The organism is Streptomyces hypolithicus, assembly GCF_052934925.1.
This window is the reverse complement of the sequence record NZ_CM128811.1, coordinates 278,574-504,746: the sequence shown is the minus strand read 5'-3', so window position 1 is coordinate 504,746 and position 226,173 is coordinate 278,574. Positions and strand designations below refer to the sequence as shown.

197 protein-coding genes, 1 tRNA gene and 14 pseudogenes (1 of these 212 cut by a window edge) are annotated in these 226,173 nt (G+C 71.1%); 126 read left to right on the top strand and 86 right to left on the bottom strand.

What is annotated here, in order from left to right; translation table 11 throughout:
* Positions 1-697, bottom strand: partial view of a hypothetical protein gene (locus ACU6WZ_RS02490; RefSeq protein ID WP_447031479.1) — the 5' portion only. Its footprint begins 200 nt before the window's first position; only the first 697 of its 897 coding nucleotides appear in the window; its start codon is at positions 695-697; its stop codon lies off the left edge, out of view.
* Between the two features lie 306 nt (positions 698-1,003).
* Here ACU6WZ_RS02490 and gcl point away from each other — a divergent pair, with 306 nt between their 5' ends.
* The 4 genes from gcl to ACU6WZ_RS02470 all read left to right on the top strand — a co-directional run bounded on the left by gcl (position 1,004) and on the right by ACU6WZ_RS02470 (position 6,556).
* Positions 1,004-2,779: a glyoxylate carboligase gene (gene gcl, locus ACU6WZ_RS02485; RefSeq protein ID WP_447031477.1), complete on the top strand. Its 1,776-nt coding sequence runs from the start codon at positions 1,004-1,006 to the stop codon at positions 2,777-2,779.
* A gap of 232 nt (positions 2,780-3,011) precedes the next feature.
* Complete coding sequence (locus tag ACU6WZ_RS02480; protein WP_447031476.1) at positions 3,012-4,286, top strand: cytochrome P450; 1,275 nt, start codon at positions 3,012-3,014, stop codon at positions 4,284-4,286.
* A 73-nt stretch (positions 4,287-4,359) separates the two neighbouring features.
* Positions 4,360-5,478, top strand: coding sequence for a type III polyketide synthase (locus tag ACU6WZ_RS02475; RefSeq protein WP_447031475.1), 1,119 nt, complete (start codon positions 4,360-4,362; stop codon positions 5,476-5,478).
* A gap of 73 nt (positions 5,479-5,551) precedes the next feature.
* Positions 5,552-6,556 carry an NAD-dependent epimerase/dehydratase family protein gene (locus ACU6WZ_RS02470; protein ID WP_447031474.1) on the top strand — a complete coding sequence of 335 codons (1,005 nt, stop codon included), beginning with the start codon at positions 5,552-5,554 and terminating at the stop codon, positions 6,554-6,556.
* A 467-nt stretch (positions 6,557-7,023) separates the two neighbouring features.
* Here ACU6WZ_RS02470 and ACU6WZ_RS02465 read toward each other — a convergent pair whose 3' ends face one another.
* The 3 genes from ACU6WZ_RS02465 to ACU6WZ_RS02455 form a co-directional block, all read right to left on the bottom strand.
* Positions 7,024-8,481: a catalase gene (locus ACU6WZ_RS02465; RefSeq protein WP_447031473.1), complete on the bottom strand. Its 1,458-nt coding sequence runs from the start codon at positions 8,479-8,481 to the stop codon at positions 7,024-7,026.
* 193 nt (positions 8,482-8,674) lie between these two features.
* Positions 8,675-9,574 carry a 2-hydroxy-3-oxopropionate reductase gene (locus ACU6WZ_RS02460; protein WP_447031472.1) on the bottom strand — a complete coding sequence of 300 codons (900 nt, stop codon included), beginning with the start codon at positions 9,572-9,574 and terminating at the stop codon, positions 8,675-8,677.
* A gap of 34 nt (positions 9,575-9,608) precedes the next feature.
* Positions 9,609-10,448 carry a TIM barrel protein gene (locus ACU6WZ_RS02455; RefSeq protein ID WP_447031471.1) on the bottom strand — a complete coding sequence of 280 codons (840 nt, stop codon included), beginning with the start codon at positions 10,446-10,448 and terminating at the stop codon, positions 9,609-9,611.
* Positions 10,449-10,560: 112 nt separating this feature from the next.
* On the opposite strand from ACU6WZ_RS02455, the gene ACU6WZ_RS02450 reads away from it, so the two are divergent.
* The 10 genes from ACU6WZ_RS02450 (at position 10,561) to ACU6WZ_RS02405 (ending at position 18,824) form a co-directional block, all read left to right on the top strand.
* Entirely contained in the window at positions 10,561-10,812 is a 252-nt protein-coding gene (locus ACU6WZ_RS02450; RefSeq protein WP_447033814.1) for a hypothetical protein, read from the top strand.
* A 71-nt stretch (positions 10,813-10,883) separates the two neighbouring features.
* Positions 10,884-11,204: a helix-turn-helix domain-containing protein gene (locus ACU6WZ_RS02445; protein WP_447033813.1), complete on the top strand. Its 321-nt coding sequence runs from the start codon at positions 10,884-10,886 to the stop codon at positions 11,202-11,204.
* 156 nt (positions 11,205-11,360) lie between these two features.
* Positions 11,361-11,885 (top strand): 2-oxo-4-hydroxy-4-carboxy-5-ureidoimidazoline decarboxylase, encoded by a 525-nt coding sequence (gene uraD / locus ACU6WZ_RS02440; protein ID WP_447031470.1) that lies wholly within the window; start codon positions 11,361-11,363, stop codon positions 11,883-11,885.
* A complete protein-coding gene (gene uraH, locus ACU6WZ_RS02435; protein ID WP_447031469.1) occupies positions 11,882-12,271 on the top strand; it encodes a hydroxyisourate hydrolase in 390 nt (129 codons plus the stop codon). The genes uraD and uraH overlap by 4 nt, the downstream gene beginning before the upstream one ends.
* Positions 12,272-12,278: 7 nt before the next feature.
* The gene (gene pucL, locus ACU6WZ_RS02430; protein ID WP_447031468.1) at positions 12,279-13,202 is read left to right on the top strand and encodes a factor-independent urate hydroxylase; all 924 of its coding nucleotides are present in this window, start codon (positions 12,279-12,281) and stop codon (positions 13,200-13,202) included.
* A 108-nt stretch (positions 13,203-13,310) separates the two neighbouring features.
* The gene (locus ACU6WZ_RS02425) at positions 13,311-13,664 is read left to right on the top strand and encodes a hypothetical protein (RefSeq protein WP_447031467.1); all 354 of its coding nucleotides are present in this window, start codon (positions 13,311-13,313) and stop codon (positions 13,662-13,664) included.
* 42 nt (positions 13,665-13,706) lie between these two features.
* On the top strand, positions 13,707-15,095 hold the full coding sequence (locus ACU6WZ_RS02420; protein WP_447031466.1) for an 8-oxoguanine deaminase: 1,389 nt from the start codon (positions 13,707-13,709) through the stop codon (positions 15,093-15,095).
* A 276-nt stretch (positions 15,096-15,371) separates the two neighbouring features.
* A complete protein-coding gene (locus tag ACU6WZ_RS02415) occupies positions 15,372-16,811 on the top strand; it encodes a nucleobase:cation symporter-2 family protein (protein WP_447031465.1) in 1,440 nt (479 codons plus the stop codon).
* Positions 16,812-17,001: 190 nt separating this feature from the next.
* A complete protein-coding gene (locus tag ACU6WZ_RS02410; RefSeq protein WP_447031464.1) occupies positions 17,002-17,694 on the top strand; it encodes an alpha/beta fold hydrolase in 693 nt (230 codons plus the stop codon).
* 170 nt (positions 17,695-17,864) lie between these two features.
* Positions 17,865-18,824 carry a fibronectin type III domain-containing protein gene (locus ACU6WZ_RS02405; RefSeq protein WP_447031463.1) on the top strand — a complete coding sequence of 320 codons (960 nt, stop codon included), beginning with the start codon at positions 17,865-17,867 and terminating at the stop codon, positions 18,822-18,824.
* Between the two features lie 49 nt (positions 18,825-18,873).
* On the opposite strand, the gene ACU6WZ_RS02400 is transcribed toward ACU6WZ_RS02405, so the two are convergent.
* The 8 genes from ACU6WZ_RS02400 to pgfA form a co-directional block, all read right to left on the bottom strand.
* Positions 18,874-19,089, bottom strand: coding sequence for a Trm112 family protein (locus tag ACU6WZ_RS02400; RefSeq protein ID WP_447031462.1), 216 nt, complete (start codon positions 19,087-19,089; stop codon positions 18,874-18,876).
* Positions 19,076-20,041 carry a hypothetical protein gene (locus ACU6WZ_RS02395; protein WP_447031461.1) on the bottom strand — a complete coding sequence of 322 codons (966 nt, stop codon included), beginning with the start codon at positions 20,039-20,041 and terminating at the stop codon, positions 19,076-19,078. Before ACU6WZ_RS02395 ends, ACU6WZ_RS02400 begins: the two co-directional genes overlap by 14 nt.
* 5 nt (positions 20,042-20,046) lie before the next feature.
* Positions 20,047-20,790, bottom strand: coding sequence for a class I SAM-dependent methyltransferase (locus tag ACU6WZ_RS02390; protein WP_447031460.1), 744 nt, complete (start codon positions 20,788-20,790; stop codon positions 20,047-20,049).
* The gene (locus tag ACU6WZ_RS02385) at positions 20,787-22,142 is read right to left on the bottom strand and encodes a condensation protein (RefSeq protein ID WP_447031458.1); all 1,356 of its coding nucleotides are present in this window, start codon (positions 22,140-22,142) and stop codon (positions 20,787-20,789) included. The genes ACU6WZ_RS02390 and ACU6WZ_RS02385 overlap by 4 nt, the downstream gene beginning before the upstream one ends.
* On the bottom strand, positions 22,139-26,461 hold the full coding sequence (locus tag ACU6WZ_RS02380) for an alpha-(1->3)-arabinofuranosyltransferase domain-containing protein (protein WP_447031456.1): 4,323 nt from the start codon (positions 26,459-26,461) through the stop codon (positions 22,139-22,141). The genes ACU6WZ_RS02385 and ACU6WZ_RS02380 overlap by 4 nt, the downstream gene beginning before the upstream one ends.
* Positions 26,458-27,177 carry a class I SAM-dependent methyltransferase gene (locus tag ACU6WZ_RS02375; protein WP_447031454.1) on the bottom strand — a complete coding sequence of 240 codons (720 nt, stop codon included), beginning with the start codon at positions 27,175-27,177 and terminating at the stop codon, positions 26,458-26,460. The genes ACU6WZ_RS02380 and ACU6WZ_RS02375 overlap by 4 nt, the downstream gene beginning before the upstream one ends.
* A gap of 6 nt (positions 27,178-27,183) precedes the next feature.
* Entirely contained in the window at positions 27,184-28,341 is a 1,158-nt protein-coding gene (locus ACU6WZ_RS02370; RefSeq protein WP_447031452.1) for a glycosyltransferase family 4 protein, read from the bottom strand.
* 335 nt (positions 28,342-28,676) lie between these two features.
* Positions 28,677-29,645 carry a cell envelope lipid trafficking protein PgfA gene (pgfA, locus tag ACU6WZ_RS02365; RefSeq protein WP_447031450.1) on the bottom strand — a complete coding sequence of 323 codons (969 nt, stop codon included), beginning with the start codon at positions 29,643-29,645 and terminating at the stop codon, positions 28,677-28,679.
* Between the two features lie 181 nt (positions 29,646-29,826).
* On the opposite strand from pgfA, the gene ACU6WZ_RS02360 reads away from it, so the two are divergent.
* Together ACU6WZ_RS02360 and ACU6WZ_RS02355 are read left to right on the top strand one after the other, a co-directional pair.
* On the top strand, positions 29,827-29,979 hold the full coding sequence (locus tag ACU6WZ_RS02360) for a hypothetical protein (protein ID WP_447031449.1): 153 nt from the start codon (positions 29,827-29,829) through the stop codon (positions 29,977-29,979).
* Between the two features lie 56 nt (positions 29,980-30,035).
* A complete protein-coding gene (locus tag ACU6WZ_RS02355) occupies positions 30,036-31,262 on the top strand; it encodes a PucR family transcriptional regulator (RefSeq protein WP_447033811.1) in 1,227 nt (408 codons plus the stop codon).
* Positions 31,263-31,341: 79 nt separating this feature from the next.
* On the opposite strand, the gene aceB is transcribed toward ACU6WZ_RS02355, so the two are convergent.
* A complete protein-coding gene (gene aceB / locus ACU6WZ_RS02350; RefSeq protein WP_447031447.1) occupies positions 31,342-32,961 on the bottom strand; it encodes a malate synthase A in 1,620 nt (539 codons plus the stop codon).
* 217 nt (positions 32,962-33,178) lie between these two features.
* Complete coding sequence (locus ACU6WZ_RS02345) at positions 33,179-33,790, bottom strand: nucleotidyltransferase family protein (protein WP_447031446.1); 612 nt, start codon at positions 33,788-33,790, stop codon at positions 33,179-33,181.
* A 200-nt stretch (positions 33,791-33,990) separates the two neighbouring features.
* On the opposite strand from ACU6WZ_RS02345, the gene ACU6WZ_RS02340 reads away from it, so the two are divergent.
* A complete protein-coding gene (locus ACU6WZ_RS02340; protein WP_447031445.1) occupies positions 33,991-34,299 on the top strand; it encodes a DUF5955 family protein in 309 nt (102 codons plus the stop codon).
* A gap of 26 nt (positions 34,300-34,325) precedes the next feature.
* On the opposite strand, the gene ACU6WZ_RS02335 is transcribed toward ACU6WZ_RS02340, so the two are convergent.
* A complete protein-coding gene (locus ACU6WZ_RS02335) occupies positions 34,326-35,126 on the bottom strand; it encodes an IclR family transcriptional regulator (RefSeq protein WP_447031444.1) in 801 nt (266 codons plus the stop codon).
* 276 nt (positions 35,127-35,402) lie between these two features.
* Between ACU6WZ_RS02335 and allB the strand changes: the two genes are divergently transcribed.
* Both allB and alc read left to right on the top strand, forming a co-directional pair.
* A complete protein-coding gene (allB, locus tag ACU6WZ_RS02330; protein WP_447031443.1) occupies positions 35,403-36,740 on the top strand; it encodes an allantoinase AllB in 1,338 nt (445 codons plus the stop codon).
* On the top strand, positions 36,740-37,855 hold the full coding sequence (alc, locus tag ACU6WZ_RS02325; protein ID WP_447031442.1) for an allantoicase: 1,116 nt from the start codon (positions 36,740-36,742) through the stop codon (positions 37,853-37,855). Before allB ends, alc begins: the two co-directional genes overlap by 1 nt.
* Positions 37,856-37,956: 101 nt before the next feature.
* Here alc and ACU6WZ_RS02320 read toward each other — a convergent pair.
* From ACU6WZ_RS02320 to ACU6WZ_RS02285, 8 genes and pseudogenes are all read right to left on the bottom strand, one after another.
* A pseudogene (locus ACU6WZ_RS02320) lies at positions 37,957-38,295 on the bottom strand (SDR family NAD(P)-dependent oxidoreductase); the annotation flags it as partial.
* A pseudogene (locus ACU6WZ_RS02315) lies at positions 38,247-38,771 on the bottom strand (SDR family NAD(P)-dependent oxidoreductase); the annotation flags it as partial. The pseudogenes ACU6WZ_RS02320 and ACU6WZ_RS02315, both read right to left, overlap by 49 nt.
* Positions 38,772-39,046: 275 nt before the next feature.
* Positions 39,047-40,510 carry a 3-hydroxybutyrate oligomer hydrolase family protein gene (locus ACU6WZ_RS02310; RefSeq protein ID WP_447031441.1) on the bottom strand — a complete coding sequence of 488 codons (1,464 nt, stop codon included), beginning with the start codon at positions 40,508-40,510 and terminating at the stop codon, positions 39,047-39,049.
* A gap of 276 nt (positions 40,511-40,786) precedes the next feature.
* Positions 40,787-41,047 (bottom strand): annotated as a pseudogene (locus ACU6WZ_RS02305) (extracellular catalytic domain type 1 short-chain-length polyhydroxyalkanoate depolymerase); the annotation flags it as partial.
* A 117-nt stretch (positions 41,048-41,164) separates the two neighbouring features.
* The gene (locus ACU6WZ_RS02300; RefSeq protein ID WP_447031440.1) at positions 41,165-41,824 is read right to left on the bottom strand and encodes a CoA transferase subunit B; all 660 of its coding nucleotides are present in this window, start codon (positions 41,822-41,824) and stop codon (positions 41,165-41,167) included.
* A gap of 1 nt (position 41,825) precedes the next feature.
* Positions 41,826-42,608, bottom strand: coding sequence for a CoA transferase subunit A (locus ACU6WZ_RS02295; protein ID WP_447031439.1), 783 nt, complete (start codon positions 42,606-42,608; stop codon positions 41,826-41,828).
* 323 nt (positions 42,609-42,931) lie between these two features.
* Complete coding sequence (locus ACU6WZ_RS02290) at positions 42,932-43,777, bottom strand: alpha/beta fold hydrolase (protein WP_447031438.1); 846 nt, start codon at positions 43,775-43,777, stop codon at positions 42,932-42,934.
* On the bottom strand, positions 43,774-44,778 hold the full coding sequence (locus ACU6WZ_RS02285; RefSeq protein WP_447031437.1) for a Gfo/Idh/MocA family protein: 1,005 nt from the start codon (positions 44,776-44,778) through the stop codon (positions 43,774-43,776). The genes ACU6WZ_RS02290 and ACU6WZ_RS02285 overlap by 4 nt, the downstream gene beginning before the upstream one ends.
* A gap of 110 nt (positions 44,779-44,888) precedes the next feature.
* On the opposite strand from ACU6WZ_RS02285, the gene ACU6WZ_RS02280 reads away from it, so the two are divergent.
* From ACU6WZ_RS02280 to ACU6WZ_RS02235, 10 genes are all read left to right on the top strand, one after another.
* On the top strand, positions 44,889-45,653 hold the full coding sequence (locus tag ACU6WZ_RS02280) for a GntR family transcriptional regulator (RefSeq protein ID WP_447031436.1): 765 nt from the start codon (positions 44,889-44,891) through the stop codon (positions 45,651-45,653).
* Positions 45,654-45,770: 117 nt separating this feature from the next.
* Positions 45,771-46,793, top strand: coding sequence for a sugar ABC transporter substrate-binding protein (locus ACU6WZ_RS02275; protein WP_447031435.1), 1,023 nt, complete (start codon positions 45,771-45,773; stop codon positions 46,791-46,793).
* Positions 46,790-47,863 carry an ABC transporter permease gene (locus ACU6WZ_RS02270; RefSeq protein ID WP_447031434.1) on the top strand — a complete coding sequence of 358 codons (1,074 nt, stop codon included), beginning with the start codon at positions 46,790-46,792 and terminating at the stop codon, positions 47,861-47,863. Before ACU6WZ_RS02275 ends, ACU6WZ_RS02270 begins: the two co-directional genes overlap by 4 nt.
* Positions 47,830-48,678: an ATP-binding cassette domain-containing protein gene (locus ACU6WZ_RS02265; protein ID WP_447031432.1), complete on the top strand. Its 849-nt coding sequence runs from the start codon at positions 47,830-47,832 to the stop codon at positions 48,676-48,678. Before ACU6WZ_RS02270 ends, ACU6WZ_RS02265 begins: the two co-directional genes overlap by 34 nt.
* 112 nt (positions 48,679-48,790) lie before the next feature.
* The gene (locus ACU6WZ_RS02260; RefSeq protein WP_447031431.1) at positions 48,791-49,942 is read left to right on the top strand and encodes an ROK family glucokinase; all 1,152 of its coding nucleotides are present in this window, start codon (positions 48,791-48,793) and stop codon (positions 49,940-49,942) included.
* Positions 49,939-50,520, top strand: a complete 582-nt coding sequence (locus ACU6WZ_RS02255; RefSeq protein WP_447031430.1) for a hypothetical protein — start codon at positions 49,939-49,941, stop codon at positions 50,518-50,520. Before ACU6WZ_RS02260 ends, ACU6WZ_RS02255 begins: the two co-directional genes overlap by 4 nt.
* 60 nt (positions 50,521-50,580) lie before the next feature.
* Complete coding sequence (gene pcaDC, locus ACU6WZ_RS02250; protein WP_447031429.1) at positions 50,581-51,984, top strand: bifunctional 3-oxoadipate enol-lactonase/4-carboxymuconolactone decarboxylase PcaDC; 1,404 nt, start codon at positions 50,581-50,583, stop codon at positions 51,982-51,984.
* Between the two features lie 47 nt (positions 51,985-52,031).
* Positions 52,032-52,664: an MBL fold metallo-hydrolase gene (locus ACU6WZ_RS02245; RefSeq protein ID WP_447031428.1), complete on the top strand. Its 633-nt coding sequence runs from the start codon at positions 52,032-52,034 to the stop codon at positions 52,662-52,664.
* A gap of 30 nt (positions 52,665-52,694) precedes the next feature.
* A complete protein-coding gene (locus ACU6WZ_RS02240; protein ID WP_447031426.1) occupies positions 52,695-53,474 on the top strand; it encodes an exodeoxyribonuclease III in 780 nt (259 codons plus the stop codon).
* A gap of 79 nt (positions 53,475-53,553) precedes the next feature.
* Positions 53,554-54,006, top strand: a complete 453-nt coding sequence (locus ACU6WZ_RS02235) for a DUF6278 family protein (RefSeq protein ID WP_447031425.1) — start codon at positions 53,554-53,556, stop codon at positions 54,004-54,006.
* A 336-nt stretch (positions 54,007-54,342) separates the two neighbouring features.
* Here ACU6WZ_RS02235 and ACU6WZ_RS02230 read toward each other — a convergent pair whose 3' ends face one another.
* The 3 genes from ACU6WZ_RS02230 to ACU6WZ_RS02220 form a co-directional block, all read right to left on the bottom strand.
* The gene (locus ACU6WZ_RS02230; protein ID WP_447031424.1) at positions 54,343-55,962 is read right to left on the bottom strand and encodes an alpha/beta fold hydrolase; all 1,620 of its coding nucleotides are present in this window, start codon (positions 55,960-55,962) and stop codon (positions 54,343-54,345) included.
* Positions 55,963-56,110: 148 nt separating this feature from the next.
* On the bottom strand, positions 56,111-57,277 hold the full coding sequence (locus ACU6WZ_RS02225) for a L,D-transpeptidase (RefSeq protein ID WP_447031423.1): 1,167 nt from the start codon (positions 57,275-57,277) through the stop codon (positions 56,111-56,113).
* A gap of 158 nt (positions 57,278-57,435) precedes the next feature.
* Positions 57,436-58,191, bottom strand: coding sequence for a hypothetical protein (locus ACU6WZ_RS02220; RefSeq protein ID WP_447031422.1), 756 nt, complete (start codon positions 58,189-58,191; stop codon positions 57,436-57,438).
* A 104-nt stretch (positions 58,192-58,295) separates the two neighbouring features.
* Here ACU6WZ_RS02220 and ggt point away from each other — a divergent pair, with 104 nt between their 5' ends.
* From ggt to ACU6WZ_RS02185, 7 genes are all read left to right on the top strand, one after another.
* Positions 58,296-60,134, top strand: coding sequence for a gamma-glutamyltransferase (ggt, locus tag ACU6WZ_RS02215; protein WP_447031421.1), 1,839 nt, complete (start codon positions 58,296-58,298; stop codon positions 60,132-60,134).
* Positions 60,135-60,170: 36 nt separating this feature from the next.
* Positions 60,171-60,566, top strand: coding sequence for a PPOX class F420-dependent oxidoreductase (locus tag ACU6WZ_RS02210; protein WP_447031419.1), 396 nt, complete (start codon positions 60,171-60,173; stop codon positions 60,564-60,566).
* A 105-nt stretch (positions 60,567-60,671) separates the two neighbouring features.
* The gene (locus ACU6WZ_RS02205; protein WP_447031418.1) at positions 60,672-62,078 is read left to right on the top strand and encodes a hypothetical protein; all 1,407 of its coding nucleotides are present in this window, start codon (positions 60,672-60,674) and stop codon (positions 62,076-62,078) included.
* Between the two features lie 151 nt (positions 62,079-62,229).
* On the top strand, positions 62,230-63,072 hold the full coding sequence (locus ACU6WZ_RS02200) for a nitrilase-related carbon-nitrogen hydrolase (protein ID WP_447031417.1): 843 nt from the start codon (positions 62,230-62,232) through the stop codon (positions 63,070-63,072).
* Positions 63,073-63,080: 8 nt separating this feature from the next.
* Positions 63,081-64,364: an aspartate aminotransferase family protein gene (locus tag ACU6WZ_RS02195; protein ID WP_447033810.1), complete on the top strand. Its 1,284-nt coding sequence runs from the start codon at positions 63,081-63,083 to the stop codon at positions 64,362-64,364.
* A 73-nt stretch (positions 64,365-64,437) separates the two neighbouring features.
* Complete coding sequence (gene hydA / locus ACU6WZ_RS02190; RefSeq protein ID WP_447031416.1) at positions 64,438-65,844, top strand: dihydropyrimidinase; 1,407 nt, start codon at positions 64,438-64,440, stop codon at positions 65,842-65,844.
* 198 nt (positions 65,845-66,042) lie between these two features.
* Positions 66,043-68,220, top strand: a complete 2,178-nt coding sequence (locus tag ACU6WZ_RS02185; RefSeq protein ID WP_447031415.1) for a transglycosylase domain-containing protein — start codon at positions 66,043-66,045, stop codon at positions 68,218-68,220.
* Between the two features lie 48 nt (positions 68,221-68,268).
* Here the strand turns inward: ACU6WZ_RS02185 and ACU6WZ_RS02180 are convergent, their stop codons facing one another.
* From ACU6WZ_RS02180 to ACU6WZ_RS02170, 3 genes are all read right to left on the bottom strand, one after another.
* Positions 68,269-69,582: a polysaccharide deacetylase family protein gene (locus tag ACU6WZ_RS02180; protein ID WP_447031413.1), complete on the bottom strand. Its 1,314-nt coding sequence runs from the start codon at positions 69,580-69,582 to the stop codon at positions 68,269-68,271.
* Positions 69,583-70,015: 433 nt separating this feature from the next.
* Complete coding sequence (locus ACU6WZ_RS02175; protein ID WP_447031412.1) at positions 70,016-71,185, bottom strand: amidase domain-containing protein; 1,170 nt, start codon at positions 71,183-71,185, stop codon at positions 70,016-70,018.
* A 308-nt stretch (positions 71,186-71,493) separates the two neighbouring features.
* Positions 71,494-71,904: a hypothetical protein gene (locus ACU6WZ_RS02170; RefSeq protein WP_447031411.1), complete on the bottom strand. Its 411-nt coding sequence runs from the start codon at positions 71,902-71,904 to the stop codon at positions 71,494-71,496.
* Between the two features lie 437 nt (positions 71,905-72,341).
* Here ACU6WZ_RS02170 and ACU6WZ_RS02165 point away from each other — a divergent pair, with 437 nt between their 5' ends.
* A complete protein-coding gene (locus ACU6WZ_RS02165; RefSeq protein WP_447031410.1) occupies positions 72,342-74,735 on the top strand; it encodes an ATP-binding cassette domain-containing protein in 2,394 nt (797 codons plus the stop codon).
* Positions 74,736-74,964: 229 nt separating this feature from the next.
* Here ACU6WZ_RS02165 and ACU6WZ_RS02160 read toward each other — a convergent pair whose 3' ends face one another.
* Positions 74,965-75,183 (bottom strand): DUF397 domain-containing protein, encoded by a 219-nt coding sequence (locus ACU6WZ_RS02160; RefSeq protein WP_447031408.1) that lies wholly within the window; start codon positions 75,181-75,183, stop codon positions 74,965-74,967.
* Positions 75,180-76,052 (bottom strand): helix-turn-helix domain-containing protein, encoded by an 873-nt coding sequence (locus ACU6WZ_RS02155; RefSeq protein WP_447031407.1) that lies wholly within the window; start codon positions 76,050-76,052, stop codon positions 75,180-75,182. The genes ACU6WZ_RS02160 and ACU6WZ_RS02155 overlap by 4 nt, the downstream gene beginning before the upstream one ends.
* A 160-nt stretch (positions 76,053-76,212) precedes the next feature.
* Here ACU6WZ_RS02155 and ACU6WZ_RS02150 point away from each other — a divergent pair, with 160 nt between their 5' ends.
* From ACU6WZ_RS02150 to ACU6WZ_RS02100, 11 genes are all read left to right on the top strand, one after another.
* A complete protein-coding gene (locus tag ACU6WZ_RS02150) occupies positions 76,213-76,821 on the top strand; it encodes an ATP-binding protein (RefSeq protein ID WP_447031406.1) in 609 nt (202 codons plus the stop codon).
* An 84-nt stretch (positions 76,822-76,905) separates the two neighbouring features.
* Positions 76,906-77,028 carry a PIN domain-containing protein gene (locus ACU6WZ_RS02145; RefSeq protein WP_447031405.1) on the top strand — a complete coding sequence of 41 codons (123 nt, stop codon included), beginning with the start codon at positions 76,906-76,908 and terminating at the stop codon, positions 77,026-77,028.
* Positions 77,029-77,215: 187 nt separating this feature from the next.
* On the top strand, positions 77,216-77,347 hold the full coding sequence (locus ACU6WZ_RS02140) for a hypothetical protein (RefSeq protein WP_447031404.1): 132 nt from the start codon (positions 77,216-77,218) through the stop codon (positions 77,345-77,347).
* A gap of 2 nt (positions 77,348-77,349) precedes the next feature.
* Positions 77,350-77,820: a hypothetical protein gene (locus ACU6WZ_RS02135; protein ID WP_447031403.1), complete on the top strand. Its 471-nt coding sequence runs from the start codon at positions 77,350-77,352 to the stop codon at positions 77,818-77,820.
* A 133-nt stretch (positions 77,821-77,953) separates the two neighbouring features.
* Positions 77,954-78,871 (top strand): NADP-dependent oxidoreductase, encoded by a 918-nt coding sequence (locus tag ACU6WZ_RS02130; RefSeq protein WP_447031402.1) that lies wholly within the window; start codon positions 77,954-77,956, stop codon positions 78,869-78,871.
* 271 nt (positions 78,872-79,142) lie between these two features.
* Positions 79,143-80,171: a TIGR03842 family LLM class F420-dependent oxidoreductase gene (locus ACU6WZ_RS02125; RefSeq protein ID WP_447031401.1), complete on the top strand. Its 1,029-nt coding sequence runs from the start codon at positions 79,143-79,145 to the stop codon at positions 80,169-80,171.
* Between the two features lie 44 nt (positions 80,172-80,215).
* Positions 80,216-81,037, top strand: a complete 822-nt coding sequence (locus tag ACU6WZ_RS02120) for an inositol monophosphatase family protein (protein WP_447031400.1) — start codon at positions 80,216-80,218, stop codon at positions 81,035-81,037.
* A gap of 126 nt (positions 81,038-81,163) precedes the next feature.
* Entirely contained in the window at positions 81,164-82,579 is a 1,416-nt protein-coding gene (locus ACU6WZ_RS02115) for a phytoene desaturase family protein (RefSeq protein WP_447031399.1), read from the top strand.
* Positions 82,576-83,103: an O-acetyl-ADP-ribose deacetylase gene (locus ACU6WZ_RS02110; protein ID WP_447031398.1), complete on the top strand. Its 528-nt coding sequence runs from the start codon at positions 82,576-82,578 to the stop codon at positions 83,101-83,103. Before ACU6WZ_RS02115 ends, ACU6WZ_RS02110 begins: the two co-directional genes overlap by 4 nt.
* Positions 83,104-83,152: 49 nt before the next feature.
* Positions 83,153-84,616, top strand: coding sequence for a DNA-3-methyladenine glycosylase 2 family protein (locus tag ACU6WZ_RS02105; RefSeq protein WP_447031397.1), 1,464 nt, complete (start codon positions 83,153-83,155; stop codon positions 84,614-84,616).
* 11 nt (positions 84,617-84,627) lie between these two features.
* Positions 84,628-85,137 (top strand): methylated-DNA--[protein]-cysteine S-methyltransferase, encoded by a 510-nt coding sequence (locus tag ACU6WZ_RS02100; protein ID WP_447031396.1) that lies wholly within the window; start codon positions 84,628-84,630, stop codon positions 85,135-85,137.
* Between the two features lie 15 nt (positions 85,138-85,152).
* Here ACU6WZ_RS02100 and ACU6WZ_RS02095 read toward each other — a convergent pair whose 3' ends face one another.
* Together ACU6WZ_RS02095 and ACU6WZ_RS02090 are read right to left on the bottom strand one after the other, a co-directional pair.
* Positions 85,153-85,872, bottom strand: coding sequence for an SIR2 family NAD-dependent protein deacylase (locus ACU6WZ_RS02095; RefSeq protein WP_447031395.1), 720 nt, complete (start codon positions 85,870-85,872; stop codon positions 85,153-85,155).
* Positions 85,873-85,937: 65 nt separating this feature from the next.
* Positions 85,938-87,125, bottom strand: coding sequence for a hypothetical protein (locus ACU6WZ_RS02090; RefSeq protein WP_447031394.1), 1,188 nt, complete (start codon positions 87,123-87,125; stop codon positions 85,938-85,940).
* A 219-nt stretch (positions 87,126-87,344) separates the two neighbouring features.
* On the opposite strand from ACU6WZ_RS02090, the gene ACU6WZ_RS02085 reads away from it, so the two are divergent.
* Positions 87,345-88,481 carry a glycerate kinase gene (locus ACU6WZ_RS02085; RefSeq protein WP_447031392.1) on the top strand — a complete coding sequence of 379 codons (1,137 nt, stop codon included), beginning with the start codon at positions 87,345-87,347 and terminating at the stop codon, positions 88,479-88,481.
* Between the two features lie 143 nt (positions 88,482-88,624).
* Here the strand turns inward: ACU6WZ_RS02085 and pssA are convergent, their stop codons facing one another.
* The 9 genes and pseudogenes from pssA to ACU6WZ_RS02040 all read right to left on the bottom strand — a co-directional run bounded on the left by pssA (position 88,625) and on the right by ACU6WZ_RS02040 (position 99,455).
* Positions 88,625-89,410: a CDP-diacylglycerol--serine O-phosphatidyltransferase gene (gene pssA, locus ACU6WZ_RS02080; RefSeq protein WP_447033808.1), complete on the bottom strand. Its 786-nt coding sequence runs from the start codon at positions 89,408-89,410 to the stop codon at positions 88,625-88,627.
* 52 nt (positions 89,411-89,462) lie between these two features.
* Positions 89,463-90,118: pseudogene (locus tag ACU6WZ_RS02075) on the bottom strand (phosphatidylserine decarboxylase).
* Between the two features lie 171 nt (positions 90,119-90,289).
* Positions 90,290-91,495, bottom strand: a complete 1,206-nt coding sequence (locus ACU6WZ_RS02070; RefSeq protein ID WP_447031391.1) for an acyl-CoA dehydrogenase family protein — start codon at positions 91,493-91,495, stop codon at positions 90,290-90,292.
* A 28-nt stretch (positions 91,496-91,523) separates the two neighbouring features.
* A complete protein-coding gene (locus tag ACU6WZ_RS02065) occupies positions 91,524-92,027 on the bottom strand; it encodes a MaoC family dehydratase (RefSeq protein WP_447031390.1) in 504 nt (167 codons plus the stop codon).
* Positions 92,028-92,031: 4 nt separating this feature from the next.
* A complete protein-coding gene (locus ACU6WZ_RS02060) occupies positions 92,032-93,006 on the bottom strand; it encodes an HpcH/HpaI aldolase/citrate lyase family protein (protein ID WP_447031389.1) in 975 nt (324 codons plus the stop codon).
* A complete protein-coding gene (locus tag ACU6WZ_RS02055; RefSeq protein ID WP_447031388.1) occupies positions 93,003-95,015 on the bottom strand; it encodes an ethylmalonyl-CoA mutase in 2,013 nt (670 codons plus the stop codon). The genes ACU6WZ_RS02060 and ACU6WZ_RS02055 overlap by 4 nt, the downstream gene beginning before the upstream one ends.
* A complete protein-coding gene (ccrA, locus tag ACU6WZ_RS02050; RefSeq protein ID WP_447031387.1) occupies positions 95,015-96,376 on the bottom strand; it encodes a crotonyl-CoA carboxylase/reductase in 1,362 nt (453 codons plus the stop codon). Before ccrA ends, ACU6WZ_RS02055 begins: the two co-directional genes overlap by 1 nt.
* Positions 96,377-96,748: 372 nt before the next feature.
* Complete coding sequence (locus ACU6WZ_RS02045; protein ID WP_447031386.1) at positions 96,749-97,576, bottom strand: TetR family transcriptional regulator; 828 nt, start codon at positions 97,574-97,576, stop codon at positions 96,749-96,751.
* Between the two features lie 97 nt (positions 97,577-97,673).
* The gene (locus tag ACU6WZ_RS02040; protein ID WP_447031385.1) at positions 97,674-99,455 is read right to left on the bottom strand and encodes a 3-hydroxyacyl-CoA dehydrogenase family protein; all 1,782 of its coding nucleotides are present in this window, start codon (positions 99,453-99,455) and stop codon (positions 97,674-97,676) included.
* A gap of 332 nt (positions 99,456-99,787) precedes the next feature.
* Between ACU6WZ_RS02040 and ACU6WZ_RS02035 the strand changes: the two genes are divergently transcribed.
* The 3 genes from ACU6WZ_RS02035 to ACU6WZ_RS02025 all read left to right on the top strand — a co-directional run bounded on the left by ACU6WZ_RS02035 (position 99,788) and on the right by ACU6WZ_RS02025 (position 104,241).
* Positions 99,788-100,357 (top strand): adenylosuccinate lyase, encoded by a 570-nt coding sequence (locus tag ACU6WZ_RS02035; protein ID WP_447031384.1) that lies wholly within the window; start codon positions 99,788-99,790, stop codon positions 100,355-100,357.
* Between the two features lie 822 nt (positions 100,358-101,179).
* Positions 101,180-101,623 carry an SRPBCC family protein gene (locus tag ACU6WZ_RS02030; protein ID WP_447031383.1) on the top strand — a complete coding sequence of 148 codons (444 nt, stop codon included), beginning with the start codon at positions 101,180-101,182 and terminating at the stop codon, positions 101,621-101,623.
* A 221-nt stretch (positions 101,624-101,844) separates the two neighbouring features.
* Positions 101,845-104,241, top strand: a complete 2,397-nt coding sequence (locus ACU6WZ_RS02025) for an MFS transporter (protein WP_447031382.1) — start codon at positions 101,845-101,847, stop codon at positions 104,239-104,241.
* Positions 104,242-104,311: 70 nt separating this feature from the next.
* On the opposite strand, the gene ACU6WZ_RS02020 is transcribed toward ACU6WZ_RS02025, so the two are convergent.
* Positions 104,312-104,656: a VOC family protein gene (locus ACU6WZ_RS02020; protein ID WP_447031381.1), complete on the bottom strand. Its 345-nt coding sequence runs from the start codon at positions 104,654-104,656 to the stop codon at positions 104,312-104,314.
* A gap of 188 nt (positions 104,657-104,844) precedes the next feature.
* Between ACU6WZ_RS02020 and ACU6WZ_RS02015 the strand changes: the two genes are divergently transcribed.
* From ACU6WZ_RS02015 to ACU6WZ_RS02000, 4 genes are read left to right on the top strand one after another with little or no spacing between them, the layout of a single operon-like run.
* The gene (locus tag ACU6WZ_RS02015) at positions 104,845-105,678 is read left to right on the top strand and encodes a M55 family metallopeptidase (RefSeq protein ID WP_447031380.1); all 834 of its coding nucleotides are present in this window, start codon (positions 104,845-104,847) and stop codon (positions 105,676-105,678) included.
* Complete coding sequence (locus ACU6WZ_RS02010; RefSeq protein WP_447031378.1) at positions 105,671-107,050, top strand: M20/M25/M40 family metallo-hydrolase; 1,380 nt, start codon at positions 105,671-105,673, stop codon at positions 107,048-107,050. Before ACU6WZ_RS02015 ends, ACU6WZ_RS02010 begins: the two co-directional genes overlap by 8 nt.
* A gap of 19 nt (positions 107,051-107,069) precedes the next feature.
* A complete protein-coding gene (locus ACU6WZ_RS02005) occupies positions 107,070-109,061 on the top strand; it encodes a S9 family peptidase (RefSeq protein WP_447031377.1) in 1,992 nt (663 codons plus the stop codon).
* Positions 109,058-110,005, top strand: a complete 948-nt coding sequence (locus ACU6WZ_RS02000; protein WP_447031376.1) for a S66 peptidase family protein — start codon at positions 109,058-109,060, stop codon at positions 110,003-110,005. The genes ACU6WZ_RS02005 and ACU6WZ_RS02000 overlap by 4 nt, the downstream gene beginning before the upstream one ends.
* Before the next feature lie 23 nt (positions 110,006-110,028).
* Here ACU6WZ_RS02000 and ACU6WZ_RS01995 read toward each other — a convergent pair whose 3' ends face one another.
* Both ACU6WZ_RS01995 and ACU6WZ_RS01990 read right to left on the bottom strand, forming a co-directional pair.
* Positions 110,029-110,430: a DinB family protein gene (locus tag ACU6WZ_RS01995; protein ID WP_447031375.1), complete on the bottom strand. Its 402-nt coding sequence runs from the start codon at positions 110,428-110,430 to the stop codon at positions 110,029-110,031.
* Positions 110,431-110,553: 123 nt separating this feature from the next.
* Positions 110,554-110,691, bottom strand: a pseudogene (locus tag ACU6WZ_RS01990) (mycothiol transferase); the annotation flags it as partial.
* Between the two features lie 50 nt (positions 110,692-110,741).
* On the opposite strand from ACU6WZ_RS01990, the gene ACU6WZ_RS01985 reads away from it, so the two are divergent.
* A complete protein-coding gene (locus ACU6WZ_RS01985) occupies positions 110,742-111,293 on the top strand; it encodes a GNAT family N-acetyltransferase (RefSeq protein WP_447031373.1) in 552 nt (183 codons plus the stop codon).
* 119 nt (positions 111,294-111,412) lie between these two features.
* The gene (locus ACU6WZ_RS01980; RefSeq protein ID WP_447031372.1) at positions 111,413-113,374 is read left to right on the top strand and encodes a DUF5107 domain-containing protein; all 1,962 of its coding nucleotides are present in this window, start codon (positions 111,413-111,415) and stop codon (positions 113,372-113,374) included.
* A 21-nt stretch (positions 113,375-113,395) separates the two neighbouring features.
* On the opposite strand, the gene ACU6WZ_RS01975 is transcribed toward ACU6WZ_RS01980, so the two are convergent.
* Positions 113,396-113,749, bottom strand: a complete 354-nt coding sequence (locus ACU6WZ_RS01975) for a VOC family protein (RefSeq protein ID WP_447031371.1) — start codon at positions 113,747-113,749, stop codon at positions 113,396-113,398.
* Between the two features lie 260 nt (positions 113,750-114,009).
* On the opposite strand from ACU6WZ_RS01975, the gene ACU6WZ_RS01970 reads away from it, so the two are divergent.
* From ACU6WZ_RS01970 to sbnA, 5 genes are all read left to right on the top strand, one after another.
* Positions 114,010-116,544, top strand: coding sequence for a Pls/PosA family non-ribosomal peptide synthetase (locus ACU6WZ_RS01970; RefSeq protein WP_447031370.1), 2,535 nt, complete (start codon positions 114,010-114,012; stop codon positions 116,542-116,544).
* Between the two features lie 5 nt (positions 116,545-116,549).
* Positions 116,550-119,105, top strand: a complete 2,556-nt coding sequence (locus tag ACU6WZ_RS01965; RefSeq protein ID WP_447031369.1) for a non-ribosomal peptide synthetase — start codon at positions 116,550-116,552, stop codon at positions 119,103-119,105.
* A gap of 31 nt (positions 119,106-119,136) precedes the next feature.
* A complete protein-coding gene (locus ACU6WZ_RS01960) occupies positions 119,137-120,150 on the top strand; it encodes a TauD/TfdA family dioxygenase (RefSeq protein ID WP_447031368.1) in 1,014 nt (337 codons plus the stop codon).
* An 83-nt stretch (positions 120,151-120,233) separates the two neighbouring features.
* Complete coding sequence (gene sbnB / locus ACU6WZ_RS01955) at positions 120,234-121,268, top strand: 2,3-diaminopropionate biosynthesis protein SbnB (RefSeq protein WP_447031367.1); 1,035 nt, start codon at positions 120,234-120,236, stop codon at positions 121,266-121,268.
* Positions 121,269-121,280: 12 nt separating this feature from the next.
* Positions 121,281-122,303, top strand: coding sequence for a 2,3-diaminopropionate biosynthesis protein SbnA (sbnA, locus tag ACU6WZ_RS01950; RefSeq protein WP_447031366.1), 1,023 nt, complete (start codon positions 121,281-121,283; stop codon positions 122,301-122,303).
* On the opposite strand, the gene ACU6WZ_RS01945 is transcribed toward sbnA, so the two are convergent.
* Positions 122,266-123,075 carry a class I SAM-dependent methyltransferase gene (locus ACU6WZ_RS01945; RefSeq protein WP_447031365.1) on the bottom strand — a complete coding sequence of 270 codons (810 nt, stop codon included), beginning with the start codon at positions 123,073-123,075 and terminating at the stop codon, positions 122,266-122,268. The two genes, sbnA and ACU6WZ_RS01945, sit on opposite strands and share 38 nt — an antisense overlap.
* A gap of 134 nt (positions 123,076-123,209) precedes the next feature.
* Between ACU6WZ_RS01945 and ACU6WZ_RS01940 the strand changes: the two genes are divergently transcribed.
* The 6 genes and pseudogenes from ACU6WZ_RS01940 to gvpJ form a co-directional block, all read left to right on the top strand.
* A complete protein-coding gene (locus tag ACU6WZ_RS01940) occupies positions 123,210-123,659 on the top strand; it encodes a phage holin family protein (RefSeq protein ID WP_447031364.1) in 450 nt (149 codons plus the stop codon).
* Between the two features lie 91 nt (positions 123,660-123,750).
* Positions 123,751-125,109: an NAD(P)/FAD-dependent oxidoreductase gene (locus ACU6WZ_RS01935; RefSeq protein ID WP_447031363.1), complete on the top strand. Its 1,359-nt coding sequence runs from the start codon at positions 123,751-123,753 to the stop codon at positions 125,107-125,109.
* 2 nt (positions 125,110-125,111) lie between these two features.
* Complete coding sequence (locus ACU6WZ_RS01930; protein WP_447033806.1) at positions 125,112-126,968, top strand: transketolase; 1,857 nt, start codon at positions 125,112-125,114, stop codon at positions 126,966-126,968.
* Positions 126,969-126,975: 7 nt separating this feature from the next.
* Positions 126,976-127,212 (top strand): bifunctional DNA primase/polymerase, encoded by a 237-nt coding sequence (locus tag ACU6WZ_RS01925; RefSeq protein WP_447031362.1) that lies wholly within the window; start codon positions 126,976-126,978, stop codon positions 127,210-127,212.
* Between the two features lie 98 nt (positions 127,213-127,310).
* Positions 127,311-127,637, top strand: coding sequence for a gas vesicle protein GvpO (locus tag ACU6WZ_RS01920; RefSeq protein WP_447031361.1), 327 nt, complete (start codon positions 127,311-127,313; stop codon positions 127,635-127,637).
* A gap of 106 nt (positions 127,638-127,743) precedes the next feature.
* Positions 127,744-127,872: pseudogene (gvpJ, locus tag ACU6WZ_RS01915) on the top strand (gas vesicle protein GvpJ); the annotation flags it as partial.
* 166 nt (positions 127,873-128,038) lie between these two features.
* On the opposite strand, the gene ACU6WZ_RS01910 reads toward gvpJ, so the two are convergent.
* Positions 128,039-129,463: an IS1380 family transposase gene (locus ACU6WZ_RS01910; protein ID WP_447031360.1), complete on the bottom strand. Its 1,425-nt coding sequence runs from the start codon at positions 129,461-129,463 to the stop codon at positions 128,039-128,041.
* Positions 129,464-129,571: 108 nt separating this feature from the next.
* Here ACU6WZ_RS01910 and ACU6WZ_RS01905 point away from each other — a divergent pair.
* The 9 genes and pseudogenes from ACU6WZ_RS01905 to ACU6WZ_RS01865 form a co-directional block, all read left to right on the top strand.
* Positions 129,572-129,892, top strand: a pseudogene (locus ACU6WZ_RS01905) (gas vesicle synthesis-like protein); the annotation flags it as partial.
* Positions 129,889-130,605, top strand: coding sequence for a GvpL/GvpF family gas vesicle protein (locus tag ACU6WZ_RS01900; protein WP_447031359.1), 717 nt, complete (start codon positions 129,889-129,891; stop codon positions 130,603-130,605). The pseudogene ACU6WZ_RS01905 and the gene ACU6WZ_RS01900, both read left to right, overlap by 4 nt.
* Positions 130,606-130,612: 7 nt before the next feature.
* Positions 130,613-130,846, top strand: coding sequence for a gas vesicle protein GvpG (locus ACU6WZ_RS01895; protein ID WP_447031357.1), 234 nt, complete (start codon positions 130,613-130,615; stop codon positions 130,844-130,846).
* A complete protein-coding gene (locus ACU6WZ_RS01890; RefSeq protein WP_447031356.1) occupies positions 130,843-131,436 on the top strand; it encodes a DNA primase in 594 nt (197 codons plus the stop codon). Before ACU6WZ_RS01895 ends, ACU6WZ_RS01890 begins: the two co-directional genes overlap by 4 nt.
* On the top strand, positions 131,429-132,562 hold the full coding sequence (locus tag ACU6WZ_RS01885) for an SRPBCC family protein (RefSeq protein WP_447031355.1): 1,134 nt from the start codon (positions 131,429-131,431) through the stop codon (positions 132,560-132,562). Before ACU6WZ_RS01890 ends, ACU6WZ_RS01885 begins: the two co-directional genes overlap by 8 nt.
* Positions 132,559-132,912, top strand: coding sequence for a gas vesicle protein (locus tag ACU6WZ_RS01880; RefSeq protein ID WP_447031354.1), 354 nt, complete (start codon positions 132,559-132,561; stop codon positions 132,910-132,912). The genes ACU6WZ_RS01885 and ACU6WZ_RS01880 overlap by 4 nt, the downstream gene beginning before the upstream one ends.
* Positions 132,909-133,751 (top strand): GvpL/GvpF family gas vesicle protein, encoded by an 843-nt coding sequence (locus ACU6WZ_RS01875; RefSeq protein WP_447031353.1) that lies wholly within the window; start codon positions 132,909-132,911, stop codon positions 133,749-133,751. The genes ACU6WZ_RS01880 and ACU6WZ_RS01875 overlap by 4 nt, the downstream gene beginning before the upstream one ends.
* On the top strand, positions 133,748-134,008 hold the full coding sequence (locus ACU6WZ_RS01870) for a gas vesicle protein (RefSeq protein ID WP_447031352.1): 261 nt from the start codon (positions 133,748-133,750) through the stop codon (positions 134,006-134,008). The genes ACU6WZ_RS01875 and ACU6WZ_RS01870 overlap by 4 nt, the downstream gene beginning before the upstream one ends.
* Positions 134,009-134,049: 41 nt before the next feature.
* A complete protein-coding gene (locus ACU6WZ_RS01865) occupies positions 134,050-134,346 on the top strand; it encodes a gas vesicle protein K (protein ID WP_447033804.1) in 297 nt (98 codons plus the stop codon).
* A 21-nt stretch (positions 134,347-134,367) separates the two neighbouring features.
* On the opposite strand, the gene ACU6WZ_RS01860 is transcribed toward ACU6WZ_RS01865, so the two are convergent.
* Positions 134,368-135,873: a bifunctional phosphatase PAP2/diacylglycerol kinase family protein gene (locus tag ACU6WZ_RS01860; protein WP_447031351.1), complete on the bottom strand. Its 1,506-nt coding sequence runs from the start codon at positions 135,871-135,873 to the stop codon at positions 134,368-134,370.
* Positions 135,874-135,971: 98 nt separating this feature from the next.
* On the opposite strand from ACU6WZ_RS01860, the gene ACU6WZ_RS01855 reads away from it, so the two are divergent.
* Positions 135,972-136,598, top strand: a complete 627-nt coding sequence (locus tag ACU6WZ_RS01855; RefSeq protein ID WP_447031350.1) for a TIGR03086 family metal-binding protein — start codon at positions 135,972-135,974, stop codon at positions 136,596-136,598.
* 357 nt (positions 136,599-136,955) lie between these two features.
* On the opposite strand, the gene ACU6WZ_RS01850 is transcribed toward ACU6WZ_RS01855, so the two are convergent.
* Both ACU6WZ_RS01850 and ACU6WZ_RS01845 read right to left on the bottom strand, forming a co-directional pair.
* A complete protein-coding gene (locus ACU6WZ_RS01850) occupies positions 136,956-137,495 on the bottom strand; it encodes a type 1 glutamine amidotransferase domain-containing protein (protein ID WP_447031349.1) in 540 nt (179 codons plus the stop codon).
* A 57-nt stretch (positions 137,496-137,552) separates the two neighbouring features.
* A complete protein-coding gene (locus ACU6WZ_RS01845; RefSeq protein ID WP_447031348.1) occupies positions 137,553-137,930 on the bottom strand; it encodes a CBS domain-containing protein in 378 nt (125 codons plus the stop codon).
* A gap of 192 nt (positions 137,931-138,122) precedes the next feature.
* Between ACU6WZ_RS01845 and ACU6WZ_RS01840 the strand changes: the two genes are divergently transcribed.
* The 4 genes from ACU6WZ_RS01840 to ACU6WZ_RS01825 all read left to right on the top strand — a co-directional run bounded on the left by ACU6WZ_RS01840 (position 138,123) and on the right by ACU6WZ_RS01825 (position 140,195).
* Positions 138,123-138,518: a phage holin family protein gene (locus ACU6WZ_RS01840; RefSeq protein WP_447031347.1), complete on the top strand. Its 396-nt coding sequence runs from the start codon at positions 138,123-138,125 to the stop codon at positions 138,516-138,518.
* Positions 138,515-138,883: a DUF3618 domain-containing protein gene (locus tag ACU6WZ_RS01835; protein ID WP_447031346.1), complete on the top strand. Its 369-nt coding sequence runs from the start codon at positions 138,515-138,517 to the stop codon at positions 138,881-138,883. Before ACU6WZ_RS01840 ends, ACU6WZ_RS01835 begins: the two co-directional genes overlap by 4 nt.
* Position 138,884: 1 nt before the next feature.
* The gene (locus ACU6WZ_RS01830; RefSeq protein ID WP_447031345.1) at positions 138,885-139,154 is read left to right on the top strand and encodes a DUF4235 domain-containing protein; all 270 of its coding nucleotides are present in this window, start codon (positions 138,885-138,887) and stop codon (positions 139,152-139,154) included.
* Positions 139,155-139,355: 201 nt separating this feature from the next.
* On the top strand, positions 139,356-140,195 hold the full coding sequence (locus tag ACU6WZ_RS01825) for an RNA polymerase sigma factor SigF (RefSeq protein ID WP_447031344.1): 840 nt from the start codon (positions 139,356-139,358) through the stop codon (positions 140,193-140,195).
* Here ACU6WZ_RS01825 and ACU6WZ_RS01820 read toward each other — a convergent pair.
* A complete protein-coding gene (locus tag ACU6WZ_RS01820; protein ID WP_447031343.1) occupies positions 140,095-141,342 on the bottom strand; it encodes a PAS domain-containing protein in 1,248 nt (415 codons plus the stop codon). The genes ACU6WZ_RS01825 and ACU6WZ_RS01820 overlap by 101 nt on opposite strands.
* Before the next feature lie 59 nt (positions 141,343-141,401).
* Here ACU6WZ_RS01820 and ACU6WZ_RS01815 point away from each other — a divergent pair, with 59 nt between their 5' ends.
* The 3 genes from ACU6WZ_RS01815 (at position 141,402) to ACU6WZ_RS01805 (ending at position 144,616) form a co-directional block, all read left to right on the top strand.
* Positions 141,402-142,115 (top strand): ANTAR domain-containing protein, encoded by a 714-nt coding sequence (locus ACU6WZ_RS01815; RefSeq protein ID WP_447031342.1) that lies wholly within the window; start codon positions 141,402-141,404, stop codon positions 142,113-142,115.
* A 139-nt stretch (positions 142,116-142,254) separates the two neighbouring features.
* Entirely contained in the window at positions 142,255-143,472 is a 1,218-nt protein-coding gene (locus ACU6WZ_RS01810) for an aminotransferase class I/II-fold pyridoxal phosphate-dependent enzyme (protein ID WP_447031341.1), read from the top strand.
* 61 nt (positions 143,473-143,533) lie between these two features.
* Positions 143,534-144,616 (top strand): MBL fold metallo-hydrolase, encoded by a 1,083-nt coding sequence (locus ACU6WZ_RS01805; protein WP_447031339.1) that lies wholly within the window; start codon positions 143,534-143,536, stop codon positions 144,614-144,616.
* A gap of 12 nt (positions 144,617-144,628) precedes the next feature.
* On the opposite strand, the gene ACU6WZ_RS01800 is transcribed toward ACU6WZ_RS01805, so the two are convergent.
* Together ACU6WZ_RS01800 and ACU6WZ_RS01795 are read right to left on the bottom strand one after the other, a co-directional pair.
* Positions 144,629-145,243 carry a DedA family protein gene (locus ACU6WZ_RS01800; RefSeq protein ID WP_447033802.1) on the bottom strand — a complete coding sequence of 205 codons (615 nt, stop codon included), beginning with the start codon at positions 145,241-145,243 and terminating at the stop codon, positions 144,629-144,631.
* Positions 145,244-145,275: 32 nt separating this feature from the next.
* Positions 145,276-146,049, bottom strand: coding sequence for an MBL fold metallo-hydrolase (locus ACU6WZ_RS01795; RefSeq protein ID WP_447031338.1), 774 nt, complete (start codon positions 146,047-146,049; stop codon positions 145,276-145,278).
* A gap of 152 nt (positions 146,050-146,201) precedes the next feature.
* On the opposite strand from ACU6WZ_RS01795, the gene ACU6WZ_RS01790 reads away from it, so the two are divergent.
* The 3 genes from ACU6WZ_RS01790 (at position 146,202) to ACU6WZ_RS01780 (ending at position 149,211) form a co-directional block, all read left to right on the top strand.
* On the top strand, positions 146,202-146,606 hold the full coding sequence (locus tag ACU6WZ_RS01790; protein ID WP_447031337.1) for a serine integrase family protein: 405 nt from the start codon (positions 146,202-146,204) through the stop codon (positions 146,604-146,606).
* A 145-nt stretch (positions 146,607-146,751) separates the two neighbouring features.
* Entirely contained in the window at positions 146,752-148,797 is a 2,046-nt protein-coding gene (locus tag ACU6WZ_RS01785; RefSeq protein WP_447033801.1) for an alkaline phosphatase family protein, read from the top strand.
* Between the two features lie 108 nt (positions 148,798-148,905).
* A complete protein-coding gene (locus ACU6WZ_RS01780; RefSeq protein WP_447031335.1) occupies positions 148,906-149,211 on the top strand; it encodes a 4a-hydroxytetrahydrobiopterin dehydratase in 306 nt (101 codons plus the stop codon).
* Positions 149,212-149,275: 64 nt separating this feature from the next.
* Here the strand turns inward: ACU6WZ_RS01780 and ACU6WZ_RS01775 are convergent, their stop codons facing one another.
* A complete protein-coding gene (locus tag ACU6WZ_RS01775; protein ID WP_447031334.1) occupies positions 149,276-150,118 on the bottom strand; it encodes a Rossmann-fold NAD(P)-binding domain-containing protein in 843 nt (280 codons plus the stop codon).
* Between the two features lie 81 nt (positions 150,119-150,199).
* Between ACU6WZ_RS01775 and ACU6WZ_RS01770 the strand changes: the two genes are divergently transcribed.
* Both ACU6WZ_RS01770 and ACU6WZ_RS01765 read left to right on the top strand, forming a co-directional pair.
* A complete protein-coding gene (locus ACU6WZ_RS01770) occupies positions 150,200-151,192 on the top strand; it encodes an AraC family transcriptional regulator (RefSeq protein ID WP_447031332.1) in 993 nt (330 codons plus the stop codon).
* On the top strand, positions 151,189-152,061 hold the full coding sequence (locus ACU6WZ_RS01765; RefSeq protein ID WP_447031331.1) for a class I SAM-dependent methyltransferase: 873 nt from the start codon (positions 151,189-151,191) through the stop codon (positions 152,059-152,061). Before ACU6WZ_RS01770 ends, ACU6WZ_RS01765 begins: the two co-directional genes overlap by 4 nt.
* Positions 152,062-152,082: 21 nt before the next feature.
* Here the strand turns inward: ACU6WZ_RS01765 and ACU6WZ_RS01760 are convergent, their stop codons facing one another.
* The 4 genes from ACU6WZ_RS01760 to fdhD form a co-directional block, all read right to left on the bottom strand.
* Entirely contained in the window at positions 152,083-152,577 is a 495-nt protein-coding gene (locus tag ACU6WZ_RS01760) for an RICIN domain-containing protein (protein WP_447031330.1), read from the bottom strand.
* 133 nt (positions 152,578-152,710) lie between these two features.
* The gene (locus tag ACU6WZ_RS01755; RefSeq protein WP_447031329.1) at positions 152,711-153,547 is read right to left on the bottom strand and encodes an aldo/keto reductase; all 837 of its coding nucleotides are present in this window, start codon (positions 153,545-153,547) and stop codon (positions 152,711-152,713) included.
* Between the two features lie 74 nt (positions 153,548-153,621).
* On the bottom strand, positions 153,622-155,421 hold the full coding sequence (locus ACU6WZ_RS01750) for an AMP-dependent synthetase/ligase (RefSeq protein ID WP_447033799.1): 1,800 nt from the start codon (positions 155,419-155,421) through the stop codon (positions 153,622-153,624).
* Positions 155,422-155,675: 254 nt separating this feature from the next.
* The gene (gene fdhD / locus ACU6WZ_RS01745) at positions 155,676-156,572 is read right to left on the bottom strand and encodes a formate dehydrogenase accessory sulfurtransferase FdhD (RefSeq protein WP_447031327.1); all 897 of its coding nucleotides are present in this window, start codon (positions 156,570-156,572) and stop codon (positions 155,676-155,678) included.
* Positions 156,573-156,829: 257 nt separating this feature from the next.
* Between fdhD and ACU6WZ_RS01740 the strand changes: the two genes are divergently transcribed.
* The 3 genes and pseudogenes from ACU6WZ_RS01740 to ACU6WZ_RS01730 all read left to right on the top strand — a co-directional run.
* Complete coding sequence (locus tag ACU6WZ_RS01740) at positions 156,830-157,777, top strand: beta-ketoacyl-ACP synthase III (RefSeq protein WP_447031326.1); 948 nt, start codon at positions 156,830-156,832, stop codon at positions 157,775-157,777.
* Between the two features lie 281 nt (positions 157,778-158,058).
* Positions 158,059-158,649 (top strand): annotated as a pseudogene (locus tag ACU6WZ_RS01735) (ROK family protein); the annotation flags it as partial.
* 147 nt (positions 158,650-158,796) lie between these two features.
* A pseudogene (locus ACU6WZ_RS01730) lies at positions 158,797-158,955 on the top strand (sugar ABC transporter ATP-binding protein); the annotation flags it as partial.
* 212 nt (positions 158,956-159,167) lie between these two features.
* Here the strand turns inward: ACU6WZ_RS01730 and ACU6WZ_RS01725 are convergent.
* On the bottom strand, positions 159,168-160,499 hold the full coding sequence (locus ACU6WZ_RS01725; protein WP_447031325.1) for a DUF2254 domain-containing protein: 1,332 nt from the start codon (positions 160,497-160,499) through the stop codon (positions 159,168-159,170).
* A gap of 192 nt (positions 160,500-160,691) precedes the next feature.
* On the opposite strand from ACU6WZ_RS01725, the gene ACU6WZ_RS01720 reads away from it, so the two are divergent.
* From ACU6WZ_RS01720 to ACU6WZ_RS01695, 6 genes and pseudogenes are all read left to right on the top strand, one after another.
* Positions 160,692-160,779 (top strand) — tRNA-Leu (locus tag ACU6WZ_RS01720).
* Between the two features lie 98 nt (positions 160,780-160,877).
* On the top strand, positions 160,878-161,810 hold the full coding sequence (locus ACU6WZ_RS01715) for a pseudouridine synthase (RefSeq protein ID WP_447031324.1): 933 nt from the start codon (positions 160,878-160,880) through the stop codon (positions 161,808-161,810).
* Positions 161,811-161,999: 189 nt separating this feature from the next.
* On the top strand, positions 162,000-162,479 hold the full coding sequence (locus tag ACU6WZ_RS01710) for a VOC family protein (RefSeq protein WP_447031323.1): 480 nt from the start codon (positions 162,000-162,002) through the stop codon (positions 162,477-162,479).
* 49 nt (positions 162,480-162,528) lie between these two features.
* Positions 162,529-163,434, top strand: coding sequence for a ribokinase (locus tag ACU6WZ_RS01705; RefSeq protein WP_447031322.1), 906 nt, complete (start codon positions 162,529-162,531; stop codon positions 163,432-163,434).
* A gap of 127 nt (positions 163,435-163,561) precedes the next feature.
* Positions 163,562-164,320, top strand: a complete 759-nt coding sequence (locus tag ACU6WZ_RS01700) for a 4'-phosphopantetheinyl transferase family protein (protein WP_447031320.1) — start codon at positions 163,562-163,564, stop codon at positions 164,318-164,320.
* A gap of 112 nt (positions 164,321-164,432) precedes the next feature.
* Positions 164,433-167,059 (top strand): annotated as a pseudogene (locus ACU6WZ_RS01695) (ATP-binding protein).
* A 91-nt stretch (positions 167,060-167,150) separates the two neighbouring features.
* On the opposite strand, the gene ACU6WZ_RS01690 reads toward ACU6WZ_RS01695, so the two are convergent.
* The 3 genes from ACU6WZ_RS01690 to ACU6WZ_RS01680 form a co-directional block, all read right to left on the bottom strand.
* Positions 167,151-168,404, bottom strand: a complete 1,254-nt coding sequence (locus ACU6WZ_RS01690) for an SGNH/GDSL hydrolase family protein (RefSeq protein WP_447031319.1) — start codon at positions 168,402-168,404, stop codon at positions 167,151-167,153.
* A 129-nt stretch (positions 168,405-168,533) separates the two neighbouring features.
* Positions 168,534-168,965 carry a hypothetical protein gene (locus ACU6WZ_RS01685; protein ID WP_447033797.1) on the bottom strand — a complete coding sequence of 144 codons (432 nt, stop codon included), beginning with the start codon at positions 168,963-168,965 and terminating at the stop codon, positions 168,534-168,536.
* Between the two features lie 8 nt (positions 168,966-168,973).
* A complete protein-coding gene (locus tag ACU6WZ_RS01680; RefSeq protein WP_447031317.1) occupies positions 168,974-169,414 on the bottom strand; it encodes an ATP-binding protein in 441 nt (146 codons plus the stop codon).
* A gap of 206 nt (positions 169,415-169,620) precedes the next feature.
* On the opposite strand from ACU6WZ_RS01680, the gene ACU6WZ_RS01675 reads away from it, so the two are divergent.
* The 3 genes from ACU6WZ_RS01675 to ACU6WZ_RS01665 all read left to right on the top strand — a co-directional run bounded on the left by ACU6WZ_RS01675 (position 169,621) and on the right by ACU6WZ_RS01665 (position 171,618).
* Positions 169,621-170,481: a Sco1979 family transcriptional regulator gene (locus tag ACU6WZ_RS01675; protein ID WP_447031316.1), complete on the top strand. Its 861-nt coding sequence runs from the start codon at positions 169,621-169,623 to the stop codon at positions 170,479-170,481.
* Positions 170,481-170,726, top strand: coding sequence for a DUF397 domain-containing protein (locus ACU6WZ_RS01670; RefSeq protein WP_447031315.1), 246 nt, complete (start codon positions 170,481-170,483; stop codon positions 170,724-170,726). The genes ACU6WZ_RS01675 and ACU6WZ_RS01670 overlap by 1 nt, the downstream gene beginning before the upstream one ends.
* Before the next feature lie 82 nt (positions 170,727-170,808).
* On the top strand, positions 170,809-171,618 hold the full coding sequence (locus tag ACU6WZ_RS01665; RefSeq protein WP_447031314.1) for an SAM-dependent methyltransferase: 810 nt from the start codon (positions 170,809-170,811) through the stop codon (positions 171,616-171,618).
* 79 nt (positions 171,619-171,697) lie between these two features.
* Here the strand turns inward: ACU6WZ_RS01665 and ACU6WZ_RS01660 are convergent.
* A pseudogene (locus ACU6WZ_RS01660) lies at positions 171,698-172,204 on the bottom strand (FGGY-family carbohydrate kinase); the annotation flags it as partial.
* On the opposite strand from ACU6WZ_RS01660, the pseudogene ACU6WZ_RS01655 reads away from it, so the two are divergent.
* A pseudogene (locus tag ACU6WZ_RS01655) lies at positions 172,196-172,348 on the top strand (xylose isomerase); the annotation flags it as partial. The pseudogenes ACU6WZ_RS01660 and ACU6WZ_RS01655 overlap by 9 nt on opposite strands.
* 50 nt (positions 172,349-172,398) lie before the next feature.
* Here ACU6WZ_RS01655 and ACU6WZ_RS01650 read toward each other — a convergent pair.
* Positions 172,399-173,628: an ROK family protein gene (locus ACU6WZ_RS01650; RefSeq protein ID WP_447033795.1), complete on the bottom strand. Its 1,230-nt coding sequence runs from the start codon at positions 173,626-173,628 to the stop codon at positions 172,399-172,401.
* Between the two features lie 129 nt (positions 173,629-173,757).
* On the opposite strand from ACU6WZ_RS01650, the gene ligA reads away from it, so the two are divergent.
* Complete coding sequence (gene ligA / locus ACU6WZ_RS01645; protein ID WP_447031313.1) at positions 173,758-175,848, top strand: NAD-dependent DNA ligase LigA; 2,091 nt, start codon at positions 173,758-173,760, stop codon at positions 175,846-175,848.
* 98 nt (positions 175,849-175,946) lie between these two features.
* Here ligA and ACU6WZ_RS01640 read toward each other — a convergent pair whose 3' ends face one another.
* From ACU6WZ_RS01640 to ACU6WZ_RS01630, 3 genes are all read right to left on the bottom strand, one after another.
* Positions 175,947-177,179 (bottom strand): anhydro-N-acetylmuramic acid kinase, encoded by a 1,233-nt coding sequence (locus ACU6WZ_RS01640; protein WP_447033794.1) that lies wholly within the window; start codon positions 177,177-177,179, stop codon positions 175,947-175,949.
* 8 nt (positions 177,180-177,187) lie between these two features.
* Complete coding sequence (locus tag ACU6WZ_RS01635; RefSeq protein ID WP_447031312.1) at positions 177,188-178,534, bottom strand: MFS transporter; 1,347 nt, start codon at positions 178,532-178,534, stop codon at positions 177,188-177,190.
* Positions 178,535-178,652: 118 nt separating this feature from the next.
* Positions 178,653-179,120 carry a cupin domain-containing protein gene (locus tag ACU6WZ_RS01630; protein WP_447031311.1) on the bottom strand — a complete coding sequence of 156 codons (468 nt, stop codon included), beginning with the start codon at positions 179,118-179,120 and terminating at the stop codon, positions 178,653-178,655.
* Positions 179,121-179,172: 52 nt separating this feature from the next.
* Here ACU6WZ_RS01630 and ACU6WZ_RS01625 point away from each other — a divergent pair, with 52 nt between their 5' ends.
* Both ACU6WZ_RS01625 and ACU6WZ_RS01620 read left to right on the top strand, forming a co-directional pair.
* Entirely contained in the window at positions 179,173-180,144 is a 972-nt protein-coding gene (locus ACU6WZ_RS01625) for a helix-turn-helix domain-containing protein (protein ID WP_447031310.1), read from the top strand.
* A gap of 34 nt (positions 180,145-180,178) precedes the next feature.
* The gene (locus ACU6WZ_RS01620) at positions 180,179-180,604 is read left to right on the top strand and encodes a YchJ family protein (RefSeq protein WP_447031309.1); all 426 of its coding nucleotides are present in this window, start codon (positions 180,179-180,181) and stop codon (positions 180,602-180,604) included.
* Here ACU6WZ_RS01620 and ACU6WZ_RS01615 read toward each other — a convergent pair.
* The 5 genes from ACU6WZ_RS01615 to ACU6WZ_RS01595 all read right to left on the bottom strand — a co-directional run bounded on the left by ACU6WZ_RS01615 (position 180,571) and on the right by ACU6WZ_RS01595 (position 185,323).
* Entirely contained in the window at positions 180,571-182,025 is a 1,455-nt protein-coding gene (locus ACU6WZ_RS01615) for a glycosyltransferase 87 family protein (RefSeq protein WP_447031308.1), read from the bottom strand. The genes ACU6WZ_RS01620 and ACU6WZ_RS01615 overlap by 34 nt on opposite strands.
* Positions 182,026-182,152: 127 nt before the next feature.
* Positions 182,153-182,866: a class I SAM-dependent methyltransferase gene (locus ACU6WZ_RS01610; protein ID WP_447031307.1), complete on the bottom strand. Its 714-nt coding sequence runs from the start codon at positions 182,864-182,866 to the stop codon at positions 182,153-182,155.
* Positions 182,863-183,567, bottom strand: coding sequence for a TIGR04282 family arsenosugar biosynthesis glycosyltransferase (locus ACU6WZ_RS01605; RefSeq protein ID WP_447031306.1), 705 nt, complete (start codon positions 183,565-183,567; stop codon positions 182,863-182,865). Before ACU6WZ_RS01605 ends, ACU6WZ_RS01610 begins: the two co-directional genes overlap by 4 nt.
* Positions 183,564-184,220, bottom strand: a complete 657-nt coding sequence (locus tag ACU6WZ_RS01600; protein ID WP_447031305.1) for a glycosyltransferase family 2 protein — start codon at positions 184,218-184,220, stop codon at positions 183,564-183,566. Before ACU6WZ_RS01600 ends, ACU6WZ_RS01605 begins: the two co-directional genes overlap by 4 nt.
* Positions 184,221-184,315: 95 nt before the next feature.
* On the bottom strand, positions 184,316-185,323 hold the full coding sequence (locus ACU6WZ_RS01595) for an NAD-dependent epimerase/dehydratase family protein (RefSeq protein WP_447031304.1): 1,008 nt from the start codon (positions 185,321-185,323) through the stop codon (positions 184,316-184,318).
* 196 nt (positions 185,324-185,519) lie between these two features.
* On the opposite strand from ACU6WZ_RS01595, the gene ACU6WZ_RS01590 reads away from it, so the two are divergent.
* Together ACU6WZ_RS01590 and ACU6WZ_RS01585 are read left to right on the top strand one after the other, a co-directional pair.
* Entirely contained in the window at positions 185,520-186,140 is a 621-nt protein-coding gene (locus ACU6WZ_RS01590) for a DUF5819 family protein (protein WP_447031303.1), read from the top strand.
* A complete protein-coding gene (locus ACU6WZ_RS01585; RefSeq protein ID WP_447031302.1) occupies positions 186,137-187,306 on the top strand; it encodes an HTTM domain-containing protein in 1,170 nt (389 codons plus the stop codon). Before ACU6WZ_RS01590 ends, ACU6WZ_RS01585 begins: the two co-directional genes overlap by 4 nt.
* Before the next feature lie 6 nt (positions 187,307-187,312).
* Here ACU6WZ_RS01585 and ACU6WZ_RS01580 read toward each other — a convergent pair whose 3' ends face one another.
* Both ACU6WZ_RS01580 and ACU6WZ_RS01575 read right to left on the bottom strand, forming a co-directional pair.
* Positions 187,313-189,379 carry an MDR family MFS transporter gene (locus ACU6WZ_RS01580; RefSeq protein WP_447031301.1) on the bottom strand — a complete coding sequence of 689 codons (2,067 nt, stop codon included), beginning with the start codon at positions 189,377-189,379 and terminating at the stop codon, positions 187,313-187,315.
* 84 nt (positions 189,380-189,463) lie between these two features.
* Complete coding sequence (locus tag ACU6WZ_RS01575; protein WP_447031300.1) at positions 189,464-190,540, bottom strand: ATP-dependent DNA ligase; 1,077 nt, start codon at positions 190,538-190,540, stop codon at positions 189,464-189,466.
* Positions 190,541-190,625: 85 nt separating this feature from the next.
* Between ACU6WZ_RS01575 and ligD the strand changes: the two genes are divergently transcribed.
* From ligD to ACU6WZ_RS01560, 3 genes and pseudogenes are all read left to right on the top strand, one after another.
* Positions 190,626-191,639: a non-homologous end-joining DNA ligase gene (gene ligD, locus ACU6WZ_RS01570; protein WP_447031299.1), complete on the top strand. Its 1,014-nt coding sequence runs from the start codon at positions 190,626-190,628 to the stop codon at positions 191,637-191,639.
* Positions 191,636-192,718, top strand: coding sequence for an ABC-2 transporter permease (locus tag ACU6WZ_RS01565; protein ID WP_447031298.1), 1,083 nt, complete (start codon positions 191,636-191,638; stop codon positions 192,716-192,718). The genes ligD and ACU6WZ_RS01565 overlap by 4 nt, the downstream gene beginning before the upstream one ends.
* Before the next feature lie 283 nt (positions 192,719-193,001).
* Positions 193,002-193,222 (top strand): annotated as a pseudogene (locus ACU6WZ_RS01560) (WhiB family transcriptional regulator).
* Positions 193,223-193,274: 52 nt separating this feature from the next.
* On the opposite strand, the gene ACU6WZ_RS01555 reads toward ACU6WZ_RS01560, so the two are convergent.
* The 4 genes and pseudogenes from ACU6WZ_RS01555 to ssgD all read right to left on the bottom strand — a co-directional run bounded on the left by ACU6WZ_RS01555 (position 193,275) and on the right by ssgD (position 198,217).
* A complete protein-coding gene (locus tag ACU6WZ_RS01555) occupies positions 193,275-194,249 on the bottom strand; it encodes an acyl-ACP desaturase (RefSeq protein WP_447031297.1) in 975 nt (324 codons plus the stop codon).
* 162 nt (positions 194,250-194,411) lie between these two features.
* A pseudogene (locus ACU6WZ_RS01550) lies at positions 194,412-195,979 on the bottom strand (ABC-F family ATP-binding cassette domain-containing protein).
* Between the two features lie 14 nt (positions 195,980-195,993).
* Positions 195,994-197,403 carry an IS4 family transposase gene (locus tag ACU6WZ_RS01545; protein ID WP_447029603.1) on the bottom strand — a complete coding sequence of 470 codons (1,410 nt, stop codon included), beginning with the start codon at positions 197,401-197,403 and terminating at the stop codon, positions 195,994-195,996.
* A gap of 397 nt (positions 197,404-197,800) precedes the next feature.
* Complete coding sequence (gene ssgD / locus ACU6WZ_RS01540) at positions 197,801-198,217, bottom strand: spore wall synthesis regulator SsgD (protein ID WP_447031296.1); 417 nt, start codon at positions 198,215-198,217, stop codon at positions 197,801-197,803.
* A gap of 175 nt (positions 198,218-198,392) precedes the next feature.
* Between ssgD and ACU6WZ_RS01535 the strand changes: the two genes are divergently transcribed.
* A complete protein-coding gene (locus ACU6WZ_RS01535) occupies positions 198,393-199,472 on the top strand; it encodes a WD40/YVTN/BNR-like repeat-containing protein (RefSeq protein WP_447033793.1) in 1,080 nt (359 codons plus the stop codon).
* Between the two features lie 34 nt (positions 199,473-199,506).
* On the opposite strand, the gene ACU6WZ_RS01530 is transcribed toward ACU6WZ_RS01535, so the two are convergent.
* Positions 199,507-199,809: a YciI family protein gene (locus ACU6WZ_RS01530; protein ID WP_447031295.1), complete on the bottom strand. Its 303-nt coding sequence runs from the start codon at positions 199,807-199,809 to the stop codon at positions 199,507-199,509.
* A gap of 56 nt (positions 199,810-199,865) precedes the next feature.
* Between ACU6WZ_RS01530 and ACU6WZ_RS01525 the strand changes: the two genes are divergently transcribed.
* Positions 199,866-200,618, top strand: coding sequence for an endonuclease V (locus tag ACU6WZ_RS01525; protein ID WP_447031294.1), 753 nt, complete (start codon positions 199,866-199,868; stop codon positions 200,616-200,618).
* A 47-nt stretch (positions 200,619-200,665) separates the two neighbouring features.
* The gene (gene mmpA, locus ACU6WZ_RS01520) at positions 200,666-200,842 is read left to right on the top strand and encodes a morphogenic membrane protein MmpA (RefSeq protein ID WP_447031293.1); all 177 of its coding nucleotides are present in this window, start codon (positions 200,666-200,668) and stop codon (positions 200,840-200,842) included.
* On the opposite strand, the gene ACU6WZ_RS01515 is transcribed toward mmpA, so the two are convergent.
* Positions 200,829-202,031: a saccharopine dehydrogenase family protein gene (locus ACU6WZ_RS01515; RefSeq protein WP_447031292.1), complete on the bottom strand. Its 1,203-nt coding sequence runs from the start codon at positions 202,029-202,031 to the stop codon at positions 200,829-200,831. The two genes, mmpA and ACU6WZ_RS01515, sit on opposite strands and share 14 nt — an antisense overlap.
* Before the next feature lie 87 nt (positions 202,032-202,118).
* Between ACU6WZ_RS01515 and ACU6WZ_RS01510 the strand changes: the two genes are divergently transcribed.
* From ACU6WZ_RS01510 to ACU6WZ_RS01490, 5 genes are all read left to right on the top strand, one after another.
* Positions 202,119-202,502: an MmcQ/YjbR family DNA-binding protein gene (locus ACU6WZ_RS01510; protein ID WP_447031291.1), complete on the top strand. Its 384-nt coding sequence runs from the start codon at positions 202,119-202,121 to the stop codon at positions 202,500-202,502.
* 135 nt (positions 202,503-202,637) lie between these two features.
* Positions 202,638-203,771: a CaiB/BaiF CoA transferase family protein gene (locus ACU6WZ_RS01505; protein ID WP_447031290.1), complete on the top strand. Its 1,134-nt coding sequence runs from the start codon at positions 202,638-202,640 to the stop codon at positions 203,769-203,771.
* Between the two features lies 1 nt (position 203,772).
* On the top strand, positions 203,773-204,915 hold the full coding sequence (locus ACU6WZ_RS01500) for an acyl-CoA dehydrogenase family protein (protein ID WP_447031289.1): 1,143 nt from the start codon (positions 203,773-203,775) through the stop codon (positions 204,913-204,915).
* 33 nt (positions 204,916-204,948) lie between these two features.
* Positions 204,949-206,163 (top strand): acetyl-CoA C-acetyltransferase, encoded by a 1,215-nt coding sequence (locus ACU6WZ_RS01495; RefSeq protein WP_447031288.1) that lies wholly within the window; start codon positions 204,949-204,951, stop codon positions 206,161-206,163.
* A 54-nt stretch (positions 206,164-206,217) separates the two neighbouring features.
* Entirely contained in the window at positions 206,218-208,392 is a 2,175-nt protein-coding gene (locus ACU6WZ_RS01490; protein WP_447031287.1) for a 3-hydroxyacyl-CoA dehydrogenase NAD-binding domain-containing protein, read from the top strand.
* Between the two features lie 144 nt (positions 208,393-208,536).
* Here the strand turns inward: ACU6WZ_RS01490 and ACU6WZ_RS01485 are convergent, their stop codons facing one another.
* From ACU6WZ_RS01485 to sph, 3 genes are all read right to left on the bottom strand, one after another.
* Complete coding sequence (locus ACU6WZ_RS01485; RefSeq protein ID WP_447031286.1) at positions 208,537-209,283, bottom strand: MerR family transcriptional regulator; 747 nt, start codon at positions 209,281-209,283, stop codon at positions 208,537-208,539.
* 94 nt (positions 209,284-209,377) lie between these two features.
* Complete coding sequence (locus ACU6WZ_RS01480; protein ID WP_447031285.1) at positions 209,378-210,409, bottom strand: cation diffusion facilitator family transporter; 1,032 nt, start codon at positions 210,407-210,409, stop codon at positions 209,378-209,380.
* A 78-nt stretch (positions 210,410-210,487) separates the two neighbouring features.
* On the bottom strand, positions 210,488-211,507 hold the full coding sequence (sph, locus tag ACU6WZ_RS01475) for a sphingomyelin phosphodiesterase (RefSeq protein ID WP_447031283.1): 1,020 nt from the start codon (positions 211,505-211,507) through the stop codon (positions 210,488-210,490).
* A gap of 153 nt (positions 211,508-211,660) precedes the next feature.
* Here sph and ACU6WZ_RS01470 point away from each other — a divergent pair, with 153 nt between their 5' ends.
* Positions 211,661-212,518, top strand: coding sequence for an oxygenase MpaB family protein (locus ACU6WZ_RS01470; protein ID WP_447031282.1), 858 nt, complete (start codon positions 211,661-211,663; stop codon positions 212,516-212,518).
* 204 nt (positions 212,519-212,722) lie between these two features.
* On the top strand, positions 212,723-215,506 hold the full coding sequence (locus ACU6WZ_RS01465; protein WP_447031281.1) for a glycosyl hydrolase: 2,784 nt from the start codon (positions 212,723-212,725) through the stop codon (positions 215,504-215,506).
* Positions 215,507-215,543: 37 nt separating this feature from the next.
* Here the strand turns inward: ACU6WZ_RS01465 and ACU6WZ_RS01460 are convergent, their stop codons facing one another.
* On the bottom strand, positions 215,544-216,593 hold the full coding sequence (locus ACU6WZ_RS01460) for a LacI family DNA-binding transcriptional regulator (protein ID WP_447031280.1): 1,050 nt from the start codon (positions 216,591-216,593) through the stop codon (positions 215,544-215,546).
* 132 nt (positions 216,594-216,725) lie between these two features.
* On the opposite strand from ACU6WZ_RS01460, the gene ACU6WZ_RS01455 reads away from it, so the two are divergent.
* The 4 genes from ACU6WZ_RS01455 to ACU6WZ_RS01440 all read left to right on the top strand — a co-directional run bounded on the left by ACU6WZ_RS01455 (position 216,726) and on the right by ACU6WZ_RS01440 (position 223,697).
* Positions 216,726-218,702, top strand: a complete 1,977-nt coding sequence (locus tag ACU6WZ_RS01455) for a Xaa-Pro dipeptidyl-peptidase (RefSeq protein WP_447031279.1) — start codon at positions 216,726-216,728, stop codon at positions 218,700-218,702.
* A complete protein-coding gene (locus tag ACU6WZ_RS01450; RefSeq protein ID WP_447031278.1) occupies positions 218,702-219,997 on the top strand; it encodes a M14 family metallopeptidase in 1,296 nt (431 codons plus the stop codon). The genes ACU6WZ_RS01455 and ACU6WZ_RS01450 overlap by 1 nt, the downstream gene beginning before the upstream one ends.
* A 77-nt stretch (positions 219,998-220,074) precedes the next feature.
* Complete coding sequence (locus ACU6WZ_RS01445) at positions 220,075-221,835, top strand: BCCT family transporter (protein WP_447031277.1); 1,761 nt, start codon at positions 220,075-220,077, stop codon at positions 221,833-221,835.
* A gap of 224 nt (positions 221,836-222,059) precedes the next feature.
* Positions 222,060-223,697 carry an ABC-F family ATP-binding cassette domain-containing protein gene (locus ACU6WZ_RS01440; RefSeq protein WP_447031276.1) on the top strand — a complete coding sequence of 546 codons (1,638 nt, stop codon included), beginning with the start codon at positions 222,060-222,062 and terminating at the stop codon, positions 223,695-223,697.
* Between the two features lie 54 nt (positions 223,698-223,751).
* Here the strand turns inward: ACU6WZ_RS01440 and ACU6WZ_RS01435 are convergent, their stop codons facing one another.
* Positions 223,752-226,142 (bottom strand): Tex family protein, encoded by a 2,391-nt coding sequence (locus ACU6WZ_RS01435; protein WP_447031275.1) that lies wholly within the window; start codon positions 226,140-226,142, stop codon positions 223,752-223,754.
* Positions 226,143-226,173: the final 31 nt, after the last annotated feature.

The window sequence follows — 226,173 nt, the reverse complement described above, 5'->3', positions numbered from 1 at the left end:
TGGCCGGACGGGTCGTCGGGTCGACCTGCGCGACCAGGCCAGGGGCCCGCAGGTCTATGCCGGAGGCTGGGCGCTCGGGGGACTGCATGATGTCGCGGAACCCGAGCCACTTGAGGTAGAGGGCGGCCGCAGTCACCGCGTCCCGGGCGGTTCTGATGGTCATCGGCCGAAACCGCGGGCGCGGCGCAGCGGCGGCGTCCGGCAGCGGACCGGTTGCGGACGCGGAATTCCCGGGCGGGTGCGCCGACGCGGGTCCGGGGGTCGGTCCGGGCCGTGCGGGGGCCGTCGGTTCGTGGCCCGGCTGATGGCGGGCCCGCCCCTGCACAGGCCCGGCAGGCCCGTATGCCTGGCCGGGTGCCGGCTCCGGCGTGGGCGTGGGCGTGGAAGCCGACGTGGACGTGGACCGGCGGTCCGGTCCCTGGGCCGGCGAGCGGGGCACCGGTCGTACCGGAATGCGCAGGACCGCGCCGCAGGCGCAGCCCAGTTCGGGCTGGGGCCACTGGTCCTGGCGGCCGCACGCGCCGCAGCGCACCGTGACCCAGGCGTCGGTCCAGGTGCGGTGCGTGATCCGTTCCGGAGTGGCGCCGCGGGACAGTGGCGGGGCCAGCGGTTCGCCGCACGCGCACGGGAAGACCGGCGCCTCGAAGGAGTGCGTCCGGCGGCAGACCGGGCAGCGCACCGGCACGTTCTCTCCCATGACCGTCCCCCTCCGGGCCGGATCACCGGCAGCCGTCATGTGACTGCGGTACGTGGCCCATGGTCCACCAAGAGCGACGCCTTGGGGAGGGACTTCGGGCATTGCCGCCGGGCACTGCCGCGTGGACTCCGACATGGGCTCCGGCATGGCCTCCTGCGTGACCCCGCCGTGGACCCGCTCTTGACGCATCAACGACCTCACCCTAGATTGCTTCCGTATAGCAGAAACAAACTTTCGCATTATGGAATAGACGCTCACCGGCTCGCACCGGTGAGGTCACTCCGACTGGCCGAGCAGGAGTACGCGATGCCTCGAATGACCGCAGCCCGAGCCGCAGTTGAAATCCTCAAGCGCGAAGGCGTCACGAACGCCTTCGGCGTCCCGGGCGCGGCGATCAACCCGTTCTACAAGGCCCTCCAGGCGGGCGGTGGCATCGACCACACGCTGGCCCGCCACGTCGAGGGCGCGTCCCACATGGCCGAGGGGTACACCCGTACCAAGGCCGGCAACATCGGTGTCTGCATCGGTACGTCGGGCCCCGCCGGCACCGACATGATCACCGGCCTCTACTCCGCGATCGGTGACTCCATCCCGATCCTGTGCATCACCGGCCAGGCCCCGACCGCGGTGATCCACAAGGAGGACTTCCAGGCCGTCGACATCGCCTCGATCGCCAAGCCCGTCACCAAGGCGGCGACCACCGTCCTGGAGGCCGCGCAGGTCCCCGGCGTCTTCCAGCAGGCGTTCCACCTGATGCGCTCCGGCCGTCCCGGCCCGGTCCTCATCGACCTGCCGATCGACGTCCAGCTGACCGAGATCGAGTTCGACCCCGAGACGTACGAGCCGCTGCCGGTCTACAAGCCCGCGGCCACCCGCAAGCAGGTCGAGAAGGCCGTCCGGATGCTGGTCGCCTCCGAGCGCCCGCTGATCGTCGCGGGCGGCGGCATCATCAACGCCGACGCCTCCGAGCTGCTGGTCGAGTTCGCCGAGCTGACCGGCGTCCCGGTCATCCCGACCCTGATGGGCTGGGGCATCCTCGCCGACGACCACGAGCTGAACGCCGGCATGGTCGGCCTCCAGACCTCGCACCGCTACGGCAACGCCACGTTCCTGGAGTCGGACTTCGTCCTCGGCATCGGCAACCGCTGGGCCAACCGCCACACCGGCGGCCTCGACGTCTACACCAAGGACCGCACCTTCGTCCACGTCGATGTCGAGCCCACCCAGATCGGCAAGATCTTCGCCCCGGACTACGGCATCGCCTCCGACGCCAAGGCCGCCCTGGAGCTCTTCATCGTGGTCGCCAAGGAGCTGAAGGCCGCGGGCGAGCTGCCGGACCGCTCCGCCTGGGCCGCGTCCGCGCAGGAGCGCAAGGCGACACTCCAGCGGCGCACGCACTTCGACAACGTGCCGATCAAGCCGCAGCGTGTGTACGAGGAGATGAACCGCGCCTTCGGCCCCGAGACCCGGTACGTCACCACGATCGGCCTCTCCCAGATCGCCGGCGCGCAGATGCTGCACGTCTACCGGCCGCGCCACTGGATCAACTGCGGCCAGGCCGGTCCGCTCGGCTGGACGATCCCGGCCGCGCTCGGTGTCGCCACCGCCGACCCCGAGACCCCGGTCGTCGCGCTGTCCGGCGACTACGACTTCCAGTTCATGCTCGAAGAGCTGGCCGTCGGCGCGCAGCACAAGATCCCGTACGTCCACGTCCTGGTGAACAACGCCTACCTGGGCCTCATCCGCCAGGCGCAGCGCAACCTCGACATCAACTTCCAGGTCAACCTGGAGTTCGAGAACATCAACTCGCCGGAGCTGGGCGTCTACGGCGTGGACCACGTCAAGGTCGTCGAAGGTCTCGGCTGCAAGGCGATCCGGGTCACCGAGCCGGACCAGCTGCTGCCCGCCTTCGAGGAGGCGAAGAAGCTCGCCGCCGAGTACCAGGTCCCGGTCGTCGTCGAGGCGATCCTGGAGCGCATCACGAACATCTCGATGGGCGTCCAGATCGACGGCGTGAACGAGTGGGAGGACCTCGCCACCGAGCCGGGCCACGCCCCCACGGCGATCCGTACGCTCGCCTGATCCGCACACCCCGACCGAAGGCCCGGCCCGCGCGAGCAGGCCGGGCCTTCGGCGTACCCGGGCGCGTCCTGCCTGGTCATCCGCCTGGTCACCTGCCCGGTCGCACCTGAAGTGCGCCCCCTTGGGCTCTCCCTCTAATCGGTTAATTGCCCTGCAAGGGAACATGAGTGTGCTCCCACTCGGGGACAGGTGTGTCGGACATCGACCGCACACCGTCTGGAGCACCCGAAACGTGGAGACCACCGGCACGACCGGCACCGGCACGACCGGCACTGTCACGACCGGCAGTGTCACGGCAGGCACTGTCACGGCAGGCAACGTATGGAGCTGCCCGTTCGACTACGCGGAGGCCCTCGAGTTCGACCCTCAGCTCCAGCAGATGCTGGAGACCGACCCGGTGGCCCGGATCCGGATGCCGTACGGCGAGGGGGAGGCCTGGCTCGTCACGCGGTACGAGGACGTACGCACCGTGACCACCGACCGGCGGTTCAGCCGCGGCGCCGTCAAGGGCCGCGACTTCCCCCGCATGACGCCGGAACCGATCGTCCAGTCCGAGTCGATCAACCTGATGGATCCGCCCGCGAGCAGCCGGCTGCGGAGTCTGGTCGCGAAGAGTTTCACGCCCCGCCACGTCGAGCGGATGCGCCGGCGCACCCAGAGCGCCGTGGACTCGATGATCGGCCGGATGGCCGACATCGGCTCACCCGCCGACCTCGTCGCCCATATCGCCGCGCCCCTGCCGCTGGTGACGATCTGTGAGGTCCTGGACATCCCCGAGGCGGACCGGCCGTGGCTGCGCGGCCACGCGCTCACCATGATGAACATGGTCGCCGCCGACCGGGACGCCGCTGTCCGCGCCAAGGCCGAGCTGCGCGCCTACTTCGCCGGGCTCAGCGCGGAGCGGCGCCGCTCACCAGGCGACGACATGATCAGCACCCTGGCCACCGCCCGCGACGGTGCGGAGCTGCTGGACGACGACGAGCTGGCCGTCATGTCGATGGTTCTGCTGATCACCGGCCAGGACACCACGACGTACGAGATCGGGAACATCGCGTACACCCTGCTCACCCGCCCGGACGTGCTCGGAGCGCTCCGCGCGCGGCCCGCCGGCCTGCCCGGGGCGATCGAGGAGCTGCTGCGCTTCATCCCGTTCCGCAAGGGCGTCGGCATCCCGCGGATCGCTCTGGAGGACGTGGAACTCGGCGGGGTCACCATCCGGGCCGGGGACGTGGTGCACGTCTCCTACCTCACCGCCAACCGCGACGAGCGGAAGTTCGAGGGCCCCGGCGACATCGACATCGAGCGGCCGGCCGTACCGCACATGACGTTCGGCTGGGGGGCGCACCACTGCCTCGGGGCGCCGCTCGCCGCGATGGAACTGGAGGTCGTGTTCGCCACCCTCCTCGACCGCTTCCCGCTCCTGCGGCTGGCCGTCGAGCCCGGTGAGGTGCGCTGGAACACGACGTCGATCTGGCGCTACCCGCTCGCTCTGCCGGTGGCCTGGTAACGGACCCCGGGACCCCAGCCTCTACGCCCTGACGCCCGCCGCCCTGACGCCCGGTCGAAGACAAGGAAGAACCATGGCCACGCTGTGCCGCCCGTCCGTCGCCGTACCCGACCATGTCATCACCATGGAACAGACGCTGGAGCTGGCCCGCGAGCTGCACGCGGACCATCCGCAACTGGACCTCGCCCTGCGCCTGATCGAGAACACGGGCGTCGCGACCCGCCATCTCGTCCAGCCGATCGAAGACACCCTGCGCCACCCAGGTTTCGAGTCCCGCAACCGGCTGTACGAGGCCGAGGCGAAGGCGCGGGTGCCCGACGTCGTACGCCGGGCGCTCGCGCACGCCGAAGTGGAGGCCGACGAGATCGACCTCATCGTCTATGTGTCGTGCACCGGCTTCATGATGCCCTCGCTGACCGCCTGGCTGATCAACACGATGGGCTTCCGCTCGGACACCCGCCAGCTCCCCATCGCCCAGCTCGGCTGCGCCGCCGGCGGTGCGGCGATCAACCGCGCGCACGACTTCTGCACCGCCTATCCGCAGGCGAACGTGCTCATCGTGTCCTGTGAGTTCTGCTCGCTGTGCTACCAGCCGGCCGACCTGGGGGTGGGCTCGCTGCTGTCCAACGGCCTCTTCGGGGACGCGATCTCGGCGGCCGTGGTCCGCGGCGAGGGCGGCACGGGGGTGCGGATCGAGCGCAACGCCTCGCATCTGGTGCCCGACACCGTGGACTGGATCTCGTACGCCGTGCGGGACACCGGGTTCCACTTCCTGCTCGACAAGCGGGTCCCCGGCACCATGCAGATGCTCGCCCCGGCGCTGAAGTCGCTCGTCGCGCAGCACGGTTGGGAGATTCCGCAGCTCGACTTCTTCATCATCCACGCGGGCGGCCCGCGCATTCTCGACGACCTGTGCCACTATCTGGAACTGCCGCCGCAGATGTTCCGGTTCAGCCGGGCCACGCTCACCGAGCGGGGAAACATCGCCAGTTCCGTGGTCTTCGACGCGCTGGCACGGCTGTTCGACGAGGGTGGGGCGCGGGACGGCGCCGGCGGGCTCATCGCCGGCTTCGGTCCCGGCATCACCGCCGAGACCGCTGTGGGCCGCTGGACGTGCGCATCCGTCCCGGCGGCGGAGGCGGCAGCCGGGGCGGTGGCCGGGGCAGCCGGGGCGGTGGTCGCCGTCGGCTGACGGCGTTCGCCGCGATTGCGCTGAGAGCGTGCCCGCGTTCCCAAAGTCAGGATCGGTCGGCACAGTTGCGGCCATGAGACTACTGATCCTGGGCGGTACGGAATTCGTCGGGCGCGCGGTCACCGAGGACGCCCTGGCGCGCGGCTGGGACGTGACCGTCTTCCACCGGGGGCGGCACGACCCGCCGCAGGGCGTCACCGCCCTGCACGGCGACCGCACCGCCGAGGACGGTCTGTCGTCGCTGGAGCAGGGGGAGTGGGACGTCGTCGTCGATACGTGGTCGGGCGCGCCCAAGGTCGTACGGGACGCCGCGCAGCTGCTGGCCGGCCGGGCCGGGCACTACGTGTACGTCTCCAGTGCCTCCGTGTACGCCTACCCGTCCCCGCCGGGCCTGGATGAGGATGGGGCGCTGGTCGACGGTTCGCCCGACGCCACCGGGGACGTCGCCTACCCGCAGGCGAAGCGGGGCGGCGAGCTGGCCGCGGTCGAGGCCTTCGGCGACCGCGCGCTGCTGCTGCGGGCCGGGCTCATCCTCGGCCCCGGCGAGAACATCGGCCGGCTCCCGTGGTGGCTGACCCGCATCGCCCGCGGCGGGCCGGTCCTTGCTCCCGGGCCGCGGGATCTGGGCGTGCAGTTCATCGACGCCCGCGATCTCGCCGCGTGGGCGCTGGACGCCGCCGAACGCGGGCTCGGGGGCCCGTACAACCTCATCAGCCCGCCGGGCCACGCAGGCCTGGCCGAGTTGCTGGAGGAGTGTGTACGGGTCACGGGCTCGGACGCGGAGCTGCGCTGGACGGACCCGGAGGTGATCCGGGCGGCCGGCATCGAGCCGTGGATGGAACTGCCGGTGTGGGTGCCGCCGGGGGAGATGCACGACACGATGCACCGCACCGACGTCGGCAAGGCCATGGCGGCCGGCCTGCGCTGCCGGCCGGTCGCCGCGACCGTGGCCGACACCTGGACCTGGCTTCAGAAGCTCGGCGGGGTGGCCCCGCAGCGCCCCGACCGTCCGGTGGTGGGTCTCGCACCGGAGAAGGAGGCGCGGGCGTTGGCCGAGGCGGCGGCGCCGAACGCCTGAAGGGCGCGGGGTGCGTACGGGACCGTTCGTACGCACCCCGCGCCCTGGCAGGGGGAACAACTGATACCGCCCGACGGCACGAGACTGGCGCGACAGGACGTTCGCGCCGCCGGGCGGGGTTTGGGGGGGGTGCGCGTGTGGTGCGTAGCGCGGGGGTGTTGTTGTGGGGCCGGGCGGAGTCCGGCGCAGCGGGCCGATGCCCGCGGTAGCGGTGCGAGGTGCGCACGTGGGAGTGGTCGATGGTGCGGGAAGGGGTCCGCGGCGGGGGGCGATGAACTCGCGGGGTGGCCTGCCCTCAGGTCGAACAGGCCACTCCGTGAGCCTTGACCACCGCACTGGCTCGCTCTCCGCCGCGGTACCCGTTCCGTCCGTTGCCCCGACCACCCCTCATCGGGCCGGGGCTCGGACTGCGCGAGTGAACTGACCTCCCGTCAAGTCACTCGCGCGGTCTCGGTGCGCGGGACTGCTCAGTCCTCGCGCAGGGCGCGGACCGCTTCCTCCACGCGCTTGCCGTACTCGGCGTCGGCTGCGTGGAAGTGCGCCAGGTTCTTCTCGATCACGTCGTCGCGGGTGACCTGCGAGAGGCCGCCGGCGATGTTGGCGATCAGGCGGGACTTCTCCTCGTCCGACATCAGGCGGTAGAGCTCACCGGCCTGGAAGAAGTCGTCGTCCTTGACGTGGACCGCGTTGGCGTGCGCGCCGGTCCAGCCGGCCACCGCGATCGGCGCGGACAGCGCCTCGTCGGTCTGGGCGGGGCCGGCGTACGAGTTGGGCTCGTAGTTCTTGTCGTGACGGGCCCCGTGGCGCGTCGCCATGGCGCCGTCCCGGCCGTAGTTGTCGGCCGTGGTCGCCTTGGGGGCGTTGACCGGCAGCTGGGTGTGGTTGACACCGAGGCGGTAGCGGTGGGCGTCCGCGTAGGCGAAGAGCCGGCCCTGGAGCATCTTGTCGGGCGAGGGGCCGATGCCCGGAACGAAGTTGTTCGGGGAGAACGCGGCCTGCTCGACCTCGGCGAAGACGTTGTCCGGGTTCCGGTCGAGGACCAGTCGGCCGACGCGCTGGAGCGGGTAGTCCGCGTGCGGCCAGACCTTCGTCACGTCGAACGGGTTGAAGCGGTAGTCCGCGGCCTCGGCGGCCGGCATGAGCTGGACGTGCAGCGTCCAGGACGGGTTGACGCCACGCTCGATGGCCTGGAGCAGGTCCGTCTGGTGCGAGTTGGCGTCCTTGCCGGCCAGTTCGGCGGCCTGCTCGGACGACAGGCAGCGGACGCCCTGGTTCGTCTTGAAGTGGTACTTGACGAAGTACGCGTCGCCATCGGCGTTCGTCCACTGGTAGGTGTGCGAGCCGAAGCCGTTCATGTGGCGGTACGAGGCGGGGATGCCGCGGTCGCCCATCAGCCAGGTGATCTGGTGGGTGGACTGCGGGGAGTGCGCCCAGAAGTCCCAGACGTTGTCCGGCTCCTGCTTGCCCGTGAAGGGGTCGCGCTTCTGGGAGTGGATGAAGTCGGGGAACTTCACCGGGTCGTTGAGGAAGAACACCGGGGTGTTGTTGCCGACGAGGTCGTAGTTGCCCTCTTCGGTGTAGAACTTCAGTGCGAAACCGCGCGGGTCGCGGACCGCGTCCGCACCGCCCAGGTTGTCGGCGACGGTGGAGAAGCGGATGAACGTCTCGGTCCGCTTGCCGACCTCGCCGAGGAAGTTCGCCCGGGTGAAGCCGGTGACGTCGTCGGTCACCTCGAAGTAGCCGTAGGCACCCGAACCGCGGGCGTGGACGACGCGCTCCGGGATGCGCTCACGGTTGAACCGGGCCAGCTTCTCCAGCAGGTGCTGGTCCTGGATGAGGAGCGGGCCGCCGACACCGGCGGAGGCGGAATTCTGGTTGTCGGCGACCGGGGCGCCTGACTCGGTCGTGAGCACACGCTTCGACATGGGGACCTTCCTGCGGAATCTGCTGGCGGCGTGAGGAGCGTAAGTACGCATCACCTGCGGCGTCAACAGTTTGTTGAAGTTGAAGACGGGGTTCAGCGCGGGTTCAAGCTGAAGTGGAATCCGGGCGGCGGCAGCGCCTGGGCGCGACAGGACAGGTGTCAGCGCTGCCGCAGCCCGGAGTTCATGGGGAGGGTCAGCTCTGGACGGGCTGACCGGAGAGGCGCTCGACCGAGCGCAGCAGGGCGGAGTGGTCCAGGCCGCCGTCGCCCTGGGCGCGCAGCGAGGCGACCAGCTGGGCGACGACCGCGCCGACGGGCAGGGCCGCGCCGACGTTGCGGGCGGCGTCGGTGACGATGCCCATGTCCTTGTGGTGCAGGTCGATCCGGAAGCCGGGGGCGAAGTCCCGCTTCAGGAAGTTGGCCTTCTTGCGGGTCAGCACGGTCGAGCCGGCCAGTCCGCCGTTGAGGACGTCCAGGGCCGCTTCGAGGTCGACGCCGGACTTCTCCAGGAAGACCACGGCCTCAGCGCACGCCTGGATGTTGACCGCGACGATCAGCTGGTTCGCGGCCTTCACCGTCTGGCCGGAGCCGTGCGGGCCGCACAGGACGATGGTCTTGCCGAGGGCGTCGAGGACCGGCTTGGCGGCGTCGAAGTCCTGCTGCGAGCCGCCGACCATGATCGACAGTACCGCCTCGATGGCGCCGGCCTCGCCGCCGGAGACCGGGGCGTCCAGGACGCGCAGGCCCTTCTCGGTGCCGGCCTTGCCCAGGTCCACGGAGGTCTGGGGGGTGATCGAGGACATGTCGATCAGGAGGGCGCCCTTCTTGGCGTTCTCCAGGATGCCGTCCTCGCCGTACGCGATCGCCTTGACCTGCGGGGAGGCGGGCACCATCGTGATGATCACGTCGGCGTCCTTGACGGCCTCGGCTATCGAGGACGCGCCCTTGCCGCCCGCGGCGACCAGGCGGTCGATCTTGGGCTGCTCCAGGGTGTAGCCGGTGACGTCGTAACCCGCCTTGAGCAGGTTCTCGGACATGGGCGAGCCCATGATGCCGAGACCGATGAAGCCGATCTTGGGGAGGTTGTTGCTCATGAGGGTGCCTCTCTCGAAACTCTCTTGCGTCACGTCAGTTGGCGGCGCGGGCGCCGGCCGGCAGCCAGTCGAAGGCCTCGGTGCTGGGGCGGTCGCCGGGCTTGTACTCCAGGCCCACCCAACCGTCGTAACCGGCCTTCTTCAGCTGGTCGAGCAGTTCTTCCAGCGGCAGCGAGCCGGTGCCGGGCGCGCCGCGGCCGGGGTTGTCGGCGATCTGCACGTGGCCGGTCTTTTCGGCGTACGCCGCGATCACCTCGGGGAGGTTCTCGCCGTTCATCGACAGGTGGTAGATGTCGAGGAGGAACTTGGCGTTGCCGAGTCCGGTGGCCGCGTTGACCTTGTCGACGATCTCGACGCCGGCCGGTGCGCTCACCAGCGGGTAGAGCGGCGACTCCGGCTTGTTGAGGGTCTCGATCAACAGGATCGCCCCGACGCGGTCCGCGGCGCGGGCGGCCACGACCAGGTTCTCCAGGGCGAGCTTGTCCTGTACGTCGGGGTCCGTGCCGTCCACGCGATTGCCGTAGAGCGCGTTGAGCGCCTTGCAGCCGACCGAGGCGGCGAAGTCGGCCGCCACGTCGATGTTGGCGCGGAAACGGTCGGACTCCTCGCCGGGCACGGAGAGTGCGCCGCGGTCGGGGCCGGGCAGCTGTCCGGCATAGAAGTTCAGGCCGACCAGCTGGGTGCCGGCCTCGTCGAGTGCCCGCTTGAGCGCGTCGAGCTCGGCCTGGTCGGGGGTGGGGGTCTCGATCCACGGCCACCACAGCTCGACCGCCTTGAAGCCCGCCGCGGCGGCTGCCGCGGGGCGCTCAAGGAGCGGGAGTTCCGTGAAGAGGATCGAGAGGTTCACATCGAAGCGCTGGTCCGGGTAGCCCATGAGGGTTTCGGCGCTCCTTCCGTATTGCGGAAGTTATTTTCTGCTTGACGGAATGTTGCAACGCGACGTGGACGCCTGTCAAGGGGGCCCCCGGCGATACCGTGGGGGCATGGTGCGATTGAGAGTGGAGTTCACGACCGAACCCTTCGACCTCGACGAGGCGCCGGCGCACGCGCTGGCGGCCCGCGAGGTCATGCAGGGAGCGGCGCTGGACGCGGTGGATGTGGGCCCGTTCGGCAACACCGCCGAGGGCGGTGCGGATGAGGTGCTGACGGCGGTCGACGCGCTGCTGCGCAGGTCGCTGGACGCGGGCGCCACTCGCGTCTCGTTGCAGGTCAACGTGATCGAGGAGGGCGAGCAGTGACGGATCACGGCGCTCTCGACGGACTGCCCGGCCACCCTCTGGTTGCGGCGGTCAAGCCGCTGGTGGATGCCATGGGGGGCGAGATGATGGCCCCGGCGCGGGCGGCCGGTGACGACGTGGTGCTGTCCTGGGAGGGCCGGGAGGTCGTCGCCGTACGCCTTCCGCAGCTCTCGGACTCCCTCGACCACATCCTGGCGGCGCTGGAGCGGCGGCACGGAATGCCGCTGGCCGAGCTGGATCGCAAGGAGAAGCAGTCGGTCGTACGCATATTGGAGGCGCGCGGAGCCTTCTCGGTGCGGCACGGCGTGGAGACGGTGGCAGGCGCGCTGGGAGTCAGCCGCTTCACTGTTTACAACTACCTGAACAGGGAAAATGCCGCGAAAGGTGAGTAGTTGATCTCCATTTGATCGATCATTCGGGGGGGCGTCGTCCGAATGCCGGGACGGCGGCCTTTGTGTTCGCGATATTTCAACAAACTGTTGACGTGCTGTTGTTGAGGGCGTTAGCTATGCGCAGCCCGTCCAGCACAAGGCCACGGAGGCTTTCCCGTGACTTCGACACCGAAACCGGGCCTCGCCCGGTTCAACACCTTGCAGGTCAGCGAGGCCTCGGCCGCGCTCCATGAGGTGTGCGCCAGCTCGGCGTGGGGGAGCGTACTGCTCGCCCGGCGCCCGTACACCACCGCCGAAGCCCTCTACCTCGCCAGCGACGCCGCCACGGCCGAGCTGACCGCCGGGGACCTGGCCGAGGCGATGGCGGGGCACCCGCCGATCGGCCGGCCGAAGCCCGGCGACCCGACCTCCTCCCGCGAACAGCGGGGGATGGCCGGAGCGTCGGAGGAACTCAAGGCCGAGATGCTCGAACTGAACCTGGCCTACCAGGAGAAGTTCGGACACGTCTTCTTGATCTGCGCCACCGGGGCGACCGGTGAACAGATGCGCGATGCGGTCAAGTCCCGGATCGGCAACGCCCCCGAGGCGGAACGCGACAACGTACGCACCGAACTCGGGAAGATCAACCGAATCCGGCTCGCCCGTCTCGTAGAAGAGCACGAAGAGGACACAGACCGATGAGCACCTCCACCACCGCCTCGGTGTCCACGCACATCCTGGACACCAGCATCGGACGCCCCGCCGAGGCCGTCGCCATCTCGCTCACCGCCCGCAGCGGCAGTGACGCCGAGTGGGTGGCGCTGGGCGGGTCCGCGACCGACGCGGACGGACGCTGCAAGGACCTGCCGGCCCTGCCGGAAGGCACCACCCACGTACGTCTCGACTTCGAGGTCGAGTCGTACTTCTCCAAGAAGCAAGCCGAGGCACAGCAGGACGCCCCCCGCGTAAGGGACAGCGGCGCGTTCTTCCCGGAGGTGGCGATCACGTTCGCCGTCGTACCGGGTGAACACTTTCACGTACCGCTGCTGCTCAACCCGTTCGGCTACTCCGTATACCGAGGGAGCTAGCACCGACATGCCCACGATTCTCGGCCAGAACCAGTACGGCAAAGCAGAGAACCGCGTCGTCAAGATCACGCGGGACGGCGACACCCACCACATCAAGGACCTGAACGTCTCGGTCGCCCTCTCCGGCGACATGGACGACGTCCACTACTCCGGATCCAACGCGAACGTCCTGCCCACGGACACCACCAAGAACACGGTGTACGCGTTCGCCAAGGAGTACGGCATCGAGTCCGCCGAGCAGTTCGGCATCCACCTCGCCCGTCACTTCGTGACGTCGCAGGAGCCGATCAAGGTCGCCCGGATCCGGATCGAGGAGTACACCTGGGAGCGCATCGCGACCTCGGACAACAACTCCAAGTTCATCGGTTCGGACGAGGTCAACCACTCCTTCGCCCGCAAGGGCATGGAGCTGCGCACCACCCAGGTCACCTATGACGGCGAGCGCTGGGAGATCATCTCCGGCCTCAAGGACCTCACGGTCATGAACTCCACCAACTCGGAGTTCTGGGGCTACGTCAAGGACAAGTACACGACGCTCAAGGAGGCGTACGACCGCATCCTGTGCACCGATGTGTCGGCCGCCTGGCGCTACAACTGGACCAGCGACGACGACCGGATGCCCAACTGGGAGAAGTCGTACGCGCTGGCCAAGAAGCACATCCTGCAGGCGTTCGCCGAGACGTACTCCCTCTCGCTCCAGCAGACCCTCTACCAGATGGGTTCGCGCGTCATCAACAACCGGAGCGAGATCGACGAGATCCGCTTCTCGCTGCCGAACAACCACCACTTCCTGGTCGACCTCGAGCCTTTCGGGCTGAAGAACGACAACGAGGTCTACTTCGCAGCCGACCGCCCGTACGGCCTCATCGAGGCCACCATCCTGCGGGACGGCGTCGAGCCGAAGATCCCGGTCGACATGACCAACCTCTGACGCAGGACCGGTAAGCCCCCGCCCGCGGTCGGGCGGGGGCGCCCCGGACCGGAGGGAAGCTCCATGGCAACGCCTGTATGCCGGGCCGGTCTACCATCCCGAACGGACATGGATGACCCGGTTCCCCGCTTGCGCACCCCGGCGCCCGCACGTGCCCCGCACGTGACCCGGCCCGAGGCGGGCCGGCTCTCACACGTGGCAGCCCTCCGGCGATCGACGGCCGGCCACGAAGCCTGTCCCCGGGGTCCACTCGACCGAGCCGGCGCGACGAGGTGTCCGCACCGCCGCCGGTCCAGGAGTGTCCCCGCCGCGCCCACCTTCGCCACCGATTTCCCGGACCGGGCACAGACCACCCTCAGCCCCGGCATCGGCGCCGGCGCACTGGTCGCGGCCCTGCCCGACCTGTTCTTCCACCAACTCGGCACCCGGAGCCACGCGGCTGCGGCACTCGAATCCTCCTAGGGTCCTGCCGTGTCCACCACACCGAGCGAAGAAGGACGCACCATGGCAACAACAACGGCAGCCGCGCGCACCATCATCGAGAGCTGTGCCATCGCCACCGTCGACGCCAACGACACCGAGTACGCCTCGGGATACGTCGTGGTCGCCGGCAACCGCATCGAGTCGATCGGCGCCGGCCAGGCCCCCGAGGGCCTGGACAACGTCGTACGCCGCATCGACGGCACCGGCCACCTGGTCACCCCCGGCCTGGTCAACACGCACCACCACTTCTACCAGTGGATCACCCGTGGCTTGGCCACCGACCACAACCTCTTCAACTGGCTCGTCGCGCTCTACCCCACCTGGGCGCGCATCGACGAGCCCATGGTGACGGCGGCGGCCCAGGGCTCGCTGGCGATGATGGCCCGCGGCGGCGTCACGACCGCGATGGACCACCACTACGTCTTCCCCAAGGGCTCCGGCGACCTGTCGAGCGCCATCATCGGCGCCGCCTCCGACATGGGCGTACGGTTCACCCTCGCCCGCGGCTCCATGGACCGCAGCGAGAAGGACGGCGGCCTGCCGCCGGACTTCGCCGTCGAGACCCTCGTAGGCGCGCTCGCCGCGACCGAGGAGACCGTCAAGAAGCACCACGACGCGTCGTTCGACTCGATGACGCAGGTGGCCGTCGCCCCCTGCTCGCCGTTCTCGGTCTCCACCGAACTGATGAAGCAGGGCGCCGAACTGGCCCGCCGCCTCGGCGTGCGCCTGCACACGCACGGCAGCGAGACGGTCGAGGAGGAGCAGTTCTGCAAGGAACTGTTCGGCATGGGCCCGACCGACTACTTCGAGTCGACCGGCTGGCTCGGCAGCGACGTGTGGATGGCCCACTGCGTCCATATGAACGACTCCGACATCGCCGCCTTCGCCCGTACGGGCACGGGCGTCGCCCACTGCCCGTCCTCCAACGCCCGCCTCGCGGCCGGCATCGCGCGCGTCCCGGACATGCTCAAGGCCGGCGTACCGGTCGGCCTCGGGGTCGACGGTACGGCGTCCAACGAGTCGGGCGAGCTGCACACCGAACTGCGCAACGCCCTGCTGATCAACCGCCTCGGCGCGCACCGTGAGGCGGCGCTGAACGCCCGCCAGGCGCTGCGCCTGGGCACGTACGGCGGAGCGCAGGTGCTCGGCCGCGCCGACCAGATCGGCTCGCTGGAGGCCGGCAAGCTCGCCGACCTGGTGATGTGGAAGGTCGACGGCCTCGGCCACTCCACCATCGCCGACCCGGTCACCGCGATCGTCTTCGGCGCCGCGGCCCCGGTCACCCTGTCACTCGTCAACGGCAAGCCCGTCGTCGAGGACAACCACCTGACCACGGTGGACGAGGACGCCATCGCCCGCACCGCGCGGGCCGAGTCCCAGCGGCTCGCGCGGATCGCCGTGCAGGGCTGAACGTCCCCCGGGAAGTCCGGCTGAGGGGGACGGCCCTCAGCCGGCGGCCGCGGACCCGAGCGGGGTCCACGGCAGCTGTGCCCGGGGGCGCGCGCACCCAAGTGCTCGCGCCTCCGGGGACGGTGACGACTACGACTGGGCACCACGTGACCGGGCCGGCGTACTCCGCGCCCTCCGTGTCACGCACATCCGCACCACCTGCTTCAACGCACCACTCCGCACCACCTCCATGACACCCGCGCCCCTGACGGCGTGTAACCGACCGGAGGAACCGCCGTGGCCGCCAAGCCCAGGTTTCGCAAAGACGCAGCTGCCGAATCCGACCCCCAGTCCGGAGCCCCCTCCGGCACCGAGCCCAAGCACCCGGTCGACGAGACGCTCCCGCCCGGCAGGATGTTCACCAGCGGCCTCCAGCACGTCGCCGCGATGTACGCGGGTGTGGTCGCCCCGCCCCTGATCGTCGGCCCCGCGGTGGGTCTCGACGTCAAGGAAACGGCCTTCCTCATGGGGGCCAGCCTCTTCACCGCCGGCATCGCCACCCTCCTCCAGACCCTCGGGTTCTGGCGGATCGGGGCCAAGATGCCGTTCGTCAACGGCGTCTCCTTCGCCGGGGTTGCGCCCATGGTCGCCATCGGCAAGGACCGGGGACACGACGGCATCGCCGTCATCTTCGGCGCGATCATCGTCGCCGGACTCCTCGGCTTCCTCGTCGCCCCGTACTTCTGTAAACTCGTCCGCTTCTTCCCGCCCGTGGTCACCGGCACCGTCATCACCCTGATAGGTGTCTCGCTGCTGCCCGTCGCCTTCAACTGGTCGCAGGGCGGCAACTCCCGGGCCGACGACTACGGTTCCATGACTAACATCGGCCTGGCCGCCGCGACCCTGGTCATCGTCCTCGCCCTGCGCAAACTGCTGCGCGGCTTCCTCCAGCAGATCGCGATTCTCCTCGGCCTGGTCGTCGGCACGCTCCTCGCCATCCCGTTCGGCATCACGAACTTCGACGCCATCAAGGACGCCGACCTGATCGGCTTCCCGACGCCGTTCCACTTCGGCGCCCCGCAGTTCGAGATCGCCGCGATCATCTCCATGTGCATCGTGATGCTGGTGTGCATGACCGAGTCGACTGCCGACATGCTCGCCCTCGGCAAGATCGTCGGGCGCCCGGCCGACGAGCGGACCATCGAGGGAGGCCTGCGCGCCGACACCCTGGGCAGCGCGATCAGCCCGCTGTTCAACGGTTTCATGTGCAGCGCCTTCGCCCAGAACATCGGCCTGGTCGCCATGACGAAGGTCCGCAGCCGGTTCGTCGTCGCGGCCGGCGGTGGCATCCTGATCCTGCTCGGCCTGTGCCCCGTCCTGGCCTCCGTCATCGCCGTCGTACCCCTGCCGGTCCTCGGCGGCGCCGGCATCGTCCTGTTCGGTACGGTCGCGGCCAGCGGCATCCAGACCCTCGCCACGGCCGCGCTGGAGAAGGGCGAGAACGCCCTGATCGTCGCCGCCGCGCTGGGCATCGGGCTCATCCCGATCGCCGCGCCGACGTTCTACCACGCCTTCCCCGAGGACCTGCTGGTCGTCCTCGACTCGGGAATCAGCACCGGATGCGTGGTCGCCATCGTCCTCAACCTGGCCTTCAACCACCTGGGCAAGAAGGGCAGCCGGGACGAGCAGCCGACGCAGCCGGAGGTCCCGGACCAGATCCCGGCGAGCGCCCACTGAAACGCCGATGGTGAAGGGCCCACCCGGGGATACGTGCGCGGCGTGTACGGGAGTTGCCACCGTACGCGCCGCCGCTCGTCACCCGATGTGGCAGCTGTCGCCGTGTCCTGGTGGTCGCCGCCCCGCGACGGCGGTTCGGCGGACGCCGGCGCGGTCGAAGGGACCCGCCGCGGCCTGTAGCGTCGGGGCCATGGAGCACTCTGTAGTGGATGTCGGCGACGTGCGGCTCGCCTATCGGACCTGGGGCGACGCGTACGGGGCGCCTGTCGTCCTGCTGCACGGACTGGGCTCCTCGGCGGCGGGCTGGGACGAGGCCGGGCAGGCGCTCGGCGAGGAATGGCGGGTCTACGCGATCGACCTGCGCGGGCACGGCGAAAGCGACTGGCCCGACGAATACTCCCTCGAACTGATGAGGGACGACGTCCTCGGCTTCCTCGACGAGCTGGAACTCGACCGGGTCGGCGTCGTCGGCCACGGCATGGGGGGTGTCGTCGCCTACCTGCTGGCCCAGGAGCACGCGGACCGCGTCGAGCGGCTCGTCCTTGAGGAGACCCCGCCGCCGTTCCCCGGCGACCGGGACGCCCGAGCCGTCCCCGTGGTACTCCCCGACGAACCGGTGACGTACGACCCGTCCGTCGCGGCGGCCATCTCCGGCGAGATCGCCGACCCCGACCCGGCCTGGCTCGACGGCCTCGGCGAGATCGTCGCGCCGACCATGCTCATCACCGGCGGCCCCGACAGCTCGCTGCCGCAGGACCGGATGCCGGACATGGCGGCGCTCATTCCCGACTGCCGTCTGATCACCATGGCGGCCGGTCACCACATTCATGAGGAGCGCCCCCGCCCTTTCGCCCAAGAGGTCACCGAGTTCCTGACCAGCTGATTTGGCTCGTTTCCGCTCGTTTCCGCCCGTTCCGCCGATCACTGGGACGCCCGCGCGAGCCGATCGGTTCGTTGTGACTCTTGCCCGGTGCCGGAGAGGCATGGGATACAGGTCTGGACCATTGTCCTCGGGGAAAGGTCCGGGCCGTGCAACGCCCCACCGTCTGCGCTGTGTTGGCCTGCTCTGTCTTGTTGGTGCTGTCGACCACGGCCGCCTGCGGTGGCGCCGAGCCCGCACGGGATACGGAGGGCCCGTCACGGCCCGGAGGCGTGACGGCCGAGGCGGGCAGCGCGACTTCGGTCCATGTGATGTGGGACCGGTCCACCGACGACACCGCCGTCACCGGTTACGTCGTCTACCAGAAGGGCGCCGCGGTCAAGGCGCTGCCCGGCGCACGGCACATGGTCGACGTCGACCACCTCGCCCCGTCGACCGACTACAGCTTCACCGTCCGCGCCCGTGACGGCGCGGGCAACCTCTCGGCGCCGAGCCGCGCCGTTCCCGTCACCACCCCGGCCCGCACGCCGGACGACCGGAAGGCGCCCTCCGCACCCGGGAAACTGCGGGGGAGCGTGGAGGGGACCGGTGCGGTCCGGCTGTCCTGGGAGCGGACGCGGGACGACACCGGCGTCACGTCGTACGACATCTACCAGGAGGACGCCCGCGTCCACAGCGTGCGCGGCGCGGCCACCACGGCGCGGGTCACCGGGCTGCGGCCCGGGACCGTATACACCTTCACGGTCCGGGCGCGCGACGCCGCCGAGAACTCCTCCGGCGACAGCAACGCCCTCGATCTCACCACCGCTTCGGGGCCGGACGACGGCCCGTCCACCGCGCCCGCCGCTCTGGAGGCCAGGCAGGCGCGTACGAAGGCCGGGGTGCGCGGCATCGAGCTCAGCTGGACCCCGCCGCGCACGGGCGACGCCCCGGTGCGCGAGCACCAGCTGTTCCTGAACGGGCGGCTCGCCACCACGATCGTGTGGGGCGGGGCCCCGCCGACGGGCCGGGCGACGTACCACTTCGAGGTCGGCGAGCCCGCCGGGACCCGTTACAGCATCAAGCTGCGGGCCAAGCTGCCGGACGGGAAGTGGGGCGACTTCTCGGCGCAGCGGACGGTGGTGACGCGCTGAGGTGAGCCGGTGCGGGCCGAGATCCGGGGTTCGGTGGGTCGGGAGTTGGTCAGAGGGCCGGCGGAGTGAGGGCCAGGAGGCGTTGGTGTTCGGACTCCTGGACCTGTTCGCCGGAGGACGGGAGGAGCTGGGGGATGCCATCGACTATGGGGTAGCGGCGGCGCAGGCGGGGGTTGTAGAGGACGTTCTCGGGGGTGAGGAGGGTGAGAGGGCCCTTGTCCAGGGGGCAGGCGAGGATCTTCAGGAGGGGGTCATCGGGGTTCATGGGTCAGCTCCGTCGGGGGAGTGGGAGTGGGAGTGGAGGTGGGGGCGGGCGTGGGCGTGGGGGCTTTGGGGCTGCGGGCCAGGGTCAGGAGGACCGTTACCGCCAGGGCGGCTCCCGCTGTGCGCAGGAGCAGGGGGAGGGGGTCTTGGGAGAGGCTCTCGCCGAAGGCCAGTGTGCCGACAACTGCCGTGTAGAGCGCCGATGTTGTGGTGCACACCGGCACGATGAGCGACGCCCGGCAGCGCTGGAGCGCGGTCTGGGACAGGACCAGGCCCGTCGCCCCGGTGACCAGGAGGAGGTAGGGGTACGGGCTCGCGAGGAGGGTGAGCGCGGCCGCTGCGGGATCGTCCAGGGTCTCCTGGGTGAGGTGCGCGGACACGCCCTTGATCGCCAGGGAGCTCACGCCGTAGACGAAACCGACCGCCACCCCGTACTCGACGCCCGCGGGGGGCGGGCGGTCGCGGTGGCGGCGGGCCGTGCGGCGCTCCGTGGCGACGTACAGCCACAGGCCCGTGACCAGGGAGAGGCCGCTGATCAGGAGGATCAAGGGGGCGGGGGAGGCGTGGCCGACGCTGTCCTTCTTCTCGTCCAGGGAGGCGACCACCATCAGGAGGGCGAGCAGGATGGCTGCGATCGCGCGGCGCTCGCGGACGGAGGTGCGTTCGCCCAGGAAGAGGGAGGAGAGCAGGAGGAGCAGGACCAGGCCGGAGACGAAGAGCGCCTGGGCGGGGGCCATGGGGAGGGTCCGGTACACGATCAGCTGTGCGGCGAAGCCGCCTGCCAGGGCCAGGGAGCCGGCCAGCCACAGCGGTTTGCCCAGGAGTTGGCGGACCAGGTGCGCCGGGCGGCGCACGTTGAGGGCGGGGAGCGCGGCCAGGGCGCGCTTTTCCAGTACGAAGCCGGTGCTGTACAGGACGTTCGCGAGCAGCGCGGCGGCCACGCCCCACCACATCGCGCTCAGTCCCCCGCGCGGCGGCGGGCGTGCGCCAGCAGGATCGACGCGGCGCTCGGCGCGGCGCAGGCGAGGCGGTCCAGGGGGCGCAGGGGGCGGGGTACGCCGTGGAAGGGGGCGCCGGTGATGCGTACCACTTCGAAACCGGACGCCGTCAGGAACTCGCGCAGCGCGCGGGCCGTGTAGAGGCGGAGGTGGCCTACCACCTCGGTGCCGGGGCGGCCGTGGACGGCACGCAGGCTCACCTCGGAGAAGACGGGCTGGGTGCCGGTGAGGAGCAGGGCGCGGTTGTACCAGGCGGCCAGGTTCGGGGTGGACAGCATCAGGTGGCCGCCGGGGGTCAGGACGCGTCTGAGTTCGTCCAGGGCGGAGTCGGGGTCCACCAGGTGCTCTATCACCTCGCTGAAGAGGATCGCGTCGGTCGAGGCGTCCGCGAAGGGCAGGCCGTGGGCGGTGAGTTCGCCGCGTACGACGTGCTCGATGCGGGTGGCCGCGCGGCGCAGCGCGTCCTGCGACCAGTCGACGCCGATGAGGCGGTGGCCGCGCAGGATCGGTGCTGCGGTGGCTGCGGCGGTGCCGTCGCCGCAGCCCACGTCGAGGATGGTGGCGGGGTGGGTGTGGGTGTGGGTGGGGGACAAGGCCTTGGCGAGGATGTGGGCCTGGCGGATCGTTCGCGGGGTGCCGGAGGCGACGGGGACTGTGGGGTTCTCGTAGAAGGACTGGAGGGAGGTGGGTGGGTTCGTTGTCATGGGGTGCGTCCCCCGGCGGTGGCGTGCAGGTACTCGGCGAAGAGGTCGCGCAGGCGTTCGCCGTCCCGCGGGCCCAGCAGCGTGGTGGACCAGCGCAGCGCCAGGTGCAGGCGGCCCGCCGTGCTGGCCGTGGTGACCGTGAGGCCGCGTGGCATGCGGGCGGGCGCCGAGAACCACACCGCCGTCGCGCGGCCCGTGCCCTCGCCGAAGTCCAGGGGGTACGGGACCCGGCCGATGTTGCTCAGCAGTGTGGTCGATGTCCAGGGGGCGGCGGCGCGGCGCAGGGTGCGGGTCAGCGCAGCCCGGATGCCGACGGGGAGTACGGGGGCGGTGAGCAGGGCCGCGCCACGTCCCAGTGGGGGGCGGGGGAGTGCCTTGAGGGCCCTGGTGCGGCGGGCCGTGCTGCGGAGCAGGGCTGGGATGTCCGGGTGCGGCGACAAGTCGGCTGGTGCGAAGGGGACTTCCACCAGGCGGGTGCCGTTGCCGATCGGCATGTCCGGGCCGCGTTCCCGGTCGTCCACCGGCATCGTGATCCGCAGAGGCCGCCGAGGCCGCAGCGGACGCGGCGGGCTGCCGTGGTCTCGGTTCCAGGTGGCGATCATGCAGGCCGTCGCCACCATCAGCTGGTCGTTGACGGTGTACGGAGCGTCCCTGGGGCGGGTGGGGACGGAGAGCTCGGTGATGAGCATGCCGTTGCCGGGTGTGGCGGTCGGCGTGCCGCCGGCCACGCGGGCGACCGGGGTCAGGCCGGTGATGCCTCGGGGGGTGGGGTCGTGTTCCACCTGGCGGAGGTGGGGCGCGGGCGCGCGGGTGGGGGCGGCGGCTGTTGCGGGGGAGTTGTCCCGGCCGCCGTACAGCTGGGCGGCGGTGGCCAGGATGCGGAGGCAGGCGGGGCCGTCCAGGGCGGTGTGGTTGACGGTGAGGAGCAGGACGCTGCCGACGACTTCGAGGTGTACGGGGGGAGAGAGGGTGAGCGGGGGTGCGAGGGACAGGGCGCGGGCCCTTGCCTGGGGCAGGGCGTCGGGGGTGGGCTTGGCGAAGGTCACCACTTCGGTGTCGGGGTGCGGGGTGAGTTCCCACTCGTAGCGGCGGCGGTACCAGGGGCCGGGGGCCTCGCGCATCAAGATGCGGGGATGGCGGAGCAGGGCCTCGGTGAAGGCCTTGGTCAGGCGGGCCGGGTCCGGGGGGTGGGGGAGGTGCACCTCGATGTGTACGGTCTCGGGCACGCCGGGTTGCAGGCAGTGGCGGGTGACTTCGTCCACGACGGTGAAGGGCACGCGGCGGGGGTGGGGCTGGGGCTGCGGTTGCGGTTGCGGCGGCTGGGCGTGGGGTGGGGTGTGCAGCGCGGTCATCGGGGGTCCTCCTGGCCGGGGGCTGCCGCTGGGGGGTGCGGGTGCGGGTGCGCGGGGCGCGGGGTTTCGGGGTCGGTGCCGTGCCGGGGCGTCTCCTCGGGCGCCGAACGTTCGGCGGGGTCGGGTTGTTCGGGCGTGTTGTGTTCGGCGCCCTGCGGGGAGCGCCCCGACACGTCCCCTCCTGGCACCTCGGGATGCGGGGGGCGGCTCTGTGTGGCCCGTTCTGGCATCTCGGGAGGCGGGGCGGGGGTGGGGTGGGCGTGGCGGGGCGGTGCGGACCCTTGTGGTGGTGGGGCGGTGGTGTGCCGGGCCGGGGCGGCCCCTTGTGGTTCTGGTGTGGGGCGGGTTGTCACCAGGGCTGCTGTGAGGGCCGTCAGGGCCAGGAACTGGGCTACGGGGCCGAATGCGCCCTGTGCGGAACTTGCCGGGGCGCCTGCTTGGAGGGCTGCCGTCACGCCTGCCGCGGCCATGGTGAGGAAGGCCACCGGGGGGAGCAGCTTGGGGCGCTGGTGGGCCGGCAGGGCGAGCAGCGGGACGAGTAGGGCCAGGGGGCCCGCCGCTATGGCCATGATCAGGGTCAGTGCGATCAAGCCGAGGATCCGGCCGGGAGGAGCGGGTGATGGTGCGGCGGGGGGCGTGGGTGCTTCTTCTTCGCGGCGGTAAAGGGTCAGTGCGGTGAGGAGCAGGAGGGCTGCTGCGCCTGCTATGAGCCCTGCTTGGTAGGTGCGTGCCGGTTCGAATTCCAGGGTTACCTTGCCGCCCGCTCCCTCGGGGATGAGCCATGCCTGCTGCCAGCCGTCCAGTCGGAGGGAGGGGAGTTGTTTGCCGTTGAGGGTCGCCCGCCAGGCCGGGTTGGCGTTCTCGTATGTCTGGAGGTAGGAGGCTTCGCCGGGGCCCACCGTGAGGGAGCGCCGGTCGCCATCCGTGTCTTCGAGGGTGAACTCGCGGGGCCGGGGGTTGGGTGGTGCTGCCTTGTTTCTGCTGAGGGTGATGTCGGTGAGAGCCAGGGGGCCCGTGTCGCCGGCTTCCACGCGGTGGGTCCCTTGGTCCATGCGCTGCGCCCCGGCGCAGAGGGAGACCTCTACCGGGCGGCGTTCCGTGAGGTCGCTGAGCTTGCCCTTCGCTTTTGTCGCGTGAAAGGTGCCGTCGATCGACAGCACCGGGCCCTGGCCGCACGGGAGTGCGAAGGTGCGGGACGGGGCGGGCTGGGGGACGCGGAGCTTCTTGAGGGCGGGGAGGTACACCTCGCTCAGGCCCACCGGGAGTTGCAGCTCACCGTCCGCCACCGGGTTGTGGACGGTCAGCGGCGCGGAGCGGGTGATGGTGATGTCCAGCCGGTCGGTCTTGATCGGTTCGAAGCGGGCCAGACCGTTCTGGTCGACGGAGGCCGTGGCCGCGCCGTCCGGGCTGCTGATCTCCACTTGTTCGGGGCGTGTGGAGAGGCCTCCTGCCGCTGCGAAGACGATCTCGCCGATGCGGGTCTTCTCCGGCCAGCGCAGATGCAGGGTTGGTCGGTCCCCCGCTATCCACGCCGTGGTCAGGTCGCCGTCCACCAGGTTGCGGGGGGTCAGGGACGCGCCCAGGCGTGAGGTGGAATCGGCTGTCGCTGTGAGCTTCTTGCGCTGGTCGGGGGCCAAGGAGTAGAGCAGGTTGTCCAGTTCTTCGCCCGGGACCGGCAGGGCCGTGGCGCGAAGGGTGTACGCGCCACCCCGGGTGGTGAACTGGCGGTGCAGGCCAACCTCCGCCGACGCCGGCGACAGGCCGCCCGGGTCGCTGCCCCGGTGGAGCGAGACCACGTCCGGGTCCGCGTCCTCGGGCAGGGCGAGGAGCCGGGTCACCTGCACGCCGGGGATGTCGACGGCGGTGAAGCCCGCGCCCATCAGGCCGGGGCGGCCCTGCTGGGCGCTGGTGATCGTGAGTTTGAGGTAGGTGGCCGGGCCGGGGGGTGCGGCTATGCGTTGAGGTGCGCCGTTGGGTTGCAGGGGGCTCGTTCTGCTGCCGGAGTCCGTTTCCACGCGTACGGCGGTGGGGGCCGCCCGTACGCCGTTGGAGGGGAGCGGAGTTACGTCGAGGTGTGGGGGGAGCGTTGTCCTGGTGGACAGGTCGACTCGTAGCCATTGGCCCGCCGGCTGCGCCGCGCTGCCCTCCGCCCACGCGGTGTCGGGGTTGCCGTCGAACGCGTTCACCGGGTCGTACTGGGGGAGATGGAACAGCCAGTTTCCGCTGCTCGACGCCGTCACCGACTTCGCGCCGCGCAGCACGGACGTCGTCTGGTGCTCGATGCCCTTGACGGGAAGGATCTGGCGCGGTGGGCGGGACGGGTCCTGGAGGCTGTTGGGGTGGTTCCTCTCGGTGCTCGTGTAGGTGTACGACGTGTTGGAGTTGACCAGGCCGAAGCGGGTGTCGGCCCGCCGCAGGCCGTCTCCCGAGGCCCGGAGCGCCGGGTCGTCGAGGCCCGGGTGGGCGTCGCCGGTGAGTACCGCGGGGCGATCGCGCATCGTGGGGTCGGCGGAGAGCGGGAGGAGGCTTTCGGGGCCGCCGCTGACGATCGCAGTGTCCCGTACCGGCGACAGGTTCGCCCGGGTGGGCCGCTCGCCCGGGGGCTCGTATATCTCCACCGCCTGCTGGCGGGGATAGAGACCCTCGATCTGGATCGGGGTGTCGTCCGGGATGCGGCCACCGGTGAGGACCGGGCCGAATCCCCGTACCCGGCGGTAGCCGGACTCCTCCAGCGTGCGCTTCACGGTCTGCGGCGGTACGAAGCCGATCTGGTCGGGGTCCAGGTCGTTGCGCACGACGATGTGGTGGAGGCCCATCCGGTTCAAGTAGGCGCCGAGGCCCGGGACTTCGCCGCCCGAGGTGAGTGCCTGCTCCACCGCGTCCAGGGCCCGGCGGTTGCCCGGTGTGCCGAAGGGGACGTAGTCGCGCTGCGCCCACGGTGAGTCGGCCAGCACGTCCAGGGGCTGGTCGATGGGGGAGCCCCAGGTGTAGATGCCGTGCGCGGTGGCCGGGACCACCAGGGCGCGGCTGTCGGGGGAGTTCTTCTTCAGCCAGCCTGCCGTCGCCTCCCAGTGCGTCGGCAGCTTCGTGAACGAGCCGGGCTGGAGGACATTGCCGTTGAGATAGGGGAGCGCCAGAGCCGGGACGATCAGGAGCGCTGTGGCCAGCGGCGCCAGACGGCGGGTGCGCGGGGCCGACTTCGCCGTGATGTGCGTCAGGCCGATGACCAGCGCCAGGGCGAGGCCCGGCTGGAACTTGTAGATGTTGCGGAACGGAACCAGCCAGCCGTTCAGCCAGGACTGCACGGTCGAGTGGAAGGGCGCGCCGAATGAGCCGCCGTAACCGGCCAGCGTGACCAGGACGACGGACAGGACGACGAGGACCAGCCAGCGGCGCTCCGGTACGTCCCGGCGGGCCAGGCCCGCCAGGCCGATGGCCGCCGCCAGGGCTGAGCCGAGGATGGTGAGGACGGACGTCGCGACCGTCCAGCCGGCGGGCAGCCAAGCATCGCCGAAGTGCAGATACGCCGTCCAGTTGCCCGCGCCGCGCAGCAGCTCGGTGGCCGACATGGTGGCCGTGGTCGTCTCGGACTGCTCGACGTACGGCATGAAGTTCTCGCCGTGAATGCCCAGCATGAGGAGCGGAACCACCCACCAGGCGGTGGCCAGGACGACTCCTGGCACCCACCAGATGATCAGCCCCCGGCGGCGGCCCGGCTCCCGGCTGAGGACGTACAGCGCCACCGGCAGCAGCGAGGCCAGGGTGGACGCCGCGTTCACGCCGCCCATGAAGGGGATCAGCAGCGCCGAGCGGAGCGCGGCGACGCGGGGGGCGGTGCGGGGGTGCGTCAGCGGCAGCAGCACCCAGGGCAGGAGCGCCCCGGGCAGGGCGGCCGCGGAGGTGGAGCCGACGACGATGGTGTACGTCGGCCACAGGGCGTACGCCGCCGCCCCGAGCAGCCGCGTCGGCGCCGAACCGACGCCGAGCCGCTCGGCCAGGCGCAGCGCGCCCCAGAAGGCGGTGGTGACGACGATCGACAGCCAGAGCCTCTCCGCGAGCCAGACCGGGAGGTGCACCAGGTCGGCCAGTGCGTAGAACGGCAGCATGGGGAAGGCGTAGCCGACGTACTGGTCGAAGATCCCGCCGAAGCCGGCCCTGCTGTGCCACAACTCACCGAGGTCGGCGATGAACCTGAAGGGGTCCAGGGCCACGCCGAGTTTGGTCTCGAACGTCATGCGGCCCGGCGCGGCCAGCAGGAAGGCGACGAGCGTGGCCGCCCAGAAGCCGAAGAGCCAGCGGCGGGAACGTGCTTCGGTCATGGACACCGCCGGAGGATGAGGAGGAGGTTCCAGGTGGCGAACTCGCGCAGCAGCGGGATGCGGGGGGCGAGCGCGGGAAGGAACGGCCAGTAGCGGCCCCGGGCCGTCAGTACGCGAACGTCGGTGCGGGCCCGCACCTGGCGCAGGGTCGGGCCGATGTGGATCGGGAAGAGGTTCACGCCGACGGTGTGCTTGGCCGCGCGGCCGGTGCGGCGCTCAAAGATGCGGCGGGCCCGGTCGGCGCCGAAATAGTGCCAGGGCGCCCACTCGTGGCCGCCCCACGGGGAGTACCAGTTGGTGAACGCGACGTAGATCAGGCCGCCCGGCGCGGTCACCCGGACCAGCTCGCTGAGGAAGGTCTGCGGGTCCTCGACGTGCTCCAGCACATTGGAGGAGAAGCAGATGTCGGCGCAGGCGTCCGCGAGCGGCAGCAGATAGCCGTCCGCGACCACGGTACCTTCGGGTCTGCGGCCCTGGAGTTCCCGGATGTCGGGTTCGAAGAGGAAGCCCTGCGCGCCCCGGCGCCGGAACTCCTCGGTGAAGTGGCCGCTGCCGCCGCCCACGTCGACGACGACCCGGCCGGCCAGGGGTGCGTACCGTTCGAGCTGGTCCGCGGCGTCCCGGGCCAGCAGCGCGTAGCAGTGCTCGGGGTCGGCCTGTTCGTTCATGAAGGCCCGGAAGAGAGCGGCGGACCTACGCAGGGAAGGGTCCTTCACCCGCCGTCACCTCCGCCGGGGAGCGGTCGCGGCCTCCGTGGCCACGGCCCGGAACTGGCGCACCGTGCTGCTCCACCGGTAGCGCTCGGCCCGCGTCTCGGCCGCCCGGCCCATCGCCTCACGGCGCTCGCGGCTCAGCGCGAGCGCACACCAGGCGGCCGCGAACGAGCTCTCGCCGCGCGCCAGCACACCGGTGACACCGTCGGCGACGGAATCCCGCAGGCCCGGTACGTCGAAACCGATCGCGGGGGTGCCACGGGCCGCCGCCTCGGTGACCACCAGGCCCCATCCCTCGACCGCCGAGGGGTGGAGCAGCAGCCAGGACGCGCAGAGAAGCTGATGCTTCTCGGCCTCGGACACGTAACCCTTGAAAACGACGCCGGGACCGGCCAGGGCTTCCAGCCGTCTGCGTTCCGGGCCGTCGCCGATGATCAGGAGCTTGCCGCCGGTCACCGGTCTCACCCGCTCCCACAGGCGGAGCAGCAGATCGATGCGCTTGTACTCGACCAGCCGGCCCATCGCGAGGAACAACGGCTCCTCGGAGCGGGCAGTGCGCGGGCCCGGCTGTTCGACCCCGTTGTGCACGACCCTGATGCGGCTGTGGTCGACGCCGAGGGCGCCCAGCGCCCCCGCCGTGGAGGTGGACACGGCGACCAGCAGATTCTCGCGCTGCGCAGCGGACAGCGCCCAGTGCTCCAGGCGCCGCCCGATACCGGCGGCCGGGCCCGGATAACGCATGCCCCACAGCTCGGTGTGGACGTGGTTGACCAGGCACAGGGTCGGACCGCGGTGCCACAGCGGGGTGAGATACGGCAGCCCGTTGCACACCTCGACCAGCAGATCGCAGTCCCCGACCTGCCGGGCGAACGCACGGCGCGCCCGGACGAAGTGGCCGAGGTCGCCGCCGGCGGAGACGACCCGGTAGGCGCGGTACGCCGCCGGGCCGCCGCACAGCAGCGTCACCTGATGGCCGAGGGCGGTGAGGCCGTCCGCGAGGCGGTCGACAAGGAGTTCGGAGCCGCCCGCCGCCGGGTTGCCGAGGTCGCGGCGGGAGAGGAAGACGATGCGGCGGGGGTGGCGGGCGGCTCGTTCCTGGGGGGTGTGGGGCTGCTGGATTACCTGCGGCTCGGGTTCGTGCAGCATGGGGGGTACGTGCTGGGGCATGCGAGCTCCAACTCGTTTGAGGGTGCGTAACCGGTGGGGCCGTGCTCGGGGTGGGACGTCAGTTTTCGCCACGCCGTTCGATGCGGCTACTCACTTCGGTGACAATTTCTGGCCCCCCTGTGGCTCAGACCGGCCGGCAATCGGGGGGCGGCGTCGCGGTGTTGGGGCACGCACCTCGCCGCGTTGTCGTCAATCTTCCCCAAGCTCTCGGCTTCGCTCGAGCAGGGGAGACCCCATTGGCTCCGCCATGCCTCAATCCTCCGCCTTGCGATGCACACACCCCAACACCCCTCCTTCACCCACCCCCCCCAATTGCCGGATGGTCTGATGTGTCATCACTTCGTGACTGCGTGCGCGGCGGTGGTGCGCGGTTCCCTGCCGCGGGCGACCCACACCGCCCCGCCCGCCGCGAGCAGCGCTCCCGCCCCGCCGCCGCCCATCGGCAGCGTCTCGCCCAGCAGCTTCAGCCGGTCGCTGTCGGACGAGGCCAGCTCCACCTGCGCCCGCTGGGTCGCCGCCGTGAACTCCATGCGGCGGCTGTCCAGCAGGACCACCTCGTCCCGCTTCCCGCCCGGTGCGCGCAGCGTCTTGCGGGGGCCGATCGCCGCGTTGAAGATGCGCCCCGTACGCCGGTCGACGACCAGCTCGATGCCGTGGTTCTCGTACCACTCCTCGGCGAGCACCTGGGGGCGCTTCGGTAGCCCGACGAGCCGGCCCGGCACCAGCCTGGTGCCAGTCTTGACCGGTTCGACCCGGCCGGTGAAGCGGTAGCCCTGGTACCCCTGGATCTCCTTCATACCTTCGAAGCGGAGGCGGACGGTCGAGCCGAGCGTGTTGTCCCACCAGCGGTAGGAGCGCTGCTGTACGTCGAAGGGGAACTTGAGGTACGCCTCCCCGTCGAACACCGGTTTCTCCTGGCAGCAGTGCACGGGCTCATTGGTGCGCCGGTCGGTGACCCAGCGCTCCAGCGTCCACTGCAGCGAGTCGTGGGTGTCGGCAGCGGGGAGGGTCGCACCGGTGTCGACCGAGGTCGAGACGTCCCAGACGGCCCGGCCGCTCTGCTCGCTGTCGGCCACATCGCCCCGCACCTGACGGGTGATGGTGAGTCTCTCACCGGTGACGGTCTTGACCTTGCCGGTGTCGAAGTAGCTGCCGGTGCCCGTGAAGACCGTGGTGGTGTCCACGTCGACCGGGGTGCGTTTTGCACGCGGTTCGACGTACCAGGCCAGCAGCGGGGCGAGGACGAGGAGGAACACGCCGGCGCCCAGCAGGGCCAGCGACAAAGGGGAAGTGGTGCGACGCATACGGACAACTCCAGTGAGGGCCGGCGGGGGTGGCGCGGCGGATACGTGCACATGCGTGTCTGGGCCGGGACCGTAGGCGCCCTCTTGACGGCATGTCAATGAGCTGTCAACACTGGGTCATTGCCGGACGGGGCCGGCGGGGACACCGGTGGGGCCACCGCGTCAGAGAGGCCGACCGACCATGTCCAGACTCCTTGCAGCAGCGTTGACCACCCTCGTCGCCGCCGCGCTCGCCGTGGGCGCCGCCTTCGCCGTCGTGGCGCTCCTCGCCGCGCCCCCGGACCAGCCCAATGTGCCGCTGATCAGCTACGAGTCGGCGACGCCCCGGAAGTGACCACCCCCGGGGGAGTGCCCCCAGTGGAAGCGACCGCAGCGGACGGGGAGTTACGGATGGGCGACTGCTCGGCATGGGAGGACGTACCACGCCTCCAGGTGCGCCAGTTCACCGACCGCGCCATGCGCGAACTCCCGTCACTCGCCCAGGAGATCCTCGACGGGATCCGCCGCGAACACCCCCGGCTGCCGCTGGTCCTCGACGAGTCGGGCGAGCTGATCGCCCTCGTCGGCATCCGGCGCGCCCTGGAGGACTTCGTCCAGCACCTCGTCCTGCAGAACCGCCGCCGCCCGCACCTGCACCTGGAGGTGTTCCAGGAGTTCGGGCGCGGCGAGGGACAGCACGGCCGCTCGCTCGACTCGCTCCAGGCGATGTACCGGCTCGGAGTCCGCCTCGCCTGGCGGCGCCTCGCCGAGATCGGGCAGCAGGTGCACATCCCGCCGCCCGCGATGTACGAACTCGCCGAGTCCGGGTTCTCCTTCCTGGACGGTCTGGTGGCCCAGACGGTACGCGGCTACGCCGAGGCGGCCGCCCGACAGGAAGGCGAACGCCTTCGACTGCAGAGGAAGTTGACTCAGGAGCTGATCGCCGAGCAGCACACACCCGAGGACCCGGTGCGGGCGCGCTCACTGGCCGAGCACGCCGGTCGGATCGGCTGGCCGCTGCCGCAGCAGGTCGCCGTCGGGGTGCTGCTGCGGCCTGCCCGCGAGTGTGTGGCGCCGGCCGTGGGCCAGGGCGTACTGCTGGACATGGAGAGCGAACAGCCGCTGATGGTCGTGCCGGACCCGGCGCTCGGCGGACGGCCCGAGCTGCTGCGCCGGGCGATGAAGGGCTGGTCGGGGGCGATCGGGCCGACCGTGTCGCTGGCGCACGCGGCGAAGTCGCTGCGCTGGGCGGCGGCCGCCGTGCGCCTCGTGGAGCGGGGGCTGCTGCCTTCGGGGCGGGTGCTGCACTGCACGGAGTACACCGAGGCGCTGGTCCTGCTGCCGCCGGAAGAACTCATCGGCGACCTGACCCGCCGCTGCCTGGCGCCGCTCGCGGGCTGCGGCCCCACCCAGGGGCGGCGGCTCGCCGAGACGCTGCTGGCCTGGCTGGAGACGCGCGGCGGGGCGCCGGAGGTGGCGGCCAGACTCGGCGTACACCCGCAGACCGTGCGCTACCGGATGCGGCAGATACGGGAGCTGTGGGGCGACGAGGTCGACGACCCGGACCGCCGCTTCGAGCTCGAACTCGTCCTGCGGGCGCAGCGGTTGCGCGGCGAACTGAGCGAGCCGATCCGGTGAGCCTCGCGACTCCGCCCCCGGTGCTGTGCGGTACCGGGGGCGGAGGGCAAGGGGGCGGAGGGCAAGGAGGCGCGGGGGATCAGCCGCGCAGCTGCTCGTACGCAGGCAGCGTCAGGAAGTCCGCGTAGTCCTCGTCGAGCGAGACGGTGAGCAGCAGGTCGTGCGCCTGCTGCCACTTGCCGGCCGCGAACGCCTCGTCACCGATCTCCGCGCGGATCGCCGCCAGTTCGTCCCCGGCGATCTTGCGGGCCAGCTCCGGGGTGGCCTTCCGGCCGTCCTCGAAGACGACACCGGCGTTGATCCACTGCCAGATCTGCGAGCGCGAGATCTCCGCCGTCGCCGCGTCCTCCATCAGGTTGAAGATCGCGACGGCGCCGAGGCCGCGCAGCCACGCCTCGATGTAGCGGGTGCCGACCTGCACCGCCGCGACCAGGCCCCCATAGGTGGGGACCGCGTCCAGGGAGTCGATCGCGATCAGGTCACCCGCGGCCACCGCGACGTCCTCGCGCAGCCGCTCCTTCTGGTTCGGCCTGTCGCCGAGCACCGCGTCGAAGGACTCCATCGCGATCGGCACCAGGTCCGGGTGCGCGACCCACGAGCCGTCGAAGCCGTCGCCGGCCTCGCGGTCCTTGTCGGCCTTCACCTTCTCGAAGGCGACCTTGTTGACCTCGGCGTCGCGGCGGGACGGGATGAACGCCGCCATGCCGCCGATCGCGTGCGCGCCGCGCTTGTGGCAGGTGCGCACCAGCAGTTCGGTGTACGCCCGCATGAACGGGGCCGTCATGGTGACCGCGTTGCGGTCCGGCAGGACGAACTTGGCGCCGCCGTCACGGAAGTTCTTGACGATCGAGAAGAGGTAGTCCCAGCGGCCCGCGTTCAGCCCCGATGCGTGGTCGCGCAGCTCGTAGAGGATCTCCTCCATCTCGTACGCGGCCGTGATGGTCTCGATCAGGACGGTCGCGCGGACGGTGCCCTGCGGGATGCCGACGTAGTCCTGGGCGAAGACGAAGATCTCGTTCCACAGGCGGGCTTCCAGGTGGGACTCGGTCTTCGGCAGGTAGAAGTACGGGCCCTTGCCGAGCTCGATCAGCCGCTTGGCGTTGTGGAAGAAGTACAGGCCGAAGTCCACGAGGCCCCCCGGCACCGCGCGTCCGCCGGACATCAGGTGGCGCTCGTCGAGGTGCCAGCCGCGCGGGCGCATCACGACGGTGGCGAGCTCGTCGGCCGGCTTGAGGGCGTACGTCTTGCCCGACTTCGGGTCGGTGAAGTCGATCCGGCGCTCATAGGCGTCGATCAGGTTGCGCTGGCCGAGGATGACGTTCTCCCAGGTGGGAGCGGACGCGTCCTCGAAGTCGGCGAGCCAGACCTTCGCGCCCGAGTTAAGGGCGTTGATGGTCATCTTGCGGTCGGTCGGACCGGTGATCTCCACGCGGCGGTCGTTGAGCGCGGCCGGGGCCGGCGCGACCTTCCAGTCTCCCTCACGGACCTGTGCGGTGTCCGGGAGGAAGTCCAGCGTGGAGGTACGGGCGATCTCGGCGCGGCGCTCGGCGCGTTGGGCGAGCAGCTCGTCACGCCGGGGCGTGAACAGCCGGTGCAGCTCGGCCACGAAGGCGAGTGCCGCGTCGGTCAAGACCTCGTCCTGCCTCGGCAGGGGCTCGGCATCGACGATGGCCAGCGGGGACGGCGCTGGTGTGGACATGAGCTGTCACTCCTTCGGCGGGCGATGCCTGGCGGCCGCCGGGTCGCCTGCGAACGGCACAGGGTGCCATGGCTCCGAGGTACGGTCGCGGGCGCCGCCAGGTGGTTCAGGGCGCTTCTGACGTGTGGATAGTAGTTTCCTCATGGTGGAACTTCAACGGTCTGTTGACATCGAGATTCTCCGAGTCGACAGAAACTGTCGCTGAGTGCCACCCCGATCACTCCAAGTGGATCAGGTCCTCGACGGTGTCGATGTCGTACGCCGCGGCCACGTCGCCGCATTCCACGAGCAGGGTCGCGCCCGCGTGCTCCCTCAGGTACGCGCGTGCCCCCCGGTCGCCGACGGCACTCGCCCGGATGTCCGTCCACCGCTCGGCGCCGAACAGCACCGGGTGGCCGCGCCGGCCGTCGTACGCCGCCGCCACCAGGCTCGACGGCGAGCGGTACGCCGCCGTCACCCGGCCGACCGCCGCCGCCCCGATCCCCGGCTGGTCCACCAACGACACCAGTGCGGCCGTGGCTCCCGTACCGGCCAGGGAGGCGAGGCCGGCCCGCAGCGACGACCCCATGCCCTCGTCCCACTCGGCGTTGTCGACCAGCACGCATCCGGTCAGGTCGGCGCGGGCGCGTACCTCCGCGGCCGACGCGCCCAGCACCACGTGCACCGGACCGCAGCCCCCCTCGCGCAGCACCCGCACCGCATGCTCGACCAGGGGGCGCCCCCGGTGTTCCAGCAGCGCCTTGGGTCGCCCGCCGAGCCGGCGCCCCGCGCCTGCCGCGAGCAGCAGCCCGGCGATCACCGGGCCCCCGTCCTCACTCGTCCGTACCATGCCCCCTGCCTACCCCATCGGGGCCCGCCCCGCCGGTCCGTCCGCAGGTGAGCGGGGTCACGAACCGGGGCTGCCAGGTGGCGGACAGGGCGCAACATGACGTTGACTGACTCCCGGTCCTTTTCGCGGCGTCCGACCAACGCCGTGCGGGGCCGCTTCACTGACCAGGACCTGCACCGGTGTGTGCGAGGGGGAGAACGTTGTTCAAGAGTGTGGAACACAGGCGCCTGACCGCCCAGGGCGAGGACCCGCAAGTGGCGGAGCTGCGGGATTCCGTCGCGCGGCTGCGCCGCGAGCTGGCCGGGCACCCGGCCGAGCTGCCGGACCGGGGGGTCGCCGAGGACGAGCTGAGGGCACTGCACGCGATGGCGCGCAGCGGCGCGCCCGAGATCATGCGGCTGCGGCGCTCGCTGCTGCTGGTCGCGGCTTCGATCGGCTCGGTCAGCGCGCTGTCGGGCGCCATGACGCAGGTACGCAACGCGGTGGACCTGTTCGGCCCGGACCGCTGATCGCGTACGGGACCGGGCCGGCCGCGTCAGCCCTGGGAGCCGTTGCTCGCGAGCGCCACCGACAGGTCCCGGGCGACCTCGTGGAGTATCGGGACGATCTTCTCGGTCGCCGCCTCCGTGACGCGGCCCGCCGGCCCGGAGATGGAGACGGCCGCGGAGGTCGGGTAGTCGGGGACGGGAACCGCGAGGCAGCGGACGCCGATCTCCTGCTCGTTGTCGTCGACGGCGTAACCGGTGCGGCGCACCTGCTCCAGCGCCTCCAGGAAGCCCTCGGGGGTGGTGATCGTCTTCTCGGTGGCGGCCGGCATGCCGGTACGGGCGAGCAGCGCGCGTACCTCCTCCGGCGGGGTGTGCGCGAGGAGTGCCTTGCCGACGCCGGTGGAGTGCGGCAGAACCCGGCGGCCCACCTCGGTGAACATCCGCATCGAGTGCTTCGACGGCACCTGCGCGACGTACACGATCTCGTCGCCGTCGAGCAGCGCCATGTTCGCGGTCTCGCCGGTCTCCTCGACCAGACGCGCCAGGTAGGGCCGGGCCCAGCTGCCCAGCAGCCGGGACGCGTTCTCGCCGAGGCGGATCAGGCGGGGGCCCAGGGAGTAGCGCCGGTTCGCCTGCTGGCGTACGTATCCGCAGGCGACCAGGGTGCGCATCAGCCGGTGAATGGTGGGCAGCGGCAGACCGCTGCTGGCGGAGAGCTCGCTGAGGCCGACCTCGCCGCCCGCGTCGGCCATCCGCTCGAGCAGATCGAAGGCGCGCTCCAGGGACTGGACGCCGCCGGTGGGCGCGGCAGTCTTGGAAGCGTTGGTGGTGGCGTTGGACGACGGCACGTCAACGGTCCTTTCGAGGCGGATGGGCAAGGCAGCAGCCTACCCGCCGCCTTTCCGGGGCACACGGCCCTCATGGCGCCGTACCCGCCGGTCAGAAGGTGTTTGTCCGTGTGTGGGCCGTCACCTCCGCAGATGCGTGGCGACGCCCCTGTGGATAGCTACCTTCTGCTGGTCGAAATTCTACTTCCACTTCATGGAAACCTCTAAAATCTTGACGGACTGGACGCAGGAGTGAAGACTCCTTCAACAAAACGTTGAAAAGGAAGTGAGGGGCCGGTGTCCGACCAGGAACTCGTACTGCGCTCGACGCGCGTCATCACCCCCGACGGGACGCGCGCCGCATCGGTCGCCGTCACCGGCGGGACGATCACGGCTGTGCGGCCGTACGACGCCGAGGTGCCGGCCGGGGCCCGGCTGGAGGACTTCGGGGACGACGTCCTGCTCCCCGGCCTCGTCGACACCCACGTCCATGTCAACGACCCCGGCCGCACCGCGTGGGAGGGCTTTTGGACCGCCACCCGCGCCGCGGCGGCCGGCGGCATCACCACGCTCCTCGACATGCCGCTCAACTCCCTGCCGCCGACCACCACCGTCGAGAACCTGCGCGCCAAGCAGGAGGTCGCCCGCAGCAAGGCGCACGTCGACGTCGGCTTCTGGGGCGGCGCGATCCCGGACAACGTGAAGGGCCTGCGGCCGCTGTACGACGCCGGGGTCTTCGGCTTCAAGTGCTTCCTGTCTCCCTCGGGCGTGGAGGAGTTCCCGGAACTCGACCAGGAGCAGCTGGCCCGGTCCATGGCGGAGATCACCGGTTTCGGCGGGCAACTGATCGTGCACGCCGAGGACCCGCACCACCTGGAGGCGGCCCCGCACCGCAGCGGACCGGCGTACGCCGACTTCCTCGCCTCCCGGCCGCGCGACGCCGAGAACACCGCGATCGAGGGCCTGATCGCGCACGCCGCACGCCTCGGCGCCCGCGTGCACGTGCTGCACCTCTCGTCGTCCGACGCGCTGCCCCTGATCGCCGCCGCCAAGCGCGACGGCGTACGCGTCACGGTCGAGTCCTGCCCGCACTTCCTCACCCTCACCGCAGAGGAAGTACCCGACGGGGCAACGGAGTTCAAGTGCTGCCCGCCGATCCGCGAGGCCGCCAACCAGGACGCGCTGTGGGACGGGCTCGCCGACGGCACGATCGACTGCATCGTCTCCGACCACTCCCCGTGCACCACCGACCTCAAGACCCCGGACTTCGCCTCCGCCTGGGGCGGCATCTCCTCGCTCCAGCTCGGCCTCCCGGCGATCTGGACCGAGGCACGACGCCGCGGCCGTTCCCTGGAGGACGTCGTCCGCTGGATGTCCGCCGCGCCGGCCGAGCTGGCGGGGCTCGCCCGGAAGGGCGCCATCGCGGTTGGGCGGGACGCCGACTTCGCGGTCCTCGCCCCCGACGAGACCTTCACCGTCGACCCCGCGCGGCTGCACCACCGCAACCAGGTCACCGCGTACGCGGGCAAGACCCTGCACGGCGTCGTCAAGTCGACCTGGCTGCGCGGCGTACGCATCGCCGACAGCGGCATCCTCGCCGAGCCCACCGGCCGGCTGCTCGAAAGGAACATCTGATGGCGGCCATCACGACTTTCACTGGCGACGCACACCCCTACGGCGGCGGCGACCCGTACGCCGACTACCGCACCGCCGACTTCCCCTTCACGCAGCTCACCGACCTCGCCGACCGGCGGCTCGGAGCGGGCGTGATCGCAGCCAACGACGAGTTCTTCGCCGAGCGCGAGAACATGCTGCGGCCGCACCCGGCGGAGTTCGACCCGGAGCGGTTCGGCCACAAGGGCAAGATCATGGACGGCTGGGAGACCCGCCGTCGCCGCGGAGCGGGCGCCAAGCAGCCGCACCCCACCGACGAGGACCACGACTGGGCCCTCGTACGCCTCGGAGCACCCGGCGTGGTGCGCGGCATCATCGTCGACACCGCGCACTTCCGCGGCAACTACCCGCAGGCGGTCTCCGTCGAGGCCGCGAACGTGCCCGGCTCGCCGTCACCCGAGGACCTGCTGTCCGGCGACGTGAAGTGGACAACTCTCGTACCGCGTACGGCAGTCGGCGGCCACGCGGCCAACGGCTTCGCCGTCGACGCCGAGCAGCGCTTCACCCACCTGCGGGTGAACCAGCACCCCGACGGCGGCATCGCGCGCCTGCGGGCGTACGGCGAGGTCGTGCCCGACCCGGCCTGGCTCGCCACGCTCGGCACGTTCGACGTCGTCGCCCTGGAGAACGGCGGCCGGGTCGAGGACGCCTCCGACCGCTTCTACTCGCCGGCCACCAACACCATCCAGCCGGGTCGTTCCCACAAGATGGACGACGGCTGGGAGACGCGCCGCCGCCGCGACAAGGGCAACGACTGGATCCACTACCACCTGGTGGCGCAGGCCGAGATCCGCGCGGTCGAGATCGACACGGCGTACCTCAAGGGCAACTCGGCCGGCTGGGCGGCGCTCTCGCTGCGCGACGGCGACAGCGGTGAGTGGACGACAGTCCTGCCCCGCACCCGCCTCCAGCCCGACACCAATCACCGCTTCGTCCTGGACGCGGCCCCGGCTGCGACCCAGGTCCGTATCGACATCTTCCCCGACGGCGGCATATCGCGGCTGCGCCTGTTCGGCTCGCTGACCGGGGCGGGAGCGGCAGCACTGGCGGCTCGCCACCAGGAGCTGGGCGGCTGACCCGCCGCACGCCCACAGACGCGGAGTGCGCCGGGACGCGACGGCCACGGTGCACTCCGCCCCTACCGGGGCCTGCCGGGGCCTGCCGGGGCCCGTCCGGCTCACGCCGCGTGGCCGCCGCCGACCAGGATCTCCGCCCCGGTGACGTACGCCGCGTCGTCGCTCGCCAAGTAGGCGACCATGGAGGCGACTTCGTCCGGGACGCCGAAGCGGCCCAACGCCGTCATCTCGCTCTGCGGGCCCGCGTACGGGCCGCCCGCCGGGTTCATGTCCGTGTCGATCGGGCCCGGGTGGACGAGGTTCGCGGTGATGCCCCGGCCGCCCAGCTCGCGGGCGAGGGCCTTCGTCAGGCCGGTGAGCGCCGCCTTGCTCGTCGCGTACAGCGTCCCGCCGGGGCCCGGTACGTACCGCACCATGCAGCTGCCGGTGGAGATGATCCTGCGAGGGCGGCGACCTTGCTGAGCCCCTCAAGGCCGTGCTTGGCCGCCACGTAGGCGGACTTGAAGGCGCTGGCCCGCAGGCCGTGCATGCTGGAGACGTTGACCATACGGCCCCAGCCGCCCGCGTACATGTGCGGCAGGCAGCGCTGCATCAGCAGGAACGGCGCGGTGAGCATCACCTTCTGGATCAGTTCGAAACGGTCCGCCGGGAAGTCCTCGATGGGCGCCACGTGCTGGAGTCCGGCGTTGTTGACCAGGATGTCCACGTCGGTCGGCAGAGTGCTGATCGCCTCGGCGTCGGCGAGGTCCACGGCGTGGGCGACGCCGCCGGTCGCGGCGGCGACGGCCTTGGCGGCGTCGGCGTCACGGTCGACCACGTGCACCAGCGCGCCGGCCTCGGCGAGGGCCTCGGCACACGCGCGTCCGATGCCGCTCCCACCGCCGGTGACCAGGGCGCTGCGCCCTCTGAGGTCCACGCCTGCGGCACCCGGTGTGAAGGTTTCGGGGCCTGCGTGAATGTGGCTCGTCATGGCCGGAACGCTAGAGACACCTGGCCGGACATCCCATGTCACGAAACACCACAGTGCGAGCGTCATGAGTGGCCCAGTCCCCCACCCATGTGACAGTGGGTGATGTTTTGGGGGCGGTGAGGCAGGAGTGGCGGCCGCAGAGGTCGTCAGTCGTCACCACATGGAAACAGGGCCCTCTTTCGAGGGCCCTGCGGGGTGGCGGGTGTTGGTGTGCGCGACCGCTACGAGTCCAGCGGGCACCGGGTCAGCAACGTGGCGGGATCCGCCCCCTCGGGCATGGCCAGGGTGCGGCTGGACGGCGGCCGCTTGCCGTCGTCGAGCCAGCGCTCCAGCGCGATCGTCGCGGAGCGGTGGCAGGGCACCAGGGGGCGCAGCTTGTCGGGGAAGGTGTCGTAGAGCGGGTCGACGTGGGTGCCGGCCTCGACTCGGTAGTAACGGTGCAGCGAGCCGCGGCCCTCACGGCGCACCATCTGCGCGTAGACGTCGGAGCTCTTGGCTATCGGCAGCAGCACGTCGAGCGTGCCGTGGAAGGAGACCAGGGGCTTGCCGATCCGGCCGGTCAGCGCGATCTTCGCCACGGCCTCGCGGACCTCGTCCGGCCGGGAGGCGTAGTCGTAGTCGGCGTCGCAGGCGGGCGTTCCCGGTGAGCAGAAGGGGGTGCCGGCTTCGGTCGCGCCGTCGTACGCCGGATCCAGCTCCTCTCGGTAGATGCGCTGGGTCAGGTCCCAGTAGACCTGGTGGTGGAACGGCCAGAGGAACTCCGAGCCGGCCGGGAAGCCGGCGGCGGTCATCTCCCGGTGCGCGGCCTCGGCGCCCTCGCCGCCCCCCGCGTAAGTGGGGTAGGCGCGCAGGGCGGGCGGCAGGAAGTCGAGGAGGTTCGGCCCCTCGGTACGCCAGAGCGTGCCTTCCCAGTCCACCCCGCCGTCGTACAGCTCCGGGTGATTCTCCAGCTGCCAGCGCACCAGGTAGCCGCCGTTGGACATCCCCATGGCGAGGGTCCGCCGCGCCGGCCGGTGGTATCGCTGGAGGACCACCAGGCGCGCTGCCCGGGTGAGTTGGGTGACCCGCTTGTTCCACTCGGTGATGGCCTCACCGGGGGCGGAGCCGTCGCGGTGGAAGGCGGCGCCGGTGTTGCCCTTGTCGGTGGCGGCGAACGCGTAGCCCCGGGACAGCGCCCAGTCGCCGAAGGCCCGGTCGTTGGCGTACTGCTCGCGCAGGCCCGGCGTACCGGAGACGACGAGGCCGCCGTTCCAGCGGTCGGGCAGCCGGATGACGAACTGGGAATCGTGGGCCCAGCCGTGGTTGGTGTTCGTGGTGGACGAGTCGGGGAAGTAGCCGTCGATCTGGATGCCCGGCACGCCGTTCGGCGTGGCCAGGCCCTTGGGTGTCAGGCCCGCCCAGTCGGCCGGGTCCGTGTGGCCGGAAGCCACCGTGCCGGCCGTCGTCAACTCGTTCAGACAGGCGGCCTGTTGATGGGCCGCGCCGGGGACGACGACCGAGTCCATCCGGGTGCAGTGGCTCGGCCGGCCGCCGGCCTGCTGCTCCGCGGCGGCGGGTGCCGCGGTCAGGGTCGTCAGCGCGGCGGCGGCGACGGCCGTGCCACGGATCCACCGGGCACGCACCGGGCCTCTGGGCGGACGGAGCGGCGGTGCGACGGGTGGGTCGAGCGGCGGGGCAAGTGGCATGGGCTGGACCTCCGTTGCGGGTGTACCTAGGCGTCGTCGTAGGCGTACTTAGGCGTACCTAGGCGTACGTAGGGCGTACGTACCGGGCGGCCGGACGCTACCGCGCCCCCGGGGACACCGGCAGAGCCGTCGACACCACAGTGGGATGCCCGGATGTGGTGGTCCATGCCATGCGGCGAGGGGGCGGAGACGTGCGGCGAGGGGGCGGAGACATGCCGCGGGGGCGGCCGTCGGACGGCCGCCCCCGCAACACGTTCTGATCAACCGTCCGACCGGTCAGGGACAGCTGCCGTCGGCGATGACGTAGTAGCCCGCCGGTGACTCCTTCAGGGTGTGGGTGACGAACGTGTTGTTGAGGCCCATGTTCTGGTTGGAGCCCTCGGCGTACGCGTAGCCGCCGCTGGTGGTGGCCCGGCCGGCGCGTACCTGCTCATAGTTGTTCGCCGTCCAGCAGGCCGGCGCCGCACCGGTGGTGACGGCGGTGATCTGGCCGGACCTGGCGCCCTCGACGCCGTTCGAGTCCCGGGCCGCCACGCTCCCAGTCAGTCCGCTTCGAAATGGTGAGGCGCCCCACAAGCCGGGCCTCGGCCAGGGGCTGTCACCTGTTGCGGGGTACTGTCCGCGGCTGCTATCGCGGGCACTTCCGCCGTTGCGTCAGATGGCGGCCGACGCCACGAGATCCCTGGCCACGGTCACGTCCGCGCCCGTCGCGGCACGCACCTGGTCCACCGTGACTCCGGGCGCCAGTTCGCTCAAGCGCAGGCCGTCGGCGGTGATGTCGAGCACCGCCAGGTCGGTGATCACCCGGTGCACCACGCCCCGGCCGGTGAGCGGCAGCGTGCAGGTGTCGACCAGCTTCGGCGACCCGTCCTTGGCCGTGTGGTCCATCAGTACGATCACCTGCCGGGCCCCGTGGACGAGGTCCATGGCCCCGCCCATTCCCTTGACCATCTTGCCGGGGACCACCCAGTTCGCCAGGTCACCGGCGGCCGACACCTGCATGGCGCCGAGGACCGCAACGTCGATGTGCCCGCCCCGGATCATCGCGAAGGAGAGCGCGGAGTCGAAGTACGACGCCCCGGGGAGCGTCGTCACCGTCTCCTTGCCCGCGTTGATCAGGTCGGGGTGCACCTCGTCGTCGCCGGGGTACGGCCCCACGCCGAGGATCCCGTTCTCCGACTGGAGCACCACCTCGACGCCCTCGGGCAGGTAGTTGGGGATCAGGGTCGGCAGGCCGATGCCCAGGTTCACATAGGCGCCGTCGGTCAGTTCCCTCGCGGCACGGGCCGCCATCTGCTCACGCGTCAGAGCCATGTCAGACATTCCCTTCCTGGCGCGGACGCGTGGTGCGCCGCTCGATCCGCTTGGCGGCCGCGGGGTCGTCCGCGGAGACGCGAACCACCCGCTGCACGAAGACGCCGGGCAGGTGGATGTGGTCGGGGGCGAGTTCGCCCGGCTCGACGAGCTCCTCCACCTCGGCGATGGTGACGCGCCCGGCCATCGCGGCGAGCGGGTTGAAGTTGCGGGCCGACGAGTGGAACATCAGGTTCCCGTGCCGGTCTCCGACAGCCGCCCGAACCAGGGCCACATCGGTGGTGATGCCCTCCTCCAGGAGGTACTCGAGCCCCCCGAAGGTACGGGTCTCCTTCGGCGGCGAAGCGACCGCGACGCCGCCGTCCGGGCCGTAACGCCAGGGCATTCCGCCTTCGGCGACCTGGGTGCCGACACCGGCGGGTGTGTAGAAGGCCGGTATGCCGGAGCCTCCGGCCCGCAGCCGCTCGGCGAGAGTGCCCTGCGGGACCAGTTCGACCTCCAGCTCACCGCTGAGGTACTGGCGGGCGAACTCCTTGTTCTCGCCCACGTACGAGCTGGTCATCCGGGATATACGCCCCTCGCGCAGGAGCAGGCCGAGACCCCAGTCGTCCACACCGCAGTTGTTGGACACCACCCGCAGGTCACCGACGCCCCGGACGAGCAGGGCGTCGATCAGCACACTGGGGATTCCGCACAGCCCGAAGCCGCCGACGGCCAGGGACGCCCCCTGGGCGATGTCCGCGACCGCGTCGGCCGCCCGGGCGACCACCTTGTCCACACTCATCCGAAGGCCCCTCGCTCTGATGCTCCTCGGGCGCCGGACCCGCCTGACACGGGTGCGCCGTCGCATCGACTCGCACGAGACTAGGAACCGTAAGCCGCAAAAAACCATGGCGGCCGACCACACAACCTGGCCGTCCCTCATGTCTAAGCACCCCAGGTGCTCATGAGTGCACCCGCAGGTGACGCGGCGGAGCAGCCGCCTCTGCGACCCGCCCGGCGGGTAAAGGCGACACACGCAGGGTGTCCCGTGTCCGGGTCGCCTCCCACGTGGCGCCGCCGCACATGTCACGCCGGGTCGCGTCCCACGTGGCGGCGCCGCACATGTCACCGCCGGGAAGGGGCGACCGCCGCCACGAACGCGGCCGGGTCTTCCGCCCACGGCACATGGCCCGCCCCCGCGAGAACCACCCGCTCCACCTGCGGCAGGGCCTGCTCCAGGGAGTCGACCGCCGCCCGCGGCCGGATGTCCTGCGCCCCGTCCACGATCACCACCGGCATCCGCAGCGCCCCGCACGCCACCCGGAGCTGATGCTCGCCCATCGACCGCGTCTCGGCGTTGAGCGCCTCGCCGCACTCGGAGTTGACCCCGAGCCAGGGCGTCGCCATCCGCTCGGCCAGCATGCGGGCCCGGTCGCGGTCCGGCCCCGCGAAGTCCGCCGACCACTGGAGCACGTACATCTCCCGCTCCTGCGCGTCCGTACGCCGTCCCAGTGCTCTCAGCTCCTGCCACCGCGCCAGTCCGGCACCTATCGCCGCCTGCCGGTTGTGCCTGAACTCAGGCTGCCAGACGGAGTCGGGACCTATCCCGGTGCCGGACACGTACACCAGCCGCGTCACCCGCTCCGGATGCGCCAGCGCGTAGTGCAGGGCGAGCCGCGCGCCCCAGGAGTGACCCAGCAGCGTCACCGTATCCAGCCCGAAGTGGCGGCGTACCGCGTCGAGGTCGGCGACCGAACCCGCCACCGAGTACGGCCCCCGCGCCGCCCGGTCGGAGCGGCCGCAGCCGCGCTGGTCCCACCGGTAGACCGTGGCGCGGTCCGCCAGCAGCGCGGCCACGTCCTCCAGCGTGTCCCACAGGCCAGGACCGCCGTGGCACAGGACCACCGGGTCGCCGCCGTCGCCCGATCGCTGCGCCCACAGGCGCACCCCGTCGTCCGTTTCGAGCGTCATGACGAGGGGATCTCCTCCATCCGCACCGGCCGCCGCTCCCGCCGCGAGCGTTCGCACGCCTCCGCGATCCGCAGCGCGTGCAGCGCCTCCCGGCCGTCGCACGGATTCTCCCGCTCGCCGAGGACGACCCGTACGAAGGCATCCAGCTCCGCCTCGTACGCCGGCGCGAACCGCTCCAGGAACCCCGGCCACGGCCGCGCGCAGGCGGGCGGCCCCTTCGGCTCGGTCGACGTGATCGGCGTACGGTCGTCGAGACCGACCGACACCTGGTCGAGGTCGCCGGCCAGCTCCATCCGTACGTCGTAGCCGGCGCCGTTGCAGCGGGCCGCAGTGGCGGTGGCCAGCGTCCCGTCGTCGAGGGTGAGGACGGCCGCCGCCGTGTCGATGTCGCCCGCCTCGCGGAACATCGCGGGCCCCCCGTCGGCCCCCACGGCGTACACCTCGGCCACCTCACGGCCGGTGACCCAGCGCAGCATGTCGAAGTCGTGGACCAGGCAGTCCCGGTAGAGCCCGCCGGACAGCGGCAGATACGCGGCCGGCGGCGGCGCGGGGTCGGAGGTCGTAGCCCGCACGGTGTGCAGCCGGCCGAGGCTTCCCGACCGTACGAGCTCGCGCGCGGTCGTGTACCCGGCGTCGAAGCGGCGCATGAAGCCGAGCTGGAGGACACTGCCCGCCACTTCGACCTCGCGCAGCGCTCCCAGCGTCCCCGCCAGGTCGAGCGCGATCGGTTTCTCGCAGAACACCGGCAACCCGGCCCGCGCAGCCCGGCCGATCAGCTCCGCGTGCGCCGAGGTGGCCGAGGCGATCACGACGGCGTCCACGCCCCAGGCGAAGATCTCGTCGACCGAGGGGGCGGCCGTCGCACCGAGCCGGTCCGCGACCGCGACGGCCCGCGCCGCATCGGTGTCCGCGACGAGCAGGGCACCCACTTCGCGATGCCGGCTGAGTACGCCGGCGTGGAAAGAACCGATACGTCCCGTGCCGATGAGTCCGATGCGCATGGCCCCAAAGTTGCGCCAGGGCCACCGCACTGTCAAGGCTTTGTCCGGACAACCGGACGACCGGACTACAGGACTTCCAGAGGTCATTACCTGGGGTTACGCTCAACGGCGTGTCGAAACCCGCCGCTGATCCCACGATCTCCCTCCAGCTCGGCGTGGACCGCAACAGCCCGGTCCCGCTGTACTTCCAGCTCGCGCAGCAACTGGAGGCGGCGATCGAGAAAGGCAGAATCGCCCCCGGAAGTCTGCTCGGCAACGAGATCGAACTGGCCGGACGTCTCGGCCTGTCCCGCCCCACCGTCCGCCAGGCCATCCAGTCCCTCGTCGACAAGGGCCTGCTGGTCCGCCGCCGCGGCGTCGGCACCCAGGTCGTGCACAGCCAGGTCAAGCGCCCCCTGGAACTGAGCAGCCTGTACGACGACCTCGAAGCCGCCGGCCAGCTGCCCGCGACCACGGTCCTGCGCAACACCGTCGAACCGGCCGGCACCGAGGTCGCGGCGGCGCTCGCGGTGGCCGAAGGCAGCGACGTACACCTGGTGGAGCGGCTGCGTCTCGCGCACGGCGAACCCGTCGCTGTCCTGCGCAACCACCTGCCCACCGCGCTGCTCGCCCTCCACACCGAGCACCTGGAGGCGACCGGCCTCTACCGGATGATGCGCGCCGCCGGAATCACCCTGCACAGCGCCCGCCAGTCGGTCGGCGCGCGCGCCGCCGGGGCCGAGGAGGCGCGGCAACTGGGGGAGGAGCGGGGGGCGCCGCTGCTGACGATGCGGCGGACGACGTTCGACGACACGGGGCGGGCGGTCGAGTTCGGCTCGCACATCTACCGGGCGTCGCGGTACGCCTTCGAGTTCCAGCTGCTCGTCAGGCCGTAGCACTCCCTCCAGGACCTGCCGGGACGCGCCGGACCGCACTCGGGGATACTTGGTCGGCCGGGGACGGACTGAACGATCCCCGGGACGCGTCGAGGAGTACGAGAAGGGCACTACGTCGTGGCAACGGTTCGGACAGGGGTACGCGCACTGGGCGCGGTGCTGGCGGTGGTGCTCGGAGCTTCCCTGGCGGGGTGCAGCGCCACGGGCGGCAAGCGTGCCGAGGAACGGGCCGAGCAGGCCGGTGCCGGGGGCAGGGCCGTGGTGACCACCCCGCGCTGGACCGTCGCCATGGTGACCCACTCGGGCGACGGCGACACGTTCTGGGACATCGTCCAGAAGGGCGCCAGGCAGGCCGCCGCCAAGGACAACATCAACTTCCTGTACGCCAAGAGCGACGAGGGCCAGCAGCAGGCCCAGCTGGTCGACAGCTACGTCGACAAGAAGGTCGACGGGCTGATCGTCACGCTCGCCAAGCCCGACGCGATGAAGGCGGCCGTCGCCAGGGCCACCAAGGCCGGCATCCCCGTGATCACCGTCAACTCCGGCTCCGCCGAGTCCAAGAAGTTCGGCGCCCTCACCCACATCGGCCAGGACGAGACGATCGCCGGCGAGGCTGTCGGCCAGGAACTGTCCGGGCGCGGCCGCAAGAAGGCCCTGTGCGTCCTGCACGAGCAGGGCAACGTCGGCCACGAGCAGCGCTGCGCCGGCGCGAAGAAGACCTTCGACGGCGAGCTGCAGAATCTCTATGTCGACGGCACGAACATGCCCGACGTACAGGCCTCGATCGAGGCGAAGCTGCAGTCCGCCAAGTCCGCCAGGGAATTCGACGCCGTCGTAACCCTCGGCGCCCCCTTCGCGGACGCCGCCCTGCAGGCGAAGGAGCAGGCCGGCAGCGACGCCGAGGTCGACACCTTCGACCTCAACCCCAAGGTCGCCGCCGCGCTCCGCAGCGACACCCTGGGTTTCGCCGTCGACCAGCAGCCCTACCTCCAGGGCTACCAGGCCGTGGACCTGCTGTGGCTCTACAAGTACAACGCCGACGTGCTCGGCGGCGGCAAGCCGGTGCTCACCGGCCCGCAGATCGTCAGTAAGAACGACGCGGCCGAGCTGGAGGAGTACACGAAGCGGGGCACCCGATGACCGCCACCGCACCGGCGCCCTCCCCGGCGCCCGCCCCCGGCGCAGAGGCGCCCGCCGACGAGCGGCTGCTGCGGACGTCGCTGCTGCGCAGGCTCCTGGGCCGCCCCGAGCTGGGCTCGGTGGTCGGCGCCCTCGCCGTGTTCCTCTTCTTCGCGATCGCCGCGGACAGCTTCCTGCGCGTGTCCAGCTTCGGCACGGTCCTCTACGCGGCCTCCGTGATCGGCATCATGGCCGTCCCGGTCGCCCTGCTGATGATCGGCGGCGAGTTCGACCTGTCGGCCGGTGTGCTGGTGACCAGCTCCGCACTGCTCTCCTCCATGTTCAGCTACCAGATGACGGCCAACGTCTGGGTCGGCGTCCTCGTGTCGCTGCTGGTGACGCTCGCCCTCAGCGCGTTCAACGGCCTCATGCTGGCCCGCACCAAACTCCCGAGCTTCATCATCACGCTCGGTACGTTCCTGATGCTGACCGGCCTCAACCTGGGCCTCACCAAGATGATCAGCGGCACCGTGTCGACGAAGACGATCGCCGACATGGAGGGCTTCGCCTCCGCCAAGGCGCTGTTCGCCTCCCAGTGGAAGATCGGGGAGTTCAACTTCCGGGTCACCATCCTGTGGTGGGCCGCCCTGGTGGCCGTCGCCACCTGGATCCTGCTGCGCACCCGCGCCGGCAACTGGATCTTCGCGGTCGGCGGCGGCAAGGACGCGGCCCGCGCGGTCGGCGTCCCCGTCAACAAGACCAAGACCGGGCTATACCTGGGTGTCGGCCTCGGCGCCTGGATCTCCGGCCAGCACCTGCTCTTCTCGTACGACGTCGTGCAGTCCGGCGAGGGCGTCGGCAACGAACTGATCTACATCATCGCGGCCGTCATCGGCGGCTGCCTGATCACCGGCGGCTACGGCTCCGCGGTCGGCTCCGCCGTCGGGGCGTTCATCTTCGGCATGACCAGCAAGGGCATCGTGTACGCCGAGTGGAACCCGGACTGGTTCAAGTTCTTCCTCGGAGCGATGCTCCTTCTGGCCACCCTGCTCAACGCATGGGTACGCAAGCGCGCGGAGGCGACGAAATGACGGCAGCCCTCGTCGAGCTGGACGACGTCAGTAAGTACTACGGCAACATCAGAGCCCTGGAAGGCGTCTGTCTGGAAGTGCACGCGGGCGAGATCACCTGCGTCCTCGGGGACAACGGCGCCGGCAAGTCCACCCTTATCAAGATCATCTCGGGGCTGCACCAGCACGACGCCGGCACCTTCTCGATCGACGGCGAGCACCGGCGCCTGGCGAACCCGCGCGACGCACTGGACCTCGGCATCGCCACCGTCTACCAGGATCTGGCCGTCGTGCCCCTGATGCCGGTGTGGCGGAACTTCTTCCTCGGCTCCGAACCGACCAGGGGCGCCGGGCCCTTCAAGCGGCTCGACGTCGCCCTGATGCGCGAGACCACCCGCTCCGCGCTGCTGAGGATGGGCATCGACCTGCGCGACGTCGACCAGCCCATCGGCACGCTCTCGGGCGGCGAGCGCCAGTGCGTGGCCATCGCGCGCGCCATCCACTTCGGCGCGAAGGTGCTGGTCCTGGACGAGCCGACCGCCGCGCTCGGCGTCAAGCAGTCCGGTGTCGTACTGAAGTACGTCGCGGCCGCGCGTGACGCGGGTCTCGGTGTCGTCCTCATCACGCACAACCCCCACCACGCTTACCTCGTAGGCGACCGTTTCGTGCTCCTCAAGCGCGGCACGATGTCCGGCAGCCACGCCCGGGACGAGATCACTCTCGACGAGCTCACCCGGCAGATGGCGGGCGGCAGCGAGCTGGAGGAACTCACCCACGAACTCGAACGCGCACCGTCCCCGCCGCACCCGGGAACCGCAAGCCCTTCCGGCGACTAGGACAACGCCCGCAGGGCGTCGGGGCCCGCGGCCCTGCGGCACCGCACCCCCACCGCACGCAATGGCAGAATCGGTGCCTGACCGCCACCGCACCCACGACCCCGCAGGGGACATGAGCACGTACCGAGACTTCGCGCACCGCGGCTCCGCCCGCGCCACCGTCCTGAAGACGGTCGGCACCCGCGAGCGGCGCTCGCACCTCAGCGCCCCGCGCGTGCCCACCGTCGGCATCGACATCGGCGGTACGAAGGTGATGGCCGGCGTCGTCGACGCGGACGGCATCATCCTGGAGAAGCTCCGCACCGAGACCCCGGACAAGTCCAAGAGCCCCAAGGTCGTCGAGGACACCATCGTCGAGCTGGTACTCGACCTGTCCGACCGGCACGACGTCCACGCGGTGGGCATCGGCGCGGCCGGCTGGGTCGACGCCGACCGCTCCACCGTGCTCTTCGCCCCCCACCTGGCCTGGCGCAACGAACCACTGCGCGACGCGATCTCCGCCCGCCTCGCGGTGCCCGTCCTGGTCGACAACGACGCCAACACCGCCGCCTGGGCGGAATGGCGCTTCGGCGCCGGCCGGGGCGAGGACCATCTCGTCATGATCACGCTCGGCACCGGCATCGGCGGCGCGATCCTCGAGGACGGCCAGGTCAAACGCGGCAAGTACGGCGTCGCGGGCGAGTTCGGCCATATGCAGGTCGTCCCGGGCGGCCACCGCTGCCCGTGCGGCAACCGCGGCTGCTGGGAGCAGTACAGCTCCGGCAACGCCCTGGTCCGCGAGGCCCGCGAACTCGCCGCCGCCGACTCCCCGGTCGCGTACAGCCTCATCGAGCGGGTCGGCGGCAACATCCCCGAGATCACCGGACCGCTCATCACCGAGCTGGCCCGCGAGGGCGACGCCATGTGTGTCGAGCTGCTCCAGGACATCGGCCAGTGGCTCGGAGTCGGCATCGCCAACCTCGCCGCCGCACTCGACCCGTCCTGCTTCGTCATCGGCGGCGGTGTCAGCGCCGCCGACGACCTCCTCATCGGGCCCGCCAGGGACGCCTTCAAGCGCCACCTCACCGGGCGCGGCTACCGCCCCGAGGCCCGCATCGCCAAGGCCCAGCTCGGCCCCGAGGCCGGTATGGTCGGCGCCGCCGACCTGGCCCGGCTCGTCGCGCGGCGTTTCCGCCGCGCCAACCGCCGCCGCCTGGAGCGCTACGAACGTTACGAGCGCTACGCCCAGGCCATCCGCACCACCACGCAGGGACCCCAGCAATGACCCCGTCCGTCCCCCACCCGACCGAGGCCCCCGAAGAGGGGGGCAAGCCCCCGGAGAACCGCCGGCACATGATCGTCCGTCGCTGGCTCACAGCGATCACCATCGTGCTGCTCATCGGCATCCCGGCCGGCTACCTGCTGATCTCCGCCGAGCAGAGCCGCGAGAGCGGCCGCGACAAGGCGAAAGTAGCCTCGGCCACCGGTCTCGTTGAGGGCTTTCCGTCCCGGATGACGCGTCGCATCTACGACGTGCCGATCCCGCACGCGGGCAAGGACGTCGCCTACTACGAGACCAACAACTGGAAGACCAGCAGGCTCTACGTCCAGTTCAGGACCGTCCCAGCGGACCTCGACTGGTTCCTGAACGACCTCGGCACCGACCGGTCCGCGTTCAAGGACGGCAAGATCACCATCAACGGGCGGGACGCCGGTGTCGCCGGCTGGACCTTCGGCCCCAACCGCTCCTGGAAGGGCGCCACGGTCAACCAGAAGGGGACCGCGCCCACCGTCGCCATCACGGTCGACGAGACCGACCCCAAGCGTCCGTTCGTCTACGTGGTCTCCACCGCGACACCTTGATTCCGCGGCCTCGTGACCCCGTGGGCACGGCCGGCTCCAGTGATGGCTAACCTGGAGCGAGTGAGCGAAGAGACGGAAATGAATTCCCCGCAGGCACCCCAGGCCCCGTTGGCGCAGGCCCCCCATGCACTGCAGGCGCCGGCCCCCCAGACACCGCACTCCCCGCAGCCGCCCCAGCCCCTGCAGTACCGGTTCGACGGCCCCGAGGACGCCCCCGTCCTCATCCTGGGCCCGTCGCTCGGGACGACCTGGCACATGTGGGATCGCCAGATACCGGAGCTGACCCGCCAGTGGCGCGTGTTCCGCTTCGACCTGCCGGGCCACGGCGGCGCCCCCGCCCACTCCGCCGGTACCGTCACCGAGCTCGCCGACCGCCTGCTGGCGACCCTCGGCTCCCTCGGCGTCCAGCGCTTCGGGTACGCCGGCTGCTCCATCGGCGGCGCGATCGGCGCCGACCTGGCGCTGCGCCACCCGGACCGGCTCGCCTCGCTGGGCCTGGTCGCCGCCTCCCCGAGGTTCGGCACCGCTGACGAGTTCCGTCAGCGCGGTGTGATCGTACGGACGAACGGCCTGGAGCCGATGGCGGCGACCGCGCCCGCCCGCTGGTTCACGCACGGCTTCGCCGCCGCCCAGCCCGCCATCGTCGAGTGGGCCGTGCAGATGGTCCGCACCACCGACCCTGGCTGCTACATCGCGGCCTGCGAGGCGCTGGCCGCCTTCGACATCCGGGCCGAGCTGGGCCGTATCGGCGTACCCACGCTCGTCCTCGTCGGCTCCGAGGACCAGGTCACCGGTCCCGCCGAGGCCCGCACCCTGGTCGCGGGCATCCCCGACGCCCGCCTCGCCCTGGTCCCCGGCGCCTCCCACCTGGCCCCGGTCGAGCAGCCGGCGGCCGTCACGGATCTGCTCGTACGGCACTTCTCCACCGCCTGGCAGGCCGCCGAGCCCGTAACGTCGGGGCTCCAGGCGATCCAGGCGCGGCCTTCATCGGACGCGGCGCCGGCGACCTCCGCCCCGGCGCACGCCGTCGCCGAGATCGGCCCGGCCGCCGAACCCGAGGCCGCACCCGAGGCGGGTCTGCGGGCCGATCCGTACGAGGCCGGGATCAAGGTCCGCCGCGAGGTCCTGGGCGACGCTCATGTGGACCGCACCCTCGCCGAGGCCGACGAGTTCACCGGCGACTTCCAGGAGCTGATCACCCGCTACGCCTGGGGCGAGGTGTGGACCAGGGACGGGCTCGACCGGCGCACCCGCAGCTGCGTCACCCTGACCGCGCTGGTCGCCGGCGGGCACCTGGGCGAACTGGCCTTCCACACCCGGGCCGCCCTGCGCAACGGCCTGACTCCGGCCGAGATCAAGGAAGTGCTGATCCAGACCGCCGTGTACTGCGGCGTTCCGGCCGCGAACGCGGCCTTCACGGTCGCCCGGAAGGTCATCCAGGAGGAAACGACCCCGCCCGCGTAGCGGCGTCGCAACCCCACGGCGGGGCCGGCCAGGAGGAGGATGAGGGTATGAAGCTCACCAAGAAGTCCCACGCCTGCATCCGGCTGGAGAAGGACGGGCGGACCCTTGTCGTCGACCCCGGCGCCTTCAGCGAGACGGACGCCGCGGTCGGCGCCGACGCCGTCCTGGTGACGCACGAACACCCGGATCACTTCGAGGAGAACCGGCTGCGGGCCGCCCTGGAGGCGAACCCCGGCGCCGAGATCTGGACCCTGCGCAGCGTCGCGGACCGGCTCTCGGCGGCCTTCCCCGGCCGGGTGCACACCGTCGGCCACGGTGACACCTTCACGGCCGCCGGGTTCGACGTCCAGGTCCACGGCGAGCTGCACGCCGTCATCCACCCGGACATCCCGCGGATCACCAACGTCGGTTATCTGGTGGACGGTTCGCTCTTTCACCCCGGCGACGCGCTCACCGTCCCCGGGCACCGAGTTGAGACGCTGATGCTGCCCGTGATGGCCCCGTGGTCGAAGATCTCGGAGGTCATCGACTACGTCCGCGAGGTGAAGCCCCGGCGGGCCATCGACATCCACGACGCGCTGCTCACCGACCTCGCCCGGCCGCTCTACGACGCACAGATCGGCGACCTGGCCGGGGCCGACCACAGCCGGCTGACGCCGGGCGACTCCACCGAACTGTGAGTGTCGTACCCCGCCGATAGGCTGTCTTCCATGCGTATCGCGACCTGGAACGTCAACTCGATCACCGCCCGGCTGCCCCGGCTGCTGGCCTGGCTGGAGAGCACCGGCACCGACGTGCTGTGCATCCAGGAGACCAAGACCACCGCCGAGGCCTTTCCCGCGGAGCAGCTTCGCGAGCTCGGTTACGAGTGCGCGGTCAACGCCACGGGCCGGTGGAACGGCGTGGCCGTGATCTCCAAGGCGGGTCTGCAGGACGTCGTCACGGGTCTGCCCGAAGGCCCCGACTTCGAGGGCGTCCAGGAGCCGCGGGCGATCTCCGCGACGTGCGGCCCGGTCCGGGTCTGGTCGGTGTACGTGCCGAACGGCCGCGAGGTCGCCCACGACCACTACGCGTACAAGCTGCGCTGGCTCGAAGCGCTCCACAGGGCCGTCGCCGGTGACGCCGTCGGGCAGCGGCCGTTCGCCGTCCTCGGTGACTACAACATCGCCCCCACCGACGACGACGTCTGGGACGCCTCCCTGTTCGCCGGAGCCACCCATGTCACCCCGGCGGAGCGGGCCGCGCTCGCCGCGCTGCGCGAGGCCGGCCTGTCCGACGTGGTGCCGCGCCCGCTCAAGTACGACCGTCCCTTCACCTACTGGGACTACCGCGAGCTGGGATTCCCCAAGAACCGGGGCATGCGCATCGACCTCGTGTACGGCAACGCCCCGTTCGCCGCCGCCGTCAAGGACAGCTACGTCGACCGTGAGGAGCGCAAGGGCAAGGGCGCTTCCGACCACGCGCCGGTCGTGGTGGACCTGGACGTGTGATGGCGCCGGCGGCGCGCCGCGCCGACGGATCCAGCGCGCCTGTGGTGCACGGGCATACGGGAATGGGAGGCTGAGTGGTATGAACATCCCCTTTCTGGACAACTGGCGCAAGCGCCACGGCCCCGCGCGTGGTGTCGCGGTGTTCACCTCCCACGGGGACGGCGCCGGAGGGGACGCGGAAGGCCTGGCCGAACTGCTTGCCGAGTGCGAGCTGTTGCGGGTCCGGGCGCAGGACGCCGGCTTCGAACTCGACGACTCCCCGGGCTCGTTGGGGGCCCTGGACCAGCTGATGCCGCGCTGGCGCGACGACCCGGAGGAGCTGCCCTGGCTGGGCAACGACGCGGGCCTCTACCTCGGCTCGGTGATCGTGCGTACGGTCCCCGGGGCCGCCTGGCACCTGTGGCCGAGCGGCCAGCCGGTCGTCCGGCTGGCCTCGGGCCGTGAGATCAACGTGGTCGAGGCCGGTCTGGACTGGGCGGTGGCCGGAGCACCCGAGCTCTCCCAGGTGTACGCGGAGGCGTCGGAGTTCTGAGCCGACCCCGAGTGGCCCCGACTCTTTCGTGCGCCTTTATGTCCTCTTTAGGCGTGTCGAGTGTGAAGTCCCTTATTGGGCTGGATAGTTTGCGCTGACCTCGACACAGCTGAGAGTGGGTAGGGCAGCGTATGGCCGTCGATCCGTTGATCGAGCTGCGTGACGTCAACAAGTACTGCTCTCCTGGTTCGCCCAGTGGGTGGCCGAACGGGAGATGCGCAACCCCGACCGAGGCCGTCGATGTCGGCCCGGCCGAGCCGGGGACGCTGCCGCCGGGCGTGCGGTAGGCCGCGCGCTGGTGCGAAGAGCAGATGCCTGCCCGGCAGCAGCCGGTGATCACTTGTCGCGCATCGGGACCGACACGTAGGACGGGTCGGACTCGGGCGAAGAGAAGGTCAGCTGCGCGCCGGACGGGTTGTGCTCGATGTAGAGCGGGTCGACGGTGTCGAACACCAGGGCCAGACGGTGGCCGGCCGGGACGTCGTAGGCGGTGGAGTACAGCTCCAGGTCGACGGGGAACGGCTTGCCGGGTGTCCGGTCGTGGAAGGTGTACGGCGCGTTGCTGACCAGCTTGCCGAGGCCGAGCGGGCCCACGTCGTAGAGGTAGGCGACGAGGGTGCCGCTCCCCTCGGTGCTGGAGACCGTCGTGTGGATCTTGGCGGTCCCCCGGACGCGCTGCGGGGCGGCGTACCACTCGGACTGCCAGACCGAGGCGTAACTGCGCGGCAGCAGCGGTACGGACGCCATCGGGGGCAGCTTCAGGAACTGGTCGAGAGCGTTGGAGAGCAGGACGATGCCGCCGTTGGCGCCCGAGTCGACGTTCGTACGTATGGTCTTCGTACCGCCCAGGTCGATCTTGCGCCGATCGGCGCCGACCGACTTCCAGTCGGGGTAGCCCTCGTAGGCCCCGCTGGAGCGCGACTTGAGCTGGACCGGCTGCTCGCGGTCGACGCCGTTGCCCTGGCCGGCGAGGTGGTGGTCGAACCAGCGCTGGGCGTTGGTCCACACGTCGTTCGGCAGACCGAGCAGGCCGGTTGCCTCGGCGGTGGCGTGGTCGCCCGGGCGGAACTCCAGGCGCTTGGGGCCGGTGAGCCGCTCGTAGAACTCCGCGTACTGGTTGGGCGGGAAGAGGGTGTCGCCCCACGCGTTGCCCAGCATGACGGCCGCGCCGTTCTCGTTGATCCGGTCGATGTAGGTGGCGGGGGAGCGGGACTTCCCCCAAGCGATCATGTCCTGCTCCTTGTCCAGGTTGGAGCCGAGGAAGTTTTTCATCGTCTGCTGGAGTTCGGGGCTCGGGCGGCCGGTGAGCTGCCCTGCGCCCATGAGCAGTTCCGCGGCCTGGCGGTGCTGGGTGCGGCCGCTGTAGATCGAGTCGATGAGGTCGGCCCAGCCGCTCAGCGCCACAACTGCCTTGATCCGCTTGTCGTGCGCGGAGGCGAGCAGGCTGATTCCGGCGCCGTACGAGACGCCCGCCATGCCCACCCTCTGCGGATCGGCAGGGGTGTGGGCCAGCGCCCAGTCGATGACCTTGGAAGCGTCGGCGATGTCCGGCGGGCCGGCGACCTCGATGTTGCCGCCGGACTGCCAGAAGCCGCGGGAGTTGTAACTGACGACGACATAACCGGAATCGGCGAGCTTCTTGGCCTGGGCGATGTATTCGATCTGCGGCACGGCCCAGCTGGTCGGCAGCACGATCACCGGGTACGTGCGGCTGCCGTCGGATCCCGCCGGGGTGAAGACGTTCGCCTTGAGTACGGTCCCGCCGTCGCCGGCGATGTCGACGAACCGTACGTCCGGGAGAGCCGTTGCCGCCGCCGCGGACGCCGCCGCGGGCTGCTGCGCCGGGGCGGCGGCGGCCTGGGTGGCGGGCGCGAGGCCGGTGGCGGTCCCGGCGAGCAGTGCGGCGGTTGCGGCGCCTGCCGCGGTGCCGCGCAGGGACTTGTGGGGGTGTCTCACGGGTCACTCCTCACTCGTGTCAGTGGAAAGTGACCCGACGGTAACCGCCATCACTTACTGGCGGTAACTCCTCGGTAAGTTACGTACGGGTAACGATTGTTGGACGGCTCGTCAGCAGCGGCGGCGTCAGCCGCTCAGCGGAAGCGGCTCAGCGCAGCGCGCTCTTCGCCTGCCAGTCGGCCCAGGACAGATTCCATTCGCCGTAACCGTTGCTGACGGCGACGGTGCCTTTGGCGTCGTCGCCGGTGATCTCGAACGGATCGCCGACCTGGGCCTGCCCGTACACGGACGACGCGTCGGTCTCGCTCATGCCGACACAGCCGGAGCTGTGGTTGGTGTTGCCGAAGTACGCGGAGTTCCAGGGTGCGGCGTGTGCGTACATCCCCGACCAGGTCAGGCGCATCGAGTAGTCGACCATCTTGTCGTAGGCGTCACCGAGGCCCACGGTCTCCGAGCGCATGTTGATCGTGCCCTCCTTGGACATCAGCACGGCCGTCCCACGCCAGGAGGCCTTGTCGCCGCCGGGGGTGCCGGCCGATATGGGGACGTCCTTGACCAGCTGCCCGTCGCGCATCAGCTTGAGGCGGTGGTTGTCGAGATCGACCTTGAAGGCCTGATCCACGCCAACGGTGAATCGCGTCGCGTAGTCGCGTACGAACCAGCCGCCGCCCGAGCCCGAGTCGAGGCCGTTCAGGTCCGCCTTCAGGGACACCTTCGTGCCCGGCTTCCAGTACTCCTCGGGGCGCCAGTCGACGCGGTCCTTGCCGGAGTAGTCCCGCATCCAGCCCCAGGAGCCCTTGGTGGCGTTCGAGGTGGTGACCTTGAGCTGCCTCTCGACGGCCGCCTTGTTCTTGACGGGGTGGTCGAAAACGACCGAGAGCGGCTGGGCGACGCCGACCGTGGTGTTCTTGCCGGGTGCCAGCGACAGCTTGTTGACCTTGTCCGGGTCGGCGGTGGTGAAGCCGGCCTTCGCGCTGACGCCGCCGCTGTCCACGGCGCTGACGGAGTACGTGGTGCCCGGGGCGGCCGCTCGGCCGGAGGTCCAGGACGTACCGTCGGCGGACATCCTCCCCGCGAGCTTCCCGCCCTTCGAGTCGCTCACCGTGACCTGCTTCAGCGTGCCGACCTCGACCTTCACCCGAACAGGCTGTCCGGCCTCGGCCTGCCTGCCGCGAAGGTTCACCGATATCTCGGCCCGCTCGGCGGCCGGCTGCCCCGCGCCGCTCTGGGCGGCCCCGCCGCCGGAACACGCCGCGAGCGTGACGGTGAGCGCCGGTGCGGCGACGAGCAGGGGGCGCTTGCGTATGCGGCTCAACTGGAAAACCTCCCGTGCGATGTCTGTCGCCCGGTGAGAGCCGTTCCGCTGCTGCCGGGTTGCCCGGCAGGCAGTACATTCGCTCCCTTTGTGGTGTGACAAATGCCGCAGAAGGAGGCACCGCCAGGCCGAACCCGCCTGCTCAGCCAGCAGCGTGCTCAGCCGGCAGCCTGGTCAGCCGCGTCGACGGCCGGCGCCGGTGAGGGGAGCGGGGCGTGGGCGGCGCGGGTCACGTCGGCCACCAGTTCAACGATGTCCGGACCGTACGCGTGCGAGTTGATGACCTTCAACAGCAGACAGAAGGAGCCCCTTCCGTGCTTGCGGGCCAGCTTCTCGTGATGGCGAGTGAGATAGCGGGTCGCCGCCTGGTTGGTGATCGCCCGCTGGCCGCAGAAGAGGAAGACGGGTCTCGCGTCCTGACCGGCGGTCAGCCGCGCGAGCAGGACGTACTCGGACACGCCGGCCTCCAGCCGGTAGCGCTCGCTGCCGATCTGGAAGGCGGTGCGGTCGGGTCCCGGCTCGGCATCGGTGTTGATCCGGACGCCGGGCAGCAGGGATTGCAGGTGGGCCGCCGTCCGGCGATTCGACCCCGGGCCGCCGACGCAGAACTCGGTGCGCTCGCCGAAGCCCTGCTGTATCACGTCGTGGGACAGGATCTGCGCATGCGCCCCGCAGTCCTTGATCACGGCGGCGAGCTCAAGGAGCGCGAAGACGTCGTACCGGTGCACCGCGCCGTCGCCGCCCGGCTCGCGGTTGACGACGAGCAACGACTCGGAGCCCCGGGGCAGCCCCAGGAAGGCCTGCCTGCGGCGCAGCTTGCGACGCCACAGATAGCTGCGGGCGAGCCAGCCCAGGGAGGTGCTGATTCCGGCCGCGATCACGCCCAGCACGATGTTGCGCACGTCGTCCGTCATGGGGCGGCATGCTAGCGGTCCGACGCACCGGTGCTCGAGGAGGTCCTGACGGGCATGGGGGAGTGAAGTTACGCTGCGCGGAAACGTGTTGACTGGAGGTACGCATGCGCCGCTCCACGGTACGAGCGCTTTCGATGTGGGCCGCTGCCGCGGTCGTCGTGTCCGGCGGGGCCGTCGCGACGACCGCCGCCCGGCCCGCCACCGCCGCCCCGCCCTCGTCGCACCCGGCGCCCCCACGGGACAAGCCGGTCAAGACACCGGTCGCCGCCGGGTACGGGGGAGCCGTCGCGAGCGTCGACGCGGACGCCTCCGCCGCCGGGATCGAGGTCCTCGCGCGCGGCGGCAACGCGGTGGACGCGGCAGTCGCCACGGCAGCCGCGCTCGGCGTCACAGAACCGTACTCCGCGGGCATCGGAGGCGGCGGCTACTTCGTCCACTATGACGCGAAATCCCGCACCGTGCGCACCGTCGACGGGCGTGAGACCGCGCCGCTGAGCGCAGACTCGTCGCTGTTCGTGGAGGACGGCAAGCCCATCCCCTTCGACCAGGCGCAGACGAGCGGTCGCGGCGTCGGCACCCCCGGCACCCCGGCGACCTGGGAGACGGTCCTCGACGCCTGGGGCACCAAGTCGCTGCGCACACTCCTGCGCCCCGCAGAGAAGCTGGCGCGCGAAGGCTTCACCGTCGACGCCACCTTCCGCTCGCAGACGCAGGCCAACGAGGCGCGGTTCAGGGACTTCCCGGACACCGCCGAGCTTTTCCTGCCCGGCGGGGAGCTCCCCGTGGTGGGCTCCACGATCAAGAACCCCGACCTCGCGCGCACGTACGCCGAGCTGGGCCACCACGGCGTCGGAGAGCTGTACCACGGTGACCTCGCCCGCGACATCGTGCGTACGGTCCGCAAGCCTCCCGTCGACCCCGAGTCGGCCAGGGTGGTGCGGGCCGGCGACCTGACGGCGAAGGATCTGCGGACGTACGACACTTTGCGCCAGGCCCCGACGAAGGTCTCCTACCGCGGGCTCGACGTGTACGGCATGGCGCCGTCCTCGTCTGGCGGTACGAGCGTGGGCGAGGCGCTCAACATCCTTGAGCGCACCGATCTTTCGAAGAGCACCCAGACCGAGTACCTGCACCGCTTCATCGAGGCCAGCCGGATCGCCTTCGCGGACCGGGGACGCTGGGTCGGCGACCCGGCGTTCGAGGACGTCCCGGTCGAGGGGCTGCTGTCGCAGCGGTTCGCGGACTCACGCGAGTGCCTCATCAAGGACGACGCGGTACTCAAGAGCCCGCTGGCTCCGGGCGACCCGCGAAAGCCCGCGTCCTGCTCCACCGGCGGCCGGGCCGCCACGACACCGTACGAGGGTGAGAACACGACGCACCTGACGACGGCCGACAAGTGGGGCAACGTCGTGGCGTACACCCTCACCATCGAGTCGACGGGCGGCAGCGGCATCACCGTGCCCGGCCGCGGCTTCCTCCTCAACAACGAACTCACGGACTTCTCCTTCGCCCCCGCGAACCCGGCGGTCCACGACCCGAACCTGCCCGGCCCCGGCAAACGCCCCCGCTCCTCGATGGCCCCGACCATCGTCTTGGAGAAGGGCCGTCCGCTGCTCGCGCTCGGCTCGCCCGGCGGCGCGACCATCATCACGACGGTGATCCAGACCCTGACGGGCCACCTGGACCGGGGGCTGCCCCTGGTGGAGGCGATCGCGGCGCCGCGCGCCAGCCAGCGGAACGCGGCGACGACCGAGATCGAACCCGGCCTGTGGAACAGCCCGTTGCGCGATGAACTGGAGTCGATCGGCCACACCTTCAGGCAGAACCCCGAAATCGGTGCGGCCACGGGCGTCCAACGGCTGCCGGACGGCCGCTGGCTGGCCGCGGCGGAGAAGGTCCGGCGCGGCGGTGGCTCGGCGATGGTGGTACGGCCCGGCCGCTGAGGACATCGCGGCGGCCCGGGACGTAGTCTCGCGGGCATGACTTCCGACCAGGACCTGCTCGCCGTGCTCGGCCGCAGCAAGTACGTCAGCCTGACCACCTACCGCAGGAACGGCACGGCGGTGGCGACGCCGGTATGGGTCGCCACCGACGGCTCGCAGCTGTACGTCTGGACGCGGGCGGACTCGTGGAAGGTCAAGCGCATCCGCAACGACCAGCGGGTCGTCGTGACGGTGTGCGACATGCGCGGCCGGGTCGAGGACGGCGCACCCTCCGCCGGGGGCACGGCGCGGCTCCTGGACGGGGAAGGGCTGCGGAAATCGCGGGGGCTGCTGCTGCGGAAGTACACCTGGCAGTTCTGGCTCACGGATGTGCCGGCGACGATCGTGCGGCTGGGGAAGCGGCCGCATGTCGCCATCGCGATCAGTCTGTGAAAACTGCCCGTAGCCGTGTCGTAACACTGATGCGGTCCAATGCGTGCGGACCGGATGGTGGGGCGGCGGCAGGGGCGTGCGGTTATGGGGTTAGGGCAACTCCCGGTGGAAGTCCGGGATCTCGCGTGGTATCTGCGTGATCTGACGGAACTCCTCGACCCGGGTGCCGGCTGGTGCGGGCTGTTCTGGCGGCGCGACCCCGGCGGCATGCGGGCCTGCCTCGACGGGGCGGAGGTGCCGCCGTGGGACGTGCTGGAGGCATTGCTCCAGGACCTGGCCCCTGCCGCAGGGCACGGTGTGGATGCCGCCGGGCGGGGGACCGGGCAAGTCCGGGCCCTGCACGCGGCGGCCGCCGCCGCGCACGACCGGCGGCCCGGCGGACGTGAGGTACTGGCGGAGCGGCTGACGGCGGTACGCGGTCAGTGGGCGCACGCGGCGCGGCGTGAGGCGGAGCTGGCGGAGCGCGGCGATCCGCAGGCGCCGGGGCTGGACGCGGAGCTGGCGTGGGTACGGGACGACCTGGAGCGAGCAGCCGCGCGGTGCGGGGAGCTGGGGGCGCGGTTGGCTGCGCTGGACGGGGGGCCTGATGGTCCGCAGCCTCGGTTCTCCACGAGGGAGGCCTTGCTTCCTCACCCCGCCGCTTCCCGAAGCCCTCGGTTACCGGACGGGCTCCAGTGCCCGGACGCCGACGCGCCGGACATACCGGGGCTCCGCCCCGGACCCCGCTCCGCAAACGCCGGAGAGGCTGATAACGTCCGCCGGGCTCGGGGTGCGGGGACGCACCCGGAGGCCCCTGAGCCGGCGGCCGGGGCATCGCGCAAACGGCGTCCCCGTGGGGCGCGTTACGCGGGGATGGAGGCGGACGCCGGTGACACCGGCGCCGTACTGCCCAGCGCTGCCGTGTCCGCCCCGCGCGGCGCGCGTTTCGCGGGGGCCGAGGAGCCCGAGGCGCCGCCGGTGGCCGTCCCCGGCGAGGACCCGGACGCCGTCGCCCTGGCCGTCAGCCACGCCGTCGCGGCGCTCGCGCGGCTGCGCGCCCAGGGCCGTACCGGCGAGGCACACGCGCTGCTCTGCGAGGCCGCCTCATGGCCCCCCGCGCGGCTGCCCGTCCTGGCCGACGCCCTGCATCACGTCGGGCTCGGCGCCGACTGGGCCACGCTGCTGTGGGAGGCGGCCTCACTACCTCTGGACCAGGTCGCCGCCGCGGCCGGCGCCCTGGACGCGGCCGGGCTCGCGGAGGACGGCCGGCAGCTCCGCCGGCAGGGCGTGGCCCGCCCCGCCGTCGCGGTCGCCGCAGCGCTGCTCGCCCTGGACGAGACCGGCCGCCCGCACGAAGTGCGCGCCCTGGCCGACGCGTTCGTGCGCGTACGTACGCCCGAAGACGCAGCCCTCGCCACGCTGAGCGACCCGCGCCGGCTCTCACCGCTGCTGCTCGAAGCCGCCCGGCAGGTGTCCCGGGGCCGGTACCACGACGTCGTCCACGCCCTGCGCGTCGCGGGCGCCGCACCCTGAACGTCACCCCCTCGGGTGCGAAACATGATCGACTCAGCGGGTTGGCGATGATGGTCTTGCCCCACTCCTCGCCGGGGATTACGTTCATCCCTCTACGTCCCGAATCTACGGGTGTAGAAGGTCTCTGACGTCCCGTTGAAGGAGACAAGTCATGGCCAACGCCGTACGCGCCGCACTCGTCCAGGCGACCTGGACGGGCGACACCGAATCCATGATCGCCAAGCATGAGGAGCACGCCCGCGAGGCGGCCCGGCAAGGCGCCAAGATCGTAGGGTTCCAAGAGGTGTTCAACGCCCCCTATTTCTGCCAGGTCCAGGAGACGGAGCACTACCGCTGGGCCGAACCCGTCCCCGACGGGCCGACCGTCCGCCGCATGCGAGACCTTGCCCGCGAGACCGGCATGGTGATCGTCGTGCCCGTCTTCGAGCGCGAACAGTCCGGCTTCTACTACAACACCGCAGCCGTGATCGACGCCGACGGCAGCTACCTCGGCAAGTACCGCAAGCACCACATCCCCCAGGTCAAGGGCTTCTGGGAGAAGTACTACTTCAAACCTGGCAACCTCGGATGGCCCGTCTTCGACACGGCGGTCGGCAAAGTCGGCGTATACATCTGCTACGACCGCCACTTCCCCGAGGGCTGGCGTCAACTCGGCCTCAACGGCGCGCAGATCGTCTACAATCCCTCCGCCACCCACCGCGGCCTCTCCGCCCACCTCTGGCAGCTGGAACAGCCCGCGGCAGCCGTCGCCAACGCGTACTTCATCGCCGCCATCAACCGCGTCGGCCAGGAGGAGTACGGCGACAACGACTTCTACGGCACCAGCTACTTCGTCGACCCGCGCGGCCAGTTCGTCGGCGAGAAGGCGAGCGACAAGTCGGAGGAACTCGTCGTCCGCGACCTCGACTTCGACCTCATCGAGGAAGTCCGGCAGCAGTGGGCGTTCTACCGCGACCGGCGCCCCGACGCGTACGAAGGACTGGTGACGCCGTGACCAGCGCCGTGACCCACCTGCACGACCGCCACAAGGCCGTCATCCCCGACTGGGTGTCGCTGTACTACGAGCGGCCGATCGAACTCACCCACGGCGAGGGCCGGTACGTCTGGGACGCCGAAGGCAACCGCTACCTCGACTTCTTCGGCGGCATCCTCACCACCATGACCGCCCACGCGCTTCCCGAGGTGACCAAGGCCGTCAGCGAACAGGCCGGGCGGATCGTCCACTCCTCCACGCTCTACCTCAACCGCCCCATGGTCGAGCTCGCGGAACGCGTCGCCACCCTCTCCGGCATCCCCGACGCCCGCGTCTTCTTCACCACATCGGGCACCGAGGCCAACGACACCGCGCTGCTCCTCGCCACGACGTACCGCCGCTCCAACCAGATCCTGGCGATGCGCAACAGTTACCACGGCCGGTCCTTCTCCGCCGTGTCCATCACCGGCAACCGCGGCTGGTCCCCGACCAGTCTCTCCCCGCTCCAGACGCTGTACGTCCACGGGGGCGTCCGCAGCCGGGGCCCGTACGCGCACCTGTCCGACGCCCAGTTCACCGAGGCGTGCGTCGCCGACCTCGAAGACCTCCTCGGCCAGGCCGGCAGCGGCGTGGCGGCGCTCATCGCGGAACCCGTGCAGGGCGTCGGCGGGTTCACCTCACCGCCGGACGGGCTGTACGGCGCGTTCCGCGAAGTGCTCCAGCGGCACGGCATCCTGTGGATCAGCGACGAGGTGCAGACCGGCTGGGGGCGCACCGGCGAACACTTCTGGGGCTGGCAGGCGCACGCCCAGAACGGGCCGCCGGACATCCTCACCTTCGCCAAGGGCATCGGCAACGGCATGTCCATCGGCGGTGTCGTCGCCCGCGCCGACGTGATGAACTGCCTGGACGCCAACTCCATCTCGACCTTTGGCGGCAGCCCCGTCACGATGGCCGCCGGCCTCGCCAACCTCAACTACGCGCTGGAACACGACCTCCAGGGCAACGCCCGACGCGTCGGCGGCCTCCTGCTGGAGCGGCTGCGCGCCATCACGGCCGGTGTGCCGTGCGTACGCGAGGTGCGCGGCCGGGGCCTGATGGCCGCCATCGAACTCGTCGAGCCCGGCACCGACGAGGCCGCCCCCCGGACCGCGGTGGCCGTACTCGAAGCCGCACGCGAGGGCGGTCTCCTCATCGGCAAGGGCGGCGGCCACAACACCGCCGTGCTGCGCATCGCGCCCCCGCTGACGCTGAGCGTGGCGGAGGCGGAGGAGGGCGCGGCCATCCTCGAACGCGCCCTGCACAGCGTGTAGGTCCGACCCCGCCGGGTCGCACCCCTGTCCTCGCCCGTCCTCCCAGCGCCAAGAACCGGAGGGAGCTCACCGCATGAGCACCACCCGCACCCTGATCAGCGGCGGTCTCGTCATCACGGCCACCGACGAGATCCACGCGGACATCCTGATCGAGGACGGCCGCATCGCCGCCCTCGCGGCACACGGCACCGCTGCGGCCGGTGCCTGGACCGCCGACCGTACGATCGACGCCACCGGGAAATACGTCATCCCCGGCGGCGTCGACGCCCACACCCACATGGAGCTGCCGTTCGGCGGCACCTTCGCCTCCGACTCCTTCGAGAGCGGCACCAGAGCGGCCGCCTGGGGCGGCACCACCACCATCGTCGACTTCGCCGTGCAGAGCGTCGGTCACACCCTGCGCGAGGGACTCGACGCCTGGTACGCGAAGGCCGACGGCAAGTGCGCCATCGACTACGCGTTCCACATGATCCTCTCCGACGTGAACGAGCACTCGCTGCAGGAGATGGACCGGCTGGTGGCGGAAGGAGTCACCTCCTTCAAGCTGTTCATGGCCTACCCCGGCGTCTTCTACAGCGACGACGGGCAGATCCTGCGCGCCATGCAGCGCTCCGCCGACAACGGCGGGCTGATCATGATGCACGCGGAGAACGGCATCGCCATCGACGTGCTCGTGGAACAGGCCCTCGTCGAGGGGCGCACCGATCCGCGCCACCACGGCGAAGTGCGCAAGGTGCTCCTGGAGGCCGAGGCGACCCACCGGGCGATCCAGCTCGCCCGGGTCGCGGGCGCCCCGCTGTACATCGTCCACGTGTCCGCAGAGGAGGCCGTCGCCGAGATCGCCGCCGCCCGCGACAAGGGGCTCGCCGTCTTCGGCGAGACCTGCCCGCAGTACCTCTTCCTGTCCACCGACAACCTCGCGGAGCCGGACTTCGAAGGCGCCAAGTACGTCTGCAGTACTCCGCTGCGGCCACGCGAGCACCAGGCCGCGCTCTGGCGAGGCCTGCGCACCGACGACCTGCAGGTCGTCTCCACCGACCACTGTCCCTTCTGCTTCTCCGGACAGAAGGAGCTGGGCCGCGGCGACTTCTCGAAGATCCCCAACGGGCTGCCGGGCGTGGAACACCGCATGGACCTCCTGCACCAGGCCGTCGTCGACGGTCACATCTCGCGCCGCCGCTGGATCGAGATCGCCTGCGCGGCCCCGGCCAGGATGTTCGGCCTCTACCCGAAGAAGGGGACGATCGCGCCGGGCGCCGACGCCGACGTGGTGATCTACGACCCGCACGCTGAGCAGACCATCTCCGCGGAGTCCCATCACATGAACGTCGACTACTCGGCGTACGAGGGCAAGCGCGTCATCGGGCGAGTGGAGACCGTCCTCTCGCGCGGTGTTCCGGTGATCGACAACCGCGTGTTCACGGGTCACGCGGGGCACGGGGCCTACCTACCGCGGGGGCTCTGTCAGTTCGCGAACTGAGGCCAGTTTGCGAACTGAGGCTGTGTGTCGCCGTCGGTGAGGAGGAAAGCCGGGGGGAGTGAGGCAATCACCCTTACGTAAGGTGCATCCCGTCGGGATGCCGCGGGGACGGCCGCCCGGCTCTATGACCTTTTGGGGGAACGATGCCGGCTGCGGCGGTTGGGTGTGAGGTTGTCGGCGAGGGTGCGGTGATCCCTCATGGGTAAGCGGGGCAAGCCGGCGGAGCGCGGCCGTCGGGGGGCGTCCGCGGGATCCCGGCCCGCGCCGGCCGCCGGTACCGGGCGTGCGGCGCGGCCATGGCCCGGGTTGGCCGGGTTGCGCTCCTCCTTGGCGCAGAACTGGGCTCGTCTGACGCGGGGGCTCACGTCCCGGACGCTGCCGTCCTGGGTGCCGGTCGACCGCCTGCGCCCGCTACTGGAGCGTGCCCGGCCGCACTACCCGCGTCCGGGCAGGGAGGGCTACTCCCGCTGGATCCCGTCCCTGCGGCAGCTGTTGGGCGCCGTACTGGTCTGCACGGGTCTCGTGACGACCGGTGTGGCGGTCGCGTACTGGCGTACCGACATACCCGAGGACCTGAATTCCTTCGCCACCCAGCAGGACAACATCTACTACTGGGCCGACGGTTCGAAGATGTCCCGTACCGGCTGGGTCAGCCGGCAGGACATGCCGCTCGAGAAGGTCCCGGAGGACGTCCGCTGGGCGGTGCTCGCCGCGGAGAACGCGAGTTTCTACGAGGACCCGGGTATTTCACCCACCGGCGTCATACGCGCGATCACCCGCATGATGGGCGGTGGTGAGACGCAAGGCGGCTCCACCATCACCCAGCAGTATGTGAAGAACGTCTATCTGGGCCAGGAACAGACGCTTTCCCGCAAGTTCACCGAAATGATGCTCGCGCTCAAGGTCGACGACGAATTCAGCAAGGACGAGATACTCGAGGGATATCTCAGCACCAGCTGGTTCGGCCGCGGCACCTACGGGATTCAGCGTGCGGCCCAGGCTTACTATGGCAAAGATGCGTCCGAACTGGACGCCAGCGAAGGCGCGTTCCTCGCCTCCCTGCTGAAGGGCGCCGGACTCTACGACCCGGCGCTGGGCGAAGCAAACCGCGCAAGGGCCGAGGGACGCTGGAAGTGGACCCTGGACCGCATGGTGGAGCTGGGGAAGCTGTCACCCGCCGAGCGGGCGAAGTTCACCACCTTCCCCGAACCCACCCAGGTGACGGGCGGACGGACCGACCTCGGGGGCCAGCAGGGCTACCTGGTCGACCTCGCCAAGTCGTACGTCACCCGCAACGGAAAGGTCTCGGACGCCGAATTCGACCTCGGCGGCTACCAGATCTACAGCACCTTCGACAAGAAGAAGACGGAGTCGCTGGAGAAGGCCGTGCGCGCGGCCCACAAGAAACTCGACCCGAAGAAACGGAAATCAGACACCTTCGTCAGAACGGGCGCCACCACCGTCGGCGCGGACGGAAAGATACTCGCCATGTACGGCGGCCCCGGCTTCCTCAAGCAGGGATTCAACGAATCCAATGCCGTCACCGTCCCGGCCGGATCCGCCTTCGCGCCCTTCGTCTACGCGGCCGCCCTCAGCGACGGCGTCGCGCGCGACCGTGACGGCGGGCGGCAACCCGTCACGCCGTCCAGTTTGTACAACGGCCAGCACAACGCCTCGGTGATGACGCCCGAGGGACCCTACTGGGACCGCAACGGCAAGATCGTGAAGGGCAAGAACGACGGCGGCAAGTCCTGGGGCGCCGGCATCAGCCTGGACAAGGCGATGGTGAACTCCGTCAACTCGTCCTTCCTTCAGCTGGGCATGGAGGTCGGCCTGGACCGAGTGGGCCGCCACGCCCAGAACGCCGGGTTGCTGCCCTCCAGCCTCGGCAGGCAGGTGCCCGCCCTCTCGCTCGGCAACTCCACGCCCAGCGCCATCCGGATGGCCACGGCGTACGAGACCTTCGCCGCGGAGGGTGTGCGCACCGAGCCGTACTCGGTGCTCCGCGTCACCCGCAACGGCGACGAGATCCGCCTGCCCACCGTCCGCCCGCGGCGCGCGTTCACCCCCGAGGTGGCGCGGCAGGTGACCGACACGCTGAAGGGCGTCGTGCGGGAAGGCACCGGAGCAGGGGCTCAGGTGCAGGGCCTGGAGCCGGCCGGCAAGACCGGGACGACGGAGGACAACAAGGCCGCTTGGTTCGTCGGGTACACCGACAAGGACACCACGGCCGTCGTGCTGTACCGGATGGATCTGCGCAAGCTGGACCTGCTGTCCCTGGACGGTGTGGCGGGCGCCTCGGCCGACGAGCCCGGCAGCGCCCTTCCGGTCGACATCTGGAGGGACTACACGCGGGCTGTGACGGCACGCCCGTGAGCGCCGTACCGCCGGGGACGGGACCGGGCGCCGGGCACGCCCGGACCTCTACTTGACCAGCGTCTTCCAGGAGGGCGCCTGACCCGGGTCCAGCGAGCGCAGCTGGTCCAGCACTTGCGGGTCCTGAACGTCCATCCAGTCGGCCAGTTCCCTGAAGGACACGCACTCGACATCCTTGCGCGTGCACACCTCCCGCATGAGCTCCTCCACGGAGTCCATGTATATGCCGCCGTTCCACTGCTCGAAGTGATTGCCGATGAACAGCGGCGCCCGGCTGCCGTGATAGACGCGGTTGAATCCGTTCATGTAGGCGCCAGTGGTTGTCTGCTGCCAGACGCCGAACTGGGACGGGTCGCCGTCCGTCTTGCCGTCCGACTGGTTGTAGAGAAAATTGAAGTCCATGGAGAGCACCTGGATGTCCTTGCCGGGGTAGGGCAGCAGCTGGAGCGGGAAGTCCCAGATGCCGTCCTTCTTGCTCGGCCACGCCTGGAAACCGCCGGGCGAACTCGCGTCGTAGCGCCAGTCGAAGCGCTTGGTCGCCGGTATGAGTGTCTTCTGGCCCTCAAGGCAGGGGGCTCGGCCGCCGACGAATTCCCGGTCGGGGTCGAAGGGCAGCGGCGGCAGGTCGCTGATCCCGGTGTTGGTCTTCCACTTCTTCACGAAGTCGTAGGTCTGGGTGATCTCGCTTTTCCACTCCTCGACGCTCCACTCGCCGCCGCCTTCGGGGCCGCAGAAATGGCCGTTGAAGTGCGAGCCGATCTCGTGGCCGTCCTTCCAGGCGCCGCCCAGTTGTTCCAGCGTCGTCCTGATGTGCTCATCGGTCGGGTACGAGATCGCGGCGGCGCCCCGGGCGTGCTGCGGCGGGGCGTACAGGTCCTTCTTCGCCTTGGGCAGCAAATAGATGCCCGTCAGGAAGAACGTCATGTGCGCGTCGCTCTCCCTCGCCACTTGGCGGAAGTGCGAGAAGAGCTGATCATCGCCCTGTAGCGCGCCGTCCCAGGAGAACACCACGAACTGCGGTGGCTTCTGACCCGGTTTGAGCTTCTTCGGCCTCAACTGGTCCGGCTGGGGGCCGGTGTGCGACGTCGAGCCGTCTCCCAGTACCTCGACCTTGCCGTCCCAGGGCTCCGCGCGCTTGCGGGCGTTGCTCCCGGCACCTGGCTTGTAGCCTTTCGTGCCGGCGGCCGCGCCGCCTTGGGCGTCCTTCGCCGAGGCCGGAGTCTCCGAGCCGCCGGTCAGCATTCTTCCGAGAAAGAACGTGATCGACACCAGCACAAGCGCGGACACGGTCACCCACGCGGCGCGGTTGCGCTTGTGGTTGCGGGCTCGGCGGCGGCCACTGCTTCGGGAACTTCGGGTCATCAGTGGGGGTCTCCCGGCGTGAGGGCAAGGCAAGCATTCATCCGGCATGACGATCTGAATATAGAACGTACTATCAGTCCCCTTCGTGCCCCGCCCGGAATCCGGCTGCCGAGCCGATGTGCCGCCGGTCATAAGGCAACGTGCCCGGATTCGCGCAGGCGCCATGTCCCCTGCTCAGGAGGGGAAGGGGCCTCGACGGGCGCGATGACGGCGTGCGCAAGGCGACTCGAAAGCGCCGGAGCGCCCTGCGCCGAGGATGTGCGCCCCCGAAGCGGCGTCAGGGAGGCCCCGCGGAATGGCTCGCTACGGCCGCCACGCGCTCCCGAGGCTCAGGTACGGATCCGTGACGGGCCGGCCGGCTCCTGAGGCATCCGCGATGTCCGGCCGCTGCCGACGGGGCGCGGGCAAGAGCCCGGCGGCCCGTCGGCTCCCGTCAGGTGCGGTAGGCGAAGTAGTTCGCGGTCGGGTAGGACGCGATGATGCTCGCCAGCGACTTACGGTAGGTGTTGTTGGAGTGGTACGTCAGGTACGGCGTGCCCCTCTGGCTCCGGTACGAGACCATCATGGTGTGGTCCTTGGACCCGTCCCGGTTGAAGTCCACTTGGAGCACGTCACCGACGCCCATCTCCCAGACGTTGGAGAGGTTGGGTGTCCGCTGGCTGGAGAGGGCGAACCAGGACCACTCGTTGACGCCCACCCAGGAGAGGGTGTTGCCGAGGCTCGGGTCACTCCACCACTTGTGGTAGTCGTCCCAGGAGCCGGGCGCGTGCTTCCAGCCGCCGGCCTTCAGCGCCTGGCTGACGAAGTTGGTGCAGTCGCCGCCGGCGCCGGCCCCGTCGTACGACGGGTAGGCGGGGTTGTACCGGCTCCAGTGCTTCTCCGCGTAAGCCGCCATGGCCGCGTAGTTGTAGCCGTTGGCGTTGCTGGTCGGCTTCGCGGCCGGCTGCCTCCAGGGCCGTGTGGTGCTGGCCTTGGTGGCGACGGGCAGCCCGCCGTCGGCGGTCGCCTTGACCATCGGCGTCTTCAGCGGAGCGTTCACCGCCGCCAGGCCGGTGTCGGTGGCGCGTATGCCGGTCAGCGCCCACGTGCCCCCTGCCGACTGGGCGAAGGTGAGCTCGTGGTGTGCCTGGAAGCCGGTGGTGCGCGGCTCGTTGCCACGTATCTTCTTGTAGGTGAGTGTGGTGGTCTCGGTCACCCGGACCTTTGCCTTGTCCTTGCGGACCTTGACGCCGTCCACGCCCACCTCGGTGTCGGCGCCGGTGTACGCCTCACCCAGGTCGCGGAGCCGCTGCTTCCGGTCGTGCAACGAGGACCAGGCGCCCCCCTCGGACCGGGACAGGCCGGAGGACAGCCGTACCTTCCGGTCGTTGGAGGGCGTGGACCGCCGGGTCTGTCGGCCGTCCAGCAGGGCCGCCGTACGCTCCGTCAGTACGGCATCGGCGAGCCGTCCGAAGGAGTCTGTGGTGGCACGGTCGACAGTGCCGGAGGCGGTCGGAGCGGCAGACTCGTACCACGAGGCGCCCGCGGTGGCGGGCAGTACGACGGCTGCGGCGGCGACCGCCAGCACGCCGCCCACAGTTGCCCTGAACGTCGATTTCTTCACGAAGACTTTCCCCTTGTCACCCCGGCCGACGCACGGATCCGGGGGACGAAATCCTCGCATGAACTCGTGTGGTGTGAAGGGCCTGTGCATGTTGCAGAATTGAAACAACGGGCCTCGGCCGACAACCGATTCTGCTGTGACCGACGTGTGGTCGGCTCAGGGAAACGGGGCAGTGGCACCACTGTGCCGGCCCGCGGCGACGAGCTGGTCGGTGAGCCGGTTCCGCAGAGTGTCGGCGGTCTCAGTCTGGAATGAAGTGGCGGGGCCGGTGGAGCTCAGCGGCACGGTGGTTTTCTCGGCGGGTCGGGTCATGAGCGGTCCGGGACGGGCGGGGCGCTGGGGTGGGGAATCCGGGCGCGGGGCTCGGATGCGTGCTGGGCTGCCTGGGTGTGGAACATAGCTGCGTAGCGGCCCTCGGCGGCGATCAGCTCGTCGTGGCTTCCTTGTTCGGACAGGCGCCCCTGGTTGAGGACGTAGATGGTGTCGGCATGGCGGACGCCGGACATGCGGTGGGTGACCAGGACCACGGCCCGGTGCGGGCCGGCGAGCTGGCGGATGGCGTCGAAGGCGGCGATCTCCGCTTCTGGGTCGAGCGCCGAGGTGGGCTCGTCGACGATCAGCACACTGTCCGCAGGGCAGGTTTCGGTGCGCCAGTGGGTACGTGCCAGGCCGATCTTCTGCCACTCGCCGCCGGAGAGTTCGGAAGCTCCGCGGAACATGCGGGCCAGTAGGCTCCGCATGCCGTGGGGCAGTTTCGCGATGACCGGGGCCACGCCCGCATAGTCGAGGGAGGGCTGGAGCGAGTTCGGTCCGCCGCAGCGGCGGGTGACCGGTTCGCCGCGCGCACCGGCTTCGACCCACGTGCGCAGGCCACCCCGTACCGTTGGGTCCGCTTCTCTCCGCGCTGCGTCCACGCCTGGCGCGAGGTGAACGAGATGCCCACCGCGAGCTGATGCACGACGGCCGCTGGTTGGTCCGGCGCCTCGGCGGGCACGCCGCGTGGCCGGGGCCCAGAGCCTCCACGAGATCTACGGGCTGCACGGGCCGAAGCGAAGGAGAATCCAGACGTACTGCTCGAAGTTTGCCGGATCGAGCCAGGTGATGACGACGGAGATCGCGTAGGCGGCCCCGCCCAACAGATGGAGAGACGAAGAGCATGGCCACGAGGACGAACACGCAGTCGCCCGCGCTGCACGTTGCCGACAGCCACGATCTGATCCGGGTGCACGGTGCGCGCGAGAACAACCTCAAGGACGTCAGCGTCGAGATCCCGAAGCGCCGGCTGACGGTGGTCACGGGTGTCTCCGGCTCGGGCAAGAGCTCGCTGGTGTTCGGCACGATCGCCGCCGAGTCGCAGCGGATGATCAACGAGACCTACAGCGCCTTCGTGCAGGGCTTCATGCCGACGCTGGCTCGGCCCGAGGTCGACGTACTCGACGGGCTGACGACCGCGATCATCGTCGGCCAGGAACGGATGGGTGGCGATGCCCGCTCCACGGTCGGCACCGCCACCGACGCCAACGCCATGCTGCGCATCCTCTTCAGCCGACTCGGGAAGCCGTACATCGGCTCGCCCAAAGCGTTCTCCTTCAACGTCGCCTCGATCAGTGGAGCGGGCGCGGTCACCCTGGAGCGCGCCGGACGGACCGTGAAGGAGCGTCGCGACTTCAGCATCACCGGCGGCATGTGCCAGCTCTGCGAAGGCCGGGGCTCGGTCACCGACTTCGACCTGTCTGCGCTGTACGACGACAGCAAGTCGCTCAACGAGGGCGCGCTCACGATCCCCGGCTACAGCGTCGACGGCTGGTACGGCCGCATCTTCAGCGGCTGCGGCTTCCTCGACCCGGACAAGCCGATCCGCAAGTTCACCAAGAAGGAGCTCCACGACCTGCTCCACAAGGAGCCGACCAAGATCAAGGTCGACAACATCAACCTGACGTACGAGGGTCTGATCCCGAAAATCCAGAAGTCGTTCCTGTCCAAGGACGTCGACGCGATGCAGCCGCACATCCGCGCCTTCGTGGAGCGGGCGGTCACCTTCACCCTCTGCCCCGAGTGCGGCGGCACCCGCCTCAGCGAGGCGGCCCGGTCGTCGAAGATCAAGGGGATCAACATCGCCGATGCCTGCGCGATGCAGATCAGCGACCTCGCCGGGTGGGTGCGCGGTCTGGATGAACCGTCGGTTGCGCCGTTGCTTGCGTCGCTGGGGGAGACCCTCGACTCGTTCGTCGAGATCGGGCTCGGCTACCTCAGCCTCGATCGCCCGTCGGGCACGCTCTCGGGCGGCGAGGCGCAGCGGACCAAGATGATCCGCCACCTCGGCTCCTCGCTCACCGACGTCACCTACGTCTTCGACGAGCCGACGATCGGGCTGCACCCCCATGACATCCAGCGGATGAACGACCTGCTGCTGCGGTTGCGCGACAAAGGCAACACCGTGCTGGTCGTGGAGCACAAGCCGGAGGTGATCGCGATCGCCGACCACGTCGTCGACCTCGGCCCGCGCGCCGGCACCGAGGGCGGCGAAGTGGTGTTCGAGGGCACCGTCGAGGGGCTGCGGGCCAGGGGCACGCTCACCGGGCGGCACCTGGACGACCGCGCCTCCCTGAAGCCATCGGTGCGGAAGCCGTCGGGGATGCTGGAGGTGCGCGGCGCCGGCACCAACAATCTGCGGGACGTCGAAGTCGACATCCCGCTCGGCGTGCTGGTCGCCGTCACCGGGGTGGCGGGCTCGGGCAAGAGCTCACTGATCCACGGCTCGGTGTCCGGGCGGGACGGGGTGGTGTCGGTCGACCAGGCCGCGATCCGCGGCTCGCGACGGAGCAACCCGGCGACGTACACCGGACTGCTCGATCCGATCCGCAAGGCGTTCGCGAAGGCCAACGGTGTGAAGCCGGCGCTGTTCAGCGCCAACTCCGAGGGTGCCTGCCCCAACTGCAACGGCGCCGGCGTCATCTACACCGACCTGGCGATGATGGCCGGCGTCGCCAGCACCTGCGAGGTGTGCGAGGGGAAGCGGTTCCAGGCATCGGTGCTGGACCACCACCTCGGCGGCCGTGACATCAGCGAGGTGCTCGCGATGTCGGTGACCGCGGCCGAGGAGTTCTTCGGCGCCGGCGACGCGCGCACGCCGGCCGCGCACAAGGTCCTTCAGCGGATGGCCGACGTCGGGCTCGGCTACCTCAGCCTCGGCCAGCCGCTCACCACGCTGTCCGGCGGCGAGCGGCAGCGGCTCAAGCTGGCCACCCACTTGGCCGGAAAGGGCGCCGACCGGCTCGTCTACGTTCTCGACGAGCCGACCACCGGCCTCCACCTCGCCGACGTCGAGCAGCTGCTCGGCCTGCTCGACCGGCTCGTCGACTCCGGAAAGTCGGTCATCGTCATCGAGCACCACCAGGCCGTCATGGCGCACGCCGACTGGATCATCGACCTCGGCCCCGGCGCCGGCCACGACGGCGGCCGGATCGTCTTCGAGGGCCCACCCGCTGACCTCGTCACCGCCCGCTCCACCCTCACCGGCGAGCACCTCGCGGCGTACGTCGGCACCTGACCGAGGCCCTCGCGGACACCGTGGGGTCAGCTGCACCGATAGGTGACACCTGACCTGCGGTGCCGTGTGGTGCCGCTGGACGGATGCGCACCGTGCCGAAGCCGTGTCCCAGGGAGTTCCGCGAGGACGTGATCCGGGTCGCCCGGAACCGTTTCAGGCAGTTGAGGAGCCGCGTTGTCACGGCGAGGGCTGCGCGCGGCGGGGCTCCCGTCGTGTCGTACGGGCGGCGCTACGGCCGTACGGGCTGCTCACACGCAAGGCCGACGAACCCCACCCACGCCTGCGAGGAGAGCGCGAGAGCAGGCCCGGTCAGGACCTTGGAGTCCCTGACGTGCACGGCGTCTGCGCCAACCGCGACCTCTACGCACTCGCCACCGCCACCGGTGCTGTAACTGCTCTTGAACCACAACAGATTTGACGTAGCGGGTTCGGTACGGTGATCCGTCATCTCTCTCCCAGCAACTTCTCGATGAGCGCCGACGACTCACTCGGGGTGAGCGCCTGTGATCGCAGGATGCCATAGCGGGATTCCAGCTCGCGCACCTTTGTCTGCTCGGTGTAGAGCCGGCTGTCGTCTTGCACCTCCGCGTACGCGATGCGCAGCCCCTGTGCCGTATCGATGATCGAGAACGGTCCACCCAGGGCAGCATGATCCACCCGGTCCGTCGGCATGACCTGGATCTCCACGTTGCGCTGTTGCGCCCGGAGGAGGACCTGTTTCAACTGGCCGTACAGAGTCGGCCGGCCACCGATCGGCCTGCGCAGCAAGAACTCCTCGATGACGAAGCTCATCAGAGGCGCAGGTCTGCGATCGAAGATCTCGTGCCGGGCCATGCGTGCCGAGAGGCGTTGCTCGATCACCTCGTCGCCCAGCAAAGGGCGCTGCAATTGGAAGCCGGCCCGTGCGTACTCCTCCGTCTGCAACAGTCCCGGCACCGCGTACACGGCGTAAACGCTCAACGCCGATGCCCCCGCCTCCAGCCGCGCCGCGTCCCGGAAGAACGCCGGATACTGCGCCCGCGCGACCTCTTCCTTGAGCGCCTTCAACACCCCGCCCGCGTCGAGGATGTCGTCCGCCTTGTCGATGAACTTGGGCGGCGGGATGCGGCGGCCCTGTTCGAAGGAGGCGATCGTGGACGCCGAGTAGCCGAGCAGGGTGCCCAGTTCGGCCCGCTCCATCCCGGCCCGTGTCCGGAACAGTTTCAACTGGCGGCCGAACGCGGTGACCACGCCCGTACCCAGTTCGTCCTCCGGCCGGTACACGCCGCCCTCGCCGCCGTCCTCCGCACCCGCGCTCACATCCGCGTCCAGCGCCATCGCCCCACCGCCTCGCTCTCCGGAACAACGGGTCAACGCCTCACCGGGAGGATCGTCACGGCGCCCGCCTCGTACACCCCGGGACGTCCGCGCGTACAACCGGACCGCGTCCATGCGTCACCACTGGTCACGCTACGCCACCACCGGGACCGTGGTCGGCATGACGAACGAACCCGGCGGCCTCGTACGCCCCAGCCAACCCTCCGTCCACACCAGCAACATGAGTGCCGCTCTCGGGCAGCCGGACTCCACCTCCCGCGAGTTCGCGATGCGCTTTTCCTCCACCCCGCGTGGGGCACGCCTGGCCCGGCTGTTGGCCGGGGAGCGGCTGGACAGCTGGGGGGTGTCGTACGGCACGGACCCCCACGAGACGGTGGTGCTGGTCGTCGCCGAGCTGTGCGCGAACGCGGTCGTTCACGGCCACGTACCCGGGCGGGATTTCCGCCTGCGTCTCAAGGCCCTCCCGGGCCGGTGCGAGAACGGTGCCGGACTCACCCGCGCCACCGAGACCCGCACCACCGAGACCCGCACCACCGTGATCCGCGTGGAGGTCACCGACACTCGCGCCGAACGCCTCCCCGTGCCCGCACCGGTCGCCCTGTCGCCGGACGCCGATCCCACCCTGGACACCTCAGGCCGGGGCCTGCTGCTCGTCACCTGTCTGGCCGATCGCTGGGGCTGGTACCCCCGCACCGAGGGTCCGGGGAAGACGGTCTGGGCGGAGATCCCGGCCGGTCGGCAGACGAAGGAGCTCTCACCGCGCCTGTAGAACGAGTAGTACGCTCGTGGCCATGGCGGTGATGCGCGGATACGCGGATGCGGACGGAGTGCCGGGGTAGGGCTCGCCGACGCCATGAACGTCGCCCTCGCAGCGGCCTTCCAGACCGCCGACGTGTTCACCACCGACCGGCGCTTGCGGATCATGCGACCGCTCACCGCCCACCCCGCCTTCCGGCTGCTCCCCGACGATCTGTGAACCGGGGCCGGCCGGCCGCATGCCGGGCCCGCTTGACTACCGGCGAGTTGCGGCGCGCAGAGAGCCGGGCAAGCATGATCGCAGCGCGCCGTAGCAGCTGCTTCGGCGCGCTCGCCCGACGTTTGGGCACCTCGCAAGGGGAAACCGCGGCCCAACCGGGCACAACCTCGATCTGGAGGTCCCGTACGTGTTCGACAAGAAGAGCAGCATCGCCGCGCAGGAAGGCGTGCCGATCGGGCGGTTCGCCGACGGCAAGCCTGTCGAACGCTGGGGCGGTAGCGACCAGCTCGGCACCATGACCCAGTTCGGACACATGTGACTGTGGGCGCGATCAGCGGGCTGCTCGCCGGCGCGGTTGCCGGTGGTTCGGGGACGACCGCGCTCAACGCGGTCACCTATCTCGACATGGCCGTACGGGCACGCGGCGCCAGCGGCGCGCCGGAAGACACCATCGAGGCCCTGGCCGGCAAGGCGGGTGTGAGCATCCCCGGCGACCAGGACGAACGCGCGAACCGGCTCGCGGGCCTGGGGCCCCTGAGTGGCTTGGTGGTCGGAGTCGGAATCGGCGCAGGGCTCGGTCTGGCACGCAGCCTCGGTTGGCGACCCGGTCTGCCGCTGAGCACGCTGATCGCGGCCTTCGGGGCCATGGCCAGTGCCGACGGACCGATTGCGGCACTCGGCGTCTCTGATCCCCGCACCTGGACGGTAAAGGACTGGGCCGCAGACGTGATTCCGCACCTCGCCTACGGTGCCGTCACCGCGGCAGTCGTCCAGGCCCTGGACCAGGACTGAAAACCCAGGACTGAAGACCCAGGACTGATAACCGGAGAGTGCACGTGAGTAGTGAACTGGCAGGCAAGCGCATCGCCTTCCTCGTCGCCAACGCCGGCGTGGAGCAGGTCGTCCAGGCGTTCGGCGTCACCGCATGAGGGCCTACGGCTTCACCGAGTACGGCGACCCGGACGTTCAGGACTTCCTCGATCTCGAGATGCCCACGCCGATGGCCGGCGAGCTGCTCGTCGAGGTGAAGGCCGCCGGGGTGAATCCGGTCGACTGGAAGGTCCGGGCCGGCCACCTGCGCGAAGTACGGCCGCTCGACTTCCCCGCCGTGCTCGGTTCGGAGGTTGCCGGGATCGTGCGAGAGGTGGGGCAGGACGTGGAGGGGTTCGCCGTCGGAGACGAGGTCTTCGGCAACGTCGCTCCCGGCTCCGGAGGGTACGCCGAGTACACGCTGACCTCGGCGGCAACCACCGCGCACAAGCCGGTGCATCTGTCCTTCACCGACGCGGCCACCCTCAGCGTGGCCGGAGCAACTGCTTATGACGGTGTGAAACAGCTCGGCCTCCAGCCCGGCCAGACTCTGTTGATCAACGGCGTCAGCGGCGGCGTCGGAGTGGCCGCGGCTCAGATCGCCCGCGATCTCGGCATCAACGTGATCGGGACAGCCGGCGCCGGCAAACGTCCTCTGATCGAGTCCCTGGGCGCCATCCTCGTACCGTACGGAGACGGCGTCGCAGCCAGGATCCGTGAGATTCTGCCGCAGGGCGTCGACGCGATCTTCGACCTCGCCGGCGGGGACGGCCTACGCGCGGTAGCCGAACTCCTGTCCCAGCGCAGAAATTTGATCAGCGCGGGCGACTCCGGCACCGCGGAGGAGCTGGGCGGACACGCGATCGTACGAGACCGGACGAGCCGGGTGCTCGACATCGTCGCCGGCCTCGTCGCCGGCGGCAAACTCGACCCACACGTGGAGGACGTCATTTCCTTCGACAGCGCAGCGGACGCCCTCGCTGCCGTGGAAAAGGGACACGCGAAAGGCAAGGTCGTCATCCAGATCGGATGACGCGGCGTCAGGCGCGTGTCGAGAACCTCTTCCCAAGGCATGAGAAGCAGTCCAGGATTGGCCCCCCGCGACTCGCGTTCGAGGCGTCGTTGTACAGGGTTCGGCGCGGCCTGGTGTGGAAGGATCTCCCGGAGCAGGTCAACGCGTCACCGGGCAGGTGGGCACGGTGCTGCGCGGTCATCTCGTCATCGGCGAACGCGAGTTCACCGGACGGGCCAACCACGCATTTCGCAGACCCGGTCCCTGTCAGAACCTGAGCTAGGAGGTCCAGATGGACTTCGGACTCGTCCTGCAGACCGACCCGCCCGCCTCGGCCGTCGTCGGCCTCATGCGGCGGGCGGAGCGCAACGGCTTCAGCCACGGCTGGACGTTCGACTCCGCCGTCCTGTGGCAGGAACCCTTCGTCATCTACAGCCGCATTCTCGAACACACCGAGCGCCTCATCGTGGGGCCCATGGTGACCAACCCGTCCACCCGGACCTGGGAAGTCACCGCGTCCACCTTTGCCACCCTCAACGACATGTACGGCAACCGGACCATCTGCGGCATCGGCCGCGGCGACTCCGCGATGCGTGTCGCGGGCCGCAAACCCAACACCCTGGCCCGGGTCGGCGAAGCGATCGGCGTCATCCGTGACCTGGCCGAGGGGCGCGAGGCGGACGTCGACGGGAAGCGGATCAGGCTGCCGTGGGTCAAGGACGGCCGGCTGCCGGTGTGGATGGCGGCTTACGGTCCGAAGGCGCTGGAACTGGCGGGGCAGAAGGCCGACGGGTTCATCCTTCAGCTGGCCGACCCGTTCCTGACGGAGTGGATGATCAAGTCGGTGCGTACTGCCGCTTCGGACGCCGGACGGGACCCGGCGTCCGTCACCATCTGCGTCGCGGCGCCGGCCTACGTCGGTGACGACCTCGCCCACGCGCGGGAGCAGTGCCGGTGGTTCGGGGGCATGGTCGGCAACCACGTGGCCGACCTGGTCGGGCGGTACGGGGAGCGCTCGGGGCTCGTCCCGGAGGCGCTGACCGAGTACATCAAGGCGCGCCAGGGGTACGACTACAGCCACCACGGGCGGGCCGGGAACCCCGACACCGCTTTCGTTCCGGACGAGATCATCGACCGCTTCTGCCTGCTGGGACCGGCCGAGGCGCACATCGAGAAGCTCAAGGCGCTGCGCGAACTCGGCGTCGACCACTTCGCCGTGTACAACATGCACGACGCGCGCGAAGCGACGATCGACGCGTACGGCGCCGAGATCATCCCCGCTCTGAACCCCGGCGGAACGCGAGGTTACGCGGGCGGGTGAGGAGGGCGGGGTGACTTGTCAGAGGGGCGTGCTTTGCTGGACGCATGATCGATGACAAGTTGTCCGACGTCGAAGAGGCGATGCGTAAGGCGGCCGCCGCCGAGATCGTGCCGCGGTTCCGGCAGCTCGCCGCGCACGAGATCGTGGAGAAGTCCGGGCCGCACGACCTGGTGACGGTTGCCGACCGGCTGGCCGAGGAGCACCTGACCGCGTCCCTGACGCGGCTGCTCCCCGGGTCGGTGGTGGTGGGTGAGGAAGCCGTCCACGCGGATCCCGGGGTGTATGACGCGCTGCGCGGCGACGCGCCGGTCTGGATCGTGGACCCGGTGGACGGGACGAGGCAGTTCGTGCGGGGCGAGGCAGGGTTCTGCACGCTGGTCGCGCTGGCGCACCGGGGGGAGGTGCTGGCGTCGTGGACGTACGCGCCCGCGCTGGATCTCATGGCGGTGGCGGTGCGGGGTGCCGGGTCCCGGCTGAATGGTGCGGTGCTGCGGGCGGGTTCGCCTCTCGGCGGCGCGCCTTTGAAGGTGGCCACCTCGCATCCGGACTACACGACGGACGAGCAGAAGGACGCGCTGCTCGGGTTGTACGTGGACGGGGTCGACGCCCGGCCGTGTGGTTCGGCCGGGCTGGAGTACCTGGCGGTGGCCCGGGGTGAGCTGGACGCGGTGGCCTTCTCGTGGGAGCTGGCCTGGGATCACGCCGCCGGGCTGCTGCTGGTCGAGGAGGCGGGGGGTTCGCACGCGACGGTGACGGGGGAGCGGTTTCGGTTGGCGGGTGGCAATGCGCTGCCGTTCACGGCGGGGCGGGACGCCGGGACGGTGGATCGGGTGGTGGGGCTGCTCGGCGGGGCGGCGGGGGCGTAGTCGGATTGCTGGGCGCCGGGGCCCTCGGGGGAGCGCCTGCGGCCCTGTCCACCTCCCGCCGTCGCAGGCCGTGCGGCCCGGAATATCCTTGAGCTACTGGCCGTCGGCTGACTAAGGAGTCCGAAGGTGCCGTCGATGCTCGATGCCGTGGTCGTAGGGGCGGGGCCCAACGGGCTTACCGCTGCGGTGGAACTCGCCCGCCGGGGTTTCTCGGTGGAGGTGTTCGAGGCGCTGGACCGGGTGGGGGGCGGCGCCAGGACCGAGGAGCTGACGCTGCCCGGGTTCCTGCACGACCCGTGTTCCGCCGTCCATCCGCTGGGGGCTGGATCGCCCGTATTCAAGGAGCTGCCGCTCGGGCGGTACGGGTTGGAGTGGCTGCACCCCGAGTTGCCGATGGCTCATCCGTGGGACGACGGGACCGCCGCTGTGCTGTCGCGGTCCGTGGCCGAGACCGCCGCCTCGCTGGGGGCGCGGGACGCCGGCACGTACCGGCGGCTGGTGGCGCCGTACGTGGGGAAGTGGGACTCGCTGGCGCGGGATTTCATGTCGCTGCCCTCCACCGCGCTGCCCCGGGATCCGATCACGCTGGCCCGGTTCGGAATCGACGGGCTACCGCCGTCGACGTGGCTGATGCGGCGGTTTCGGGACGAGAAGGCGCGGGCTTTGTTCGCCGGGCTCGTCGCCCATGTCATCGCGCCGCTCGGCGGCGTCGCCACCAGCGCGGTGGGGCTGGTGTTCGCGCTGGCCGCGCACGCCGGCGGGTGGCCGGTGCCGCGAGGTGGTTCGCAGTCGATCTCGGACGCGCTGGCGGCGTATCTGCACGACCTCGGGGGGGTCGTGCACACCGGGTTCGAGGTGAAGCGCCTGGACGACCTGCCGCCCGCGCGCGCGTACGTCTTCGACACGTCGCCGACGGCGATGGCCCGGATCGCGGGGCTGGGGCGGGCGTACGAGAACTACCGGTACGGCGCGAGCGTGTTCAAGATCGACTACGCGCTCGACGGGCCGGTCCCGTGGACCGCGGAGGCGCCCCGGCGCGCCGGGACGGTGCAGGTGGGCCCGACTGCGGGCGAGATCGGAACGGCATTGCGGCAGGCTTCGGGCGGTACGGCTCCGCAGACGCCGTTCCTGATCGCCTCCCAGCCCAGTGTCGTGGACCCGTCGCGTGCCCCCGAGGGGAAACATGTGCTGTGGGTGTACGGACACGTGCCGAACTCCTGGGAGGGCGACCTGACGGACGCCATCGAGCGGCAGATCGATCGCTTCGCGCCGGGCTTCCGGGACCGCGTGCTGGCCCGTGCCACCGCCGGGCCGCCCCAGCTCGCGGCACGCAACGCCAACTACGTGGGCGGGGACATCGCGTGCGGCGCCGCGTCGGGGCTTCAGCTGCTGCTGCGCCCGAAGCTCTCGGCCTTCCCGTACACGACGCCGCATCCGGCGGTCTTCCTCTGTTCGTCCGCCACCCCGCCGGGGCCCGGCGTGCACGGCATGTCCGGACACAACGCGGCGAAGGCGGTCTGGCGACGGCTGCGGGCGTCATGATCACCCTGGTGCGGGGAGACATCACAGAGCAGCACGTCGACGCAATCGTCAACGCCGCGAACTCCTCGCTGCTGGGCGGCGGCGGGGTCGACGGTGCGATCCACCGCAAGGGCGGACCCGCCGTCCTGGACGAGTGCCGTCGGTTGCGTGCGTCCCGGTACGGCAGGGGGCTGCCCGCCGGACAGGCCGTCGCCACCACAGCCGGGCTGCTGGACGCACGCTTTGTGATTCACACCGTGGGGCCCGTATGGGCGGCCGGTGAGGACCGCAGTGGTCTGCTGGCGTCCTGCTACCGCGAGTCACTACGGGTGGCGCGAGAGCTTGGTGCGGCCACGGTGGCGTTTCCCGCCATCTCCACCGGCGTCTTCGGGTGGCCGATGGACGACGCCGCACGCATCGCCGTGCGTGCGGTCCGCGAGGAGGCGGGCGAGGAGGCGGGCGGGTCGGTCGCCGAGGTGCGGTTCGTGCTGTTCGACGAATCCGCGTACGCGGCCTTCGAGGCGGCCCTCGCAGAGGCACCTTGATGTCGGATTTTCGCCAGCGACGGGTGCCTCGGTGGCTGATGCTTGAACCATGCACACCGACACCGAGCGTTGCGTACGCGCCGTGCAGTCCAAGGACTCGCGCTTCGACGGCTGGTTCTTCACCGCGGTCCTGACCACGCGGATCTACTGCCGGCCGAGCTGCCCCGTCGTGCCGCCGAAAGTGCAGAACATGAGCTTCTACCCGAGCGCCGCCGCCTGTCAGCAGGCCGGATTCCGGGCCTGCAAACGCTGCCGGCCGGACACCAGCCCCGGCTCCCCGGAGTGGAACACCCGCGCCGACGTCGTCGCCCGCGCGATGCGGCTGATCGGTGACGGCGTTGTGGACCGTGACGGCGTGCCGGGGCTCGCTGGCCGGCTCGGATACAGCACCCGGCAGATCGAGCGGCAGCTGCTGGCCGAGCTGGGAGCCGGCCCGCTGGCCCTGGCGCGGGCGCAGCGCGCGCAGACCGCCCGGCTACTGATCGAGACGACTCCGCTGCCGATGGCGGACGTGGCCTTCGCCGCCGGATTCTCCTCGGTGCGTACGTTCAACGACACGGTGCGCGAGGTCTTCGCCCTCTCACCCAGCGAGCTGCGCAGCCGCGGCAGCAAGCGGCCGCAGACGCCCGGCGTGATCTCGCTGCGACTGCCGTTCCGCGCCCCGCTCAACCCGACGAATCTCTTCGGGCATCTCGCCGCGACCGCTGTGCCCGGCGTCGAGGAATGGCGGGACGGCGCCTACCGGCGGACCCTCGACCTGCCGTACGGGCACGGGATCGCGGCGCTGACCCCGCAGCCGGACCACATCGGGTGTCTGCTGTCGCTCACAGACCTGCGCGATCTCACCCTCGCCATCAGCCGCTGCCGCTGGCTGCTCGACCTCGACGCCGACCCGGTCGCCGTCGACGATCAGCTGCGGACCGATCCGCTGCTCGCCCCGCTCGTCGACAAGGCCCCGGGCCGCCGGGTGCCGCGTACGGTCGACGCGGCCGAATTCGCCGTACGAGCCGTGCTCGGCCAGCAGGTCTCCACGGCTGCGGCCCGCACCCATGCCGCCCGGCTCGTCACCGCCCACGGAACGCCCGTCGACGACCCGGCGGGCTCGCTCACGCACCTTTTCCCCGACGCCCACGCACTGGCCGCCCTCGACCCCGGGTCGCTGGCGCTGCCGCGCAGCCGCCGCACCACGCTGACGACGCTCGTCTCCTCGCTGGCCAGTGGCGAGCTGAAGCTCGGCGTCGACAGCGACTGGGAGCGGACGCGCCGACATCTGGCGGCTCTGCCCGGCTTCGGGCCGTGGACGGTCGAGGTGATCGCGATGCGGGCGCTCGGTGACCCCGACGCCTTTCTGCCGACGGATCTCGGCATCCGGCGCGCCGCCCAGGAGCTGGGTCTGCCCTCCACACCGGCCGCTTTCACCGCGCGGGCCGCCGCCTGGCGGCCGTGGCGGGCGTACGCCGTGCAGTATCTGTGGGCCACCGACGCCCACCCCATCAACAACCTGCCGGTCTGAGGAGCACGCACATGAAACAGCACAGGGTTGTGAGCAGCCCGTACGGTCCCCTGACACTGGTGGGCACGGACGGCAGGCTGTCCGGGCTCTACATGACCGATCAGCGCCACCGGCCGCCGCAGGAGTTCTTCGGGGCGCCGGAAGACGGGATCTTCGCAGAGGCCGTCCAGCAGCTCGACGCCTACTTCGCCGGTGAGCTGCGGGAGTTCGCCCTGGACCTGAGCCTGGAGGGCACCCCGTTCCAGCGCAGCGTCTGGGCGCAGCTCCAGCAGATCCCGTACGGGGAGACCTGGTCGTACGGCGAGCTGGCCGAGCGCCTGGGCAACCCCGCCGCCTCGCGCGCCGTCGGCCTCGCCAACGGCAAGAACCCGGTCGGCATCATCGTCCCCTGCCACCGCGTGATCGGCGCCGGGGGCAGCCTCACCGGCTACGGCGGCGGCCTGGAGCGCAAGCGGCAGCTGCTGGCTTTCGAGAGGAGCGGCGCGGGCGCGGCAGCGGGGGACGGGGCCACGCTGTTCTGAGGGCGGGCCGGCCGGTCACGGCCTCAGCCGCTCCAGCAGCTTCGGCAGCGCCGTGCCGATCGGCTCGCGGATCACCTCGGCCGCGCGGTCGTCGTACCGGGTCGGCTCGGCGTTGACGATGATCAGGCGGGCGCCGTGCTTCGCCGCCAGGCCCGCCAGCGATGCGGCGGGCTGCACCTTGAGGCTCGTACCGACCGCGACGAAGGTGTCGCAGGCCGTCGCGATCGCGCGTGCCTCGCCCATCAGGACCGGATCGAGGCGCTCCCCGAACATGACGGTCGCCGACTTCAGCACGGACCCACAGGCCAGGCACGGCGGGTCCTCCTCGCCCGCCGACACCCGCGCCAGCGCGTCCTCCATGGGGCCGCGCGCGGTGCAGCCGGTGCACATCACCACACGGGCCGTGCCGTGCAGTTCGAGCACTTCGGCCTCCGGCAGGCCCGCCCGCTGGTGCAGGCCGTCGACGTTCTGCGTGATGACGCGCACCTCGGCACCCGACCGCGCCAGCTCGGCCACGGCCCGGTGCGCGGCGTTCGGGACGGCGCGCAGCGTAGGGCCTTCACGGCGCATCCGCCAGGCGCGGCGGCGGATCTCCGGGTCGGACATGTAGAAGCAGTACGTGACGAGCTTTTCGGCCTCGGGGTCGCGCCGCCACAGCCCGTTCGGCCCCCGGTAGTCGGGGATGCCGGAATCCGTGGAGATCCCGGCACCGCTGAGGATCGCGACGACAGCCATACGTCGAGGGTACGCAGCCCGCCCCGGAACGCGGCGGCCCGCGTCCCCAGCGTCCCCCGTCCCCGTCAGTCGCCGGCCGCCTCGAACGGGTTGGGCGGCCGGCCCGTCCACCGGTGCAGCGCCGCGCGGGCCGTCTGCTTGGTCACGCCGTCCTCCACGACCGTGCCCGGCTCTGTGAGGTAGTGCCGGCCGTCGCCGAGCGCGAGCAGCCCGTACTGCCCGCCGGACTCCCAGCCGTACGTGCCGGACGGTTCATGACGCAGACCGGCGCGCAGCAGGGGCGGCAGCAGGCCGTAATCGGGTTCCGGCTGACCGGCCAGACGGCCACGGGGCGGGCGCCTGGAGCCGTCTGCGACGAAGAGGGAGTAGTTGGGGAACTGCGTCTTCGCGCCCTTGTAGACGGCCATCAGCCAATGGCCGGTGTGCGCGTCGTACGCCAGATTCTGCACGCCATAGCGGGTGTTGCCGGTACGGACGAAGTATTTGCCGTCGACGCGGGAGGGCCCGCTGGTGTGCTGGGCGCTACCGGGCAGCGGGCGTTCGTAGCGGCGCCACCTGTCCACGTCGTACTGGAGCAGCACCTGGTGATCGTTGTCCCGTCGGGTGACGTTCGAATAGATGCCGTAGGCGACCGTCAGCAGCTGCTTGCCGTTCGGGGCGCGGCCCCCGCGTCCGAGATCGGGGCCGAACGTCACGCCGTCGACGCCGCTGCAGCCGTACCGGTGGTCGGGCGTGTTCGCGGTGTCCCCGTCGAACGTGCCGTCGCCGTTCATGTCGGCCGTGTAGTCGTCCACGACCTCCTGGAGGTGCACGGTCCTCACGAGGTCGCTGCCGCGGGCGTCCAGACCGATGCGGTCGATCCGGTCCACATCGAGGATCGCGACGTAGAACGCCTTCGCCGACTTGTACTCCAGCGAGCCGTAGACCCGCCCGTCCTTCGCGTTGAAGTCCAGATCACCGAGGTGCCCGGTGAACCCGCCGACCGAGCCGACCGGGTTGCCGCGCAGATCGGTCTTGACGAGCAGGCTGGTGAAGGAGAAGTACATGTACCCCTTGTGGCGGTCGACCGCCACGCCCTGCACATGCCCGGCCTGCCAGGCACCGCCCTTGATCTCGGTGGGCAGCGACTCCCGCTCCCTCCCCGTCCCCGCGACCGGACCGGACGGTTGTGACGCACCGGCCGTGCTCGGGCTCTGGGCGGCCAGGGCCCCGGCCGCGACGGCAGCCAGGATTCCGCCTACGAGTGTGCGCATGGGCTCTCCGGATCTCTTCGGGGGAACGTCCTCTGGGGGGACTTGCTGCGGGGGGACTTCCTTCGGGGGAACGGAGGGAAGGCACTGGGTCTACCCCTTCCGATGGCCTTATATGGGAGTTGGCGGTGTTTTCACTGGTATGCGACATAGGCACGGACGCCCTACTGCGGATAAGGTCAGGGCGGCGCGACTGCCTGTTCGAAAGCAAGGGATAGCAAGGTGACGGACGGAGCAGTAACTGAGACCGCCCGCGTGCTCGTCGCGGCGGACAAGTTCAAGGGTTCGCTCACGGCCGTGCAGGTCGCTGAGCGGGTGACGGCCGGGCTGCGCCGGGTCGTCCCCGACGTGAGCGTCGAGGCACTGCCCGTCGCCGACGGCGGCGACGGCACGGTGGCCGCGGCGGTCGCGGCCGGTTTCGAGCGCCGGGAGGTACGGGTCACGGGCCCGCGCGGCGAGCAGCTCACGGCGGCGTACGCGCTGCGGGACGGCACCGCGGTGGTCGAGATGGCGGAGGCCTCGGGCCTCCAGCACCTCCCGGACGGCGTCTTCGCGCCGCTCACCGCGACGACGTACGGCTCCGGCGAGCTGCTGGCCGCCGCGCTCGACGCGGGGGCGCGGACGATCGTCTTCGGCGTCGGCGGGAGCGCGACGACGGACGGCGGGGCCGGCATGCTGTCCGCGCTCGGCGCGCGGTTCCTGAACGCGGCGGGCGAGCCGGTCGGTCCCGGCGGCGGAGGTCTGCGCGATCTCGCGACCGCGGACCTGAGCGGCCTGGACAAGCGGCTGACCGAGGTGGACCTGGTCCTCGCCAGCGACGTGGACAACCCGCTCACCGGCCCCAAGGGCGCGGCGGCGGTGTACGGGCCGCAGAAGGGCGCCGGCGAGGACGACGTGGCCACCCTGGACGCCGCCCTCGCGCACTACGCGTCCGTGCTCGGCGGCGAAGACCTCGCCCAGTCGCCCGGGGCGGGCGCTGCGGGTGGTATCGGGTTCGGCGCGCTGATCGCACTCGGGGCGAGTTTCCGGCCCGGCATCGAGGTCATGCTCGACGTCCTCGGATTCGCGTCGGCGCTGGAGCGGGCCACCCTCGTCATCACCGGTGAGGGCTCCCTCGACGCGCAGACCCTGCACGGCAAGGCGCCGGCCGGGGTGGCAGCCGCGGCCCGCGCCCAGAACGTCGAGGTCATCGCCGTCTGCGGCCGCCTGGCGCTCCCCCCGGAGGTCCTGGGCCGGGCAGGCATCCGCCGCGCGTACGCCCTGGCCGACCTGGAGCCGGACCCGGCGCGCTCGATGGCCGAGGCGGGCCCGCTGCTGGAACGCGTGGCGGAGAACATCGCCCGCGACTTCCTGACGTAGGCACGTAGGCGCGGCCTCGGCTGCAAGGCTGAGTGGCTGAGTGCGGCCGAATCCAGCCGAGGCACGGGCACGAGGCACGGCATGTACGAGAGGCCCGGACCAACTGGTCCGGGCCTCTCGTACATGCAAAGCTTCCGCGCGAGCTACGGCAGCGGCTGCGCCGCCCTCGCCTCGCGCCGGTTGTCGCGGAAGGTGTTGACCCGCCGGGCCGTGGCGAAGAGCGGGATGACCGCGCCCAGTACCACCTGCAGCGCGCAGCCCGTCGCGAGCAGCACCTGACCGCCGGGCGCGTCGAACGCCCATGCCGCCAGCAGCCCCATCGCGCCGACGATCCAGGCGAGCATCGCCACCGCGAGAACACCGTGCGGCTTGGGGTACTCGACCCGGCTGACCATCAGCCACGCGACGCCGATGATGGCGAGCAGCGTGGGGATGAAGGGCAGCTCCAGCAGCACGATCGAGACGACGGTGAGCGCGCCGAAGGGGCTCGGCATGCCCTGGAACATGCCGTCCTTCAGCGTCACGCACGAGAACCGCGCAAGTCGCAGCACCACCGCCAGCAGCACCACGATCGCCGCCAGCGCAGACACCCGCTGATGGGCATCGTCCGCGACCATGCCGTACACGAGTACGAAATAGGCCGGGGCGAGCCCGAAGCTGATGAGGTCGGAGAGGTTGTCCAGCTCCGCGCCCATCGGCGAGCTGCGCAGCTTGCGCGCCACGAGCCCGTCGCAGAGGTCGAAGATCGCCGCCAGGAGCATAAGGATCACGGCGGTCGCGGCGCTGTGCCGCGCCATGCCGGTCTCCGCGCTGCCCTGGAGGTGCGGGATGAGGATCCCGGTGGTGGTGAAGTACACCGCCATGAATCCGCACGTCGCGTTGCCCAGGGTGAGGGTGTCCGCTATCGACAGCCGCATGGAGAGCGGCATGTCCTCGGCGTCGTCCTCTTCCTCGGCCTCGGGAACCCAGCCGGCTTCCGGATCAGTCACGGTCAATTCGAGTCACCCCCGCGGTGGTGGCCTGGCCGACCTCGACCGCGACCTCGACGCCCTCGGGCAGGTAGATGTCGACGCGCGAGCCGAAGCGGATCAGACCGATGCGCTCGCCCTGCTCGACCTTGGTGCCCTGCGGGACGTAGGGGACGATACGGCGGGCGACCGCGCCGGCGATCTGGATCATCTCGATGTCACCGAGCTCGGTGTCGAAGTGCCAGACAACGCGCTCGTTGTTCTCGCTCTCCTTGTTGAACGCCGGCACGAAGCCGCCGGGAATGTGCTCGACCGACGTCACGGTGCCCGCGAGGGGCGCCCGGTTGACGTGGACGTTCAGCGGGCTCATGAAGATCGCGACGCGGGTACGCCCGTCCTTCCACGGCATGATGCTCTGCACCACTCCGTCGGCCGGGGAGATGACCCGGCCCTGAGTGATCTCGCGCTCGGGGTCGCGGAAGAACACAGCATGCCCGCCGCGAGCGCGGTGGCGGGCACAGCGGCCGCTGCCCAGCGCCCGGACTTGCGAGCCCGGGTGAGGGACAGTGCCGCGGTGGCGACGGTCGGCAGAAGCCACGGCGATGCTCCGCGAGCAAGGCGTCCGTTGAGGAGACCGTCGCGAGGTGCAGAGGTTTGGCTGTGGGGCATGGATGACCTTCGTAGCGGATGATGCCGCGCAAGCAACGGGGGGACGGCGGCTTTCAGACCAATGTTAGCGGTTGAGTGCCGCAACTGGGTAAGCCAGAAGCCGAGTCGGCGGCCTGAAGACGATGACAGGGTGTGATCTTCTTCGCGGCTATTTGCCCGCAAAAGGTGCAATCAGCCCTGGAATCGGTACTCTTCGAGGAGTCGCCGGCCAATGATCATCTTCTGGATCTCGGCGGTACCTTCACCGATGAGCAGCATCGGTGCCTCGCGGTAGAGGCGCTCGATCTCGTACTCCTTCGAGAACCCGTAACCGCCATGGATGCGGAAGGCGTCCTCGACGACTTCCTTGCAGTATTCGGAGGCGAGGTACTTCGCCATCCCTGCCTCTAGGTCGTTTCGTTCTCCGGAGTCCTTTTTGCGTGCTGCGTTCACCATCATCGCATGGGCGGCCTCGACCTTGGTGGCCATCTCGGCCAGCTTGAACTGGATCGCCTGGTGCTGGGCGATCGGCTTACCGAAAGTGTGACGCTGCTGGGCATACGAGACACCCAGCTCGAATGCACGCTGCGCCACGCCGCAACCACGGGCCGCCACATTGACGCGGCCGACCTCGACGCCGTCCATCATTTGGTAAAATCCTCGGCCGGTTGTCCCGCCGAGTACGCGATTGGCCGGAATGCGCAGTCCGTCCATGATCAACTCGGTGGTGTCGACGCCCTTGTAGCCCATCTTGTCGATCTTCCCCGGGATGGTCAGGCCCGTGCGCACCTCACCGAAGCCCGGCTCCTTCTCCACCAGGAAGGTCGTCATCTGCTTGTGCGGGGCGGTCCCCTCGGGAAGGCCCTCGTCGCTGCGGCACAGGACCGCGACGAGCGTGGACGAGCCGCCGTTCGTCAGCCACATCTTCTGGCCGGTCAGGACGTACTCGTCACCGTCCTTGACGCCCTTGGACGTGATGGCGGACACGTCCGAGCCCAGCGCCGGCTCCGACATCGAGAACGCGCCGCGCACCTCGCCCAGCGCCATGCGGGGCAGGAAGGTGTCCTTCTGCTCCTGCGTGCCGTGCTGCTTGAGCATGTACGCGACGATGAAGTGGGTGTTGATGATGCCGGACACGCTCATCCAGCCACGGGCGATCTCCTCCACGCACAGCGCGTATGTGAGAAGGGACTCACCCAGCCCGCCGTACTCCTCGGGGATCATCAGGCCGAACAGGCCGAGTTCTTTGAGCCCTTCGACGATCTCCGTCGGGTACTCGTCGCGGTGCTCCAGCTCCGTCGCGACCGGGAGGATCTCCTTGTCGACGAAGTTCCTGACGGTGGCGAGGATTTCCTGCTGGATGTCGGTCAGACCGGCGGTCTGGGCGAGACGGGCCATGGCTGCTTCTCCTGGGAACTTGGCTCGGTCAGACAGACGGGGTGGGGCGGCCCGGCTGTTCGCCGCCGCGCTCCTTGACGTACGTCTCGGTGGGGACCATCACCTTGCGCCGGAACACGCACACGACGGTGCCGTCCTGCTTGTAGCCCTTCGTCTCGACGTAGACGATTCCGCGGTCGCTCTTGGACTTCGACGGCGTCTTGTCGAGCACGGTCGTCTCGCCGTACAGCGTGTCGCCGTGGAACGTCGGCGCGATGTGCTTGAGCGACTCGACTTCCAGGTTGGCGATGGCCTTCCCGGAGACGTCGGGCACCGACATGCCGAGCAGCAGCGAGTAGATGTAGTTGCCGACGACGACGTTCTTGCCGAAGTCCGTCGTCTTCTCGGCGTAGTTGCTGTCCATGTGCAGCGGGTGGTGGTTCATCGTGAGCAGACAGAAGAGGTGGTCGTCGTACTCCGTGACCGTCTTCCCGGGCCAGTGCTTGTAGACGGCGCCGATCTCGAACTCTTCGTAAGTGCGGCCGAACTGCATGTCCTCAGGCCTCCGGGATCTCGAACTTGGTGGTGCGCTGCATGCCGGCGGCGCGGCCCTTGCCGGAGATGACCAGCGCCATCTTGCGGCTCGCCTCGTCGATCATCTCGTCGCCGAGCATCGCCGAGCCCTTCTTGCCGCCGGCCTCCGACGTGCAGTAGTCGTACGCGTCCAGGATCAGCTCGGCGTGGTCGTAGTCCTCCTGGGAGGGCGAGAAGACCTCGTTGGCCGCGTCGACCTGACCGGGATGCAGCACCCACTTGCCGTCGAAGCCGAGCGCCGCCGCGCGGCCCGCGACCTCGCGGTAGGCGTCCACGTCGCGGATCTGGAGGAACGGGCCGTCGATGGCCTGGAGGTCGTGCATACGGGCAGCCATCAGGATGCGCATCAGGATGTAGTGGTACGCGTCCGCGCCGTACCCGGGCGGCTGCATGCCGACAACCAGCGTCTTCATGTTGATGGAGGCCATGAAGTCGGCCGGGCCGAAGATGATGGTCTCCAGGCGCGGCGAGGCGGCGGCGATCTCGTCGACGTTCACCAGACCCTTGGCGTTCTCGATCTGCGCCTCGATGCCGATCTTCCCGACCTCGAAGCCCATCGTCTTCTCGATCTGGGTCAGGAGCAGGTCGAGCGCCACGACCTGCTGGGCGTCCTGGACCTTCGGCAGCATGATGCAGTCGAGGTTCGGGCCCGCGCCCTCGACGACCGTGACGACATCGCGGTACGTCCAGTGCGTCGTCCAGTCGTTGACCCGCACGACCCGGGTCTTGCCCGTCCAGTCACCGTTGTTCAGGGCGTCGACGATGGTGTGCCGGGCGCCCTCCTTGGCGAGCGGCGCGCACGCGTCCTCCAGGTCCAGGAAGACCTGGTCGGCCGGCAGGCCCTGGGCCTTCTCCAGAAAGCGCGGGTTCGAGCCGGGCACGGCCAGGCAGGAGCGGCGGGGACGCAGACGGTTGACGGCGGGCGTGGGCGTGGTCATGCGGGGACCTCCAGAGGGTCGAGCTTGTTCGCTTTGCGGATCTCGTCGACGATACGGCCGATGATCTCCGTGATGCCGAAGTCCTTGGGTGTGAATACGGCGGCCACTCCCGCCGCAAGCAGCTCCGCGGCGTCCGCCGGCGGGATGATCCCGCCCGCGATCACCGGGATGTCGGGGGCGCCTGCCTGCCTGAGCCGGACCAGCACGTCCGGCACCAGCTCCGCGTGCGAACCCGACAGGATGGACAAGCCGACACAGTGCACGTCCTCGGCGAGGGCGGCACTGACGATCTGCTCGGGCGTCAGCCTGATGCCCTGGTAGACTACTTCGAAGCCCGCGTCGCGGGCGCGTACGGCGATCTGCTCGGCGCCGTTGGAGTGCCCGTCCAGGCCCGGCTTGCCGACCAGCAGACGCAGCCTCCCGGAGCCCAGATCCTCGGCGGTACGGGCCACCTTGTCCCGTACGAGCGCCAGCGGGGTCCCCACCTCGGCGGTGACCGCCACCGGGGCGCTGCTCACGCCGGTCGGCGCGCGGAACTCGCCGAAGACGTCCCGCAGCGCCCACGACCACTCGCCGGTGGTGACACCCGCGCGGGCGCACTCGACGGTGGCCTCCATCAGGTTGGCGGTGCCCGCCGCGGCCTTCTTCAGGGTAGCCAGGGCCTCGCTCGCGCGGGCTTCGTCGCGGTTGTCGCGCCACTCGTGCAACTTCGCTACGACACGCGCCTCGTTGGCCGGGTCGACCGTCATGATCGCGCCGTCGAGGTCCGAGGTGAGCGGGCTCGGCTCGGTCGGCACGTAGCAGTTGACGCCGACGATCTTCTCGTCGCCGGACTCGATACGCGCACGCCGCTGCGCATGCGAGGAGACCAGCTGCGACTTGAGATAGCCGGACTCGACGGCGGCCATCGCGCCGCCCATCGCCTCGATCCGGTCCATCTCCGCGAAGGACTCGGCGACCAGCGACTCCACCTTGGCCTCGATGACGTGGGACCCGGCGAAGATGTCCTCGTACTCCAGCAGATCGCTCTCCAGGGCGAGGACCTGCTGGATGCGCAGCGACCACTGCTGGTCCCAGGGGCGGGGCAGGCCCAGCGCCTCGTTCCAGGCCGGGAGCTGGACGGCGCGGGCGCGGGCGTCCTTGGAGAGGGTGACGGCCAGCATCTCCAGCACGATCCGCTGGACGTTGTTCTCCGGCTGCGCCTCGGTCAGACCCAGCGAGTTGACCTGCACGCCGTAGCGGAAGCGGCGCTGCTTGTCGCTCTCGATGCCGTACCGCTCGCGGGTGACCTTGTCCCAGATGCGGCCGAAGGCGCGCATCTTGCACATCTCCTCGACGAAGCGGACGCCCGCGTTGACGAAGAACGAGATGCGGGCGACGACGTCCCCGAACTTCTCCGCAGGCACCTGACCGCTGTCCCGTACGGCGTCGAGGACGGCGACGGCCGTGCTCATCGCGTACGCGATCTCCTGGACCGGTGTCGCGCCGGCCTCCTGGAGGTGGTAGCTGCAGATGTTGATCGGGTTCCACTTGGGGATGTGGTTCACCGTGTAGGTGATCATGTCCGTCGTCAGCCGCAGGCTCGGCACCGGTGGGAAGACGTGCGTCCCGCGCGACAGGTACTCCTTGACGATGTCGTTCTGCGTCGTCCCCTGCAGCTTGGTGATGTCGGCGCCCTGCTCCTCCGCGACCACCTGGTACATCGCCAGCAGCCACATGGCCGTGGCGTTGATGGTCATCGAGGTGTTCATCTGCTCCAGCGGGATGTCCTGGAACAGCCGCCGCATGTCACCGAGATGGGACACCGGGACCCCGACCCGGCCGACCTCGCCGCGGGCGAGGATGTGGTCGGGGTCGTAACCGGTCTGCGTGGGCAGGTCGAAGGCGACCGAGAGCCCGGTCTGACCCTTGGCGAGGTTGTTCCGGTACAGCTCGTTGGACGCCTCGGCGGTCGAGTGACCGGCGTACGTCCGCATGAGCCAGGGCCGGTCCTTGCGGCGGTCTGTCATCAGACGTCCCTGAAGCGGTTGATCGCGTCGAGGTGCTGCTCGCGCAGCTCGTGGTTGCGCACGCCCAGGCCCTCGCGGGGCGCGAGCGCCAGCACGCCGACCTTGCCCTGGTGCCGGTTGCGGTGGACGTCGTACGCGGCCTGGCCGGTGTCGTCCAGCGAGTACACCTTCGACAGCGTCGGGTGGATCTTGCCCTTGGCGACGAGGCGGTTGGCCTCCCATGCCTCGCGGTAGTTGGCGAAGTGCGAGCCGACGATCTTCTTCAGCGACATCCACAGGTAGCGGTTGTCGTACTCGTGGTTGTAGCCCGACGTGGAGGCGCAGGTGACGATCGTGCCGCCCTTGCGGGTCACGTACACACTCGCGCCGAACGTCTCGCGGCCCGGGTGCTCGAAGACGATGTCGACGTCCTCGCCGCCGGTCAGCTCCCGGATGCGCTTGCCGAAGCGCTTCCACTCGCGGGGGTCCTGGTGGTGCTCGTCCTTCCAGAACTTGTAGTCCTCGGCGTTGCGGTCGATGATCGCCTCCGCGCCCATCTTCCGGCAGATCTCCGCCTTCTGGTCGCTGGAGACGACACAGATGGGGTTGGCGCCGCCGGCCAGCGCGAACTGGGTGGCGTACGAACCGAGTCCGCCGCTCGCGCCCCAGATCAGGACGTTGTCGCCCTGCTTCATACCGGCGCCGTTGCGCGAGACGAGCTGGCGGTACGCCGTCGAGTTGACCAGGCCGGGCGCCGCTGCCTCCTCCCAGCTGAGGTGGTCGGGCTTGGGCATCAGCTGGTTGGACTTGACGAGCGCGAGCTCTGCCAGGCCGCCGAAGTTGGTCTCGAAGCCCCAGATGCGCTGCTCGGGGTCGAGCATCGTGTCGTTGTGGCCGTCGGAGGACTCCAGCTCGACGGACAGACAGTGCGCGACGACCTCGTCGCCGGGCTTCCAGGCGTTGACGCCGGGGCCGGTGCGCAGCACGACGCCCGCGAGGTCGGAGCCGATGACGTGGTACGGGAGGTCGTGGCGCTTGCTGAGCTCGCTGAGCCTGCCGTACCGCTCCAGGAAGCCGAAGGTCGACACCGGCTCGAAGATCGAGGTCCAGACGGAGTTGTAGTTGACCGAGCTGGCCATCACGGCCACCAGGGCCTCACCCGGGCCGAGTTCCGGCACCGGCACGTCCTCCACGTGGAGGGACTTGCGGGGGTCCTTGTCGCGGCTGGCGACGCCGGCGAACATCTCCGCTTCGTCCTTGTGCACGGTCACCGCGCGGTACGACTCAGGGATGGACAGGGCCGCGAAGTCTGCGGCCGTACCCGCGGCGGAGCCGCTGTTCGATTCAGTCTGCGACTGGATCGCGTCCAGGATTTCCTTCACGTGATGCCTCCGGCGAAGCGAGGTGTTGAGGGGAGGGACGGGAGGTAGTGCCGTCGGTCCGGCGGATGGGGCTGCGCCGCGTGCGGGTGGCGCGGAAGGGGGTTGCCTGGTGACGCAGGCGTCCGGGGTCGCAGAAGAGCTGACTGCGGGGACAGTCGACATATCGATGATCGCGGTATGTCGGCCACCCGGACAACATCAACGTATGACACCGCGTGTCACGTGACAAGGCACTGAGTGTCAACAATTTCTCTCAGTTGTCATCTGACCGTCACATATGAGCGATGATCGATCGGAGTCGCCCTGGCGGGGACAGGAAAAACGCCACCTCCCCCCGTAATTCCGGGCGAAGGTGGCGCTGTGGTGCGCGGGTCAGTTCTGCTTCAGTGCCCGCTCGATCGTCCGCATGACCTCGTCCAGCGGTGCGTCCGTCCGGGCGACGGTCACCATCACGTCGCCGCTGGTGCTGACCGATGCCGTCGGCGTGGCGGCCTTCTCGCGGTCCGCCGTGCGGCCCGCGCCTATCCCCGTACCGAAGGTGTCCCGGACGATGGAGAACGCGTGGTCGAGCTGCGTCTCCACGTCCCCTTGGCCGCCCGCCCGCAGCCAGCGGCGCAGCACGTGGTTGTGAGCGGTCACCACGGCCGAGGCGGCGACCTCCGCGAGCAGCGGGTCGTCGTTGCCCGCCTGGTGGTCGTGCTCGTCGAAGTGGCCCAGCAGATAGCGCGTGAACAGCCGCTCGTAACGCGCCACCGAGGCGATCTCGGCCTCGCGCAACGTCGGCACCTCGCGGGTGAGCTTGTACCGGGCCACGGAGACCGCGGGGGACGCCGCGTACATCCGCATGACTTCCTTGATGCCCCGGCAGACCGTGTCGAGCGGATGCTCGTGCGGCGAGGCCGCGTTGAGCACCGCTTCGGCGCGTACCAGGGTGTCGTCGTGGTCCGGGAAGATCGCCTCTTCCTTGGAGCGGAAGTGCCGGAAGAAGGTCCGGCGGGCCACCCCGCCCGCGGCGGCGATCTCGTCGACGGTCGTCGCCTCGTACCCCTTCGTCGCGAACAGCTCCATCGCCGCCGCCGAGAGCTCGCGGCGCATCTTGAGCCGCTGGGCTGCCGCGCGGGAGCCGGCGGGGCTCTCGGGCGCGTCGGACGCGGAGCTCGTGCGGGACGGCCGTCTGGAGGAGTCAGCGGGCTGGGACATGCCCCGAACGTACTGCATTCGCGCAGGAGAGCGCGCCTGTGGGTGCGGGCTGCCGTCCGGCTCCAGCAGCCCGCCCCAGCCGGTCACACCCTCCTGCTCAGCGCGCGGCATACTCCCGGAAGCCGCGGCCGGTCTTGCGGCCCAGGCAGCCCGCGGCCACCAGGTGTTCGAGCAGCGGGGCCGGCGCAAGGCCCGGGTCGCGGAACTCGCGGTGCAGCACCTGCTCGATGGCCAGCGACACATCGAGGCCGACGACGTCGAGCAGCTCGAAGGGGCCCATCGGATAGCCGCCGCCGAGCTTCATGGCGGCGTCGATGTCGTCCAGCGTCGCGTAGTGCTGCTCGACCATCTTGATCGCGTTGTTCAGGTACGGGAAGAGCAGCGCGTTCACGATGAACCCGGCCCGGTCACCGCAGTCCACCGGGTGCTTGCGGATCTTCACGCACACCTCGCGGACGGTCGCGTGCGCCGCCTCGGAAGTCAGGACCGTACGGACCACCTCGACGAGCTTCATCGCGGGCGCCGGGTTGAAGAAGTGCATCCCGATGACATCCTGCGGGCGCGCGGTCGCCCGGGCGATGGCGACCACCGGCAGCGAGGAGGTCGTGGTGGCGAGCACCGCACCCGGCTTGCAGACCTTGTCGAGCGTCGCGAAGAGCTGCTGCTTGATCTCCAGGTCCTCCGCGACGGCCTCCACCGCCAGATCGACCTCGGCGAACGCGTCGAGCGACCCGGCCGCCCTGACCCGGCCCAGCGTCTCGTCGCGGGCCTCGGACGTCATCCGGCCCTTGTCGACAGAGCGGGTAAGCGACTTGGCGATACGGGCCTTGGCCTGCTCGGCCTTCTCCTGGCTCCGGGCCGCGAGCACCACGTCGTAACCGGCCTTCGCGAACACCTCCGCGATGCCCGACGCCATCGTCCCCGACCCGGCGACGCCCACCGAACGCACCGGCAGACCCGCTGCGGCCTGCGCCGACTCCAGCGGCGTGAGTGCGTCGGGCACCACGGTGTGACTGCCCGGCGTCTCGTACGTGTAGAAGCCGCGGCCCGACTTGTGGCCGCTCAGCCCGGCCTCGCTGAGCTGCTTGAGGATGGGGGCGGGCGCGTGCAGCCGGTCGTGGGACGCGGAGTACATCGCGTCCAGGACGGTGCGGGCCGTGTCGATGCCGATCAGGTCCAGCAGCGCCAGCGGGCCCATCGGCAGGCCGCAGCCGAGGCGCATCGCGGCGTCGATGTCCTCACGGGAGGCGTACTTCGCCTCGTACATCGCGGCGGCCTGGTTGAGATAGCCGAACAGCAGGCCATCCGCGACGAATCCGGGCCGGTCGCCCACCTTGACGGGCTCCTTGCCCAGGTCCCGGGCGAGCGCGGTGACGGCCTCGACGGCCTGGGGCGCGGTCAGCACCGACGAGACGACCTCGACGAGCTTCATCGCGGGAGCCGGGTTGAAGAAGTGCAGGCCGAGAACCCGCTCGGGGTGCGCGGAGTCGGCGGCCAGCCGGGTCACGGACAGCGCGTTCGTGCCGGTGGCCAGGATGGTGGTGGGGCGCACGATGGTGTCCAGGGCGCGGAAGACCTGCTGCTTGGCCTCGTACGACTCGGGCACGACCTCGATCACCAGATCGGCGTCGGCGGCCGCCCGGAGGTCGGAGAAGGTGCGGAAGCGGGCAAGGATGTCGCGCCGCTCCTGGGCGGTGATCCGCTCGCGCTCCACCGCGCGGGCGGTGGAGGCTTCGAGCGAACCGACGGCCAGGCGGGCCGCGGCCTCGCTGATGTCGATGCCGACGACCTCGCGGCCGGCGCGTGCCAGGACCTCGGCGATGCCGGTGCCCATGGTGCCGAGACCGATCACGGCGACGGTGCTGAGAGGGATGTCCATCACGGGACTCCAGACAGTGAGTGACGACTGAGGGGCACACGCACAGCGTCGCCGGTACGCGAAGCGGAAGCCGGCGTACGGAGCGGGGGAGTTGCGTGCGGAAGGCGCAGGTCGTGCTGCGAAACCGACGGGCTCTGTCCCTGGAGCTGCGTCGTAAGGGCGGTACTGAACCGACGTGCACTCTCGGCGGCTGCGTCACCAGGCCGCCAAAAGCTGAATCCCAGCGGGGGGTGTCCCGCTCACCTGAGGTTAACCGGCGAGTAACGAGCGCGCCAGACCTGAGAAGATGTGATCTGCGCCGCGCGGGCCGGGGCCGCTTATACGCTGACCTGATGGACGAGGAGCTGAGGTCGCTCAGCGACCGGGTGCGGGGCGAGGCGGCCGATGCGAGCGATGCGTACGTGCGGCTGCTCGCCACCGAGGACCCGGAAGAGCTCGCCACGGTTCTGACGGAGAGCGGACGCCCCCTGTGGGCGCGCGAGATCGCCGCCTTCCGGCTCGGCTGCGCCGGCGACCGACGGGCCTTCGAGGCGCTGGTCCTGCTCCTCAACCACCGCGACCCCGAGCGCTGCGTCACCGCCGCGTACGCGCTGGCGCGCCTGCGGGACCCGCGCACCGCCCGGGCGGCGGCCGCGCTGGCCACGAACTCGCTGCGCACGGCGTACGCACTGCACCCGGTGCGGCTGCTCACCGAGCTGCGGGCGCCCGAGACCGTACCGGCGCTGATCACCACGCTGCGCGGACTGCTGGCCCCGCGCAACCCGCACTGGCGGGTGGCGCTCGCCTGCGTCGAAGGCCTGGGGCAGCTGCGTGACGTGCGGGCGCGGCCGGTGCTGGAAGCGGCGCTGCCTCACCCGAGGCTGGGCGCCGCCGCGTCCGCCGCGCTCAGCCGCCTCGCGTAACGGATCTCCGGCATGTCAACGCCGTCCGCCCGGTCGGCCCTGACAGCGCCGTCCGGGGCGAAACCGGCCTGGCGACGACTTTGCAGTCGTCGAGGGTCATGTCCCGTATCTGTACGCCGCCCCCGTTCATGGGCACACACCCTAACCAGCGGCGACCGGAGCGTGGCCGTGCTCGCCGGTTGCCGAATTCCGTGCCAGGACGTGCACATGGTGGATGCTCCCACGCTGTTACGGCCTGGTGCGCGGTAGGGGACGGGCCCGCGGCGTCGGCTACGGCACCTCGCCGCGTTGGCGAAACGCCCTGATAGCTCCGCTATGAGGACGCTCCGCCGCCTTGCGATGCACCGCATCCGACGCCGCGGGCTGATCCGCCCCCTATCGCGCACCAGGCCGTTACCACTCGGGTGCGCACGCCCGGCCCTTGCGGGCGAAACTGTAGATCCTTCGATACTGCGTTCTGTGACCCTATTCCGCGCAGGTGCTGCGTATCGTCGGATCAGTAAGGACGAAGAGCTGGACGAGGACGGATCCTGCCCGGCCAGGGGGGCGACCGCCCCTTCGATCCCCGCACGTTGAGGATTGAGTGGAAGCAGGGCTGACCGCGCGGGTGGCCGAGCCCTGGCCGGTGCCACGGGGCCCTTCTGCGTCCCGTGGACAAGTGTCTACGCGAGTCGACGCCTTGACCCCTCGCCGCACGGTAAAGCGATGGCTCTATCAGTGGAACGCAAGTTCCCCCTTTGTCGCGACCCCGATTTTGGCGGCCGTGCCGGAGGTGGTTGGCTGGCCGCACTTCCCGAAAACCCGAGTGCTGGAGGAACACGCATGGCGCAGGTCGAGGCCACGACGGAGCGGATTATCGCGGCGGATGCGGAGACCGTGTTCGACACGCTGGCCGACTACAGCGGCGCGCGCGAAAAGCTGCTGCCCGAGCACTTCTCGGAGTACGAGGTGCGCGAGGGCGGTGACGGCGAGGGCACCCTCGTCCACTGGAAGCTCCAGGCCACCAGCAAGCGCATCCGCGACTGCCTCCTCGAAGTGACCGAGCCGACCGACGGGCAGCTCGTCGAGAAGGACCGCAACTCCACCATGGTCACCACCTGGACCGTCACCCCGGCGGGCGAGGGCAGGTCCAAGGTCGTCGTCACCACGGTGTGGAACGGCGCGGGCGGCATCGGCGGCTTCTTCGAGAAGACCTTCGCGCCCAAGGGGCTCGGACGGATCTACGACGCCCAACTCGCCAACCTCGCCGCCCACGTGGAGAGGTAGAGGGGAACTGGGGGATCCGGAGTCAGAGATCCCGAGCCAGGGGGTCCCGAGCCGCCCGTCACCGGTTCGAGTGGTTTTCTCCGTACGCCGGTAGTGCGCCGCAGGGGCTCCCACCGGGGGTGAAGCCGCCCGCGTACGCCTCCTCGCCCTTGCGCCCCGCTTGCTCCAGTTGTCGCGTAATGCGAGAAATGGGCGGCGCAGTCGGTCGAGGGGAGCAGTACGTGGGCGGGATCACTCTGGTGAAGCAGGAAACGGCCGGGGCCGTGGCACCGCCGTCGCCACCCCTGGATCAACTCCCCACCGCAGAGGGGGCCGAGGCGCCGCCCCCGCTCAGTCCCCGGCGCGTGCGGCTGGTCTTCGTCGGGCTGATGCTCGCGCTGCTCCTCGCCGCGCTGGAGCAGATGATCGTGGCCACCGCCCTCCCGAAGATCGTCGGTGAACTCCAGGGCCTGGACCGGATGTCGTGGGCGATCACCGCCTATCTGCTCACCGCCACCATCGGCCTGCCGGTTTACGGAAAGCTCGGCGATCTCTTCGGCCGCAAGGGCATCTTCCAGTTCGCCATCGTCGTCTTCGTCGTCGGCTCGGCGCTGGCCGGCTGGTCGCGCACGATGGACCAGCTCATCGCCTTCCGCGCCGTCCAGGGCATCGGCGCGGGCGGGCTCATGATCGGCGTGCAGGCGATCATCGCCGACATCGTGCCGCCCAGGGACCGCGGCCGTTTCATGGGCCTCATCGGCGCCGCCTTCGGCCTGGCCTCCGTCGCCGGGCCGCTGCTCGGCGGCTTCTTCACCGACCACGCCTCATGGCGCTGGTGCTTCTACATCAACGTCCCCTTCGGCCTGGTCACCATGGCCGTCATCGCCGTCGTGCTGAAGGTCCCGAAGCCGGACGTGCGGCCGCGCCTCGACGTACTGGGCGCGCTGCTGCTCGCCGCCGCGTCCACCTGCCTGGTACTGCTCACCAGTTGGGGCGGAACGGAGTACGCCTGGGACTCGCGCGTCATCCTGGGTCTCGCCGCTGGGGCCGCCGGATCGAGTGTGCTGTTCGTCGTCGTCGAGCACTTCGCGCCCGAACCCATCATGCCGCTGCGGCTGTTCCGCGACTCCGTCTTCAACGTCACCGGGCTCGTCGGCGCTGTCGTCGGCGTGGCGCTCTTCGGCGCCGCCAGCTACCTGCCGACGTATCTCCAGATGGTCGACGGGGCCACCGCCACCGAATCCGGGCTGCTGATGCTTCCGATGATGGGCGGCGTCGTCATCGCCTCCATCGTCTCGGGCCAGCTCATCAGCCGTACCGGCCGCTACCGCGTCTACCCGGTGCTCGGCAGCGCGCTCTCCGTGGCGGGCATGTGGCTGCTGTCCCGGCTGGAGGCCGACACCGAGCGGCTGCACTACAGCATCTGGATGGCCGTCCTCGGCGTCGGCATCGGACTGGTCCTGCCGGTGCTGATCCTCGCCGTGCAGAACTCGGTGCCGCCCGCCGACCTCGGCACCGCCACCAGCGCCAACAACTACTTCCGGCAGATCGGCGGCAGTGTCGGAGCCGCCATCTTCGGCACCCTCTTCGCGAACCGGCTCGGTGACGCGCTCGCCGCGCGCCTGCCCGCCGGCTCCGGCCTGCCCGATCCGGCGGCCATCACCCCGCAGCTCGTGCACGCCCTGCCGCCCACGCTGCGCGACGCCTACATCGAGGCGTACGCCGTGGCCATGCCGCGCATCTTCCTCTATCTCGTGCCGGTGCTCGTCCTCGGCCTGCTCATCGCCTGCTTCCTCAAGGAGAAACCGCTGGTGTCCCACCTCGCCCCGACCACCGAGCCCTCCACCATTCCCGCCGCCCGCACCGCGCCCTCCCACGCCTTCGGCGTCGCGATCTGCGGCACCGTCCAGCACCACGACGGCAGCGTCGTGCCCCGCGCGGCCCTCACCCTCATCGACGTCTCCGGGCAGCAGGTCGGGCGCGGGGCGAGCGGCGACGACGGGCGGTACGCGCTCAGCGTGGCCGGCTCCGGGTCGTACGTGATGATCGCGGCGGCCGGCGGGCATCAGCCGCAGGCCGTCACGGTCACCGTCGGGGAACGGCCCGTCGAGCTCGACGTGGTGCTCGGCGGCGCAGGCCGGCTCGCCGGGACCGTGGTGACTGCGGACGGATCACCGGTGCGGGACGCCGCCGTGACACTGACCGACGTACGCGGCGAGGTCGTCGCCTCGACCCGCAGCGGGCGCGAAGGCGGCTACGTCATCTCGGAGTTGGTGGCGGGGGAGTACACCCTGGCGGGCAGCGCCCCGGCCTTCCGGCCCGCCGCTCTGCCGGTGAGCGTGCAGGCCGCGCGGGAGACCAGGCAGGACATCGAGCTGGCGGGGGGCGCGGTCCTGCGCGGTACCGTACGGGCGACCGGCGGGCGGGCTGTCGAGGACGCGCGGGTCACGCTGCTCGACGCCGCCGGGAACGTCGTGGACACGCTCACCACAGGCCCCGACGGCACCTTCCGCTTCGTCGATCTGTCGTCCGGCGAGTACACGGTGATCGCCGCCGGGTACCCGCCGGTCGCCACCGTGCTCCAGGTCGCGGGCGGCGGACGCACCGAACGCGACCTGCAACTCGGCCACGCGGACTGACCTACAGGGCCGCCCCTGCCCGCCCCGCCCCGGCCGTGCTGTGCTGGGGCGGGCGGCCGCGGCCGACCGGTCAAGGCGCCTGGATCAGCCCGACGGGGTTCCCGTCCGTGTCCCGGACGGTCGCCGTCAGCATGCCCCCGCCCACGTCCTGGATGTCCTGAACCGTTTCCGCGCCTGCCGTCACCAGCGCGTTCAGGCTGCTGCGGATGTCCTCGACGTGCCAGAACGGGACCGGACCCGTCATCCCTCTGCTGTGGCCCTTCGGGTCGAGGCCGACCTGCTGGCCGGCTGCGGCGAAACCGACGTAGTACGGCTCGTCCGTCTCGGGCTCGACGCCCAGCAGTGCGCTGAACAGCATCTTCGCCTGCGCGAGGTTCTCGACGGGGTAAATGATCGTCCTGATGCCTGTGGTCATGGCCTACACATGACCCGGCGCGTCCGGACATATGACCGCCGGGCGGGTGAAAGAGCCGGCCGTCGTGGCGCGGCAAAGGACTAGACCGCTGAACCCGTGAACAGTCCTGGCCTGGGCGTTCGCCGGCGCGTAACCTGACGCCGCATGAGCACGGACGTCACTGCCCACCCGACTCGGACCGGTGATTCATGAAGATCCTCATCAGCGCCGACATGGAGGGCGCGACCGGCGTCACCTGGCCCGCCGATGTGCTGCCCGGGACACCGCAGTGGGAGCGCTGCCGCGGCATGTTCACCTCCGATGTGAACGCCGCCGTCCTCGGATTCTTCGACGGGGGCGCCGACGACGTACTGATCAACGAAGCACACTGGACCATGCGCAACCTGCTCCTGGAGCGGCTCGACGAGCGCGCCGAGATGCTCACCGGCCGGCACAAGTCCCTCAGCATGGTCGAAGGCGTGCAGCACGGGGATGTGGACGGCATCGCGTTCGTCGGCTACCACACCGGCGCCGGCACCGAGGGCGTCCTCGCGCACACCTACCTCGCGAACTCCATCACCGGTGTGTGGGTCAACGGCGAGCGTGCCAGCGAGGGCCTGCTCAACGCGCATGTCGTCGCGGAGTACGGTGTGCCTGTGGTCCTCGTTACCGGCGACGACCTGACCTGCGAGGACGCCAAGGGATACGCCCCCGGCGCCCGAACCGTAGCCGTCAAGGACCATGTGTCGCGGTACGCAGCCGTGTGCCGCACTCCTGCCCGTACCGCGGGCGCCATCAGGGCCGCCGCCAAGGAGGCCACCGCTCTCGCGGTGCGTCATGAGCCGGTGCGCGGCGGGCCGTTCACGGTGGAGCTGGAGTTCGACGCGGAGCACCTCGCGGGGGTCGCGACCGTGGTGCCGGGGGTGGCGGCGACCGGGGAACGGCGCGTCGCGTACACCAGCGCGACGATGTATGAGGGCATTCGTACTTTCAAGGCGGTCACGACGATCGTCTCAGTGGCGGTGGAGGAGCAGTATGGCTGACCAGCAGCCGGCCGGCGGCAGCCCGGTCGACGCACGGGCTCTCGACGAGGTGGTGACCTTCACCTCCGACCTCATCCGCATCGACACCAGCAACCGCGGTGGCGGCGACTGCCGGGAACGTCCCGCCGCCGAGTACGTCGCCGAGCGCCTGGCCGGCGCCGGCCTTGAGCCGGTCCTGCTCGAACGCGCCCCCGGGCGGACCAACGTCGTGGCCAGGATCCCCGGCACGGACCCCGCCGCCGACGCCCTGCTCGTGCACGGCCACCTCGACGTCGTACCCGCCGAACCGGACGACTGGAGCGTGCACCCCTTCTCGGGGGAGATCCGCGACGGGGTGGTCTGGGGGCGCGGCGCGGTCGACATGAAGAACATGGACGCGATGGTCCTCGCGGTCGTACGGGACTGGGCGCGCACCGGCGTCCGGCCCCGCCGCGACATCGTGCTCGCCTTCACCGCCGACGAGGAGGCCAGTGCGGAGGACGGCTCGGGCTTCCTCGCCGCCGAGCACCCGGAGCTGTTCGAGGGCTGCACTGAAGGCATCAGCGAGTCCGGCGCCTACACCTTCCACGCCGGCCCGGGCATGGAGATCTACCCGATCGCGGCGGGCGAGCGCGGCACCGGGTGGCTCAGGCTCACCGGCGTCGGCCGGGCGGGCCACGGCTCCAAGGTCAACCGGGACAACGCGGTGAGCAGGCTGGCCGCCGCCATCGCCCGGATCGGCGCGTACGAATGGCCGGTGCGGCTCACCCCGACCGTGCGTGCCTGTCTCACCGAGCTCGCGGCCCTGCACCACCTCGACGCACCGGACTTCGACGGGTCCGCCTTCGACGGGTCCGCCTTCGACGGGTCCGCCTTCGACGTGGACGCCCTGCTCAACAAGCTGGGCCCGGCCGCCGCGCTGGTCGAGGCCACGGTGCGGTGCAGCGCCAACCCGACCATGCTGGAGGCGGGTTACAAGGTCAACGTCATCCCGGGTCGCGCCACCGCCTACGTCGACGGGCGGTTCCTGCCCGGCAGCGAGGAGGAGTTCCGGCAGACCCTGGACCACCTCACCGGGCCGGGCGTGGAGTGGGAGTTCCACCACCGGGAGGAAGCCCTGCAGGCGCCGACCGACTCGCCGACGTACCGCAAACTGCGGGCGGCCGTCGAGCACTTCGCCCCCGGCGGGCACGTCGTGCCGTTCTGCATGTCGGGCGGTACGGACGCCAAGCAGTTCTCCCGGCTCGGCATCACGGGCTACGGGTTCTCGCCGCTGAAGCTGCCGCCGGACTTCGACTACCAGGCGCTGTTCCACGGCGTCGACGAACGCGTACCCGTCGAGGCACTGCACTTCGGGGTCCGGGTGCTCGACCATTACTTGAGGACCGCATAGCGCAGGGGAGTGGTTGAGCATGGTGCCCACCGGGCCGTACGGAAGCTGGCCGTCGCCGATCGACGCCGCGCTCGCCGCCTCGCACGACGGGCACCCCGAGTACGTCGGCGTGGTCGGCGACGAGGTGTGGTGGACCGCGCCGCGCCCCGCCGAGGCCGGCCGCCGCGCGCTGATGCGGCGACGGGCGGACGGCGCCGAGGAATCGGTTCTGCCCGCCCCGTGGAACGTACGCAGCAGAGTCATCGAGTACGGCGGCCAGCCCTGGGCGGGGGCGGAGCGGCCGGTGGGCGGGCCGCTCGTCGTGTTCGTCCACTTCCCCGACCAGCGGCTGTACGCGTACGAACCCGACGCACCCGGCGCGGCTCCCCGCCCGCTCACCCCCGTCTCGGCGACCGGGGGCGGGCTGCGCTGGGCCGATCCGCAGCTGCACCTCGACCGGGGCGCGGCCGGCGAGGTCTGGTGCGTACTGGAGGAGTTCACGGGCGAGTCGCCCACCGACGTACGCCGTGTCCTGGCCGCCGTGCCGCTCGACGGCTCGGCGGCCGGGGACCGCGCCGCCGTGCGGGAGCTCTCCGACAGCCGGCACCGCTTCGTCACCGGGCCCCGGGTCTCCCCGGACGGGCAGCGGGTGGTCTGGATCGCCTGGGACCACCCGAGGATGCCCTGGGACGGCACCGAAGTGATCCTCGCGACCATCGGCGATGACGGCATCTTCCACGACCCGCGCAGCGTCGTCGGCGGGCCCGAGGAGTCCATCGCCCAGGCCGACTGGGCCCCCGACGGGCAGCTCCTCTACGCCACCGACGACAGCGGCTGGTGGAACCTGCACCGCATGGACCCGCACCGGGGAGCGGTGCGGCTGTGCGGCCGCGCCGAGGAGTTCGGCGGGGCGCTGTGGAGGATCGGCCTGCGCTGGTTCCACCCGTTGGACAACGGCCTGATCGCGGTCATCCACGGCAACGGGACCACCGCGCTCGGCATACTCGACCCGGAGAGCGGCGAACTCGTCGACGCCCCCGGGCCCTGGACCGAATGGGCGCCGACGCTCGCCGTGCGCGGCAGCCGGATCGTCGGCGTCGCAGCCGGCCCACGCAGCGCGTACGAGGTCGTGGAACTGGACACCGCGACCGGGCACAGCAGGGTCGTCGGGTCCGCCCACGACGATGCGGTGGATCCCGCTCACTACCCCGAGCCGCAGATCCGCACCTTCACCGGGCCCGAGGGCCGCGACATCCACGCGCACATCTACCCGCCGCACCACCCCGGCCACATCGCACCCGACGACGAACTGCCGCCGTACGTGGTGTGGGCGCACGGCGGGCCGACGGGCCGGGCGCCGCTCGTACTCGATATGGAGATCGCCTACTTCACCTCCCGCGGCATCGGGGTCGCCGAGGTCAACTACGGCGGTTCCGCGGGGTACGGGCGCGAATACCGGGCCCGGCTGCGTGAACAGTGGGGCGTGGTGGACGTCGAGGACTGTGCCGCCGTCGCCCTCGCCCTCGCAGGGGAGGACACGGCCGACCCGGACCGGCTCGCCATCCGAGGCGGCAGCGCCGGCGGATGGACCGCCGCCGCCTCGCTCACCACGACCGACGTCTACGCCTGTGGCACCGTCATCTACCCGATCCTGGACCTGACGGGCTGGGCGACCGACGAGACCCACGACTTCGAATCCCAGTACCTGCACAGCCTCGTCGGCCCGTTCGCCACCCACCCGCACCGCTACCGCGACCGGTCGCCCCTGCACCACGCCGACCGGATCACCGCGCCCTTCCTGCTGCTCCAGGGCCTCGACGACGTGATCTGCCCACCCGCGCAGTGCGAGCGGTTCCTGCGGCGCGTCGCCGGACGCGGCATCCCGCACGCGTACATCGCCTTCGAGGGGGAGGGGCACGGTTTCCGGCGAGCGGACACCATGACCCGGGCGCTGGAGGCCGAACTCTCGCTGTACGCCCAGACCTTCGGCATCGACCGCCCCGACATCCCCCGTCTGGAGCTCGGCACATGACCCCGGCCAATCCGACCGCGCCCCTGACCAGGCCGGCCCGGCTGAGAGCCGGGGCGCGGGTCGCGGTCGTCGCTCCCAGCGGGCCGGTCCCCGGGGAGCGGCTCGAAGCGGGCCTCGACATTCTGCGCGGCTGGGACCTCGATCCCGTCGTGCTGCCCCATGTGCGCGACGCGCACCCCCGGTTCGGGTACCTCGCCGGCCAGGACGCGGCGCGCGCCCGTGACCTGGAGCAGGCGTGGTGCGACCCGGCGGTGGACGCGGTGATCTGCGCGCGCGGCGGCTACGGCGTCCAGCGCATGGTCGACCTGGTCGACTGGGCGGCGATGCGTGCGGCCGGGCCGAAGGTCTTCGTCGGATACAGCGACATCACCGCGCTGCACGAGGCGTTCGCCGTACGGCTGGGCCTGGCCACCCTGCACGGTCCGATGGTCGCGAGCCTGCCGTTCCTCAAGGACGGCCGCACCCAGGATTCGCTGTGGGCCACCCTTTTCGCCCCCGAGTCCGTCATGACCCTGGGGCCGGGGGAGGCGCGCACCATGGTCCCCGGCCGGGCCCGTGGCGTCACCCTCGGCGGCTGCGTCAGCCTGCTCGCCTCGGACCTCGGCGTCCCGCACACCCGGCCGTCCGCCCGCGGGGGCCTGCTGCTGCTTGAGGACGTCGGCGAGGAGGCGTACCGCCTCGACCGGATCCTCACCCAGCTGCTGCGCGCCGGCTGGCTGGACGGCGTGGCGGGCGTCGCCCTCGGGTCGTGGGAGGAGTGCGGGCCGTACGACGACGAGGTGCGGACGCTGCTGTACGACCGGCTGGGCCCCCTGGGGGTGCCGGTCGTCGAGCACATGGGCTTCGGGCACTGCGCCAGTGCCCTGACGATGCCGCTGGGGGTGCCCGCCGTACTCGACGCGGACGCCCGCACCCTCACCCTGGACGTGCCCGCCCTCCGCTGAGCCGCCGGGGCACCCGGGAACGGTCACTGCCCCGGGTGGTCGCCCGTCGCGCCGTCGATGAGCTCGCGCATGATGTCCATGTGGCCCGTGTGCCGCACGGTGTCCTCCAGCATGTGGATGAGCACCCACCGCATCGACACGGTCTTGCCCGACCACGACGTGCCCAGCGTGTCGAGGCCGGTGTCGGCTATCGCCGAGTCGGCGGCGGCCCGCGCGCGGCCGTAGAACGCGACGATGTCGGCGGTGCTCTCGCCGTCGGCCACCACCATGTCCTCGTTCTCGTACGGATCGAACCAGAGCGGTTCGCACTCGCGCCCGAACGTCTCGCAGAACCAGCCGTACTCGACGCACGCCAGATGCTTCACCAGCCCCAGCAGACCAGGGTCTGTCCGGCGGATCATGGCCGGGGTCGCGGCGTCTGGCACGGCACCTCGCCGCGTTGCCGAAACGTCCACATAGCTCCGCTATGAAGACGCTCCGGGCGCCTTGCGATGCACCGCACCAGACGCCGCGACCTATCCGACCCTGATCCGCCGGGCAGACCCTATCCCCGAAGGCGTCATGGGTCGGCGCAGCTGCTCGTCGCCGAGGCCTTCGAGCTTCCACAGGACCACGTCGCGGTGCCGGTCCAGCGCCGCGTGGAGACTTTCCTTCTCGCCACCCGCGTAAGGGACACTTTTCGTCATGCCCGGAACGTAACAGCCGGGTCTGACAGCGCCCGGCGTAACGTGACGGGATGCCTGAGCACGACGACGCAGTCCACCTTGCCGAGGGCCCGCGGGTGGCTCTGCGGCACTTCTCCCCCGCCGACGCCGTGGAGTTCACCGCGCGGACCCGCGAGAGCAGGAGCCTGCACCACCCCTGGCTCTTCCCGCCGGACCAGCCGGCGGCGTACACCGCCTATGCGAGCCGGCTCGTCCGGGACCCGGCGAAGGCCGGATTCCTGGTGTGCGAGCGCTCGGACGGGAGCATCGCCGGCTTCATCAACATCAACAACATCGTCGGCGGCGGTTTCCTGTGCGGGGCCCTGGGCTACGGTGCGTTCGCGCACGCGGCCGGACGCGGCCTCATGAGCGAAGGCCTCGGCCTCGTCGTGGACCACGCCTTCGGTCCGCTGGGCCTGCACCGCCTGGAGGCCAACATCCAGCCCGCGAACGAGGCTTCGCTCGCGCTCGTCCGCAGAGCCGGTTTCCGGCGCGAGGGCTTCTCCCCGGACTTCATCCACCTCGACGGCGCCTGGCGCGACCACGAACGATGGGCCGTCACCACCGAGATGCGCCCCCGGTGAACGCGGTCGGCCCCGCCGCCGTCATGTCCTGAGACCCCCTGGTCAGGTGGGCGTGCGGCGTGATCCGATGGGCGCCGGGCGCCGGTGGACGGCGGCCCTTACGACGGAGTGAGGCTGCCTTGGCCACGAGTGTGCGACGTGCCGTACTGACCCTGCCCGCTGCCCCTTTGGGGCCACAGAACCCGCTTCCGGGACTCCGGCCCCTCGACGAGCCGCACCACGTCGACGAGCGTTCCCGGGCCGCGCTGCCCCGCGAGATGGCCCGCCAGGTCGGACACGCACCGCTGCGCACCCTGCTGCCCGTACGCATACTCGACGGCTACACCCGCGAGCGCGGCGAGACGGACCTCGACGCGATCGTCATCGAGAACGACCGGCTGCGGGCCACCGTGCTGCCCGGCCTCGGCGGCCGGGTCCACTCGCTGTTCCACAAGCCGACCGGGCGCGAACTCCTCTACCGCAACCCGGTGTTCCAGCCCGCCGACTTCGCGCTCAACGGCGCCTGGTTCTCCGGCGGAATCGAATGGAACATCGGCGCCACCGGACACACGACGTTGTCGTGCGCGCCCCTGCACGCGGCCGTGGTGCCCGCCCCGGACGGCGGCGACATGGTGCGGCTGTGGGAGTGGGAAAGGCTGCGCGACCTGCCGTTCCAGGTTGACCTGTGGCTGCCGGCCGACTCCGACTTCCTGTACGTCGGTGTACGCATCCGCAACCCGCACGAGAAGAGTGCCCCCACCTACTGGTGGTCCAACATCGCGGTCCCCGAGGACGAGCACACCCGCGTCCTCGCCCCCGCCGACGAGGCCTGGCACTTCGGCTACACCCACACCCTGCGGCGGGTCCCCGTGCCCGTCCGCGACGGCGCCGACCGCACGTACCCGCTGCGCAGCGAACACTCCGCCGACTACTTCTACGACGTACCCGACGGCGCCCGCAAGTGGATCGCCTCGCTCGACGCCGGTGGCCGGGGCCTCGTACAGACCTCCACCGACGTGCTGCGTGGCCGCAAGCTCTTCGTGTGGGGCGCGGGCAGGGGCGGCAGGCGCTGGCAGCAGTGGCTGACGGAGCCGGGCACCCCCGGTTACGCCGAGATCCAGGCGGGCCTGGCCCGTACCCAGCTGGAGCACGTACCGCTGGAGGCCGGCGCCGAGTTCAGCTGGCTGGAGGCATACGGTCCGCTGGCCGCCGACCCCACGGCGGTGCACGGCGAGGACTGGGACGCGGCCCGCGCGGAGGCCGGGGCGCGGCTGGAGGAGGGGCTGCCGCGTGAGCGGGTGGACGCGGCGTACGAGAAGTGGCTGGCGTACGCCGACCACGAGCCGGGGGAGTCGCTGGCCACCGGCTCCGGCTGGGGCGCGCTGGAAGTCCTGCGCGGTGGCCTGAAACTGCCCGGCACTCCCTTCGGCGAGCACACCGTCGGCGAAGAGCAGCAGCCGTGGCTGGAGTTGCTGCGCAGCGGCGCCCTGCCCGCATCGTCCGAGGTGGCGCCGCCCGGCCCTTCGCTGGTGGCGCAGCACTGGCGAGACATGCTGGAGACGGCGCCGGCGGGGCCTGTCACCGAGTACCACCTTGGGGTCGCGCAGTGGCACGCGGGCGATGTGGCGCAGGCCGTGCGCAGCTGGGAGCGGGGCCTGCAACAGGCCACCTCACGCTGGCCGTTGCTGCGCTGTCTCGCCGTCGCCGACCGGGTGGCCGGCAACCTCGAGCGCGCTGCCGACCACTACGCCGAGGCGTTCTGGGACCTGTGCCGGGAGCGGGGCGACGGGGAGGCGTGGGCGGCGGCCACAGCGGCGCTGGGCCGCGAGGCGATCGCCGCCCTGATCGCGGCGCGGCGCCCGGACGCGGCCCGCAGCGCCTGGGAGGCGCTCCCGGCCGCCCTGCGCGGGGACGGGCGGTTCCGGCTCGTCGAGGCGCAGCTGCTCGTCGCCGAGGGCGACCGGACGGCGGCCCGCGCGATCTTCGACGCCGGGCTGGAGGTGCCCGACCTGCGGGAGGGCGCGGAGGTGCTGGGGCAGCTCTGGGCCGAGGTCAGCGCCGAGCCGCTGCCGGGGATGTACGACTACCGGATGCGGGGGTAGCCCCGCGGGGTGTCGTTCGGATCAGGCCGCCGCGCGCCGGTCGACGTACTCGAAGACCGAGCCGTCCGGGTGCGCGGCGATCAGATTGCGGCCCGCGGGGGTCGGTACCGGCCCCGCGACGATGAGGGCGCCGGCCGCGGCGAGGGCGGCGCCCGCCTCGTCGACATCGTGGACGGCTATGGTCGCCGACACCTTCCGGAGCACCTCCAGCTCCGCCTCCGGGCCGCTCATCAGCAGGAAGCAGCCGACGGCGGCCACAGATACCCCACCACGCTCGAAGCGCAGTGCGGGGGTTCCTGTGAGGCGCTCGTAGAAGACCACCGAGGCCTCCAGGTCTTCGACGCAGATGCGCAGTGTGGTGCCGAGGATTTCCATGACGGTGAGGGTAGTTGGTCGGCGCGGGTGGGGTCGCGGAGAGTGCCTGGGCGAGTGCCCTGCGGAGCTCCGGTTCCGAAGAAAGGCGCCAAGAGCGCCGAATGTGAGAAATGTACTAAATAAGGCAATCCTTCCTTCCGGCGGCGTCGAATCTAAGCCATGACGTCCGACTGTGACTCGCGTCGAACGCGCGTCGGCGGGGCGTCCGGTGCGCCAGGTGTGCCGGGCAGGGGCGGTCGGGCCTTCCCCAGGGAGCCCACATGGTGGGAAAACAAGCCGAAGCGGTGCCCCCCGATCTGGCGGAATGCGCAGGATTCCGAGACGGGTACGCCGAGCCGATCGCCGGCGCCGAGAGGATCCTCTCCGGCGTACTGGCTGACGTCATGCACGTCGAACAGGTCTCGGCCGACAGTCACTTCTTCAACGAACTGGGCGCGGACTCGCTGGTCATGGCGCACTTCTGCGCGCGGGTCAGGAAGCGCGCGGACCTGCCGCCGGTGTCGATGAAGGATGTCTACCGGCACCCGACGATCGGGAGCCTCGCCGCCGCGGTCGCGGAGTCCGGTCCCGCTGCTCCCGTGGAGTCGCCGGCCCCCGAGGCCGCCGCTGCGACGGGCGAAGCATCCGCTCCGGCGGGCACGCCGCGGTACGTCCTGTGCGGAGCGCTGCAGCTCCTGACGTTCCTGGCGTATTCCTTCCTGGTCGCGGTCGTCGCCGTTCGGGGCTACGAATGGATCTCGGCCGGGTCGGGCGCGCTCGACATGTATCTGCGCTCCGTGCTGTTCGGCGCCGCGACCTTGGTGGGGCTGTCCGCGCTTCCGGTCCTCGCGAAGTGGGCGCTCATAGGGCGATGGCGGCCCCAGAGCATCCGCGTCTGGAGCCTGCCGTACTTCCGTTTCTGGCTCGTCAAGACCCTGGTCCGGTCGGACCCGCTGGTGCTGTTCGCCGGTTCGCCGCTCTACGTCCTGTATCTCAGGGCCCTGGGCGCGAGAATCGGCAGAGGTGTCGCGATCTTCTCCCGTAACGTACCCATATGCACCGACCTGCTCGCCATCGGTGACGGAACCGTCGTCCGCAAGGACTCGTTCTTCACCTGCTACCGGGCCCACACCGGCCTGATCCAGACGGGCGCGGTCACCCTCGGGAAGGACGCGGTCGTCAGCGAGGCCACGGTGCTCGACATCGAGACCTCCCTGGGCGACGGAGCCCAGCTCGGCCACGCCTCCGCGCTCCACAGCGGCCAGGCGGTGCCCGACGGTGAGCACTGGCACGGGTCACCGGCACAGCGCGCCGACGCGGACTACCGGGCGGTAGGCCCGGCCGCCTGTGGCGCCCTGAGGAGGGCGGGCCACAGTGTGCTGCAGCTGCTGACCGCGCTGCTGGTGTATCTGCCCCTGGCGGTCGGTGGCGTGGGCATCCTCCTCGCCGAGGCACCGCAGCTCACCGCGGCCCTGGAGCCGGGGCCCGTGGCCCTCACGAGCTGGACGTTCTACCGCGACGCCCTGGCGGGCTCCCTCGTGCTGCTCATCGGCGTCGTGCCACTCGGCCTCCTGGCGCTGGCCACCGTCCCCCGCCTGCTCAATCGCACCATCACCCCCGGCAAGGTCTACCCCCTGTACGGCTTCCACTACGGGGCGCACCGGGCGATCGCGCTCATGACCAACGGGAAGTTCATGACCCGTCTGTTCGGCGACAGCTCCGGCATCGTCCACTACCTGCGCCTGCTCGGGTACGACCTTTCCCGGGTCCAGCAGACCGGCTCGAACTTCGGCACCGAGGTGAAACACGAGACCCCGCATCTGAGTGCGGTCGGGAGCGGAACGATGGTCGCCGACGGCCTGTCGATCATGAACGCCGACTTCTCCAGCAGCTCCTTCCGGGTGTCCCGGACGTCGATCGGAGCGCACAACTTCCTGGGCAACCGCATCGCCTACCCCGCACAGGGCAGGACCGGCGACAACTGCCTCCTCGCCACGAAGGTCATGGTCCCCGTGGACGGGAAGATCCGGGAAGGGGTGGGGCTGCTCGGCTCGCCCAGCTTCGAGATTCCGCGATCGGTCCGGCGGGACAGCAGTTTCGACAGCCAAAAGAGCGGTGAGGAGCTGCACCGCGGCCTCACCGGAAAGAACCGGCACAACGCCGCCACGGCGGGGCTGTATCTGCTGATGCGGTGGATCTACCTCTTCGCGATCACCGTGATCGTCTCGGCCGCCGCGGAATTCTACGCCTCTGTCGGTGCGGCGGCGATCGCGCTGGGCAACGTACTGGCCTTCCTCTTCACGGCTGCGTACTTCGTGCTCGTCGAACGCGCCGTCACAGCCCGGCATCCCGTGGGGCCGCTGTTCTGCTCGATCTACGACCCCCGCTTCTGGCGGCGCGAACGTTTCTGGAAGGTGCCGTCAGAGACGTATCTGAACATCTTCAACGGCACACCGTTCAAGAACGTCATCTGGCGGCTGCTCGGCGTCCGGCTCGGCCGCAGGGTCTTCGACGACGGCTGCTACCTGACGGAGCGGACCATGGTCACCATCGGTGACGGCTGCACGCTCAACTCGGGAAGCGTCGTCCAGTGCCACTCACAGGAGGACGGCACCTTCAAGTCCGACCGCAGCACGATCGGATCCGGCTGCACCCTCGGGGTCGGCGCCTTCGTGCACTACGGCGTGACTCTCGGCGACGACGCGGTGCTCGCTCCCGACTCCTTCCTGATGAAGGGCGAGGTCGTCCCGCAGTGCGCGTGGTGGGGCGGAAACCCGGCCCGGCCGATCCGCAGCGGCGGCGGAGAGCGGAGGTAGCAGCGATGCCCACACCAGCAGACACCGCACCAGCGGACACCGCCGTGACTTACTGGCGCGATGTGCTCGCCGCCGGCGGGTTCACCGCGCTGCCGCGCTGGACCCGTGCCCCGGTGGCGGGCGCCGCGGGGCACGAGACGGCGATCTCCGGTGACCTCGTGGCGGCGTTGGACCGGCTGGCGGCGGAGTCGGGGGTGTCCGGTGGCGCGGTGCTGCTGGCGGCGCACGCCAAGGTGCTCGCCGCGCTGTCCGGTGAGGCCACGGTCATCACGGGCTACGTCGCCGTCGCGGGCGGCGGGCCGTTGCCCTGCCGGCTGACGGCCGCGCCGGGGTCATGGCGGTCGCTGCTGCTGCACGCGCGGGAGGCCGAGTCCGAGCTGCTGGCGCACCGGGACCTTCCGGACGGTGATCTCGGCGCGGAGCTGGGCCGGGCCGGACCGCCGTACGAGAGCGTGCTCGATCCGACCGGCGGCGGCGGTCCGGCAGAGGACCACCGTCCGTCCGAAGGCGCCGTGCTGCGGGTGGCGTTCGCGTGCCACGACGGCCGGCACGCGCTGCGGCTGCGGTACCGGACCGACGTGCTCGATGCGGACTCCGCCGCCAGAATCGCCGGCTATCACGTCACCGCCCTCGAGTTGATGGCAGCCGATCCGGATGCCGCACACGACCGGCAGAGCCTGCTGTCCGCCGCCGAACTCCGCCTCCAGCTCGAAGGGCTCGCCGGGCCGCGCCGGGAACTGCCGGACCGCCGCTTCCACGAGCTGTTCGAGCAGCGGGTGCGTGCCCACCCGGACACGATCGCGGCCGTCCAGGGCGAGCGGCGGTGGTCGTACCGGGAGCTCAACGTCCGCGCGAACCGGCTGGCGCACTCCCTGCTGGCGGGGGGACTGCACCGGCAAGGGGTCGTCGCCGTGGTCGCCGGTCGCAGTTTGGAATGGGTGGCCGCGGTCCTCGCCGTTTTCAAGGCCGGTGGGGTGTACATGCCCGTCGAGCCGCATTTCCCGGCCGACCGTATCGCCACCATGCTCTCCCGGGCCTCGTGCGGGCTGGTACTGGCCGAACCCGGCAGCGCCGCCAGCCTCGGCAAGGCCCTGGACTCGTTGCCCGGCGTACGGACGCTCTTCACCGACGCGGTCCTTGAGCGCGACCAGGGCGAAGCCGACGACGCCGACCCGTGCGTCGGTGCGGCCCCGGACGACCTCGCCTACATCTACTTCACCTCCGGCTCCACCGGCGCGCCGAAGGGAGCGATGTGCGAGCACGCGGGGATGCTCAACCACCTCTTCGCCAAGATCGACGACCTGGGAATCGACGAGGGACAGGTGGTCGCCCAGACCGCACCGCAGTGCTTCGACATCTCGCTGTGGCAACTGCTCTCCCCGCTCATGACCGGCGGGCGGACCCTCCTGGTCGGCCAGGAGGCGATCCTGGATGTCCGGCGGTTCGTCGACACGATCGTCGACGGCAGGGTGGGCGTGCTCCAGTTGGTGCCCTCGTACCTCGACGTCGTCCTGTCCTTTCTGGAGCGCCACCCTCGCGAGCTGCCGGACCTGCGGTGCGTGTCGATAACCGGCGAGGCGCTGAAGAAGGAGCTCGTCCAGCGCTGGTTCACGGCCCAGCCCGCGATCAGGCTGGTCAACGCGTACGGGCTGACCGAGACCTCCGACGACACCAACCACGAGATCCTCGACCGGGTGCCGGACACCGAACGGGTCCCGCTCGGCCGCCCCGTCAACAACGTGCGGGTGTACGTCGTCGACGAGCGTCTGTCACCGGTGCCGCTCGGCGCCCCCGGTGCGATCGTCTTCTCGGGGATCTGCGTCGGCCGGGGGTATGTCAACGATCCCGAGCGCACCCGGCTGGCCTTCATGGCGGATCCGCACTGCGCCGGGCGGCGGCTGTACCGGGGCGGCGACTACGGCCGTTGGCAGCCGGACGGCAAGCTGGAGTTCCTCGGCCGCCGGGACACCCAGGTCAAGATCCGTGGATTCAGGATCGAGATGGGCGAGATCGAGAACACCCTGCTGCGGATGCCCGGTGTCCGCGACGCCGCTGTGGTGGTCGCCGAACAGCCGGGACGCGGCCGGCGCCTGGTCGCCTTCTACTCCGCCGGCTGCCCGCTGGAGGCCGGTGGCCTGCGGAGCCGGCTCAGTGAGTCCCTGCCCGAGTACATGGTCCCCTCCGACTTCCACTGGCGGGACAGCCTGCCACTGACCGCCAACGGCAAGGTGGACAGGAAGGCACTGACCGCACTCGCCGGCGAACTCGACCCGGCCGAGGAAGGCTGCGACCCGCCGGGCACGGCGACCGAACAGCGCCTGGCCGCCGCTTGGGCCGGCGTGCTCGGCATCCCCCAGGACAGGATCGGCCGACGGGACCACTTCTTCGACCGCGGTGGCACCTCACTGTCGGCCGTAAGGGTCGCGATCACTCTGGACCGTGAGGTCTCCCTCAAGGACCTCACCCGTCACCCCGTCCTGGCCGACCTGGCCGCCCTGATCGACAGCCGCGCTGAACCCCGCCCGCCCCCAGGGACGGCTCCGTCCCTGAGCAGCCATTGAGTCCCTGAGCAGCAACTGAGAGGAGAACGAGATGTCTTCCGCTTTCACCCCCACCGCGACTTCACTGCCCGACCTGGAGTCACCCCCCGGCGCCCCGGTGATGCTGCGGGTCGGGACCACCCCCGACGCGGCGCGCTGGGTCGCAGGGCAGCGGGACGCGCTGCGCGCCGCGGTCACCGAGTACGGCGCGGTCCTGGTCCGCGGTCTGGGCCTGCGCGACGCCTCCGAAGTCGGCGCGGTCCTTCAGGGACTGGCCGGCACCCCGGTGACCGAGAGGGAAGCCTTCGCGCCCCGGCAGACCTACTCCGCTGGCGTCCACTCCTCGACGAAGTGGCCGCCGAACCAGCAGATGTGCATGCATCACGAACTGAGCTACACGCTTGAGTTCCCCGGCCTGATGCTGTTCGCGTGTCTCGACGCGCCCACCGAGGGCGGGGCCACCGGGGTGGCCGATGCGACGGTCGTACTCGACGCGCTGCCGACCGAGCTGACCGAGCGGTTCGAGCGGGAGGGCTGGCTGCTCACCCGCAGTTACAACGACGAGATCGGCGCCTCCTCGGCCGAGGCGTTCGGCGCGCGGGGCCAGGACGCCGTCGAGAGTTACTGCCGCGCCAACGCGATCGAGTTCGCGTGGCAACCCGACGGCGGCCTGCGCACCAGTCAGCGCCGCAGCGCCGTGGTGCGGCACCCGGTCAGCGGGCGGCGCTGCTGGTTCAACCAGATCGCGTTCCTCAACGAGTGGACGCTGGCCCCGGAGATACGGGAGTACCTGATCGACGAGTACGGCGCCGACGGCCTGCCGTTCAACACGCGCTACGGGGACGGGACCCCCATCGCCGAGGACGTCGTTCAGCTGCTCAACAAGGTCTACGAGGCCCATACCGCACGGTGTCCGTGGCAGGCCGGTGACCTGCTGCTCGTCGACAACATCCGCACCGCGCACAGCAGGGAGCCCTTCGAGGGGCCGCGGGACGTGGTCGTGGCGATGGCCGATCCGACGCGCCTGGACGCGTGCTCGCCCACCATCGAGGCGGCCATCCCATGACCTTCGTGCGGGCCACGGGTTCCGTGCCGCTGTCCATGCCCCGCGGCCCTTCCACTGTCCGTTCCACCCCGAAGGAGTCAGCCATGACGACGCAACTCACCGTGCCACCGTTCGCGGTGATCTCAGGAGCCCAGGTCCAGCGCGCCCTCCAGGGACGCGAGAAGCAGCTCGTGGAGGTGGTCGAGGCGACGTACCGGCTGCACGGCGCCGGTGAGACGGTGAATCCGCCGTCCTCCTTCCTCCGGTTCCCCGACCGCCGCTCCTCCCGGATCATCGCGCTGCCCGCCTCGATCGGCGGCGAGGCGGGGGTGGACGGGCTGAAGTGGATCTCCAGCTTCCCGGAGAACGTGGCGTCCGATATCCCCAGGGCCTCGGCCGTGCTGATCCTCAACGACCCTGTCACGGGCTATCCGTTCGCCTGCCTGGAGAGCTCCATCATCAGCGCCAGCAGAACGGCTGCGTCAGCCGCCTCGGCCGCCGACTGGCTGAGCCGGGGCCGGCCGGGGCCGCTGCGCGTCGGGTTCTTCGGGACGGGGCTGATCGCCCGCTACATACACACCTTTCTGGAAGGCTCCGGCTGGTCGTTCGACGAGATCGGCGTGTACGACCTGTCCGCCGGCAGCGTGGCCGGCTTCCGCATGTATCTGGAGCAGTCGGGCACCGCCGGCCGGATCACGGTGCGGGGCAGCGCCGAGGAGTTGATCCGCTACAGCGACCTGGTGGTCTTCGCCACCGTCGCCGGTCAACCGCACGTTGACGACCCGTCTTTGTTCGCGCACAACCCGGTGGTGCTGCATGTGTCGCTGCGTGACCTCGCGCCGCGGATCCTGCTCGCCTCGACCAACATCGTCGACGACATCGAGCACTGTCTCAGGGCTGCCACCTCGCCGCATCTGACCGAGCAGCTCACCGGCAACCGCGAGTTCCTGCACGGCACGCTCGACGATGTGATGGCGGGGCGGGTGACGGTGCCGGCGGACCGGCCCGCTGTGTTCTCACCCTTCGGCCTCGGCGTGCTCGACCTGGCCGTCGGCAAGTACGTCTACGACGAGGTGGCCCGCTCCGGCGAGCTGCGGACCGTCGACAACTTCTTCCACGAACTGCGCCGGTACGGCTGAAAGGAGCCCATCGTGCCAGTCATATCTGGTCCCCACGATTTCAACGAGGAAGAGCTCTACGTCGACCTCGAATCGATCTTCGAGGAATCGCTGTTTCTGAAATGTGAAGGCTTCAACTTCGCCGGCTCCATCAAGCTCAAGGCCGCGACCGAGATGGTGGAATCCGCCGAGCGGGACGGATCCCTGACCCCGGATTCGATTCTGGTCGAGTCCTCGTCCGGAAACCTCGGTGTTGCGCTGAGCATGATCGCGGCGAGCAAGGGCTACCGGTTTCTGTGCGTGACGGACTCCCGCTGCAATCTGTCGACCAGGCTGATGATGGAGGCACTGGGCAGCCAGGTGCACATCGTGTCCGGGCAGGAGACCAACGGCGGCTTCCTCAGCGCCCGCATCGAGTACGTCCAGCGCCTGTGCGCCCGCGACGACCGGTGTGTGTGGCTCAGCCAGTACACCAATCCGGCCAACTGGAGGGCGCACTACCGCAGGACGGCGCCGGCGATAGCGCGGTCGTTCCCGCGACTGGATGTGCTTTTCGTCGGTGCGGGCACCACCGGTACCCTGATGGGGTGTGCACGCTACTTCCGGACCTGGCACCGGCCGGTGCGGATCGTCGCGGTGGACAGCGTCGGCTCCGTCGCCTTCGGCGGCGCTCCGGGCCGACGCATGATCCCGGGCCTGGGCATGAGCGTCCGTCCACCGCTCCTCGACGAGTCCTTCGTGGACGAAGCGGTCAGCGTCGAGGAGGCGGACACCATCCGCGCCTGCCGTCGGCTGGCCCGACGCGGCTTCCTCTTCGGCGGCTCCACCGGCACAGTGGTCAGCGGCGCCATGGGCTGGCTGGCCGGGCACGACACCCGCGGACTCACCGCGGTGGCCATCGCCCCGGACCTCGGCGAGCGTTATCTCGACACCGTCTACCAGGCCAACTGGGTTCAGGCTCTGTACGGCGATGACCTGTTCGACGCCGACCCGCTTGCGGCTGCCGCGACCGGTTCCCTCAGGCCCGGCACAGGATCTCGCCGTGCGGGACCATGAACCACGCGTCGTCGTGCGTGCCCCACTCCCGCCACGCCCCGGCGAGCGCCGCCAGCTGGTCCGGTGTGGTGTGGCCCCCGGACACCGCCAGTTCGGCGTAGCCGGACGCCGTCGTGCGGTCCGCCCACAGCCCGCTCCACCACGCCCGCTCGGCCGGCGTCGCGAAGCACCAGGCCGTGGCCGAGGCACGTACGTCGGTGAAGCCCGCGCTCCGCGCCCAGGACAGGAGCCGGCGGGCGGCGTCCGGCTCGCCGCCGCTGGCACGGGCCACCCGGCCGTACAGCCGCTGCCACGCGTCCAGGAGCGGCACCTCGGGAAACCACGTCATCGCCGCGTAGTCGCTGTCGCGCGCCGCGACGACGCCGCCAGGGCGGCACACGCGGCGCATTTCCCGCAGGGCGGCGACCGGATCGCCCACGTGCTGGAGCACCTGGTGGGCGTGGACGACATCGAAGGAGTCGTCGGGGAAGTCCAGCGCGTGTACGTCCGCGACGGCGAACTCCACGTTCCCCAGGCCGCGTTCGGCCACCGCATCGCGTCCACGGCCGAGCACGTCCTGCGCCGCGTCCACGCCGGTCACCCGGCCGGGTGCGACGAGGGCCGCCAGGTCCGCCGTGATCGTGCCGGGTCCGCAGCCCACGTCCAGCACGTCCAGACCCGGCCGCAGCTCGGCCAGGAGGTAGGCCGCCGAGTTGGCGGCGGTCCGCCAGCTGTGCGAGCGCAGCACCGACTCGTGGTGCCCATGGGTGTAGACAGCGGTCTCTTCCGGCACGGCCGTACTCCTTCTCCCGAAGTGGTGCCGCCCACGGTACGCCGCTGTGCCGAAATGTGAGATCGACATCTCACGATACGGACGACGGATGCTCGGCGCGACTACCGCCGGGCGGCCCGGGTACGCGCGGCCCCATGAACCCCATGGAAGCGAACCCGTCCGAACAGATTGCCCAGGTCGTCCGCGACACCCTCAAGGACGAACTGCGCGCACAGACCGCGAAGCAGCGCCGCCCCGCGCGCCTGTACGCGGGTGCCTCGGCTGCGGCGCTGTACGCGGGCGCGGCCTTCACCGCTTTCCTGGTGCTGGTGCTGCACCTCGCCCTTCCCGCCTGGGCGGCCGCCCTCGTCGCCGGCATCCTGCTGGCGGGGCTGGCGGTCGTACTCAAGCAGGCCGCCCGGCCCGGGACCGGCAGTGCTGCGCCTGCCGCCCTGTCCGGCGCCGGACAAGGCATGTCCGGCGCCGGACAGGGCACGCCCGCCGCACCTGTGGCGACCCCGCCGGGCGGCGACGTGCCCCTCGGAGTCCCGCCGGTGCCGCCCACGCCCCCCACCGCGGGCGAGGTGCCCGGGCGCCCGTCCTGACCCGGTCTGCGTGCGGTGCCGTGTTTGGGCACCCGTCAGGCGGGCACGGGGAGGGTTCGTCCACCGCCACCGTGCGTACGAGGTGAACGCAGTGACCCGTCAGCGTCCCCGCATTGTGATCGTCGGAGCTGGATTCGCCGGTCATCAGGCCGCCAGGACCCTCTCCCGGCAGCTCAGGGACAAGGCCGAGATCGTCCTTCTCAACCCCACCGACTATTTCCTCTATCTCCCCCTCCTGCCGCAGGTCGCCGCCGGCATTCTCGAACCCCGCCGGGTGACCGTGTCACTGCCCGGGACACTGCCGCGCGTGCGGCTCGTCCTGGGCGAGGCCGACCGGGTCGACCTGGCTGCGCGGACCGTGCACTACACCGGCCCCGAGGGCGACACGGGCCAACTGGAGTACGACCGGCTCGTGCTCGCCGTCGGCAGCGTCAACAAGCTGCTGCCGATCCCAGGCGTCTCGGAGTACGCCCACGGCTTCCGCGGCCTGCCCGAGGCCCTCTACCTGCGTGACCACGTGACCCGCCAGATCGAACTGGCCGCCGCCGCCGACGACCCCGACGAGTGTGCCGCGCGCCGCACCTTCGTCGTCGTGGGTGCCGGCTACACCGGCACCGAGCTCGCCGCCCAGGGCCAGATGTTCACGGACGCCCTGGCCCGCAAGCAGCACGACTGGCGGGAGCCGGGGCGCAGGCCGCGTCGGCCGCGCTGGCTGCTGCTCGACATCGCCGACCGCGTCCTGCCCGAACTCGACCGGCGCCTGTCGCACACCGCCGACAAGGTGCTGCGCGAGCGCGGAGTCGACGTACGGATGGGAACGTCCGTCAAGGAGGCCGGCCCCGACGGTGTCCTGCTGGACGACGGCGAGTTCGTCGGCACCCGGACGCTGATCTGGTGCGTCGGCGTACGCCCCGACCCGCTGGTATCCGAGGTCGGCCTGCCCGTCGAACGCGGGCGCCTGCTCGTCGAACCCGAACTCAACGTGCCCGGCCACCCCGAGGTGTTCGCCTGCGGAGACGCCGCGGCCGTGCCCGACCTGACCCGGCCGGGCGAGTTCACGCCGATGACGGCGCAGCACGCCGCCCGGCAGGGAAAGGTCGCCGGCCGCAATGTCGCCGCGTCGCTGGGACACGGCGAGCGGCAGACGTACCGCCATCACGACCTGGGTTTCCTCGTGGATCTCGGCGGCGTCAAGGCCGCCGCCAATCCGCTGGGTGTACCGCTGTCGGGCCCGGTCGCGGGCGCCGTCACCCGCGGATACCATCTCGCGGCGATGCCGGGGAACCGCGTGCGGGTCGCCGCCGACTGGGTGCTGGACGCCGTACTCCCGCGCCAGGCAGTGCAGTTGGGCCTCGTGCGGTCCGGGTCGGTTCCCCTTGACACCTCGTCGCCGGAGCTGGCCGGGCTTCCCGGCGCTCGCCCGGTCGGCCCTATGAGGAGTGACCAGTGACCATGGACAGTGACCAGCTCATCCAGCTCGCCCAGCAGCTGAGGGTGGACGCCGTGCGCGCCGCCGACGCCGCCGGATCGGGCCACCCCACCTCGTCGATGTCGGCGGCCGACCTGGCCGCCGTACTCCTCGGCGGACATCTGCGCTACGACTTCGACGAGCCCGGCCACCCCGGCAACGACCACCTGATCCTCTCCAAGGGGCACGCGTCGCCGCTGCTGTACGCCATGTACAAGGCGGCCGGGGCCATCGACGAGGAGGAACTGCTCACTTTCCGGCGCAGCGGTAGCCGCCTCGAAGGCCACCCGACGCCCCGGCTTCCCTGGGTGGACGTGGCCACCGGCTCGCTCGGGCAGGGCCTGCCCGTCGGGGTCGGCATGGCGCTCGCAGGCAAGCACCTCGACCACAGCCCGTACCGCGTGTGGGTCATCAGCGGTGACAGCGAGATGGCCGAGGGATCGGTGTGGGAGGCCGTCGAACACGCCGCCGACCAGCACCTCGACAACCTCACGCTGGTCATCGACGTCAACCGGCTCGGCCAGCGCGGCCCCACCCGCCACGGGCGGGACCTGTCGGCGTACACCCGCAGGCTGCGCGGCTTCGGCTGGCACACCGTCGAGGTCGACGGACACGACGTGGAAGCCGTCGACGCGGCCTTCAGCGAGGCCTGTTCCACCACCGGCCGGCCCACCGCCGTCATCGCGGGCACCCGCAAGGGGCGTGGGGTGGCCGCCGTGGAGGACCAGGAGGGCAAGCACGGCAAGCCGCTCGAGGACGCCGAGGGCGCGATCGAGGAGCTGGGCGGGCCCCGGTTCGTCCAGTTGGAGGTGAAGAAGCCGCACTCCGCGCGCGCCCCGCACATCTCCCGGGGCGATGTGACGCTGCCTCGCTACGAACAGGGCGGCGACGAGGTGGCCACCCGTAACGCCTATGGCGAGGCGCTCGCCGCGCTCGGCTCCGCACGCGGCGACATCGTGGCGCTCGACGGTGAGGTGAGCGACTCGACGCGGGCCCAGTTCTTCGCCAAGGAGCACCCGGACCGGTTCTTCGAGTGCTACATCGCCGAGCAGCAGATGGTCGCCGCGGCGGTGGGGATGCAGACACGCGGCTGGGTGCCGTACGTCTCGTCGTTCGCGGCCTTCCTGACCCGCGCGTACGACTTCGTGCGGATGGCGGCCGTCAGCAGGGCCGGCATCAACCTCGTCGGATCGCACGCCGGAGTGGCCATCGGTGAGGACGGGCCCTCCCAGATGGGCCTCGAGGACCTGGCACTCTTCCGCGCCGTGCACGGCAGCACCGTGTTGTACCCGTGCGACGCCAACCAGACGGCGAAGCTCGTCGCGGGGATGGCGGAGGGCGAGGCGCACAGCCGGGGCGTGCGCTACCTGCGCACCAGCCGGGCCGCGATGCCTGTCATCTACGGTCCCGACGAACAGTTCCCCGTCGGCGGCAGCAAGCTGCTGCGGTCCAGCGACGACGACAAGGTGACCCTGCTCGCCGCCGGACAGACCGTCCACGAGGCGCTGCGCGCGGCGGACATGCTGGCGCAGGAAGGTGTACCGGTGCGGGTCGTCGACCTGTACTCGGTCAAACCCGTCGACGAGGCGGCGCTGCAGACCGCGGCGGAGCTCACCGGGTGCCTGGTGACGGTGGAGGACCACCACCCGCAGGGCGGTCTCGGCGACGCGGTCGCCGAGGCGTTCTCCGACGGCCGGCCGTCGCCGCGCCTCGTGCGGCTCGCGGTGGGCAACATGCCGGGCTCGGCCACCGACCGGGAGCAGTTGAGCGCGTCGGGCATCGACGCGGACTCGATCGCCGCGGCGGTGAAGCTGCTGGCCGACAAGGTCGTCATGCTCTGACCACGAGGTGACTCGGATCAGATGGGTGCCGCCCGGCGCCGCGGGCCCGGGGCGGCACCCATCGCTGTCCGGCCGCATCGACGGCCCGGACCGGCTGGTCTTCGACCTGGACCCGCACGGGGACGCCCTCCCTGCCGTGCGGGGAGCGGTGTGCCGGCTCGGTGCGTTCCTGCGGGTTCTGCGCTCACCGGCGGCGGGGGCCCGGGGCGCCGGCGTCCGATTCCTCACACTGCTGCGCCGTTGATGTCGTCGTGCGCGGGTACGTGAGGCGAAGTCGAGACAAAGCCGCAGTGTGGGGACGTTTGGATCCGGCGCTGTGGGTACCAGAAGTCGGAGGCCGCCATGGCAGAGAACACATCTGAAAAGAAGCCAAGTTCGCAGAGCGACAAGCAGAGCGACGAGGAGAAGGTGCCGGGCCCCATGGAAGTGCTGCGCAATGCGCGGGCACAACTGGCGGAACTCACCGGCATGGTCGCGGAGTCGGTCTCGTCTTTCGAGCGTGCGCAGGACGGCGGCTGGACGTTGTCCGTCGAGGTGCTCGAACTTGAGCGCGTCCCCGACACGATGAGTCTGCTCGCGTCGTACGAAGTCACCCTCGACTCCCAGGGGGGCCTCACCGGTTACAAGCGGGTTCGTCGCTACGAGCGTGGCAGGTCGGACCGTTCATAGGAACGGACCGTTCAAAGGAGCGGACCGTTCATAGGAATCGAGTCATAGGTATCGAGCTCACAGATATCGAGTTCACAGACATCAAACCGAAGGAGACCCGGTCGGCATGACAGTAGTCCCGGCACAGCAAGGCGGCGGCGGAACCAGCGGCCTCTACGACGTCCTGGAACTCATTCTCGACCGGGGGCTCGTCATTGACGCTTTCGTGCGAGTCTCCGTAATCGGCATTGACCTCGATCCTTCCGCGGTGATCGTTGCCTCGTAGGGTGATCACTTCGCCCCGTTTGTCCCCGCTGTTCGCGGTCAGGGTCTTCGCGTGTCGCTGCGGCTGCGCCGGGTTCCACGGTCCCGGGGTGGTGCGGGGCTCTCCTTCCTGGTCTTCGTCGGGGCGGGTCTGTTCGTCAGGTGACGGTGGTCAGGCCAGTCAGGCGCTGCCAGGCCAGGACGAACGCTTCTGCCCAGGGCCAGTCGGGGGCGAGGCGGAGGTGCCGGCGGCGGGCATGGGCGGCGAGACGGGCGGGCAGGTGGTAGATCCGAAACCGCATGGTGTCGGGTTCGGCGTCGGCCAGGCCGTCCTGGTCGTGCAGGGCGAGGAGGCGGAGCCAGGCGTCGAGGTCGGCGGCGAGGTTCGCGGCGAGCATCCAGCCCTGGTTCGTGGTGAAGGATTTCGAGGGCAGGTTGTGCAGCCCCATCGCTTTGTTCGTGCGGACCCGGTCCTCGACGACGGCGTGGTGCCGGTGCAGAGCGTCCAGCCACTGTGCCTGGTGGGAGCCGGGGATCCGGGTCATCTTGCGGATGTTGGTGGCGATGATCGAGTACTTGAAGCCGGTCTTCTTCTCGAAGTCGGTCAGGTTCGCGAGGTGGCGGCTGGAGGGCTTGACCCGGCGGGCGATCAGCCTCAGTCCCTTGTCCCAGCCCTCGCGTGCGCTCAGGCCGCTCAACTCCGCGACCCCGTAGTCCTCCTGGAGGGTGCCGTCCTGGTTCAGGGAGACCTCCCAGGCCGTCTCGGGCAGGCGGGCGATGGCCTGCTCGTCGAGGTCGGTGATGGTCCAGCCGGTGGTGAAACGGACCGTGCGCCGACGGGTGTTCAAGCCGATGAGGTGCTCATGCAGGCCGTGTGTGGCGCCGGCGCCGTCGACGCGGATCAGGAGTTTCGCGGCCGAGGAGCCAGGGATCTGGGCGAGCGCGTCGGCCAGGACCGTGAGGTGGTCGGCGACCGTGTTGCTGCCGGCGTTGCCCGGCCGCAACAGCATCGCCAGGCACTCGGACGTGTTCGCGCACCAGGCGGCCAGCGGATGGAACCCGAAAGTCTTCTTCCAGGTCGCCCGCGCCCGCTCCTTCTTCGAGGCAGCCGTGATGATCGTGGCGTCCATATCCACGATCACCCAGTTGTGCAGGCGTTTTCCGGCGACGGTGAGCCAAGGGAAGCCGCCGGGCCGCAGGGCCAGCCACGACCACACCATCCGGCGGACCCGTGCCCGGGCGCGGGCGATCGCCGCGAGCCGGTCGGCATCGCACAGGTCCAGGGTGCGGTACACAGTGGAGTCCGAGACGCCCGGGCCGGTCATCCGCTCGTGATGCAGGGCGAGTTGTTCGGCCTCCGCCACGCTCCGGGCGCCCAGCGCGATCGATATCGCCAGCTGGACGAACACCACCGCCCGATCCCGCCACCCCGGCCCGCCCACCGGGAACACCCCAGCCAGCGCCTCCGTCAGCCCCGACCGGTCCGCCAGCCGCCGCAGCAGCACCACCCCGGCATGCCCGACCAGCCCCTTCCCGTCAGCCCCCACGACCAGGCCCCGGTCCCACCCTGTACGCCCGCTCACCAGAAAGGTGTCCTGATTCTTGCAACCGATGCTTCCTCGACAGTCGCATCCTCGCAGGTCAGGACACCTTTTCTGCTACCCGGCCGTCAGGCCGGGCAATTCCGCTGAATGGTCAGGGTTGAGATCCTCAAGATCGACATCCGGATCGTGGTCGCCAGCGTCGACACGTATCTGCGCTTCGCCGAGGCGTGCAACCGCCTCGACCTCGAAGCGGGATCCAAGAAGAGCCCCGGCCTTCCCGAGATCGTCGGCGAGGTGACCGAGTCCGGCGCCCGTGGCAAGTCCAAGGGTGCGCTGTCGGGCGCGGCCGAGACCATATCGGACGCGTTCCAGTCGGCCCGCAGTGGTGACGGACAGTCGGAGCAGTCCGAGTCGAAGCCGCGCGCACGACGCGCCCCGTCCCGCCGCACCAAGGAGGAGCAGGAGTGAGTACCTACATCTACGGCATAGCCCGCGCCGACCACCCCGAGCCTCCCGAGCACACCGTCGGTGTGGGAAACCCGCCGATGGCCGTCCGTGCTCTGCGCACCGGCAAGCTCACCGCCCTGGTGAGCGAGGCCCCGGAGGATCTGCGGCCCAAGCGCCGCGACCTCCTCGCGCACCAGACGGTCCTGACGGAGGCCAGCGCCGAAGGCGCCGTACTGCCGATGCGCTTCGGGAGCCTGTCGGCCGACGACGATTCGGTACGGGCGGTGCTCGCCGAACAAGAGACGCACTACCTTGAGCGGCTCGAAGCGCTCGACGGGCAGGTCGAGTACAACGTCAAGGCTTCGCACGACGAGGAGGCCGTGCTGCACCAGGTGCTGGCCGACCACCCCGAGCTGCGGGCCATGAACGAGGCCAACAGGGCCGCGGGCGGCGGTTCGTACGAGCAGAAGCTACAGCTCGGCGAGCGTGTCGTGGCCGCCGTGCAGGAGCGTGAGCAGCGCGACGGCGAGCTGGTGCGCCGGGCCCTGGAGGGAGCGGCAGGAGCCGTCAGCCCCGGGCCGGAGAGCAGCGGCTGGCTCGCCAACGTCTCCTTCCTCGTGGGGCGCGACCGCACGGCCGGCTTCGTGGAGGCGGTGGACGCCCTGCGTAAGGAGCACCCCCACCTCGTGCTCCAGGTCAACGGCCCGCTGCCCCCTTACAGCTTCGTGGAGTGAGCGGCGCATGGGACTCCTGGGAGAACTGCTGCTTCTCCCGCTGGCCCCGGTCCGCGGCACCAACTGGGTGCTGCGACAGGTGGTCACGGAGGCGGAGCGCCAGTACTACGACCCCTCGGCCATTCAGCGTGAACTCGCCCAACTTGAGCGCAGGCTTGAGGCGGGGGAGATCGACGAGGCCGAATTCGACCGCCGCGAGGACGAACTCCTCGACCGGCTGGAGAGGAATCCGCAGACATGAACAACAGGGTGACCATGGGCCTCGCGCTTGGCGCGGGATATCTGCTCGGACGGACGAAGAAGGCGAAGTTCGCCTTCGCCGTAGGCACCATGGTGATGGGCAAGAAACTTCAGTTGAGCCCGCGTGCGATAGCGGATTTCGCCTCCTCGCAGCTGCAGAACAATCCGCAGTTCAAGGAGATAGGCGACCAGCTGCGTAACGACATGCGCGGAGTCGGCAAGGCCGCGACGGGTGCGCTGCTGACCCGGCAGATCAACGCGGTCGCGGACCGGCTGCACGACCGGACACTCGGCGTGAAGGACCAGCTCTCGGGCGCGGTCCCCGACAAGGTGTCCGGCAAGGTCTCCGGCCGGCGGAACTCTTCGGACGACGACTCCGAGGAGGCAGACGAGGCCGACGACCGCGATGACGACCGCGAGGAGTCGCAGCGGGCCGAGCAGTCGGACCGCCAGGAGCGCCCGCGCCGCAAGAAGACGGCGAGTTCCGCCACGGGCGCGGCGCAGAAGGCCCCGGCCAAGAAGACCGCCGCGAAGAAGACCGCGGCGAAGAAGACGACTGCCGCAGCCAAGGGAGGCCGGAACCGTGGCTGACACCAAGGGACCGAAGAGCCTGCTCAGCTCGGACAACGAGGCGACGCAGCGGCTGAAGGAAGAACTCCAGTCGTACCTGACGGCGCAGGCCACACGCGTGCTGACCGGCGCCGGCCGCAAGCTCGGCGAGAGCACCATGAAGCTCAACGACATCGCGGACGGCAACAGCCCCGGCTTCGCCAAACTCGCCATGGATGGCGGCAAGAAGATGGCTGAGGGCAAGGGCCCGATACGCGGGGCGCTCGAGGTCGGTGCCTCCCATGTCAAGGACAACGTCATGAACGCCTTCAAGGGCCTCGGCGGCAAGCGGAAGAAGGGCGGCGGCGGCAACAAGCCTGTCGTCATCCTGGAGCACATCGACGTCGGCGTGCCGGTCCGTGACGCGTACGACCAGTGGACGCAGTACCAGGACTTCTCCACTTTCGCGAAGGGCGTCAAGAGCGCGACCGCCGCGGACGACACCACCTCGGACTGGAAGCTCAAGGTCTTCTGGTCCAACCGCAGCTGGAAGGCGCACACCACCGAGCAGGTGCCCGACCAGAGGATCTCCTGGTCCTCCGAGGGCGCCAAGGGCACCACAAAGGGTGTCGTCACCTTCCACTCGCTGGGCGAGAACCTCACCCGGGTGCTGCTGGTCATCGAGTACTACCCCAAGGGGCTGTTCGAGAAGACCGGCAACATCTGGCGCGCGCAGGGCCGGCGTGCCCGCCTCGACCTCAAGCACTTCGCCCGGCACATCTCCATGAAGGGCGAGGCCGAGGACGGCTGGCGCGGGGAGATCCAGGACGGCGAGGTCGTGCGCAGTCACGAGGACGCGGTCGCCGAGGAGGAAGAGCGGGAGCAGGCGGAGAACGAGGAGTCTGCGGAGGACGAAGAGCACCAGGACGAACTGGAGTCCGAGGAAGAGCTCGAGGAGGAGCCCGAGGGCGAGGAGTACGCCGCCGAGGACGAAGCCGACGAGGCCGACGAGGCCGACGAGGCCGACGACGACGCGGAGTACGAGGACGAAGCCGAGGGTGAAGAGCAGGAAGAGACCGAGGCCGAGGCCGACGAGGACGCGGAGGAGGACGCGGACGCGCGCAAGGAGCGTGAGTACGCCGACAGCGCGAGCCGTGGCCGCCGATGACGACGCCCAGCAGACTTCCCGACCCGTACGGCAACGGAGGCGGCGCGAACCTCGCCGACATCCTTGAGCGCGTGCTGGACAAGGGAATCGTCATCGCAGGCGATATCAAGATCAACCTTCTTGACATCGAACTGCTCACCATCAAGCTCCGCCTCATCGTCACCTCCATCGACAAGGCGAAGGAAATGGGCATCGACTGGTGGGAGGACGACCCGTCGCTCTCCTCCGGAGCCCGCCGCCGTGAACTCGCCGAGGAGAACGAGCGGTTGCACCGCCGCATCGCCGATCTGGAGGCGGGTCCCGCTGCCCTCGAAGAGGGCAGGAAACAGCGCGAGGACGACCAGGCATGAATGAACTGCGCTACGTGTACGCCGTCACCGGCCCCTTCGACGGTGTCCTCCCCGAGGGCGTCGTGGGACTCGACGGCGAACCGCCCCGGCTGCTGCACCACGACGGCCTCGTCGCTGTGGTCAGCCCGGTGCCGGCCCGGGACTTCGACGAGGCTCCGCTCAAGGAGCACCTGGAGGACCTGGACTGGCTCACCGGCACAGCCCGCCTCCACGAGGCTGTCGTGGCCGCACTCACCACGGTGACCTGCCCGGTGCCGCTGCGGCTGGCCACGGTGTGCGTCGACGACAGCGGCGTACGCCAGCTGATCGACGCTGGCCGCGACCGCTTCGTCGAGACCCTGGAGCGGCTGGAGGGGCGGGTCGAGTGGGGCGTGAAGGTGTACGTCGACACGGAGCCGGCACCGGAGCCGGCGGCAGCGCAGGCACCGCCCCCGCCTCACACCGAGGCGGGGGCGGCCGCCCCCGCCTCCGGGCGGGACTACCTGCGCCGGCGCCTCAACAGGCGCCAGGCGCGCGAGAGCGTCTGGGAGCGCGCCGACGCCGTGTCGCGCGCCCTGCACGGGGAACTCTCCCGGCGCGCGGAGGCCACCGCCCTGCACCGCCCGCAGGATTCCCGTCTCTCCGAGTCGCCCGGCCAGAACGTCCTCAACGCGGCCTATCTGGTGCCGCGCGAGCGAGGCGAGGAGTTCGTGGCGGAGATCGGCCGGCTCGCGCCCAAGGAAGCGGGCATACGGGTCGAGATCACCGGCCCCTGGGCCCCGTACTCCTTCGCCGGACAGACCGAGCCGCAGACGAAGCCCCAGGCGCCCCAGGCGGGGGAGCGGGGGGCGGCGCGATGAACACACCGTCCTTCAGCGGTCTCAGCGGTCCCAGCGGTCTTGACGGACTCGGCACCTTCGACAGCGAGCCCCTCGCCCGGCGCGAACTCGCCCTCGTGGACCTGCTGGACCGGCTGCTGGCCGGCGGCGTCGTGATCGCGGGCGACCTGACGCTGCGGATCGCCGACGTCGATCTCGTGCGCATCGACCTCAAAGCCCTGATCAGCTCCGTCAACGCGAACGTGCCGTCGCCGTTCGACGACGAGGAGACCCCGTGAACAGCAGCCCTGTGAACAGCACCCAGGTGAACAGCACCCAGGTGAACAGCAGCACCGAAGGCGGCCGCCGGGTGGAACTCGACGCCGACACCGTCGAGCGCGACCTCGTCAAGCTCGTGCTGACGGTGGTGGAACTGCTGCGCCAGCTGATGGAGCGGCAGGCGCTGCGGCGAGTGGAGGCCGGCGACCTCACCGAGGACCAGGAAGAGCGGATCGGGATGACCCTGATGCTGCTGGAGGACCGGATGGACGTGCTGCGCACTCGGTTCGGCCTCGAACTGGAGGACCTCAACATCGACCTGGGGCCCCTGGGCCCGCTCCTGCCCAGGGGCGAGTGAAGCCGCGGCGAGGGGTGCTGCTCAGAGGGGCATCGGACGGTAGACGGTGAGCGCCTCGTCGACCTTGTCGATGACGAACTCGGCAGGCGCCTTGGCCACTTCACCGTCGAACAGCGTCCCCGGAGCCAGCCCGGAGATCCACACCTTGCGCATCCGCTGAGCCGCGTGCACGGGCGAGCGGCTCAGCGGACCCGCGAGGGCGGCGGCCAGCAGCCGCAGTCCGGGCAGCCGGCCACCGTGCACCACGCGGATGTCGAGCCGTCCGTCGGCCATGTCGTAACGCCGGCCGGGGGTGAGGCTCATGCGCTGGTACATGCCGTTCCCGGCGAACAGCATCCACAGGGTCCGCGTGCGCCGCTTGTGCTCGCCGATGTCCGCCTTCAGCGGCCGCTCGCCGCGCAGCACCTCCGCGGCGCCCAGCACGCCCGCCGGCCAGCCGCCGATGCGCGGGGCCCAGCGTTCCCTGATCCGTACCAGCTCCGGATAGACGCCCAGGCTGAACGTGTTGATGAAGTGCCCCGGCGCGCCGTCCTCCCCGGGGCCCGGTGTGAACCGGCCCAGATCCACCCGGACGGCGTCCCCGGCTGCCAGGGCCCTCGCGGTGTCGTGGACCTCCTCGATGCCCAGGTCGTACGCGAAGTGGTTGAGGGTGCCGCCGGGAAAGACGGCGAGCGGCACCTTGTGGCGGACCGCGACGACTGCCGCGCGGTTGACCGTGCCGTCGCCGCCGCAGACCCCGAGCGCCCGGCCCTGCTGCGCCGCCTTCTCCAGCGCGGCGGACATCCCCTCGGGCTCGCACTCGACGATCTCGGCGCGCGGCAGCGCGTCCCGGATCAGCGAGGCCTTGGCGGCCGCCGAACCGGACCGTTTGTTGACGACGACGATCAGGTCCTGGCCGCCGGGGAGCCTGGGCGCGTCGGTGTGCGGGCGGCCGGGGGCGGGAATCTGCCCCCTCGTCGGTACGAGCCCGCGCACCGCGAAAGCGGCGCCGACACCGAGCGCCGCGCCGACCAGAACATCACTCGGATAGTGCGCGCCCGTGTAGATGCGGGAGAAGGCGACCGAGGCCGCCACCGGGGCCACCACGGCGCCCCACCCAGTGGACTCCAGCGCGACACCCGTCGCGAACGCCGCCGCGGACGCCGAGTGGCCCGAGGGGAACGACGTGGTGATCGGCTGGCGCTTCAGCTGCCGGATCAGCGGCACCGCGTCCAGGACCGGCCTGACGCGGCGTACCGAGCGCTTGCCCAGGGTGTTGACGGTCAGGGAGGCCAGCGCCAGGGAGGCGACCCCACGCACCGCGGCCCGGCGAGCTTTGGCGCTGCCGCTGAACGCGGCGATGCCGGCGGCGGTGCCGAACCACAGCACGCCGTGGTTCGCCCCGTGGCTCAGGCGCGGCAGGACGCGGTCCGCGCCGGGCCAGTGCCGGGTCGCGACGCCGTCGAAGACCGCCCGGTCGCGGGAGGACAGCCAGTCGGCGATCCGCTTGGGAGTGCGACGCCGGTCTTGCGCATTCGGTGAAGACATGGCACGCGGATACCCGGCGCGGGGGCCCCCGAATCCAGCGGCGCGCCGGGAGGTCCGACATGTCCCACGCACGTACCCGAAGGTGAACGATGAACACCATGAACACCACGAACACGATGCCGGAAGGCATGAACCCGCTCCTCGCGCGCCAGAACGAGGCCCTCGCCTACTTCGGCGAGCGCGTGCACGCCGTACGCCAGGACCAGTGGGAGCTGCCCACACCCTGCACCGAGTGGTCGGTGCGTGATCTCGTGACCCACCTCACCGTGGAACAGCTGTGGGTGCCGCCGCTGGTGGCCGGGCGCACCATGGAGCAGGCCAAAGACGGATTCGGGTTCGACATCGACGGCGACGTACTCGGCGACGACCCGGCCGCTGCCTGGGACCGGGCGGCCGAGGGCGCCCGCGCCGCGTTCGCCGGGGCCGGGGCACTGGAGCGATCGGTCCGCCTGTCGTACGGGCAGACCGAGGCCGCCGCCTACTGCGCGCAGATGGTGAGCGACGCGGTCGTACACGCCTGGGACCTGTCGCGGGCGATCGGCGCGGACGAACGGCTGCCGCGGGAGCTGGTGGACTTCGCGGCGCGCGAGGTGGGGCCGTACTCGGCCGAGCTGGAGAAGAGCGGCCTGTTCGCCGCCCCGGTGGAACCGCCCGCCGCGGCCGACGTACAGACCAAGCTCCTCTCACTGCTGGGGCGCCGGGTCCAGGAGGCGCCTCAGGGCTAACGGCCTGGTGCGCGATAGGGGACGGGCCCGCGACGCGGGCTACGGCACCTCGCCGCGTTGGCGAAACGCCCTAATAGCTCCGCTATGAGGACGGGGTGTCCGGTCGGTCTCCGTGGGAGAAGGAGCGGGGCGCGGTGCGTGCAGCTGCAAGGCGGAGGAGGGAGGCGACGCGGAGCGTCGCCGACCGACGACAACGCCGGAGGGGGTCCCCCCTGGCCCTTAAGGCCTTGGGGGCGTGCGTGCCACGCCCCGCGACGCCGCGGAGATCGACCGGACACCCCCTTACGGCCTGGTGCGCGATAGGGGGCGGATCAGCCCGCGGCGTCGGATGCGGTGCATCGCAAGGCGGCGGAGCCCCTAGGCGGAACCCGCGAACTCGGCGGTGAAGGTGTCGCAGAACGCCTTGAGGTCGTCCGGCTTGCGGCTGGTGATCAGCTTCGAGGGCGCCGAGTCGCACACCTTCACCTGCTCGTCGACCCAGGTGGCTCCCGCGTTGCGGATGTCCGTCCGCAGGCTGGGCCAGGAGGTCAGGGTCCTGCCGCTCAGCACGTCCGCCTCGATCAGGGTCCACGGCGCGTGACAGATCGCCGCGACCGGCTTGCCCGCCTCGAAGAAGCCGCGTACGAACGCCACGGCCTTCTCGTCGGTGCGCAGGAAGTCGGGGTTCGCTACGCCGCCGGGCAGGACCAGGGCGTCGTAGTCACCGGGGGACGCGTCGCCGACCACGTCGTCCACGGGGAAGGTGTCGCCCTTGTCGAGGTGCTGGAACGCCTGGATGGTGCCCCGCTTCGTGGAGACCAGCCGGGGGGTGTCGCCCGCGTCGGTCACCGCCTGCCAGGGGTCGGTGAGTTCGACCTGCTCGACGCCCTCCGGCGCCACCAGAAACGCGATGCGCATGATGTGCTGCTCCTCAGATAGTGGTGCTGTGCTGTGCTGCTCCTGCGTGAACGTCCCTCAGAAGCCCGTGACCGCGGCGAGGTCGCCGAGGCTCACCAGGCCCAGCAGCCGGCCGTCCTGGACCACCGGGATCCGGCTGATCTCGTGCTGACGCATCAGGCCGACCGCCGTCGCGATCTCGTCGTCGGGGCCGACGGACACCGTGGCCGGTGTGCACACCGACTGCGCGCTGACCGTCAGCGGGTCCACGCCGTCGGCAACCGCGCGCAGAGCGATGTCCCGGTCGGTGAGCACACCGATCAGCTGGTCGTCCTGCGCCACCAGCACATCACCGATGTCCTGCGCGCGCATCAGCTGCGCCGCTTCCACAAGCGAGGCGTCGGGTCGTACGGCTCCGATTCCCGCCGTCATGACTTCCCTCACCAAATGGACCATGGCTGTCCGCCTCATCTCTCTTCACTCGCGTCGTCGCGTCGCGTCGTCGCATCGGCCATGGGCGCGAGTACCCGTCGCGCGCAGGACAAACATGCCGTAACCGGTTTCGGGTTTACGTCCCGCCGACGGGGAGACCCGCAGCTGCGTCCACTGAGAGCCAGTGGCGACTACTCCCCACGGAGGCGAACCACCTTGCCGGAGTCGGCCGATCCATCGGCAGCTGAACTGGTCAAGCGGGCGTCCGAGCAGGTTTCCGAGCTCGTTCGGGAAGAACTCCGGCTCGCCGGCACCGAAATGAAGATGAAGGGCAAGAAGGTGGGGCTGGGCGGCGGCCTCTTCACAGGCGTGGGCCTGACGGCGTTCCTCGCCCTGCAGGCGCTCGTCGCCACCGCCTTCGCCGCGCTGGCAGTCGCCCTGCCCGTATGGGCCGCCGGGCTGATCGTGACCGGCGTACTGACCGCGGTGGCCGCAGTCCTCGCACTGCTCGGCAGGAGCAAGACGCGCGCCGCGACGCCGCTGGCCCCCGAGGAGGCCGCCCGAAGCGTCAAGACCGACATCCAGACGATCAAGGAGAGTGCATCACGATGACGCAGAACGAGACGCCGAGCGGGGCCGCGCACGGCGAGGGGAACGACCCGGCGAACGGTACCGAGGGCGCCCGCCTCCGCGTCGAGCAGGCCCGTGAGCGCCTCGGCGAAACGGTCGAGCAGCTCGCGGCCAAGGCCGACGTGAAGAGCCGTACGCAGGCCAAGGCCGCCGAGGTCAAGGACCGCGTACAGGAGAACGCGACCCGCACCTCGCAGCAGGTCCAGGCACGCACCCCCGAACCTGTGCTGCAGGCCGCCTCGCAGGTGGCCGGCGCCGCGCGCCGCCACCTGGGCCCCCTGGTCGCGGTGGGCGCCGTAACCGTCGCCCTGCTGGTCGTTGCCCGGCGACGCGGAAGGAGGCGCTGACATGGCCGCGATAGGCAAGGTCCTGTACAAGCCGGCCGGAATGGCCTTCGGCATGGCGGGCGGGATGCTCGCGGGCATGGCGTTCCGCCGGCTGTGGAAGACCGTCGCCGGCGAGCGGGAGGCGCCCGCGCCGATGGACCGGTCCCGGCGCTGGCGGGAGATCCTGCCGGTGGCGGCGCTGGAGGGTGCGACCTTCGCGGTGGTCCGGGCGGCGGTGGAACGCGGCGGGGCGACCGTCGTGTACCGGACGACCGGCTACTGGCCGAACTGACCCCCGCAGCCCGCCCGTACGCGGTTCCCTGAACGGTTTGGCAGACGGAGGGCGGGGCACGCGAACCACGTGCTTCGGACCGGAGGCACGTCCGTGGGAGCGGCCCCGCTCGCTCCGGGCGTGCCATGTCCCGAAGCCCCCTGTGGCCCTTCCCCGCGGTGACACCCATCCGTCTGCGCCGTTCAGGGAGTTGCAACAACGATGCGTACATCCGCTCACGGAACGCACCCCCACCACGACGCCCCCGACACCGCCGCCGAGTTCCGCCTGCTGTCGTCCCTGCCGGACGGCGAGGAGCGCGAAGCCGTACGCCGGCGGGTCGTCAACGCCTGGCTGCCGATGGCCGACCGTCTCGCGGGCCGGTTCCGCAACCGGGGCGAGGCCATTGAGGACCTGCGTCAGGTGGCCGCGCTCGGCCTGGTCAAGGCGGTCGACCGGTACGACCCGGACCACGGCTCGGCGTTCGAGAGCTACGCCGTGCCCACCATCACCGGTGAGATCAAGCGCCACTTCCGCGACCACATGTGGACGCTCCACGTGCCGCGCCGCGTCCAGGACCTCCGCAACCGGGTCCGCGCCGCCGACCGCGAGCTGGCCCAGACGGTGTCGGGGCGTCCCCCCACGGTCGCCGAGATCGCCGAGCAGGCCGGCATGACCGAGGACGAGGCCCGCGCCGGCCTCGAAGCCCTCGATTCGTTCACGGCGCTGTCCCTGGACGCCCAGCTGCCGGGCACGGCAGACGGGTACTCGCTCGGGGACGCCCTCGGGGGACCCGACGCGGCCCTCGAAGTCGTCATCGACCGCGAGGCCGTCAAGCCGGCCCTGGGCAGGCTCCCGGAACGCGAGAAGAAGATCCTCTACATGCGCTTCTTCCGCGACATGACGCAGAGCCGCATAGCCGAGGACCTGGGCCTCTCCCAGATGCACGTCTCCCGGCTGCTCAGCCGCTGCTGTACCCGTCTGCGGAACGAGGCGCTGCGCGACGAGCAGCTGCCGGACGCCGCACAGCGAGCGCCACATGGCGCGACATCAGGTCCATGACCTGACCCTCCGCCATGGAGAAAGCCCGCCGGGGCCCCGTACGCAGCAGCGTGAGCACCCCCTGTACGGGGCCGGGGGACCCGGTGGACCCCCCGGGGCCCGGTGAGGTCAGCGGCACGCACAGCAGCGAGGTGACGTCCGCCCGTACGAGCACTGGGTCGCCCGCTGTGTCCCGGCCGAAGCCGTCCACGTCCTCCGGACGCACCTGAAGGCTCGCCGAGCCGCCCCGCGCGGCCTCCACGACCACCGGGCAGCCGGCCGGATCCTGTCCCGTCACCGCTTCGGCGAGCGCGGCCGCGTCCGGGCCGGCCGGCCCGAGCACGGCAGTGCGGCTGAGCGCCGGGCCGGCCACGGCGTCGGCGACCACCCAGTCGGCGAACCGCCCGTGCAGTACCCGCGCCGCCCCCGCGAGCGCCGCCTCCTGGTCGCCGGGCGCTACGGACAGCAGCTCGGTGGTCATCGCGTCGACGAGATCCAGCAGCTCCGCGTGGCGCGTGATCTCCGACAGATCGGGCAGCCGGGGCCGTCCCACCTTGGTCGCCGCGTCCCCGGCGGGCAGCGCCCCGGTCGCCGGAAGCACCACCGTGGAGACACCGGACTGCAGGACGAGCAGCACCGCCGGATGCTTCTCGTCCGGCGGGCGCAGCGCGCTCAGCGTGGCCAGCAGCCGCATCTGGGGGCGTTGCTGGAGATGTACCGTCAGGCTCCGGTCACCCTCACCGCGTGCCACCGCCGCGGCCTGCGAGCGGAACGCGGCCCGGTCCCCGGGGCTGAGGAGCGCCGCTACCGGCCGCCCCGCCGCGTACCCGGCGCGCACGCCGGTGAGCCCGGTGGCCGCGAAGTTCATCCGGCGTACGACGGTGTCCTTGTCCATCAGCACGGCGGGCATCGGCAGCCGCTGGAACAGCGCCTTCAGGAGTATCCGTTCCTGGCGTTCCTGCCGGTCGGGGGAGGCCGCGCCGGGCGCGGCCGCCTTGAGCTGCTCGTACCGCGGCCACAACGTGTCGGCCACGTGCCGGAGTTCGAAGAGCGCCGCGTCCAGGACGGCCAGGTGCTCGGCGGGCGGCAGCGCACGGGCCGCCGCCAACTCGCCGACCCGTCTCACGAAATCCGCGAGTTCCGTGCCGAGGTCGTCCGTCTGCGTCATACGAGAAAGCTAACCGGTGCCGCTGTTTCGCGGACCGGGTGGCGGGAAGCCGCTCAGTCATGCTGACCGAGCCGGACGTTCAGGGGCAGGAACCCGACGCCGCCGTTCGCACGATGTCGGAACTGGCCCGGCAGGCGGCTCGCTGCGCCCCTGCCTGCTGCGGCGCCGTGGCGACGATCGCGGAAGGCGGGGCGGAGCGCGGTACGACCGCCACCCATCCGGACCTGGCCGCGCTCGCCGCCGTCCAGCTCGCGGTCGGCGACGGGCCCATCCCGGCGGCGCTCGACCGGGGCGAGACGATGGTCGCCGCCGATCTCCTGACCGAGGAACGCTGGCCCCGGTACCGGGCGCTGGCGCTCGACTCCGGGGTCCGCGCCAGCGCCACCATCCCGTTCTGCCGCACCGGAATCGAAGTCACGGTCAGTCTCTACAGCTTCCGCCCCGGCCCCCTGGATCACACCACTTCCTGCTCCGTGGGCGCCCTCGGCGAGCAGGTCACCGCGAGCCTGGTCCGCGACCGCCGCTATCGGGCGGCTCTCGCCGAGGTCGACCAGTTGGAGACGGCGCTGCGCTCGCGTGCCTCCATAGACCAGGCCAGCGGCATCGTGATGCACGTGCTGCGCTGCGACAGCGACGAGGCGTTCGGGGTACTGCGGCAACTGTCGCAGCGCTCGAACCGCAAGCTGGCGGATGTCGCGGACGCGGTCGTCGCCGACCGGGGCCACCGCCTGGAGGGCACACTGGCCCACCTGCGCCCCGGCGGCGCCCGATGACACCGGGCCACCCGCCGACCGCGCAGCCCGGCACCGCCGCTCAGCCCGGCACCGCCGCGCACCGAAGGCGCGCCGCAGCAACCCCCCGTATAACCGTATGAGAGTGCACGGTGAGCCGACGGGGCGCGGAGGTGGCGGCATGCGGCGGACGGTCGACGAGGGGCGCGGCCCGGTCCGGTTCACTCCGCCCGCCCCGGGCACGGGACTGCCGGTCCTGCCGGAACTGGTTGCGGTCCTCGCCGCCGCGGCGGGGCGCACCGAACCCGAACCGTTCGGCGGCGGGCCCGTCCTGCGGGGCGCGGCCGCCGCGTACTGGCTGCGCCGGGGGCTGCACGTCGATGCGGGGTGCGTGGTGGTCGCGCCCGGCGCACAGACCCTGCTGTTCGCGCTGATGGCCGCATACGGCGGCGACGTGCTGCTGCCGCGCCCCTGCCCCGCCTGGTGGGTGCCGCAGGCGACGATGCTGGGCCGGGCTTCCTACCATGTGCCGACGCCGGCCGAGTGCGGGGGCGTACCCGACCCGTTCGCGCTGCTGGAGACCGTACGACGGGTCCGCGGCGAGGGCGGCGATCCGCGTCTGCTGCTGCTCTGCGTCCCCGACGACCCGACCGCGACCGTCGCCCCGCCGGAACTCGTGCACGAGGTCTGCGAGGCCGCGGTCTCCGAAGGCCTGCACATCATCAGCGACGAGACGTGGGGCGACACCCTGCACCGGTCGCAGGAGACGGTGTTTCTCAGCCCGGCCGAGATGTTCCCCGCCGATGTGACGGTTATCGGCGACCTCGCGGGCGCGTACACCCCGGCGGCCTGGCCCGTCGCCATGGCCCGCTGTCCCCTCACCGGCCCCGGCGCCGCCCTGCGTGACAGGGCCCTGGACCACCTGGCCGCGACCGGCGCCGTGGTGCCCGGCCCCGTCGCCGAGGCGGCGGCGTACGCGCTCGGCGAGCTGGAGCCCGTCACCGCCGCGGTCACAGCGGGCGCGGCGCTGTACGGGCGGGTGGCCGCCGCCGCCTGCCGGGCGGTCACGGCGTCCGGCGCGCTCGCCCGCCCCCCGCAGGCCGGCCGACACCTGTACGCCGACCTCGGCCCGCTGCGCGCCGGCCTCGCCGCGCGCGGGGTCACCGACTCCATGGACCTGGAGGAGTACCTGAGCGAGCGCCTCGGCGCACCCGTCCCCGGCGGCCACCGCTTCGGGGACGAAATGGGCGCCCTGCGCGTCAGGATCGCGACGGCTCCGCTCATCGGGGCAACCCCCGAGCAGCGACTGGAGTCCATCAGATCAGCGAGCCCACTGCAATTGCCCCATGTGGCCGGAGCGTTGAGGGCGTTCGGATCGGCCTTCGACGAACTTCGATGACGGTGAGAGGTGAGGACACCACCTCCCACGCCGGCCCACGCCACCGAACGGAGCCCCCTCAATGCCCCAGACGCAGCCGCCGGCCGAGCGCTCCCTCGCCGACCCTGCCCCCGTCGCCCCCGACCTCACGCACCAGGCACCCGCCGCGCCCGCACCCGCCGCGCCCGGGCCCCACGTCCCCGCCCCGCCGCGACCGCTCGGCGAGATCCGGACCTGGCCCCGGTCCTTCGTCGACCGCCTCACCGCACCGCTGCCCGGCGTCAGGGCGCTCGCCAGACTCGCCCGCGAGGGCGGAATGTGGCCCCGGCCGGCGGCGCTGCACGACGTCGCCCTGCTGCCCTACGAGCCCGCGCCGCTGCCCGCCGCCTCGCTCTCCACCGTCGCCGTCTCCTGGGCGGGCCACGCGAGTTGGATCGTGCGCGTCGGCGGGCTCACGGTCCTGACCGACCCCGTCTGGTCCCGCAAGATCCTCGGCACCCCCGCTCGGGTCACACCCGTCGGCGTCCCCTGGGAAGACCTCCCGCAGATCGACGCCGTCGTCATCAGCCACAACCACTACGACCACCTGGACGCCCCCACCCTCAAGCGCCTCCCCGCCGACACCCCGCTCTTCGTCCCTGCGGGGCTGGCCCGCTGGTGCCGGCGCCGGGGCTTCACCAAAGTCACCGAGCTTGACTGGTGGGAGGCCGCCGAACTGGGCGGCGTACGCTTCGACTTCGTCCCCGCCCACCACTGGAGCAAGCGTTCCGTCACTGACACCTGCCGTTCCCTGTGGGGCGGCTGGGTCCTCACCGACCAGCGGGAGCGGCGCGTCTACTTCGCCGGCGACACCGGCTACGGCCACTGGTTCAAAGAGATCGGCGCCCGCCACCCCGGCATCGATCTGGCGCTGCTGCCGATCGGCGCGTACAACCCCCGGTGGTGGCTCAGCGACGTGCACGCCGACCCCGAAGAGGCCGTACAGGCGTGTCAGGACCTCGGAGCGGCGCGCATGGCGCCCATGCACTGGGGCACGTTCGTGCTCTCCGCGGAGCCGGTCCTGGAGCCGCTGGCCCGGGTGCGCGCCGCCTGGGAAGAGGCCGGTCTGCCCCGCGAGGACCTGTGGGATCTGCCGGTCGGCGGCGCCCGCGTGCTGGCGCCCTGACGGCGCGGCGCGTCACGTCCGCCGTATCCGCCGCCACGCCGCCGGGGCCCCGCTGATCAGCAGCGCCAGGGCCACCGCGGCGACCACGCCCTGCCACGGCTCGGGGAACAGTGTGCCGCCGAGGATGCCGATCAGCTGGTACGCCGCCGCCCAGGACAGGCACGCCGGTACGTCGCCGCGGGCGAACCGCCGCATGGGCATCTCGGCCAGCAGGCACGCCAGCATCACCGGGATCCGGCCGGCCGGGACGAGCCGCGAGAGCACCAGCACCCGCGACCTGTGCTCGGTGAGCCCCCGCCGGGCCCGTTCGAGGTGGTCGGGCGCGGCCCGGCCGCGCAGGGTCTGAAGCCATTTGGAGCCGTTCTTCGAGCGGACCCCGCGCAGGCCGAGCCAGTACAGGCCGATGTCGCCCAGGAACGCGGCGGACGAGGCCAGGGCGAAGACGACCAGCAGCGCGAACGGGTCGCTCTGGTGGAACGCCACCACCGAAGCCGTACTCACCAGCGCCCCCGTCGGCACCACGGGCAGCAGCGCCCCCAGCACCACCAGCAGGAACAGCGCGGGGAAGCCGATCGCCTGCTGCGTCGTCTCCTGCGGCACCTGGCCGGCCTCGCCCACCCGCGCCACGAACTCCTGCACGCTGTGCAGGGCGGCCTGTATCACCGGCCCGCCTTGGCCCACACGCTCTCGCCGTGCCCGAGCTTGTGCACCGCGACCTCCGGGGCGAGCCGCGCGGCCTGCCGGACGAACTCGTCGCCCGGGGCGTGGAACTCGTGCGGCCTGACCGCGTCCATCCCGATCGGCCAGTACGTGCCGTAGTGCACCGGCACCGCGACCCCCGGCGCGAGCCGGGAGAGCGCCTGCGCCGCCCGCCCCGCGTCCAGATGCCCGGCCCCCAGCCACGGCCCCCAGCCGCCGACCGGCAGCAGCGCCACGTCGACGGGCCCGACGGCATCGGCCATGCCGTCGAAGAGCCCGGTGTCCCCGGCGAAGTACGTCCGGGATTGGCCGGTGACGACGTAGCCGAGCGCCTGGCAGCGCTGCGGCCCGACCGGCAGCCGCCGCCCGTCGTGGAGCGCCGGAACCGCCCGTACCACGAGATCCTTCACCCGTACCTCGTCACCGGGCTCCACCTCGGTGACGCGCAGCCCGGTGAGCCTGCGCAGCCCCGGCACGGCCGGGGCGGCGCCGCGCGGCACGAGCAGTACCGTGCCGGGAGCGAGGCGGGCCAGCGACGGCAGATGCAGATGGTCGGAGTGCAGATGCGAGACGAGCACCGCGTCGGCGACGGCCGCCTCGGGCGGCGGGAGCGCGCCACGCCTGCGGCGCAGGTGCGCCAGGCGCCGTGCGAACAGCGGATCGGTCAGCACCCGGGTCCCGGAGTCCGCGATGGTGCAGGTGGCATGACCCCACCAGGTGATCTCCACCGGCACGTACGGCCTCCTTCGCTGTGTGTGTGTGCGTGTGCGTGTGCGTCGGCTGCTGCGTGCTGTGCGTCTGCGTGTACGAGCGTAGGCCGTGCCGCCGCCGGGCGGCACGACCGGAGTAAGGTCTGCGGCGACGGTCGGCACGGGGGGACATCGGCATGGACGGCGTACGAGTGGCGGCCATCGCGAGCCTGACTCCGCTGGAGGAGCTCGACAGCGACCCGTTCGTGGTCGACACCCGCAGCCAGCAGGTCATGTGCGCGCGCTGGGCCGCCGACCAGGGCTACGCGGTCACCCGGCAGTTGTTCTTCTACGGCATGCGGCCCGACCACCCCGGCCTGTGGGCGGACGTCGAGGCCGGGGTGGTCGACCTCTTCGTGGCGCCCAACGAGCGGGTGCTCGCGCGCGCACTGACCTCGGTGGCGGACTTCGCCGCGGAGTGCGAGCGCCGCGGCGTACGGCTGGAGACCGTGGGCCTCGACGAGCCGGTGTACAGCGCGGCCACGAAGGCGCGCGTGCACCGCAGACTGTCGATGCCGACGGCCGGCTACGACGGCTGCTGATCCCGCACACCCGTTGTGCCAGGCTGGGGGAGGGCCGGGGCGCGGCCCGGAACGTGAGGTGGGCGGCGTGGTCGGACGGCGATGGCGTAGCGCGGGAAGCACCGTGCTGCGGGTGGTCACGGTGTGGGCCGTGTCCACGCTCACGATGCTGGCGCTGGCCGGTATCCTGCCGGACTTCCAGCTCCAGGACACCACCGGTGACGACGACAGCATCACCCGTGTCGCGCTCAGCGCGGTGTGGGGCGCGGGCGCGTTCGGCCTCCTCGGCGCCCTGGTCTGGCCGCTGGCCGTACGGGCGCTGCTGCTCGTGCCCGCCCTGGTCCTCGGCCTGCTCGCGTTCTTCCTGAACGGCTCGCTGCTCCTGCTCGCGCTCAGCCTCATACCGGACGGGCGCGGCGAGTCCGACCCGCAGACCGCGGTGGTCGTCGCCGCCGTCATGTCCGCCGTCGCCTCCGCGACCTCTGGAGCCCTCGCGGTGCGCGACGACGAGGCGTACCGGCGCAGGCTCTCCCGGCTCGCGCACCGCGACCGAAGACGGGGCGGCGGTGACGACGACGGGCGCAGCGGGCTGCCCGGCACGCTGTTCATACAACTCGACGGTGTCGGGCACGACGTGCTGCTCCAAGCGGTCGGCGACGGGCTGATGCCGACTCTCGCAGGCTGGCTCGGCGGCGACGAACCCACGCACCGCCTCACGCCGTGGCGCACCGACTGGTCCAGCCAGACCGGTGCCAGCCAGCTCGGCATCCTGCACGGCTCCACCTACGACGTCCCCGCCTTCCGCTGGTACGAGAAGGAGAGCGGCGAGGTCGTCGTCTCCAGCCGGCCGGCCAGTGCGGCCCTCATGCAGCGCCGCGCGATCGAACGCACGGGCGATGGTGGCCTGCTCACCTTCGACGGTGCGAGCCGGGGAAACCTCTTCAGCGGCGGCGCCGACCAGCTCGCTCTCGTCCTGTCCATCGCCGCCCGGCGCGGCCGGTCCAACCGCTCCCGCGCCGGCTACTTCGCGTACTTCTCCGACCCGGCCAACGCGGTACGTACCGCCATGTCCTTCGTCGCCGAGGTGGGCCGGGAGATGGGCCAGTCCACGCGCGCTCGGCTGCGCGGGGACAGCCCGCGGGTCAGGCGCGGCGGCCTCTACCCCTTCATCCGGGCCTTCGCGACGGTCCTCGAACGGGACGTGGTGGTCGCCGCCGTCCTCGGCGACATGCTGGCCGGCCGCACCGCCGTCTACGCCGACCTCGTGGCGTACGACGAGGTGGCGCACCACTCAGGGCCGCACAGCGCGGACGCCCTACAGGTCCTGGCGCGGCTCGACCGGTCGCTCGCGCTGATCGCCCGGGTCGCCGAGCACGCCCCGCGCCCGTACCGGATCGTCGTGCTCTCCGACCATGGGCAGAGCCCCGGGGAGACCTTCGAGGGCGCCTACGGCCTCACCCTCGCGGACCTGGTGCGGGCCGGCTGCGGGCTGCCTGTGCCGCGCCGCGCGGCCCGCACCGTCAGCGGCTCGGAGGCCCGCGACGCGGTCTGGGCCGCACTGCACCGGCCGGTGGCAGGCAGCGCGCAGGAGCGCCCCGAGCCCGGGACCGACCCCGTCGTGCTGGCCTCGGGCAACCTGGGGCTGATCTCCTTCCCCGACGCGGCCGGCCGGGCCACCCGCGAGCAGATCGACCGGCACCACCCCGCGCTGCTGACGACGCTCGCCAACCACCCCGGCATCGGCTTCCTGCTCGTACGCAGCGAGGAACATGGCGCACTGGTGCTCGGGCCGGGCGGCGGCGAGCTGCGGCTGGACGACGAGGGGACGGGCGACACGGGGCCGCTGGCGGTGTTCGGCCCGGGCGCGGCCGACGCGGTGCGCAGGGCCGATACGTTCCCGCATGTCGCCGACATCATGGTCAACTCCTGGTACGACCCGGCCACCGGGCGGGTGCACGCCTTCGAGGAGCAGATCGGTTCGCACGGCGGCCTCGGCGGCGAACAGGCCCGCCCGTTCCTGGTGTCGCCCTATGTCCTGTCCCCGCCGGTCGCCGACGGCCACGAACTGGCCGGCGCCGAGCACCTGCACCGGGTGCTCCGGCGCTGGCTGCGCGAGGGCCAGGGCCCCCAGGTCCCCTTCCTGACAGCGAAGCCTGCTCAGACGGAATCGGATGCGGAACCGAACGCGGAACCGGAGCCCGAATCCGCCTGAACCGGCGGAGTTCCCTCCACCGCCTGCCCAGTGGATCCGCAGCCCCGCGTCTCCGGCCGTGGGGTGGGAAACTTATCAGCGTCGACGCACCGCGAGAGGAGCCCCGCCATGCCCACCGAGCCTTTGTCGCAAAAGGAGATCGAGGACCGTCTCCGCGAACTCCCCGGCTGGTCCCTGGAGGACGGCCGGATCGCCCGTACGTACCGCCTCGGCACGCACTTCGCCGGGGCGGCGCTGGTCGTGCACGTCGCCCGGATCCAGGACGAACTCGACCACCACAGCGACCTGGCCCTCGGCTACAACACGGTGTCGCTGACCGTCAACACGCACAGTGCGGGCGGCGCCGTCACCGACCTGGACTTCGAACTCGCGCGCCGCGTCGAGGAGATCGCCCCGGCGCACGGCGCGAGCTGACGCCCGCCGTGTCCGGCGGATCAGGGCCGCCACTTCTCTGGCCCTGATCCGCCGGACAGGGTCCTTACGACCTTTCCCACGCCCCGGCGGCGGCCGCCTCGCGGGCGAAGTCGGTGAAGTCCCTGGGCGCGCGGCCAAGGACACGCTCGACGCCATCCGTCACGTGTGCGTTGTGGCCGTCCAGCAGCATGGTGAACAGCGCCGCCAGCCACTCGGCGTCCGGCCCCGGCATCCCGTACTGCCGCAGCAGCGCCGCGTACTGGGCGCCGGACACCGGCACGTACCGGACCTCACGGCCGGCCGCCTTCGCGATCTCGGCCGCCACCTCCTCGAACGTCAGCAGCCTCGGGCCCGTCAGCTCGTGCACCAGACCGGCGTGCCCGTCCTCGGTGAGCGCCGCGACCACCACGTCCGCCAGGTCGTCGGCGTGCACCCACGGCTCCGCCGTCGCGCCGCCGGGGAAGGCCACCTCACCGGCGAGGACTCCCTCGGCCATCGCCCCCTCGCTGAAGTTCTGCGCGAAGAAACTGGCCCGTACGACCGTCAGCCCGTCGCCCGACGCACCCCGCAGCGCCTCCTCCGCCACCACCGCGTCCGGCTCGCCGCGCCCCGACAGCAGGACCAGGCGCCGCACCCCTTCCTCCTTCGCGATCCGCCCGAACGCCCCGACCGCTTCCGCCGCGCCGGGAGCCGCCAGGTCCGGGTAGTACGCCACATACGCCGCGTCCGCGCCCCGCAGCGCCGGACCCCACGTCGACTCGTCCTCCCAGTCGAAGCGGACCCCGCCCTTGCGCGACCCGGACCTGACGTCCAGCCCGAGCGCGGACAGCCGCTCGACGACCCGGCGGCCGGTCTTGCCCGTACCGCTCGTCACCAACACCGTTGCCTGCTTCATGTTTTCTGTCATGCCTCAAGGCTGCCCGCCCACGGCTGGACGGGCCATGCTCGAAAGCCTCAGTTCCATACGTCTGCGTCTACGCTGGACCGCATGGACGCACTAGCGGGTCTTCTGGAAGGGCCGCGCGCTCGTGGCGCCTTCCTGCTGCGGGCCGTGCTGGATCCCCCGTGGGCGGTACGCATCGAGGACCGTGCCCCGCTCTCCCTGATGTGCGTGACCCGCGGCGACGCCTGGGTGCTGCCCGACGGCGGCGCACCGGTGCGGCTACGCCCCGGCGACATCGCCGTGGCGCGCGGTCCCGCGCCGTACACCTGCGCCGACGATCCGGCGAGCCCGCCCCGCGCCCTGATCCGGCCCGGCGGGGTGTGCAGCACGCTGCGGGGGGAGCCGCTGTCGGACACGATGCACCTGGGCGTACGGACCTGGGGCGACAGGCCGGACGGCGCCTCCGCCATGCTGATCGGCACCTACCAGCTGGCGGGAGAGCTCGGTGGGCAGCTCCTCGACGCGCTGCCGCCGCTCCTCCACCTGCCCGCTGAGCTGTGGAGGTGCCCGCTGCTGCCGGTCCTGGAAGACGAGATCACCAAGGACGAACCGGGCCAGAGCGTGATGCTGGACCGGCTGCTGGACCTGCTGTTGATCGCCGCCCTGCGCGCGTGGTTCTCCCGGCCGGAGGCCGAGGCCCCGGGCTGGTACGTGGCCATGGGCGACCCCGTCGTGGGCCGGGCCCTGCGCCTCATGCAGAACGAACCCGCGCACCCCTGGAGCGTCGCCGAACTGGCCGCGCAGGCCGGCGTCTCGCGGGCCGCACTGGCCCGGCGCTTCACCGACCTGGTGGGGGAGCCGCCCATGACCTACCTCACCGGATGCCGGGTCGCGCTCGCCGCCGACCTGCTGCGCCAGACCGGGGCGACGGTGGGTTCGGTGGCCCGTAAGGTCGGCTACAGCGGGTCTTTCGCCCTCAGCGCCGCGTTCAAACGCGTCCGGGGGGTGAGCCCGCAGGAGTACCGAGCGGGCAGCGTTTTGCCGCAACGGCAAGAAGGTTCGCCGAAAGAGCGAGAGGGCGCCACAGTGGACGCATGAGTCCTCACCACGAACACCACTCCACCGACTTCGACTGGGACGCGCTCGCCGTGCACTTGGAACACGAGGCCGAGGTCCACACGCCCGTGTACGAGCAGGCCGCGGCCCGGATCGCCGAGCGCTTCCGCGGGCCACAGGGCGTACGCCGCGTCCTGGACATCGGCAGCGGGCCCGGCCTCATCACCTGCCTCCTCGCCGAGGCGTTCCCGGACGCCGAGGTGGTGGCCGTCGACGGCACCCCCGCCCTCCTTGAGCGCGCCCGGGCGCGGGCGGACCGCTCGGGCCTGGGAGAGCGGGTGCGTACGCACGTCGCGGAACTCCCCGACGACCTCGACCCGTTGGGTGAGGCGGACGTGGTCTGGGCGGCCAACGCCCTGCACCACGTCGGCGACCAGCGGGCCGCCCTGGCCGGCTTCGCGGGGCTGCTGCGCCCCGGCGGCATGGTCGCGCTCATCGAAGGCGGCCTGCCGACGCGCAACCTGCCCCGCGACATCGGGATCGGCAGGCCCGGCCTCCAGGCACGCCTGGAGGCCGTGTCCGCCGACTGGTTCACCGAGATGCGGGACGCGCTGCCCGGCGCGAAGCCGGAGGTGGAGGACTGGAGCGCACTGCTGGCTGCCGCCGGGCTGACACCGGACGGCAGCCACAGCTTCCTGCTCGACCTGCCGGCGCCGCTGTCCGCGCTGGCGCGCGAGCTGGTCGTCGAGGGATTCACGCGGCAGCGGGACGACTTCGGCGACGCCCTGACGGCCGACGACGCGGCGACGCTCGACCGGCTGCTGGACCCGCTGGACGAGGCGGGCCTGCACCGGCGCCCCGACACCTTCGTGCTCGCGGCGCGCACGCTGCACCTCGCCCACCGCGCCTGATGAGCGGCGGCCGGCGGGGTCCTACGGGGTGATCACCGGCTCCAACTGCCACCACTGGCCTGGGGAGTCGGTGTCCTCCCACTGCTGTACGTTCGCGCCGTCGTCCATGGAGCCGTCGGCCACCTCCAGCAGCAGGCCGCTGACCCAGCTGATCAGCGTGACCCGGCCCGGCGCGTCCAGGTGCTGCTCGACGATCCACTCCTGGGCGCCGAAGTTGTTGGGCTTCCACTGCTGGATGTTGGCGCCGTTCTCGGTGGACGCCCCGGCGACGTCGAGCCGCTTGCCGCTCGCCTCGTTCACCAGGTGGTAGAGCCCGCCGCCGCTGTGCACGGCGGACAGCTGCCACCGCTGCGCCGGCGACTCGGTGTCCTTGCCCTGCTGGACGTTGGCGCCGCTGCCCTTGTTGCCGCCGTACACCTCCAGCAGCAGCCCGCTGCCGACGTTGCGCAGCCGGTACGGGCCCTCGGAGACCGGCTGCGGTCCAGGCGGCGGCGGAGTGGGACGGGGCGTGGCCATGCGGGCGATTGTACGGCGGCGTGCACAGCCGCCCTCAATTCACCCGCACGGCCACGGGCGTTGCCCTGCCCTTGTCCTGCCGACAGGCGCCTGGACGACGCTCCTCACTGGGCAAACACTGCCGGACGCGGCACTAGGCGTCGTAGTCGAACGTCGCGGGGTCGGGGCCCAGCCGCTTGCCCTCGTCGAGCGCGGCGAACGCCGCCATGTCGTCGGCGTCCAGCTCGAAGTCGAACACGTCGAGGTTCTCCTCGATCCGCGACGGGGTAACGGACTTGGGGATCACGACGTTGCCCGTCTGGAGGTGCCAGCGCAGCACCGCCTGCGCCGGAGTCTTGCCGTACTTGCGGGCCACCGCCACGACCGTCGGCACCTCCAGCAGGCCCTTGCCCTGGCCGAGCGGCGACCAGGCCTCGGTGGCGATGCCGTGCTCGGCGTGGAAGGCGCGGGACGCCTCCTGCTGGAGCTGCGGGTGCAACTCGATCTGATTGACCGCGGGCACGATTGACGTCTCGCCGATCAGGCGCTCCAAGTGCTCGGGAAGGAAGTTGGAGACGCCGATTGCCCTGGCGCGGCCCTCCGCGTGGATCTTCTCGAACGCCTTGTAGGTGTCCACGTACGCGTCCTTGGCGGGCAGCGGCCAGTGGATGAGATACAGGTCGACGTAGTCCAGCCCGAGCCTGGTCAGCGAGTCGTCGAAGGCACGCAGCGTGGCGTCGTAGCCCTGGTTGGTGTTCCACAGCTTCGTCGTCACGAACAGCTCGTCGCGGGCGATGCCGGAGGAGGCGAGGGCTTTGCCGGTGCCCTTCTCGTTCTCGTACGCCTCTGCCGTGTCGATGCTCCGGTAGCCGGTGCGCAGTGCCGTGCCCACGGTGGACTCGGCCTCGTCGTCAGGCACCTGCCATACGCCGAACCCGAGCTGGGGCATCTCGACGCCGTTGTTCAGAGTGAGGGTGGGGGCCTTGCTCACGAGCGATCGGTCCTTACGTCGTCGGCTGGTACTCCCATCGTCAACGATCACCGCCCATCACGCATTCCCGCCCGTCAGCGGTAGAGCGCGTCGATCTCCAGCGTGTACGCCGTCTCGATCGCCTTGCGCTTGAGTTTCAGCGACGGCGTCAGCAGCCCCTGGTCCTCGCTGAACTGGTGGGCCAGTATCCGAAACGTCCGGATCGACTCGGCCTGCGAGACCAGGGTGTTCGCCGCCACCACCGCGCGCCGCACCTCCGTCTCCAGGTCGGGGTCGCGGACCAGGTCGGCCGGGTCCATCGGCGGCTTGCAGCGCATTTCGAGCCAGTGCTCGACGGCCTCCTGGTCGAGGGTGACGAGCGCCGAGATGTACGGCCGGTCGTTGCCGACGACGATGCACTGGGCCACCAGGGGATGCCCCCGTACCCGCTCCTCCAGCCCGGTCGGTGACACGCTCTTGCCGCCGGACGTCACCAGGATCTCCTTCTTCCTGCCGGTGATCGTCAGATAGCCGTCGTCGTCCAGCGCGCCGATGTCGCCCGTGGCCAGCCACCCGTCCCGCAGCACGGCGTCGGTGGACTTGGGGTCGTTCAGGTAACGGGAGAAGACCTGACCGCCGCGCAGCCAGATCTCGCCGTCCGCGGCGATGTGCACCGACGTGCCGGGCAGCGGCAGCCCGACCGTGCCGAAGCGGGTGCGCTCGGGCGGGTTGGCGGTCGCGGCCGCCGTCGTCTCGGTCAGGCCGTACCCCTCGAAGATCGTCACGCCGGCGCCGGCGAAGAACAGGCCGAGCCGCCGGTCCATCGCCGAGCCACCCGACATGGCGTGCCGCACCCGGCCGCCCATCGCCTCACGGACCTTCGCGTACACGGCCTTCTCGAAGAACTGGTGCTGGAGCCGCAGCGCGGCCGACGGTCCGGGGCCGGTGCCGAACGCGCGGTGCTCCAACGCCTCGGCGTAACGCACCGCCACCTCGACGGCCTTGTCGAAGGGCGCGGCCTTGCCGGCCGACTCAGCGGTGCGCCGCGCACCGCTGAAGACTTTCTCGAAGATGTACGGCACCGCCAGGATGAACGTCGGCCGGAACGCCGCCAGGTCGGGCATCAGCGCGTGCGCCGTCATCACCGGCTGATGCCCCAGCTTGACCCGGCCGCGTACCGCCGCGACCTCGATCATCCGCCCGAAGACATGCGCGAGCGGCAGGAAGAGCAGCGTCGACGACTCATCGCCCGGCCGGGAGTGGAACACCGGGTCCCACCGGGCCAGCGCGGTGTCGGTCTCGTACATGAAGTTCGCGTGGGTGAGCACGCACCCCTTGGGGCGGCCCGTGGTGCCCGACGTGTAGATCACAGTGGCCACGGAATCCGGGGTCACCGCCCGCCGGTGCCGGTGCACCACCTCGTCGTCGATGTGCGCCCCTGCCCTGGTCAGCTCGGCCTCCGCGCCCGTGTCCAGCTGCCACAGCCGTTTCAGCTGCGGAAGCCGGTCGACCACCGAGCCGATGGTCATCGCGTGGTCCTCGTGTTCGACCACGCACGCCGTCACGCCGGCGTCGTGCAGCGTCCAGAAGACCTGCTCGGTAGAGGCCGTGGGGTAGATCGGCACCGGCTGCGCCCCGACCGTCCAGAGCGCGAAGTCGAACAGCGTCCACTCGTAGCGCGTACGCGACATGATCGCCACACGGTCCCCGAAGCGCACCCCGTGCGCCAGCAGGCCCTTGGCGACGGCCAGCACCTCGTCCCGGAATTGGCCCGCGCTCACGTCGTGCCAGTGCCCGTCCGCGTCCTTGCGTCCGAGCACGACGCGGTACGGATCCTCCTCGGCGTGGTCGAACACGACGTCCGCCAGCCCGCCGACCTGAGGCGCCGCCGCCATGGGTGGGACAGTGAACTCGCGCAATGATGCTCCTTGTGACGCTCCGCACAGCGCCGTGACGCTACCCCAAGGGAGCGGCCCGCGGGAGGGGGTCGCGAAATCCCGCTGGGTGTGCATACGCACAGGTCAACACGTGGAAATGGGTCACACGGGGAAGGCCTGGGCGCACTCCTGACCGGCGAGTAAGTATGGTGCGCGGGAATCTCCACCAAACCTGTACGCGACCCGCCCCTCCAGCCCACCGATAGGCGCCGTCAGCCCTGACCCGCCCCGTCCGCCCGGCGGGCACTCTCAGGCCCCTCCACGCGCCCAGCCCCCTTACGGCCCCACACCACCCGCTCCGCCCCCGCGTACACGTTCATGCTCGGACCGCGCAGGAAACCCACGAGCGTCAGCCCCGTCTCGGCCGCCAGATCCACGGCCAGCGACGACGGCGCGGAGACCGCCGCCAGGAACGGGATTCCGGCCATCACCGCCTTCTGCGCCAGCTCGAACGACGCCCGCCCCGACACCAGCAGCACCGCCCGTGACAGCGGCAGCGCGCCACCGCGCAGGGCGCGCCCGACGAGCTTGTCGACGGCGTTGTGCCGGCCCACGTCCTCCCGTACGTCCAGCAGCTCGCCCTGCTCCGAGAAGAGCGCCGCCGCGTGCAGACCGCCCGTGGCCTCGAACACCCGCTGTGCCTGCCGCAGCCGGTCCGGCAGCACCGCGAGCAGCTCCGGGGGCAGCCGCAGCGGGGGAGTGTCGGCGATGGGGAAGCGGGCGGTGGTGCGCACCGCGTCCAGGCTGGCCTTGCCGCACAGCCCGCACGACGATGTCGTGTAGACGTTGCGCTCCAACGTGATGTCGGGCACGGGCACGCCGGGGGCGAGCGTCACGTCCACCACGTTGTACGTGTTCGAGCCGTCCTCCGTCGCCCCGGCGCAGTACACGATCGACCGCACGTCGTCGGCGGAGCCGAGCACGCCCTCACTGACCAGGAAGCCCGCCGCCAGCGCGAAGTCGTCGCCCGGTGTCCGCATGGTGATGGCGAGCGGCCTGCCGTTCAGCCGGATCTCCAGCGGCTCCTCGGCCACCAGCGTGTCCGCCCGCGCGGACACCGAACCGTCCCGCACCCGGATGACACGGCGGCGCTCGGTGACCCGTCCCATGGTGAATCAGTCCCACTTCTTTATGATCAGCACTGCTCTACTTGCCGGTAACCAGGGAACCGACACACCCCTGATGTCATTGTCCGGCACCGCGCCCCACCCGAATCGCCCCAGCCAGGCACACTGGGGACTGTCCTGTCAGCAGGAAGCTCCAAAGACCCGGGTGCGAATCCTGTCGGTTCACGTGCCCTCGTACCCGTCGGTCGCAAAGAACACTGGGTCGTTCCGACTGTCCGCAATGAGGGGTGGAACCGCACATGACCGGCTCACGAGTCGTCGCGCTCGGGCACTATCAGCCCGCCCGGGTGCTCACCAACGACGATCTGGCGGCCATGGTCGACACCAGTGACGAGTGGATCACCAGCCGGGTGGGCATCAAGACCCGCCATGTCGCAGGCCCCGACGAGCCTGTCGACGAGCTGGCCGCGCACGCGGCCGCCAAGGCGCTCGCCGCCGCCGGCCTCGTCCCCGCCGACATCGACCTCGTCCTGGTGGCCACCTCCACCGCGATCAACCGCTCCCCGAACATGGCCGCCCGGGTCGCGGCCCGCCTCGGCATGCCCTCGCCCGCCACGATGGACCTCAACGTCGTCTGCGCCGGTTTCACGCACGCCCTCGCCACGGCCGACCACGCCATACGGGCCGGATCCGCCACCCGCACCCTGGTCATCGGCGCCGACAAGATGGCCGAGATCGCCGACTGGACCGACCGCAGCACCTGCGTCCTGCTCGGCGACGGGGCCGGCGCCGCGGTCGTCGAGGCGTGCCCGGACGGTGACGAGCCCGGCATCGGCCCGGTGCTGTGGGGATCGGTTCCGGAGCTGGGCCATGCCGTACGGATCGAGGGCACGCCCCCGCGCTTCGCTCAGGAGGGCCAGTCTGTCTACCGCTGGGCCACCACCCAACTGCCGCCGATCGCCCGCAAGGTGTGTGAGCGGGCCGGAGTCACCCCGGAGGAGCTGGCGGCGGTCGTCCTGCACCAGGCGAACCTGCGGATCATCGAGCCCGTCGCGCAGAAGATCGGTGCGGTCAACGCGGTGATCGCCCGCGACGTCGTCGACTCGGGCAACACCTCGGCCGCCAGTATTCCCATGGCCCTGTCCAAGCTGGTCGAACGCGGCGAGATCGAGTCCGGCGCCCCGGTGCTGCTGTTCGGCTTCGGCGGGAATCTCTCGTACGCCGGACAGGTCATCCGCTGCCCTTGACGTGAACCGGGGCTTGGGCCTTGAGCGGGGTCCGCTGAGGCGGGGGTGGCTGCGGGGTCGGTGCCGTGTCGGGGCGTCTCCTCGGGTGTCGAACGTTCGGGGGGTTGTGCTGTGCGGCCATGCTGTGTTCGACACCCTGCGGGGAGCACCCCGCCACGTCCCCTCCCGGCAGCTCGGGGAGTTGGGCGGGGTCCTCCGAAGGGGGCGGGGCCGGGATGGAAGCAAACGGCTTTGTCCTCGGTGTGGAGAAAGTTGCGGCTGATTCCTGCTCAACTTCTTCCTCCCGCTCGGTGGCGGACTTCCTCTGCGTCAAGATCGGCACCGGTATCGGCTGCGGCATCGTCGTCGGAGGTGAGGTCTACCGGGGTACGACCGGCAGCGCCGGCGACATCGGCCACATCCAGGTCGAACCGGAGGGCCGCGCCTGCGCCTGCGGCAACCGGGGCTGCCTGGAAGCCCACTTCAGCGGCGCCGCGTTGGCCCGCGACGCCGAGGACGCGGCCCGCGCCGGGCGGTCCGAGGAACTGGCCGCCCGGCTCGACGCCGGGGGCCGGCTCACCGCGGCCGACGTCGCCGCGGCGGCCGCCGCGGGCGACGCCACCTCGCTCGACCTGATCCGCGAGGGCGGCAACCGCGTCGGCCAGGTCATCGCCGGACTCGTCTCCTTCTTCAACCCCGGGCTAGTGGTCATCGGCGGCGGAGTGACCGGCCTCGGCCACACCCTGCTCGCCAGCGTCCGCACCCAGGTCTACCGCCAGTCGCTGCCGCTGGCGACCGGCAACCTGCCCATCGTCCTGGGCGAGCTCGGCCCTGCCGCCGGAGCGATCGGCGCGGCCAGGCTCATCAGCGACCACCTGTTCTCGCCGGCCTGATCCACGGGTCGGCGTCCGCACCCCGTAACAGCACGCGAACGGCACGCCTGAGTCTGCCCTGCCCGCATCACACCGCGCCCCCTGCCCTGCTTCGCCCTGCCCAGAGACCGGATCACCACCCCGCCGCACCCGCCGAGGGGAACCGTCATGGCACCAACGCATGTCGGTCCACCGCCACTTCTCACCATGTCCGCCATCACCAAGGCCTTCCCCGGCGTCCGCGCCCTCGACGGCGTCGACCTGGAGGTCCAGACCGGTGAGGTCCACTGCCTCCTCGGCCAGAACGCCGCCGGCAAATCCACCTTGCAAGGAACTGCCGTGACCCAAGCCGTCACCGACGCCGAACCCACCCCCCCTCCTCGTCCTGGACGTGGTCGGCCTCACCTCACAACTCCTCGACCACATGCCCCGCCTCAAGCGCCAAAAGGACTGCTGACTCCGCCCTTCTCACCACAGAACAACCCCACAGCCCAACCCCGCTGACCAACCCCACAGCCCAACCCCGCTGACCAACCCCACTAACCAATCCCCTGCCGGTCGGGGACCAGGGCGAAATCCCGGTCGGCGGGCTCGGGCGCCGTACGTTCCACGGCCTGCACCAGGAGCGCACGGTGCCGGAGCAGCGCCGCGCGCCGCTCCTCGGACGCCAGCCGCAGCAGGTCGTCGAGACCGGCCATCATCCGCCGCGAGACCTGCGGATTCCCGGTCACGCACCCCCGCATCTCGGTGAACCCGAGATCCACCAGATCAACCCACCCCGGCACCCCCTGCACCAGCCGCACGTCCCCGCGCCCGTCCCGGTGGTACAGCGCCCCCAGCGGCAGCCGCACGGCCACCGCCAGGATCTGCACGATCCGGTCGACGGCCTGCACGGCAGTCGTCGGATCGTTCACGGCGGCCGACAGCGCGCGCAGCCCGATGTCGGCGAGCTGGCGCAGCCCGAACCCCAGATCCTGGTGAAAGGTCCGCTCCACTCCCACCGACACCGTGTACCGCAGGGCACGCCGCGGCGGTGCCTCACCACCGTGCACGGCGAGCAACGGCGTACCGGGCACCACGAAGTCACCGGTGCGCGGAATCAGCCGCAGTACGACCCCGCGCCGCCGCGCCACCCGCACGAGCCGGGCGATGTTCACGTCCCGCAGCAACCCGGCCCGCCCGGCGTGCGCGACCGTCGCGGTCTGCGCACCGACGTCCACCGCCTCCTCGCCGAAGCGCTCCTGCCGACCGAGCACCCGCATGGACTCGCGGGCGATGTGGTCGATGACGTAACTGATGCGCATGAGCCGCAGCATCGAGTTCACGTACGCGATGAACAGCAGCAGGCTGAGCCCCACCATCGCGATCGTCAGCGCGCTCTGGGCGAGCGGCACCGCGATGACAAGACGCGGGTCGGTGGCACCGTCGTACGCCCCCATGACCAGCAACGACAGCACGAACGTAGCCAGAAACACCGCGAAGGTCAGTTTGGTGATCCGGCTCCTGACGAAGATCCGCACGACGCGCGGACTGAACTGCCCACTGGCCATCTGCACGGCGACGAGCGAAATGCTGAAAACGACACCGATGAACGTCATCATGGCCGAGCTGACCGTGGTGATGATCGTCTTGGCGTCCTTCGCGAAACCGATGAGGTCTTCGATGTCCTCGTACGCCCGCCTGCGCCGCAGAGTCTCGATGATCTCCTCGTCGGCCCACGAGGCCAGCCCCCACAGCACCAGCACACCCACCAGCCCGGCGGTGGGCGCGAACCACAGGGTGTCCCGCAGATGCTCCCGCAACGGCGACAGGGCGCGCGGCCGGCGCCGCCCACGACGGCGTTCCGCCCCGATTCCGTATCCGTACTTCATCTCGCGAACGCTAGATCTCCACTGTGCGCACATCCGCCGCAACACACTGTGCAAACGCCCGCCGAGATGCGGAGAGCCTCACCCGAAGGGGGTCACCACAGGCCACTGACCACGGGATACGCAGGTGAAAGCCACCCCCGCCCCCTGGTATTGTTTTCCATGTCGCCACGGGAAACCGGGGCCGATCACCTGGTCCGGGTGGCGGAATGGCAGACGCGCTAGCTTGAGGTGCTAGTGCCCTTTATCGGGCGTGGGGGTTCAAGTCCCCCCTCGGACACCACTGAGGTCCCCACGGAATGCCGTGGGGACCTTTTGCGGGCCGACGTACGCGGCCGCCGGCATCCCGTAGCGATCGGCAGACGGACAACGGACTCCACCGTGAGACGCAGACGCAAACCTCCACCCCCGTCGCCCCTGCCGCAGCGCGACGGCATCGACCCGGTGCGGCTGAGGCTGTCCGCCGATCCGGACGGGCGCTGGGCGAGTGTGCGCGACCATGTCGTCGAGCGCTATGCCGGCGCCATCGACGCCGACCAGGTCGACACCATGTTCCGCGAGGGTCGCATCGTCGGCGAGGACGGGCCGGTCGCCGCCAACGAGCGCTACACCGCTGGGCGCCACCTCTGGTTCCATCGCCGCTTCGCCGCCGAGGTACCGGTCCCGTTCGAGATCGGGATCGTGCACCGCGACGAGCACCTCGTCATCGTCGACAAACCTCACTTCCTGGCCACGATGCCGCGCGGCAGCCATGTGACCGACACCGCCCAGGCCCGGTTGCGGCGCGAGCTGGACCTGCCCCAGCTCCAGCCGGCGCACCGCCTGGACCGGCTGACGGCGGGGCTGCTGCTCTTCGTCGTCCGGCCGCAGGACAGGGGCGCGTACCAGACGATGTTCGGCGCCCGGCGAGTCCGCAAGGAGTACGAGGCCATCGCCCCGTACGACCCTTCCGTGGCGCTGCCCCGCACCGTGCGCAGCAGGATCGTCAAGGAGCGTGGGGTCCTCGCAGCCCGTGAGGAGCAGGGCGAGCCGAACAGTGAGAGTCGCATCGAGATGCTGGAGGAGCGCGCCGGGCTCGGCCGGTACCGGCTGCTGCCGGCCACCGGCCGCACCCACCAGTTGCGGGTGCACATGAACAGTCTGGGGCTGCCGATCCTGGGTGACCCGCTCTACCCGGAAGTACTCGACGAGAGACCGGACGACTGGCAGCGGCCCCTGCAACTGCTGGCCCGGTCCCTGGAGTTCACCGACCCGGTCACCGGCGCCCCACGCCGTTTGGAGAGCGAGCTGCGCCTCGACCGGTGGCCAGGCTGATCCACGCCGTCCATCCAGCGCTGGATCCATTCCGTCAGCCGGGCCTCCGTGGGGACTCGGCCGGGTGGCGTAGCCGCTCCGTGCCGTACGGGTGCAAGAGAGCGGGGCCGGAGGCGCACCGATGAGTTCGCGTCGCGGGATCGGTCTCCATGAGTGCACACGCAATGTGCTCGAAGAGTGGAGGAGCCGATGGTCACCAAGGGATTCACCAATTGTCTGTGGTTCGACGGGCAGGCCGAAGAAGCCGCGGAGCACTACGTCTCGATCTTCAAGGATGCGAAGCTCGGACGGGTCGGTCGCTACACCGAGGCCGGGCCCGGACCCGCGGGAACGGCAATGGCTGTCGAGTTCGAGATCAACGGCCAGAAGTTCGTCGGGGTCAACGGCGGCCCGCAGTTCACGTTCGACGAGGCCATCTCGTTCCAGATCCACTGCGCGGAACAGTCCGAGGTGGACTACTACTGGAGCAGGCTCTCCGAGGGCGGTTCGCAAGGCCCGTGCGGCTGGCTGAAGGACAAGTACGGGGTGTCCTGGCAGGTCATTCCCGATGGGCTCATCGACATGCTCGGAGACCCGGATCCGGAGAAGGCGACGCGGACCACCAAGGCGATGTTCGCCATGAGCAAGCTCGACATCGGCGCGCTCCGCAAGGTCCACGCGGGGGAGTAGCGGGCCGGACCGACCTCTCACGATCGCGACAATCGAAAGCGGGACAGCCATGCACGACCACGACCTGCTGGTCGTAGGTTCGGCCAACGCCGACCTGGTGATCGCCGTGGAGCGGCGCCCCGCCCCCGGCGAGACGGTCCTCGGCTCCGACCTCGTCGTCCACCCGGGCGGCAAGGGCGCCAACCAGGCGGCCGCCGCCGCCCGCCTCGGCGCCAGGGCCGCGCTGCTGGCCCGTGTCGGCGACGACGCACACGGGCGGCTACTGCTGGAATCCCAGCGCGCGGCCGGCGTGGACACCGCGGGTGTCCGCGTCGGCGGGGCGCCGACCGGGGTCGCGCTCATCACCGTGGACCCGTCGGGCGACAACAGCATCGTGGTCTCGCCCGGCGCCAACGCCCGCCTCACCCCCGAGGACGTCCGCGGCGCAGGCCACCTGCTGGCCGGCGCGGCCGTCGTCTCGGCACAGCTGGAGATCCCGCTGGAGACGGTCGCCGAGGTCGTACGCACCCGGCCGCCCGGTACCCGGTTCGTACTCAACCCGTCGCCGCCCGCACCGCTGCCCCCGGACGTGCTCGCGGCGTGCGATCCGCTGGTCGTCAATGAGCACGAGGCGCGATTCATCCTCGGCGACGCGGCGGGCGACGACCCCGAGTCCTGGGCCCGGCACCTGCTCGCCCGCGGCCCGCGCTCGGTGGTCGTCACCCTGGGCGCGGTGGGCGCACTGGTCATGGGCGGCCGTACGGACGAGGCTGTACGGGTGCGGAGCCCCCAGGTCCGCGCCGTGGACACCACCGGCGCGGGCGACGCTTTCACCGCTGCCCTCGCGTGGCGGCTCGGCCTGGGCGAAGACCTGCCGACTGCTGCCGCCTTCGCGGTGCGGGTGGGCGCAGCGGCCGTCACCAAGGAAGGCGCGCAGGCGTCCTTCCCGACGGCCGAGGAGGTCGCCGCCCTGTGAAGAAGACTGCGTCCCCGGCCGCCACCCGTCCCCTCCCGGCCCTGGACCTGATCGCGCACGCCGATTTGAAGGCCCGGCTGCGGCCCCCGCCCGGCCGTGCGCATGCGCGTTGCCTATCCTCGACCGGGTGAACGAGACCCGGGTCGACGCAGTTCTGACGTACTCGCCCATCCCTGTGGCCCTGGACGCGCCCTTCGCACGGACGGAGTTGCCCGAGGCCGGCGCTGCGCCCGTGTTGTGGAGTGTGGACGCGGACCGGCAGGGGGATGTCGCGGAGCGGCTGGCAGGCGGGGTGCTCGACGACGGGGAGAAGGAGCGTGCGGCGGGCTTTCGGCGGGAGGCCGACCGCCGGTGTTACGTCGCCGCGCATGTGGCGCTGCGGACCGTGCTGGGGGCCTGCCTCGGGATGGAGGCGGGCGCGGTACGTCTGCACCGCGAGCCGTGCCCGTCCTGCGGCGCACCGCACGGGCGGCCCGCCACCGCCGACGGTCCCGTGCACTTCTCCCTGTCGCACAGCGGCAGCGTCGCCCTCCTCGCCTGTGCCCGGGTGCCGGTGGGAGTGGACGTGGAGGCCGTGCCGCGGCCGGGCGTCGCGGCAGACATCGCCGGGGAACTGCACCCGGCTGAGGTCGCGGAGCTGGCGGCCATGCCTGAGAACGAACGACCGGACGCTTTCGCCCGCGCGTGGGCGCGCAAAGAGGCATACCTCAAGGGGCTGGGGACCGGTCTCTCCCGCGGGCTCGCACGCGACTACGTCGGCACCGCCGTGGCCTGGGCAGGGCGTCCGGCGGGCTGGCGGATCGGCGATGTGACGGCGCCGGCCGGGTTCGCCGCCGCCGTCGCCTTCGCGCACACGCCCGGATCCGGACGTGTGGACGGAGACTGAAAAGACGCGCTGGTAACGGTCGTTCACCCTTCCAGGAGGAAAGTGACCGGATCGAATCCGCCCGCACCGATGCCGGGCTACGCTCGGAATCCGCCACTGATGGGGAGGGACGATGGTGCCCCGCCCGGAGCACCCGGTCACCGTTCCGCTGCTGGAACGCGAGACGGAACTCGCCGCCGCCGCGCACGCCGTCGAAGCGCTCTGCGCGGACACACCGGCCGGTGGGGTCCTCGTCTACAGCGGTGAGGCCGGCCTGGGCAAGACAGCGCTGCTGTCCGAGGTGCGCCGCCTGGCCGCCGCCCGCTGCACGGTGTGGTCCGCCCGAGGCGGCGAGACCGTCACCTCCGTTCCCTTCCACGTCGTACGCCAGCTCCTGCAGCCCGCCTTCACCCTGCTCGCGGCGTGGACGCCAGGGAACTGCTCGGCGACGGGTACGAGATCATCGGCCCCGCTCTCGGGGTGGCACCGCCGGGAGGGCAGGCCGACCCCCAGGGTGTGCGCGACGGCCTGGACGGCCTCGTGCGGCAACTGGCGGCCGCCCACCGGCCGCTGGTCCTGATCGTCGACGACGCGCACTGGTGCGATCTGGAGAGCCTCGGCTGGCTCGCGTCGTTCGTCAGGGGCAGTGATCTTCCGGTCCTCGTCGTCATCGCGTACCGCACCGAGGAACCGACCGGTGAGACGGCCGAGTTCATCCGTACGACAGAAGCCGCCGCGCGGCAGTGCGTCGCGCTGCGGGCCCTCACCCCCGAAGCGGTCGCCGGCTACGCGCGGGCAGCGCTCGGCGACCACGCGGACGACTCGTTCTGCCGCGAGGTGTGGGCGGTCACCGGCGGCAACCTCTACGAGACCGTGGAGCTCATCGCGAAGGTACGGGACGAGGGCCTGGCCCCCTTCGAGGCCTCGGCCGGCGCCCTGCGCGCCCTCGGCGCCTCGGCTCGCGGCACCGGTCTGATCGCCCGGCTCGAAGAACTGGGCACCACGACCACCCGGTTCGCCTGGGCGGCCGCGATCCTCGGCACCGAGATCGCGCTCGACCTCGCCGCCTCGCTCGCCGTCCTCGGCCGTGACGAGGCCGCCGCCTGCGCCGAGCGGCTGCGCGCCGCCCGCATCCTCAGGGGCACCGACCCGATGGAGTTCGTCCACCCGCTCATCGCGGGCGGTGTCTACCGCGCGATCCCCGCCGCGACCCGCACGGCCATGCACGGCCGGGCGGCCTGGGCCGTCACCATGGCCGGCCGGGGCGCCGCCGCAGCGGCCAGGCACCTGCTCGAAGTCCACCCGGACGACGACCCCGAACTGGTCGCGCAGTTGCGGGACGCCGCGGCCGAGCACCTCGCGGTCGGCGCTCCCGACGCGGCCAGACGCTGTCTGGAACGGGCCCTTCAGGAGCCGCCGCTGCCAGAGGAACACGCCCAGGTCCTGTACGAGCTGGGCTGCGCCACGCTGCTCACCTCGCCCGCCACCACGGTCGGGCACCTGCGGGCCGCGCTCGGCATGCCCGGGCTCGACGCCGACGGGCGGGTGGACGCCGTTTTCCGGCTCTCCCAGGCCCTCACCCACAACAACCAGACCCGCGAAGCCGCGCAGGTCGTCGCCGCCGAGGTGGCGAGGACGCCACCGGGGCCGGTCAGGATGCGGCTCCAGGCCGTGCACTTCCTCTGGGAGGGCGTACAGGCGACCGAGGACGACGGGCCCGCGCGCTCGCGCCGGCTCGCGGACATGACCGACGGCCTACGGGGCAGCGACAACTCCGAACGCGTACTGCTCATACTGCGGGCCTTCGACGCGACGGCCCGCGGTGAGAACGCCGAGTACATCGTCCAGATCTGCGACCGCGCCCTGGCGAACGGACGGATCGCGCCCGGTCTCGGCTGGACCAACACCGCGTGGGGGTTCGAGCCGCCCGCGCTGCTCGGCCTCACATACGCCTTCGCGGACCGTCTCGACGAGGCGGAGAGCCTCTTCGCCGAGGCACTGCGGGCCTTCGAGATCTCCGGCTGGAGCGGCGGCCATCTGGCTTTCGCCCACGCCCTCGTCGGGTATCTCCAGCGCAGGCGCGGCCGGCTCGCCGAGGCGGAGACGCACCTGCGGGAGAGCCTGCGCCTCGCCGAACGCGTCGGGAACGGCCTGCCGATGCACTGGGACGCGGCGTGCATGCTCATAGACACGCTGCTCGCGCGGGGCAGGGTCGACGCGGCCCAGGAGGCGGCCGAACGCCACGCGTTCGCCCCGCCGTACCCGTCGTCGATCGTCATTCCCGACGCTCGGTGCGTACGCGGAAGGCTGCTGCTGGCGCAGGGGCGCACCAGGGCCGCCGTCAAGGAGCTCGAAGCGGCCGGTCAGATCCTGACGGCACGCGGTCGGCACAACGGTGTCATGGCTCCCTGGGCCAGCGATCTGGCATGTGCGGTCGCCGCCGACGAACCCGGCCGCGCCGCCGCACTCGCCGCCTACGTACGCGACCGGGCGGAACGCTTCGGGACGGACACCGCGATCGGCGAATCACTGCGCTGCGAGGCTGCCCTCGCCGAGGGCGACCGGGCGGTCGAACTGCTCGCCAAGGCGGTCGCCTTCCTGGAAGCATCTCCCTGCGCGTACGAGCATGCCGTGGCCCGCGTCGAGTACGGCGTCGCGGCCCGGTCCGCCGCGGAACTGACCCGCGCTCTCGCCCTCGCCGAGAGCTGCAGCGCCGATGGCCTGGTGGCACGCGCGAGGGACGCGCTGCGGTCGCTGTGAGCGTTTTCGCGCGTTCCGGGGTAGCTGTTTTTTGCGTTCCCGGGAACGCAAAAAACAGCTACCCCGGAACGGCTGGGCGCAGGCGCGCTGTCTACCGCCTCGAACAGTGCAGGCTCCCCAAATCGACCGCATCGCTCATGGCCCGCATTCCCGCGTCGTTCGGGTGCAGATGGTCGCCGCTGTTGTACGCCGGGAGCAGCCTGGTCGGCGCCACCGGGTCCTTGAGCGCCGCGTCGAAGTCGGCGACGGCGTCGAACGCCTTGCCGTCACGGATGAAGGCGTTGACCTCCTGGCGTACGGCCTCTCCTCCGGGCGTCCATTCCCGCCAGCCCTCGTATGGCAGCACGGTCGCCCCGACCACGCACACCCCGGCGGCGTGCGACCTCTCGACGAGCTGCCGGTAGCCGGCGATCACCGCTGCCGCCGAAGCCGCCGGCACCCCCTTGATGTCGTTGACCCCTTCGAGCAGCACCATGGTGCGCACGCCCGGCTGCGAGAGCACGTCCCGGTCGAGCCGCTTGAGCGCGCTCTCGCCCGTGCCGTCCGTCAGGACCCTGTTGCCGGAGATGCCTTCGTTGGCGACGCCCTTGACGCGCGCTGTGGCGTCGGCGTCCAGGCGGCGGGCCAGGAAGTCCGGCCAGCGGCGATTGGTGTCGCGGGTGGAGACGGCGCCGTCGGTGATCGAGTCGCCCAACGCGGCCACCGCCGCTGTGCCGCGCCGCGCGCCCACCGTGACCACGTCGAGGTAGAACCACGAGGTGGTCTGCTGAGTGAAGGGCGCCGCCGTCTCGTCTGCGGCATGGTCACCCGCCGGTGCGATCCAGGAGGTCTGCCGCGCCATCCTGTGGCCGGTCGCGGCCCCGCCCGCGCTGCTCACGTGCAGGCTGATGGCCAGGTCGGACTGGGGCAGTACCGTGCCGGACAGCGGATCGCTGTATACGGAGCCCCTGGGCGGCACGGTCACGGACGGCGAACCCGCGAAGGACAGAGCCCTGTTCGTGCCCGGCACCACCGAGGCGCCGGCGGCCCGCAGGCCGACGTGGGCGCGGCCGAAGGTCACCGGCCGGTCGCCGAAGGCGTTGGACAGCCGGATCCGCAGCCAGCTGCCGCCCGCGCTGGTGTGCACGACGAGACGGTACGTACGTTCGTCCGCGCCGGAGGCCGCCAGCCGGTCCGTGGCGGCCGCCCAGGTGACGACGGACGTTCCCCCCGGCTCCGGGGCCCGCCCCGGAGCCGGGCCGGCGACGGACGGCGGCCCCGCCGTGAGGACCGCCGCGAGCGCTGCGGCGGCGGCCGTCAGAGCGCGCAGTGTGTGCCTGTGCCCGCGTGACGAGTGTGTGTTCATGGCGCGGCGACTTCTCCCCCTGAGCTGGGTGCGATCGGGCGCTCAGAGGATTGACTCCCGCTGCGGCAGGCCCTGTCCAGGAAGCGGAAGGGGAACAGCGGCCTACGCGGAGGTGTCAGGTTCCGGGTGTCAGGTTCCCTGGCGCGGCACAGTGGACCACACCGGAGCCGTTCCCGCGACGCGGCACACCACGAGATAGAGCGGAATGGGTGGCGTATAGGGCGCGGTCCCTTCCGGTGAATGGATCAGCCGCGGACGCTTCCCGGGAACGCTCGCACCGGGGACGTACCGGGCAGGCGCCGGCCACAGGAGACCGAGGTCCGACTCGGCGGGAACGATCCACCACCACCAGTCGGCGTCGGCGAAGACACAGCCGGGCCGCGACAGGTGCGCCATCATCCGCATCCCGTGCCGGGCCGGTATCCCGACCGCGTCGCAGCCCAGCGGCGCGGACAGGCCCGCCGGTACGGGCAGCCGCAGGCGCGGGCCGCCGGACTTGCCGGGCGGCCGCCTCCCACCGCGCCACGCCCGCGAGAGCCGGCCCGCCGACAGGCCGGACATCACCGACCTCAGCAAGGAAGCTCCGCCCAGACGATCCTTCCAGGCCCCTCCGCCGCGTCACGCGTTCCCCAGAAGCTGCTCAGGGCGTCCACCAGCTGCAGACCGCGCCCGTGCTCCTCGTCGCCGGCCTGGCGCAGCTGAGGGCCCGTCGGCCGCAGCCCCTGGTCCTTCACGGCGACACGCAGCCGGCCGTCGCTGTCGCGCAGTTCGCAGACGACGTGCTCGCTCGCCGTGTGCAGGAGTGCGTTGGTGAACAGTTCACAGACGATCAGCGCCGCGGTCGCGCAGGCGTCGTCGTCGACACCCCACTGGGTGAGCTGTTCCCTCGTCAGGCGCCTTGCGGTGGAGACGAACTCGGCTCGGGCGGGCAACTCGAATCCGTACCGCCGTATGTCCGTCCCCCGGCAACGGTCCATCAGCTGGGGGACGAGCGCAGTGCCTGGTGCCACGAGCGATTCCTCACGGTGTGGGGGCAGCGCCGGACAACTGCCTCCGCTCGTGGGCAGCGCGCGGCATCCGCGTGAACTGGTTCACCCGCCAACTCTCCCTCTGATCGGGACACTTGGCAAGAGTCACTATGTATTTTGCAGAGTGTCAATTCTTTGGCCCCGGCCTCGTGGCACACTGCACGCAACAGTCCATGGGGAGGTCTGAAGTGAGCGAACCGCGGTCCGCCCCGACGGTCGGTCAGGTCGTACTGGGCAAGCGCCTGCACGACCTGCGCGAGCGGGCCGGGCTCAGCCGCGAAGCAGCCGCCAAGGTGCTCCGCGTCACCCCGGCGACCATCCGCAGGATGGAGACCGCCGAAGTCGCGCTGAAGATCCCGTACGTCCAGCTGCTCCTCCAGGCGTACGGGCACCCCGGCAGCGAGATCGACGCGTTCGTGGAGCTGGCCGAGGAGGCCAACAAGCCCGGCTGGTGGCAGCGCTTCCACGGCATCCTGCCCGACTGGTTCAGCATGTACGTCAGCCTGGAGGGCGCCGCGTCGCTCATGAGGGCGTACGAACCCCACTTCGTCCCCGGACTCCTCCAGACCGAGAGCTACGCCCGCGCCATCCTGCGCGGCGGCGCCGTCGGACAGATCAACCCCGGCGACATCGACCGTCATGTGGCGCTGCGCATGGAGCGCCAGAGCCTGCTCACGCGCCCCGACGCCCCGAAGCTGTGGGTCGTCATGGACGAGACCGTCCTGCGCCGCCCCGTCGGCAGCCCGGACGTGCGGGGGGAGCAGATCGACCGCCTCCTGGAGGCCGCCGAGATGCCCAACATCACGCTGCAGATCGCGGAGTTCGCCACGGGCCACCACCCTGGTACGTACGGTCCGTTCGTCCTCTTCCGCTTCGCTGTACCCGAACTCCCGGACATGGTCTACAGCGAGTACCTGACCGGCGCCGTGTATCTCGACGCACGCCCCGAGGTGGCGGCCCACCTCGAAGTCATGGACCGCATGGCGGCTCAGGCCGCGACTGCACAACGCACGAAGAAGATCCTCAAGGATCTCCGCAAGGAGCTGTGATGGACCGGACGGACCACATATACAACGGCATGCCCGCGACCGACCTGCCGACCGAAGGCTGGTACAAGCCGTGGAGCGGCGGCAACGGCGGCAACTGCATCGAAACCATGAAGCTCGCCGACGGCCGGGTCGCGGTCCGTCAGTCCGCCGACCCCGAAGGCCCGGCACTGATCTACACCCCCGGCGAGATCGCCGCCTTCATCCGGGGAGCGAAGGCCGGCCAGGCCGACTTCCTGCTCACCTGAACGTTCGCCGTTTCCCGCACAACACCCGCCGCCCCCGCACACCGCACCTTTCACCCTTTCGCCGCAACCCATGGAGCGCCGTATGACCGGGCAAGACCGCACCCCTGTCGAGATCGACACGAGCAAGCCGCACCCGGCCCGCATGTACGACTGGTTCCTGGGTGGCAAGGACAACTACCCGGTCGACGAGGAGATGGCCCGACAGCTCCTCACCCTCGACGCCCGCGGCCGCGACATGGCCCGAGTGAACCGGGCGTTCATGCACCGGGCCACGCGCTGGCTCGCGGAGAACGGCGTACGCCAGTTCCTCGACATCGGTACGGGCATACCGACCGAGCCCAACCTGCACCAGATCGCCCAGCGGACCGCCCCCGACGCACGCATCGTCTACTGCGACAACGACCCGATCGTGCTCGCCCACGCCGAGGCGCTGCTGCGCTCCACCCCGGAAGGCGCCACCGAGTACATCCAGGCCGACGCCCGGGAACCCGACGCCATCCTGGAACAGGCCGGCAAGGTACTCGACTTCACCCGGCCGGTCGCGCTCTCCCTCGTCGCACTGCTGCACTTCGTCGGTGACGAGGACGGCGCGCACGCCCTGGTGAACCGGCTCATGGACCGCCTGCCGTCCGGCAGTTACCTGGTGCTGTCCCACGTCACCGGCGACTTCGACCCGGAGGGCGCGGCGGAGGCGGCGGCGATGTACTCCGCCCGCGGCCTCACGCTGCGCCCGCGCTCGCGAGAGGAGTTCGCCGAGTTCTTCCAGGGCTTCGAGCTCATCGACCCCGGCGTCTCGCTGGCCGCCGACTGGCGTCCCGAGCTCGGCGAAGTGGTCCCGGTGGCGGGCGACGACCCCATCCCCGGCTACACGGGCGTGGCCCGCAAGGCCTGACGCCTGGAGGTGTCGTCCGCCCGGTCAGGGCCCGGCGGACGGCACCTGCGACGCGCCACCACCTGCGCGACGCCGGTCATCACGGTCGCGCTCGCGCGTACGCCGCCACCGTCCGCTCCAGGACCCCGGTGACCCGCGACCAGGTCTCCCCGTCGCGCGCGACCGCCGGAAGTTCGACACCCCCGCCGAGGTTCCACTCCGACGCCACAGCCACCGCGTCCCGCCCGGTCGCCGCTCCCGCCGCGAGCGCGGCCGCGCCCAGTGCGACCAGTTCGCCGGCCCCGGGGATCAGCAGCGGCCGCCCGGACAGGCGGCGTACCGTCTCCACCCACGTTCGTCCCGCCGCACCCCCGCCCACCAGCCGCAGTGGGCGGGCCGCGACTGCTGGGTCCTGCGGGTCGAGGCCGCAGGCGCGCAGGACGTCGTCGAGGGCGCGCAGCACGGTGACGGCCGCCCCCTCGTACGCGGCGCCCAGCAGTTGCCGGGCGGTGGTGTCGTGCCGCAGCCCCGTCAGCAGGCCGGACGCGGACGGCAGATCCGGCGTGCGTTCGCCGTCCAGGTAGGGCAGCAGCACCGCCTCGCCGCCCCGACCGCCGAGGACGGGCTCGCGGGGCTGCTCGCGGACCGTGGCTCGTACGAGGACTTCGACGTCACGGCGGCCGCCGAACGGAGCATGGCCTTCGAGACCCTGGACCAGCTGGCGCTGGATCACCTGCTGGGCGTGCGCTAGGCGCGCGTCCAGCGTGCCGGCTCCGGCTCCCGGCCCCGCCCGCAGGGTGTCTACCCGTACGCCGCCGGGTCCGTCAGGACCTCTCGTACGACCAGGGCTGCCGCGCCCCGGGACGCGTCGCCCGTCAAGGACGAGGCGCGCAGCCTGCCGCTGCCCTCAGCCCACAGGCCGGACACCACGCGGCCGCTCAGCGCGGCGTCCGCCGGCGCCGCGAGCCACGGCATCAGCGTGCGGTAGATCCCGCCGAGCACCACCGCGTCGGGGTCGATGAGATTCACCGCGCCCGACAGGACCAGCCCGAGCATGGCCCCCGCCTCCCGGATCGCGGCGAGCGCGCGCTGATCGTCCGCGCGGGCCAGGGAGGCGAGTTGCCCGACGCCCGGCACTCCGGCGTCCTCGTCGATGCCCGCCGCCCGCAGCATCGCCCGCTGTCCGGCGTACTGTTCGAGGCAGCCCCGCGACCCGCAACGGCACGGCGGCCCGTCCGGCGCCACGACCACGTGGCCGATCTCCCCGGCGAACCCGTGCGCGCCCCGCAGCAGCTCGCCGTGCAGGACGAGGGCACCGCCGACGCCGATCTCGCCGCTCACGTACAGGAACGTCCGGTCCCGGCCGAGGTCGCCGAACCACAGCTCGGCCAGCGCCGCCAGATTCGCTTCGTTCTCCGAGCCGATCCGCAGCGCCCGCCCGCCGGGGAGCAGTTCCGCCAGCGCCCGGCCGAAGAGGGCCTCTGCGTCGACACCGGTCCAGCCCAGGTTGGGCGCCTGGCGGACCGTACCGCCGGACACCAGGCCCGGTAGTGCCAGCTGCACGCCGACGGGCCGCAGACGCTCCCGAGCGGCCGTCTCCAGCGCCCGGGAGGCGATACGGGCGGCGCGCGCCAGGACCTCGGACGGCGGGGCGCCACGGTGGTCGACGGGCTCGGTGATCCGCACCCGTTCGCTCCCCGACAGGTCGGTCACGCACACCGACACATAGTCGATGTTGATCTCCACGCCCAGCCCCGCCAGGCCGGTACGGGCCACCTTCAGCACCGTGCCCGGACGCCCGGCCTGGCCGCTGAACGTCTTCCCCGACTCCGTGACGAAGCCCCCGTCCAGCAACTGCTCGACCAGCGACGAGACGGCCGCCCTGGTCAGCCCCACCCGGGCGGCGACCCCGGCGCGCGTTGCCTCGCCCGTGTCGTGGACGGCGCGCAGCACCAGACTGAGGTTGTGTCGGCGCACGGTGTCCTGGTCGGCCTTGGGTCCCAGGGCCTCGGGCGGGTTGCTGCGCTTCATCGGGCTCTTCGGGCTCACAGGGCTCATAGGGCTCGTGTCGGACTCGTCGTGCGGCTCATCGACCGGAGCCTAGGCGACACCGCAGGCCGGCCGGTCGCCGACCGGGCATTGTCAGTGGCGGCAGGCAGGATGAAGGGCATGACGAACACACCTGCTGTTCTCGCAGACCCGGCCGCCTACGCCGCCGCGGTGCAGACCGCCACCCGCGCGGCCGCCGCGTACTACGGCCGGGGCGACAGCGCCCTGGATGACGAGGCGTACGACCGCTTGGTCCGGGCCGTCGAGGGGTACGAACACGAGCACCCGGACGAGGTGCTGCCGGACTCACCGACGGGCAAGGTCGGCGGCGGCGCGGCGGTCGGCGACATCCCCCACACGGTGGCGATGCTGTCGCTGGACAATGTGTTCTCCGCCGAGCAGTTCACGAGTTGGGCGGCGTCCCTGGAGCGCAGACTCGGCCGGCCGGTGGAGCAGTGGAGCGTCGAACCCAAACTCGACGGGCTCGCCATCGCCGCCCGCTACCACCGCGGCAAGCTGGTCCGGCTGATCACGCGTGGAGACGGCACGGCAGGAGAGGACGTGTCGCACGCCATGGGCACGATCGTCGGTCTGCCCGGCGAGCTGACCGAGCCGGTCACCTTCGAGGTGCGCGGGGAAGTGCTCATGACCGCTGAGCAGTTCGAGCGGGCGAACGCGACGCGCACGGAACACGGCGGGGAGCCGTTCGCCAACCCGCGCAACGGCGCGGCGGGCACCCTGCGCGCCAAGGACCGCCCGTACCGGGTGGAGATGACCTTCTTCGCCTACGGCGCCCTGCCCCTGCCCCTGCCCGGCTCCGGCGACCTCGCCGAACGGCTGGGGGAGTGGCCGCACAGCGAAGTCCTGCGGTACGTCGCGGCGACCGGCGTGCACACCGCGGCCGGCACGCCGGTGCCGCCGCGCACGGCAACCGCCGCCGATGACGTGCAGGCCAGGGTCGAGGAGATCGCCGCGCTGCGCCCCGAGCTGCCGTTCGGCATCGACGGCATCGTCATCAAGGCCGACCTCGCCGCCGACCAGCGCGAAGCCGGCTCCGGTTCCCGCGCGCCCCGGTGGGCCATCGCGTACAAACTCCCCGCCGTGGAGAAGGTCACCCGGCTGCTGGACGTGGAGTGGAACGTCGGGCGCACGGGCGTCATCGCCCCGCGCGCGGTCCTGGAACCGGTCGAGATCGACGGTTCGACCGTCACGTACGCGACCCTGCACAACCCGGCGGACATCACCCGCCGTGACCTGCGCCTGGGCGACCAGGTGATGGTCTACAAGGCGGGCGACATCATCCCCCGCATCGAAGCGCCGGTGGTTCATCTGCGGACCGGGGACGAGCGGCCCATCATCTTCCCCGAGGCGTGCCCGCAGTGCGGCTCGGACATCGATGCCACCGAGCAGCGCTGGAGGTGCGTGCGCGGCCGCAACTGCCGGGTGGTGGCGTCCATCGCGTACGCCGTGGGGTGCGACCAGCTCGACATCGAAGGCCTCGGCACGACGCGCGTCGTGCAGCTCGTTGACGCGGGCCTGGTCAGCGACTTCGCCGACCTGTTCACGCTCACCCGCGAGCAACTCCTGACGCTGGAGCGGATGGGCGAAATCAGCACGGACAACCTCCTGGCCGGCATCGAGCAGGCCAGAACCCGCCCGCTGTCCCGTGTCCTTGCAGCGCTCGGTGTACGGGGCACGGGGCGCTCCATGTCGCGCCGCATCGCCCGGCACTTCGCCACGATGGATCATCTGCGGGCCGCCGACGCGGAGGCGGTGCAGCGGGTGGAGGGCATCGGGGTGGAGAAGGCCCCGGTGATCGTCACCGAGCTCGCAGAACTCGCGCCGCTGATCGGCAAACTCGTCGCGGCGGGTGTGAACATGACCGAGCCGGGGGCCACTTGGCCGGTCGAGGGGGACGCGGCAGCGGACGAAGGTGCGGCTGCCGGGCCGCTGGACGGCATGACGGTCGTCGTCACGGGAGCCATGACGGGGCCGCTGGAGAAACTGAGCCGCACCCAGATGAACGAGGTCATCGAGCGGGCCGGCGGCAGGGCGTCCTCCAGCGTCTCCAAGCGTACGGCGCTCGTGGTGGCGGGGGAGAACGCGGGGGCGAAGCGGGCCAAAGCGGAGGACCTTGGTGTACGTGTGGCGAGCCCGGACGAATTCGCGGCGATGATCGCGGACCTGCTCCAGGAAGCGTAACGCCGGGGGCGACGCCCCGCTCCTGTATTCTGGGCAGAGCCCCCCACGCGGCGGGGGCCGCACAATGTCACAGGCCGGGCGCACCGCCCCCTCCGCCGCTAACCACCCGCCGCCGAGACAACGAGCCGCCCCACACGCCCCGTCACCCCTGCGCCCGGCAGCAAAACCCCCGCCCCACCCGGCGTCACCGACCCCAGCACCCGCGCGCCTCGAGCACCCGTGCACGAAGCGACCGTGCCGGCCAGACCGTGCGCGGTCAGCCACCCCAGCACCCCGAAGGCGTACGCCTCCTTCGCAGCCGACGGCAGCCCCAGCTCGTCCGACGTCCGAAGCGGTACGCCGCCCAGCTCGTCGCGCAGCTGCGTCATCAGCACCGGATTGCGGGTGCCGCCGCCGGAGGCGATCACCTCGGTGGCGCCGAACGGCCGCACCGAGTCGGCCACGGTCCTGGCCGTCAGCCGCGTCAGGGTGGCGACAACATCCTCAGCCGGCAGATCGCCGAGCCCGGCCAGTGCGGCACGCAGATAGGGCAGATGGAACAGCTCCTTGCCCGTGGTCTTCGGTGCGGGCAGCGCGTAGTACGGCTCTGCCAGCAGCCGCTCCAGCAGGGGCAGATGGACCCGCCCCCGCGCAGCCATCGCCCCGCCCGCGTCGTACGCCGCCTGCCCGCCCGTCAGCTCCCGCACCGCCGCGTCGAGCAGCGCGTTGGCCGGCCCCGTGTCGAAGGCCACGGGCTCATCACCCGACCTCCCGCAACCACAAGACGCCCCGCAAGCGCCCGACCCCCCGCAACCGCTCGACGCCACCGTCACATTGCCGATCCCGCCCAGATTCAGAGCCACCGGCACCCCTGCCCGCCCCCGCAGCCACAGCACGTCGAAGATGCTGACCAGCGGTGCGCCCTGCCCGCCCGCGGCCACGTCACGCGTCCGGAACCCGGAGACGACCGTGCGGCCGGTGGCCTCGGCGATCCAGGCCGGCTCGCCGATCTGCAGCGTGCCGTGCACCCGACCGCCCTCCACCCAGTGGTAGACGGTCTGCCCGTGCGAGGCGATCAAGTCGGCCCGTCCGTCGCACAGTTCACGGTCTGCCCGGACCGCCGCCGCCGCGAAGGCCTGCCCGATGAGCGCGTCGAGCCGGCACACGGCGGCCAGGGAGGTCGGCGCCGGCGGCAGCGCCTGCGCCAGCTCCGCCCGCAGTCCGTCGTCGTACGCCGTGCTGATCATGCCGAGCGGCGTGAGTGTCAGCGTGTCCCCGTCCAGCGCGAGGTCGGCGGCGGCCGCGTCGATGGCGTCGTACGACGTCCCCGACATCAGCCCCACCACCCGCATGCCCGCCCTCACCGCAGCACACGCTTGTGGTCGTCGCCGCGCAGGGTCAGCAGGGCCAGGACACTGACGGCGCAGGTCGCGGCGGCGTAATAGGCGGGGATGTCCACGCTGCCCGTTCGTTTGACCGTCTCGGTGATGATGAGGCCCGCGCACCCGGAGAAGACGGCATTGGACAGCGAGTACGCGAGACCGAGTCCCGTGTAGCGCACGGTTGTCGGGAACATCTCGGCCAGCATCGCCGGCCCCGGCCCCGCCATCAGCCCGACGGCCGCCCCCGCACCGAACAGCGCCGCCCCCTTCACGTAAGTGGCTACGCCCGGGTCCTGCACCAGATTCAGCAGCGGCAGCGCGAGCACGACGACCAGCAGCGCCCCGGTCAGCATCACTTTCCGCCGCCCGATGCGGTCACTGACGATGCCCGCCGGGAGGATGGGCGCGGCGAATCCGAGATTTGCCAGGACAGTGGCGATCAGCGCCTCCTGGAAAGTCGCGTTCAGCGTGCTCTGCAGATATGACGGGAGGACCACCAGGAAGGTGTAACCGGCCGCGGACCAGCCCATCAGCCGTCCGGCTCCGAGCGCGATCGCCTTGGCCGTCTCCGCGACGGGCGGCCGCACCGGCGGGGCGCTGCGCTTGCTCGCGTCGACGGCCACCGACGCGAACGCGGGTGTCTCGTCCAGGCGCAGCCGCAGCCACAGGGCGACCAGCCCGAGGGGCAGCGTCAGCAGGAAGGGCACTCGCCAACCCCACCCGTTCAGCTGCGTCTCGCTCAGGACGGTCGCGAGGAGGGCCGCCATTCCCGCGCCCCCGAGCAGGCCGAGCGCCACGGTGAACGACTGCCACGCCCCGTACCGCCCCCGCTTCCCGGGTGGCGCGAACTCGGTCATGATCGACACGGCTCCGCCGAACTCCCCTCCCGCGGAAAGGCCTTGCAGAATGCGGAGCAGCGTCAGCAGCCAGGGCGCGGCCGCGCCGATGGTGGCGTACGTCGGCAGCACACCGATCAGCGTCGTCGCACCGGTCATCAGGCAGATGACGAGAATCAGTGTGGGCCGCCTGCCGATCCGGTCCCCGACCCGCCCGAAGACGGCGGCGCCGACGGGGCGGAAGAAGAAGGCCAGGGCGAAGGAGGCGTACGTCTTGATGAGCCCCTCGACGTCGCTGCCACCGTCGGGGGTGAAGAACTGAGCGGCGATGATGGTGGCGAAATAGCCGTAGACGCCGAACTCGTACCACTCGATGAAGTTCCCCACGGACCCCGCCACGAGCGCACGGCGCGAACGGGCGGGGCGGGCGGCGTCAGGCGCGGTTCGGGGGACGGTCCCGGGAACTGGACCGGAGGCGGGTGTGGTCATGTGGCCCGAGTGTGCTGACCGCCCGGCCGCGTCACAAGACCCGTGCAGCCCCGCGCGTCACGGGGTCGTCCGCCCCGCCGTCATCCGCCCCCCCGTCGACCGCCCTGCCCGCATCCGCTCAGAGCGCGTGTCCCGTGGTCGCGTCCACATGCGCCGGTACGGAACCCTCGTGGCGGTCGCCCACGGTCGATGTGCCGGTCGGCTCGAACAGGAGCAGGGAGGCCCCACCGGCCGAGGACGGCTTGTGCTCGGTGCCGCGCGGGACGACGAACACCGACCCGGTGGCCAGGACCACGGACCGCTCCCAGACCTTCGCACCGCCCTCCGGGCTCTTCCCGCGCAGGGCGATGGTCAGCTCACCGTCGAGCACCTGGAAGAACTCGTCCGTGTCGTCGTGGGTGTGCCACAGGTGCTCCCCGAGCACCTTGGCGACTCGTACGTCGTAGTCGTTGACGCGGGTCACGATGCGCGGGCTCCACAGTGCGTCGAAGGAGCCGAGGGCATCGGTGAGGGCGATCGGCTCGGACGCCTGGTTGTCCTGTTGCTGCGAGTGCTGCTTCTCCGGGTTCTGCTGCTTCGAGGCCATGATCCGATCCTCGCCCCCGTCCGCCGGCTCGCGCGAGTGCTATAAATCGCACATGACGCAAGGATCCTCGCACCCGCACCGGGTCGTCGTGATCGTCGACGAGAACTCGAACCCCTTCGAGCTCGGTTGCGCGACCGAGGTCTTCGGCCTGCGCCGCCCCGAAATCGGCCGCGACCTCTACGACTTCGCCCTGTGTTCCCCGCAGCCCCGCACGCTGATGCGGGACGGTTTCTTCACGCTCACGGGGGTGGGCGGCCTGGAGCGGGCAGACAGCGCCGACACCCTGATCGTGCCCAACCGGCCCGACACCGACGTGCCCCGCCGCCCGGCCGTACTCGACGCCGTCCGGCGGGCGCACGCGCGTGGTGCCCGGCTGATGGGCTTGTGCAGCGGCGCGTTCACGCTGGCCGAGGCGGGGGTGCTCGACGGGCGCAGAGCCACGGCGCACTGGCAGTGGGCGGACAGCTTCCGGGCGCGTTTCCCCTCTGTGCGGCTCGAACCGGACGTGCTGTTCGTCGACGACGGAGACATCCTCACCGCGGCGGGCAGTGCCGCAGCCCTCGACCTCGGTCTGCACGTGGTACGCCGCGACCACGGCGCGGAGATCGCGGCAGCGGTGAGCCGTCGCCTGGTCTTCGCCGTCCACCGCGACGGCGGCCAGCGTCAGTTCGTCGAGCAGCCGCTGCCCACCGCCACGGACACCTCGATCGGCCCGCTCCTTCAGTGGGCCCGGCAGCGGCTCGCCGGCCCGCTGAGCGTGGTCGGACTGGCCGCACAGGCAGCAGTCAGCCCGGCCACGCTGCACCGGCGCTTCCGCGCGCAACTCGGCACCACCCCCCTGGCCTGGCTCACCGCCGAGCGCGTGGTGCTGGCCTGCCGCCTGATGGAGCGTGGGGAGGCGGGGACCGAAGCGGTGGCCCGGGCGAGCGGGCTGGGCACGGCGGCGAACCTCCGCGTCCAGCTCCGCCGCAGCACGGGCCTTACCCCGGGCGCGTACCGCGAACGCTTCACGTCGGCCGGCTGACGGTTTCTTCCGCCGACCCCGGCACAATGGCGCCATGGCCCGACGCACTTCACGACCCGTACCGCTCACCGCCGCCTCGCCCTGCCCCTGCGGCCTGGCCGCCGCCTACGGGGAATGCTGCGGGCGTTTCCACTCAGCCGCTGCCGCCGCGCCCACCGCCGAGCTCCTGATGCGCTCCCGGTACAGCGCCTTCGCCGCCCAGGACGCCGGGTACCTGCTGCGCACCTGGCACCCAGACACCAGGCCGCCGGAGATCGACTTCGACGCGGGCATGCGCTGGCAGGGCCTGGACGTCCTGGCCACCACCGGGGGCAGCGTCTTCCACACCACGGGTACGGTCACCTTCCGCGCCCACTACACCCACCGGGGCGAGCCCGGCGAACTTCACGAGCACAGCCGCTTCGTGCGGCACGAGGGCGCCTGGGTCTACCTCGACGCGGCCGAGCCCGAGGCCTCCTGACGGTGCGGCCCCTCCTCGCCTGCCCCCGCAACCCCGGCTGGCCACCGGCGGCGTACGGCCCACCCGGCCACCACGACCACGGCGGCGATCGCGTACGCCGTCGTGCTCGCGCCGTCCCGCTCGTCGAAGGCACGTGAGGTCACGTACGCGCCCGCGCCGGCCAGCGCGACGCCCAACCACTCCCAGCGGCCGTCCAGCGCCACCAGGGCGACCAGCAGCAGCGCGTACCACGAGTACTCCGGTGTCATGAGCAAGAACGCGGTCCCGGTCACCAGCAGCGCCCCCCGCCAGGGCTGTTCGGGGTCGCCCCGCCGCAGGACGTGGATCACGAGCGCTGCCAGGACCACGGCCACCGCGGGCAGGGCCCAGGAATCGGGCATCAGCAGACGCAGCACGCCGTAGCGGTTGTCGGCGTCGGCGGCGTCGTAGCCCTCCTCCTCGACGTAACCGCCGAGATAGCCGAACACCGACTCCCGTGAGGCCAGGACGTACGGCAGATAGGCCAGCCCCACGACGCCGGCGGCCGGCAGCAGCACCGCTGCCATCCGGGCCCACAGCCACTGCCGGGGCCTGCCGGCCAGTACGCCCGACAGCGCGCCCGGCAGCACCACCGCTGGCATCAGCTTGACCGCCGTCGCCGCGCCGAGCAGCGCCCCGCCCGCGACCCGGCGGTGCACCACGACTCCCAGCCCGGCCACGGCGAGCAGTACGCCGAGGACATCGGCGTGGGCGTTGTTCACCGCCTCGATGGGCACGACGGGGCACCACGCCCAGTACGCGGCGTTCCGGGGATCACCGCCCCGGCGCCTGATCACCAGCAGCAGCACCCCGGTCACGCCGAGGGAAAGCACGGCCCCGCCCACCTGCAACGCCTTGTGGCGGACCGTGTCCGGGGACAGCGCGTGCACGAGGAGGAAGTACCCCTCGGAGACCGGCGGGTAGATGGTGTGCGCGTTCGGTCGGTTCAGCCGCGTGCACCTGCGGTCCTCGCCGGTCGCCGACTTGCGGCCGATGCGCGCACGGTCGGGCCCCGCGCAGTCGGCGCCGGCCGGGAAGAGCCAGGGGTCCCGCAGCTCGGTGAGCGCACGGTCGGCGGGAGCGTGGTCGTACGGGGAGATCCCGGCGGCCTGCACGCGGCCGTCCCACGCGTACCGGTAGGAATCCGTGCTGGTACGCGGCGGAGCGGCCAGCCCGGTGGCCGTCACCGCGATCCCGCCGGCCACGACCAGCAGCAGGACGCTGCGGGCCGGGACCTTGCGCACGGCCCAGGCCGCCGCGGCGAACAGCAGCCACGCCCCGGCGTACCACCAGGAGAGGCCGCCGGGATCGGTGAAGAAGGTGTCGGTGCGGATCGTGAGGGTGAGGACGACGGTCAGCGCGATGAGCAGGGCTGCGGTGAGTGCGGTACGGGCGTTGATCACACGTCCCAGCGTGGCAGCCGGATCCGGCCGGTGGGCCGCCGAACCACCGATGTCCGCGTTTCGTAAGGCCTGTCCTCAATCGCCGGACAGGCTGGAGATCGCCATGCCGCGGTGACGGCCGAAGGGCTCACCCCCGCCGAACCAACCGCACAAAGCCCCGTCCGCCCGCAGCCGTCCACTCCTCCTCCGCCGTCCACCCCGTCGCCCCCGCGTACTCGCGCAGCGCCGCCGGGCCCACCCTGGCCCAGGGGAACGACGCGCCCCGCGTGCCCCTGCCGTCGTCCACCCGGACCTGCACCCGTTCGTCGACGTCGGCCGGGGCCGTCTCCGCGAGCAGTACACCGCGCGGGGTCACCGTCTGTGCCACTCGTTCGAGGAGGGCGCGCGGATCGCCGCCGATGCCGATGTTGCCGTCGACCAGCAGCGCCGTGTCCCAATGGCCCTCGTCCGGTACCGAGTCGAAGACCGACCCGCAGACCGCCGCACCGCCCGCCCGCTCCGTACGGTCCACCGCGGCCGGGCTCACGTCGATGCCCAGTGCCGGATGCCCGAGCGCGGTCAGGCCCGCGACCAGCCGTCCGGGGCCGCAGCCGATGTCGAGCACAGTACCCCGGCACCGTTTCAGGACCGTCATGTCGGCGCTGTCCGGCCCGGCGCACCACCGTTCCACGTCCAGTGGCAGCAGCCAGCCGTCCGGGCGGCGCAGGAACAGCGGGCCGCGCCCCGTGCGCAGCGCCTGCGTATAGGGATCGGCCCGCCAGGCCGGCCCCGCACCCGTCGTTCCCGTCCCCGTCCCCGCCCCTGCCCCCGTCCCCGTAGTCCCCGTCGCCACCGTCGTCATCGTCCGGCCCCCGCCCCGGCCGACAGCGCGGCCAGCTCCGCGGCGAACCGGCTGCGCGGCGCCTCCGCAGCCACCAGCGTCGCGTCGTGCGCGGTGTCGACGTCGCGTAGCAGCGGCAGGTCCCGCACCACGAGCCCCGCGTCGGTCAGGCGTTGGCGCTGTACGGCCCCGGTCTCCGGTACGGACATCGGCACTCCGCGCAGCAGCGCCGGATCCGGGGCCGCGAGCCCCAGCGCCCAGAAGCCGCCGTCGACGGCGGGCCCGAACCACGCGTCGCAGTCCCGCCAGGCGTCCGGTGCCAGCGCGGGCGCCAGCAGCTCCGGGGTGACCTGCGGGGTGTCCATGCCGACGAGGACCGCCGGACCGCAGTCCGCGCACATCCCGAAGGCCGCAGCGAGCCTCTCGTCGAGCCCGCCCGCGCACTGCGGCACCACCTCGAAGCCCGGCGGCAGCCATGGGCCGGGCTCCCCGGCCAGGACCAGCACCCGGCGCAGAACCGGGGCGGCGAGCACCGCGTCCAGGGTGTCGGCGAGCGAGGCGGCGGCGAGGCGGGCCGCGTCGGCCGGGCTGAACGGCGGGGTCAGCCGTGTCTTGACCCGACCGGGCACCGGCTCCTTGGCGATGACGAGCAGCGTGGTTGTCGGATGTGCGCGCGTCGGTTGTGCGGGCGCCGGTTGTGCGGCCGTCGGCCGTGTGGTCATCGGACGTCACCACCCGCCGTCGCCAGCACCCGCCGCATGTCGTGCACCGCGTGCCAGGTGCCCCGCCAGGTGCCGGTCACCTTGGATTTGCCGGACCTCGGCAGGTATGGAACGTCCTCCTCCCGCACCCGCCACCCCGCGTCCGCGGCCCGCACCACCATCTGCAGCGGATAGCCGCTGCGCCGGTCTGTCAGCCCGAGCCCCAGCAGCGCCTCACGCCGGGCGGCCCGCATCGGCCCGAGGTCACGCAGCCGCAGCCCCGTACGCCGGTGCAGCATGCTCGTCAACGCGAGATTGCCGGCCCGGGCGTGCAGCGGCCAGGCGCCCCGGGACTGCGGCCGGCGCCGCCCGAGGACCAGATCGGCGTCCCCGTCGGCCACCTGACGGACGAAGCCGGTGAGCAGTCCGGGGTCGAGCGAGGCATCGCAGTCGCAGAAGCAGACGAACTCCGACTTGGCCGCCAGCAGTCCCGCATGGCAGGCCGCGCCGAAGCCGCGCCGCGGCTCGCGCACGACGGTGGCGCCGAGCTCCCGGGCGATGTCCGCCGAACCGTCGCTCGAACCGTTGTCCACGACCACGGCACGCCAGCCGTCCGGGATGCGCGCCAGCACCCAGGGCAGCGCCGCCGCCTCGTCGAGACACGGCAGGACCACATCGACCGAACCCGAACCCGAACCCGAACCCGAGCCCGGACCCGAGCCCGGACCCGAGCCCGGACCCGAAGCCCCCTCCCCGCCGCCCGCCCCGTTCACGCCGCACCCGCGAACTCGGTCATGCCGTCCGTGAAGGAGACCCCGGGTTTCCAGCCGAGCTCCGAGCGCAGCCGCGCCGAGTCGGCGGTGATGTGCCGTACGTCGCCGAGCCGGTACTCGCCGGTGACCACCGGCGCGGGCCCGCCGTGCGCCGTCGCCAGCGCAGTCGCCATCTCGCCGACCGTGTGCGGAACCCCGCTGCCCGCGTTGAACGCGCTCAACGCCCCCGGCCGGCGGCTTCCCACCGCCCGCAGCGCCGCCATGTTCGCGTCGGCGACATCCCGCACATGGACGAAGTCCCGGCGCTGACGGCCGTCCTCGAAGACCCGTGGCGCCTCACCCCGGGCGAGCGCCGACCGGAAGAAGGAGGCGACCCCGGCGTAAGGGGTGTCGCGGGGCATCCCCGGCCCGTAGACGTTGTGGTAGCGCAGCGACACCGCGCGTCCGCCGGTCGCCCGCGCCCAGGCAGCGGCCAGATGCTCCTGCGCCAGCTTCGTCGTCGCGTACACGTTGCGTGGATCGGACGGCGCGTCCTCACTCACCAGCCCCGGACTCAGCTCTTCGCCGCACTGCGGGCAGCCGGGCTCGAAACGTCCCGCTTCGAGATCGGACACCGCGCGCGGTCCCGGCCTGACCGTGCCGTGCCGGGGACAGTCGTAGCGCCCCTCGCCGTAGACCACCATCGACCCGGCCAGTACGAGATCCGCCACGCCCGCCCGGGCCATGGCGGCGAGCAGCACCGCCGTCCCGAGGTCGTTGTGGCAGACGTAGTCGGGAGCGTCGGCGAAGTCCTGGCCCAGTCCGACCATCGCGGCCTGGTGGCAGACCGCGTCGACGCCGCGCAGCGCACGCTCCACCCCCGCCCCGTCCCTGACATCGCCGGACACTCCTCCCGGGCCGGCCCGCCGCAGATCCAGCACGACAGGTTCATGGCCGCCCGAAGCGAGAGCGGTGACGATGTGCGAGCCGATGAAGCCCGCGCCTCCTGTGACTAGTACGCGCATGCTCTCGACGCTACGGGCCCGGGCACCGCCCGTCGGCCCCACACGCCATGACGTCACAGGTCCGTAAGGGTCTGTCACCCGCCCAGAGGGTGTCAGGGAGGTGTCCGGGAGGTGTCCGAAGGCCGGGCGGAGAGGGCCGGGGGCGATGGATACCCTGGGCCCGTTGTGATCCGAGGGCACCATGAGGAGAACGAGCGTGGCCGAGTCCGCCATAGCGCCGCCCGACCCACTCGCTCCCCGAGGCACGCCGCTCGGAGCTTCGCGGCGCGGAGTCGTCCGGTGGTTCACGGCTCTGGTCGCAGGGCTCGCACTCGTCCACGCGAGCATGCTGCTGCTCTACGTCGCCAAGGACTTCCCGCGCTCCGAGGCCTACGCCGAACAGGTCAACGGGTGGATGCGGCCGCTCTTCCCCCAGGACTGGAGCATCTTCGCCCCGGAGCCCGCCAGGTTCAATCAGCATCTCGAAGTGCGCGTCAACGACGGCGGGAAGTTCGGCGGGTGGATCGACCTCACCGCGCACGACAACGCGGCGTACCGCGGTGAGCTGCTCCCCAGCATCGAGGACCAGCTGGTCCTGCGCCGGGCGATCTCCCAGTACCGGTCGAACGTGGCGCGCGACAAAGCCGCCGACGCCACCGGCCGTTCGGCGCGCTACCTGCTCAACGTGATAGTGGTCCGGCTCGACGACATGGGCCACGACCGGGGGCAGGCCGTCCAACTCCGCCTCAAAAGCACCCGTATCCCCGCGCCCGGATCCAGCGCCGCCGCCACGCGCCCGCAGTATCAGACCCTCGGATACTGGAAGGTCCGCTCATGACCGTACGCGCAGCCCTCACCCTCGGCCGGGACTCCGCGGGCTCTCTCGGACGCCAAGCGAGCGCCGCCGCGCGCGATCTGACCCTTCGGCCCCTCGCCCCGTACAGCGCCGCCGCCATCCGTATCGGTCTCGGCGGCCTCTACCTGATCCACCTGCTGCGTGAGTCGGTACGCGCCGACCGCCTCTGGGGGCCGGGCTCTCCCTTCACCCCGGAGCTGTTCGCCCGGACCCTTGAGGCGCGCGGCTGGGACGGCGTCTTCTCCTGGTGGTACGGGCTTCTCGCCACCGACAGCGCTCTCGTCTTCTGGGCCTGGTACGCGCTGGCGGTCGCGGCCAGCGCGCTGCTGATGCTCGGCTGGCGCACCCGGGCCACGACCGTGGTGTTCTGGTTCCTCGTCGTGGCCTTCTACATCCGGGGATCCATGGCCAACAGCGGCTGGGCGCTGCTGAGTCTGCTGTTCGCCAACTTCCTGCTCTTCGTGGCGTCCGGCCGTTACTGGTCACTCGACGCCCGCCGCCGCGCCCGCAAGGCGAAGCGCGCGAACACGGACACCGACACGGACACCGACAGGGGTACGGACGCGTCCGCGTCGAGGTTCGTCTTCTGGGGAGCCGAGACCGAGGAGCTGCGCCGGCGCCTGGTCACCGTGCTGCACAACGCCGGCCTGGGGATGATCGCGCTCCAGGTCATGGTCATCTACGGGTCCGCGGCCATGTACAAGATCCAGGGCGAGTCCTGGCGCAACGGCACGGCCCTGTACTACTCGATGATGTACGACGACTTCTCGACCTTCCCCGAGCTGTCGGCCTGGGTCGCGAGCAACGGCACCTTCGCCGCGCTGATGGCGTACGTGACGGTCTTCTCGCAGATGCTGTTCCCCGCGCTGGTGTTCAACCGGCGGCTCAAGTACTGCATCCTCGTCGTCATGCTCGCCACCCACATCGGCATCGGCCTGCTCATGGCCCTGCCGATGTTCTCCGCCATCACGATCGTCGGCGACCTGGTGTTCCTGCCGACCACGTTCTGGCTGGCCGCCACCCGGCTGGTGCGTACGGCGCGGGCGCCGAAGACCGAACCGGGACCGCGGCTGCCGTCGCCACGCGACAACGCCGACAACGCCGACGACGACCTGACGAAGGTCACCGAGGTCGGTACAACGGCGTAGCGGCCCTCAGCGGGCAGCCGGCAGGCCCTGCGCCAGGTCCTCGGCGAGCAGCTGCTTGGCGATCGTGTCGACGGCGGCCCGCATGTCCCGGTCACCGGGCCGCCCGCCCGGCCGCCCGCCGTCCGTCTCCATTTCCAGCTGTTCGCCGAGCCACCGCGACCACGCGGCCCCGATCACCTCGGCCTCGCGGGCACCGGCAGGGGTGTGCGACAGCAGGCTGCCGTCGCGGGTGACATAGCCCTCGTCCACCATCCGGTCGAACACCGGCAGCAGGACCTCGGGCGGGATATTGCGGCGGGCGGCGATCAGGCCGAGGCTGGCATGACCGACCAACCGGGTGAACAGCGCCACCTGCATCACCGCCCAGGCGCCCGCGATGTCCAGGCGGGTGTCGGAGCCCATGATGATCCGCCGGTCGGTGTCCCGGCCCTTGGTGTGCAGCACCTGCGCGACGGACAGCTCCAGCAGCTTGGTGGAGTCGCCCGCCGTGGTGGGGGATCCGAATCCCTCGCCCATGTCGGTCGAGCCGGCGCGGGCGGTGTCGCGCAGCTTGACCTGCTTGAGGAACAGCGCCACCACGAAGCCGATCGCCGCGACCGGGACGGTCCACAGGAACACCGTGTGCAGCGAGTCGGCGTACGCCTGGATGATCGGATCCCCCTGCTCCGGCGGCAGCGCGTGCACCCCCTGCGGGTTGCGGGCGGCCCGTGCGAGCGCGGCGGGGTCCACCCCGCCAGCCCGGGCCGCCTCGGCGATTCCCGCGTCGAGGTTGAGCCGGAGCGAGTTGGCGTAGATGGTGCCGAAGACCGCCGTGCCGAAGGACATGCCGAGCGAACGGAAGAAGGTGACGCCTGAGGTGGCCGTGCCGAGGTCCGCGTACTCCACGGTGTTCTGCACGGCGATCGTCAGGACCTGCATGCCCAGGCCGATGCCGACGCCGAGCACGAACATGTACAGCGACCCCAGCCAGACCCCCGACTCCGTGTCCATCAGCGACAGCAGGAACAGACCGATACCCATCACCAGGGAACCGGCGATGGGGAAGATCCGGTAATGGCCCGTCCTGCTGACGACACTTCCGCTGTAGACCGACGCGATGAGCAGACCGGCCACCATGGGCAGCGTGCGGATGCCCGAAGTGGTCGCGGAGTCCCCGTCGACGTACTGGAGATACGTCGGCAGGAACGTCATCGCCCCGAGCATCGCGAAGCCCACCACGAAGCTGAGGACCGAGCAGACGGTGAACACCGGATTGGAGAACAGCCGCATCGGCAGCATCGGCTCGACGGCGCGGGTCTCCACCAGGCAGAACAGGGCGAGCGCGATCAAGCCCGTCGCGAAGAGACCGATGATGACGCCCGAGCCCCAGCCGTACTCGTTGCCGCCCCAGCTCGTAGCCAGGATCAGGGCGGCGGCACCGGCCGCGACGAGCGCGATGCCGAGATAGTCGATGACGGGGCGGACGGCGGAGCGTACGGACGGAATGTTGCGGGCGGCGGCGACGACGACGGCGATCGCGATCGGCACGTTGACGTAGAACGCCCAGCGCCACGTCAAATGGTCGGTGAACAGGCCGCCCAGCAGCGGCCCGACCACGGTGGCCACCCCGAAGACCGCTCCGATGGCGCCCTGGTACTTGCCGCGCTCGCGCAGCGGGATCACATCGGCGATCAGGGCCATCGAGGTGACCATGAGGCCGCCCGCGCCGACGCCCTGCAGCGCGCGCCAGACGATCAGCAGCGTCATGTTGGCGGACAGCCCGCACAGGAACGAGCCGGTGATGAAAATGACGGCCGAGATCTGGAAGATCAGCTTTCGGCCGAAGAGGTCACCGAACTTGCCGACCAGGACGGTCGCGACGGTCTCGGCCAGCAGATAGGCGGTCACCACCCACGACATGTGCTCCGCGCCGCCGAGTTCCGAGACGATCGTCGGCAGCGCGGTGCCGACGATCGTCTGGTCCAGCGCGGCCAGCAGCACACCCAGCAGGACGGTCCCGAAGACGATGTTGCGCTGCCGCCGGTCGAGGACGGGCGGGGCGGGAGCCGGGCCTGCCTTGCTGCTGGTGCTCACCCCTGCACCCTCACACCGGGCTTGCCGGGTCGCATGCGGGAGCCGCCCGTAAGGACGGTCCCGGCCCGGTGGCGGACGGCGGAGTTACGGCGCCCCGAAGACATCCGCGAGGTCGTAGCAGACCGGCTCCTCCAACTGGGCGTACGTACAGCTCTCCGGCGTACGGTCCTCGCGCCAGCGGCGGAACCTCGCGGTGTGCCGGAACCGGTCGCCCTCCATGTGGTCGTACGCGACCTCGCACACCCGCTCCGGCCGCAGTGCCACCCACGACAGGTCCTTCCTGCCCGACCAGCGGCTCGGCGCGCCCGGCATCCGGGCGCCCTCGTGCGCGGACTCCTCGGCCCAGGCCGCCCAAGGGTGCTCGTGGAGTTCGTCCGGCCCCAGGCGCAGGGGCTCCAGCTCCTCGATCAGCTCCTTGCGCCGGCGCATCGTGAAGGCCGCGCACACCCCCACATGCTGGAGCGCGCCCGTGTCGTCGTGCAGGCCGAGCAGCAGCGAGCCGACGACCGGTCCGCTCTTGTGCAGCCGGTACCCGGCGACGACACAGTCCGCCGTGCGCTCATGCTTGATCTTGTACATCAGCCGGGTGTCCTGCCGATACGGCATCGACTCGGGCTTGGCGACCACACCGTCGAGCCCCGCGCCCTCGTAACGCTCGAACCACTCCCTGGCCACCTCGATGTCCCCCGTCGCGGGCGCCAGATGAACGGGCGGCCGCACTCCTTCGAGCACCCCGGCCAGGGCGCTGCGCCGGTACACGAACGGGGCGTCGAGCAGCGACTCGTCCTCCAGCGCCAGCAGGTCGAAGGCGACGAACGACGCGGGCGTGCGTTCGGCCAGCATCCGCACCCGGGACTGCGCCGGGTGGATGCGCTCGCTGAGCCGGTCGAAGTCCAGCCGCCCCTCGTGGACGATCACGATCTCGCCGTCCACGACACACCGGCCGGGCAGCGTCGCGCGCAGCGACTCGACCAGCTCCGGGAAGTACCGGGCCAGCGACTTTCCCGTCCTGCTGCCGATCTCCACCTCGTCGCCGTCCCGGTGCACGATCGCCCGGAAACCGTCCCATTTGGCCTCGTAACTCATGCCGGGCCCGGGTGGGATGGCGGCCACGGCCTTGGCCAGCATCGGTTTCACGGGCGGCATCACCGGCAGATCCATGGCTCGATTCTGCGGTTCTTCCCGGTGGCTCGCCCGTCATGGTCCCGGTATGCGCCGAAAGCCCGACCGGCTTAGCGTGGCGGGCATGGGTGAAGCGGTGGAGCTCCAGGCCGGAGAGCGGACGGTACGGCTGTCCAGCCCCGACAAGATCTACTTTCCCGAGCGCGGCTACACCAAGTGGGACGTGGCCCAGTACTACCTGGCCGTCGGCGACGGGATCACCCGCGCGCTGCGCGACCGCCCGACCACCCTGCAGCGTTTCCCCGAGGGCGTCGGGGGCGAGTCCTTCTTCCAAAAACGCGTCCCCAAGAACCTGCCCGACTGGATTCCCACCGCCCGGATCGCCTTCCCCAGCGGGCGCACCGCCGACGAGATGTGCCCCACCGAGACCGCCGCCGTGCTGTGGGCCGCGAACCTCGGCTGCCTCACCTTCCACCCCTGGCCGGTACGGCGCGCCGCCACCGAACACCCCGACGAGCTCCGCATCGACCTGGACCCACAGCCCGGCACCGACTACGCGGACGCGGTCAGGACCGCCCACGAACTGCACGCGTTCCTCGACGAGCAGGGCCTGCGCGGCTGGCCCAAGACGTCCGGTGGCCGGGGCCTGCACGTGTTCGTGCCGATCGAGCCCCGCTGGACCTTCACCGAGGTACGACGCTGCGCCATCGCCGTCGGCCGCGAACTCGAACGCCGGATGCCGGGGCGCGTCACCACCGCCTGGTGGAAGGAGGAGCGCGGTGAGCGGATCTTCGTCGACTACAACCAGACCGCCCGCGACCGCACCATCGCCTCCGCCTACTCCGTCCGCCCGCACCCGCACGCTCCGGTCTCCGCGCCGCTGACCTGGGACGAACTGGACGAAGCGGAACCCCTCGACTTCGACCTGGCCACCATGCCGGCCCGGTTCGCCGAACTCGGCGACGTACACGCCGACATGGACGACCACGCCTTCGGCCTGGAGGGGCTGCTGGAACTCGCGGCCCGGGACGAGAGCGACCGCGGGCATGGCGACATGCCGTACCCGCCGGACTACCCGAAGATGCCGGGCGAACCGAAACGGGTCTCGCCGAGCCGGGCGAAGCACGAGGAGACGTGAGCGCCGGTGGACACGCGCGCACGCCGACGCGCGCTGAACGGTGGGCCGCGTTCGAGGAGTCGCCGTTCCTGCCCGCCCTGGTGCTGGTCTTCATCCTCGCGGCAGCCGCCGGTCTGTTCGCCGGGTCCTACACGTACAGCATGGCCAGTCCCACCCCGCACCGGATCCCCACCGCAGTCGTCGGCGACGCCGCCGCGCCGCACGGCCGGGCCTTCATCGCCGGCATGGACAAGGCGCTGGGCTCCTCACTCGCCCTGACCCCCTACCGCACGTCCGCGGCCGCGCGCAACGCGCTCAACGAGCAGCAGGAGTTCGCGATCCTGCGGATCAAGGACAGCCCGCGCGCCGGCGTTGAGCTCGACGTGGCGGGCGCGGCGGGGTCCTCCGTCGCGCAGGTACTCGCCCAGTCCGCCGCGAAGGTGGGATCCGCGGCCGGTGTGCCGGTCGAGGTCAGGGACATCAAGCCGCTCCAGAAGGGCGATCCCCGGGGCCTCGCGCTCTTCTACATCTCGCTGGCCGCGGTGATCATCGGCTTCGTCGGCGCCATCCAGCTCAGCGTGCACGCCCGCGCCCTGAACCCGGCCGAGCGCATCGCCTTCACCGCCGCCTACGCGCTCCTCGGCGCGTTCGCGATCGCCGCCGTCGTGGACTGGCTGCTGGGGGCGCTCGATCTGCCGTTCGTCGAATCGTGGCTGATCCTGGCGCTGACCATGTTCACCTCTGGCATGGTCTTCACGATGTTCAACACCCTTATGGGACGCTGGGCGATGCTGCCCACCTGGGGCCTGATGGTGCTCCTCGGCAACCCGTCGTCGGGCGGCGCGGTGTCCTGGCCGCTGCTGCCGTCCGTACTCGGCCACATCGGCCGCTGGCTGCCGCCGGGCGCCTCGGTCAACGCGCAGCACACGGCCGTCTACTTCCAGGGGCACCAGCACGCGCTGCCGTTCGCGGTGCTTGCCGCCTGGTCCCTGGTGTCCTGCACGGTTTTCTGGACGTACCGCCACCGTCATCCGGGCGGCCGCGACCACGCGCCTGCGCACGCGGCCGCTGGGGCGGGGGGACGACCGGACAAGCTGTAGAGCCCCGGCTCTTTCGGGTCGCCAAGCCGGACCGGACCATTTCGGGGTACGAGCACCATCCGGCCGGGTCTCCCGAGGCGGGGGTGGCACCGGGGTCGGTGCCGTGCCGGGGCGTCTCCTCGGGTGCCGAACGTTCGGCGGGGTTGCTCTGTGCGGCCACGCTGTGTTCGACACCCTGCGGGGAGCGCCCCGACACGTCCCCTCCCGGCACCTCGGGGAGCTCGGCGGGGGCGTTGAGCGGACGTTCAGCGGGCGTTGATCGGCGGTGCGCAGGGTGTGGGGCATGGTGACGAAAACCGCGGAACTCTTGTGGCAGGAGAGCGCGTTGTGCGCTCAGGCCGGGCCCGAGTTCTTCTTTCCCACGCCCGGTAGCTCCACCCGCGAGGCCAAGCAGCTCTGCGCCGCGTGCGAGGGGCGGGTGGCCTGCCTGGAGTACGCGCTCGCCAACGACGAGCGGTACGGCGTGTGGGGGGTCTCTCCGAGAAGGAGCGGCGGCGGTTGTGACGTTCGAGGGGGGCGTCGGCGTCCCGGGCGTGTCCGGGACGCCGACCGGGGGTCAGGAGGCTGCGCGGGCGGCCATGCGGGCCCTGCGTGCGGCCAGCTTCTCGTCGAACTTGCTCGCCTCCGCGTCCAGCCCGTTCATGTAGAGGCCGAGCTCCTCCTGCGCCTTGAGTCCCTCGGGGCCGAGGCCGTCGATCTCCAGGACCTTGAGGAAGCGCAGGACCGGCTGGAGTACGTCGTCGTGGTGGATGCGCATGTTGTAGATCTCGCCGATCGCCATCTGGGCGGCGGCGCGCTCGAAGCCCGGCATGCCATGCCCGGGCATGCGGAAGTCCACGACGACATCGCGCACCGACTGCATCGTCAGGTCGGGGGCGATCTCGAACGCCGCGCCCAGCAGGTTGCGGTAGAAGACCATGTGCAGGTTCTCGTCGGTCGCGATGCGGGCCAGCATGCGGTCGCAGACGGGGTCGCCGGACTGGTGGCCCGTGTTGCGGTGCGAGACGCGGGTGGCGAGCTCCTGGAAGGCGACGTACGCCACCGAGTGCAGCATCGAGTGGCGGTTGTCGGACTCGAAGCCCTCCGCCATGTGCGCCATGCGGAACTGCTCCAGCTTGTCCGGGTCGACGGCGCGCGAGGTGAGCAGGTAGTCACGCATCACGATGCCGTGCCGGCCCTCCTCCGCGGTCCAGCGGTGCACCCAGGTGCCCCAGGCGCCGTCGCGGCCGAAGAGGGAGGCGATCTCGTGGTGGTAGCTGGGGAGGTTGTCCTCGGTCAGCAGGTTCACGACGAGCGCGATCTTGCCGATGTCGGTGACCTTGGACTGCTCGGGCTCCCAGGCCTGGCCGTCGTCGAACAGGCCCGGGAAGTTCCTGCCGTCCGAGAACGGGACGTACTCGTGCGGCATCCAGTCCTTGGCAACCTTGAGATGGCGGTTGAGTTCCTTCTCCACCACCTCTTCCAGCGCGTACAGCAGTCGGGCGTCTGTCCACGCGTCCGAACTGCCGAGTTGGGGAGAGGTGACTGTCACGGGTGCTCCTGGGGACGGGGGCGATGTACAAGTACTTACGGCTACGTAGGTTACGTGACCGTAGGTTAAGGGGCCAGTAAGAGCTGAGCCAAGTCCACCGCCGCGATGTCCCGTTACGTTCGGTTATGCGGGCAGGTGACCGGGGGTCTGCCGAGACCCATGTCACGTAGTGCCATGCCCGAGCTCCAGGCGCCGGGTGATGCCGATCGACTCCAGGAACGGCTCGTCGTGGCTCGCCACGACCAGCGCTCCCTCGTACGACTCCAGCGCCTGGACCAGCCGCCGCACGCTCGCCAGGTCCAGGTTGTTCGTCGGCTCGTCCAGCAGAAGCAGCTGCGGCGCCGGCTCCGCCAGCAGCAGCGCTGCCAATGCTGCCCGGAAACGCTCACCGCCCGACAGGGTGCCGGCCCGCTGGTCCGCGCGCGAGCCCTTGAACAGGAACCGGGCCAGCCGCGCCCTGATGGCGTTGTTCGTCGCCGAAGGGGCGAACCTCGCCACGTTCTCCGCCACGGTCAGTCCGTCGTCCAGTACGTCGAGACGCTGCGGCTGGAACCGCAGCGGCACATGCGCCAGCGCCTCGCCCGCAACCGGCGCCAGTTCCCCGGTGACCGTGCGCAGCAGGGTCGTCTTCCCCGAGCCGTTGCGCCCCACCAGGGCGATCCGCTCGGGGCCGCGCACCTCGAACGCGCCGTCGACGCGGGCGCCGTACCGCAGCTCCAGATCCCGCAGGGTCAGTACGGTGCGGCCCGCGTGCACCGCGGTGTGCGGCAGTACGACGCTGATCTCGTCGTCGTCGCGCACCGCCTCCACCGCCCCGCTCAGCCGCTCCTTCGCATCGGCCAGCTTCTCCTCGTGCATGATGCGGTGCTTGCCCGCCGACTCCTGCGCGGCCCGCTTGCGGGCGTTCATGATGATCTTCGGTTCGCGCTTGGTGTCGTACATCATCTACCCGTACCGCTTGCGGCGGGCCAGCTTCACATGGGCGTCCGCCAGCTCCTTCTTCTGCCGGTGCACGTCGGCCTCGGCGACCCGGACCATGCGCTCCGCCGCCTCCTGCTCGACGGCGAGCGCCTCCTCGTACGCCGTGTAGTTGCCGCCGTACCAGCGGACCTCGCCTTCGCGCAGGTCGGCGATCTGGTCGACTCGCTCCAGGAGTTCGCGGTCGTGACTGACCACGACCATCACGCGGGACCACGCCTCGACCGCGGCGTACAGGTGCTCGCGTGCCTGCCGGTCCAGGTTGTTCGTCGGCTCGTCGAGGAGCAGGATGTCCGGACGGCGCAGCAGCACCGACTCGCCGCCGGACAGCTCGCCGATCGTCCGGTCGAGGCCGATCCGGACCAGGCCGAGCTGGTCGAGGGTCGCGCGGGCGCGCTCCTCCACGTCCCAGTCGTCGCCGACGGCCGTGAAGTTCTGCTCGGTCGCCTCGCCCGCCTCGATGGCGTGCAGGGCGGCGCGCGTTTGCGTGATGCCCAGGGCCTGGTCCACCCGCAGTCCGGTGTTCAGCACCAGGTTCTGCGGAAGGTAGCCGAGTTCGCCGGCGGTCTGGATCTTCCCGCCGGTAGGGGCGAGCTCGCCGGCCGCCAGCCGCAACAGGGTTGATTTTCCTGACCCGTTGACGCCTACCAGCCCGGTCCGACGGCCAGTTGGAAGCCGTCGAAGACGGGCGTTCCGTCCGGCCGGACGAAGGAGAGCGAGGAGCAGGAGAGATGGGTGGGGAAGGTTGACACCAACACCGTTGCGTTTACCTCCGTGAGCGGTTCGCAAGCCCGTGTTCGAAGAACGTGACGGTGGTGTGGACGGTGTAGTGCTGGCTGGTCGTGGGGTGTTGTCCGGCGTTCGGTCCGTACTTGCTGGTGGGGTTCTTGCGGGTGCGGGCCTTGACGCGGTGTCGGTGGCGGGCGGGGTGAAGAGCGTCGAGGACGGCCCGGCCGATGGGGCCGATGAGCTCGGCGGGACCCGCCGGGGGCAGGATTGCGGTCGCGGTGGTGACGGTGTCGGCGGCGGTGGTCTGCAGGACGGTGAAGCTGATGCGGTCCATGTCCAGGCCGGGCCGGGTGCAGGCGGTGTCGGCGGCGGCGCGGATCAGTGCCTGGTAGGTGGTGAGCAGGGCGTATACCTCCTGGTCGAGGCCGGTCAGGCTGCGGGAGCGCAGGACACGGCCGTCCAGCATGGTGGCCTTGATCGAGAAATACGTCGTCTCCGACTGCCACCGCTCGTGGTAGAGATCCACGAGCCCGGCGGCTGGGTGGGCGGCCGGGTCGAGGAGGCTGGTGAGCAGGCGCCATTGCTCGGTGCGGACGGTGCCATCGGCCAGGGTCACGGTGACGGACGCCTCGATGACGCGGACGGTCAGCAGGACGGGCAGGACACCGTAGCCGATCCGGGCCAGGTAGGAGCCGTCACCCAGGTGCCGGAAGGGGGTGGGTATCCGGCGGGCGGAGGAGCGCACCAGGAACTGGGCGTCGGTGGCCTGGACGTCCCGGACGAACTCGTTCGCATCGAAGCCGGCATCGGCCAGCAGGAGCATCGTGCGGTCCAGCATGCTCAGCAGGCGTCCTGCATAGGTGAGTTCGCCGTCACTCTCGGGGCCGAACGCAGCGGCCAGCACGGCACGGGTGCCGCACTCGACCAGGACCACGAGTCGCAGCAGCGGGTAGCCGAACTCCACACTCTCGCCCGCTCGTTTGGGATAGCGCCAGGTGAGCGCCTCCTCATCCGGTACGTGCAGCAAGGTGCCGTCCACGGCCACGGTCCGAAGCCCTCGATAGAACGAACCGGCCTGCCCGAGATGGGCGACGGGTCCGGCGAGAACCTCGAACAGCCGCCGCAGCGGCGCCGCCCCTATCCGCCGCCGGGCCCTGGACAGCGAGGAGACCGCCGGACGCACCAACGGCAGTCCCTCCAGCCCCGCCGTCAGCTTGCCCCACACACCCCGATAGGAACAGTCCTCGAACAGAGCCAGCGCGAGGACGAAGTAGACCACGACCCGGGACGGCAGCAGCCGCAGTCGCCTCTCCCGTGACCCGGTCTCCTCAATCACCGCGTCCACCAGCACGAAGTCCACGATCTGGGTCAACTCGCCCAAGTGACCCGGCGCGTACACACCCCCGGCCGCCTCGACCGTACGCGTGATGACAGACTTCTCCTGCAACGGGACTCCCGATGATCTTCTTGCTCGACACAAGCTGATCTATCAGGACGTCCCGTTGCGCCATTCCCCAGGGCTTGACCTGCGACTCTAGACGCAAACGCAACGGTGTTGAGGTTGACACGGTGGCCTCCCGGTTGCTGGAAACGAGCGAGGGCAACGGGTGGAGACACCGGTGGCGGGAGCGATGGGCGGGACGGGGACAGCGAAAAGGCCCCGGTCCGGGGGACGGCTCTAGTGCCGAGGTCGCACACGTCCGGCACAGCAGGGCTGTGCGCAGCGGTGTCTCAGGACCTCAGACGAGCAACGTCCGCTCCGATCGACGACAACAGGGCCATCACCGAAGTACGCCGCTGCTTCCGGGGTGCCAACCGATTATTCGGGGCGGGCCGGCCCGCTCTCAGTGCGCGTCGCGCAGCAGTTCCGCCAGATCGTGGTCGACGTCGAGATGCAGATGCTCGCCGCCCGCCGGGACCAGCGCGTGGGTGCGCCGCAGGAAGCGGCGCAGGTCGGCGGTGTGGATGTGCACCATCGCGGTGCCCTCCGCGGCATGGAACTCCAGCACGGTCCTGCCGTACCCGTACGGCCGCACCTGTACGTCGCCCAGGCCGGCCCGCGTGTGCACGCCTGTCTCCAGCAGCTCGCGGGCGAACGCCCAGGACACCGCGATGCCTTCGAGCGTCGCGGCGGCCGGGAAGGCCATGCGTACGGCGAAGGGATCCGCGCGGTCGTACCGCAAGGTCGCGGGGACCGTCTCCATGCGGGGGCTCGACGAGACCAGACGGGCCTGCACGGCTTGGTCAATCACGGGAGACACGGCCTGCTCCCTCTCACGGTTCGGTTGATGCGTCCTGTCATAGGGACAGACGTAGGAAAACGCCGATCCGTGCATGCGGTGGTGGCGTGACCTGCGTCACCGTACGGTCCGGACGCCCCCTGGACGCCGCGTGCGCGGTGGACTAGCTTCCAGCGCCATGAGGGGCATGGGGAAGATGCGATTGGGGCTGGGAGTGTGCGGGGCGGCGCTGGCCGCGTCCCTCGTCGCCCCGGCGCAGGCCGACGAGCGCGAATGGCGGCCGGAGCGGCCCGGCTGGCAGCTGACGGACACCGGCACAGACGTACGGTTTCGCGGCCTCGCAGCGGTCAGCAGGAACACCGCGTGGGTGGCCGGCTCCCGGGGCACGGTGCTGCGGACCACCGACGGCGGGCGTGCGTGGCGCGACGTGTCGCCGCCGGGCGCGGGCGAACTGGAGTTCCGCGACATCGAGGCGTTCGACGGGCGTCGCGCGGTCGTGCTGGCCATCGGGGAGGGGGAGGCGTCACGGGTGCTGCGCACCGAGGACGGCGGCGCGAGCTGGACGGAGAGCTTCCGCAACGCCGACCCGAGGGCGTTCAACGACTGCATGACCTTCTTCGACAGCCGCAGCGGACTCGCGATGAGCGACCCGGTCGACGGCAAATTCCGCATCCTGTCCACCGGTGACGGCGGCAAGTCCTGGAAGACCCTGCCGAGCGCCGGCATGCCCGCCGCGCTGAGCGGCGAGGCGGGGTTCGCGGCGAGCGGGCAGTGCCTGGTCAGCTCCGGGCCGCGGGACGTGTGGCTGGCCACGGGCGGCGGTGCGACCGGGCGGGTGCTGCACTCCGCCGACCGCGGCCTTACGTGGACCGCGGCCGAGTCGGTCATCGCCTCCGGCGATCCGGCGCGGGGCGTCTTCGGGCTCGCCTTCCGCGACCGCCGGCACGGCATCGCGGTCGGCGGCGACTACCGGGCGGGGCAGGCGTCCCCGGACGCCGCCGCGGTGACGGACGACGGCGGCCACACCTGGCGGCAGTCGAAGACCCCGCCACCGGCCTACCGCTCCGGGGTCGCGTGGCTGCCGCACAGCCGCAGCGCGGCCCTCGCGGTGGGGCCGACGGGCACGGACCTGACGCTGGACGGGGGACTGAACTGGCGCACGGTCGACACCGGGTCGTACGACACGGTCGACTGCACGGCGGACATCGGGTGCTGGGCGGCGGGGGAGAAGGGACGGGTGGCTCGGCTGGGGAGAGCCAGCCCCTCTGGCATTTGAGGAGCGGGGCCCGGTTCGGGAAGCCCCGCAGGGGCTACGGGCGGGGCAGCTGCTGCAGGTACGGCGCCAGTTCCGCCGCCGTCTTGGTCGCCACGAACTCCGTCACCCGGTACGCACACACTCCCGCCACCGCGAACGGATCCGAGGCCGCGATCGCCTCGATGCGCGCCCGGTCATCCCCGACGGCCAGAATCACCCCGCCGTCGCGCGGCTGCTTTCGCCCCGAGGCAATGAAGACACCCGCCTCGTACTGCGCGTCCAGCCAGGACACATGCGCTTCGAGCAGCTCGTCGACGCGCTCGACGGGGGCGGTATAGGTCAACTCCATTACGAACATGATCGCCAGGCTACCCGCCCGGCCCGCAGGCCGGACGTCCCTGCGAAGATCAAGGGATGGAGAGTCAGCACCGTCCCGCCGACGAGACCGAAGCCCGAGCGATTCAGGACGCGCTGCGGGCCCGCGTGATCCTCGACGAGCCCGGCCCGCCCCCGGGCAGCGGCCGGGTGACCGGAGTCGACGTCGCCTACGACGACGAGCGCGACCTCGTCGCCGCGGCGGCCGTCGTCCTCGACGCCGCGACACTCGCCGTCGTCGCGCAGGCCACCGCCGTCGGCCGCGTCTCCTTTCCGTACATCCCCGGCCTGCTCGCCTTCCGGGAACTCCCCACCGTGCTCGCCGCTCTCGACTCCCTGACCACCGACCCGGGGCTCGTGGTCTGCGACGGGTACGGGCAGGCGCACCCGCGCCGCTTCGGCCTGGCCAGCCATCTCGGCGTCGTCACAGGGCTCGCCACCATCGGCGTCGCGAAGAACCCGTTCACCTTCTCCTACGACCGGCCGGGCCCCCTGCGCGGCGCCGCGACACCGCTCCGGGACGACGCCGGCGGCGAAGTGGGCCGCGCGCTGCGCACCCAGGACGGCGTGAAGCCGGTGTTCGTCTCCGTGGGTCACCGTGTGGGCCTGGACAACGCCTGCGCCCATGTCCTTCGCCTGACCCCGGAGTTCCGCTTGCCGGAGTCCACCCGCAGCGCGGACGGGCTCTGCCGCCGGGCGCTGCGGGACGCGACCCGTGCGCGGGCCGGGGGAGACGGAGGGGCCGGGGAGGGGCCCGGTCTCGTACGGGTTTCGGAACAACCGAGCAACTGAGTATCTGTGCGGATGTTTGAATCGCTGTGATCGGACAGGGTGATGGTATGACCACGTACCCCGAGCACCTCACCCCCCCGGGCCGACCCCGGCCGCTGGAATCCGTCACGCTGCACCGCGCGGGCCGCCGTACGACGATGGGCATTCTCGTCGGCGGCTTCGCCGCCCTGGGTTGGACCGGCGGGATGATCTACACGCTCGCGGGCTGGTTCACCGCGAGCTGAGCCGTACGGCGGCGAGACGGAACCTGATCCCGGCAGCCACCAGCCGCTCCAGCAGCGCGTCCCCCATCGCCACCGCCGTCGTCACCTGCCCCGACGTCGGGGGCAGCTCGTCGAAGGCCAGGCACAGCACCGACTCCGCCAGCATCTTCGCTGTCTCGTCGTAGCCGGGGTCGCCGCCCGAGACCTCGGTGAACACCCGGCGCCCGCCGCCCTCGCCCACGAAGCGCACCCTGAACCAGCTCCTGGCCCTGCGCTCCGCGTCCGGACCCGAGCCCGCCGCGTACCGGTCCATGAGCCAAGTGCGCGCCGCCGGGATCTGCGAGAGCGCGAAGGCCGCCCCCACGGCGGCCACCCCGCCGACCGCGAACGGCAGCCGCTTCACGGCCGCGTAGTGCCGGTAGCGGAAGTCCGGTCCGTACCGTTCCAGCGCCGCCGCCGAACGCGCCACCACCTGCGGGTCCACGGTCCCCAGCGGCAGCGCCCAGCTCGCCGTCTCGGCGCTGCGCCGCGGCGCGCCGAAGGGGGCCCGCGCCCGCCGTCCCACCAGCCGCGGCTCGTGCAGCCGACGCTCCCTCGCCGCCCTGAGTATCTGCGGCCCGCGCCCGAAAGCGGTGACGGCCGAGGCGAGGGTGCCGCCGGAGAACATCGCGTTCGACCGTACGAACCCGTCGACACTCAGCGGTACGTCCTGCGGGAGTTGCTGGACGGTGAAGTACACGCCCAGGTCGTGCGGGATCGAGTCGAAACCGCACGCGTGCACGATCCGCGCCCCCGTCTCCCTGGCCCGCGTGTCGTACCCGACGTACATCCGGTCGACGAACTCCGCCTCGCCCGTCAGGTCGGCGTAGTCGGTCCCGGCCTCCGCGCAGGCGGCGACCAGGCCCTCGCCGTACCAGATGTACGGGCCGACCGTCGTGGCGAGCACCCGGGTGGACTCGGCGAGCGCGCGCAGCGAGCCGGCGTCGTCGGCGTCCGCCTCGATCAGCGGGAGCGTCGCACATTCGGGGTTCACGGCGGTCAGGTGCTCGCGCAGCCGCTCCAGCTTCGCGCGGCTGCGCCCCGCGACGGCCCAGCGGCAGCCGGCGGGCGCGTGCGCCGCGAGGTACTCGGCGGTGAGTACGCCGACGAACCCCGTCGCCCCGAAGAGCACGATGTCGTATGGGCGCCGTGCCCCGTTCGCTGTGCTCATCCGCACTCTCCGCCGATCGCCGCGCGCCGTTGTCGGTGGCCGAGGCTAGCGTGGTGCGTGAGGGAGTGGGCGACGAGGGAGGCAGACATGGCTGCGGTAGCGAAAACCGTCCTGAAAAAGCGGGAAAAGGTGCGGGAGTTCGCCCTCACGCTGCCGGGAGCGGTGGAGGAGTACCCCTGGGGCGAGACCGTCGTCAAGGTCAACAAGAAGATCTTCGTCTTCCTCGGCGTGGACGACGGCAGCTATCCGCCGGGTGTGGGCGTGAAGCTCAAGGACGAGGCCGTCCATGAGCACGCCATGCGCTCGCCCGGGGCGGAGCCCTCGGGGTACGGGCTCGGCAAGGCGGGGTGGGTGCAGGTGCCGCTGGCGCAGCAGGGGGCGCCGGCCGCCGAGCTGCTGTGCGAGTGGGTGGAGGAGAGCTACCGCGTCATCGCGACTAAGAAGCTGATCGCCGAGCTCGACGCGCGCTGACGGCGCACGCTGACCGCCTCCTGACCGCACGGCAAAAAGAATAAGCGCTTGCTCGGCTCAGGGTCTTGTGCGGAGTGGAACACGTTCTTACCATCGCTGGTGTTACATCAGTTGTGTCACAGCGCTGGGGGCTGGATGACAGCGACAGGAACCGGCCCGCTGGCCGGCGTACGCGTGGTCGAGCTGGCCGGTATCGGCCCCGGCCCGTTCGCCGCCATGCTCCTCGCCGACCTCGGCGCCGACGTGGTGCGGGTCGACCGGCCCGGCGGCGCCGGCCTGGGCATCGACCCGGCGCACGACCTCACCAACCGCAATAAGCGCTCGGTGCTGATCGACCTCAAGTCGGCCGGCGGCGCGGCCCAGGTGCTCGACCTCGTCGAGCGCGCCGACGTGCTCGTGGAGGGGTACCGTCCCGGCGTCGCCGAGCGTCTGGGCATCGGCCCCGACGCCTGCCTGGCCCGCAATCCGCAGTTGGTGTACGGGCGGATGACCGGCTGGGGCCAGGAGGGCCCCCTCGCGCAGCGCGCCGGGCACGACATCGGCTACATCGCACTCACCGGCACCCTGTCCATGATCGGCAAGCACGGTGAGCCGCCCACCGTCCCGGCCAATCTCGTCGGTGACTACGCGGGCGGCTCGCTCTATCTCGTCGTCGGAGTCCTCGCCGCCCTGCAGCACGCCCGGACCGAGGGAGGCGTGGGCCAGGTCGTGGACGCGGCCATCGTCGACGGGGCCGCCCACCTGGCCACGATGATCCACGCGATGACGGCCGCCGGGAGCTGGCAGGACCGGCGCGGGTCGAATCTGCTCGACGGCGGCTGCCCCTTCTACGGCACCTACGAGACGGCCGACGGCCAGTACATGGCGGTGGGAGCGCTGGAGCATCGGTTCTACGCCGAGTTCGCCCAGCTCCTGGGCATCGGCGACACGGCCCCCGACCGCGCGGACCCGGCCCGGTGGGTGGAACTGCGCGAGGTGATCGCCGCCCGCTTCAAGCAGCGGACGCGCGCGGAGTGGACCGCCGTGTTCGACGGCTCGGACGCGTGCGTCTCGCCCGTCCTCTCGCTGCGCGAAGCCCCCGCCCACCCGCATCTCGCGGCCCGCTCCACCTTCGTCACCGCGGGCGGTATCACCCAGCCGGCGCCCGCACCGCGCTTCTCGGCCACGCAGGGGGGTGTGCACCGACCACCGGCGCGCCCGGGTGCGGACACCTCCGAAGTGGCCCGGGACTGGGACGTCACCAGCATCGAAAAGCCCGTAGGAGGCTGAGTTGAAGCGTCAGATCTTCACCGCGGAGCACGAAGCCTTCCGGGAGACGGTGCGCACCTTCCTGGCCAAGGAGGTGACCCCGTACTACGAGCAGTGGGAGCAGGACGGCATCGTCAGCCGGGAGGCGTGGCTGGCCGCCGGCCGGCAGGGGCTGCTCGGCTTCGCCGTGCCCGAGGAGTACGGCGGCGGCGGCAACGACGACTTCCGCTACAGCGCCGTGCTGGCCGAGGAGTTCACCCGGGCCGGCGTCTGCGGTCTCGCCCTCGGCCTGCACAACGACATCATCGGCCCCTACCTCACCGGCCTCGCCACCGAGGAGCAGAAGAGCCGCTGGCTGCCGGGTTTCTGCACCGGCGAGACCATCACCGCCATCGCGATGACCGAGCCGGGCGCCGGCTCCGACCTCCAAGGCATCCGTACGAGCGCCGAGGACCGGGGCGACCACTGGGTGCTGAACGGGTCGAAGACGTTCATCTCCAACGGCATCCTCGCCGACCTGGTGATCGTCGTCGCCAAGACGTCCCCCGAGGGCGGCGCCAGGGGACTTTCGCTGCTGGTCGTGGAGCGCGGCGCGGAGGGCTTCGAGCGCGGCCGCAACCTCGACAAGATCGGCCAGAAGTCCCAGGACACCGCCGAGCTCTTCTTCAACGACGTACGCGTCCCGAAGGAGAACCTGCTCGGCGAGCGCGACGGGGCCTTCATCCACCTGATGACCAATCTGGCGCAGGAGCGGATGGGCATCGCGGTGGCAGCGATCGCCGGCGCCGAGTATCTGCTGGAGATCACCACGCGGTACGTCAAGGAACGCGAGGCGTTCGGCCGCCCCCTGTCCAAGCTCCAGCACATCCGCTTCGAGATCGCCGAGATGGCCACCGAGTGCGCCGTCACCCGCAGTTTCCTCGACCGGTGCATCGTCGACCACTCCGACGGGAAGCTCGACGCGGTGCACGCGTCGATGGCGAAGTGGTGGGCGACCGAACTGCAAAAGCGCGTCGCCGACCGCTGTCTGCAACTGCACGGCGGCTACGGCTACATGAGCGAATACCCCGTCGCGAAGGCCTTCACCGACGGCCGTATCCAGACGATCTACGGCGGCACGACCGAGATCATGAAGGAAATCATCGGCCGCTCCATTCTCGCCTGACCCTCATCCCGCCATTCCCGAAAGGCAGCTGTCTTGAGTACCGAAGCGTATGTGTACGACGCGATCCGCACCCCGCGCGGCCGTGGCAAGGCCAGTGGCGCCCTGCACGGCACCAAGCCGATCGACCTCGTCGTCGGCCTCATCCACGAGATCCGCAGCCGCTTCCCGCGCCTCGACCCGGCGGCGATCGACGACATCGTGCTCGGAGTCGTCGGCCCGGTCGGCGACCAGGGCTCCGACATCGCCCGGATCGCGGCCATCGCCGCCGGGCTGCCCGACACGGTGGCCGGCGTGCAGGAGAACCGCTTCTGCGCCTCCGGTCTCGAAGCGGTCAACATGGCCGCGATGAAGGTCCGGTCGGGCTGGGAGGACCTGGTGCTCGCCGGCGGCGTGGAGTCCATGTCACGCGTCCCGATGGGCTCCGACGGCGGTGCCTGGTTCGCCGACCCCATGACCAGCTACGAGACCCATTTCGTCCCGCAGGGCATCGGAGCCGACCTGATCGCCACCGTCGAGGGCTACTCGCGGCGTGACGTCGACGAGTACGCGGCGCTGTCCCAGGAGCGGGCCGCCGAGGCCTGGAAGGACGGCCGTTTCAAGCGCTCCGTCGTCCCCGTCAGGGACCGCAACGGCCTGACCGTCCTCGACCACGACGAGCACATGCGGCCCGGGACCACCGCCGACTCGCTCGCAGCGCTCAAGCCGTCCTTCGAGGCGATCGGCGAGCACGGCGGCTTCGACGCCGTCGCGCTCCAGAAGTACCACTGGATCGAGAAGATCGACCACGTCCACCACGCGGGCAACTCCTCCGGCATCGTGGACGGCGCGGCGCTGGTCGCCATCGGCACCAGGGAGGTCGGCGAGCGGTACGGGCTCACCCCGCGCGCCCGGATCGTCTCCGCGGCCGTCTCCGGTTCCGAGCCGACCATCATGCTGACGGGACCGGCGCCGGCGACCCGCAAGGCCCTCACCAGGGCCGGGCTGAGCATCGACGACATCGACCTCGTCGAGATCAACGAGGCGTTCGCCGGCGTCGTCCTGCGCTTCGCCAAGGACATGGGCCTGTCCCTGGACAAGGTCAACGTCAACGGCGGCGCCATCGCCATGGGCCACCCGCTCGGCGCCACCGGCGCGATGATCCTCGGCACGCTTATCGACGAACTGGAGCGCCAGGACAAGCGGTACGGCCTGGCCACGCTCTGTGTGGGCGGCGGCATGGGCATCGCAACCGTCATCGAACGTCTCTGAGCGTCCCGTCCCGCCCCTTACGGAGACACCCCTCTCTTACGGAGAAAGTCAGCAATGAGCGAGAGCAGCACCATCCGCTGGGAACAGGACGAGACCGGTGTCGTCACCCTCGTCCTCGACGATCCCGACCAGTCCGCCAACACCATGAACCGGGCCTTCAAGGCGTCGATCGCGGCCGTCGCCGACCGCGCCGAGGCCGAGAAGGACTCGATCCGCGGCATCATCTACACCTCCGCCAAGAAGACCTTTTTCGCGGGCGGCGACCTCAAGGACATGATCAAGGTCGGTCCGGAGAACGCCCAGCAGGCCTTCGACACCGGCACGGCCATCAAGAACTCGCTGCGCCGCATCGAGACCCTCGGCAAGCCGGTCGTCGCGGCCATCAACGGCGCTGCCCTCGGCGGCGGTTACGAGATCGCCCTCGCCAGTCACCACCGCGTTGCCCTCGACGCCCCGGGCTCCAAGATCGGCCTGCCCGAGGTCACCCTGGGCCTGCTTCCGGCAGGCGGAGGCGTCACCCGTACGGTACGGCTCATGGGCATCGCGGACGCCCTGCTGAAGGTGCTGCTCCAGGGCACCCAGTACAGCCCGCGACGCGCCCTGGAGAACGGCCTCGTCCACGAAGTGGCCGCCACCGGCGACGAGATGATGGCCAAGGCGCGCGCGTTCATCGACGCCAACCCCGAGTCCCAGCAGCCCTGGGACGTCAAGGGCTACAAGATCCCGGGCGGCACGCCGTCCAACCCGCGCTTCGCCGCGAACCTCCCCGCATTCCCGGCCAACCTCAGGAAGCAGACCGCCGGCGCCCCCTACCCGGCCCCGCGCAACATCCTCGCGGCCGCCGTCGAGGGCTCGCAGGTCGACTTCGAGACCGCGCTGACCATCGAGGCCCGTTACTTCACCGAGCTGGTCACCGGGCAGATCGCCAAGAACATGATCCAGGCGTTCTTCTTCGACCTCCAGGCCGTCAACTCCGGCGCCAACCGCCCCCAGGGCATCGAGCCCCGCCCCGTCCGCAAGGTCGCCGTACTCGGTGCCGGCATGATGGGCGCCGGCATCGCGTACTCCTGCGCCCGCGCCGGAATCGAAGTCGTCCTCAAGGACGTGACGGCGGAGGCCGCCGCCAAGGGCAAGGCGTACTCGGAGAAGCTGCTCGCGAAGGCGCTCTCGCGCGGGCGCACGACCGAGGCGAAGCGGGACGCCGTACTCGCGCTCATCACGCCGACCGCCGACCCCGCCGACCTCGCGGGCTGCGACGCCGTGATCGAGGCGGTCTTCGAGGACACCGCGCTCAAGCACAAGGTGTTCCAGGACGTCCAGGACGTCATCGAGCCGGACGCGCTGCTCTGCTCCAACACCTCCACTCTGCCCATCACCGGCCTCGCCGAGGGCGTCGCCCGCCCCGTCGACTTCATCGGCCTGCACTTCTTCTCGCCGGTCGACAAGATGCCGCTCGTGGAGATCATCAAGGGCGGGCGGACCGGGGACGAGGCGCTGGCCCGCGCCTTCGACCTGGTCCGGCAGATCAAGAAGACCCCGATCGTCGTCAACGACTCGCGCGGCTTCTTCACCTCGCGGGTCATCGGCCAGTTCATCAACGAGGGCGTCGCGATGGTCGGCGAGGGCATCGAGCCGGCGTCGGTCGAACAGGCCGCCGCCCAGGCCGGCTACCCGGCGAAGGTCCTGTCGCTGATGGACGAACTGACCCTCACCCTCCCGCGTAAGATCCGCAACGAGACGAAGCGGGCCGTCGAGGAGGCCGGCGGCACCTGGCCCGGCCACCCGTCGGACGCGGTCATCGACCGCATGGTCGACGAATTCGGGCGCAGCGGCCGCAGCGGCGGGGCGGGCTTCTACGAGTACGCCGAGGACGGCAGCCGTACCCGCCTGTGGCCGGGCCTGCGCGAGCACTTCACGAAGCCGGGCACGGAGATCCCCTTCACCGACATGACGGAGCGCATGCTGTTCTCGGAGGCGCTGGACACGGTCCGCTGCCTGGAGGAGGGCGTGCTGACGTCGGTCGCCGACGCCAACATCGGCTCGATCATGGGCATCGGCTTCCCGGCCTGGACGGGCGGCGCGCTCCAGTACATCAACGGGTACGAGGGCGGCCTGCCCGGCTTCGTGACGCGGGCGCGCGACCTGGCGGCGACGTACGGCGAGCGGTTCACCCCGCCGGCGCTGCTGGTGGAGAAGGCGGAGCGCGGCGAGAAGTTCAGCGACGCCTGAGCGTGCGCGGACCGGAGGGGCTCACATCGAGCCCCTCCGGCGTCCGAGGAGCGGGAGCCCGGGGCAGAGCCCCTGGTTCGGGAAAGGCCCCCGTTTCGGGAAGGGGCGGGCCGGGGGAGGACCCCGCGCGACGGTACGTGCTCGTCAAGCGCCGGGGGTGTTCCCCGGCTGAGTGAACGCCTCCCGCAATTCCTCCCGCAGCGACCGCTGGAACGCCGTGACCAGCGCCTGCACCACCATCGGCTGCATATGCGCCGACAGCGACTTCATTGCCTCGACATGCCCCGGATCCGCCTCACGCTCCCGGTACGGGCTCCACACCTCGTCCTTGAAGAGCTGTGTCATCGCACGCGCCGCGGAACGCGTGTGCTCCAGCAGGATCCGGTGCGCCGCCAGAATCGTCTCGTGCGCGATCGGCACCCCGAGCAGCTGTACGCCGAGCGCCAGCAGCCCCGGGTCCACCCGGAACGTGTCAGGTGCGTCCGCCGGCTCCAGCACGTTCATCGCGGCCAGCCGCGCGATGTCCTCCGGGGACAGCGGCCGGCCGGCCCGCCGCTCCAGTTCCGCCCGCGTGGCCTCCTCCGCCGAGTCCGGCGCCCAGGACGCCACCAGTGCCCGGTGGATCGCCAGGTCGTGCGCGCTCAGGTCGGCCGGCAGCTGCTCCAGATAGCGCTCGATCGCGGCGAGCGTCATCCCATGGTGCTGAAGCTCCTCGATGAGCGCCAGCCGCGACAGATGCGCGGGCCCGTAACGGCCGACCCGGCGCGGGCCGATCACCGGCGGGGGGAGCAGACCCCGCGTGCTGTAGAAGCGGACCGTACGCACCGTGACACCGGCCCGTGCCGCCAGCTCGTCGACCGTGAGCGTCGGCTCCCCGATGTCCGTAGTCATGCCTGCGTCGCCTCGCTTCCCACTGCTGTGCTGCCGCAATGCAGTGCAACAGTATTGCTGTCTCACCAGTGTGGTGAAAGCGCGCGAGGCTGAGTTACGCGAAGTGATGTGCCAGCGCGGCGTGCGGATCCGGGGCCGCGGCGGCCGGCGGCACATGATCGACGTGCACGGTCGCGCCGACGAGCCGCCCCACCGCGTGCAGCAGCGCGTGTTCCGCCGCCACCGCCACCGCGTGCGCCTGGACCACCGTCAGGTTCGGGGCGACGACGACGGACGTCTCGGCGCGCAGGCTGTGGCCGATCCACCGCATGCGGACCGCGCCCACCGCCCGTACCCCTTCGACCTCGGCGAGCGCGTGCTCGGCGTCGTCGACGAGCGCCGGGTCCACGGCGTCCATCAGTCGGTGCCAGACCTCCCGGGCCGCGCCCCGCAGCACCACCACGATCATGCCCATGATGAGCAGTCCGATGAGCGGGTCGCCGTACCGCCAGCCCAGTGCGGAACAGCCGGCGCCCAGCAGCACGGCGAGGGACGTGAAGCCGTCGGTACGCGCGTGCAACCCGTCCGCCACCAGCGCGGCCGAGCCGATCCTCTTGCCGGTACGGATACGTGCCCGCGCCACCCACTCATTGCCGGCGAAGCCGATCAGGCCGGCCGCGGCGACGGCGGGGAGGTGGCTGACATCCTGCGGTTCGAGGAGCCGGCGCATCGCCTCGTAGCCGGCGAACACCGCGGAGGCCGCGATGACCAGCACCACGAACACGCCCGCGAGGTCCTCGGCGCGGCCGAAACCGTAGGTGTAGCGGCGGGTCGCGGCCCGCCGACCCAGCAGGAACGCCACGGCCAGCGGCAGGGCGGTGAGCGCGTCGGTGGCGTTGTGAACCGTGTCGCCCAGCAGCGCCACCGAACCCGACAGCGCGGCGACCACCGCCTGGGCCACAGTGGTCGCCGCAAGGACGGCGAAGGAGAACCACAGCGTGCGCAGCCCGGCCGCCGACCCTTCGAGCGCGGTGTCCAGGCGCTCATGGGAGTGCCCGTGGGAGTGCCGATGGGAGTGCCCGTGATGATGGCGGCCGTGGCTATGTCCGTGACCCGTCGGACCCGTCGGCCCCGTCATACCTGTCATACCCGCCACGGTCGCACAGCAACTCCCTTGCAGCCACTGCCGAACAACGCCCCGTGACCAGCTGCGAAGCGTGTGCGACTACTCCGGCTTCCCGACCACCGGGTAGTGGTCGCTCAGGTTCGTGTACGTGTACTTCTTGCCCCAGCTGGAAACCGTCCAGGGCGCGCTCTGCTCCTTGATCACCTCGTTGGTCCAGCCGCCCGCCGGCCTCGCGTGCCCCGCCCGGTGCAGGACGTAGTCGAGGTCCTCGCGCGGGTCGTCGGGGTAGCGCTCGGAGGCGATCGAGTTGTCGGCAGTGTCGAAGGAGTACGGGTGGCCGGTGCGCGCGCCCGCCCCGGCCAGGCCGCCGTCGGTGAGCATCGAGGCGTACTCCGGGCTGTACGAGTCGACGTTGAGGTCGCCCGCGACGACGACCTGCTCGGAGGCCGGAATGTTCTTGCCGTCGAGGAAGGCGTCCATCGCCCTGAACTGCCGGCCGCGCATCAGCGCGGCCTCGCCCGCGGCGCAGCCCGGGTCGGTGGACTGGGCGTGCGTACCGACGACGTGAACCCGGCTGCCGTTGACGTTCAGTACGGCGTACACGAAGCCCTTGTTGGAGTACCAGTCCGCGCCGCAGGCGTCCTTGTAGACGTACTGCTCCTTGCGGACGACGGGCCACTTGCTGAGGATCGTGACGCCGCCGTCCTCCGGGGTCGTCGCCGAGTAGGAGCCGCCGGTCGCGTCCCAGCCGTCCTTGCCGCGCCCCATCACCGGAGTCTGGTAGGGGTACTGCGCGGCCGCGTTGCTCTTCAGCGCGTCGGAGGAGGAATTGTCGAAGGCCTCCTGTACGACGACGACGTCGTTGCCTCGGAAGAAGGGGGCGGCCGGGATCGCCTTCGCCCGGTGGTCCTGGCCCCAGTTCGGGTACAGGTTCTTGCTGAACAGGAAGGCGTTGTACGACAGCACCCTGAGCGACGGCACCTCGGCGGCCGCGGGCGCCTGCGGCGCGGCCGAGAGGGTTGCGGCCGAGACGGACGGCGCCGTGGCGGCGAGTACGGCGGCTGTGAGGGCGGTGGCCAGGACTGCGCCAGGGGCACGGCGGAGCACGGAGTGCGGCACTGGAACTCCCGTTCGGAGGTGGGGGGTTACGGCTGTGCGCCGCACATCAAATCAGCCGCGGTTACCTTCCGGTAGCCATCGGGCGACGATTGCCCGTCTCCAGGCGCACGATCTTCCCCTTCCTCCGTGCCGCCCGCGTCGCATACTGGTCATATGGAGATCAATATGCAGGATCCGGCGCCGCCGCCCCCCGGCGGTGTCCTGTGGTCCGTCGCCGGTGAGGTGCGCGCGCTGCTCATGCTCCCCGCCGCACTCACCCTCCAGGTCGCCCACCCCGCCGTCGGCGCGGGCGTCGACGAGCACTCCGTCTTCCGCACGGACCCGTGGGGGCGCGCCGAGCGGTCGGTGCGCTCCCTGCAACTGTGGGTGTACGGCGGGCAGGGCGCCGTGGCGGAGGGCCGCCGACTCCGCCACCTGCACGGGGCGATCCGGGGCGTCGACGCACACGGCCGCCACTACCACGCGCTGGACCCCGCCGCGTACGCCTGGGTGCACGCCACCGGCTTCCCCTGCTACCAGCACGGGCTGCGCCTTCTCGCCCGCCCACTGACCCCGGCGCAGGAGCGGCAGCTGTACGCGGAGTGGCTCCAGGTCGGCCGGGTCCTCGGCATCGGCGACCGGGACATGCCGCAGACGATCGAGGAGTTCTGGCCGTACTACCGCAAGGTCCTCGCCGACGAGCTGGAGGCGAACGTGGTGGTCAGGGAGCTTGTCGCAGCCGAGGCGCCGATCCCCGCTCCCGGCCTCGGCCCGCGCGCGGTGCGCCTTGCCCTGCGCGCCCTGTGGCCGCTCGTCCGGCCCCCGCTCGGCCGCTTCAAGGCGTTCATCACCGTCGGCCTCCTGCCACCGCAGGCCCGTGACGCGCTCGGGCTGGCCTGGACCGGCGCGCAGGAGCGCAGGCTGCGGCGGTTCGGCCGCGTCGTGCGCGTCCTCGTGCCGCTGCTGCCCGAGCGGTTCCGATATCTGCCGCGCGCCCGCGCGGCGAGGGCCGCTCGCCGCGCCAGGGGCTGATGGCTGAGAGCGCTCTCAGCCATCCCCTCAGAGCATGCTCCCGCACCTGCCCCGCCGTCAACAGTCGAATGCCCGGCGGCTGCCGGCGCTCTCAACTGCGGCCTCTGTCACGTGTATTGACACCCTCGGTTCAGGAGTTTTACGTTCCATGACATCTGAGAGCGCTCTCGGACGCCCTTCCCCCACGATTTCGAGGTGCCGTCCATGCCAGCTCCCCCCGCCAGATCCGCCACCGCGCTGCTCCTCGTCTCCGCCCTCGCCGCCTTCGGCCTCGGCGCTGCCGCCACCCCCGCTGCCGCCGCCAACATGCCGGTAGGGGCGGGCAGTTACTCCGACGTACGCCCGCCGGGAACCTCGGGGCCCACCACCAACACCGGCGCCCCCGTCACTCCCAAGCTCACCCCGGCGGCGAAGGACAAGCCGCTGCCCACCAACGACTGGTGGTCCTCCCTCGCCTTCCAGCGCTACGGCGACAACCCGCACTCCACACCCATGTACGGCCACCCCCTCACCTACCAGGCCACCGCCGCAGGTCTGGAAGTCGGCCATCCGACGACGCCCGCCATCGTCGGCGACGGCAGGCAGTACGAGTACGCCCACAAACGCGACCTCACCCTGGGCCTGACCGGCCTCAACTCCCCGGACACCAAGGCCGACGACTGGTCCGACTGGACTGTCACCCCGTACTGGTCCGACGGCTCACGCACCCTGCGCACCACCATCGGCCACGGCCTGCCCTTCGTGTACGCCAAGGGCTCGGGCGGCAGCGCCCGGATCACCACCGCGGCCCCGCCCACCGTCTTCGCCGACCAGGGCAACGTCCTCGGCATCACCGTCGCCGGCCACCACTACGCGCTCTTCGCTCCCACCGGCAGCGACTGGGACGTCGCCGGCTCCACCGTCACCGCCGGCCTCGGCGCGAAGGACTACTTCTCGCTGGCCGTACTGCCGTCCGCCGACGCCTTGGGAACGTACAAGAAGTACGCGTACAGCTTCGTCACCGGCTCCAAAGCGAGCTGGGACACCACGGGCGGCACGGTCAGGGCCACGTACACCCTCACTACCGAGGCGAAGGAGGGCAGCGAGACGGGCACGCTGCAGGCCCTCTACCGCCACCAGTGGCTGCACACCGCGGACCCGCTCACCCCGTACACGTACGTCTCGCCGCGCGGCACGATGAAGGTGCGGGAGGCGAAGTCCTTCACCACCAGCCAGCGGGCCTCCGCCGTGCTGCCCGGCCTGCCCCAGTCCGGCGGCGTCGACAAGGCGCGGCTCAGGGGCTACCTGAACGACGCCGCGAACGCCGCCGACCCGTTCTCCGGCGCTACCGACACCTACTGGACCGGCAAGGCGCTCGGCCGGCTCGCCCAACTCGTCCCCCTGGCCGACCAGATCGGAGAAAGCGCCGTCCGCGACAAGCTGCTCGGCCTGATGAAGGGCCGCCTCCAGGACTGGTTCACGGCGGGCGGTGCGAGCGAGTTCTCGTACGACCGCACCTGGAAGACGCTGACCGGCTACCCGGCGTCGTACGGCAGCGACACCGAGCTCAACGACCACCACTTCCACTACAGCTACTACGTCTACGCCGCGGCGATCGTCGCCCAGTACGACCCGGCGTGGGCCGCCGACTCGGCCTGGGGCGGCATGGTCAAGACCCTGGTACGCGACGCCGCGAACCCCAGCCGCACCGACTCCGCCTTCCCGTTCCTGCGCGGCTTCGACGTGTACGCCGGACACAGCTGGGCGTCCGGCCACCAGGGCTTCGCGGCCGGAAACAACCAGGAGTCGTCGTCGGAGTCCACCAACCTCAGCGCCGGACTGGTGCTGTGGGGCGCGGCCACCGGCGACCATTCCCTGCGCGACCTCGGCACGTACCTGCTGACCACCGAGTCCGAGGCGATCGCACAGTACTGGTTCGACGCCGATGAGCAGGTCTTCCCGTCCGGCTTCGGCCATGACACGGTCGGCATGGTGTGGGGGAGCGGCGGGGCGTACGCCACCTGGTGGACTGCCAACCCCGAGGAGATCCACGGCATCAACGTGCTGCCGGTGACCGGCGGATCGCTGCACCTGGGCGGCGAGAAGGCCGCGATCCGGCGGAACCTCGCCGAGATGGAACGCGAGAACGGCGGCCCCGCCGTGGAGTGGCGGGACATCCTCTGGGAGTTCCAGTCGATGGCCGACCCGGCAGCGGCGAAGACCAAGTGGGACGCGGGCCACGCGGGTTACACGCCCGAACAGGGCGAGTCCAAGGCGCACACCTACCACTGGATCAGCACACTCGACACGCTCGGCGCCCCCGACGCGACGATCAGCGGTGACATCCCGACCTCCGCCGTCTTCAGCAAGGGTTCGGTGCGCACGTACGCCGCCCACAACCACGGCGCCACCGCCCGCACGGTGACCTTCTCGGACGGCGGGAAGCTCACCGCCCCCGCCCGCTCGACCGCCACCGGCACCGGCACCGGAGGGGGCGACCCGGACCCCGACCCCGATCCCGAGCCGCCCACCGGCAACACCTTCCAGCTGCGGACCGGCGGCGCCCTCACCACCGCCACCGGAACGACGGCCGCCGCCGACACGATCGCGTCGGCGGGCGGCGCCAACCACGACGGCACCCCGCACCAGCCCCTGACGTACACCGCCAGGGGCGTCAACGGCACCCTCAAGGCCGGCGCTTCGACGACCTTCCGCCTCCAGGTCGACGCGGGCACGTCGGTCGGCCTCGGCCAGCAGGCCAGGGTCAGCTACGACCTGACGGGCGACGGCACCTTCGACCGGACGGAGACATACGCGTACTTCGCCACCGACCCGGTGGAGGGCTGGGAGGCGTACACCCAGGCCCGTGGCAGCAGGGCGACCACCGGCGCCCTGGGCGACCTCAGGGGCGCCACCGTACGCCTCGAAGTGTGGAGCGCCATCGGCAACGGCCCCTCCAAGCTGCGCACCGGCACCGGCGATTCCGTCCTGGTGATCCCGTACGAGTGACCACCGCGCCCCCGAGACAGCGGCGGGCCCGGCCCTCTCAGGCCGAGGCCCGCCGCACCAGCTCGACCGGCAGGATCACCGAGGCGGGGACATTCGCGGCCCGCCCGTCCCCGCCGCGCCCGTCCCCGCTCAGCATCGTCATCAGCAGCCGGGCCATCAGCCGGCCCATGCCCTCGATGTCCTGACGCACCGTCGTCAGCGGCGGCTCCATGGACGTGGCCAGCGGATCCATGTCGTCGAAGCCGACGAGCGCCACGTCCTGCGGCACCCGCCGTCCCCGTTCCCTCAGCACCCGCAGCGCCCCCGCCGCCATCAGGTCGTTGGCGGCGAACACGGCGTCCAGATCGGGCCGCCGCTCCAGCAGCTCGGCCATCGCGCGCGCACCGCTGTCCAGGGTGAAGTCGCCCTGCGCGGTCAGCGCCGGGTCCGCGCCGACCAGGACGTCACGGTAGCCGTCGGCGCGGTCGATGGCCGAAGTCTGGTCACGCGGACCCGCGATGTGCGCGATGCGTTCGCGGCCGAGGCTCGCCAGATGCCGTACGGCGCTTCGGGCGCCGCCACGGTTGTCGCAGTCGACGTACGGCACCTGCGCGGGGGCGCCCGCCCAGCCGGGGCGGCCGCCGAAGACGGCCGGGAGCTTGACCCGGCCCATCACGGCGGGCAGCTCGTCGTCGTTGTGCAGCGAGAAGGCGAGCGCGCCGTCGACATGTCCGCCGCCGAGATAGCGGGCTATCCGGTCGTAGTCCCCCGGCCCCTCCACCCACAGCAGCACCAACTGGCTGTCATGAGCTGACAGTTCCCTGCTGATGCCGCGGATCTGCCGCTCGAAGAAGGGGTCGGAGAAGATCCTGAACTCGGGCTCGGCGATGATCACGGCGACCGCCTCGTTGCGCCGGGTGACCAGGGAGCGTGCCGCCCGGTTCGGCACGTACCCCAGCTCGTCTACCGCCCGCCGCACCTTGTCGGTCAGCGCCTGCCGCACCCCCGCACCACCGTTGACGACCCGGGACGCCGTGGCGCGCGACACCCCGGCGCGGGCGGCGACGGTTTCCAGCGTGGGGCGGGACCCATCGGGGTGTCCGGGCACGACGGGTGCTCCTCGGCTGCTCGGGGCGGTGGCAAGGCGGTGGCAACAGGGGAGTGAGCTGCCAAGAGTCAGAATATCCCGCCGCATCAGGCCCTCTTTTGCACGGGAGTTGACGGGAGTACCTTCCCGCCCATGCCCATACCTGCGCGGAGATCCCGCTTGAAGTGGCGAAGGTTCATTCCGGCGGCTGCGGCCGCCCTGGTGGCGGTCCTGCTGACCCCGGCGGGCGCCGAGGGCGCCGGAAACCGGCCCCGCGAAAGCAGACCCGTCTACTCCTACGACAACGCGATCCGCGAAGCCGTCTGGGTGGACACCCGGTTCGACGGCGACGGGGACGGCCGGAAGGACAGAGTCGCGGTCGACATCGTCCGGCCCAGGGAACCGGCTCAGCGCGGCCGGAAAATCCCGGTGATCATGGACGCAAGTCCGTACTACGCCTGCTGCGGGCGCGGCAACGAGAGCCAGAGGAAGACGTACGACGCGAACGGCGACCCCGTCCAGTTCCCCCTGTACTACGACAACTACTTCGTGCCCCGCGGCTACGCCTTCGTCGCCGTGGACCTCGCCGGCACCAACCGCTCCGACGGCTGCGTCGACGTCGGCGGCCGCTCCGACATCCAGTCCGCCAAGGCCGTCGTCGACTGGCTGAACGGCCGCGGCACGGCGTACACCAGCCGCACCGGAGGCGAGCGGACCTCGGCCCGCTGGTCCACCGGGAACACCGGCATGATCGGCAAGAGTTACGACGGCACCGTCGCGAACGGCGTCGCGGCGACCGGTGTCGAGGGCCTGAAGACCATCGTGCCGATCGGCGCGATCTCCTCTTGGTACGACTACTACTTCGCCCAGGGCGCCCCGCTCTACGACAGCGGCCCCGACTGGCTCTCCGACTACGTTGAGAGCCCCGGGGCCCGCGCCCGCTGCCAGGCCGTGCAGCAGCGCCTCGTCGAGGAGGCCCCGCGCAGCGGCGACTTCACCCGGCTGTGGGCCGAGCGCGACTACGTACCGGACGCAGACCGGGTCGACGCCAGCGTCTTCGTCGTCCACGGCCTGCAGGACCTCAACGTCCGCACCAAGCACTTCGGCCAGTGGTGGGGCGCCCTCGCCGATGCCGGAGTGGACCGCAAGATCTGGCTCTCGCAGACCGGCCACGTCGACCCGTTCGACTTCCGCCGCGGCGACTGGGTGAAGACCCTGCACCGCTGGTTCGACCACGAACTCCTCGGTTACGACAACGGCATCGACCGTGCACCGATGGCCGACATCGAGCGCGCCCCCGACCAGTGGTCCACCGACAAGGTCTGGCCGCCGCGCTCCACCGACGCCACCACCGTGCGCCCCGGTAAGGGCTCGGCGCCCGGCGTCGGCACTCTGTCGCTGAAGCCCGCGGCTCCCGGTGCCACCGAGACGTTCACCGACGACCCGAGGCTCGGCGAGACCGACTGGGCGGCGGCGATCGACCGGTCGACACCCTCGAAGGCCGGTTTCACCACCAAGCCGCTCACCCGTGACCTGCGTCTGTCCGGCTCGTCCCAGGTGACCGTCACGGCGACACCCTCGACGCCGACCGCCCACCTGTCCGCCGTCCTTGTCGACCTCGGCCCCGATACGATCCGCGACTACACCGCCGCCGGCGAGGGCATCTCCACGCTCTCCGGACGCACCTGCTGGGGCCCGAGCACCACGGGCGACAGCTCCTGCTTCAAGGAGACCAAGGCCCGTACCGCCGACGTGGACTACACCGTCTTCAGCCGCGGCTGGGCCGACCTCGGCACGTACGCCGACCCGGGCAAGGGCCGCCCACTCACGCCGGGCAAGCGCTACACGATCACCCTCGACCTGGCCGCGAGCGACCACGTCGTCCCGGCCGGACACCGGCTCGCCCTGATCGTCGGCGGCACCGACGCCGGCCTCATCGACCCGCCGTCCACCACCCCGGCCCTCGGCATCGACCTGGCCCGCACACACGCCCGGCTGCCGGTCACCGGCGGTACGAAGGCCTTCGCGCGCGCCGCGGCCGGCTCCCGATGGTCCGGCCCGTCCGGCGCCCGCCTCGACGGCGTGGCCGAACCCCGCTCCCCGCGCCCGATCCCCGGAGGCACCCGCTGATGCGCACGCGCCCACTCCTGCTCGGCGCCCTCGCCGCCGCCCTCGCCGCTCCCGCGATCCTCACCGCCCCGGCCCAGGCGGCGCCGCCCGCCCCGGCGCCCCGTACCGGCTTCGAGTCCACCGACGGCGCACGCTGGACCACCCAGCCCGAGGAGCAGGCCTTCCTGGCCGCCGTCGACCGGGGCAGCGCGCGCGTGACGATGTCCACCGTCGCCGCGACGAAGTCGGGCCGCCCGCTCCAGCTCGTACGCATCGGGGAGCGCCGCACCACCAGTGCGACCCGACCCACCATGCTGCTCATCTGCTCCCAGCACGGTGACGAGCCGTCGGGCCGGGAAGCGTGCCTGACCACCGTCCGCGACCTGGCGTACGCCAAGGACAGGAAGACGCGGGACTTCCTCGCCCGCACCACCGTCCTCGTCGTCCCCACCGCCAACCCCGACGGCCACGCCGCCGACACCCGCGGCAACTCCGACGGCGTCGACATCAACCGCGACCACATCGCCTTGAAGACCGCGGAGGGCCGGGCCCTGGCCGCCGTCATCCGCGACCACCGTCCCGAAGTGGTCTACGACCTGCACGAGTACGGCGCCACCTCGCCGTACTACGACAAGGACCTCCTGGCGCTGTGGCCCCGCAACCTCAACACCGACGACCGGGTGCACGACGAGGCGCGGACGCTCTCCGAGTCGTACGTCAGGCCGGGCGCCGAGGCCGCCGGGTTCAGCACGGGGGTCTACGGCATCTGGACCGACCCGCAGACAGGTGAACCCCTCCGCCAGGTGGCGGGCGACGGCCAGGAGCGCATCCTTCGCAACACAGCGGGGATCAAGCACTCCGTCGGCCTGCTCGTCGAGACCCGCGTCGACCCGCTCACCGATGCCGAGAAGAAGGACCCGGCGCTCAACAACCGGCGCCGAGTCGACACCCAGCTCGCCGCACTCGACAACGCCTTCACCTTCACGGCCCAGCGGCGCGGCCCGATTCTCGCGGCCACCCACCGGGCACGTCTCGCCGGGTTCGCCGACCGTGGCCCCGTCTTCCTCGGCGGGGCCGACAACGACCCGGCCGAGCCCGCCGAGACCATCCAGGACCCGCCCTGCGGCTACCGCCTGACCGGGGAGCAGTACGCGGACGTCGGCGACGAACTCGCGCTGCACGGGGTCCGCGCGTACCGGGAGAGCGGGGGAGCGTACGTACCCCTGCGGCAGTCGCAGCGTGACCTGGCCGTTCTGCTGCTCGACGAGCGCGGCGCATACCACCTCACCGCCGGGCGGCCGGACGCGAGCTGTTAGACAGTTAGTACGTGCAATCCACACGGTAGGGGGTAGCAGCAGCGAAATCAGGCCATGTAACGAGGAAAGGCGCCTCTGTGTCGCAGGACGAACAAAAGCCGGGTCAACGGCTCCGGCTCCCGGTGAGAGCCGCGCTCCCCGGCCGCCACCCGTACGAGGACAAGGAGCCCCGGACCGACAAGGTGGTGTTCGGTGTCACGGCCGTGGTCACCCTCGCGTTCGTGGTCTGGGGCTCCGTCTTCACCAAGACGCTGGAGACCGTCTCCGACAAGATGCTCGGCGGCCTGATCCACAACGGCGGCTGGGCCTTCGTCCTGGCCGCCTCCGGCTTCGTCGTGTTCGCTCTCTGGCTGGCCGTCAGCCGCTACGGCAGGATCCCGCTCGGCCAGGAACACGAGGGCCCCGAGTTCCGCACGGTGTCGTGGGTCGCCATGATGTTCAGCGCGGGCATGGGCATCGGCCTGATGTTCTACGGCGTCAGTGAGCCGCTCGCGCACTACACCACGCCGCCGCCGGGCACCGATCCGCAGGACTCGGCGGAAGCCATGCAGACGGCCATGGCGACCACCCTCTTCCACTGGACGCTGCACCCGTGGGCGATCTACGCGGTGGTCGGCCTGGCCATCGCCTACAGCACCTTCCGGCGCCGCAGGCGGCAGGCGATCAGTGCCGTCTTCACACCGCTGATCGGCAAGAAGCACGCCGACGGGGCACCCGGACGGGTCATCGACATCCTGGCGATTTTCGCCACGCTCTTCGGCTCCGCGACCTCGCTGGGCCTCGGGGCGCTCCAGATCGGCAGCGGGTTCAAGGAACTGGGCTGGATGGAGAAGGCCGGCACCGGTCTGCTCGTCTCCATCATCGGCGTCCTGACGGTGGCCTTCGTCTTCTCGGCGGTCTCGGGCGTCGAGAAGGGCATCCAGTGGCTGTCCAACACCAACATGGTGCTGGCCATCCTGCTCGCCCTGTTCGTTTTCGTCGCAGGACCGACCATCATTGTCCTCGACCTGCTGCCCACGTCGCTCGCCGCGTACGTCGGAAACCTGCCGGAGCTGGCCGGCCGCACCGAGGCGTCCACCGGTGGCGGTGAGATCGCCGACTGGCTGAGCAGCTGGACGGTCTTCTACTGGGCCTGGTGGATCTCCTGGACGCCGTTCGTCGGCATGTTCATCGCCCGCATCAGCCGTGGCCGTACGATCCGTCAGTTCGTCGGCGGTGTCATTCTCGTGCCGAGCACCGTCAGCCTCATCTGGTTCGCCATTTTCGGCGGCACGGCGATGAAGCTCCAGGAGAGCGGACGGCTCGCCGAGGAGGCGACGCCCGAGGGCCAGCTCTTCGGCGTACTCCAGGAATTCCCGATCGCCGGCGTGATGAGCCTGGTCGTGATGATCCTGGTGGGCATCTTCTTCGTCTCCGGGGCGGACGCCGCCTCGATCGTGATGGGCACCCTCTCCCAGCGCGGGACCTTCGAACCCGCCCGGTTCGTCGTCATCTTCTGGGGCGTGGTGACCGGCGCGGTGGCGGCGGTGATGCTGCTCGTCGGGGACGGCAAGGGCGACGCCCTGGCGGGCCTGCAGAATCTGACGATCCTCGCCGCCGCGCCCTTCGTGCTCGTCATGGTCGGGATGTGCGTGGCGCTCATGCGCGACCTGCGCCGAGACCCGCTGATCGTCCGCGGCGAGATCGTCGAGGAGGCCGTGGAAACAGCGGTGATCGCCGGCCACGAGAAGTACGCCGGCGACTTCGAGATCCGCATCGGGCCGGGCTGGGAAGGCGACGACAGCATCTCGGACGAGGAGAAGCGCCGCAGGGAGCGCGGCGAGAGCCCGTCCTCCTGACGAGCCCCGCACCGCTGCGGGCGTGATCCCCTACGCCGGACGGGCCGGGAAACACCCGGCCCGTCCGGCGTTTTGCGTACCCGCCGACGGGTCGCCGAGGTGACGTCCGGCTGCCGGGCTGCCGGGTTACCGGGCATCGTGGCCCGCACCGCCCGAGGCGTACCGGTCACCCCGACGGTCCACCGACACCCCCCGGCCAGGGCCTCGATAGGATCGGTGCCCTGATGACTGCCACTCTCGTCGCCAAAGACCTCGCCGCCGGCCACGGTGACCGCTCGCTGTTCTCCGGGCTCGATCTTGTCGTCGCCCCCGGTGACGTGATCGGGCTGGTCGGTGTCAACGGCGCGGGCAAATCCACGCTGCTGCGCCTCCTCGCCGGGCTCGACACCCCCGAGGGCGGTGAGCTGCGGCTTTCGCCGCCCACCGCCACCGTCGGCCATCTCCCGCAGGAACCCGAACGCCGCGAAGGCGAGACGGTACGGGCCTTCCTCGCCCGGCGTACCGGAGTGGCCGCCGCCCAGAGCGCCCTCGACGCTGCCACCCAGGCACTCGTCGACGAGACCCCGGGCGCGGACGACGCGTACTCCACCGGCCTGGAGCGCTGGCTCGACCTCGGCGGGGCGGACCTCGACGAGCGCGCCGAGGAGGTCGCCGCCTCGCTCGGCCTGACCGTCGGCCTCGACCAGCCGATGACCTCCCTCTCCGGCGGCCAGGCCGCCCGCGCGGGCCTCGCCTCGCTGCTCCTGTCCCGCTACGACGTCTTCCTGCTCGACGAGCCCACGAACGACCTCGACCTCGACGGCCTGGAGCGCCTGGAGCGCTTCGTCTCCGGCCTGCGCGCGGGCACCGTAGTCATCAGCCACGACCGCGAGTTCCTGACCCGCACCGTCACCAAGATCCTCGAACTCGACCTCGCCCAGCAGCAGATCACGCTCTACGGCGGCGGCTACGCGGCGTACCTCGAAGAGCGCGAGACGGCCCGCCGGCACGTCCGCGAGGACTTCGACGAGTACGCCGACAAGAAGGCGGCGCTCGAAGGCCGCGCCCAGATGCAGCGCGGTTGGATGGACAAGGGCGTCAAGAACGCCCGCCGCAAGGCCACCGACAACGACAAGGTCGGTCGTAACTTCCGCAGTGAGGCGAGCGAGAAGCAGGCCGCCAAGGCACGTCAGACGCAGCGCATGATCGAGCGCCTCGATGTCGTCGAGGAACCCCGCAAGGAGTGGGAGCTGCGCATGGAGATCGCTGCGGCCCCGCGCTCCGGCGCGGTCGTGGCCACCCTGCGCGACGCCGAAGTCCGGCGCGGCGACTTCGCCTTCGGCCCGGCCTCGCTCCAGATCGACTGGGCCGACCGGGTCGCCGTCACCGGCGCCAACGGCGCCGGGAAGTCCACGCTGCTCGCCGCCCTCCTCGGCCGTCTCCCGCTGGACACCGGCCACGCGGCACTCGGCCCCGGCGTGGTCGTCGGTGAGGTCGACCAGGCCCGCGGCCTCTTCTACGGCAGCGAGTCGCTCCTCGACGCCTTCTGCGCGGCCGTCCCCGACTCGCAGCCGGCGGAAGTACGCACTCTCCTGGCCAAGTTCGGCCTGCGCGCCGACCACGTCCTGCGCCCCGCGACCACGCTCTCGCCGGGCGAGCGGACACGCGCCGCGCTGGCGCTGCTCCAGGGCAGGGGCGTGAACCTCCTGGTCCTCGACGAGCCCACGAACCACCTCGACCTCACCGCGATCGAGCAGCTGGAGTCCGCCCTGGACTCCTACGAGGGCACCCTGCTCCTGGTCACCCACGACCGCCGCATGCTGGACGCGGTCCGCACGACCCGCCGCGTAGAGGTGACGGCCGGCAAGGTGACCGAACTCTGACCACCCCGCCGGTCCTCATGGGGGCTGCCGGTCCGGGGCAGCGCCCCGAAACCGTCAGCCCCGCTTCGGATCCGTCAGCCCCGCCCGACGCAGCGCATCCGCCATCGCACTGTTCGCCGACCCGGGGGCCGGCGCCGACCCCCGGCGAGACCCGCCACCGCCACCGCCGCCACCACGCCGCTGCGCCGGAGGCCGGCCACCTGAGCCACCCGAGCCACCGCCACCGCCCCGCTCCCGCTTCGCCCCACCCGCAGCCGGCGCAGCCAACTCGTCCTCCAGCCGCAGCGTCAACGAGATCCGCTTGCGCGCGACGTCGACATCCATGACCTTGACCTTGACGACATCCCCCGGCTTCACCACATCCCGGGGGTCCTTGACGAAGGTCTTCGACAACGCCGACACATGGACCAGCCCGTCCTGGTGCACGCCGATGTCCACGAACGCGCCGAACGCCGCGACATTCGTCACCACGCCCTCAAGGACCATCCCGGCCTCCAGGTCGCCCAGCTTCTCGACGCCCTCCTTGAAGGTCGCCGTCCGGAAGGCGGGTCGCGGGTCGCGACCGGGTTTCTCCAGTTCCCTGAGGATGTCCGACACCGTCGGCAGCCCGAACGTGTCGTTCACGAAGTCGGCGGCCCGCAGCGACCGCAGCACCGCCGTGTTGCCGATGAGCGTCCCCACCCCGCTGCCCGCGGTCTTCACCATCGCCCGCACCACCGGATACGCCTCGGGGTGCACGCTCGACGCGTCCAGCGGGTCTTCGCCGCCCTGGATGCGCAGGAAGCCCGCACACTGCTCGTACGCCTTCGGCCCGAGCCGCGCCACGTCCTTCAGCCCCTTGCGGGACCGGAACGGGCCGTTCGCGTCCCGGTGCGCCACGATGTTCTCCGCGAGCCCGGAGCTGATCCCGGAAACCCGCGAAAGCAGCGGCGCGGACGCGGTGTTGACGTCGACACCCACCCCGTTCACACAGTCCTCGACGACCGCGTCGAGCGAGCGGGACAGCTTCACCTCGGCCAGGTCGTGCTGATACTGGCCGACCCCGATGGACTTCGGGTCGATCTTCACCAGCTCGGCCAGCGGGTCCTGCAGCCGCCGCGCGATCGACACGGCGCCGCGCAGCGACACGTCCATGTCGGGAAGCTCCTGCGAAGCGAAAGCGGACGCCGAGTACACAGACGCGCCGGCCTCCGACACCATCACCTTCGTCAGCTTCAGCTCGGGGTGCTTGGCGCACAGCTCCCCGGCGAGCTTGTCGGTCTCGCGGGACGCCGTGCCGTTGCCGATGGCGATCAGCTCTACGTCGTGCTCCTTCGCGAGCCGCGCGAGCTTCGCCAGCGACTCATCCCACGCGTTGCGCGGCACATGCGGATAGATCACGTCCGTCGCGAGAACCTTGCCGGTCGCGTCGACCACGGCGACCTTCACACCCGTGCGAAAACCGGGGTCGAGCCCCAGCGTCGCCCGCGTCCCGGCCGGCGCCGCCAGCAGCAGATCACGCAGGTTCGCCGCGAAGACCCGTACCGCCTCGTCCTCCGCGGCGGTCCGCAGCCGAAGCCGCAGGTCGATGCCCAGGTGCACCAGAATCCGGGTCCGCCACGCCCACCGCACGGTATCGCCGAGCCACTTGTCGCCCGGCCGGCCCTGCGCGCAAACCCCGAAGCGCCGGGCGATCGCGTTCTCGTACGCTGTAGGGCCCGGGATGTCGGTCTCCGACGGCTCCTCGGGTTCCAGGACCAGGTCGAGTACGTCTTCCTTCTCGCCGCGCAGCATCGCCAGCACGCGGTGCGAGGGCAGCGAAGTGAAGGGCTGCGAGAAGTCGAAGTAGTCGGCGAACTTCGCGCCCGCCTCCTCCTTCCCGTCCCGTACCTTCGCGGCCAGCCGTCCCCGCGACCACATGCGTTCCCGCAGCTCACCGATGAGGTCGGCGTCCTCCGAGAAGCGCTCGGTGAGAATTGACCGCGCGCCGTCCAGGGCGGCCTGTGAGTCGGCCACACCCTTCTCGGCGTCCACGAACGCCGCGGCGGCCGAGAGCGGATCCACCGTCGGATCGGTCAGCAGTCCCCGCGCGAGCGGTTCGAGGCCCGCCTCGCGGGCGATCTGCGCCTTCGTCCTTCGCTTGGGCTTGAACGGCAGGTAGATGTCTTCCAGCCGGGCCTTGGTGTCGGCGGTCCGGATCCGCGCCTCAAGCGCCTCGTCGAGCTTGCCCTGCTCGCGTACGGACTCCAGGACAGCGGCCCTCCGGTCCTCCAGCTCGCGCAGATACCGCAGCCGCTCCTCAAGTGTGCGCAGCTGCGCGTCGTCGAGCATCTCGGTCGCTTCCTTGCGGTAGCGAGCGATGAACGGCACGGTCGAACCGCCGTCGAGCAACTCGACGGCGGCCCTGACCTGCCGTTCCCTTACGCCGAGCTCCTCGGCGATCCTGCCTTCGATGGACGTCGTCACGATGTTCCCGACTCGCCTTCTCCTGCGGGCT

Excerpts from the sequence above, each read along its gene's own strand:
- ACU6WZ_RS02455 (WP_447031471.1), bottom strand. The coding sequence starts at position 10,448 with ATGGGCTACCCGGACCAGCGCTTCGATGTGAACCTCTCGATCCTCTTC.
- ACU6WZ_RS01535 (WP_447033793.1), top strand. The coding sequence starts at position 198,393 with ATGCGATTGGGGCTGGGAGTGTGCGGGGCGGCGCTGGCCGCGTCCCTC.
- ACU6WZ_RS01465 (WP_447031281.1), top strand. The coding sequence starts at position 212,723 with ATGCCAGCTCCCCCCGCCAGATCCGCCACCGCGCTGCTCCTCGTCTCC.
- ACU6WZ_RS02310 (WP_447031441.1), bottom strand. The coding sequence starts at position 40,510 with ATGCCACTTGCCCCGCCGCTCGACCCACCCGTCGCACCGCCGCTCCGT.
- ACU6WZ_RS02005 (WP_447031377.1), top strand. The coding sequence starts at position 107,070 with ATGGTGCCCACCGGGCCGTACGGAAGCTGGCCGTCGCCGATCGACGCC.
- ACU6WZ_RS01855 (WP_447031350.1), top strand. The coding sequence starts at position 135,972 with ATGAACACCACGAACACGATGCCGGAAGGCATGAACCCGCTCCTCGCG.
- ACU6WZ_RS02385 (WP_447031458.1), bottom strand. The coding sequence starts at position 22,142 with ATGACCGCGCTGCACACCCCACCCCACGCCCAGCCGCCGCAACCGCAA.
- pgfA (WP_447031450.1), bottom strand. The coding sequence starts at position 29,645 with ATGCGTCGCACCACTTCCCCTTTGTCGCTGGCCCTGCTGGGCGCCGGC.
- ACU6WZ_RS01685 (WP_447033797.1), bottom strand. The coding sequence starts at position 168,965 with ATGTCCGGCCTGTCGGCGGGCCGGCTCTCGCGGGCGTGGCGCGGTGGG.
- ACU6WZ_RS02260 (WP_447031431.1), top strand. The coding sequence starts at position 48,791 with ATGAGCACGTACCGAGACTTCGCGCACCGCGGCTCCGCCCGCGCCACC.
- ACU6WZ_RS01725 (WP_447031325.1), bottom strand. The coding sequence starts at position 160,499 with ATGAAGTACGGATACGGAATCGGGGCGGAACGCCGTCGTGGGCGGCGC.
- ACU6WZ_RS01625 (WP_447031310.1), top strand. The coding sequence starts at position 179,173 with ATGACGCAAGGATCCTCGCACCCGCACCGGGTCGTCGTGATCGTCGAC.
- ACU6WZ_RS01765 (WP_447031331.1), top strand. The coding sequence starts at position 151,189 with ATGAGTCCTCACCACGAACACCACTCCACCGACTTCGACTGGGACGCG.
- ACU6WZ_RS01770 (WP_447031332.1), top strand. The coding sequence starts at position 150,200 with ATGGACGCACTAGCGGGTCTTCTGGAAGGGCCGCGCGCTCGTGGCGCC.
- ACU6WZ_RS01470 (WP_447031282.1), top strand. The coding sequence starts at position 211,661 with ATGGAGATCAATATGCAGGATCCGGCGCCGCCGCCCCCCGGCGGTGTC.
- ACU6WZ_RS01490 (WP_447031287.1), top strand. The coding sequence starts at position 206,218 with ATGAGCGAGAGCAGCACCATCCGCTGGGAACAGGACGAGACCGGTGTC.
- ACU6WZ_RS02210 (WP_447031419.1), top strand. The coding sequence starts at position 60,171 with ATGACTTCCGACCAGGACCTGCTCGCCGTGCTCGGCCGCAGCAAGTAC.
- ACU6WZ_RS02000 (WP_447031376.1), top strand. The coding sequence starts at position 109,058 with ATGACCCCGGCCAATCCGACCGCGCCCCTGACCAGGCCGGCCCGGCTG.
- ACU6WZ_RS01825 (WP_447031344.1), top strand. The coding sequence starts at position 139,356 with ATGCGTACATCCGCTCACGGAACGCACCCCCACCACGACGCCCCCGAC.
- ACU6WZ_RS02255 (WP_447031430.1), top strand. The coding sequence starts at position 49,939 with ATGACCCCGTCCGTCCCCCACCCGACCGAGGCCCCCGAAGAGGGGGGC.
- ACU6WZ_RS01975 (WP_447031371.1), bottom strand. The coding sequence starts at position 113,749 with ATGGAAATCCTCGGCACCACACTGCGCATCTGCGTCGAAGACCTGGAG.
- ACU6WZ_RS01515 (WP_447031292.1), bottom strand. The coding sequence starts at position 202,031 with ATGAGCACAGCGAACGGGGCACGGCGCCCATACGACATCGTGCTCTTC.
- ACU6WZ_RS01610 (WP_447031307.1), bottom strand. The coding sequence starts at position 182,866 with ATGACGACGGTGGCGACGGGGACTACGGGGACGGGGGCAGGGGCGGGG.
- ACU6WZ_RS02150 (WP_447031406.1), top strand. The coding sequence starts at position 76,213 with ATGACGAACGAACCCGGCGGCCTCGTACGCCCCAGCCAACCCTCCGTC.
- ACU6WZ_RS02055 (WP_447031388.1), bottom strand. The coding sequence starts at position 95,015 with ATGACAGACCGCCGCAAGGACCGGCCCTGGCTCATGCGGACGTACGCC.
- ACU6WZ_RS01485 (WP_447031286.1), bottom strand. The coding sequence starts at position 209,283 with ATGACTACGGACATCGGGGAGCCGACGCTCACGGTCGACGAGCTGGCG.
- ACU6WZ_RS02245 (WP_447031428.1), top strand. The coding sequence starts at position 52,032 with ATGAAGCTCACCAAGAAGTCCCACGCCTGCATCCGGCTGGAGAAGGAC.
- ACU6WZ_RS01620 (WP_447031309.1), top strand. The coding sequence starts at position 180,179 with ATGGCCCGACGCACTTCACGACCCGTACCGCTCACCGCCGCCTCGCCC.
- ACU6WZ_RS01850 (WP_447031349.1), bottom strand. The coding sequence starts at position 137,495 with ATGCGCATCGCGTTTCTGGTGGCGCCGGAGGGCGTCGAGCAGGTCGAA.
- ACU6WZ_RS01525 (WP_447031294.1), top strand. The coding sequence starts at position 199,866 with ATGGAGAGTCAGCACCGTCCCGCCGACGAGACCGAAGCCCGAGCGATT.
- ACU6WZ_RS02200 (WP_447031417.1), top strand. The coding sequence starts at position 62,230 with ATGGCCAACGCCGTACGCGCCGCACTCGTCCAGGCGACCTGGACGGGC.
- ACU6WZ_RS02240 (WP_447031426.1), top strand. The coding sequence starts at position 52,695 with ATGCGTATCGCGACCTGGAACGTCAACTCGATCACCGCCCGGCTGCCC.
- ACU6WZ_RS02040 (WP_447031385.1), bottom strand. The coding sequence starts at position 99,455 with ATGGACATCCCTCTCAGCACCGTCGCCGTGATCGGTCTCGGCACCATG.
- ACU6WZ_RS01930 (WP_447033806.1), top strand. The coding sequence starts at position 125,112 with ATGGACAGTGACCAGCTCATCCAGCTCGCCCAGCAGCTGAGGGTGGAC.
- ggt (WP_447031421.1), top strand. The coding sequence starts at position 58,296 with ATGCGCCGCTCCACGGTACGAGCGCTTTCGATGTGGGCCGCTGCCGCG.
- uraH (WP_447031469.1), top strand. The coding sequence starts at position 11,882 with ATGAGCACCTCCACCACCGCCTCGGTGTCCACGCACATCCTGGACACC.
- ACU6WZ_RS02145 (WP_447031405.1), top strand. The coding sequence starts at position 76,906 with ATGAACGTCGCCCTCGCAGCGGCCTTCCAGACCGCCGACGTGTTCACC.
- ACU6WZ_RS02125 (WP_447031401.1), top strand. The coding sequence starts at position 79,143 with ATGGACTTCGGACTCGTCCTGCAGACCGACCCGCCCGCCTCGGCCGTC.
- ACU6WZ_RS02285 (WP_447031437.1), bottom strand. The coding sequence starts at position 44,778 with ATGCGCATCGGACTCATCGGCACGGGACGTATCGGTTCTTTCCACGCC.
- ACU6WZ_RS01575 (WP_447031300.1), bottom strand. The coding sequence starts at position 190,540 with ATGGATCTGCCGGTGATGCCGCCCGTGAAACCGATGCTGGCCAAGGCC.
- ACU6WZ_RS01940 (WP_447031364.1), top strand. The coding sequence starts at position 123,210 with ATGAACCCCATGGAAGCGAACCCGTCCGAACAGATTGCCCAGGTCGTC.
- ACU6WZ_RS02120 (WP_447031400.1), top strand. The coding sequence starts at position 80,216 with ATGATCGATGACAAGTTGTCCGACGTCGAAGAGGCGATGCGTAAGGCG.
- ACU6WZ_RS02045 (WP_447031386.1), bottom strand. The coding sequence starts at position 97,576 with ATGTCCCAGCCCGCTGACTCCTCCAGACGGCCGTCCCGCACGAGCTCC.
- ACU6WZ_RS02110 (WP_447031398.1), top strand. The coding sequence starts at position 82,576 with ATGATCACCCTGGTGCGGGGAGACATCACAGAGCAGCACGTCGACGCA.
- ACU6WZ_RS02270 (WP_447031434.1), top strand. The coding sequence starts at position 46,790 with ATGACCGCCACCGCACCGGCGCCCTCCCCGGCGCCCGCCCCCGGCGCA.
- ACU6WZ_RS01820 (WP_447031343.1), bottom strand. The coding sequence starts at position 141,342 with ATGACGCAGACGGACGACCTCGGCACGGAACTCGCGGATTTCGTGAGA.
- ACU6WZ_RS01530 (WP_447031295.1), bottom strand. The coding sequence starts at position 199,809 with ATGTTCGTAATGGAGTTGACCTATACCGCCCCCGTCGAGCGCGTCGAC.
- ACU6WZ_RS02015 (WP_447031380.1), top strand. The coding sequence starts at position 104,845 with ATGAAGATCCTCATCAGCGCCGACATGGAGGGCGCGACCGGCGTCACC.
- ACU6WZ_RS02095 (WP_447031395.1), bottom strand. The coding sequence starts at position 85,872 with ATGGCTGTCGTCGCGATCCTCAGCGGTGCCGGGATCTCCACGGATTCC.
- ACU6WZ_RS02165 (WP_447031410.1), top strand. The coding sequence starts at position 72,342 with ATGGCCACGAGGACGAACACGCAGTCGCCCGCGCTGCACGTTGCCGAC.
- ACU6WZ_RS02400 (WP_447031462.1), bottom strand. The coding sequence starts at position 19,089 with ATGAACCCCGATGACCCCCTCCTGAAGATCCTCGCCTGCCCCCTGGAC.
- ACU6WZ_RS02160 (WP_447031408.1), bottom strand. The coding sequence starts at position 75,183 with ATGACGGATCACCGTACCGAACCCGCTACGTCAAATCTGTTGTGGTTC.
- ACU6WZ_RS01650 (WP_447033795.1), bottom strand. The coding sequence starts at position 173,628 with ATGAAGCGCAGCAACCCGCCCGAGGCCCTGGGACCCAAGGCCGACCAG.
- ACU6WZ_RS01920 (WP_447031361.1), top strand. The coding sequence starts at position 127,311 with ATGGCAGAGAACACATCTGAAAAGAAGCCAAGTTCGCAGAGCGACAAG.
- ACU6WZ_RS01480 (WP_447031285.1), bottom strand. The coding sequence starts at position 210,409 with ATGACAGGTATGACGGGGCCGACGGGTCCGACGGGTCACGGACATAGC.
- ACU6WZ_RS02410 (WP_447031464.1), top strand. The coding sequence starts at position 17,002 with ATGGAGCACTCTGTAGTGGATGTCGGCGACGTGCGGCTCGCCTATCGG.
- ACU6WZ_RS02425 (WP_447031467.1), top strand. The coding sequence starts at position 13,311 with ATGGATGACCCGGTTCCCCGCTTGCGCACCCCGGCGCCCGCACGTGCC.
- ACU6WZ_RS01750 (WP_447033799.1), bottom strand. The coding sequence starts at position 155,421 with ATGGCGGCGGCGCCTCAGGTCGGCGGGCTGGCGGACGTCGTGTTCGAC.
- pucL (WP_447031468.1), top strand. The coding sequence starts at position 12,279 with ATGCCCACGATTCTCGGCCAGAACCAGTACGGCAAAGCAGAGAACCGC.
- ACU6WZ_RS01710 (WP_447031323.1), top strand. The coding sequence starts at position 162,000 with ATGGTCACCAAGGGATTCACCAATTGTCTGTGGTTCGACGGGCAGGCC.
- ACU6WZ_RS02460 (WP_447031472.1), bottom strand. The coding sequence starts at position 9,574 with ATGAGCAACAACCTCCCCAAGATCGGCTTCATCGGTCTCGGCATCATG.
- ACU6WZ_RS01760 (WP_447031330.1), bottom strand. The coding sequence starts at position 152,577 with ATGGCCACGCCCCGTCCCACTCCGCCGCCGCCTGGACCGCAGCCGGTC.
- ACU6WZ_RS02295 (WP_447031439.1), bottom strand. The coding sequence starts at position 42,608 with ATGAGTGTGGACAAGGTGGTCGCCCGGGCGGCCGACGCGGTCGCGGAC.
- ACU6WZ_RS02170 (WP_447031411.1), bottom strand. The coding sequence starts at position 71,904 with ATGTTCCGCGGAGCTTCCGAACTCTCCGGCGGCGAGTGGCAGAAGATC.
- ACU6WZ_RS01810 (WP_447031341.1), top strand. The coding sequence starts at position 142,255 with ATGCGGCGGACGGTCGACGAGGGGCGCGGCCCGGTCCGGTTCACTCCG.
- ACU6WZ_RS02420 (WP_447031466.1), top strand. The coding sequence starts at position 13,707 with ATGGCAACAACAACGGCAGCCGCGCGCACCATCATCGAGAGCTGTGCC.
- ACU6WZ_RS02235 (WP_447031425.1), top strand. The coding sequence starts at position 53,554 with ATGAACATCCCCTTTCTGGACAACTGGCGCAAGCGCCACGGCCCCGCG.
- ACU6WZ_RS02395 (WP_447031461.1), bottom strand. The coding sequence starts at position 20,041 with ATGTGGTGGGGCGTGGCCGCCGCGCTGCTCGCGAACGTCCTGTACAGC.
- ACU6WZ_RS02155 (WP_447031407.1), bottom strand. The coding sequence starts at position 76,052 with ATGGCGCTGGACGCGGATGTGAGCGCGGGTGCGGAGGACGGCGGCGAG.
- ACU6WZ_RS02465 (WP_447031473.1), bottom strand. The coding sequence starts at position 8,481 with ATGTCGAAGCGTGTGCTCACGACCGAGTCAGGCGCCCCGGTCGCCGAC.
- ACU6WZ_RS01845 (WP_447031348.1), bottom strand. The coding sequence starts at position 137,930 with ATGGTCCATTTGGTGAGGGAAGTCATGACGGCGGGAATCGGAGCCGTA.
- ACU6WZ_RS01450 (WP_447031278.1), top strand. The coding sequence starts at position 218,702 with ATGCGCACGCGCCCACTCCTGCTCGGCGCCCTCGCCGCCGCCCTCGCC.
- ACU6WZ_RS02130 (WP_447031402.1), top strand. The coding sequence starts at position 77,954 with ATGAGGGCCTACGGCTTCACCGAGTACGGCGACCCGGACGTTCAGGAC.
- pssA (WP_447033808.1), bottom strand. The coding sequence starts at position 89,410 with ATGCCGCTCTCCATGCGGCTGTCGATAGCGGACACCCTCACCCTGGGC.
- ACU6WZ_RS01605 (WP_447031306.1), bottom strand. The coding sequence starts at position 183,567 with ATGACCACACGGCCGACGGCCGCACAACCGGCGCCCGCACAACCGACG.
- ACU6WZ_RS02355 (WP_447033811.1), top strand. The coding sequence starts at position 30,036 with ATGGGCGACTGCTCGGCATGGGAGGACGTACCACGCCTCCAGGTGCGC.
- ligD (WP_447031299.1), top strand. The coding sequence starts at position 190,626 with ATGGGTGAAGCGGTGGAGCTCCAGGCCGGAGAGCGGACGGTACGGCTG.
- ACU6WZ_RS02060 (WP_447031389.1), bottom strand. The coding sequence starts at position 93,006 with ATGACCACGCCCACGCCCGCCGTCAACCGTCTGCGTCCCCGCCGCTCC.
- gcl (WP_447031477.1), top strand. The coding sequence starts at position 1,004 with ATGCCTCGAATGACCGCAGCCCGAGCCGCAGTTGAAATCCTCAAGCGC.
- ACU6WZ_RS01970 (WP_447031370.1), top strand. The coding sequence starts at position 114,010 with ATGGTGGGAAAACAAGCCGAAGCGGTGCCCCCCGATCTGGCGGAATGC.
- ACU6WZ_RS01870 (WP_447031352.1), top strand. The coding sequence starts at position 133,748 with ATGAACACACCGTCCTTCAGCGGTCTCAGCGGTCCCAGCGGTCTTGAC.
- ACU6WZ_RS01510 (WP_447031291.1), top strand. The coding sequence starts at position 202,119 with ATGGCTGCGGTAGCGAAAACCGTCCTGAAAAAGCGGGAAAAGGTGCGG.
- ACU6WZ_RS01985 (WP_447031373.1), top strand. The coding sequence starts at position 110,742 with ATGCCTGAGCACGACGACGCAGTCCACCTTGCCGAGGGCCCGCGGGTG.
- ACU6WZ_RS02185 (WP_447031415.1), top strand. The coding sequence starts at position 66,043 with ATGGGTAAGCGGGGCAAGCCGGCGGAGCGCGGCCGTCGGGGGGCGTCC.
- ACU6WZ_RS01635 (WP_447031312.1), bottom strand. The coding sequence starts at position 178,534 with ATGACCACACCCGCCTCCGGTCCAGTTCCCGGGACCGTCCCCCGAACC.
- ACU6WZ_RS02030 (WP_447031383.1), top strand. The coding sequence starts at position 101,180 with ATGGCGCAGGTCGAGGCCACGACGGAGCGGATTATCGCGGCGGATGCG.
- ACU6WZ_RS02470 (WP_447031474.1), top strand. The coding sequence starts at position 5,552 with ATGAGACTACTGATCCTGGGCGGTACGGAATTCGTCGGGCGCGCGGTC.
- ACU6WZ_RS01860 (WP_447031351.1), bottom strand. The coding sequence starts at position 135,873 with ATGTCTTCACCGAATGCGCAAGACCGGCGTCGCACTCCCAAGCGGATC.
- ACU6WZ_RS02020 (WP_447031381.1), bottom strand. The coding sequence starts at position 104,656 with ATGACCACAGGCATCAGGACGATCATTTACCCCGTCGAGAACCTCGCG.
- ACU6WZ_RS01665 (WP_447031314.1), top strand. The coding sequence starts at position 170,809 with ATGACCGGGCAAGACCGCACCCCTGTCGAGATCGACACGAGCAAGCCG.
- ACU6WZ_RS01640 (WP_447033794.1), bottom strand. The coding sequence starts at position 177,179 with ATGCGGGTGGTGGGGCTGATGTCGGGGACGTCGTACGACGCCATCGAC.
- ACU6WZ_RS01775 (WP_447031334.1), bottom strand. The coding sequence starts at position 150,118 with ATGACAGAAAACATGAAGCAGGCAACGGTGTTGGTGACGAGCGGTACG.
- ACU6WZ_RS01960 (WP_447031368.1), top strand. The coding sequence starts at position 119,137 with ATGTCTTCCGCTTTCACCCCCACCGCGACTTCACTGCCCGACCTGGAG.
- ACU6WZ_RS01505 (WP_447031290.1), top strand. The coding sequence starts at position 202,638 with ATGACAGCGACAGGAACCGGCCCGCTGGCCGGCGTACGCGTGGTCGAG.
- ACU6WZ_RS01740 (WP_447031326.1), top strand. The coding sequence starts at position 156,830 with ATGACCGGCTCACGAGTCGTCGCGCTCGGGCACTATCAGCCCGCCCGG.
- ACU6WZ_RS02100 (WP_447031396.1), top strand. The coding sequence starts at position 84,628 with ATGAAACAGCACAGGGTTGTGAGCAGCCCGTACGGTCCCCTGACACTG.
- ACU6WZ_RS01880 (WP_447031354.1), top strand. The coding sequence starts at position 132,559 with ATGACGACGCCCAGCAGACTTCCCGACCCGTACGGCAACGGAGGCGGC.
- ACU6WZ_RS01805 (WP_447031339.1), top strand. The coding sequence starts at position 143,534 with ATGCCCCAGACGCAGCCGCCGGCCGAGCGCTCCCTCGCCGACCCTGCC.
- ACU6WZ_RS02180 (WP_447031413.1), bottom strand. The coding sequence starts at position 69,582 with ATGACCCGAAGTTCCCGAAGCAGTGGCCGCCGCCGAGCCCGCAACCAC.
- ACU6WZ_RS02300 (WP_447031440.1), bottom strand. The coding sequence starts at position 41,824 with ATGGCTCTGACGCGTGAGCAGATGGCGGCCCGTGCCGCGAGGGAACTG.
- ACU6WZ_RS02105 (WP_447031397.1), top strand. The coding sequence starts at position 83,153 with ATGCACACCGACACCGAGCGTTGCGTACGCGCCGTGCAGTCCAAGGAC.
- fdhD (WP_447031327.1), bottom strand. The coding sequence starts at position 156,572 with ATGGGACGGGTCACCGAGCGCCGCCGTGTCATCCGGGTGCGGGACGGT.
- ACU6WZ_RS01595 (WP_447031304.1), bottom strand. The coding sequence starts at position 185,323 with ATGCGCGTACTAGTCACAGGAGGCGCGGGCTTCATCGGCTCGCACATC.
- ACU6WZ_RS01630 (WP_447031311.1), bottom strand. The coding sequence starts at position 179,120 with ATGGCCTCGAAGCAGCAGAACCCGGAGAAGCAGCACTCGCAGCAACAG.
- ACU6WZ_RS01690 (WP_447031319.1), bottom strand. The coding sequence starts at position 168,404 with ATGAACACACACTCGTCACGCGGGCACAGGCACACACTGCGCGCTCTG.
- aceB (WP_447031447.1), bottom strand. The coding sequence starts at position 32,961 with ATGTCCACACCAGCGCCGTCCCCGCTGGCCATCGTCGATGCCGAGCCC.
- ACU6WZ_RS01670 (WP_447031315.1), top strand. The coding sequence starts at position 170,481 with ATGGACCGGACGGACCACATATACAACGGCATGCCCGCGACCGACCTG.
- ACU6WZ_RS01440 (WP_447031276.1), top strand. The coding sequence starts at position 222,060 with ATGACTGCCACTCTCGTCGCCAAAGACCTCGCCGCCGGCCACGGTGAC.
- ACU6WZ_RS01780 (WP_447031335.1), top strand. The coding sequence starts at position 148,906 with ATGCCCACCGAGCCTTTGTCGCAAAAGGAGATCGAGGACCGTCTCCGC.
- ACU6WZ_RS02035 (WP_447031384.1), top strand. The coding sequence starts at position 99,788 with ATGGACGAGGAGCTGAGGTCGCTCAGCGACCGGGTGCGGGGCGAGGCG.
- ACU6WZ_RS01815 (WP_447031342.1), top strand. The coding sequence starts at position 141,402 with ATGCTGACCGAGCCGGACGTTCAGGGGCAGGAACCCGACGCCGCCGTT.
- ACU6WZ_RS02475 (WP_447031475.1), top strand. The coding sequence starts at position 4,360 with ATGGCCACGCTGTGCCGCCCGTCCGTCGCCGTACCCGACCATGTCATC.
- ACU6WZ_RS02090 (WP_447031394.1), bottom strand. The coding sequence starts at position 87,125 with ATGCGCACACTCGTAGGCGGAATCCTGGCTGCCGTCGCGGCCGGGGCC.
- hydA (WP_447031416.1), top strand. The coding sequence starts at position 64,438 with ATGAGCACCACCCGCACCCTGATCAGCGGCGGTCTCGTCATCACGGCC.
- ACU6WZ_RS02265 (WP_447031432.1), top strand. The coding sequence starts at position 47,830 with ATGGGTACGCAAGCGCGCGGAGGCGACGAAATGACGGCAGCCCTCGTC.
- ACU6WZ_RS01890 (WP_447031356.1), top strand. The coding sequence starts at position 130,843 with ATGAACAACAGGGTGACCATGGGCCTCGCGCTTGGCGCGGGATATCTG.
- ACU6WZ_RS01835 (WP_447031346.1), top strand. The coding sequence starts at position 138,515 with ATGACGCAGAACGAGACGCCGAGCGGGGCCGCGCACGGCGAGGGGAAC.
- ACU6WZ_RS01585 (WP_447031302.1), top strand. The coding sequence starts at position 186,137 with ATGACCGTACGCGCAGCCCTCACCCTCGGCCGGGACTCCGCGGGCTCT.
- alc (WP_447031442.1), top strand. The coding sequence starts at position 36,740 with ATGGCGGCCATCACGACTTTCACTGGCGACGCACACCCCTACGGCGGC.
- ACU6WZ_RS01830 (WP_447031345.1), top strand. The coding sequence starts at position 138,885 with ATGGCCGCGATAGGCAAGGTCCTGTACAAGCCGGCCGGAATGGCCTTC.
- ACU6WZ_RS01705 (WP_447031322.1), top strand. The coding sequence starts at position 162,529 with ATGCACGACCACGACCTGCTGGTCGTAGGTTCGGCCAACGCCGACCTG.
- ACU6WZ_RS02360 (WP_447031449.1), top strand. The coding sequence starts at position 29,827 with ATGTCCAGACTCCTTGCAGCAGCGTTGACCACCCTCGTCGCCGCCGCG.
- ACU6WZ_RS02345 (WP_447031446.1), bottom strand. The coding sequence starts at position 33,790 with ATGGTACGGACGAGTGAGGACGGGGGCCCGGTGATCGCCGGGCTGCTG.
- ACU6WZ_RS02070 (WP_447031391.1), bottom strand. The coding sequence starts at position 91,495 with ATGGCCCGTCTCGCCCAGACCGCCGGTCTGACCGACATCCAGCAGGAA.
- ACU6WZ_RS02065 (WP_447031390.1), bottom strand. The coding sequence starts at position 92,027 with ATGCAGTTCGGCCGCACTTACGAAGAGTTCGAGATCGGCGCCGTCTAC.
- ACU6WZ_RS01455 (WP_447031279.1), top strand. The coding sequence starts at position 216,726 with ATGCCCATACCTGCGCGGAGATCCCGCTTGAAGTGGCGAAGGTTCATT.
- mmpA (WP_447031293.1), top strand. The coding sequence starts at position 200,666 with ATGACCACGTACCCCGAGCACCTCACCCCCCCGGGCCGACCCCGGCCG.
- ACU6WZ_RS02220 (WP_447031422.1), bottom strand. The coding sequence starts at position 58,191 with ATGACGGACGACGTGCGCAACATCGTGCTGGGCGTGATCGCGGCCGGA.
- ACU6WZ_RS02010 (WP_447031378.1), top strand. The coding sequence starts at position 105,671 with ATGGCTGACCAGCAGCCGGCCGGCGGCAGCCCGGTCGACGCACGGGCT.
- ACU6WZ_RS02390 (WP_447031460.1), bottom strand. The coding sequence starts at position 20,790 with ATGACAACGAACCCACCCACCTCCCTCCAGTCCTTCTACGAGAACCCC.
- ACU6WZ_RS02380 (WP_447031456.1), bottom strand. The coding sequence starts at position 26,461 with ATGACCGAAGCACGTTCCCGCCGCTGGCTCTTCGGCTTCTGGGCGGCC.
- sbnB (WP_447031367.1), top strand. The coding sequence starts at position 120,234 with ATGACGACGCAACTCACCGTGCCACCGTTCGCGGTGATCTCAGGAGCC.
- ACU6WZ_RS01785 (WP_447033801.1), top strand. The coding sequence starts at position 146,752 with ATGCTGGCGCTGGCCGGTATCCTGCCGGACTTCCAGCTCCAGGACACC.
- ACU6WZ_RS01895 (WP_447031357.1), top strand. The coding sequence starts at position 130,613 with ATGGGACTCCTGGGAGAACTGCTGCTTCTCCCGCTGGCCCCGGTCCGC.
- ACU6WZ_RS02290 (WP_447031438.1), bottom strand. The coding sequence starts at position 43,777 with ATGACGCTCGAAACGGACGACGGGGTGCGCCTGTGGGCGCAGCGATCG.
- ACU6WZ_RS01790 (WP_447031337.1), top strand. The coding sequence starts at position 146,202 with ATGGACGGCGTACGAGTGGCGGCCATCGCGAGCCTGACTCCGCTGGAG.
- ACU6WZ_RS02370 (WP_447031452.1), bottom strand. The coding sequence starts at position 28,341 with ATGCCCCAGCACGTACCCCCCATGCTGCACGAACCCGAGCCGCAGGTA.
- ACU6WZ_RS01965 (WP_447031369.1), top strand. The coding sequence starts at position 116,550 with ATGCCCACACCAGCAGACACCGCACCAGCGGACACCGCCGTGACTTAC.
- ACU6WZ_RS02445 (WP_447033813.1), top strand. The coding sequence starts at position 10,884 with ATGGGGGGCGAGATGATGGCCCCGGCGCGGGCGGCCGGTGACGACGTG.
- ligA (WP_447031313.1), top strand. The coding sequence starts at position 173,758 with ATGAAGGGCATGACGAACACACCTGCTGTTCTCGCAGACCCGGCCGCC.
- ACU6WZ_RS01875 (WP_447031353.1), top strand. The coding sequence starts at position 132,909 with ATGAATGAACTGCGCTACGTGTACGCCGTCACCGGCCCCTTCGACGGT.